Below are 230686 nucleotides of genomic sequence, written 5' to 3'. Positions count from 1 at the left end.
CATCAATAATTTTATTTGGCATTAAAAATAGTTCAATCGCTACCGCTGCGCATGCTGCACCAAAAATAATCATAACTAAACGATAAATAAGATGGATAACACTCTCTTTTCGATGTTGCTTTTGCTCCATAAGTCCTCCCTATACTCTTTTTCTATAGTTTTGTCCTTATATTATAACATACGCTTCTTTTTCTCATGAAAAAAGAAACTCTATACGAATATGTACAAGCTACGTACTCATATATTTCGATAGAAGAACGTGTGAAGGAGGATAACTTAATGAACCTCATTAAACAACTTGTAAATAAAAAATTAAATCATATTTCTACAAAAGAGTTATTGAAATATAGCAAAGAATATGAAGTTTCTATTACAACTGCCCAAGCCGATCAAATTGTTTTACTTATGAAAGGAAAGAATATTAACATTTACGATAATGACGAACGACTAGAGCTCTTAAAACAAATAGCAAAAGTAACCTCCCCTGCTACTGCACAACAAGTAAATACTTTATTTCAACAACTACTAAAATAAGGAGGGGAAAACCCCCTCCTTATTGCTTATTGCGCTTTAATTTTCTCAAGAAGTCCTTCATCAAAAGTACCATTTTTCAGCATTTCGATTTCTAATTTATATGGTGGCTTCTTATCTTTTTTATCTTCACCTACATATGGCGTTTCAAGAATTTTTGGTACATGCATTAACTGCGGATGATGCACAATATGATGCAACGCTTTATAACCAATATGACCGAAACCGATGTTTTCATGACGGTCCTTTCCTGCGCCGCGTACATTTTTACTATCATTAATATGAAGTACTTGCAAACGATCAATACCAACAATTTTATCAAATTCGTTTAATACACCGTCAAAGTCATTTACAATATCATATCCGGCATCGTGCGTATGACATGTATCAAAGCATACTGATAGTTTTTCATTATATTTTACACCATCAATAATCTTTGCAATTTCTTCAAAGCTACGACCGCATTCTGTTCCTTTTCCTGCCATCGTTTCTAACGCAATATTAACCGTCTGCTCTGGCGTTAATACTTCATTAAGTCCTTTAATAATTTGTTGAATACCAGCATCCGCCCCTGCACCAACGTGCGCACCTGGGTGAAGAACGATTTGTTTCGCCACACCTAATGCCGATGTTCTTTCAATTTCCATACGAAGGAAATCTACACCTAATTGGAATGTTTCTGGCTTCGTCGTATTCCCGACATTAATAATATACGGCGCATGTACGATAATTTCCTCAATACCGTTTAATTCCATATGTTTTCTTCCTGCTTCTATATTCAATTCTTCAATTGGTTTTCTTCTTGTATTTTGTGGTGCACCTGTATAAATCATAAACGTCGTTGCACCGTATGAAACAGCCTCTTCACTTGCTGCTAATAACATATTCTTACCACTCATGGAAACATGAGATCCAATCTTTAACATACAATCACCTCTTCAATATACAATAGATATAATGATAGCATAATTTGTAGAAATATGTAGTGAATTGTTTGTTCCTAAAACACTACACAAACTTCAACTAGCTACAACGAAACTTCAATCAGAGTTTTTCCATTATCTAGCAAATAGCAGGATAAAAAAAAATAAGGGAAATCCCTTATCTTTTTTTATTGCTATATTTTCTCTTCACTTTGTCACGTTCAGTTGCAAGCTTACGTTTATAGTTTGGTTTTACTTTTTTCGGCTTTTTAATAACTTTTGTTGCCATAACGTCAAGTTCATCATTTGGTTTTTTACGGCTCTTACGACGGCGACGTTCACCTAAATCCGCCCACTCATCTCCGCGTAAATCTACATGCTTGAACTCAATATGACGTTGTTTTTCTAAACTATCTAATGCTTCTTCGTTTGCTGGATCATAAATCGTCACTGCAATACCTGAATGCCCTGCACGTGCTGTTCTTCCAACGCGGTGAACGAAGAAATCTAAATCTGATGGAAGTTCGTAGTTAATAACATGACTAATTCCTTCAATATCAATACCACGAGCTGCTAAATCGGTTGCAACAATATATTGGAATTCAAGGTCACGGATTTGTTTCATCATTTTTTTACGATCACGTGGTGATAAATCTCCGTGAATTCGTCCAACCTTTAAGCCACGTTCCATTAATCCGTCAGCAACCTGATCCGCCATCTTTTTCGTATTCGTGAAAACAACTGCTAAATACGGTTTAAATTGTAGCAACATTTTGTTCACTAAATCGATTTTGTTACGATGTTTAGAAGGTACTAAATAATGCTCAATATTTCCAGCCGCCACTTGTTTTGGATTGATATGAATATGCTCTGGATTTTCCATATATTTCTTCAGAAACGGTTTTAGTTTTTGAGGAATTGTTGCAGAGAAAACTAGCATTTGCAAGTTTTTAGGCATGCGTGCTGCAATTTTGTCTACATCATGAATGAATCCCATATCAAGCATTAAGTCTGCTTCATCGACAATAATAGTATTTGCTTTATGAACAAATAGCGCTTGCTCTTCTACTAAATCTTTAATACGTCCTGGTGTTCCAACTACAATATGAGGTTGTTTTTTCAACTTTTCAATTGAGCGTTGTTTATCAGTTCCACCAATTAAACAGCGTGCTGTAATCATTTGATCTTCCGCACAAAACTTTGTTAATTTCACGATTTCTTCGTAAATTTGTTGTGCTAACTCACGAGTAGGCGCTGTAATAACAAGTTGTACTTCTTCACGACTTGCATTAATTCTGTTCAATGTAGGAAGTAAGTATGCATGTGTTTTCCCAGAACCTGTTTGGGATTGTCCAATTACACTTACACCTTTTTTCACGACTGGGAAAATTTTCTTTTGAATTCCTGTCGGCTCTGTAAAGCGTAGTTCACGAACTGCATCTATTAAAAATGGTTTAAAATCATACTGTGTAAAAGTTTGTTGTGTCATAAGTTACACCTTCTTTCTAAATTTCTACTGCGCGCACAAATCAGTCAAGTCTACATTATATCGAAATCTACAAATAAAAGCCATCTTTAGTTTAGGTTTTTACTTCAAAAACTAACCTTCTTCTCTCTTATTGCATATTGTATGTGTATATACCTAACTGAAGAAAGGAGGATTTCTCACATGTTTCCAAAATCCCCCATGAGGCAGATGTACCCGAATCCAGGCCAGCAGCAACCTTATACACCATATCCAATTCCACAACTACCACCGATGGCACAAAAAAAGAAAGGGTTCCTTGCTAAACTCTTTAAAAAACACGATCCAACCGAACCTTTCATGCAAATGGTTCCGCCTTATCGACAAATGGAAGGGCCACCGCCAATGATGCACCAGCAACCGCCACCCGAATATCGACAACAATATCAACAGCAATATCAACAGCAACCGCAATACCAACAACAATACCCGCAGCAATACTCACAACAATATCAGCCATACATGCAGCAGCATCCGGAGCAAATGATCCCCCCTCAAATGTATGAATCAAATGAAAGTCGCGGCGGTTCATCAACTACAGCAGCATCAAGCAGCGGCATCGGCAGTTTTTTTGCGAATTTAATTTCAAATCCAACTAATATGATAAACAATATCGAAAAAGTATCCCAAGTCGTTCAATCTGTAAGCCCTGTCGTCGAACAGTATGGTCCCATTATGCGTAACCTACCAAGCATTGTTAAAATCCTCACCTCTGGAAAAAGTACGGAAGAAGATCAAACTGAAGATCAAGCTGAAGACATAACAGAAAAGGTTAAGGTAGCAACTCCGCCTCCTCCACAAAAAAAAAGAAAAAGAAAAAAAATAGTGATTGAGCCAGTCATAGAAAAAGAAATACGAGAGGAGCCTGTTCAAAAAATAGCAACAAAACCAAAACTATATGTGTAACAATCCTTTGTTTTCTATCCACTCCTCCTTTATAATGTAAAAGACTATGCACAAAAGTATCCCTTGTTTAGAAGGAGAGGATTACTCATATGAAAATTGTTAAAATTTCCCCTCGTGGTTATTGCTACGGTGTTGTGGACGCGATGGTTATTGCACGTAACGCCGCATTAGATACATCATTACCAAGACCTATTTATATTTTAGGTATGATTGTTCACAACAAACATGTAACAGATGCATTCGAAGAAGATGGCATCATTACATTAGACGGTCCAAGTCGATTAGAAATTTTGGATAAAATTGATTCTGGTACTGTTATTTTCACTGCACACGGTGTTTCTCCAGAAGTTAAACAACGCGCAAAAGAAAAAGGTTTAACAACAATCGATGCCACTTGCCCAGATGTTACAAAAACACATGACCTTATTGAAGCAAAGAAAGCTGAAGGTTACCATGTCATTTATATCGGCAAAAAAAATCATCCAGAACCAGAAGGCGCAGTTGGTATTGCACCTGATATCGTTCATCTTATTGAAAGAGCTGATGATTTAAAAACATTAGAAATTCCAACGGATAAAATTTTAGTTACAAATCAAACAACAATGAGCCAATGGGATGTTCAACATTTAATGGAGGACATTCAGAAGAAATTCCCAACAGCAGAATTCCATAAAGAAATCTGTTTAGCAACTCAAGTTCGCCAAGAAGCTGTCGCTAAACAAGCTGATGTTGCAGACTTAACAATTGTTGTTGGCGATCCGAAAAGTAACAATTCAAACCGTTTAGCACAAGTATCACAAGAAATCGCTGGCACGAAAGCATTCCGCGTTGCAGACGTAAGCGAAATCAAATTAGAATGGCTCCAAGGTGTAGAAAACGTAGCTGTTACAGCAGGTGCTTCTACTCCAACTCCAATTACAAAAGAGGTTATCGCTTTCTTAGAGCAATATGACCCAATGAATCCCGCTACATGGGAGAGAGTTCGAAAAGTACCGTTACAAAAAATATTACCTCGCGTAAAAGTGAAAAAAGAACAATAATAAAAACCGTTGCCTATACGTGCAACGGTTTTTATTTCTTATACAAATGTAAATGGATCTGTATGTAACTGCGAAGCATGAATGTGTACATTGAGTTTCTTAGCATCCACTTTTTCTTGTAATTGCTTTTGCACACCTTGCTTCATTACTTTTTCAACGTTATGTCCTGGGTCAACTATATTTAAACCGAGCATCATCGCATCATGAGCAACATGATAATACATATCACCTGTTACATATACATCCGCTCCTTTAAATTTAGCTTGATTGATGTATTTGTTACCATCGCCACCAAGTACAGCTACTTTACGCACTTTATCATCTAATTTCCCAACAACTCGTGCACCCTTTACATCTAATGATTGCTTTACATGTTCCGCAAACTGTCCAAGTGTCATTTCTTCTTGTAAATAGCCTATTTTTCCAAGCCCTAATGTTTCGCCTTTGTTATCAAGTGGGTACACATCATATGCTACTTCTTCATATGGATGCGCCGTTACTATTGCTTTAATCACTTTTCGCTGTAGTGAAGCTGGAATAATCGTTTCGATTCGCACTTCTTCTACGCGTTCTAACTGCCCAGTTTCCCCGATATAAGGATTTGTTCCCTCTTGAGGTACAAACGTACCTGTACCCTCGCTACTAAACGTACAGTGGCTATAATTGCCGATATGACCAGCACCTGCGTCTCCTAATGCTTTTCTTACTTCTTCTGCATGAGTTACTGGCACAAACACAACAATTTTTTTCATTTCTTCTGCGTATGTCGGTGCCAAAACTTCTGTATTTTGCAATCCTAACGCCTCAGCAAGTAAATCATTTACCCCGCCCTTAGCAACATCCACATTTGTATGCGCTGCATAGATTGCAATATCATTTTTCATACACTTTTCAATAATTTTCCCATACGCCTTATCTGTATGAATCGCTTTTAACGGGCTAAAAATTAAAGGGTGATGAGCAATAATAACATTCGCTCCTAGTTGAATTGCTTCATCCACAACTTCTTCCGTTACATCTAACGCAATTAATACGTGCTGCACGGGTTTATTAAGCGCTCCAATCTGCAGGCCAATCTTATCTCCTTCCATCGCCAAATGCTTCGGATACATACTTTCAAATAACGAAATAATTTCATGGCCATTTGGAATTTTACTCATGATAAAACCTCCTCTATCATTTTCATTTTCACTTCTACTTCCGCACGCTTCGCTTTTGTTTCTTCAGAATCAACCGCACGTTCTAACTGCTTTAAAATATTTTGGAAGTTTTTTAATTCCCCTTCCCATTTTTCAACGAAAGCTTCACTTTTTTCTTTTATTAAAAATGGTCCCATAAACAATTCAGCTTGTTTATTTTCAGAATAAGGCAACGTGATGTTTCCTCGCTCCCCTACTAAAATCTCGTAAATTTTCCCATCTTCTTTTACGATTTTTTCATGGATAAGCTCCCATCCATTCTCAATAAACCATTCACGAATGTGATGTGCTGCAATATTCGGCTGTAAAATTAAACGTGTTACACCTTCTAATTTTTCTTTACCACTTTCTAAAATGTCACGAATTAACGCTCCGCCCATTCCAGCAACCGTAATTACATCTACTTCTCCTGGCGCGATAACAGCTAATCCGTTCCCTTTACGCACATCTATTTTATCTTGTAAGCCACTTTCAGCTACAGTTGCTTGCGCAGAGCGAAATGGTCCATCTACAACCTCTCCTGCAACTGCTTTTGTAGCAATATTATTTATAATTGTATAACACGGTAAATACGCATGATCCGACCCAATATCAGCAACTGTAGATCCTACTGGTATTTCACGTACAACTTCTTCTAATCGTTTTGAAAGCTTTACTTCATTCATGTATTTCCATTACTCCTTCTCTTGTCAGTCTGTCTCCATGATAATGAATTTATAGTAGTTGTTGCAAGCCCATAACAACAATTCACTTCTCTATCATTCATCGTATTTTAGAAAATATAGAAAAACAAGCCCTTTGCATAAGCAAAAGGCTTGTCATACGGAACTTTATTTTTTCTTAGACAACCAATCAGCTACTTTAGCGGCTTGATCAGCTGGAACTATATTGGCAGGCATATTGCCTTTTCCTTTCGAAAGAATTTCTTTAATTTCATCTTTCGAAAGTTTCCCACCAATTTTTTGTAAATTAGGTCCTACTGCCCCTTGTAACTGATCGCCGTGGCAGCTCGTACAGCTTTGCTTTACAATATCCTCTGGCTTTGATGCTGTTTGTGCTGGCTTCCCGCCATTTTTTGCATCAGCTAACTCTTTAGATTTATTTAGCCCCTGAAATGAAAATACAAACATAACGATAATACCTAATGCTGCAATAAGAGCGAACGGAATCAGCGGATTACGTTTCATATCTCTTCTCCCCCCTCTATACCGCTAAATAGTTAGATGATTCAGTCATTTCCATTGTACTTGAAAACGCTCTATCAGAAAAGAGTAAACTACTAATCGTTAAAAATATTCCATAAATTCAGTTTATTGTTTTTTATTTTTATATCGCTTATTATTTCGATAATTATTAACGTTTTTCATCATATTTTTCACTTTTCTACATATATTTTTGTATAGAATAAACAAAATTAATCGAAAAATCGAAAAATGAGCATTTGCAAATCAAAAGACAATTCTGTAAAATAAATTACAAGAAATTGTAATCGTTGCCGATAGATAAAGTTTAACAAAAATTAACAAAACAAAAAAGTTTACTTCACAAAGGTGAAGTAAACTTAAAGGTAGCCTATTCTAAGAAATCCTTAAGACGCTTACTACGGCTTGGATGTCTTAATTTACGAAGTGCTTTTGCTTCAATTTGACGGATACGTTCTCTCGTTACGCCGAATACTTTCCCAACTTCTTCAAGCGTACGAGTTCGTCCATCATCTAAACCAAAACGAAGACGTAGAACATTTTCTTCACGATCTGTTAGTGTATCTAACACATCTTCTAATTGTTCTTTTAGCAATTCATACGCTGCATGGTCCGCAGGCGATGTTGCTTCTTGGTCTTCAATAAAATCACCTAAATGGGAGTCATCTTCTTCACCAATCGGTGTTTCAAGAGAAACTGGCTCCTGTGCAATTTTTAAGATTTCGCGTACTTTTTCCGGAGCAAGATCCATTTCCTCACCAATCTCTTCTGGAGATGGTTCACGTCCTAAATCTTGTAGTAATTGACGTTGTACACGAATTAACTTATTAATCGTTTCAACCATATGAACTGGGATACGAATTGTTCTTGCTTGGTCTGCAATCGCACGTGTAATTGCTTGGCGAATCCACCAAGTTGCATACGTACTAAATTTGAAACCTTTACGATAATCGAACTTTTCAACCGCTTTAATTAGACCCATATTCCCTTCTTGGATTAAGTCTAAGAAAAGCATACCGCGGCCCACGTAGCGCTTTGCAATACTTACTACAAGACGTAAGTTTGCTTCTGCAAGACGACGTTTCGCTTCTTCATCGCCTTCTTCAATACGCGTTGCAAGTCGAATTTCTTCTTCTGCGGATAATAAATCTACACGACCAATTTCTTTTAAATACATACGAACAGGATCGTTGATTTTAACCCCAGGTGGTACACTTAAATCATTGAGGTCGAATTCTTCTTCCGATTTTGCTATTTGGCGATTATTAGGACCTTCGTCGTTGTCATTGTCGCCAACTAAGTCAATCCCTTGTTCACCTAAATATTCATAGTATTCATCCATTTGATCGGATTCAATTTCAAATCCATTCATGCGTTCTGCAATCTCTTCATATGTAAGAACGCCACGTTTTTTTCCGAGCTCAGTGAGTTGTTCTTTCACTTGCTCAAGGGTCATTTCAGTTTCAATTTGTTTAGAACGAGCTGGTTTGTCAGCCATCTGTTCCCCTCCTTACGCGAGATACAAACATTCATTATACTAAAAATTTATCAAAAAAGCTATTTTCTCGCTTTTTGATTTTGTAAATACGCTACATAATATTTAGCAGCCTCTACAGGATCCGTTTTTTCCATCTGTTTTACCTTAAAGATGATTTCCATCTTTTCAAGTTTTTCTTGATGACGTCTAAGCGTCTCCAAATGGCCTTGTAACACTTCTTCTGTGTATTCTGGATTAATAAATTCATCCGTCGAAATATCAGTGATAATATTTTTCAACTTTTCATCAGAGAGCCAACTTAAAAATGTTCCGACTGAAGGTTCATTTCCCTTTTCATAATATGCGTATAGTTCATATAAAATCCCTTTATGTTCTTCTGTATGAAAATCTTCTATGTGGGATTCCATACGAACAGCCACTTCTGGACTTTGCAACATATGGTAAATAATTTCTCTTTCTGCCCTTTCAAAACCTGTTAACTTCGGCTTTGTTTGAACAATTTGAGACGGCTTAGAAACCTGCTTTACTTGTTTTTGCTGTACCTTTTGTTCTTTGCGATATTGGTGCAATTGATTCAAAAGTGTTTCCATTGAATACGAAAATTCTTGCGATAATGACTTCAAATATGATTCTGCCTGCATCGCATCCTGTAACAACGATAACTCTTTTAAAACACTTTTCACATATTCTTCTTTGCCAGACTCATCTTGCAAATTTTTCCCTAAACGCAAATAATTTATTTTAAAACCAACAAAACTTATACTTGATTTTACAAGATTTTCAAAAGCAGTTGTCCCATATTGTTGCACATATTCATCAGGATCAAGCTTATCTGGCAAGGATGTAACTTTCACTTGGCAACCAACTTGCAACAATAATCGTCCGGCTTTCATCGTCGCTTCTCGTCCTGCTTTATCACCATCATAGCAAAGAACAACAGTTTCAACGTTACGTCGCAGAAGTTTTGCTTGTTCTTCAGTTAAAGCTGTTCCCATTGTCGCAACAGCCTCTTCCACACCACTTTTTACCGCAGCTAGTACGTCGGCATACCCTTCAAAAAGGACCACTTGCCCACGTTTTCTAATAAACGGCCTCGCTTGGTGGAAGTTATACAACAATTTACTTTTGTGAAAAATTGGTGTTTCAGGGCTATTTAAATATTTCGGAGTGTCATCTCCTAACGCCCTTCCACTAAACGCTATCACTTTACCTTGTAACGTATAGATTGGAAACATGACCCTTCCACGGAAGCGATCATAATGACTACCATCCTTCTCGCTTCTTATGAGAAGACCAGCTTGTTCCATACTAGACAGCGATAAACCTCTTTTTTGTAAAATTTTCGTTGCTGCATCCCAAGCAGGTGACGCATAACCAATTTCAAACTTCTCAATCATCTCTTTCGTAATACCACGTTTTAACAAATACGAAAGTGCTTCATTTCCTTCTTCTGTATTTACTAATAAATGATGATAATACTTTTTCAACAGTTCATGAGCTTGTTGCATGATGACAGTGTCATCAGATATGTCTTCTTGTTGTCCTTGCCCTGATGTATACTCTGCAACCGCAATTCCATTTCTTTCACCTAGCTTTTGAACAGCCTCGGTAAAAGCCAATCCTTCCATTTTCATTAGAAAGGAAAATACATTTCCACCTTCTCCACATCCGAAGCAATGAAAAATTTGCTTATCAGATGAAACAGAGAATGAAGGAGAATTCTCACCATGAAATGGACAAAGGCCGAAATAGTTACGCCCCTGTTTTCTAAGTTGAACGTATTCACCAATCACTTCTACAATATCCGATGACGTCCGAATCTGTTCAACAACTTCTTCGGGAATTCTGTTCCCCATAAATCCATCTCCGTGTCGTATTTTGTATTCGATATAAATTAAAAAATTCCTTTATAATTCGACAATATTTTTTCTAAACTTATTAGAAAGTGTTGTCGATCACGTTATCAAACGATTTTGCAGGCCCTTTTCTGCGTAATTTCGCAGATATGTACCTACTATATAAAATTGTATCCATTTGCTCATCTGTTACAAATGTACCTCCTGGAGACAATACATATACACTTTTTCATAAGAAGACTAGCAAGCACTATATCCTATATGATCACGAGATCTGTTTCTTTTGCATGTTGATAAATCAACTTTAGCTTATCCAGCATCTACATAGATCCAATTTCCCTTGCTACTTCCTTAAACGATGAGCATACGATGTGACAAACAAAATTTCGACATGAACTTTCGTTCCAACTTGCACAATTTTCAGCCTTCACAGGATATGCCTCTGCATCAACTAATACGATATTGATGTTTTGCATATTTCTGTATTCTACATCCCTTCTGCGAATCCTTCCATAATGTGCGTTTTCTTGTATAGATTTTGTCGATTTAACGTAATTACATGTCTTTTCGTAAATCCTATCCCTAGTTTATTCTGAAAAATTAAAGTCTAAACGTAAAATATAGGTTTTTATCACAATTTTTTATTATAATATATTTTCTTCAACTACGCTACATATCCCTTTATTTTTTCATCTTCTATTTCAGGATAACGAAACCCTACCTTTAACATAATAAAAAGACAGAAGAATATAAGTATAACCACTCCGCCATAATCTATTACGAAATCAACAGGCATTGTGTTTCTCACGAGCGAAAAAAGCACATTCACCTTTGGTAAATGTGCTAAAACATTTTTTGGTTTTGCACTGCATTCACAATAATGTTGGCTGTTTCTTCAATTGCTTTATTCGATACATCAATTACTTGACAATGTATTTTACCAACTACATTCTCAAAGTGATCAATTTCTTCTTTAATACGATTAATATTGGCATATGTTGCACCGTCACTTAGTCCCAGTGATTTCAATCGCTCTTTTCGAATATGATTCAACTTATCTGGCGTAATTTTCAAACCGAAGCATTTTTCTTTAGCCACTTGATATAATTCTTCAGGCGGATCTACTTCTGGTACGAGTGGTACATTGGCAACTTTTAAACGTTTGTTATGAGCTAAATATTGAGAAAGTGGCGTTTTTGATGTGCGCGAAATCCCAATCAACACGATATCTGCTTTTAAAATACCACGTGCGTCTCTACCATCATCATACTTTACAGCAAACTCAATCGCTTCAATCTTTTTAAAGTATTCTTCATCTAATCTACGAACAACACCCGGCTCATATCTCGGCACTTGCCCTGTAATTTCTTCAATTTGATCAATTAGAGGCCCGATAATATCATATGCCTCTACGCCTTCTTTCGCAGCCTCTGTCACTAAATACTGGCGCATGTCAGGCTTTACTAACGTAAAACAGATAAGCGCTTGATTGCTCTTAGCAATCGAAATCACTTCTTTTAATGTCCCTGTATCTTCTACATACGGTACACGTCTAATATCAGGAGCAAATGGGAATTGCCCCATTGCCGCTCGAACAACCAAATCAGCCGTTTCTCCAACAGAGTCAGATACGACATATACGATTTTATTATCCATTTCATTACCTCACTTTAAACAAATTACACTTATTCGTTATTTACTAAGTTTACAAACGCACGTGTAATATTTGTTTTTGTAATTCGTCCAATCACTTCTAAACCTTGTTTCGTATCTTTTACAACTGGCATCGCATCAATCTGTCTTTCTATTAATTCCATCGCAATATCATATAAAGAATCTTCTCTACGACACATCGTAATGTTTGGCATCCTTGTCATGATAATATTAACCGGAAGAGAGGTTAAATCCTGCTTTCCTAAGCTAGCTCGTAATAAATCTTTACGAGATACAACGCCAACTAATAGAATCGCTTGATCTACAACAAATAATGTACCTACGTCCTCTAAAAACATCGTACAAATTGCATCGTATACTGAGACATTTTTATCAATTACAACTGGTCTAGATTGATAATCTTGTACTTTAATTTTCTTAACAGCTTCAGATAATAGCTGCCCCCCAGTTTTACCCGTATAAAAATAACCTACGCGTGGACGCGCTTCTAAATAACCAGCCATCGTTAAAATTGCTAAGTCTGGTCTTAGCGTTGCACGTGTTAATCCCAATTGCGCAGCAATTGACTCCCCTGTAATAGGACCGTGATCTTTTACAATCTGAATGATATGTTCTTGCCGTTTATTCAGCTCTATGATAATCACCACCTTTAATGCACAACGAAAAAAGTTATACTATCTCTTAAATATTATATACTAAATATGCTATTCGAAAAAGATAGGATGTAAAAAGGACCGTATACGGCCCAAAATTAAATTTGAAACTTATCAAGTTGTTCTAAGAAACGTCTTGATTTCAAATAAATCCCGCAATATTCATCATAATATGTATTCAATACTAAACGCATTTGTTTTTTTGTGCTATCCTTCACTGATACATTGCCAAGTCTATGTAAATCGAAGTGGTAGAAAAGACGTAATAATTTATGAACCGCTTCCCCCACTGGTATACGATACTGGTCCTGCTCAGCATGACGCGAGCACAGAAAACCGCCTTCCCGAACAGAGAAGGCGACAAAATCTGTTTCTTGATGACAAATCGCACATGTATCAAAGTACGGGCGCATCCCTAATACCGGAAGCATTTTCGTTTGATAAATTAATGACAATACTTCTGGATCAACACCCTCACACATATAATGCAACGTTTGATATAACATTTCAAATAAATATGGATTATGTTTTTTATCTTCTGTTGCTTTATCAGTTAACTCGACAATAAATGATGCATAAGCAGTTAAAAATATATCCTCGCGAATTTCTTTCATAGTTGAAATAATCTCGCCTTGTTGCAAAGTTCCAAGTCCAGATCCCATTTGAATAAGAAAATTACCATGGGTCATAAGTTGCGAAACAGATGCTAACCGACTTTTCGGTTTTTTCGCGCCTCTTGCCATTGCACTTACCTTACCCAATTCTCTTGAGAATATTGTAACAATCTTGTTCGTTTCTCCGTAATCTGTCGTACGGATAACGATGCCCTCAACTTTTTGAAACATGTTCGTCACCATCCAAGGTTTGAACAAAACGGGTCAAGAAATTGGAGAGTCTAGATGCGCTAGCTCCTCTTCATGTTGATCCATCTCATCGTTTACGTCTTTTTCCATTTCTTTCAAAAGCAAGTACGTTTCAATGCTTCCTGTTTTGGAGAAAAACTTCCAGGTAAAATCTAGCATAAGAATCCACCTTTCTCAATAAGCGTAGCCTATAAACCAATTTCCTTTGTTGTTATTAAATTGACCCATTTTGTCCATTTTCATGTGAGAAAAATTTTTCCTAATTTATCAAAACTCATAAAAACCAATAATCAGCGGATGAACAAAACATCCACTGATTACAACTTTGCTCTATTTTAGTACTCGTCTTCGCGGAAACCAAGGTCACGAAGCTGAGACATTTTATTACGCCAATCTTTTTGCACTTTTACCCATACTTCTAAAAATACTTTAGAACCAAGTAATGCTTCAATATCAAAACGAGCTCGCTTACCAACTTCTTTTAACATCTTCCCTTGTTTTCCGATAATAATTCCTTTTTGCGATGGACGTTCAACAACAATCGTTGCATTAATATAAACTGCCCCGCCTTCGCGTTTTTGAATTGCATCGATAACAACAGCCACAGAATGCGGCACTTCTTCACGTGTTAAATGTAGTACTTTCTCACGAATAAGCTCTGCAATAATAAATCTCTCTGGATGATCCGTTACTTGATTATCTGGGTAGTATTGTGGTCCTTCTGGTAAATACTTTTTAATTGTTCCAATTAAAGCGTCCACATTATTACCGTCTAATGCAGAAATCGGCACAATCTCTGCGAACTCATGTAGTTTGCGATATTGATCAATTAACTCTAATAATTGCTCCGGATGAAGTTGGTCAATTTTATTAATTACTAAAAATACTGGTTGTTTCGTTTCTTTTAATTTCTCAATAATAAATTCCTCACCACGACCAAATCCTTCAACTGCATTGACCATAAACAGAACAATATCAACTTCTTTTAATGTCGTTTGAGCCATCTTCACCATGAAGTCGCCTAGTTTATGTTTAGGTTTATGTATTCCTGGTGTATCAATGAAAATTACTTGTGAATCATTTTCTGTATATACGCCTTGAATTTTATTACGAGTTGTTTGTGGCTTGTCACTCATAATGGCAATTTTTTGCCCGATAATACGATTTAAAAATGTAGATTTTCCAACATTCGGTCTGCCAATAATAGAGACAAAACCTGATTTATAACCTTTATTATTCATGTAAATCCTCCGCTAAAAATGCTCCTGGCAACAATTCTCCGACTGTCGTCTCTTGAACGTCACCATGTAAATTTGACAGGTATACTTTCGTATCCTGTTTACATAATTCTACCATAACTTGTCGACATGCTCCACAAGGAGGTACTGGACGCTTTGTATCCGCCACAATCGCGATAGCTACAAACTCTTTATCTCCTTCAGAAACCGCCTTAAATATAGCTGTTCTTTCTGCACAGTTACATAAGCCATATGATGCATTCTCAACATTACATCCACGATATACTTTTCCATCCTGTGTTAATAATGCTGCACCGACTTGAAATTTAGAATATGGTACGTACGCTTGTTTACGCGCTTCGATTGCTTCTTGAATTAATTGTTTACTATTCATATTCCCGCATCCTTCCTGTTCACAGCTGTGAATAGATACACTCTCTTATTAAAGGCCTTTACAGCACTTCCAAAGCTTAATAAAAACTTTGGAATGCAACTATACCACATACGGTAAAAAGATAATAGCACCAATTATAACAGCTATTATAGCAAACAATAAAACCGCTCCCGCTGCGACATCCTTTGCAATTTTCGCAAACGGATGTATATCGGTAGTCGCTAAATCTACTGTTTTTTCCACAGCTGTATTTACCATCTCTAAACTCATTACCATTCCTATTACAATAAGTAATACCATCCACTCTACTTTCGTAATACGGAAATAAAAGCCGCAGCATATAACAATGACTGCGGCTAAATAATGAATTTTCATATTTCGTTCATGACGAAGGCAAAAGAATACACCTGCTATAGCATACCCAAAACTATCTATAAGTTTTCCTTTTTTCATCGTCCTAATCCAAATGCTTCTAAAATTTCTTTTTGTCTTCCAAACATTTCTTTTTCATCTTCTTCTGTCATGTGGTCATAACCAAGTAAATGTAAAAATCCATGTAACGCTAAAAAGCCAAGTTCACGATCAAAAGAATGCCCATACTCTTCAGCTTGTTCTTTCGCTCTCGGAATAGAAATAATAAGGTCACCTAACATACGCGGCATCTCTACACATACAATTTCCATTTCCCCTTCTCCCATTTCTTCCATAGCAAAGGAAATGACATCAGTAGGCTGATCCTTATCTCGGTAATCACGATTAATCTCGCGAATGCGTTCGTTATCTACAAATGTCACTGATAACTCAGCACCATCCTCTATTTTTTCCATTTGAGCCGCTTTTCCTAATATCTCACGAATTAAATTTACATATTCTTCTTTCACTTCTTCTGTTTCATCAATGAAATCAATTAATAAACTCATTCTTTCTCCTTCTCTTCCGGTGGCTCCGGATATGTAATACGCGAATGGAAAATACCATTTAACGTTTCACATAACGTTTTTCCAACGATTTGTAGTTCCTTAAATGTCAAATCACATTCACTAAATTGCCCATCTTGCAAGCGATCTTTAATAATACTTTGTACTAAATTATTAATTTGCTCTGGCGTTGGGTGATTCATAGAACGTACCGCCGCCTCAACACTATCAGCAATACCAACGATCGCCGATTCTTTAGAAGTTGCTTTTGATCCCGGGTAACGGAACATCTCTTCTGTATATTTTTCTTTATCTTCTTTAATCGCCTTATAATAAAAATATTTAAGTAGTGTTGTACCATGGTGTTGTCCAGCAATATCGATAATTTCTTGCGGAATATGGTATTCTTCGAGCATTTTTACTCCATCTGTTACATGAGCAATGATAATGTCTTTACTAGTCACAGGATCTAATTTATCATGTGGATTTTCAATTCCCATCTGGTTTTCAATAAAGAATTGTGGTTGTACTGTTTTTCCTACATCATGATAATACGCCCCTACACGTGCTAATACTCCATTTGCTCCAACCGCTTCACAAGCTGCCTCAGAAAGATTCGCTACCATTACACTGTGGTGATATGTTCCTGGCGCTTCTAACAAAATTCTACGCAAAAGCGGATGATTTGGACTTGATAGTTCCATAAGCTTCATGCTTGATACAATTCCAAGTCCACTCTCTAAATATGGTAATATCCCCATAGCTAAAACGGATGAGATAATTCCTGAAACGGAAGCCATTAATAATTGCGTACCAATTTCAAGAGGTGAAAAATTCCCATTACGTAATAATAATAACGCTGCCAAGACGACTACATTTAAGATAGAAACAAGTATACCGGCTTGCAAAATCATCGTACGACGATTTTTTTCTCTTAAGAAAATACTCACTGATAATGAACTTAATAACACATAAATACCTACACTATAATTCAGTGTACTTGTTACCCCTTCATTAAACATAATACTTCCGCACACAGAAAAAATCATACTTGTTAAAAATACAAACCGATCGCCAATCATTAGTTTTACAAGTATTGTTCCCATCGCAACTGGGACAACATACGCAATTCCTGCATACTCAAGCTTTTGAAACAAACTAATAATTTTCATTAAAACAATCGTGATAGACAAGATTGTAATATACGCTAAAATATATGGTCTATCTTCTCTTTTCCGCTGTAAAAATACTTCAAACTGCTTATGCATAAAGTATAGCAACACACCAATGAGCACCGCTAATCCAACATAAGGTTGGAAACTATTTCCTTTTTCTAATAAACCGACTAATTTCAACTGATTATACATATCACTTGAAATTGTTTCGCCTTCTCTAACAATAACTTGTCCTTGAAGAATATAAACAGGCGGAACTAAATCTTCTTCCGCTTTCTTCCTCTCTTTCGTTACAACAGGATCATAAAAATAATTTGCTGTAATCGCATATGATCCTAGCGCATTAACAGCTTCCTTCAATCCGCTATTCACATTAAGGCTTTTCATTTCATTAACAAAACGCTCTTTTGCTGCTATTTCTTCGGACATTTTAATATTTCCACCCATAATAACACTAACAGACGTTAAAGCCGCGTTCTTTGCTAATTCTAATTGATCCGGTTCTGAATTAATAAAGTATAATAAATTCTCATCAGATAATTCCTTTATTAAATTAGATGGTAACTTCTTCTTCAACTTTTCTAATTTATTGGCATCAGTCATCTTTTTTTGCTCTTCAGGCCCAGCAGCTTTCATCTCTTGAATTACTTCATTTACCTTGGCAAAAACATCATTTACAATATCTACTCTATTTTGTTTATATTCACTTCTATATGTATATTGATCCCCAACTTTTTGAGCGGCCTCTTGTTTTTTTCTGTCCGTTATAACTTTATCTTCAATTTTAATAGGAGAGTGGATTGTTTTTTTCGCAATAGAATACATATCAACATCTAATTGCTCTGGTTTCACATTATTCATAAGTGCAAAAAACAGCACCGCTCCTAATAAAACGTAAGAAATCCAACTTAGTTTTTTCGAATGTTGTAAATTACGAAACCACTTAGAAATTTCTTGAGATCTTAACATGATTTCAATACCTTCTCCTCTCTAGAAATAAAGTGAAACTATTTATAGCTTTCATTTCTTCTAGCCAACGATACTTTTAGGTAACATTTCTATACACCAGTACCTATAGTTTATTTCTCTTATCTTTTATGATAGTAAAAAATATGCCGTTCGCCAACCTTAATACAAAAAGAAATGATCCTGACAAATAGGATCATTCCATTTTATCATATGCCTCAATAATACGCTGCACCAGTGGATGCCTCACAACGTCCGTTTGTTCTAATGTAATGAATGAAAGACCTGATACACCAGATAAAATGTTAGAAGCTAGAGAAAGCCCTGATTTTACCCCTTTTGGTAAGTCTACTTGTGAAGGGTCCCCGGTAATAACCATTTTAGAACTAAAACCCAATCTTGTTAAAAACATTTTTATTTGTGCACCCGTTGTATTTTGCGCTTCATCTAAAATAACAAATGAATCATCGAGCGTACGCCCCCTCATATAAGCAAGAGGCGCGATTTCAATTACACCTCGCTCCATCATACGCTGCGTATATTCTTGTCCAAGAATATCGTGCAACGCATCATACAATGGACGTAAATACGGATCTACCTTCTCTTTCAAATCCCCTGGTAAAAAACCTAAACTTTCTCCAGCTTCTACAGCCGGTCTCGTTAAAATGATTTTCTTTACATATCCTTGCTTTAAAGCTCTCACAGCCATTACTACAGCTAAGTATGTTTTCCCAGTCCCAGCAGGTCCTATTCCAAATACAATATCATTCTTCTTCATTGCATGAATATATCTTCTTTGTCCCATTGTTTTTACACGAATGGATTTACCTTTTGCAGTTTTAAAAATTTCTTCTTCATATAACTCTTCAAATTGAGCGATTTTCCCTTGTTGTGCGAGCTGAATTGCATACGCAACATCTCTTTCTGTAATTGATACACCTTTTCGAATAACAACAAGTAATTGCTGTAAGATTTTTTCTACGAGTGTCACAGTTTCAACTGCTCCAGATGCATAAACAGTTTCACCTCTAGTTACAATCGATACATTCAGTTCCCGTTCAATTACTTTCAAATGAGCATCATTGACTCCAAAAAGAGCGATTGCTTCGTTAGTATTTTCCAATTGTTGGTTCATTTCTACTAATTGTTCTGCCATTACTCAGTCTCCTTGAATATCGGATTCGGATATTAGTTGTGGCTCTGCAATATTTTCAACCACAGTATAATGCAATGTGACTTTTAGTTGATCCGCCTCAACCTCTTTACTCAAAATCTTATCACTTACAATCATAGCATGTTCATCCAATTTTTTCTTTAGTTCTTTTTCAGCCATTTCTTTTGCTACTTTCATTGCCTGTTTTTCTGTATATTCTCGATTTGCTTCTTCCTCTTCTCGCACTATATCTTTTTCATATGCGATCGGCAGTGTAAAACCAAATAATTTCACATCATGCTTTACACTTTCCGTACGAGAGCGTTTATACTTATCATGTTGAAATCCCCATATTTTTATTTTCGCACTCCCAAATGTAAGGTAATGCTCATTATACGCATTGCCCGTATATACTTGAAATTGCGTCTTCAGCGGCACATTCACCTTAGATGTGTACCACGTTTCTCCATATACAATGCCTTTCGCCGAAACGATTTTTGGACTCTCCTCATTACCATATATCCCTGATACGAGAAGCTGCCCTTTTTCTACATGGTCATTTTTCAACACGACTGGTTTTCCTACTTCAACAAATGTTTTTGTAACAATCGCTTCTTTTTTTGCCACTAAATTTTGCGGCCTTTGTTCCTTTTCTTTTTTTGGCTCATTTTTTTCAACAATTTTAAAATGGTACGTCGTTCCTCTTATTTCTAGTCCTGCCCAAGTAATCGCATTAATATTGTCTGTCAAATGACGTTGTACATCTTCTACACTCGGCATTTGGAATTGTAATTTCCCTTTTTTAATACCCATTTTGTCCAATTCTTTCATCAATATATATTCTGTTTCAGGCTTCGCTCCTGTAATTTCAATTTTCCAAACCATATTTGATAATGCAATCATGCCAAAAAAGAAAATTAAAAAACCAATTAAGAATCCACTATTTTTAATTAAACGCTTATTCAAAAAAGGAAAACCGTAACGCCCAATAAAATATAGTTTACATTCATTTTTTCTATAAATCGGCTTGATTTTTTTCACATCTCGTAATAACATACAAAAAACTAACGTTTCATCAGCAATCTTCTTAACGTCCCAAACTAATAATTTCCTACGCACACATTCGTTAACGAACCGTTCCGCTCCTCTACCTTCAATTCGTACCTTTACATATCCAAGCCACTTTATAAACCATTTATTTTTCATCTACTACCTTCACTACCTTTCCAAAAGTAGACACACTACTTTTCACTTTAATTAGCAAAATAGCTCGTACGAAAATGAAATAAAGAGTTTTATTGTCCATAAATAGCGGGATAAACTAAATAGTAGGGTCAAATCGTTAGAATAAAGAAGAAAAACTTCACATACGGAAGTTTCCCTCATTTCTCTTTCTGTTCGTTTTCCAAAAACGTCACTTGCTCAATTATTCCTTCAAGCAAAAGTTCTTCCGGAAGGATTGTTTTAATAATAAAGGATTGCCCTTTAATTAATAATTGACCATGCTTTAACAACAATCTTACTTCTTTATCTGAAAACACTAATAAACCCCGATGATTTTCTATATAGATATGCACTTGCCCAACAAGCGTGATCCGAGGTAGATCCATTAGCACATCCACTGGCAGGTCTATTTGCTTCGTTAACCAATTCTTCATTTGTTCTAATTTTTTCATCTCAAAAGACCCCCTCTCATCCCATATGTATGAAAAAAGAGCTTGTAATATCACGTCCAAACTGAAAAAAAGCATAAAAAAAACGTCTCATACGAAATGAGACGTTTTTTTACGCTAATAGCTGGATAACCAACTTATTCACAAGTGATCCGTCTGTTTTACCTTTTACTTTCGGCATAACAGCAGTCATCACCTTACCCATATCCGCTTTAGAAGTCGCACCAACTTCAGAAATAACTTGCTTAATTACATTCGCTAGTTCTTCTTCTGTTAATTGCTCCGGCAAATATGCGCTTAAAATCTGAATTTCACTTTGCAGTTTATTAACAAGGTCTTCACGACCAGCTTTTTTAAATTCAAGGAGGGAGTCCTTATACTGTTTTACTTCACGAGCTAAAACTGTTAATTCCTCTTCTTCAGTAAGAGTATGTTGCAGTTTAATACCTTCATTTTGTAAAGCAGCCTTAACCATACGAATAACGGTTAATTTTTCTTTTTGTTTATTCTTCATCGCTTGTTTCATATCATCGTTTAAACGACCGAGAAGACTCATCACTTACACCCTCTCTTAGAATTTACGCTTTCTTGCCGCTTCAGATTTCTTCTTACGTTTTACACTTGGTTTTTCATAAAACTCGCGCTTTCTTGCTTCAGCAAGTGTACCAGTTTTAGAAACCGATCTTTTAAAACGGCGAAGTGCATCCTCCAAAGACTCGTTTTTACGAACGACTGTTTTTGACATTCTCTTTCCCTCCCTCCGAAACATCACACTTACATACTAACTTCAGCATGCAAAAAGAAACACTTCTTCAGCATGTCTTTTAAGATTATAATACATTTTATCACTTCAGGTCAACTATTTGGCAGAATAAAAGAAGAATAGATGCTCTTCCTTTTTCAAAAACTATGCAGATAGCTGTTATCCTTTCCCCCTGAAGACAACTATATTTTTGTCATTACACCTTTTTTCATGCTGGAATGTACGACACAACTACTCATTTCGTACATTTTCAGTACTTAACTTCTCCACTAAAAAAGAAAGCATGCAAATCGTTTCCATTTGCATGCTTTTTTATCCAGCTATTTGCCGGGCAGCCCGATTGGTGAGGGTTGCTAATCAGTGAAGGATGCCCCGCACTGATTAAAGTTTCACTTTATGCGCTTGCCGATTCTTTTTTCACATCATCTTCAAGAACACGAACAAATTGCGCTTCGTTATATGGATAACCAGCTTTCGTGATTTTCACTTTCACTAGTTTACCAATTAATTCTTCTGATCCTTCAAATACAATTTTTAAGTAGTTATCTGTATAACCTACATATAACCCTTCACGATCGCCCTCTTTAAATTGTTCTTCCGGAATGATTTCAAGCACTTCACCTTCAAACGCTGACGCATACTCTTTCGCTAATTGATTAGATAGTTCAATTAAACGATGAACACGGTCGTTCTTCACATCTTCAGGAACTTGATCTTCCATTCGCGCTGCAGGTGTTCCTGTACGTTTGGAGTAAGGGAACACGTGTAACTCAGAGAAACGATTCTCTTTAATGAAATTGTATGTTTCCATGAATTCTTCTTCCGTTTCACCTGGGAAACCAACAATTACATCCGATGTAATCGCAAGGCCTGGTAACGCTTCTTTCAAACGATCTAAACGTTCTTGGAAAAATTCCATCGTATACTTACGACGCATACGTTTTAATACAGTATTAGATCCAGATTGCAACGGAATGTGCAAGTGGCGGACAACTACTTCAGACTTATCTAACACTTCAATTACTTCATCTGAAATTTGACTCGCTTCAATAGAAGAAATACGAAGACGTTTTAATCCACCTACTTCTGCTTCCATATCACGAAGTAATCCAGCTAAGTTATAATCTTTAATATCTTCACCGTACCCACCTGTATGAATACCTGTTAATACGATTTCTTTATAGCCAGCATCTACTAATTGTTGTGCTTGTTTAATAACTTCTTTTCCATCACGAGAACGCATTAGGCCACGCGCCCACGGAATAATACAGAATGTACAGAAGTTATTGCAGCCTTCTTGTATTTTTAAAGATGCACGTGTACGATCCGTGAAATAAGGTACATCAAGTTCTTCATATACACGTGTTTTCATAATGTTGCGGACAGCATTAATTGGTTGACGCTCTTTGCGGAATTCTTCGATGTATCCTAACATCTTTTCACGATCCTGTGTACCAACTACAATATCTACACCTGGAATCGCCATAATTTCCGCTGGAGATGTTTGTGCATAACATCCCGTTACACAAATAACCGCATCCGGATTTTGACGAACAGCACGTCTAATAACTTGACGACTTTTCTTATCTCCCGTATTCGTTACTGTACATGTATTAATAACATATACATCAGATTTCTTTTCATATTCAGTTCTTTCATAACCACCTTGTTTAAACAATTGCCAAATGGCTTCTGTTTCATAGTGGTTTACTTTACAACCTAACGTATGGAACGCAACAGTTGACATTGATCATCACCCCATCAATTCAAAATGATACGAAGCAGCACTTAACGCGTATAACGGCGCCGTTTCTGTTCTTAAAATTCTTGGTCCTAAACTACATGGTACAAATTTATGTTCACGAAGCGCTGTAATCTCTTCCTCAGCTAAACCGCCTTCTGGGCCAAATACAATCAATAGCTTTTGACCTGGTTTCATCGTTGTTAAAGCTTTCGCAAAATTAGATTTCTCGCCTTGTTTCGCTTCCTCTTCGTAAGCAACAAGACAAACATCATACTCACCACTCATTGAAAGCAATTGTTTAAACGATGCCGGAGCATGCACTTCTGGAACTTCACTTCTATGTGATTGTTCCGCAGCTTCTTTCACAATTTTTCTTAAACGCTCAACTTTTTTATCAGCTTTTTTCGCATCCCATTTTACGATAGAGCGGGATGCTTGAAATGGTAAAAATGCAGCTGCCCCAAGCTCTGTTCCTTTTTGGAAAATTAACTCTAGCTTGTCTCCTTTTGGCAGTCCACTTGCAATCGTCACGAAAACAGGAAGTTCACTTGACGCCTCTACCCATTCTACAATAGCCGTATTAATAAATTCACTGGTAATTTCATCAATTGAACATACTGCTGTTTTTCCGTTTACACAGCAATAAATGTGATCTCCAGCTGACATACGCATCACTCTTGCGATATGATGTACGTCATCACCTACAATGCGAATACTTGTCTCATTTACATATTTCTCTTCTACAAAATAACGTTGCATATAATCACCTTAGTAGAGTTTCGTTCCTTTCGTAAGTCAATACTTACGAAAGGAACGAAACGTTATCATTTTTCATATAACAAACGGCAAGTCCCTCACCTTATAGTGAGAGACTCCCCCTTTTCATTATAGACTAAAATCTATATTACGCATTTCGTGCAATAATTGCTACCCAATCTTCCATTCGTAACACTTCTTCAATTGTAAATCCAGCTTTTTCTAGCGCCTCCGAAATTACCTTTTCCTTCGCAGCAATAATGCCCGATGTAATAAATAATCCGCCTGACTTCACAACTCTCGCTGCATCCTCAGGGAATAAAAGAATAATTTCTGCTAATAAGTTAGCTACGATTAAATCAACAGGACCTTCAATACCTTCTAAAAGACTATTTTGCCCAACAGACACGATATCATCTGTTTTATTTAAACGTACGTTCATTTCTGCACTTTCAACTGCAACTGGATCTAAATCATACGCCTGAACAGAAGACGCACCTAATTTTGCCGCTGCAATACTAAGTACACCAGAACCTGTTCCTACATCAATGATAGTGTCACCTGGCTTAACTGTTTTTTCTAAAGCACGAATACACATCGTTGTTGTCGGATGAGTTCCTGTCCCAAACGCCATACCTGGATCTAATTCAATAATTTTTTCTTCCGGAGAAGCTGGTGTATACTCTTCCCACGTCGGCACAATTGTGAATGTATCAGAAATTTGTACTGGATGGTAATATTTTTTCCAAGCAGTAGCCCAATCTTCTTCATTGACTTCGTTAACGGTAATATTTCCAGTACCAATTTCAATGTCGTAAGATGGAAGCATATCAATAGATGATTTTACACCTGCAATCGTTTCATGTAAAGAATCCGTTTGCGGGAAGTATGCTTTTATTAATACACCTTCTGCCGGATACTCATCTGGGTTCAATGCATAAATTTCACCGTATTGTTGCTCGCGCTCTTTCGTCAACTCTGCTGGATCCTCAATCGCAACTCCACTAGCACCAGCTTCATGTAAAATATGAGAGACAGCTTCTACTGCTTCTTCTGTTGTATGAATACTAATTTCTGACCATTTCACAATTTACCAACTCCATTTTTTATTTCCATTATTCCCCTTTGAAAGCACGTTTAAGCTTTCCAAATAAACTATCATCCTGCTCTTCTTGTCCCGCAAATTCACGTAATAAATCTTTTTGATGTGAAGTTAATTTCGTCGGTACAACAACACGAACAACTACATATTGATCTCCTTGACCGTATCCACGTACGTTCGGCGCACCTTTTCCTTTTAAGCGGAATTCTGTTCCTGTTTGTGTTCCTGCTGGAATTTTCAGCTTCACTTTCCCATGAACAGTAGGAACTTCCACTTCAGCACCAAGTGCCATTTGCGCAAATGTTAATGGCATTTCGCAAATAATGTGATCTCCTTCACGCTCAAAGAATTCATGATTTCTTACATGAACAACAACATATAAATCTCCTGCCGGTCCGCCATTTACGCCCGCTTCACCTTTTCCAGATACACGAATTTGTTGACCATTATCGATACCTGCTGGAATTTTAACATTGATTTTTTTACGTTTACGTACTTTACCAGAACCGTGACATGTCGTACATTTTTCTTTAATCATTTGACCAGTTCCTGAACAATGACCACAAGCTTGACGGTTTACAATACGACCAAACGGTGTATTTTGTTCTACACTTACTTGACCTGATCCTGAACAATGTTTACATGTTTCTTTTGAAGTTCCTGGTTTTGCTCCGCTACCTTTACAAGTATCACATGGATCTTCTACTGGAATCTCAACATTTAACTCTTTACCAAAAATAGCTTCTTCAAACTCTAAAGTAACTTGGTATTGTAAGTCAGCACCTTGACGCGGAGCATTTGGATCACGACGTCTGCCGCCACCACCGCCAAAGAATGAACTAAAGATATCTTCGAAACCGAAGCCACCGCCGAAGTCTCCTCCGCCGCCAAAGCCACCGAAACCTTGATTTGCACCAGCATGACCAAATTGATCGTATTGCGCGCGCTTTTGATCATCACTTAATACTTCGTATGCTTCTTGTACTTCTTTAAACTTTTCAATTGCATTTTCTTCTTTACTTACGTCTGGATGGTATTTTTTAGCCAAACGACGATACGCTTTTTTTATTTCATCTTTAGAAGCACCTTTGCTAAGGCCAAGGACCTCATAATAATCTCGTTTACTCATAAATTTACAACCCCCGAATCTTTCACATAAACGTAATTTTAACACCGAAAGAAAGTGCTTTGCAACAAAGTTTCCTCACTTACAGTATGCAAAGTAAAAAACTTAAGAACCTCACACATTTCTTCTCATTCATGAAAAAAGCCAAAGCCAAGGCACGCTTGACTTTGACTTTTTGTCATCTTACTTATTTATATTACTTATCTTCTTTTACTTCTTCAAACTCAGCGTCTACTACATTGTCTTTCTTCGCGCCAGCATCTTGTGCGCCTTGTGCACCTTCTGCTTGCCCTGCAGCTGCTTGAGCTTGCTCGTATAATTTAACTGTTAATTGTTGTACGATTTCTTGTAAAGCGTCTTTTTTCGCACGGATTTCCTCAAGCTCGTTCTTCTCAATCGCAGCTTGTAATGCTTCCTTCGCTTCTGTTGCTTTTGCAACTTCAGCCGCATCCACTTTACCTTCTAAATCTTTTACAACTTTATCCGTTTGGAATACAAGTTGGTCAGCTTCGTTACGAAGTTCAACTTCTTCCTTACGTTTTTGGTCAGCGTCAGCATTTGCTTCTGCTTCTTGTACCATACGATCTACTTCTTCATCAGAAAGACCTGAAGAAGATTGGATTGTAATAGCTTGCTCTTTGCTTGTTCCTAAGTCTTTTGCACGTACGTTAACGATACCGTTCGCATCAATATCGAATGTTACTTCGATTTGTGGAATACCACGTGGTGCTGGTGGAAGGTCTGTTAATTGGAAACGACCTAACGTTTTGTTGTCAGCTGACATTGGACGCTCACCTTGTAATACGTGAATGTCTACTGCCGGTTGGTTATCAGCAGCTGTTGAGAATACTTGTGACTTACTTGTTGGAATTGTAGTGTTACGCTCGATTAATTTCGTGAACACACCACCCATAGTTTCAATACCTAAAGAAAGTGGAGTTACGTCTAATAATAGTACGCCTTCTACATCACCAGTAAGTACGCCACCTTGAACTGCAGCACCTAATGCTACAACTTCATCAGGGTTTACACCTTTATATGGTTCTTTACCAGTTTCACGTTTAATAGCTTCTTGTACAGCTGGGATACGAGTAGATCCACCAACAAGGATAACTTTATCTAATTCGCTTGGAGCAAAACCAGCGTCTTTTAATGCACGACGAGTTGGCTCTAACGTTCTTTCAACAAGACCTGCTGAAAGTTCTTCGAATTTCGCTCTTGTTAACGTTAATTCTAAGTGTAATGGACCAGCAGCTCCAGCACTAATGAATGGTAATGAAATTTGTGTTTGTGTTACGCCAGAAAGATCTTTTTTCGCTTTTTCAGCTGCATCTTTCAAACGTTGAAGTGCCATTTTATCTTGGCTTAAATCAATGTTATTTTCTTTTTTGAACTCAGCTACTAAGTGGTCAATAATAACTTGGTCAAAGTCATCTCCACCAAGACGGTTGTCACCAGCAGTTGAAATAACTTCGAATGTGCCGTCTGCTAACTCAAGGATAGATACGTCAAATGTACCGCCACCTAAGTCATATACTAAGATTTTTTGCTCTTCATCTTGTTTTTCTAAACCATAAGCAAGCGCCGCTGCTGTTGGCTCGTTAATGATACGCTCAACTTCTAAACCAGCGATACGACCAGCATCTTTTGTCGCTTGACGTTCTGCATCGTTGAAGTATGCAGGTACTGTAATAACAGCTTTCGTTACTGTTTCACCTAAGTATGCTTCTGCAGAAGCTTTTAAGTTTTGTAAAATGATTGCAGAAATTTCTTGAGGTGTATAATCTTTACCTTCAACTTCTACTTTGTAGTCTGTACCCATATGACGTTTAACAGACATGATTGTATTTGGGTTTGTAATTGCTTGACGCTTTGCAACTTCCCCAACTTGACGCTCTTCATTTTTGAAAGCTACAACAGAAGGTGTTGTACGGTTTCCTTCTGGATTTGGGATAACCTTTGGTTCTCCACCTTCCATAACAGCTACACAAGAGTTTGTTGTACCTAAGTCAATACCGATAATTTTACTCATGGCGAATCCTCCTACTTTTATGTAAATTATTGATTTACTTTTACCATTGATGGGCGAATCACACGGTCTTTTAGTTTATAACCTTTTTGGAATTCTTCAACTACCGCGTTTGATTCAAATTCACTATCTTCCACTTGCATAATAGCTTGGTGTTCATTAGGATCAAACTGTTTACCAACAGCTTCAATCACTTCAACACCTTCTTTATTCAACGCTTCTAGCAATTGACGATGCACCATTTCCATACCTTGTAACAAGGATTTCGTTTGCTCATCAGTTGCTTCCACTTGCATCGCTCTTTCAAAATTATCAAGAGCTGGCAAAATATCTGAAACTAGACTTTGTGCTCTATATTTTTCAGCAGCCTGTTTATCCATTTGGACACGGCGCTTATAATTTTCAAAATCAGCTTGTAGACGTAATGTGCGACCTTCCGTTTCCGTTAGTTTCGCTTGTAACTCATCTACTTTTTTTTGTAAAAGAGCAGCCTCACTTTTTTCTTCTACAGTTTCTTCACTGTTTTCTGTCGTGACAGCTTCTTCAGCTTGCGCTTCTTTTACTTCTTCTACCACTTGTTCGTTACGCTCTTCCACAATATTCACCTCCTTAAAAGGTATTAGGTATCATGCTGAACACAATTACCTAAGCATTATATATTACACACAGCAATGAAAATTTCATTACTTGAGCGAATGTATTACTCTCATTTACTTTTTAAGTCCATGAGTAAATTGTCTCGTAAATAACTGTAACAAACTAATTACACGAGAGTATTGCATTCTTGTCGGACCTAAAATAGCAATTGTTCCAAGCTGTTCTTCTCCAATCGAATATGTTGCAGAAATTAAACTACAATCTTCCATGGCCGTCGCAGAGTTTTCCCTACCAATTTTCACTTGAATACCTACTTGTTTATGACGCAAAATGTCATAAAACTCGGCTTCATTATCAATCATGGTAAGTAAAGATCTTACTTTGTGAATGTCATGGAACTCTGGCTGCGAAAGCATATTTGCTTTTCCTCCAAAGTATATCTTTTCCGATAAAGGAACTTGAAATGTACCATCTAACATTTTTATTGCACTATCGTAATTATGAACATACCCACGTAAAACTGTAACAATCTCTTTAAAGATTTTGTTATGCAATTCTGCCATTGGTACACCCGATAGTTTTTCATTTAAAATATTAACCATTTTTTCTAAATCTGATAAATCAACAGATTCCGGAACGGTAATCGTTTTGCTTTGTACATGCCCTGTATCCGTTACAATAATAGCGACTGCAGTTTGACGATCAAGCGGTACAATTTGTACGTTTTTAAGTTTATTTGTGCTTAACTTCGGTCCAAGAACAATGGCTGTATAATTCGTAAGCTCTGATAAAATTTGAGCCGATTGCTGTGCAATCTTTTCCGCTTCAAAAATTCTTTCAGCAAATAAATCTTTAATTTGTACAATTTCATCGGTCGGTAAGTTTTGCGGCGCTAAAAGATGGTCTACATAAAATCGGTATCCTTTCTCAGAAGGAACACGTCCAGAAGAACTATGCGTTTTTTCAATAAATCCTAGTTCTTCTAAATCAGCCATTTCATTTCGAATAGTAGCTGAACTAAATGTAATTTCATCTTTCTTAGCCAACGTCCTCGACCCAACAGGTTGCGCTGATCCAATAAAGTCATCAATAATTGTTTGTAAAATTAAGAGCTGACGTTCCGTAAGCATCTCATCATCACCTCTGTTAGCACTCTTTGTCTTTGAGTGCTAAATCTATTAATAACTTACCAAAATTGACATTCAATTGTCAACGGAAACGTCACGAAATAATGAAACTTTTTCACGTTTATGGAACATTTAATTAGTCAATCAAAAATGATTGGAATACTTCATTCCCTAATAATTTTCCTTTTCGCGTTAAACGAACATATCCGTCGCTCTCTTCAAGCAATCCTTGTTCTTGGTTGCTTTGTAACTGCTTCGCGAAAACTTGATCCATTTCCACATTAAATTTATTGCGAAACGCCATTTTTGACACACCTTTTGTTTTTCGAAGCCCTAAGAACAACTCTTCTTCCATTTTTTCTTTCTCCGTCACCGCGTGAACATCTAAATACGGAAATCCAGTTTCATCGATTTTATTGAAATATTGCTTGAGCGGTCCTACATTTTGGATACGTTCTCCATTTACATAACTATGCGCTCCAGCTCCAAATCCATAATACTCTTCATTATTCCAGTATGTGAGATTATGTCTACTTTCATTATCACCTTTTGAGAAATTGCTAATTTCATACTGGGTATAGCCATGTTTCTCCATTTCATCCATTACCATTTCATACATTTTCGCTTCATGATCTTCACCTGGAAGTCTTAATTTCCCTTTATTCATTAAGTTATAAAACACAGTTTTCGGTTCCACAATTAATGAATATGCCGAGAAATGTTGCACACCAAGCGTAAAGGCAATATCTAATGTTTCTTTTACATCTTCTATCGTCTGCCCTGGCAGAGCATAAATAATATCTACATTTATATTTTTAAAGCCCACTTCCTGCGCTTCTCTAATTGCTACAAATGCATCTTCCCTCGTATGCTTACGTCCAATTTTCTCAAGCAACTCATCTCGAAATGTTTGCACACCAAAACTAATTCGGTTCACTCCACCTTCTAGCAATACATTTAACTTCTCTTTCGGTAAATCACCCGGATTCGCTTCAAATGTTAATTCACACTTCGGGGCAAACGGACGTAAACGACGGTTTATAATATCTAATAATTTCTTTGTCTGCTCCATATTTAACGCTGTCGGAGTTCCCCCGCCAACAAAAATCGTTTTCATACTATCAAACGGTACCTTTTGGACTGTATTTATTATTTCTTTCTCTAAATAATCTAAATATTGATCGACCGGCTGGCGTTCAATAAACACTTTATTAAAATCACAATAGTGACAAATATGCTGACAAAACGGAATATGAATATATGCAGCTTGCACCAAATATAACTCCTACCTTTCTAAAAAGAAAACCTCCGCGCTCGGGAGGCTTCTTTACTTCTCTAACGTATTACGAATTTGTTCCATTCGCATTTTTCCCCAATCATACATCATTTCAACGATTGGTAAAAGCGACATGCCTAATTCCGTCATATAATACTCCACTCGCGGAGGAATTTCTGGGTATACTGTTCGTTCCACAATCCCATCTTCCATTAACTCTTTTAATTGGTTCGACAAAACTTTATGAGAAATGCTTGGGAATAGTCGCTGTAATTCACTAAAACGATGAGGCCCTTCCACACCAAGATGCCACAATATTACAACTTTCCACTTCCCACTAATAATAGAAAGCGTCAATTCCTTTTCACAATTAAAATTGCCATTTTGTATTTTCTCTTGAATATCTTTTCGAATATTTTCGGACATTAACAGACTCCTAACTCTATATGAACTAAAAAGCTCTCTCACTATTGTAAATGAGAGATGCTAAGATGTCTAAAAAGTAATGATATAGAAAAAAGAAGCCGCATAAACGACTTCTTTTTATTCCAATTATTAGTTGTCATCCATTTTCAGTACAGCCATGAATGCTTCTTGCGGTACTTCTACAGAACCAACAGACTTCATACGTTTTTTACCTTCTTTTTGCTTATCAAGAAGTTTACGCTTACGAGAAATGTCACCACCGTAACATTTAGCAAGTACGTTTTTACGCATCGCCTTAATTGTAGAACGTGCTACAACCTTGTTTCCGATAGTCGCCTGAATTGGTACTTCGAACTGTTGCCTTGGAATTAATTCTTTTAATTTCTCTACGATTACTTTACCACGGTCATACGCTGAATCACGATGCACGATAAATGATAAAGCATCTACTTGTTCATTATTTAAAAGAATATCCATTTTCACAAGTTTAGACGGTTTATAACCAATTAACTCGTAGTCAAATGATGCATATCCTTTCGTATTTGATTTCAATTGATCAAAGAAATCATATACGATTTCTGATAACGGAATTTCGTATGTTAGTGTAACACGTGTTTCATCTAAATATTGCATATCAATAAACGTTCCACGTTTACCTTGGCAAATTTCCATTACTGCTCCAACATAGTCATTCGGAACCATAATTGACGCCTTCACAAAAGGCTCTTCTACACGGTCGATAGACTGTGGATCTGGCATATTAGATGGATTATCAACAATAACATCTTCACCGTTTGTTAAATAAACTTTATAAATAACGCTTGGCGCTGTTGTAATTAAGTCAATCTTGAATTCACGTTCAATACGTTCTTGAATAATTTCCATGTGAAGTAGTCCTAAGAAACCACAACGGAAACCAAAACCTAAAGCTTGAGATGTTTCAGGCTCAAATTCAAGAGCAGAATCATTCAATTCTAATTTTTCTAACGCATCACGCAAGTCGTTATAACGGGCAGAATCGATTGGATATAAACCACAGAATACCATTGGGTTTAACTTACGATACCCTGCTAACGCCTCTGCAGCCGGACGTTTTGCATGTGTAATCGTATCACCTACACGTGTATCACCTACGTTTTTAATAGATGCCGCTAAGAAACCTACATCACCTACTGTTAACTCGTCACGTTGCGTTGTTTTCGGTGTAAACACACCTACTTCTGTTACTTCAAATTCTTTTCCAGTTGCCATCATACGTACTTTATCGCCAACTTTTACCGTTCCATTTACAACACGGATATATGCAATTACACCGCGGTACGGATCATATAAAGAATCGAAAATCATACATTGTAAAGGCTCTTCTGAATCACCTGTTGGAGCCGGTACCTTTTCAACGATTTGTTCTAAAATATCTTCAATACCAATACCAGCTTTCGCTGAAGCAAGTACAGCTTCCGATGCATCTAAACCAATTACATCTTCTACCTCTTGACGTACACGTTCTGGGTCCGCACTTGGTAAGTCGATCTTATTAATAACTGGTAATATTTCTAAATTATTATCAAGCGCTAAATATACGTTCGCTAATGTTTGCGCCTCAATCCCTTGCGCTGCATCCACAACAAGAATTGCACCTTCACAAGCCGCTAAACTACGAGATACTTCGTACGTAAAGTCGACATGTCCTGGAGTATCGATTAAGTGAAGAATATACTCTTCACCGTCTTTCGCTTTATACATTAGTTGTACTGCATTTAATTTAATTGTAATACCGCGCTCACGCTCTAAATCCATAGAGTCAAGCAATTGAGCTTTCATTTCACGTTGTGTTAACGCGTTTGTTTTCTCTAAAATACGGTCTGCTAACGTTGATTTTCCGTGGTCAATATGAGCAATGATAGAGAAATTACGGATTTTGGACTGTCTTTTTGCTCTTTCTTCTTTGTTCATCTATGTTCTCAACTCCTAATAGTCTCGCCAATATACACTAGCACTGATTATATCAATAGAGCAGCAAAGATTCAATGAAAACTCGTGCCGCTTACAATACAAATCATTCTATCTATATCTTATGCGAACAAACCATAAGAGACAAACCTTTTTCAAATTTAAAAACGGCTGTCGTACAAAATGGTAAGACAACCGTTCTTCCTGCTACCCTTAACTAAAAATCTCTTTCACTTTCCCAACAACTATATCCGTTCCAAACTTTGTTACTTCGTAAGTAGCACTTGCTATTGCCATACCAATTCCTTCTACAACATTAAAACTTTTTAAGCGTTCTAATTGTTTTTGTTTTTCAGTAACGGAAAACGAACTTCCCAAAATTTCTGATTCAGCACCCGCACCCTCTGTTCCTGTCATATGAGCTATTTGTTCATACGACATTTGCTGATAACCTTTCATACTTTTCAAACCATGATTAGCAAGTGCCACCCCTGCTATGATCATAAGTAAACATAAGGCCGCACTACATATACATAAAAGCGAAAAGCGGCTTAAATGATTATCGTCTCTTCCCATCAATGTGTATATGCTCCTGTATTATCTTGGTCAATTTGATGATGTAAGGCTGCATTTAAACCACTCGCTATTACATTTGCCATATCCTCTATGAAAGCATCCACTTCTTTCGGAGTCACCATTAAATTATGGCCAAGAGGAGATAACACTTCATAAATTAATTTTCTCTTTTCTTCATCTTCCAGTGTACCTACAGCACCTAAAAACATATTCCGGCTCTTTTCATCCGGCATATCTTCTTCTGTTAATTTTTTCTTTTCTCCAAATGTAAAACCAGCTGGCAACAAAGAACGTGAAGGTTTGTTTCCTTCTTTCATCTCCCGTCCAAAATGTTTCAAAATAAAATCAATTGTATCACTTGTAATCGAAACGGCATCAACCACAGTCGGAACACCAATCGCGATAACAGGAATACTCAATGTCTCTTTACTGAGTTCCTTACGTTTATTCCCAACACCCGATCCAGGATGAATTCCCGTATCAGAAATTTGTATCGTACTATTTACTCGTTCAATAGAACGGGCAGCTAATGCATCAATTGCAATGACAAAGTCTGGCTTTGTCTTCTCAATGATTCCATAAATGACATCACTCGTTTCAATTCCTGTAATTCCCATTACCCCCGGTCGAATTGCACTAACAGGCCTAAACCCTTCTTCTACACTTTCAGGCTGCAATTGAAACAAATGTCTCGTTACCAATACATTTTCTACAACGATTGGTCCAAGCGCATCTGGCGTTACATTCCAATTCCCAAGACCAACAATTAAACAACTCGCTTCTTTCGTAACGCCAACCTCTTCTAAGAAATAAGAAAATTCTTTTGCAAAAACACGCTCTACTTTTTGTTGCAGTTCCGTATCTTGTTGACGTATACCTTGTACTTCAAGTGTTAAATAATTTCCAGGTTTTTTACCCATCGATTCAGAGGCAACTTCATCAATCGTTACTTTCGTAATAGTAATACCTTCTTCTTCCCTCTCTTTTACAATAACTCCTTGTATCCCTTTTTGCTCTTCCTGGCGCTCTTGCAGCATTTGATGTGCCTCTACAGCAAGGTCAGTTCTAACACTATATTTACTTAAATCTAATGGTTCTTTCATCGTATCTCCTCCGTAATTCATAGTAAATATCGTTAGATTTCCCAAAGTTATATTAGGTCATTCTTTCCTTTACGTGAAATTTCATTGATATACTATTGCAATTCTCTTCACCGTTTGATAAAATATCACTTGTTCTATGTAAGAATCGAGTCATTCGATTGCACCAGGGAGGTGAAAAGTATGGCAAACATCAAATCTGCTATCAAACGCGCTAAACTTAGCGAAGAGCGTCGTTCACATAACGCTTCTATCAAGTCTGACATGCGTTCTGCTGTTAAAACTGTAGAAGCTTTAGTTACTAATAACGATCTTGAAAATGCTAAAGAAGCTTTCAAAACTGCTTCTAAAAAACTTGACAAAGCAGCTCGTAAAGGTCTTATCCACCAAAACGCTGCAGCTCGTCAAAAATCTCGCTTAGCGAAACAAGTAAACGCGTAAGGCGTTTAAAAAACGATCCATTTGGGTCGTTTTTTTATATACAAAAAAGTTCACGTACTTAGTACGTGAACTTTTTTGTATCACTACATATGATTTAATCGCATTAAGAAAAACTCGAGTACAAGCTTCTTATCCATCTTTCCCGTTTTCATACTATAATCAGCTTCTGCTAATTCTATAATCACTTTTTTTAATTCTTCAAAAGAGAAAAACTTTGTTTGATTCATCGCCAGCTTTACACGATACGGATGCACACCAATATGAGACGCTATTTGATTTTGCCCATAACCACGTTGTTGTAACTCTTTCACTTGATGCAGCAAGCGGAATTGACTCACTAATAACGCAAGCAGTTTAATTGGTTCTTCCTGCTGCGTAAATAATCCATCCAAAATTTGCATCGCACCCGCAATATCTTTTTTTACCACTTTTTCTGTTAAAGCAAACACATTTTGTTCAACCGATTTTGGCACAAGCTCTGCAACAAGTTTCGGGGTAATCTCTCCGCCCATACCGACGTATAACGTTAACTTGTCCATTTCCTTCGCCAACATCGTTACATTACTTCCCACAAGTTCTAACAACAAACTAACAGCCGCATTATCAATATGTACATGCACTTCATCTGCACGAGCAACAATCCACTTCTGAACATCCTGCACTTGCATCGCATTCGCTTCTACTACGTCCGCTGTTTTCTTTAATAGTTTTGTAATTTTTTTTCGTTCATCAAGTTTTTCGTAAGGCGCAACAAAAACAAGAATAGAAAATGGAGAAGGCTCCCCAATATATTCTTCTAAAATTTTCATATTTTGCTCTAATTTTTCTTTTTGTGAAGTTAAAAATAGTGGTGATTTTATTAATAGCACTTTACGTTCTCCGAAAAAAGGAAGTGTACGTGCGTCCTCAACCACATCTTCTAAATACGCTTCTTCTAAATCATATGTCACAACATTAAACTCGCGATCTTCCTCTTCAAGCGCTTCTGTTGTAATAAGCTTTATCGTTTCATTTATAAAAAACTCTTCCGTTCCATACAGTAAATATAACGGAGCAAACTGCTTCTTTTTAATCTTTTTATGTATATCACTCATACTTTTTCCTACTCCCTAACTTGGCAATATATATTTATACTAATGCCCTAGCTTTTGTTTTACAAGTACAAAGGAACAGGCTGTATAACCCGTCCCTTTATTTATATTAAACGCCACGCAATAAGCCCCGGGTTTCTTATTGGTGTGCGGTAATCACCTTCCCTTTATTATTCACAATAAAAATTCGAGTATAAGTGCCAACTGTTAACATGCTTGGAAACAAAAAACTCACGTTACTTCCTGATCTAAAAGTAGTAAAAACACTCGATTTCTCTTCATATGGAAATTGTAGATTTTTTTCTGACAATATTTTATACTAAAGTGGAATGTTGGGGAGGGATTCTAAATGAATGATTTTGAACAAAACGTTCAAAGTAAACGCAATGACGCTATTGATTCAGGGGTAGGATTTATCGTCTCATTTGGTTTTTTCGCAACACTTTTCATCATTGCAACTGTTATTAAATTTATTGGTTCTTAAAGACTGCTGCTTACTGGCAGTCTTCTTTTTTATCTATTATGTGTTTCATCATATGTGATTTTGCTACGAAAGGTTCCGTGTTCCCCTTTAAAAACATAGGAAATAGCACCTTGCTTATCCGTACGCCATATTTCAATCCCCATCCTCTCAAAACGCTCTATAACTTCCTTATGAGGGTGCCCATACCTATTACGCTCACCAGCAGAAATAATCGCTACATTAGGCTGTACAGCGCTCAAAAAAGGCACTATAGATGACGTGTTACTCCCATGATGAGCAACCTTTAAAACATCCGCCCGCAACTCTGGATACGTAGCTACTAAAAATTTCTCTCCTTCTTCTTCTAAATCACCTGTAAACAGCCACGTTAACCCTCCTAATTTTGCCCATAGTACAATTGAAGCATTATTTTCACTTCTTTCCTTTCCTGTTGGAGCTAGTACGAAAAATTCCGCTTCATTTACGCTCCAACTCTCTCCTTCTCCCACTTCTCTTATTTTCACTCCCTTTTCTAACGCCTGTTTCTTTACCAATTTTTCTAATACCGCATCTTGTTCCTTTCGGCCAAATACAACTTCTTTCACGGTCATATTTGATAATAACTCTTGCGCAGCACCTATATGATCCGCATCTCCATGCGTTACGATTAATTTATCTATTGTTTTAATTCCTTCCTTTTGTAAATAAGGGATTAAAACATCCTGTCCAACAGAAAATTCATGCTTTTTCCGTTGCCATTCTTCCTTATTTACACGAATTGTTCCACCAGTATCAATGAGGTAAATTTCTTTATCGTACGGGAGGCGAATTAAAATTGCGTCTCCCTGTCCAACATCAAGAAATGTAACACTACCGCTTTCCCGAAAATACGGATATACATAATGACATGTACAAACAAAAAGAAATATACCCGAAGCTATGAACATAATCCCCTTCGACATCCGCCTTTCCCAAACCATTACTATACTAACAATACTCACGCAATATAGAGCTACCAGAAGTATAGACGTTTGCCCGAAAATAAGGCGGGTAAATGGTAAACTTTCACAATAATTTAGAAAAGCATTAGAAAGATTCAAACCTACTGATAGTACATTCGCAAGTCCTTTTGCAAGAAACGGAACAATCGGTATACATACCAAAATAATAATACTACACGGCAATACAATGAGAGATAAAAACGGAACGTATAGGAAATTCAGAAAAATACTATATGGAGAAAAGTAACCGAAGTGATATAACAAAATTGGAGTACTAACGAGCTGCGAAATAAGAGAAATATAAATAGAATTTCTGATTACTCCATTACTACTCTCTAGTAAAAGTGGGGCAGATAAGAGTAAAGCAAAACTACCAACGAAAGAAAACTGAAAGCCGATATTAAAAATAAGATATGGATCAAATATAAGCATACATATAGCTGTTACACTTAAAGCGTCTAAGCTAGATAAACGAATAGAACACATGAAAGCAACTAACATCAAAACTCCTGTTATAGAAGCTCTTATAACAGACGGTGATGCTCCTGCTAAAATCATATATAGAGGAATACAGAAGATAAGACATACTGTTGCTACCTCCCTCGTCACACCACTTCTTAGCAAAATAAAATACACGATCACCATTAACAATACGATATGCGATCCTGAAATCGCCAACAAATGCACAAGACCAAATTGTTGATATTGCTCTTCAACTTCAAATATCATTTGCTGTCTATCACCAAATACTAATGCATTCATAAAAGCACCTGATTGCTCTGGAAACATTTCTGTAACTCCCGAGATTGCTTGCTGTCTCAAAAGAAGAATCCATTGCACGAGTGACAATGATGTTTTCTGGCATTCAGAAATATATGTAGTATCAAATGTGAAATGAATATTTTGCCTATACAAATAATCCCGGTAATTAAAACCATGAAAATTACGGGCTATTTGCGGTTCTTTTCTCTCACCTTCGAATATACATGATACTCCTGCATGTAATTGTCGCAGTTGTTTCTTTTCCACGGCTGATTTAATTTTGTAACTTAACTGCACTATATTTTTATTCTGATCTTCAACTTGAAATGATAGGCGATCGCCGTTAATAAGAGGGGTATTTCGTATCAATCCTCTTGTAACTTCATAGAAGTCTCCTAGAGGATTATTTTGCCCTTGAACATACGTAGTGTACATAACGCCGCTAAAACACGCTATCATACAAAAAAAGAAGGTTTTACGCGAAGTACGATACAAACAAAAGAAAACATATAGAACGAGACCACAAGCCAGCAATAAAACCGAAGAGGAGAAGGCGATTGCAATCCCTACTATAAATGAGATTGCAACATAGCCCCATTGTCCTTGCAACTCATACCCACTCCTTATAGCATCATTTTTGCTTTCGTGAATAAGTGCTGTAATTCTTCCATTGATAAGTTCTCTTTTTCTAAAGATGCAAATAGTTCTTTTAACTCCATATGACGCTTTTGATCCTCTAATGCTGCAATATTATATTCTAGCGGAACGTGTTTCACTGTTACATTCGCTTTTTCAAATAACTCTACGGCATATGGATGATTTTTATAATCCTGCGCATAATAAACCGCTGTAATGCCACTTTGAATAATTGCCTTACAACATTGTAAACAAGGGAAATGCGTAACATAAATTTCTGCTTCCTCCGTTTTCACACCAAACTTTGCACATTGTAATAAAGCATTCATTTCAGCGTGAATTGTACGAACACAATGATTATCAATGACGTAGCATCCGTCATCTATACAATGTACGCCACCTTTAATTGAACCATTATATCCACCAGCAATAATTCGTTTATCACGAACGATCGTCGCTCCTACTGCAAGCCTTGTACATGTACTACGTAAAGATAGCAAATGGCTTTGCGTCATAAAATATTGATCCCATGAAATTCGTTCCATATTTTTCACCTACTTTTTTGTCTACTTGTAGTGTAGCGAATGAAGAAAAACTTCGTCAATCTTTTATGGAATAATAATTTGATCTTTTATTTTTTCCAGAGACTTCACACCAATCCCATCAATCTCTAACAAATCTTCTATTTTCTGAAACGGTCCATGTTCCTCTCGATATTTCAAAATACTTTCTGCTTTCCGAGAACCAATGCCTGTAATTTTTTCAAGTTGTTCTTTAGAAGCTGCATTTATTTGAACTTTCCCCTCCCCCTTTGAAATAGCAGCTACTTCTTGCACTTGTTCGTTTTTATTCGGTACATAAAGGATCATTTGGTCTTGTACTATTTGCGCTAAATTTACCTTCTTCCTATCTGCCTCGGGCAAAAATCCACCTGCCTTTTCAATGGCATCCTTGACCCGGTCCCCTTCTTTCATTTCATACACCCCCTCTTTAACAACAGCCCCTTTCATATCAATTACAATTATTTTTTTCTGCTGCTTTGTATCCGATATTTTCGGTTTACTTTTTTTCTCTATCTCTTTCGCTTGAACATCCGTTGCAATGAAGGACTGCTCTGTATGCTGGTTCGTTTTCCAGAAAAGAAGAAAAAGTACAGTTCCAATAATAGCTACTAACCCTAACCATTTCTTTGGAAAATCCCACATCATTTTTCACCTCTAATCATAAATTTATAACATCATTCATATTGTTTAGGAGAAAGCTGTTACGAAGGAGGGATGAAACATTGAACATAGGAATTATAGGGACAGGGAACATGGGGAATATACTAATCGACGCATTTTTAGAAACCCGTGCTGTCAAACCTTCGTGCCTTACAATCATTAATCGAACGCCCGCCAAAGCATATCATATAAAGGAAAAATACCCTTCTGTTCATATAGCCAAAACTATCGATGAGGTAATCGAACGATCACATCTTATTTTTATTTGCGTAAAGCCAATAGATATATACCCGATCCTACAAAAATACGCTGAACATTTTTCTGATGAAAAGTGCTTAGTTTCTATCACAAGTCCAATATCTCCATCACAATTAGAGACACTTGTACCTTGCCACGTCGCACGTATCATTCCGAGCATTACAAACCGCGCCCTGTCTGGCGCATCACTATTTACATTTGGAAGTAAATGCTCCGAAGAGTGGCAACAAAAACTATTTCGCCTATTCAAAAACATTTCCACTCCCCTTGTAATAGAAGAAGATATAACGCGCGTTTCATCTGATATAGCAAGCTGTGGCCCTGCATTCTTTAGTTATTTATTACAATGTTTCATTAACGCTGCTGTAGATAAAACAAATATTACACATGAAGAAGCCACTACTTTAGTAAGTGAAATGGTCGTTGGAATGGGGAAACTACTTGAAAAAGGGATTTTCACATTGCCTACTTTACAAGAAAAAGTATGTGTTAAGGGCGGCGTTACAGGAGAAGGCATTCTTGTTTTAGAAGAACATGTTGGGGATATGTTTCATAAATTAATTGAGCGGACACACGAGAAATTTGATGAAGATTTAAAATGCGTTGATCAGCAATTCAATAAACACACATAATAAATACGTCATCGTCATTCCAAATCCTTTTTATAAATACTTACTTTTTTTCATTGCATTTTCACTTAAACTAGCATTTTCACACTTCACGTATATCATCTTCTTATTATTCTAGAACTAAAATTACAGCTTCTTTACAAAACAAAAGCAACCTTCTCGGTTGCTTTTGTTTTATCCCGCTATTTGCTGGACAGTAAGACCCCACCTCAAAACTCAGCGAAAGCAAAGCAGTTAGGTGAGGGATCAACTGCCCGTAAAAGCCCGATTGGTTCAACTAATAATCAGCGAGGGGCTTCGCCCCCCGCTGATTAAAGTTTCACTCTATCCATTTTTCTTCGCCATGAAGAAAATACGCTCTGTTTGTTCTGTAACTTCAAGTCGTTCAAAGTCACCAGTCACGCGAAGCACTGTAAAACCAGCTTCTTCAAGCCATTTCGTTAACTCTTCAACCTGATATGCACGTTGCACGTGACATTCGTCAAAACGATGGTACACATCTTCTTCTGGGTCTTGAACAAAGAATGTTAAGTCATGTTCTACACTATTTGACTCTTCACCAGGGAAGCAATTCCAAATAAGAGATATTTCTTCTCCATTCACTGTGTATGTTTCATTTTGAAATACATGATGTATTTTATATAAAGAATGTACATCAAATAAAAACAAACCATCTTGACGTAAATGGTGAAACACTCTTCGAAATGTTTCTTGCACTCCATCTTCTTGCAATACATAATTTAATGAATCACAAAAAATAGTTACACAGTCAAACTCACCCGGAACATCAAGCTCTCGCATGTCTTGTTGGTAAAAAGGAATAAAATATCCTTCTCCGCCTAGTTTTTGCTGAGCGACCGTTAACATTTCTTCTGAAAGATCGACACCGATTAAATCGTAACCCTTTTGTACAAGCGGAAGTGTTACATTACCAGTACCGCATGCTACATCAAGAATCTTCGCCTCTTTCATATCCGCTTGCTGTAAACTTTCCTCTGTGAATTCCACCCATTTATCATAAGGAACATCATTCATTAGTTCGTCGTACAACAATGCAAATTGTTCGTATTTCATTGGTCTAGCTCGTCTGTAATATCTTCACGCGGCACATCGCCCCAAAGACGCTCTAAATTATAGTGATTACGCTCATCTTTATGGAATACATGGGCAACTACATCTCCAAGGTCAACTAACACCCAGCGTGCTTCGTCAAAACCTTCCATACGTTGTACGTCGATTTGGAACTCATGTGCTTTTGATTTAATTTCACGCGCAATTGCTTGCACTTGCTTATCTGAGTTACCGTGACAAATAATAAAATAATCTGCAATTGGTGAAATACCTTGCATATTTAGGACAACCATATCTTCTGCTCTCTTATCATCAGCCGCTTTTGCTGCTAATACTAATAAATCTTTATCTTTCATCTACTAATTTCCTCCTTGATAACTGCGTTGTATGTTTGGAATGTTAATGGATAAATCGTTTGATTTTTTTCCATTAAAAATTGAATTGTTCGCTTTAACGCAAATAATAAAGCTTGATTTATATCCGTATATGCGAGTTTGCGAGCTTCCTCCACCCCTGGAAACTTTCGCCCAGGCTCAATGTAATCAGCTACATAAATTACTTTATCTAACATCGTCATTTTCTCATGACCACTTGTATGATATGTAATAGCTTGCAGGATTTCAGGATCCGTAATGCCTACTTCTTTTTCTACTAAGTATGCCCCAACAGGTGCATGCCATAACTCTTTGTTATAACAAAGTAAATCTTTCGGCAAATCTTCACTTTTAATAATCTCTTCCATCTCAGAAATCGCTCTACACTTCGCATAATCATGGAATACAGCTGCAACTTCAGCCTTTTTTTCATCCACACCGTATAACTTAGCAAGTTCAATTGCTGTCTCCATTACACCAATTGTGTGTATATAACGTTTTTCATGCATTTGTTGTTTGACAATATGAAGTGCTTTCTCACGATCCATACAACCCATTCCTCTCGATATATACCTGTACTTTTTCAGGAAGTAAATATTTACATGTTTTCTTCTCTTTATATCTCTCACGCAATAAAGATGAAGAAACTGCAAACTCCGGAATTTCCACAGTGGTGATAGGATAAGGTGTACGCAATGTATAACCAGGTCTTGCAACCCCAACAAACGTTACAAGATCAAGTAACGCTTCAATGTTATACCACTTTGGTAAATACTCAACCATATCTCCACCAATAATAAAGTGAAACTGCACATCCGGATACTTCTTCGTCAATTGTAACATAGTGTCATACGTATAAGATGGGCCCTTCCTGCTTAGCTCTTCTAAACAAATAGAAAAATGTTCCTCTGCCTCAGTCGCAAGCTCTAACATTTGTAAGCGATTTTCTACACTTGTAATATTCCGCCCTTGTTTATGCGGTGGAATTTGGTTCGGCAAGAACCATACTTCTTCTAAATTCAAAGCGTGATATACTTCATTTGCAATTAGCAAATGTCCATAATGTGGCGGATCAAATGTACCGCCAATGATGCCAATTTTTCTCAAAAGAAACGCCCCTTCCTTTTACGTACAGCAACTCTCTTCATTTCTATCCGAAGAGAGTTCACTGTTAATAAAAGTTCAATTGGTTTCGTTCTCTACATCATTACGAACTAGCAATAAAAATAGCATATGCTAGCCTTTTTATCGAGGAAGCTTAATTTGCTTATTTTCTCTAGATTCTTTGTATAAAACGATTGTACTTCCAATTACTTGAACGATTTCAGCACGTGCGCCTTTTGCAAGCTCTTCTGCAACTTCACGACGATCAAATTCACAATTTTGTAGTACGCTCACTTTAAAGAGTTCACGAACTTCTAATGCTTCTCCAATCTGTTTCACCATATTTTCATTTACGCCACCTTTTCCAACTTGAAAAATCGGTGTTAAATGATGTGCCTTTGCACGTAAAAATCTTTTTTGTTTTCCTGTTAACATATATGTTAGCCTCCAAGCTTTCTTATAACTAATTGTTTCATTCTATCGATATTCGGTACACGTCCTGTCCACATTTCAAATGCAAGTGCCCCTTGATAAACAAACATATCAATACCATTTTGAATCATTGCACCTTGCTCGTTTGCCTCACATAAAATTTTCGTTTCAAATGGATTATAAATTATATCTGATACAATCGTTCCTTTTTTTAACGAAGAAATTTGTAATGGTGTATATTCGACGCGTGGATGCATACCTATTGTTGTCGTCTGAATGATAATATCATAATTTCCTTGTTCTTCTGTTGCTTTTTCTAACGATAAAGCAACAGAATTAACATGAGCCTTACATGCAGCAATAAGTTCTTTCGCCTTATCTACTGTACGATTAGCTACATCAATCTCTTTCACACCTACATCAGCAAGAGAAAAATAAATAGCTCGACTAGCACCACCTGCGCCAAGCAGTAAAATACGTTTCTCTTGAAGTGGTTCACTACTAATTGCCTGCAGCGCTCGGACAAAACCAATTCCATCTGTATTATAGCCAATCAGTTTTCCATCCTTATGAACCACTGTATTTACTGCACCAATTTGTTTTGCTAGCGGGTCAATCTCATCCAAGTAATCCATAATAGCAACTTTGTGCGGAGTTGTTACATTAAATCCTGAAATACCTAATGCTTTTAAACCTCTTACTGCTTCCCCTAGCACTTCCTCTTTAACAAGAAATGCATGATAATGGGCATCCATATTCAAGTGTTCAAATGCATCGTTATGCATAACGGGTGATAATGAATGTCCAATTGGATTTCCGATTACACCATATAATTGTTTCATAAATCCCTCTCCATATTAAATTAAAGATTTACGTAGCGAAACACTTACTCCTTTTGGTACGTGTGCAACAATTTTTGCTCCCGGTTCGTTTACAGTAACCCATCCTAATCCAGAGAATACAACATCCGTTTTTGGTTCACGAATATTAAATTCATATTTCACTAGTTCTGGCATATTTGCTAATTCTTCTGGTGTTGGTGGGCTTAGTAAATCCCCAGCATGATTTTTATACAATTCATCTGCTTTCTCAAGCTTTGTACGATGGATTGTTAAACGATTCGAGAAGTGACAAGTAAACGCACGGCGACCACCACTTACATAATCAAAACGCGCCAGTCCACTAAAGAATAACGTTTGTTCTTCATTTAATTGGAATACCATTGGCTTAATTTCTTTTGTTGGTGTAATAAGCTTTAAGCTTTCTTTTCCAACATAATGAGCCATTTGATGGTGGTTAATAATACCTGGCGTATCATATAAAGAAGATTCTTCGTCTAACGGAATATCAATTAAATCAAGCGTTGTTCCTGGGAAATGAGATGTTGTAATTACATTTTCAGTCTCATCACTAAATTCTTTAATCATACGATTAATAAATGTTGATTTTCCTACATTCGTACATCCAACAACGTAAACATCTTTTCCGCCTCGGTAATACTCAATCGCATCTGCCAGCTCAGCAATCCCTTGTCCTTTCGCTGCACTAATTAAAAAGACATCTTCTGGTTTTAATCCTAGCTGCTTTGCACTATAGCGCATCCAATGCTTTACTTTATCATGTTTTACTGACTTAGGAATTAAATCAGCTTTATTCCCAACAAGTAATACTTTATTATTTCCCACGAAACGATGTAAGCCAGGTAACCAGCTACCATTAAAATCAAAAATATCTACAATCTTAACTACTAATGCATCCGATTTTCCAATTCCATTTAGAATACGTAGGAAGTCATCATCTGTTAATGATACATCTTGAATTTCATTGTAATGCTTCAAGCGAAAACAGCGTTGACAAATTACTTGTTCTTTCTCTAAAGATGAGGTAGGAGCATATCCCACTTCATTTTTATCTTCTGTTTGAATTTCTACACCGCAACCAATACATTTAATTGTTTCAGTCAAACTTTATTCCTCCCAATTAATTAAACCTTTTTTCTTCATATTTCTCATAATTCTTCGTTCAATTTTCCGATTAAAGCGCGTTACTAATCCATCCGTTTGTGCTACCGGTACAACTAAAATCGTATGAAGGCCCACTCGGTTTCCACCTAGCACATCCGTTAGTAACTGATCCCCAATTACTACAACTTCATCTGGTTGTAAACGCATCTCTTGTATCGCACGCTTAAATGCGCGAACAAATGGTTTACGTGCACTATGAATAAATGGAATACCTAATGGATCAGCAAAGTCTTTCACACGTTGCTCATTATTATTTGAAACGACCGTCACTTGGATGCCTTGCTCTTTCATTTTCAAAAACCATTCTTCAAGTTGTGGCGTTGCATTTGGACGATCCCATTCAATTAAAGTGTTATCTAAATCAGTAATAACACCTTTAATTCCACGTTTCTTCAAATCTTCTGCTTGAACATGATATACATTTTTCACATATTCATTTGGTAAAAACAACTTCAATTTCTTTCACCTCTTTGAGGAGTTTTCATAAAAATTTTTCGACAACATATTTCGATATATAACCTGTGGATAAAATTGTACACATTTTCCACATTAATTTTTCAGTTAATTTGGAATTTACTAACAATCTATACACACTTTATCCACTTAGGTGTGTGGATAACTACCCGTTTGTGACTGTCATATTTTTTTGGTACATTAAATGCAACAACGAATCAATCCTTATATTATTAGGAGGTGACTCACCTTGAAAACAAAACATATGGAACAGTTATCTACTGAGTTACTCACTGAGTCTTATTATAAAGCAAAAGAACTAAAATTAAATCCCGACTTCATTTTACTTATAAAACAAGAAATGATTAGACGCTCATTAGAGGACAAGCTTGTCAAATCGTCTTGATTATATATTAAAGTAAAATTTTCATTAGCTAACTTGTAAAAAGAGCCATCCTGCGATGGCTCTCGAATAAACAAGTACTCCCATCTAGGGAATTTCATCATTAAGCATCTTTGTCCATAACTCTTGCTTACAATTATAAAATCTTTTCTTTACTTATGAGCCACTCGAGTAGCAATTTTTTCACCAAGACGAAGCTCTTGTCCACTCTTCAAATGCTGTACTACTTCTATCATATCTTTTTCAAACAATAACACAACTGTTGAACCGAATGTAAAGTATGCCATTTCTTCACCTTTTTGAACAGTACTTCTTTCATGTAACAGCTCAATACTATTAACAAACATAGCTCCTACTTTTACAAGCGCCATATGTTCACCATCACTATTTACTTCTGTAACAGAGCGATAATTTTTTGACAATGGTTCTTTCCCGTATTCCATACCAGCTGCATTTACCGGATATGATTTTCTACCGAGTACAAATCTTTCAGTCACAGAACCAGAAAGCGGACTATGAATACGATGATAATGACTTGGGCTTAAATAAATAACCATGTATGTACCACCAGCATATCGCTTTGCACGTTCTTCATTACCTAGCATATCCACAATCGAATAACGCTTGCCTTTAATATCAAATGTTTTCGTGTCCTCAATAGGACCGTGATCAGCAAAAACACCATCAACAGGACTAACGATACTCAATGTATCTGTATCAATACTACGCTTTCCTTCTTTTAGCTTACGTGTAAATAATTCATGCAATGTTCTATATTCCTTCAAACCCTTTTCCATCTCATCTTGATTAATTCGAAAAACTTTCGCATACGATGGAATAATGATAGTGCTCAAACGAGATTGTGCAAATTTACGTAATATATAAGAAGTAAAACGACCATTTGTAAGTTCGATCATAAGTCGATATAATGTACGTCGCAAATTGCGAAACCTCCTAATCAGTCTATAACTTTAGCTTCCCCTTCTTTTCCTTCTATATCATATGTAAAACTGGTTCTTATTCCCACATATCATATAGAACTGCCATATTATACATGCGGAAGACTAAGTATGATATTATTCTTAAATTGTTTAGCACCCTCTAATATTACAGATAGAATCCGTCATTTTCAACAGTGAACATGGATTTCTTCTGAACACAACTCTTTTTCTTTCCTGATTTACAAAAAGAAAAGCAGCCAATTTTAAAATACGGCTGCTTGCAATGTACATTATTCTTTCGCTTTTTTCTCTTTCTCCGCTCTTACAAATTCATGGAACATTTTCATTAAAGCGCGCTTTTCAATTCTTGATACGTAGCTTCTGGAAATACCAAGCGCCTTTGCAATCTCTCGTTGCGTTTTCTCCTTATCAAGCCCCAGTCCAAAACGCTTCACGATCACTTCTTTCTCTCGTTCGTCTAAAATATCGATATACTCTTTAATCTTTTCTAACTCCATACTAAGCTGGATCATATCAATTACATCTTCAGACTCTGATTTTAATATATCAATAAGCGATATTTCATTCCCCTCTTTATCTTGCCCGATTGGATCATGAAGTGAAACGTCCTTTTTCGTTTTTTTCAGTACACGTAAATGCATCAAAATTTCATTTTCAATACAGCGTGCTGCATACGTCGCAAGTTTTGTGCCTTTTCCTGCAGAATAGCTCTCGATCGCTTTAATAAGCCCAATTGTACCAATCGAAATTAAATCTTCTGCATCTTCTCCTGTGTTTTCAAATTTTTTAACGATATGAGCTACAAGCCGTAAATTATGTTCAATTAAAAGATTTCTCGCTTGAGCATCACCTTGCTCCATTAACTCTAAGTACTTTCTCTCGTCGTCTGATGATAACGGCTGCGGAAACGCATTATTCTTCACATAAGAAACAAAGACAAACACTTCTCGAACCATATATCCAATTGCGGCGAATAGACTCAAACCTTTCACCCCCGCCAAAATAGTGGTCTTTACTATGTGTATGTGGGCGTGAGGTTGTTTGTGTCTGTACGATATAAATATGGAATCCTTAGCTTTTTGTCGAACGAAATAAGTCTTTCATACCTTGAATATTTTTTCCAATGTATTACAATATGTTAAGTTCCAAAATTTTGAAAGAGGTGTTTTCATGCAATACTTTACTTCACAAATAACAAAACTAGTAGTACTCACACTATCTTTTTTCTTACTGTCAGCTTGCGGACAACAAACTTCGCCCACAAAACCTGAAACGACTAAACAGGATACTGCAGCATCAAAAGACAGCACAAAAACAGAAGATAAACAAAAAGATGAAGACAGTGTGAAAACTGAGGAAAATGCAACAAACGAGAATAACGTAAAAACTGAAAACCAGCCAAAGACTGAGAACCACTCAACTACTGAAAACAACAAAAAAAATGAAAACAACAAAAAAAATGAAAACAGCGTAACAGCTAAAAACAGCACAAAAGCTGAAAACAACACAACTACCGAAAACAACAAAAAAAATGAAAACAATGCAACACCTAAAAACAATACAAAAACTGAGAGCAAAGCAACTACTGAAAACAACAAAAAAAATGAAGATAACAACACAGTTAAAAATAATACAAAACCTGAAGCAGAGTCTAAAAACACACAAAAAGAACAACAACCAGCTAAGCAACCAAATAAACAAACTGATACTATTACATTCACAAGTGAAGATGCTATAAAAGTTCTAGAAAAAAGAATGGGAGCTCGCTCAGATGAAATTCGTTACGGCTCCGGCGAAGACAAACTAATTGGCACAATAAATGGTATTAAACTATACGACGTTTTATATGGACGCGAATCTCCTGAGAACTCACGTGCTCTAAATTTTGCAGTGGGATCTGATGGAAACCTATATGATTGGTCAAAAGCTCAAGATGGTATTCTTCAACCACTTAACGGCAATTAATAAATAATTCTAAGAACATAGTAAAAGCCAGTCGATACATATCGATTGGCTTTTACTAGTATTTACTCCAAATTTTCTCCCCAGTATGCGCATCAATATAACGAATTTCTCGACTACAGTCGAAGAATTCTTTATAATTTTCATCCGTTGTTTGTTTATACAGCAATTGATATACCGTTTCCTCTACGTCATGATCTATAGACCATTCTAATTTAACTCGGATAGCCTCTCTGTATATTTCTAACGCTTCTTCTTTTGTTACTTTTGGTGTTGTTTCATATGCAAGTAATCCTTTTATAAATTTGCTAGACTCTCCAGAGTAGTGTATCACTGCACCATTTTCTGCATTGATGTTGATCATAAAGTGCTTATACTCTGCCGGAATACCATTCACATATACGGAAAAGTTAAATCTTTCAATCCCATCTTCTGCTTCTTCACGTTCCTCCCAAAGGCGAAGATATTGTGTGATATCCGGAATCACTCGCTCTAAAAATTGAATTGCTTTTTGTAAACATTCCTCTCTAGACAGTATTTGCTTTGCTTCTTTATCTTCTGTCAGTTTTATAAAACCAATTAATTCACTGGTTAATTTATCAACCGTAATGCCAATTAAATTATTATATTTTAACATCGGTAAATGCTTCTTAAAGAATTCATTCATTAAATATGGATTCTGTTCTTCTTTCTGTTTTTGTAATTCCTCTTTCGGAACAAATTTCATCCTTATTTCATCATCATTTTCCGTCTCATCTACTTTTATAAAACTTTCTTTATCCCAGCCAAATAATTCGAATATGTCACCTTGCCGGCTACCTTTTTTTGTTTTTTCAACAGCTACTGTCGGCGGTAATTTATAATGTTCTGATCCAAACAAATCTTCTCCCGTACTTGCATTAATAGATGCATGACTAGGTTCTGGTTCATATACAAGATGGTACCCTTTTACTTCTTTTCCATTTTCATACTCACATGAAGAGTGTGTTAAATCTACAAATACAAGTCTCATATTTTGTCTAGCTTTCAAATTTTCTAAAACGACATTCTCCTCAACAATTTCACTTGGCCATAACGGTTTTTTCTCGATAGCTTTTTGTCCATTATAACGAAAATGTACAACATTACCTGAAGGATGAACTCGCACGACACACCCTGTATTCGGCAATGGATAGCTATTCACTTCTTGCATATAATTTACTTCTTTCCAACCGCGCCAATTATCCTTAACAGTTACATATGTATAAAATTCATATCCTTCTTTTATATATTTTTTTAAGAATACATTTGCAATCCCTCTTGCTTTATTCTCCTCTATCGCTTCCTTGCCGCTCAAAATAGAATTTCCCTCCTCTATCCTAAAGTCAATTAAATTACCGGTATGTCTATTCAGTGTAATCTGTATTGTTCTCTCCTCATCCGCTTTATGTTCCCACCATAATAGATGATATGGGTCATCCACACCTTCTTGATCATCTACAACAAGACTATAATCATCTGAAATGTCAATAATATGAGCCACTTGCTCTTTTCTTTCTTTATCTTTTTGATTCATCATACCGCTCCCTTTATTACAATTTAAGGTAATTATAACAAACAAAACCAAAGAAATATAAACAAAAAAAGACTAGAGATATCTCTAGTCTTCTACTTCGTTTCACGATGTAACGTTACTCGCTTTAATCGTGGACAATATTTTTTTAGTTCGATGCGCTCTGGATTGTTTCGTTTATTTTTTTTAGAAATATAATTACGATCACCGCACTCGGTACAAGCTAATGTAATATTTACACGCATTTGTAATTCTCCTTTCTTTTAAAGATCGCAAACTAAAACGTAATGATTACGATTTATATATTATATAACTTCATTCTATTTGTCAATTGCAAAACAAAAGGGATCTAAATAGAACCCTTTTGTTTAAGTAATCTATACCTTGTATTAAAATGTTTCGTATGTAACAAACTCACTAATCGGTTTTCGATATCCTCGTGGGCGAGTTTTAGTAGTATCACTTTTTCCTATCGTAATCATTAAAACAGGTACTACATGCTCCGGCATATTTAATTCACTTTGTACTGCTTTTTCATCAAAACCGATCATCGGACACGTATCATAGCCATAATATTTAGCTGCGTACATAAAAGTCATCGCACTTAACGAAGCATTTCTAATCGCTTCCTCTTCCATGAAGCGTTCTCCTTTTCCTTCATATAACCCTTTCGTTTGCCTAATTGTATCTTCATACTCACATTCATCAATCATCTTTAAAACCTTCATACCAAAATAAATATTTTCGACATTTTGATATGCTCTCTTATCACCACAAACAAGTATTACTGCAGATGCACTTGATACTTTATACTGCCTAAAAGCTAACTCTTTTAATCTTTCTTTGCGCTCTTGATCACGAATTACAACATAATGTGTATGTTGCAAATTATAACAAGATGGAGAAAGCTTTGTTAGCTCAAATATTTTTTTAAAATCCTCATCAGGGATTTCTATTTCTTGTACAAATTTCATTGCAGAACGTCTAGCAATTGCTAATTCTTCAAAGTTCACCTTATAGCCCCCTTAATAACCATAAATTCAAATATACATTAATTTATATAATAAAATAAATCAAATGAAAACACTTTAAGTTATGGATAATAATGATGCTTCACAAAAAAAGACAAAAAGCTGAAACAATTAGTTCATACGAAATTCACACGAATCTATTACTATAAGAATTATACATAGTGAACTTATTAACAATCACGTTTATTTATATAGAATCTTACTCGAAAGGAGTTGAAAGTATGAAAACTAAATATCGTTTTATGATCTCATCATTTGCTGCTTGCGCTTATATGCTTTGGTATTTAGTATAATAACAACCTCGCTTGTAAATTGGAAAAGGTGTGTATATAAATGGAATATAATCAATCAACAGTTAACTATTGGAAAGCTTTTGTACTACCATATACATTTGCTTTAGAAGAGTTAAAAACTAAATTTGAAATTATGAACCGGGAAGCTCAATTTTTAGAGGATTACAACCCGTTTGAACATATAAAAACAAGACTAAAACAACCTGAAAGTATTATTAAAAAGCTTGAGCGTAAAAATTTATTACCAACAGTTGAAAATGCCCAAACTCATTTACAAGATATCATCGGCATTCGTATTACATGTTGCTTCGTAGAAGATATCTATCATTTAAAAAATGTTATTCAAAAGCGTGAAGATATGGAAATCATTGAAGTAAAAGATTATATCGCTAATCCAAAGGGAAACGGATATAAAAGTTTACACATGATTATTAAATATCCTTTATCACTGAATTCTGGTACAAAAGATGTATTTGCAGAAATTCAGTTACGTACACTTGCTATGGATTTTTGGGCAAGTTTAGAACATAAACTTTACTATAAATATGAAGGGAAAATACCTGAGTATTTAAAAGATGAACTACACGATGCAGCAATGAAAGCTGAAGATCTTGATAATAAAATGGCAACCATTCGCCAAGATATTGATGATATTGAAGCATGTTCAAATCAAATTATGTTACCACTATAAAAAAGGTTCTCTCCAATGAGAACCTTTTTTATTTCGCTATTTACGGGTAGTAAGACTTCCTAATTAAAGTTTCACTTTATTTCTTCCCTATCATGCGAACCTCTTCAATTTTCCATCCATCCTCTTCTTTTCCAAGCGCATACTGTACGTTCTTCTGAAGAGTGACCTCCCCCTCTATTTCTTTTTCCTTCGTTTCAACAACAACATACCCTGCTTTACTAGCTTTCATATCTATATGTTCCAATTCAATTTTCTTATTTCCCTTTTGAAAAGCTGCTTCTTTTTGTGTTTTTAAGTCTTCAGCACTAGGCATCTTCTTTGAAAATAACTCCATATGTTCAGCAAGATTTTTTTCATTTGTCGTCCGTACAAACTTCTCCATAACATCTTGAATCGATTTCTCTTCTTCTTTCGTTATTTGTACCTTTTCCTCAGCTTTTGTAGTAGTAGATTTTTTTTCTATCTGATTCTCTTTGGATTGACATCCAACTAGCAATAATACACCTATTAGAAGGGATCCTATCCCTCTGAAAAAAGCCCCCATCTTCCCATCTCCTAAAAAGAAAAGTGAGGCATTTCGCCTCACTTTCATTTATAATTAGCGTCTTCCTTTATTCGGATCGCCACCCCCAACAATATCAAAGACACGTTTAGCGATATTTGTATTCTCTTGAACGCCAGAGAACAAGTATTTACCAGGGCCAAATGCATATACGTTTACATCTTCCCCTGTATGCCCACCTGTAGTCCATCCTGTAACCGAACGCTTATTGAAAATATCCTCAATCGCATTATCAATCTTTGTTACATCTTTTGAAGGAGCAATATCATTTACCGCTTTAATTTCTTCTGGTGTTAATTGTAAATCAATATATTTTTTCAATGTTTCTTCTACATTTGCACCTTTTGCAATCTCATTTGCCATGAAGTCTGGTGTGCGTTTTGCAGCTTTAATTGGATCTACTTTAAAGTTATACTCACCATTCGCACCTAAAGATAATCCGCCAGTAGCGTGGTCTGCCGTTGCAACGACTAACGTATTTTTATCTTTTTTCGCAAACTCAATCGCTGCTTTAAATGCTTTTTCAAAGTCTTCCATTTCACTCATTGCACCAACGATATCATTATCGTGTCCAGCCCAGTCGATTTGACTTCCTTCAACCATTAAGAAGAAACCATTTTTATTTTTGTTCAAACGCTCAATTGCTGCATTTGTCATTTCTTCTAATGAAGGTGTTTTATCGGTACGGTCAATCATTTTATCTAAACCACCTGGCGCAAATAAACCAAGAATTTGATCATTTTTATCATTTAACAATTGATTGCGATCTGTTACATAGCTATAACCAGATTTCTTAAATTCTTCTGTAAGATTGCGATCTTTTCTAACAAAGTTATTTACACCGCCGCCAAGCATAACGTCTACTTTATGCTTCCCTTTAATTTTCTCATCAAAATAATCATTTGCAATTGCGTCCATATTTTTACGACTAATGTCATGCGCACCGAACGCAGCTGGTGTTGCATGTGTAATTTCAGAAGTAGCAACTAATCCTGTTGATTTCCCTTTTTCTTTCGCTTGTTCAAGGACAGTTTTCACTTCTGCTTTATCATTATCAACTGCAATGGCCGCATTATATGTTTTAATTCCTGCTGACATAGCTGTTGCTGCTGATGCAGAGTCTGTGATATTTTCATGTTCATCTTCCGGATATGTTTTTTGTGTTCCTACAAGATGTTTATCAAACTCTGTAGATTCCATTTCGAATGTTTTTGGATTATCTTTCATATAACGATGAGCTGTCATATATGAAGGACCCATACCATCTCCAATTAACACAATAACATTTTTAATCTTTGCATTGCTTCCGTTCTCATCCGCATTTACTTCACTAGAACGTGTAAAATTCCATGTTGCCACCGAAGTAACTGCTAACGACGCCACAACTGCAAATGGCCATGCTTTTTTCACAAACTTTTTCACTGTCTTGTCCCCCTAATTAGGTTATTCATTTCCCACTATCAAATTTAATGGAAGACTATTAAGAGAAAATTAGTTATATGTAAATTTTTTGTTAACTTATGTAAATATCAGTTATAATTTGTATAACTTTGTCTATTCATATCAACGATTTTCCCCTTTACAATCGAAATATAAACCAGTTGGATTTCGTGTAACGTAAATCTCTCATTTAACATTTTCAATCTACTTTCATGAAAATTAATAGAAATGTGGTGAACATTTATGAAAACAATAGAGCTAGATGAATCTTTCATTTTTGATTTACTCGACCTTTGCAAAGCTGTTGGATGGTTACAAGATAAGGCATTTATGAAAAAGCAATTCGAAATGTATCTTTCTCTCGGCACATTTATCGGTTATATGTATGAAAATAAACTGATTGCAGCTGGAGGGGTATTTCCTTTTAAAAATAGTTTTTCTACTATTGGTATGTTAATCGTCCATCCTACTTTTCAAGGCCGAGGCATCGGGCGTATTTTGCTTAATCACTGTTTAGAACACACTCACCTAAAACAACCAATTGCACTTATTGCAACAAAAGCTGGCGAGCCTCTTTATACATCATGCGGATTTCAAACAGTAACGACGATTCATCGTTTTGAAAAACAAACTACTAAGACACATATCACTCATACACAACAAGTAAAAGAAAAAGACCTTATATCGCTTATTTCTCTCGATCAAATTACAACTGGTGCCGATCGTTCTTTACTTTATTCATTACTATTACCAAGAACCAGCCACTCTTTTAAAATTGAGAGACGTAACTGTATAGAAGCTTTTTCCTTATGCATACAAAAAGGTAATATATTATGTATCAATCCACTTATCGCCAAACGAGAAGAAGATGCTATTCAATTACTACAAAACATATGTGAATGTTGGAATGGCACAGTAAGGATTGATGTCCCACATTCACAATTTTCATTTCGCAAATTTCTTCAAACAGAAAAATTCCAAGAAACGCTCCTTTCACCTCTTATGATAAAAAATGGTAGCCAACTTCCTGGAAATCGTAATATGCTATTTGCTATGATAGATACAGCGTTATGTTAGAAAGGGGACACCTAATTGAAGCGATTTAGCTATTTTATGGTAGGTTGTCTTACTCTTACACTATTAGTAGGATGTAGTGCAGCAGAAAAGCCAGTAGAACAAGTAAAACAAGTTAAAAATACACTTACAGCGAAATTAGCTACCGAGGAAAAAATGGTAGAAATAGATGGTCAAACCATTTACTTTAAAAAGATTGGTAATGAAAAACCACCTTTACTTATGATCCATGGATTTGGAGGATCGTCAGATGGTTTTCAAAAGATTTACTCAGACTTAGCAAAAGATCATACGATTATTTCTGTAGATGCTTTAGGATTCGGGCGCTCATCTAAGCCAATGGATTTTCACTATTCTTTCCCAACTCATGCAAATTTGTATTATAAATTAATGAAAAAACTAGGTTACGATTCGTTTGCAATACTGGGCCACTCAATGGGCGGAGAAATTTCTCTTAATTTAACATATTTATATCCTGAAGCCGTTACCCACCTTATTTTAACTGATGCTACAGGCGGTCCTCATACATTCGTTAATAAACAAGGTTCACCAAAACCACAGTTGTCGACTGATTTAAATACCGTTTCTGCTATTGCAGATTATGATGAGAGCAAAGTTAAATTCAAGCGTAATGATGAAGAGCATTACAATAAAATGAAATTATGGCCTAGACGTCTTCAAATTAATGCAAATGAAATGAAACAACCAACCTTAATTATATGGGGAAGAAATGATAGTAGCGTTTCTTGGAAAGAAGGAGAAACGTATCATCAATTCTTAAAAAATAGTACTTTCCATGTTATTGAAAAAGGTTATCACGCACCGTTTCGCCAAGAACCACAGGAATTTGTAGGGTATGTAAAAGATTTCTTTAAAAACAATCCGATACAATTTGAAAAATAAAATAAGCGGGTATCTCATTTTGAGATACCCACTTTCATATATTAAGCAGCTTGCTTTTGGCGTTTTTGAGTTTTTGATCCTAATACTTTCGGAATAACAAAGCCATCTATTCCAAATTTACCAGCGTTCATACCAGAAACTAGAACGAACATTGATAAAATAACCATTTCAGGGTTTACACCAATTGACCCACTAAACATATAGGAAAAGTTCATTACAAGACCGAAAAAGACCGCTGTTTTTGTTAAACAGCCTACAATTAAACCAATTCCGACTAAAATCTCTCCCCATGTTACAAGTGTATTAAATAGATCAACGTTTGGAATTGCGAAATCTTGTAGAAATGATGCCCACCAAGATTGAACAGCCGGTTGTGCTCCTTTAGATTTTTCAATTGCACCTTGTAAATAACCTGTTGCATCGAAACCTTTTCCTTGTAGTTTACCGATTCCAGCCATTAACCATGTGTAACCAAGATACACTCGGATTACTGCTAACACAAAAGAAACTGCTTTGTTTTCTCTTAAAAATTGAATAACCATATCTTCCTCCTAAAGTTGTAATTAAGTCAGTTACAGATAATATAATAACATTAGTTACTTATTTTACAAACGTTAATTATGAATAATTCGTGACATGTGTATGAAACATTAAAAACTAACGTTTATATAGTAACTTTTATTACCTGTAAAAACTTGAACATATCATACCACAAGTGATAATGGTTTTCATTGAAGAAAATGTAAAAAAAATGTGAGTTAAATGTGAAACGCGTTTATTCGAATATAGAACAAACGCGTTTTCACTATTTATAAAATTGAAATGTGTGTGTCTCCTCATCAATTAACCTCGCTTCTTGAAATGCTTCTTCTAACGTTTTTTTATGGTTAATAACCCCGTAAAATAAGCGTATTGTAAACATAAGTGCTGCATTCCCATCTACATAATCTATCGACCCAATATACGATTTCGCTCCACTACGTAAAAAAGATTCTGCTAGCTTTTGCTCCCCTAACGTACACCCACTATTTACAATATGTGTATTATGCAATTTTGCATATTTATAAATTTCTGCTGCACCAAAGTACCCCCTCGGTTCATTTTGTTCATATATATCTTCACCTAACTCTTCCATGACAAACTTCCCTTCCTCACCATGAAAGCAAAAGACAATATAATTAATATCATTATATAAACCCTTTCCAGAAAGAATATCCATGAACTCTTTCGGTCTACCAATCCAATATGTTACAACTCTTGCACCAAAATATTCAAGCGATGCTCGGATTGATTGCGCCTCTAAATCAGAATTAAAACCAACTACTAGTGCAACCTTCAACATACACCCTCCATCCTATAATTAGATTTCATCAATTAAACTTTTAAGGGATACATCCATTTCATATATACCCGTCTCTTGCAAAAAATTAGATCTAGTTAAAACGACCTTCTGTAAATATTGCCTATATGCTGTAATTGTCCCGTCGTGAGATACAATACAAATTCTTTCAGCGCCTAGCTCATAGCACCAAAAAAGAAATTCATCTACTATTTGCTGAAAACTCTTCTCTGAAATAGTATTTATACCTTCCGTCCATAACTGCTTATTTGTGCTTTTCTCTATCGAAAAATGTGGAAATAAATTTGTTATTATTCCCTGATCTACTATGTGATCACATGGCAATGTTTTCGCTCCTTCTCGATAAGGAAAAATACGTGGGGATACATATGGATGGACGATTTTTTTGCAAGCTACTTTCTCACTCCATATTGCCGCCGTTTGTAAAGTTCTAAGTGTAGGGCTAGCAATTAATATATCCGTTTCCTGCAATGGCACATTGCATTGAAGTAATTTAGCCTGATCCCTTCCCTCATCCGTTAATGGCGGATGCAACACTTGTAAACTTGCCGGCAAATCTTTTGTATGTTCTCCTTCACCATGCCGAACAAAGACGAGTTTCATATCCAGCCTCCTCTCACTATGAAATCCTCTTACATATTTCTTCCCTATCTCATTCTTTATTCCTGCTATATGAAAAACTGGTTGTAAAAAACATTTGACATAATTAATTAGAAAATATTACAATCATATATGTCAAATACTTTTTACAATAGGGAGGGGAATCACAAATATGAAATGGATTATCGCCTTTATCGGAATGGGCATATGGGGATACATAAATGGATTTTTTAATAGTGATAAAACTGCTAATCCTTGGATTACAGATGATGAACGGGAAACAAAAATTAAGCAGAAGGCAATTATTGCAAGCTGGTCTGGTGTTTTCATGTTTTGTATCATTAACCTCTTAAACAAATGGTTAGATTTAGGAACGAGCGATACATCACCTTACTTACCAGATCCTGGCGCAACTATTTTAAAAGAAAATGTAGAGTTACAAGTTTTACTTATGCTATTTATTACGTATGGAATATTTTACGTATACTATCGTAGAAAATTAAGCGCCTAACTTCTAACTCATGATTATCCTCCTAAATGGTTATAGTAACTATGACGAAATGAAAGGAGAGATATAGAATGAGTAACTCAAATGACTTTTTAAATACACTACATGAAAAACAAGCAAAAGACGAACAAAATAGAAAACGTCAAGGGAACGGAAACCCAGCGAAAAAAAAGCCAAATAAAACACATAAATAACGATAAAAAAACTGCCTAAAATTATCTTTCAGGCAGTTTTTTTATTCTTCTTTCACCGAGATGACATCTTCCCAATTCCATTTCTCATAATACCACTCTGGTACATCTATATTTTCAATCCACTTCTTTTCCTGTTTTCCATCACTATGGGCAAGCCATACGTTAGCTTTCTTACGATCTGAACGTATCCATATTAATTGATTGCTCTTCTTCATAAAGATCGGATGATAGTCACCTTGCTTATGAGGTGGCTTTGTGATTTGATGTTGTTCATCGCTTGTACTATCAATCTCATATAAAGACGGTAATGGCCTTTTTTCTGGCGGAGTTTCTATCCCTGCCTCTTTTGCACGTGAAACGATAATTACTTTATCGTTCTTCCACGAAAAATCCCAATCAACATATCCTTTCGGCGTAAAGGTTTTCTGCTGAAGTGCTGGCAGTTCTTTTACTTTTAAATGTTTATTCTCTAACGCAACTCTCCCGCTTCCTTCAATATAAGCTAATATATCCTTGGATGGCGCCCATTTGAACCATTGTGTGTTTAATAACATTTGATCTACTTTTTCAAAACGACTACCATCTGCTCGAACTAAGCAAAGCGTATTACTATCAGCTGACCATGAAGCTGTCGGTACCGCTAAAAATGAAATCCACTTTCGATCTGGTGACCACTCAAACCCACTTGCAACTAGCGCTAGAAAATCATCATGTTCATTTGGCAATGCATACAAATGCTTCATTTTGTGAGGATTCATATGTGCATCTTTTTGCACTTCATATAGCTGAGCTCCTGTCCATCCTGTTGGAAGTAAGTGTGCTTCAGAGGATACAAGAAACTTCTTTCCATCAGGGTACCATGCATAATCACCTACACCAGCCGATACATTTTCAAAATCTGCATTCTTTTTTTCTACATCAAATGTATTTAATGTACCTGTAAATATAAATGCAATTATATTTTCTGTTGGTGACCATTGATAATTCGATGCTTCTGAGTGAAACGGCGTAACTTTCTTTCCATCTTTCAGCCGGTATAACTCAAGAATACTTTGTTTCTTCCCTTTTACATATGCTAGCCACTCCCCATCATATGACCACTTCGGCCCTGTTACCTTCTCTCCTTTTGTAAGTTGTTTTTCTTTCCCATCAACTTTAATCCAAAGGTCATGATGACGAATAAAAGCAATTTTCACCCCACTATTTTCTGCTTTAGTAATAGTAATTGAACTTAAAAATATGAATAATACTGTTATGACACTTGCTACAACCTTTTTCATAACACTCCTCCATTTCCCCCATAGCATTCCTCACACCCCACCTACAATATGTGAAAAATCCCCCATTCGACATAATTCCAAAAAATTTCCCAAGAAACTTTTAATTCAAAGAGGATTGGTATGAATTATGTCGAAAGTATAGTTTAACCAACATTCAATTTTATATTTCACAACAAAAATGTAAGATAACTTTTCTGAATATTAGCACTTTTTATTAGAGGGAGTTTCAATGAAAAAGACTACATCTACACTATTAAGTATGGCGCTCGCCTTTTCTAGTTTTGGAGCTTTAAGCGCACATGCTGAATCACTGCAAAAGGAGAAGCAATTTAGTCCACAGTTAAAAGCGAATATTCAACAATGGGGAGAAAACAAAATCGCGCAAAATGTTGAAACAAAAACATCAAAAGAAATTTCAGTCATTGTAGAATTGCAACACGCTCCGCTCGCTTCACAAAGTAACATTCAGCATGCTCCAGACTTAAAAAATGGCAATGCGCAATCATACCATGCACAACTAAAAAAAGCACAAGAGGATACAACAAAGAAAATTAAAGAAAAAGCACCAAAAGCAAAGATAAAAGAAACGTATAGTACGTTATTTTCTGGATTCTCTATTTCTATCCCGGGAGATCAAGTTGCTGCTTTAGCTTCTTTACCTGAAGTAAAAGCAATTTATCCGAACTTAACATATAAGTTACATGAAACATCAAAAAGCCCTGCGGATTTAGAAACACCAAACGTTGGAGGTCCTACAGTTGGTGCACCTGAAGCTTGGAAATTAAAAGATCCAACTGGCAAACCGCTTGATGGAAAAGGAATGAAAGTCGCTGTTATCGATTCAGGTGTAGACTATACCCATCCTGATTTACAAGCAAATTATATCGGTGGCTACGATACAGTCGATGAAGATAATGATCCGATGGATGGAAATGTCCACGGTACCCATGTTGCAGGGATTATTGCTGGTAACGGAAAAATAAAGGGGATTGCTCCGAACGCTTCTATACTCGCTTACCGTGTCATGAATGATGGTGGCACTGGTACGACAGATGATATTATTCAAGGTATTGAGCGTGCTATTCAAGACGGTGCAGATGTTTTAAATCTATCTCTCGGTCAAGATTTGAATGTCCCTGATCAACCTGTAACACTGACGTTAGAACGCGCAGCAAAACTTGGTGTTACTGCAGTCGTTTCAAATGGAAACGATGGACCAAAGCCTTGGTCTGTTGATGCTCCTGGTAATGCCAGTAGTGTCATTTCTGTTGGTGCATCTACTGTTTCTATTCCATTCCCAACATTCCAAGTAGCTGGTTCTAATAAATCTTACCAAGGATTACCGTTATCAAAAGCAGACTTCCAAGTAGGAAACGATGCTCAGCTTGTATATGTTGGCTACGGTAATTCAAGCGATTACGCTAAACAAGATGTGAAAGGTAAGTTCGCCCTTGTTTTACAAGGAACTTCGAGTACGTTAGTAAAAGCAGAACAAGCAAAGCAAGCTGGTGCTCTCGGCGTGCTACTAATTTCTAACGAAAAAGAAATTAATATTATGCCAGAATATTTCGAACGTGCAGATATAGCTCTTCCAGTTATGCAACTATCAAATACAAATGGCGAAGAGTTGAAAAATGTAATTACAAAACGAAAGAAAAATATAAAGATTGGACAACCAAACAAAACCGAACTTATTGGTAACTTCAGTTCAAGAGGACCATCACAAGGCAGTTGGCTTATAAAGCCTGATATAGTTGCACCTGGCGTACAAATTACTAGTACTGTACCAAGAGGTGGCTATGAATCTCACAACGGAACAAGTATGGCTGCGCCACAGGTAGCGGGAGCCGTTGCCTTACTGCGTCAAATGCATCCTGATTGGACGACAGAACAATTGAAAGCATCTCTTGCCAATACAGCAAAAACATTAAAAGATGTAAATGAAACTACATATCCTGTTATGGCACAAGGATCTGGTTTAATTAACATTCCAAAAGCAGCTCAAACTGATGCGTTAGTGCAACCGAACAACGTAAGTTTCGGTCTTATTAAACCAAATAGCGGCAAAGTAAAGCTAACACAAAATATTACGTTACAAAATCTTTCTAACAAAAAGAAAAACTTTTCAACTCGTATTGAATTACTAGATACAAAAACAAAAATCCAGACTTCTTTCCCTTCTTCGATTAGTTTGAAACCGAATAGTAATATTGAAAAACCATTTACTATTACTGTAGATAGCTCCTTACCGCAAGGCGTATATACAGGAAATCTGTATGTAAAAGAACAAGGAAAAACTGAAGAAATGCGTATTCCATTTACATTTAGCATTGATCCGAAAGAATACAAGCGTATTGATGGCCTTGAAATCGTTAATTCTACTTTCAGTCCAAATAATGACAAAATACTAGATGACAACCTAATCAATTACTATTTAGTTACACCAGTTGAAGACATAGCCTTTCATGCTAATTTAATTACGAAAGACCGCGTGACATATCAAGGCATGGTATATCAAGGTAAAAATGAAACACCTGGTTATAAATCTTTCAAATGGAATGGTACAAAAATTAATGGATCCCCTCTACCTGATGGCTTATACCAAATCGAAGCTGTTGCTTCTAACTCTGGTGGAGAAACAAAGCAAACAGGAGCAGTGTTTATTGACCGAACAGCACCTAAGTTAACGCACGAAGTTGATCAAGAAAATCTCATAATTAGAGGGAAAGTTGACGATATTCTACTAGATTGGATGACAGAATCTGGTTGGGTTGCACCTGGTATTCCAGTGAAAATGCAATATGAAATTAACGGAAATGGTATATGGGAAAGTGCATTCTTAAACACTTGGGAGAAAAACTACGAAATTTATTTCGATCGTAATCAATTACAACAAGGAAAGAATACAATTCATATTGTTGCAACCGATGCAGCTGGAAATACATCTAATTTAAATGTTGATTTAGAAGTGAACTAAAGTGAAACTTTAATCAGCCCTCACCAATCGGACGTTTACGGGCAGTAAGGCTTCCATCTAACTTCTTTGCTCCGGCCAAATTTTGAAGTAGGAGTTTTACTGCCCACAAATAGCGTGATAAAATTATTGTTGACAATCTTTTAAAAAAAGTTTTATAATACAAAACATAGTTTAGTTGAACGAATTATATATCGGCTTTGAAGGAATACTAGTAGCGACTTATATCCCTGTCTCAGAGAACTGATGGTTGGTGCGAATCAGTACATATACAAGCGTGAATTACAATTCTGGAGCTTCTTTCCCGTAGTGCACATAATGCATGAAGAGAAAGACGGATCTTTCCGTTATCTTAAAGTGAGTGGTAAACAATTTTTCTGTTTACAATTAGGGTGGTACCGCGATTTTTATCGTCCCTATCGGATTTTCCGATAGGGGCTTTTTTGCGTCCTTCCCTTTTGTACAATTTCATATATACGCGTTGAAAGAATCGCAGTAATATCTTATATCCCTGTTACAGAGAGCTAATGGTCGGTGGAAATTAGCACATATATAAATATGAATTACAATTCTGGAGCTTCTTTTTCGTAGTGCTTGTACGCATGAAGGAAAAGACGGAGTTTTTCCGTTATCATGAATTGAGATGTAAGTATGTTTTCACTTACAAATAGGGTGGTACCGCGATTCTTTCGCCCCTATCGGATTTTCCGATAGGGCTTTTTCTATTTCTCACAGAAACAAATGTTAAATAATTCCGAATCTTATGATAAAATTTTATAAGCGCTTACAAATTTGAAGGGGGGTGGTACAAGCTAAACGAAACCGATACTGAATTTTATTGAAAAAAAGGAGGATGTCTAAATGACAAAGAAAACAGAAATTCCATCGCATTTAAAACCATTCGTATCCACACAGCATTATGATCAATACACGCCGGTGAATCACGCTGTGTGGCGTTACATTATGAGACAAAATCATAGTTTCTTAAAAGACGTTGCTCATCCAGCCTATGTGAACGGATTACAATCATCTGGTATTAATATAGATGCAATTCCAAAGGTAGAAGAAATGAATGAGTGTTTGGCACCAAGCGGCTGGGGAGCTGTAACAATTGATGGACTTATTCCCGGTGTAGCATTCTTTGATTTCCAAGGACACGGTTTACTACCAATCGCAACAGATATTCGCAAAGTAGAAAATATCGAGTACACACCAGCTCCAGATATCGTACATGAGGCAGCAGGACACGCACCGATTTTGCTTGATCCTACATATGCAAAATATGTGAAACGATTTGGACAAATTGGAGCAAAAGCTTTCTCCACAAAAGAAGAACATGAGGCGTTTGAAGCTGTTCGTACATTAACGATTGTAAAAGAAAGCCCGACTTCTACACCTGAAGAAGTTGCAGCTGCTGAAAATAATGTAATTGAAAAACAAAACTTAGTTTCTGGTTTATCAGAAGCTGAACAAATTTCACGTCTTTTCTGGTGGACAGTAGAATACGGCTTAATTGGAAATATAGACAATCCAAAAATCTACGGTGCTGGGCTCCTTTCTTCTGTTGGTGAAAGTAAACATTGCTTAACAGACGCTGTAGAAAAAGTTCCTTTTTCCATTGAAGCTTGTACAAGAACAACTTATGACGTAACAAAAATGCAACCACAACTATTTGTTTGTGAATCATTTGAAGAATTAACAGAAGCACTTGAGAAATTCGCTGAAACGATGGCCTTTAAAACAGGTGGTAAAGAAGGCTTAGAAAAAGCAATTCGCTCTGAAAATCATGCAACTGCTGAGCTAAATAGTGGATTACAAATTACAGGTACATTCACCGAGACAATTAAAAACGATGCAGGTGAATTGATTTACATGCGAACAAGTTCGCCAACAGCATTAGCAATTCACAATAAACAACTAGCGAATCATTCTACTGCTGTACACAGTGACGGCTTTGGAACACCAATTGGATTACTTACTGAAAATGTTGCATTAGAAAATTGTACAGATGAAGAATTACAATCATTAGGAATTACGATTGGAAATACTGCTGAGTTTACTTTTGCAAGTGGTATTCATGTAAAAGGAACAGTAACAGATATTATAAAAAATGATAAGAAAATTGCTCTTATTTCCTTTATCGATTGCACAGTTACTTATAACGCCCGAGTATTATTTGATGCTTCATGGGGCGCATTTGATATGGCTGTTGGTTCAGAGATCACTTCTGTATTCCCAGGAGCAGCAGATGCAGCATCGTTTTCCTCAGTTGATGAAGAAATAGAAGAAACTCCAGCACCTCTCACATTAACTGAGCTAGATCGTATGTATCAAACAGTTCGTGACATTCGAAATAAAGGTATTTTACACGACGCGCATGTCGAACAATTAGTAGCGATTCAAGAGGTATTAAATAAATTGTATCCGAAAGAATGGCTACTTCGCCTTGAAATATTAGAATTACTTCTAGAACATAACAAAGGGCACGAAACATCGGCAGCATTACTACAACAACTGTCTACTTTCACAACGGACGAAGCTGTAACACGCCTTATTAACAATGGTCTTGCACTACTGCATATAAAGGATGTGAAAAATGATGCTACGATTAACTGAAGAAGAAGTTCAAGAGGAGTTATTGAAAGTAGATAAATGGATGGTAAAAGATGAAAAATGGATTGAACGAAAATATATGTTTTCCGACTACTTAAAAGGAGTCGAATTTGTCTCTGAAGCCGCCAAACTATCAGAAGAACATAATCACCATCCATTTATCCTTATCCAGTATAAAGCAGTTATTATTACTTTGTCATCTTGGAATGCGAAAGGTTTAACGAAACTAGATTTTGAGCTTGCCAAGCAATTTGATGAACTATTTTTACAAAACGAAAAAGCAATTATAAGAAAGTAAAAAAGAGAAGCCTTTTTAGGCTTCTCCTTTTATTTTGAAATGGATACAATGTCCAAATGGATCCTCAACTTGTAATATTCCATCCTTATACGTAGCAATCTTGCCAATATTTTTTAAACTTTCACATACTTGCTCTTTTTGTTTTTCGTCTGCTAGTACAATTGTGAAATATTTCAAGCCAACGGAATTTGGCATTTGCGGTGGTACTCCTTCACCTTGCCACGTATTTAAACCGATATGGTGATGATAACCACCTGCCGATACGAACAACGCTCCATTACGAGCTGGAATCGTTACTTCAAAGCCAAGACCATCCACATAGAAACGTTTTGCTTCTTCCAAATCAGCTACATGGAAATGAATATGTCCCATCACAGTACCAGCTGGAAAGCCATTCCATGCACTTCCTTGCTGCAATAATTCTTCACCAGCTAACGGGTTACTAACAAATGGTAGTTCTCCATTCTCATCACGCCAAACTTCTTTTTGGCGATCATGATAAATTTCAATCCCGTTTCCATCTGGATCAGCTAAATAAAGGGCCTCACTAAAGTAATGGTCAGCTCCGCCGTGCAGCGGATATACCATTTCTACAAGATGGCGAAGGATATTCGCTAAATCCTGTCTGCTTGGTAATAAAATTGCGTAATGATATAAACCCGTTCTCCCTCTTTGCTTTGGTAATGCTTCTTTCTTTTCTTCAATGATAAGGAGTGGTTCGTTATTTTCATTCCCAAATGTAACGACCATTTCATCTTCTTTTAGTACTTTCATACTTAGTACTTCTGTATAAAACTCTAGTGATTTCTTTATATTTGATACATATAAATGAACAACATCAAGTGTTGTATCGGGATGAAGTTGAAAACTCATCTTGTTAGCCTCCCATTTAAATTAGTTCTTCTTTGACATTTTCTCTTTTAAAAAATTATCTACAAAACCGTCTGCTTTCGCAACAAATAAGTACGCACCCATTGCTAACAATGCAAGTTCTAATTCGAAGCCAGGATTTTTTCCATCTCCTAATAAACCAGCTGACCATTTTACTTTTACGATCGCTCCAACCATAACAAGTGCAAATAATAATCCAATATATCTTACACCTAAACCTAGAATTAACAATATACCCCCAACTAATTCCGCTGTTGCTACACCGTATGCAAGTCCTCCTGGTAAACCAATGCTTGTGAACCACCCTGCAATATTGTCAATCCCCGATTGGAATTTTGTTAAACCGTGCATAAAGAACGTTACCCCTAACACGATACGAATAATTAAGTTACCGATATGTTGATTCATTTCTTTCTCTCCTTTATAGTTTTCTTATACAAAACTTTTATTTACATTACAAAACATACACTAATTTTTTTTATTCGTCAATTCATTTTCACTGGGAAAAAATATATTTTTTTTGCTATGATACAAATAGTTGTTTACAAAAAGGAGCTTGATTTTATGAATATTGGTTCTGCAATACGTGAAATTCGTCAACGTAGAGGCATAACAATCGCACAAATTTGTGAGGGAACAGGTCTTTCTAAAGGATTTATGAGTCAGGTTGAAAATAATAAAACATCGCCATCTATCTCAACTTTAGAAACGATCTCCAATTTTTTAAACGTTCCCCTTCCCTATTTATTATTAGAACAAAAAGATCGGTTGAAAGTTGTCAAAAAGGTAGAGCGTAAATACAGTGTATACGGAAAAGATGAACAAAGAATTGAACATGTTGCAGAGCAAGGTGGCCTTCGCTTAAATCTCGTAGAAATTCCTGCTGGGTTTCCGAAAGAAAATACACCAAATGCCCATGAAGGGGAAGAATGTCATCTTGTATTACGCGGAAAACTAGAAGTTCAACATGGAGAAGATATTGCAATTGTAGAGGAAGGGGATTCTTTCTCCTGGAATGCATGTGTTCCTCATATCGTTCGCAATATAGGAGAAGAAACTGCATTATTACTCATCTCTAGTCATGCAGAAAATCGAAAACGTGTTTATTAAATAAAAAAGAAGCCTGTAAATCAGGCTTCTTTTTTATCCCCTTATAACGCCATAGCTTGTCCCAACTAGTACAGTCTTTTCGTGTTGATTGCGATAAACTGACTCGATTGAAACCTTTTTGTATCCTTCCATCTGTTCAATATTTGTTAAAGTTAATTCACAAGTGATCGTATCTCCTGTAAAAACCGGTCTAATAAACTCACTTACTAATTCTCTTGCTATGTAATGTAATTCTTCGCCTACTTTCGTTCCAATACTAGCAGTCAATAAACCATGAACCATTAAACGTCCATTTTCATCATATTCCATATGATGCCTACCTTTATCTCCTGTAATATTTGCAAATTCAAAAACCTCTTCCTCAGTAAATCTTCTTTCGTATTTAAATACATCCCCAACTTTTATACTCATTTTTATCCCCCTAATAATAAACAGAATTTTCTTTCATTTTATCATAAAATGAGCCTCAGTTCATTTTCTATTACAAAAAGAATTAGAAATACTTATAACTGTACTCTTTCTTTTTTTTCGCTCATTTACCGATGACCATCTTTTTTTGCAACTTGATATCCATAGTAAGCGCATGTTCCATTTCTTGATAACTCTCTCACCTCAAAACCACAACTTCTATAAAAATCAAAATTGTTTGCAGATGTATGCGCAAACCAGTCACCGTGTGGCAGTTTTTGCAAGCAAAGGGCGACAAGCTTCTTACCTAATCCCTTCCCTCTATATTCACACTTCACAACTAAATTTACTATGTTCGCGACCATGATTCCATCAGAAATGACTCTAACCATGGCTATCATCTCTTCTTCATCCCAAATTGTGAATGCCCATGTTGAATTTTCAAATGCTATCGTGAATTTTTCAATTTGCCAAGAAGGGATATTATCATTGCTCCAACCGGCATCTTCGAACAAAGCTTTAATTGCATATGCTGGCACACCATTCGTTCCCTCGCGAATAATAAGTCCATTATGGTAAATATACATGTAATCCCCCCTTTATTTTTATATACCATTCTTCAAAAGATGCAATTTACCTTTTTTCATCGAACGCGCTTAATGGAATAAACGAGTACATCCATCCCATGAAATGAAGTTGTTTTCTCATAACTAAGCCCTGTTTTTCTAGCAACAAATATTGAGGCGGGATGGTCCGGATTAATAAGCGAAATTAATTTATTCATTCGTAACGCTTGGAAGCCATAGTCTCGAAACGCTGCTGCTGCTTCTTTCGCATACCCTTTTCCCCAATACTGAGGTAGTAACCAATAACCAATTTCAATTTCTTCTTTTCCACCTATCTGCTGCTTTACTAGTCCTGCATGACCAATTCGTATTCCCGTTTCCTTTTCAATCAATACAAATAAACCGAGACCGTTTTTATAGCTCGGAATCACCCACTCCTCCAAACTTTTTTTACATTGCATATATGTTTTTAACGTCCCATTTCCAATATAGCGCATTACCTTCTCATTTCCCCATAGTGAAGCGTAGAACTGTAAATCATCCATTGTATATTTGCGAATTTGTAAACGATCTGTATGAAACATATCTGCACTCCTTCCCACGAATTTGTACTTAACTACACGATTATGTTTTGTATATATACTAAATGTTACTATCTATTATAAATGAACCAAGGGCAAAATACAGAATATTCAATCCTAAAAGAATCTAAAAAAGGCAGTAGACAAATATTGTCTACTGCATCCATATCATAACTAGCATAACGAAAACTACAATTGAGGGGGGTGTAGGATTTTCAAATATACTAGATACTTATCCCGTTCTAACGGGCGGTAAACTTTTCAATTATATGAAAGTGAAAAGTTTACCGCACATAAGAACCTTTGCGGTCATTAAGAGAGCACCGTTAAGTACTCAAATACTCGCTGTGCTTTTTCCCCGCCCATTCGTGCATGTTGAAGAAGGGAAATACCATGTGGACCAGATGCACGTAATGCTTCTGGTTGTGCTACTAAAATAGCTTGTACAACTTCTAATTCTCCAAGCATAGCGGCCGCGAAAATATCCATTCGAGCACCCTTTTCTAGTAAATAGAGAGCAATATCTTTACGACCTACATGTGCCGCTGCCCCTAACGCACTTTCCCAATCTGATCCGCCCCAATTGTAAGAGGCATGAAGTAAGCTTGGGGATTCAGCCAACAGTTCTTGTACTTTCTCTAAATCTCCGTGAGCTGCCATAACAAATTCTCTTACTAACTCAGTGGTAATACATTCTTCTGTTCGCATCTTGCTCCTCCTTTTTTAGAAATTCGTTTTGGTGTGAAAAATGGCTTGTCGCTACCTTGAAAAATATCTACATCTATGCCGAATACACGTTGAAACATTTCATGACATAACACTTCTTCTGGTATACCGTCATACTGAAGCTTCCCTCGCTTTAATACGAGTAAACGATCACTATATTGAGCCGCTTGGTTAATATCATGTAAAACCATTACAATTGTCATACCAAACTCCTCGTTTAATCGTTTCACAAGTTCCATTACTTCCAATTGATGAACAATATCCAAAAAAGTTGTTGGTTCATCTAATAATAAAACATTTGTACGTTGTGCTAGCGTCATTGCAATCCAGGCACGTTGTCTTTCTCCTCCTGATAAAGATTGCAAAAGACGATATTCATACCCTTCAAGATTTGTAACAGACAATGCCCAATCAACAATTTCTTCATCTTCTTTATTTAAGCGACTGCTCCATGATTTATGAGGGCCTCTTCCGAATTCGATTAATTCTTTCACTGTTAAATCTAATTGATGATCATGCATTTGTGGTAACATCGCTAATTGCTTCGCCACATCGGCACTTTTCATCGTATGAATACTTTTTCCATCTAAAATGATATCCCCTTCGCTTTGTTTAAGTAATCTTGCCATTAAACGAAGCAAAGTAGATTTCCCCGACCCATTCGGTCCAATTAAACTAACGATCTCTCCAGCTTTAATATGTACATTCATATTTTGCATTTGAAATCTTTCAGAATGTGCGTAAAACACTTTGTTAACGGAAATCACGTTGCTTTCCTCCTCTATGAATTAAATATAAGAAGAACGGACCACCTAAGAAGGATAATAAAATACCTACAGGCAATTCAATTGGATCGAACCAACTTCGAGCTATCGCATCCGCGAAAACAAGTAATATCCCTCCGCCAAGGCATGACAATGGCAGTAAATATTTATAGTCATTTCCAACTAATAAGCGTAACATATGTGGTACGACAAGACCGACAAATCCAATAAGACCAGAAACACTAACCGCAATTCCAGCTAATAATGTGCTTACTACTATTAAATAAAACCGGCTTCTCTCCACGTTATAACCTAATAATTTCGCCATTTCATCTCCAAGCATTAATACTCGAATATGCTTAATACCAAAGAAGGCTAGTATAATAGCGAATATTGCATAATAAATAATCATGTTTAAATGTACCCAACTTACACCACCAATGCCGCCTGCTAACCACGGTAACACGGATTGTACTTTGTCACTATGTAATAACATTAACGCTGACGTCGCTGCACCAATTAATGCATTAATTGACACCCCTACTAAGACAATTCTTGAAGGAGGTGCCCCTTTTTGCCATGATAAAGCATAAATGACCATCGCCGTTATGAAAGCTCCTAAAAACGCACCGAGCGGTAAAAAAGCCATATGCTGAGGGAATAAAATCATAATTACAATTGCTACAAGGCCTGCTCCAGATGAAACCCCGATAATACCAGGATCTGCAAGAGGATTTCTCATAACCCCTTGTAGCAGTGCACCAGATGCTGCCAAACATGTTCCCACTATAAATCCAACGAGCACTCTCGGTATACGAAGATCCCATACAATTCGATGAACTGTCGAACCCTCATCTTGTATGCCAGCTAGAATTTCTCGTAAAGAAAAGGACAAACTTCCTGCAAAAAGACCGTAAAAAAGACCTAGAATCGTTAATACAACTAAAGTAACTGCTATTATCCATCTTTTTTTCGCAAAAGGATGTTCCTTTTCCCTTACTACTTCACTACTTTCCATACTTATCATTTCCTTACATCTTGTATACTTTTATACATAAAGTCCATCGCTTCTGTAACTTTTGTTCCAGGATTTGATCCAAATAAGTCAGGTGGCAAAATAACTACACGATTTTGTTTTACTGCATCTAAATTTTTCCACGCTTCATTTTTCATCATTTCGCCTTCAAATGCTTTTTTAACGCTATTTGGATCTCCATGTGTAATTAAATAAATCACATCTGGATTTGCCTCAATAATGCGTTCTACGCTTAGTTGCGCATATTGCGGATATTCCTTCATTTCTGGAAAATCGGCTGCAATATTTTTTCCACCTGTTTTTTCTAAAATATCACCTGATAAAGATGTTGGTAATGCTGCTAAATAAGTGCCTGGTGCTCCATACACTAGCAATGCTTTCACATCGCTCTTTTTCTCATATTTCTTTATTTGATCATTAATTTTTTGGTTAAGTTCTTTTGCTTTATCTTCTTTCTTCATTACCGTTCCATATATTTCAATATTCTTTTGAATATCTTGTACAGAGTTCGCAGAAGAAATCATTACTTTCGTTCCTTGTCCTTCAACCGTTGGAACATTCTTTTGGAATCCATTGTTAGCAATAAGTACATCCGGTTTCAAACTAGCAATTTGCTCAAAATTCGGCTGATGTGCATTCCCGATTACTTGTACTTTCTTTAACTCCTCTGGAAGAGTTATTTTTGTATCTGGACGACCTACTATTTTTCCACCTAAAGCATGAATAATATTCATGTCCCCCATACTTAATGTTGCAAAACTCTCTGGCACTTTATCAAATGTTACCTTTCTTCCTGACAGGTCGGTAACTTCGATTTTCTCTTTTCCTTTTCCTTTTTCTGTTTTTGTTGCAGATGCTTTTTCGTTTCCTTTTGCACTGCAACCGATTAATAAGAAAAAAATAGATAAAATTGCTGTGAATAGCGCAATAGATTTTTTCATTCTTCCACCTCTAACTGATAATGATAATCATTAACTACTATTCTACTTTAATTGATAAGGATTATCATTGTCAATATAAACCGCATACATTTTTTACAAAAAACAAAGAGCACTACAAAAAGATTCGTCCTTTTCGTAGTGCTCTATTTCATAATATTACTCACATTCATTTCCCTCTAACTGATCTCGTATCACTTTCACACGCTGAAAGAAAAAGAATGATAAACTTAAAAATATAACGATGCTTCCCATCATAACAAAAAATTGTATTGTTTCTTTTGCTCCATTCGGAATCAATAAACCAACCATTAACAATGTACTTACCGCGAGAAGAATTTGTCCGAACCGAGTATAATCTTCTATTTTTTCTTGTAATTCTTTCATTATATTCTCACTCCTCCATTTCACTGTATCATATTCTCTTAAACTTAAAGACAAGTAAATACAGCCATTCTGGGAGATGTTTTCCAAAAGAAAAAGAGCCGCTTTATTGCGACTCTTTCATAACCATTACTCTCCTTTATATGCTTCCATATAAATTTCTTTCAGCTCTGAAATGAGAGGTAATTTTGGATTAGCTGTTGTACATTGATCTTCAAAAGCTCTTTCTGCTAATAATCCAACAACCTCTTCAAATTCATCTTTAGCAACTCCTTGTCCTGCAATACTCATATTTATATTTAAGCTTTTTCCAAGCTCAATAATTGCCTGGACGAGTGATTCCACACCTTCTGTTGTTGAACTTGCTGGAAGCCCGATTGTTCTCGCAATATGTGCATAGCGTTCATCAGCTACAAAGTGCTCATATTTTGGGAACAATGCGTGTTTTCTTGGCTTAATAGCATTATAGCGAACTACGTGCGGCATAAGAATTGCATTCGCACGTCCATGCGGAATATGGAATTCTGGTCCAATTTTATGTGCTAAACTGTGATTAATACCTAGGAAAGCATTTGCAAATGCCATCCCTGCGATTGCAGAAGCATTATGCATTTTTTCGCGTGCTTCTTCATCATTTCCATCTTTAAATGCTCTTGGTAAATATTTAAATACAAGATCAATGGCCTTTAATGCTAATCCATCTGTATAGTCATTTGCCAGAACAGACACATACGCCTCGATTGCATGCGTTAATACGTCCATCCCAGTGTCTGCTGTTACATGTGGTGGTACTGTCATTACAAATTGCGGATCAACAATTGCTACATCTGGCGTTAATTCATAATCTGCAAGTGGATACTTTATATTATTTTTCTTATCTGTAATAACCGCAAATGGTGTCACTTCTGATCCAGTTCCTGATGTTGTTGGAATGGCAACAAACTGCGCCTTACTTCCTAATTCCGGATATTTACATGTACGTTTTCTTATATCTAAAAACTTCTGTTTAATTCCATAGAATGTTGTTTCTGGGTGCTCATAGAAAAGCCACATCCCTTTCGCTGCATCCATAGCTGAACCACCACCAAGTGCGATAATTACATCTGGCTTAAAACTTCTCATCATTTCCGCACCTTTAAACACTGTTTCATCTGATGGATCTGGCTCAACCTCAAAGAAAACTTCAACTTTTACATCATTTGCATGTTTACGTAAATAATGTGTAACCGTATCTACATATCCGTGCTCAACCATTCCTGGATCCGTTACAATAAATGCGCGTGAAATGTTAGGCATATTCGCTAAATATGCTGTCGCATGTTTTTCAAAATAAATTTTGGGTGGTAATTTAAACCACTGCATATTCTTTTTTCTATTTGCCAACCTTTTTATATTTAATAAATGCGTCGCTGTTACGTTTTGAGAAACTGAGTTTTTCCCGTAGGAACCGCAACCAAGCGTAAGTGATGGAATAAATCCATTATATATGTCGCCGATTCCACCTTGTGAGGAAGGGGCATTTACAATAAGGCGGCAAGCTTTCATGCGTAATCCAAATTGCTTTTGCACTTCTTTATTTACAGAATGGATGACTGCTGAATGTCCTAAACCACCGAGGTTTAACATTTCCTCGCAATATGTAAATCCTTCTTCTAATGAATTTGCTTTTACACAGGCTAATACTGGACTCAGTTTCTCACGAGATAGTGGATAGGCTGCTCCGATACCTTGAATTTCAGCTACAAGCATTTTTGTATTTTTAGGCACAGTAATTCCAACTAATTCGGCAATATACTGTGCGGATTTCCCTACAATATCACTATTTACTGCACATGTATTTTCATTAATAACAAGTTTTTCTAATTTTCCTCTCTCTTCCTCTGTTACAAAGTAACAATTGTTTGCAATCATTTCTGTTTTCACATCATCATAAATTTCCTTATCTACAATGATTGCTTGTTCTGATGCACAAATCATACCGTTATCAAATGTTTTTGATAAAATTAAATCATTAACGGCTCGTTTTATATGCGCTGATTTCTCTATATAACATGGTACATTACCAGGACCTACACCTAACGCTGGTTTTCCAGTAGAATAAGCTGATTTCACCATACCTGCTCCTCCAGTTGCCAAAACAAGTGCAACACCTTCATGGTTCATTAATTGTTTTGTTGCTTCGACAGAAGGTCTTTCAATCCACTGAATACAATGTTTTGGTGCCCCTGCCTTCACCGCTGCATCATATACTGTTTTCGCCGCTGCAATGGAACAGTTTTGTGCTGAAGGATGAAATGCGAAAATAATTGGATTTCTCGTTTTTATCGCAATCAATGCTTTAAACATTGTTGTCGACGTTGGGTTCGTTACTGGCGTTACCCCAGCTACTACACCGACAGGTTCCGCAATTTCTATTATTTCTTCATGGGGATCTTCGTGAATAATCCCCACTGTTTTATCTTTCTTTATGCTATGCCAAATATATTCAGTAGCAAAAATATTTTTAATGCATTTATCTTCGTATACACCACGCCCTGTTTCTTCAACAGCCAACTTTGCAAGTGGCATATGTTGATCAACACCTGCTAATGCCATTTCATGAACAATGTTGTCAATTTGCTCTTGTGTAAAGCTTTCTAATGCTTGTAAAGCCTTCCGACCGTTATTCACTAACGTATCAATCATCTCTTTTACTTCCTGCATTTCATTTACAACTTTCTCTTTGACTACCATGTAAATTCCTCCTATTCTGCTATCTTGGACTAAATAAGACCCTATAGGTCGTAATCAGTCCCGATTAGCGCAAAAAAAATAGAGTTGCTTTCCTACATGAACCTCATTGTTTGTGAAACATTTCACAAGTTTGTTCGTGAGTAACACTTCATGAACTTAATATACATGAAATCATTTCATTTGTGTATGTCTATTTTGTGAAATGTTTCACAAAATAACATAATAAAAATGCACTGCCTATATTAGCAGTGCATTTTTATTATGCTAGCGCTTGTGCTAGATCTTCAATTAAATCTTCGCCGTCTTCAATACCGACAGAAATACGAATTAATGTATCTGTAATTCCTAATTCCTTGCGACGATCTGCTGGGATTGATGCATGTGTCATTTGAGATGGAATAGAAATTAAACTTTCTACTGCTCCTAAACTTTCAGCAAGTGTAAAGTATTGTAATTTCTCAAGTACTTTATTTAATGTTTCTTCGCTATCTACATCAAATGAGATAATAGCACCAAATCCATTTGCTTGTTCTGTTGCTAATTCATGGTTTTGATGTGACTCAAGACCTGGATAATATACTTTATTTACTTTTGGATGGTTATTTAAAAACTCAGCAATTGCACGTGAATTCGTTTCATGTTCTTCCATTCGAATTCCTAATGTTTTTAAACCACGAAGTAGTAAGAAGCTATCTTGTGGGCCAAGAATGCCTCCTGTTGAATTTTGCACAAAGTGAAGATCTTCTGCTAATTGCGGGCTATTTACAACTACTAGACCTGCAACTACGTCACTATGACCTCCTAAATATTTCGTTGCACTATGAAGTACAATGTCTGCTCCTAAAGAAATCGGCGACTGCCAATATGGCGTCATGAATGTGTTATCAATAATTGTTAATAAATCTTTCTCTTTAGCAAGAGTAGATATTTTTTTAATATCAGTAATTTTTAGTAATGGATTCGTTGGTGTTTCTACATAAACCGCTTTCGTATTTGGACGAATCGCTTCTGCAACTTCCTCTAAGTTTGTTGTATCTACAAATGTATGCTCAATACCGAAACGGTTTAATACTTTCGTGATAACGCGGTACGTTCCACCATAAACATCATCAGTTAAAATAACGTGGTCACCTTTTGAGAACAACATAATTGTCGCTGTAATAGCAGCCATTCCTGAGCCAAATGCAAATCCCGCATGGCCGTTTTCTAATACAGCAATCATTTCTTCTAAAGCTGCACGTGTTGGGTTACCTGTACGTGAATATTCATATCCTTGATGTTTACCAACTGCTTCTTGTTTGTACGTACTTGTTTGATAGATCGGTACGTTTACAGATCCAGTTGAAGGTTCTCCTATGCGAATACCATGAATTAACTTTGTCTTTGCTCTCATTTTTATTCCCATCCTTTGTATATGTCTTTACTTAAATAGCGCTCACTACTATCGGGAAAAATCGTTACAATATTTGTACCTGGTGCCGCTTTCTCTGCTTCAAGTAAACTTGCATGAAATGCTGCTCCTGAAGAGCTCCCAACAAGCAGTCCTTCTTTTTGCGCTAATTCCTTCACTCGTAAAAATGCATTTCGATCAGAAATTGTATGAATTTCATCAAAATACGATGTTTTCAAAAATGGCGGGATGAATTCAAGGCCAATCCCTTCCGTTTCATGTGAACCAGCTTTACCACCATTTAAAATAGATCCTTCTGGTTCCACAATAACCGTTTTTATATCTACATTTTTTTCTTTCAAATAAGATGCAGTCCCCATGAATGTACCACCAGTTCCTGCTCCTGCAACAAATATGTTAATCTCTCCGTTCAATGCGTCCCAAAGTTCAGGACCTAATGTTTTGAAATAAGCACGAGGGTTTGCTTCATTTGCAAACTGACTTGGAGAGTATGAATTCGGTATTTCATTTACTAACTCTTTCGCTTTTGCAATTGCACCGGTCATTCCTTGCTCAGTCGGTGTATGCACGACCGTTGCGCCTAGTGCTTTCATTAATTCTTGTTTTTCAATACTAAATTTCTCTGGTACACAAACAATAACGCGTAAATCATGTTCTAACGCTGCAAGTGCCAGTCCAATACCAGTATTTCCAGCAGTCGGTTCAATAATTGTTCCACCCTGGGTAACAAGCCCTTTTTCTAGCGCATCTTCGATTAATTCTCTTCCTAAGCGATCCTTAACGCTTCCACCTGGGTTATAAAATTCAAGCTTCGCAAATAAACGGACCCCTTCTGGAAGTGAAAAACGAGTAATTTCTACAATTGGTGTATGACCAATTAACTCATGAACTCCACGATATACATTCATCGTGTTCTCCCCCTTATTTGCCAATAAAGAAAAGGCAACTGTATGTATTTTCTTTATATGAGACAGTTGCCTTTTTGTTACATTACTTTAACTCTTCTAGTACTTTTACAATAAAGTTTGTAGAATGAAGAGCTGCTTGATCTAAAAATTGATCAAATGAAACATTAGACTCTTTACCAGCAATATCAGAAAGTGCACGAATAATAACAAACGGAACTTCATATTGGTGGCATACTTGTGCAACAGCTGCTGCTTCCATTTCTACTGCATAAAGGTCTTCAAATTTATCACGAATTGCTGCAACGCGGTTTGGATCACTCATAAATGAATCACCTGTTGCAATCATACCTTTTACAACTTGAATATTTTCTTCTGCCTGCATACATTTCTCAGCTAATGCAACTAATGCTTCATCAGCCTTGAATCCAGGCGGCATTCCTGGTACTTGACCATACTCATAGTTAAATGCTGTAACATCTACGTCATGATGACGAACTTCTGTTGAAATAACTACATCTCCAACATTTAGAGAATGATGGAATCCACCAGCTGAACCAGTATTAATTACTTTTTCAGGCTTATATCTTTCTAATAAAATTGTCGTTGACATCGCTGCATTTACTTTACCAATACCAGACTTTAACAAGATTACTTCGTGTCCTGCTAATTGTCCTTTCGTAAATTCACAACCCGCAACCGTTTCTGTTTCTGCTTGTTCTAATTTGTCACGTAAAATACGTACTTCTTCTTCCATTGCTCCAATTACAGCAATTCTCAATCTAATCCCTCTTTCTATTGCTTAGTTGCCTCCATTACCCAAACGAAATGATTTAATCTCGTAAACGTTACATGGAAACCATTGTTTTCAAAAATAGACTGCATGACCGGAATACGTGTATAGTATTCCGTTTGCAAATCGTTTGCTAACTGATGAAAACCTCTTTGTTTTGCTGTTTCAACAGTTTTATCATATGCATCTTGATCTGCAAATATCGTATCAGCAAACACTATTTTACCACCTTTGTTTAGCAATTGACTATACTTCGCAATCGCTACATTTTTTTCATCATCTGTTAAATGATGAAATGCATAGGTGCTTACTATGGTATCAATTGAATTTGGGACTTCAAACGAAAGAAAATCACCTTCTGTAATGGAAAACTCTTTTGGCAATTTCTCTTTTGCAATCATGCGCATTTCACGTGACGGCTCTATACCGTAAACTGTGCGGCCAGCAAATAATAATTTATTTGTTAAATTGCCAGTACCAACACCAAATTCTAAAACATTACCAAATGACTTGTTAACTACATCCTCTAGAATGTCCTCATAACGGGCGAAAACTTCTTTATATTGTATATCTTCGCCTTGTACAAATGAGTCGTACGTATGAGCCCACTCATCAAATAAACCATTAAATTCTGTCCCCATAAAAATTCCCCTTTTTCTTATCGGTTTTATCAGTATGATATTCCCTCTTTCGAAAAATGTCAATTGAAATGTACGTGGTATTTCCTTCTTTTCTTTGTTACACTATAGTTAATTACATCGGAGAGGGGCCGTCTTCATGTCATTTACCTTTGAAATGTTAGAAGATAAAGTAGAATTTTTTGAAGCGGGAGACTTAGCTTCTTTAGAACGAAAAATTAGTGAACAAATCGATAATAATAAAGCACTTATGCTTGAAGTTCATCACATCTCGCATCAAATGGTTATGGATCCCGAAAGCAAAAGACCATATTATAGCGCGGTTGTTCATTTTAAATTAAAGAAATTACGCTAACTAAAAAAGAGAAGCTCCTTAGGAGCCTCTCTTTTTTAGTTTAGGTTTTGAACAAGTACTGGTTTCCAGCCCTCATTTTCTACCCAATCAATATTCACATAATATTTTTTCCCTGATTGTTTATCTTGTACGTTACCGTAAGCTTTATTCTTACCGTTATTTCCAATTCTATGGATAACTAATTGCTCTACTGGAACGTCAATTGCAGCTGAAATAGCTTGATTCATCTCATTCCAATCTGCTGTACCTTTTTTAAACGTCATCGCAGGTGTCGCACCTTGCTCTGTACCTACTGGCTTCCAAGAAGATTTCGTATAAGCGTCAGTTGCCTTTGGCTGTGTTTTTTCAGCTGGTACTTTCTCGTTAGCTTTCGCTTCTTCTTCAGCTTTTTTCTGTTCTTCGTCAGCCTTTTGCTTCTCTTCTTCCTTCTTCTTAGCATCTACCTTATCTTGCTCGTTCTTCTTCGTTTCTTCTTTACCTTTAGCTTTCTCAGCCTTATTCTCTTTCGTTGTTTGCTGAGCTACTTTTTTATCACTAGAAGACGCTTGTTCTTTTCTTTCAGGAACAAACAATTGATATGATACAATAGCTACTAATATTAATACAATTGCAATTGCAATATTTAAAACACCGTTTTGACGACGTTTTTGTTGTTTCTGTTGGAATCTAGATCCTCCTGCCATTCTTCAAACCTCCATGCAGTTTTTCATACTTGCTATTGTAACATTAAATCTAGAAAGGTTGAACATTTACAATAATATTTTCACGAAATGAAAACATTTCACTATGAATTGCAAGATTACTTTTCATTCTCTAATCGATAGATTGATTCTACGATAGCTTTGAAAATAGGTGTAACTTTATTTACATTGCTATTCGTTTCTATATCCACGACAACTAAAGCATATCTTGGATTTTCATAGGGAAAATAACCTGCAAACCAACGATTCACTTTCGTCCCTTTTCCTGTTTGCGCTGTCCCAGATTTTCCGGCGACACTTAGTGGTAACGACCTGAACGCTGCTCCTGTTCCTTTCTCTGTTGTTACAACGCCCCTTAATAACTCTTGTAATGTTTTCACCGCTTCATACGAAAGCTGTTTTCCATCTAATGTATGGTCTTCAAATGTATAAAAGTCTGTTCCATTTTTATACATTATCTTTTCAACAGCTTTCACTTCCATCTTTTCTCCATCTCTAGCAATCGTCGCCATCATATTTGCAATCGCTAGAGGTGACATGCGTACATCTTTCTGTCCAATTGCTGTTTGCGCTACCGCCTTTTTACTACTCTTATTTCCTTCACTTTCCCAAATGGTAACACTCTTCTCCTCTGGCATCTGCTCAAAATGAGTTGTATGAAATACAGAACCTTTCCATCCAACCTTACCAGCGCCTCCTAAAGCTGCTACGTAAGTTTCTAACACCATCTTATCCTTTTGCATTAGCTCGTTACCTAACTCTGAAAATGTCCTGTTACAGCTTCTAGCAAAGCTCTCTTTAAAACTAAGTGTACCCATCATAACTTGTGGGTGTTCTTCACCATATAAATCTTTATTACAATTAAATGTACGATTAAACACATTTTTATTTTGATCAATCACTGCCGCTGCAACTATTGTTTTAAAAACAGAACCGGGAAAATGTGGTGTTAACATTTGATTTTCAAGTGTAGTTTTATATAAACGCTCATCTTTCACCTGTACAGATGGTTTACTGACCATCGCTAAAATTTCATTTTTCTTTACATCAAGTAACACTAATCCCCCCTTCTTTATTTCGCTTGCTTCAACCACTTCTTCTGCTTTTTGCTGTAACCCTTTATGTAAAGTAGTTTGAATCGTCACTGGATAAAATGGATTTCCAGGCGACGTATATTTCGCTTGTTTTCCAAAAATCGGTTCTCCTTGTCGGTCAACCTGATACAATACTTTTGCCTCTCCATCGGTCAAAAGAAATTCATCAAACGATTGCTGCAATCCTGAAATGCCAATTGGCGTTTGCTTTGAAATTTTTCTTACTTCTCCGTATCGTTTTTGAAATTCTCGTTCATTCTCACCCACATCGCCAATTAAATGATTCATCACGCCTGTTTGCCGTAAACGAACTTCAGCTGCTACAATACCTAATACATTTAATTGATTGACCTTCTCCATCTGCTCTCGTGCCAAGCGAAATGGCCCATTTCCTCTTCGCATGATAAATGCACTTTTCTTATCTTTCATTTGACTTTCAATCTCTTGTCTCGACACACCAATGATATGCGCAATTTTCTCTAACATGTCATTTTTTATTTGTAGAAATGGAAAAACAATTAAAACAGGATACTTTTTCTCACCTATTTCCTTACCGTTCCGATCTATAAAATGGCCTCGTCCATCATCTACCGTAATGGATTGCGTCCGTTGTGTAACACTTTTTTCGATTAAATTTATCTTGCGACTAGTAAATGATTCCGTACCTATAATTTGTATTTGAATTAAACGACAAAGTAATATAAACATGACACATATAAAACAAATTAAAACAATTGTAATTCTCCGCTTTATTTTCATAAAAAAACACCTCGTCTATTGTAGTTTAGACGAGGTACTATTTTATTTATACAAGCCCTAAATTAAAATAGGTATTATATATGCTATTATTGCTTCTTTGGCTTCTCTAGAAATTTCAGAAGAAGCGATCTAAATTCTGTTTCATTCACTCCATTATTTTTGGCAACTTCGATTACAGTAGTTGTTACGTTAGCCGCTACTTTTAAATATTCCTTACTTAAATTATTCATTTCATTTCTTTTTTCTTTTGCATTCTCGACTGTTACAGAATCAATACAAACAATCATCTTATCTACAATTTGTAAGTAATTATTTTGTGCATCTATTATTTTTTGAATATCATCTTTATTACTTACTTTCGATTGTTTTAAATATGTATATGCTTGATTCACTTCATCCTTTAAAATTTTATCATTATTCTTCGCCTGTTCTTGCAACATATTCTTCATGTCATCTATTGTTTTTTGATCCATCGAATCTCGCAATAAATAATCTGGATTCCCAATCGCATAATCGTACTTAATTGTTACATCTTGAAATATTTTCATGACAATAGCTAATTGATATGCTAAATCAAATTCATCAAATTCCTTTTTTTCTCGTGGATTTTCTACGCTTTTTGAACTCTCAGTTGCTCTAGTATCCTTTTTTTCTTCTTGCTTTACTTTTTCGCCCTTCGATGATGTAGTTTCCTCATTCGTTCCGCACGCAGCAAGCGCTAATATAGATATACTACAAACCAGTCCTGTAAAAATTCTATGTTTCATAATTATCCCCTTTTCCCCTTTAAAACCTATAGTTCCTAATTATGATATCAAAGCTTCAGGTGATTTTTTGACATTTTTTGTCGAACCATTCGAATGTTTATACAATTTTTTCGTTCTACAAATAAAATAAAAAAGATTCTCCCATCGGGAGAATCTTTTTTATTTTACAGAGATAATCTCTACTTGCATTTCTCCACCTGGAGTTTGGATTGCTACCTTCTCACCAATTTGCTTACCTAATAAGCTTTTTGCAATTGGAGAATCGTTAGAAATTCTTCCTTCAAATGGATCTGCTTCTGCGCTACCTACGATTGTGTAAGATTCTTCATCTCCACCTGGTAACTCTTTAAATGTTACTGTTTTACCTAATGTAACAACTGTAGATTCTTCACCGTTATCTGTGATGATAACTGCGTTACGAATCATGTTTTCTAATTGTGTAATACGTCCCTCTACGAACGCTTGCTCATCTTTTGCTGCATCGTACTCAGAGTTCTCAGAAAGATCTCCGAAGCTACGTGCAATCTTAATTCGCTCTACAACCTCTTTACGTTTTACCGTTTTTAAATCTTCAAGTTCGTTCTCTAGCTTTTGCTTACCCTCTTGCGTCATAGGGTATGTTTTTTCTGTTGCCATATTTTCCACTCCTTTTATATACCAATCCCCCGAAAAAAAGAGGAGTTCCATATGAAAACTCCCCCACTTATATGTATAGCGGAGGTTTCTAGCACGCCTGTACTAGCGGAGTTGTCACATACAACCCCGTATTCCCAATTCTTCTTTATATAAAGAAGATATGTATGGAAAGTTGATATAAATATGCCCTCACCTATATATAGATGAGGTTGCATGTTTCATTGTATTCGATAGGACGGGAAAAAATCCCTTCCTATCGTATATCTTTTACTATGCTATTACAAATTTACTTTTTGTTCAAGAATTGTTGCAATTTTTGTCACCATAATATCAATTGCAACATGGTTTTGTCCACCTTCAGGGATAATAATATCCGCAAATTTCTTAGAAGGCTCAATAAATTGATTGTGCATTGGACGTACAACACTTACGTATTGATCAATAACTGAATCCATCGTACGACCGCGCTCTTTAATATCACGCTGCATGCGGCGTAAAATACGAAGATCTGCATCTGTATCAACAAATAGCTTAATGTCCATTAACTCACAAAGACGTGGGTCTTCTAAAATAAGAATTCCTTCTAAAATGATTACATCTTTCGGCTCAACTGGAATAACTTCTTCTGAACGCGTATGCAATGTATAGTCATATACAGGCTTATCAATTTGCTCATATGCAAGTAACTGCTGCAAATGTTCAATTAACAGATCATTATCAAACGCAAGCGGATGATCATAATTTGTTTTTAAACGCTCTTCCATTGGTAAATGGCTTTGATCTTTGTAATAATAATCTTGCTCTAAGATTAAAATAGAATGACCTTTAAAATGGTCAAAAATCGCTTTCGTTACACTCGTTTTACCTGATCCCGAACCACCAGCAATTCCAATTACAACAGGCTTATTCGTCCCCATTCGACTATCAACTCTTTCTTATTGAAGTATGCTTTTGCGCATCATATTATTCACATACACTGGTTGATCCACTTTGAATTTCACGATTTGCAACGGATGTCTCGCTGCATCTAATTCGTTTCCATCCTCATCCCAAATTTTCTCCACCGTCTGCGTAAAGTTTTCTATTTCTGGCCCAAAGAACTCCACTTCATGTCCTGGTTTGAAATGATTACGTTGCTCAATCGTTACGATGCCCGTTTCTTCATTATAATCTAACACTAAACCAGCGAAATCATACGTTGTTTTCTTACTATGATTTCCAAACATTTGCTCTTGATGTCCTGGAACCCCTTCAAAGAATGCAGGAGCTGTATCACGATTTGCACATTTATCCAGCTCATCTAACCATTCTTGTTTAAACTCAAAGTTATCCGGATCCGCACAATATGCATCAATTACTTTACGGTATACAGTCGCTACAGTCGCTACGTAATGGATTGATTTCATACGTCCTTCAACCTTTAAACTATCAATTCCAATTTCAATCATTTTCGGAATTGATAAAATTAAATTTAAGTCTTTTGGACTCATTGCAAAGTGAGCATCTTCTTCTTGGAATAGAGGCAGCTCTTTTGCATCTTTATGTTGTGATACTGTTTGAACCAAATCATAGTCCCAGCGGCAAGATTGACAACAACCACCACGGTTAGAGTCACGTGCCGTCATATGGTTACTTAACGTACATCTGCCTGAATATGCGATACACATTGCACCATGGACGAATGCTTCAATTTCAATATCCACTTTTTCTTTAATTTCTTTCATTTCTTCATAGCTTGCTTCACGAGCTAATACAAGACGATGTAAACCTTCTTCTTTCCAATACTGTGCTGCTTTCCAGTTGGATAGTGATTGTTGTGTACTTAAATGTACTTCAACAGAAGGCGCTACACGTTTACAAGTCTCAATAATAAGCGGATCAGCAACGATAATTCCCGTTACGCCAGCTTTTTCAATCCCTTTTAAATATTCCTCTAGCCCGTCCATATTTTCATTATGTGCAAAGATATTTGTTGTTACATATATTTTTGCTCCATATTTCTTTGCAAATTTCACACCTTCTGCCATTTCTTCCAGTGTAAAGTTACCTGCATTCGAACGAAGACCAAATTCTTGTCCACCTAAATATACAGCATCTGCCCCATAATGGATAGCTACTTTTAATTTTTCTAAGTTACCCGCAGGGATTAACAGTTCAGGTTTCTTCACAATAACGCGTTTGCCATCGATTACTCGTGAAATTTCTTGTACAGTCATTTCCTACACCCTCCTCGTTTAGTAAACCGTCTCTTTAAAGAAGAATCCTGTATCTAACGGACGATTTACCGGTTGCATTTCTTCTATCTCTTTATATAAATCGTCTTTCACGTCATAATACGCATCACGATCTTCTACACATAAATCAATTGCTTTACGATATTTCTTCGTTACCTCAATAATGTATGCAGAGCTTTTTAGTACACCATCAATTTTTAAGCTATCTACTTCACCATCAATTAGTTCCTCTAATTCATCGATGAAACAAATATCGTTTGGACTCATAATATGAGTACCATTTTCATCTTCATAAATTGGATATTTATTGTTACGCTCTGGGTCATATAAGAACATATTCTCTTCATATTTTTTCTTTTCAATGTCAAGATTACGCCCTTGATACTCAAAGTAGTTTCCTACTAGCGAACGCTTTGATTGGAACATGCAAGTCATACCGTGAATTTGTACTTCAAGCTCCACTTCAGCATTTTCTTTTAATTCAACAATTTCATCTAAGCTAAGCTCACGAGCTAATACAGCGCGTTTTGCTCCTCTTTGTCCCCAGTAGTTACAAGTGAACCAGTTTGTTGCTGTTGTTTCTGTATTCCAGTGCAACTGCATATTTGGCGCTACTTCGCGAACGGCCATTAATACTGCTGGATCCCCGAAGACAATTGCATCTACACTTACTTCGTTTAAAAATGCAACATAATCTGTTAATTCTTCTACTTTATCGTTGTGGAACATAGCGTTCATTGCTACGTATACTTTTACACCATTTTCATGTGCAATCTTCACAGCTTGTTTCACATCTTCACGTGAAAATTCCCCTGCTAAACGTAAACCAAACTTTTGCTCACCGATCATTACCGCATCTGCTCCTGCTTTCGCAAGAGGTTCGATATCCGCCACTGCTTTTGGCGTTACTAACAATTCAGGTTTCTTCATACCTTGGTCACCCTCTCTTTTTACTAACAGCTACTCCATCACCAATTGGGAAAATCGTTGTATCATATCCTTCATGGTTCATAAGCCATTCATTGTACGTCTTAATACGACGGATTAAACCACGTGTACGTCTGTTTTCAATTTTCTCTTTTGTCGTCACAAGACCATGGTACATAACATTATCTGAAATAATTACGCCACCAGGATTTAATAACGGTTCATATAAGTCAAAAAAGCGACGATATTGTCCTTTTGCTGCATCAATAAAAATAACATCAAATGTTCCATGTTCTTCTACTTGTTCGCCTGTTTCTAACGCATCACCGTAAATAACGGAAATACGCTCTTTAACTGGTGAACGGTCTATATATTCAAGTGCTTTTTCATATCGCTCGCGATTGCGCTCAACTGTCACAATGCGAGAATTTGGAATAGCTTGCATCATACGAATACTAGAATAGCCAATTGCTGTACCAAGCTCTAAAATGCTTTTTGGTCCAATTAAACGTAAAAATTGCAACATAAATTCCATTCCAAGTCGATCCATAATCGGCACATGATTTTCTTTCGCATAGTCTTCCATTTCAAGAATTAATTTATCTTTTGGATCAATAAATGATAATAGGTACTCGTTAACTGCATCCTCCATAATGGTCCTCCTTATTTACATGGAGAAGTGCCTCTATGACGTCTTTTCACACATAGAATGCAATAAAAATACAAGCCAGCTTCACCCTTAGCTTGTACGTCCCGTTTTGATATTAAAAACGATTCTTCTGCCAGTTTTTAACCCGATATATTTTACCACAAAAAAGAGGGATGTGCGACTTTTTTCGCTATCCCTCCCCATTTCACTGTTTTTTCGTAATATATTTTTGCTTTAATGCATTATGCTCTTCCAATGTTTTCGCATAGTACACTTCACCAGTTGGTGCAGCTAAGAAATAATAATAATCCGTTTGCGCAGGTTCTAATGCAGCCTCCACTGAATGCTTGCCAGAGTTCGCAATCGGACCAACCGGCAATCCTTTCACAACATACGTATTGTACGGTGAGTTTATCTTTAAATCTTCATATAATACACGTTGTTTATGCTTTCCAAGTGCGTATAATACCGTTGGATCAGTTTGCAGTGGCATACCTTTCGCTAAACGATTATAAAAGACGCTAGAAATCTTTTGACGATCTGTAAAGCCTGTTGCCTCTTCTTCAATAAGTGAAGACAATGTTAAAAGCTGGTGAACATCCCAGTTTTTCGCTTTCATTTTCGCCTCATTTTGAACAATGATTGCATTCGTTTTCTCAAGCATTGGGATTACGATTTCTTCTAACGTCGTATCTTTTTTATAGAAAGAGTACGTCGCAGGATATAAATAACCTTCTAATGGATATTTAATATTGCTATCAAAGATTTTATCCGTTAACAACTTCGGATACTTTTGCTGCATTTTTTGAATAAATGCTTTATCGTTTAATTGACGTACGACATCATCTTTATTCCACTTTAATTCGTTTGCAACCGTTTCTGCAATTTCAGTTACTTGTGCCCCTTCTTTTATCGTCACTTTATAAAGAGCTGGACGATGTACATTACCAGATGACATTTGCTCAATAACATCTGAGGCATTCATTGAAGGATTTAATAAATATGTACCCGCTTGTAAATTTTTAGATTTAGCCTTTGTATAAAAACTAAAAACTGTACCGTTTTTCACAGCACCTTTTTCTTCTAAAATCTCACCAATTTTACTAGTAGATGATCCTTTTGGAATTTCTACTTCCATCTCTTTTTTATTCCCGCTATCAACTGGTCCTAATGCGGATGAAATATACGCATAGACTGAACCACAAACTAAAAGCAGTGCAATAATCGAAAATAAAAAAATGCGTCTACGCTTCTTTTTCACTTGATTCTCTATCAACACTCTTCCTCCTTAATTAAATTGTAGACCGTACGTATATCTTTCTATACAACACGATATAAAAACACAATAAATTTATTTATCTTTTTTAGATAGACATTTTATTTTTCTACAATCCGTCTCATTATACTACAAAGGATTACAAGGTTTCGACAAAAAATCTTTCATTTTACATATAAAAAAAGATGGACTATATGTCGTCCACCTTTTAGTACTTATTATTCAGCTTCTTGCTCATCAGCTAGAGTGTTGAACATTTCTTGTACCATTTCCCACTCTTCTTCAGATTCGATTGGAAGTAAACTTCCGCCCTCTTCTTCATTTTGCTCATAAGCCATTGCATCATAAATTGGGTCTCCATCTTCGTCTACTTCTCCGATTGGAGAGAAGACTACGTATGATTTTTTGCCAAATTTTTCAGCATCAAAAGTGAAAATAATTTCACATAAATGTTCGTTACCTTTTTCGTCTACAATTGTAATTTGATTTTCTTCCATTTTGGTCACCTCTTATTTACTATCTAAAAATCCTTGTAAGATTACGACTGCAGCCATCTTATCGATTACTTGCTTTCGCTTCTTACGGCTTACATCAGCTGAAATGAGCAAACGTTCCGCTGCCATCGTTGACAAACGCTCGTCCCACATTACAACGTCTAATTGTAACAGCTCTCGTAGGTTTTCTGCAAATTGTTGGCACGCTTCACCACGTGGGCCAATTGTACCATTCATATTTTTAGGTAAACCTACTACTATTTTGTCCACATTGTACTGCTTTACTAACTCAGAAATACGATCAAAACCAAAGTGACCTCGTTCTTCGTTAATTTTAATTGTTTCTAATCCTTGCGCTGTCCAGCCCATTTCGTCGCTCATTGCAACTCCGACTGTTTTTGTACCTACATCTAAACCTAATATCCGCATAAACTACTCCTCACGATGATGTTTCAAGTAAGACTTCACAAGCTCTTCAATTAACTCATCACGTTCAAGCTTGCGAATGATGCTTCGTGCATCTTTATGGCGAGGTATGTATGCTGGGTCTCCACTTAATAAATAACCGACGATTTGGTTAATCGGATTATAGCCTTTTTCTTGAAGTGCATCATACACAGTTAAAAGTACATCATTTACATGGACACTCTGTTTTTCATCTTGAATGCTAAACTTCATTGTTTTATCAAAACCGTCCATTTCAAGCACCTCACTTATATAGTAAGTATAGGGAGAAGAACTTCTCCTCTCCCTACCATTGTACACTACTATCTCTTTATTTTGAAACAGATTTAACGTACTCTTGTACAAATGCTAAAGCTTCCTCAACTTGCGCTGGGTTTTTACCGCCTGCTTGAGCCATATCAGGACGGCCACCACCACCGCCGCCGCAACGAGAAGCTACTTCTTTCACAAGTTTACCCGCATGGTATCCTTGGCTGATTAAATCTTTCGTTACGCCAGCTAAGATGTTTACTTTATCATCATTTACAGACGCTAATACGACAACTGCAGACTCTAATTTATTTTTAAGGTCATCCATCATCGTACGTAAGTTGTTCATATCTGCAACATTTACTTTTGCCGCTAATACGTTCACGCCATCAACTGTCATTACTGAATCAGTTAAGTTTCCAGCTTCGATATTGCTTAATTTTGCTGCAAGAGATTCGTTTTCTTTTTGAAGTTGTTTTACTTCAGCAAATAAACCATCTACTCTTGTTAAAATATCTTTCGGATTTGTTTTCATTTTTCCTGCTGCTTCTTTTAATAAACCTACTTGATCGTTCATTAATTCGTATGCAGACTTACCAGTTACCGCCTCAATACGACGAGTTCCTGCACCGATACCAGACTCAGCAACGATTTTGAAAATACCGATAGAAGCTGTGTTATCAACGTGACAACCACCGCAAAGCTCTAAGCTGTAATCGCCTACTTGTACAACGCGTACAACATCACCGTATTTTTCACCGAATAATGCCATTGCGCCCATTTCTTTCGCTTCTTCGATTGCTTTTTGAGAAATCTCAACATCAATACTTTCCCAAATTTTCTCGTTTACCATACGCTCAATTTTTTCTAATTCGTCAGCTTGTACTTGACCGAAGTGAGAGAAGTCAAAGCGTAAACGTTCAGAAGTTACAAGAGAACCTGCTTGGTTAACATGCGTTCCAAGTACGTCTTTTAATGCTTGGTGTAGTAAGTGAGTTGCTGTATGGTTTTTCACAACGCTACTACGGTTTTTCGTATCGATAATAGCTTTCACAGCCGCATCTTTCGTTAATGTACCTTCTTCAACAACAACTTTGTGCAAGTTTTGACCGTTTGGTGCTTTTTGTACGTCTTTTACAAGAACTTTCACGCCGTCAGCAAGAAGGTAACCACGGTCTGCAATTTGTCCGCCGCTCTCAGCATAGAATGGTGTTACATCAAGCATTAATTGTCCTTCTTCGCCAGCTTGTAAGCTGTCTGTGTATTCGCCGTTTTTCACAAGTGCAACAACGTTACTTTCTGTCGCAACTGTACCGTAACCAACGAACTCGCTCGCTACTTTCACTTCTCCAAGGACACCGCCTTGAACTTGCATAGAATCAACGTCTTGACGAGCAGCACGTGCGCGCTCACGTTGTTTTTCCATTTCATTTTCAAAGCCTTCATGATCAACTGTCATACCAGCTTCTTCTGCATATTCTTCTGTTAATTCAATCGGGAAACCGTATGTGTCATATAGACGGAACGCATCTACTCCAGAAATAACAGTTGTTTTTTCTTCTTTTGCTTTTGTGATAACCTCAGCTAAAATTGCTTCACCATCATGAAGTGTTTCGTGGAAACGCTCTTCTTCGTTTTTCACAACTTTTGCAATGAAATCTTTCTTTTCAAGTACTTCTGGGTAGAAGTCTTTCATTACTTCTCCAACAACCGGCACTAATTCAAACATGAATGGACGATTGATGTTTAATTTCTTCGAATAACGAACCGCGCGGCGTAATAAACGACGTAATACATAACCACGACCTTCGTTAGATGGAAGAGCACCGTCACCAACAGCGAATGTTACTGTACGGATATGGTCAGCAATTACTTTAAACGCCATATCTTTTTCTAAGTCACCATTACGATATTTCTCACCAGAAATTGATTCTGTTGCACCAATCATTGGCATGAATAAGTCTGTGTCAAAGTTTGTAGGCACATCTTGAACGATAGATGTCATACGCTCTAGACCCATCCCTGTATCGATGTTTTTCTTAGGAAGTGGTGTATATGAACCGTCTGGATTATGGTTAAATTGAGAGAATACAAGGTTCCATACTTCTAAGTAACGCTCGTTTTCTCCGCCTGGATATAATTCTGGGTCACTAAAGTCATTACCGTAAGCTTCTCCGCGGTCATAGAAAATCTCTGTATTTGGTCCACTTGGTCCTTCACCGATATCCCAGAAGTTTTCTTCTAAGCGGATGATACGCTCTTTCGGAACACCCATTTTCTCATTCCAAATTGTGAATGCTTCTTCATCTTCTGGATGGATTGTAACTGATAGTAATTCTTTATCGAATCCGATCCATTTGTCGCTCGTTAAGAACTCCCAAGCCCAAGTAATTGCTTCTTCTTTAAAGTAATCACCGATTGAGAAGTTACCTAACATTTCAAAGAATGTATGGTGACGAGCTGTTTTCCCTACGTTTTCAATATCGTTTGTACGAATTGATTTTTGGGCATTTGTAATACGTGGATTTTGCGGGATTACACGTCCATCAAAATATTTTTTTAATGTTGCTACACCACTGTTAATCCATAAAAGAGATGGATCCTCATGTGGAACTAGTGATGCACTAGGTTCTACTGCATGTCCTTTTTCTTGGAAAAAGTCTAAAAACATTTGACGAATTTGTGCGCCTGTTAGTTGTTTCATTGTATTTTCCTCCTTAAATATAAAAAACTCCCGCCCCTATAAAAGGGACGAGAGTTAACTCGCGATACCACCCTAATTATGAATTGATTACTATACGAATCAATTCATCACCTCATGGTGCCGTAACGTGGCAAGACGGCAGTGATTAGCTGCTCTCAGGATTAGCTTTCTGTTACCCTTCATTTAAAGCTTCTTTCAGCCATATGGAAGCTTCTCTCTATAAATGGACTGTAACGTACTTGTTCCGTCATTGATTTAATGTATTATATGACTAAATATAATAGAATTCTCTTAAGTTTGTCAATGTAGATAATCATTTATATTGCATTAACCATAGTTATTCTACTATTCATTCTTAACAGCCTTTCATTATATTATGCATTTATGAATAATTCGTACTATCTTCATGAAAATATCTCCACATACTTTTCTGAATATTTATTTTTTGTTATAGTTAAATTATAAATAATAAAGGAGCGATTACAATGACAACCTTATTGAACAAAGCTAAAAACATATTAACTACGGACGAAACTATATTGTTTTACGCAGCATGTTCATTAAATATATTTATATATCGTTCCGTCGCAAGGCCAGGTCTGTTAATTTTGACGAACAAAAGACTCTTCTTTTACGGACCAGATGTAAGCAAGAATCCAATATTTGAAGAGTACTCTTTCGCAAAAATTTCTGATTTAAAAGGGCAGCGGCACCTTTTCAGTAATCAAATTGTATTTATGTATGATAATGAATGGAAAAAAATAAAACATATTCAAACAAACGATGTAAGCTCTCTCGTTCAACAAATACACGAGCAACTCTCTACATAATGATAGCCCTCGACTTTTATAAGTAGAGGGCTTTTATATTACACATTTTCTTTTTTCCAAAGAGGCCTTACATGAACGATCACTGTACGAATAACTGCTAAAATCGGAACCGATATTAACAACCCCACAATCCCGGCAACCTCTCCTCCAACTAGTAATGCAAGCATAATAATAACAGGATGCATACGAAGCGACTTGCCAACGATGTAAGGTGATAAAATGTTACTTTCCAAAAATTGCAAAATAGCGATTGTAATTCCCGCCTTAATAAGTAAACTCGTTGATACCGTTGCCGCAATCATCAACGTCGGAATTGCCCCTAATATAGGGCCGAAGTATGGGATTATATCCGTTACCCCAATAATAATGCCGAGTAATAATGGATATTTCATACCGATAAACCAAAAAGAAAGAACGGATACTCCTCCTAATACTAAACAAACAAATAACTGTCCTCGAATATAACTTCCGAGTGACTTATCAATTTCTTTCGCCAGCATTTGCCCCGTACTACGCCACTTAATTGGGACTAGTTTCCAAAAGATATGATAAAATTCACCGTAATCTTTTAATATGTAAAATACAATGAACGGTATTAAGAAAATAATAAGCAACGAATCCAGTACACCACGAGCTGTACTCATTACTTTATTTAAAAGTGATTGTATCTTCGTTTCTACCCCAACAAAAATTTGTTTCACCTTTTCATGAATAAATGATGGGAAATTCGCTGTTTGTTCTGTGACGCCATCCATCCAAGAATCATACATTTTTGTAAACTGCGGGAATTGTTCATTGATTTCTTGTAACTGCTTAATAACGACTGGTGTTCCTTTATAAATCCCATAACCAATTCCGCCAAAGAAAAGGATGTAAATGAGCAAAATAGCGAGTGTGCGTGGCATCCCTTCTTTATGAATTTTTTCAATTAAAGGATGCAATAAATACGCAATAAAACACGCAATAAGAAACGGTGTAATTGCCACTTTAAATACAAAAATAATCGGTGACCATAGTGGCTTAATTTTTAAAAAAACGAGCAAGCAAAGAAAGACAAGTAATAATAACCCTAAACGATATATCCAAATGATTTTAAGATTCTTCACACGAAAAACCTCCTCCACCTTTATTGTGAAAATAAATAGGGTAGGTTATGTGCAAAAGTTTTAAAATCTTTTCGTGCAGACCATACTGTTTTATAAAGACGTACATATACATAACATAACAAGGACAACCACCCCTGAGAATGCAGCATGGAACAATATAATCAGGAGGGCTCATAATGGTTTTATTTATGCTCGTGTTATCAGCACTTTTTATGATTCTTGAATGGGTTTGTATCGGGTTTGGGATTTGGAAAGGTTTCTTTATTCGTTCCTCGCGAAAAGAAAGAGCGAAACAATTATTACATTACGGAATGCTCGGCGTTGGATGTTACGGTCTATCTTATCTCTTCTCTGAAATTGGACTTTTATATTTGCATACAAGTGCATAAAAAAACTCCCTTATCATGAAGGGAGTTTTTTGCGCTTATAGATAAGATTTAATCATCTTACGTGCTTTTTTCATATTGCGTTTCGAAAATACATCTTGCTTGCGAGCATATTGATATGCTGCAGCTCCAACACCTAATGCGATTAATGAATTGCGTAGATTCAAAGTAAATCCCCCTTTTCGTTATCCGATCGTTCTTTCGTTCTCATCAAATAAATCATCAAGAGAGCTTAATGAACCATCTTCCTCTACTTGATGCGTATGGATTTTCCCCTTTGAAACCGATAATTCGATATAACAATTCCAGCAATAAAATTGGTTGACACCTATTTTTCCAATGTCTTTCCCTTTGCAATTTGGACAAATGAACATATGGCTTTCATCTCCTTACATTCTCCCAGATTCTATTCGCCATTATGTCCAAACCGCATTCATTTATACATTGCTGGAGCCTTTCAACGTTATACGTTTGAAAGTTTCACTATATAATTTCACCTTGTTACATGAAATCATACGGTGAAATGTTTTCCACGTCCATTTCTTCGCCATTAACTGTTACCATCTGTACTTCTCCTTGTGATTCTTGCAAGCGACCCGCTAAAGTCGTTTGACGCATTGCATCATCAAGGCGATTTACACCAGACTGGAAAGCTGCTTCCTCCCCGCAAATAATAAGGAATTTCTTACTTCTTGTAATGCCAGTGTAAATTAAATTACGACGTAACATACGATTGTAACTTTTTACTATCGGCATAATCACAATCGGAAACTCACTACCTTGCGATTTATGAATCGAACAGCAATAGGCATGTGTAATTTGATTTAAGTCTGGCTTTGTATATGTTACTTCAATGCCATCAAATGAAACGATAATCATATCTTGTTGTTCAACGTTCTCTTTCGCATAAAACACCGAAACAATTTCTCCGATATCACCATTAAACACTTGGCTCTCTGGCTGATTAACAAGTTGCAAGACTTTATCGCCTCTTCGATATACAACATCACCGTAAGCAATTTCTTTACTCTTTTCCCTTTTCGGGTTAAACACTTCTTGCAACGCTTCGTTTAGTACATTAATACCGGCAGGGCCACGATACATCGGGGCCAATACTTGTACATCTCTTGCGCTAAACCCCTTTGTCTTAGCATTTTCACAAACCTTCTTAACAACTTCAACAATTTGAGCTCCTGTACAGCCGATAAATGAACGATCTTTTTGATTTTGCGCTAAATCTGGTGGGAGCGTTCCATTTTTTATCGCATGGGCGAGTTGAATAACAGATGAGCCTTCCGCTTGACGATAAATTTCAGTAAGCTTTACTGTCGGAACTGCACCTGCATTCAATAAATCTTTCAACACTTGTCCAGGCCCTACAGATGGTAACTGATCTTCATCACCTACAACGATAACTTGAATGTTCGTCGGCAATGACTTAAACAGCTGATTTGCAAGCCAAATATCAACCATTGAAAATTCATCAATAATGAGTAACTTCCCTTTAATCGGATCCGTTTCATTGCGCTGGAAAGACCCTTCTGGCGTCCAACCAAGTAAGCGGTGAATTGTGCAAGCTGGAAGTCCTGTCGATTCACTCATTCGCTTTGCTGCTCTTCCTGTTGGAGCCGTTAATAATATCGGAAATGGATTATCATCGCTATATTCATTCGGATTTAACGATAATCCATGCAGTGATGCATACATTTCAACAATTCCTTTAATAACAGTTGTTTTTCCCGTTCCTGGTCCACCTGTCAATAACATCATCGGTTTATGAAGTGCCGTTTGAATCGCTTCTTGCTGAAGTGGTGCATACTGTACGTTCAGCTGCTCTTCAATTTCACCTAATGTCTTTAACACTTCTGCTTCAGGAAATGAAGGTGTTTCTTCTTGATTCATAAGCCTGCGAATAGACTTTACAACACCTTTTTCAGAGTAGAATAACGATGCTAAATACACTCGTTCTTCTTCTATGATAACTTTCCCTTCACTTTGCATCATTTCAACGCAGCCTATAATGTCTTCCTCTGTCACTCTTCCTTCTTGGTTGTTTAAAAGTGACATCGTTTCTCTTACAAGTTGATCTTTTCCCATATAAACGTGACCGAGTTGCAGCGAAACATTCTCTAGCGTATAAAAACACCCTGCACGTACACGATCATCGTGATTACCCGATATCCCTAACGCACGTCCTATATCATCCGCTCTTCCAAAGCCAATGCCATCCACTTCTTCAATCAGCTGATATGGGTTATTACGAATCACTTCTAATGTCATCTCTTTATATTGCTGGTAAATCTTAATAGAAAGCTTCGTTCCAAAACCGTAACCATTTAAAAAACTCATTACTTTCTCTAGTCCTTGATGTTCAACAATTGTCTCATATATTTCTTGCGCTTTTTGCTTGTTAACAACACCATTTAACGCATCAGGATCGTCCATAATTTTAGTAATAGCATGTTCTCCGAGATGGTCAACAATTTTTTCAGCAGTACGCTTTCCAATCCCTTTAAATAAATCACTCGCTAAATATTGCACCATACCTGCTTTTGTTTGCGGCAATTCTTTCTTAAACGTTTCAACCAAATATTGTTTTCCATACTTTGGGTGATCTTTAAAATGCCCTGTCAATGTAAACACTTCATCTTCATGCATGCGGGGAAAATGACCGTTTATCATTACTTTCTTTTCGTCATACGTTTCATTCGTTTCAATGATTTTCATACTGACAACGGAATAGAGGTTTTCTTCGTTGTGGAAAATGGTATGAAGAACTTGCGCTTTTATAAATTTTTTCTCTTCCTCAAACAAATCCATTGCATGTTGATTTCCCATTTTTCCTCTCCTTTCCGGTTTCGTTTCACTTTAATGAGCAGTACATCCCCCACCTCTTTAGATGAGGGATAACTACCCATTAAACTATATGTTCATCTTATTCAGCTTCTTGCTCTAATAAACGAATACCATTACCAGCTAAAAAGTGATCTGGTTGAATTTCAGTTGCTTTCTTAAATAAAGCAAGAGCCTTCTCGTTATTTTCTTCAAATACGTACGCAACACCTAAATTATAATACGCATCTGCATGCTCTTCATCCATTTCTAATACCTTTTCAAAATAAGGTTTCGCCTCTTGAATATGTTCTAATCGCGCAAAGCAAAGTCCGCACTGGAACACAGCTTCTACATCGTTTTCATCTAATTCTGTTGCTCTTTGTAAAAATGGAAGTGCAAGACGATCATTTCCGAGCTGCACATGTGTAATACCTAACATAAATGTTACATCAGCTGATTGTAATCCCGCTTGCATCGCTTGTTCAAATACAGCTTTAGCCTCTGCAAATTGCTCTTGACCGTAATATACGTTTCCTAATCCATAATAAGCAGCCGCAGATTTATCATCTAACTCTAATGCACGTTTATAAAATAAAATTGCTCTTTCACTATCGCCTAATACATCTAATAAGTTCGCAAAATTAATATATCCAAGCGCATCTTTCGGATTTTCTTCGATTGCTTCTGTGAAATTTTTAGCAGCTTCTTCCCAGTTTCCTTCTTGCATATATTGAATACCTGTTTCAAGTTTGTTTGACATGTCCTTCACCTCTACAACAAATTATAACAAAGAATGTATTTTCCAAGCGAACGAAAATTCGCTTTATGTAAAAGAAACCTCTAACCGCTAATCGGCAGAGGCTTCTCGTTTTATCCTAAATAATCCAATTTCTTACCACTACGGTATACTTCATCAATTGTAGCACCGCCTAAGCACTCATCTCCATCATAGAAAACAACTGCTTGTCCTGGTGTAATTGCACGAATTGGCTCGTCACAAAGAATGCGAACTGTATTTTCATCAACGATTTGAACCGTTACTTTATTGTCTTCTTGACGATAACGGAATTTCGCTGTGCACTTAAATTCTTTTTCTTTCGCTTCATTACTTACCCAGCCGATATTCGTAGCAATAACTTCATCACCATATAGAAGTTCGTTATGGAAACCTTGATCAACATATAAAATGTTTTCTTTTAAATTTTTCCCAACAGCAAACCATGGATCACCGTTACCACCAATACCAAGGCCATGACGTTGTCCAATTGTATAGTACATTAAACCGTCATGTTTTCCTTTCACTTCACCAGATAATGTTTGCATCACACCTGGTTGTGCTGGTAAATAGTTACTTAAGAAATCTTTAAAGTTACGTTCACCAATGAAGCAAATACCCGTACTATCTTTCTTCGCCGCTGTCGCTAAACCAGCTTCTTTTGCCATTTCACGAATTTGTGGTTTCTTCAGTTCACCCAGCGGGAACATTGTTTTTGATAATTGCTCTTGGCTTAATTGATTTAAGAAATACGTTTGGTCTTTATTATCATCAACGCCACGAAGCATTTTATATTCGCCATCCATATAAGCAACACGTGCATAATGGCCTGTCGCTACATAATCAGCACCAAGCGCAATTGCATGCTCTAAAAATGCTTTAAATTTAATTTCTTTATTACACATTACATCTGGGTTTGGTGTACGACCAGCTCGGTACTCATCTAAGAAGTACGTAAATACTTTATCCCAGTATTGTTTTTCAAAGTTTACTGCATAATACGGAATGCCGATTTGGTTACACACTTCAATTACATCATTGTAATCTTCTGTTGCTGTGCAGACACCATTCTCATCTGTATCATCCCAGTTTTTCATAAAAATTCCGATTACATCATAACCTTGTTCTTTTAATAAAAGAGCTGCTACAGATGAATCGACGCCACCGGACATCCCGATGACAACGCGTGTTTCGTGAGGTAGTTTGTTCATCATGTCACCTCCCATGCTAATTTTGTGTTAATCGCTTCACGATTTTCACTGTTTCGTACGCCGCTTTCTCAATTTGCTCTTTCGTATTTCCAAGTCCAAAACTAAAGCGTACGGATGAACGTATTTGATCGGAGTCTTTTCCGAACATCGCCACTAATACATGTGATGGATCAATCGAACCAGCTGTACAAGCCGAACCACTTGACACTGCAATACCAGCTAAGTCTAAGTTCACAAGAAACGGTTCAATGTTCATTCCTGTAAAACTAATATTAAGCACATGTGGTAAGCGATATTCTAAGTTTCCGTTTACCTCGAAAGTAATGTCTTCATTTTTGAAGACAGATACCATTATATCTTTAAACTCTTCATATTGGGCATTTTTTTGCTCACGAGTTTTTTCAGCTAACAAAATTGCATGTTGCAAACCAACGATACTCGGTACATTTTCAGTACCAGCACGGCGTTTTCTTTCTTGCTCCCCGCCTATTAATAACGGTTCAAATTTTACATTTGCACCAGCGTATAGGAACCCTACACCTTTCGGTCCGTTAATTTTATGAGCTGAAATCGATAATAAATCAATGCCGAACTCTTTCACATCTATTTCTACTAATCCGTAAGCTTGTACCGCATCTGTATGGAAATAAGCTTGATGCTCTTTTAACAGCTTACCTATTTCCGCAATTGATTGCATCGTTCCAACTTCATTATTCCCAAACATAACGGATACGAGAATTGTCTCTTCTGTTAATGCCTTTTGTATTTCAGAAATTTGAACGCGTCCTGTTTCATCAACAGGTAAATATGTGACTTCAAACCCTTCACGCTCTAATAATTCACACGTATGCAAAATTGCGTGATGTTCAATTTGCGTCGTTATAATATGGTTACCTTTATGGCGATTCGCACGTGCTACACCGATAAGTGCTAAATTATCAGCTTCTGTACCACCGCTCGTAAATATAATTTCATTCGGATTCGCATGAATGCTACGTGCACACACACGTCTCGCCTCATCTACTGCATGGCGCGTTTGACGTCCATAAAAGTGAATACTAGACGGATTTCCGAATGTTTCTGTCATATATGGAATCATCTTGTCGACCACTTCTGGGTGAGTCGGAGATGTCGCAGCATGATCTAAGTAAATGCGTTCCATTAAATCTCCTTCTTTCCAAATCGTTTCACAAGGAATTAAATGTAAAACATATAGCCCCCGTGATTTTCTTCCTCATAACGTACCAAATCTTCTAACGTTGTGCTATCTAACACTTCTTGCACTGCATCACGAACACGCATCCATAATTGGCGTTGTGCCGGTTCTTCTTCTTCTATCATTTCTACAACACTAATTGGACCCTCTAGTACACGGATGACATCCCCAGCTGTAATGTTAGCTGGCTGATCTGATAATACATATCCGCCATATGCCCCGCGCGTACTCTTTACTAGACGAGCGTTACGAAGTGGTGAAATTAATTGCTCTAAGTAATGTTCCGATAAGTCATGTGCCTGCGCAATTGATTTTAAGGAAATTGGACCTTCACCAAACTTTTTTGCAAGATCGATCATAATTGTTAAGCCGTAGCGGCCTTTCGTTGAAATCTTCATCTATTTTGCACCTCTTTTCAAATTTTCACTTCTATTGGTTATATCTTATTTATAAAAGAACACAATTTAAAATCCTATGAAATTATAGCATAATATAGTATTATAAGAAATTTCAACTTGTGTATCAAAATGATAACATAAAATCACATTGAAAAACTCGGAAATTATTACAATTGAAAGAAAAATGAAAATATTCATATTCATTTTTCCCACAAAACAGCATCCTATTTCAAATTCCACTAAAAAAAATGATACGATAGAAAGAGATTATACATTAAGGGAGACGGTAAAAAATGAAACAACCACTCGCACATCGAATGCGCCCTACAAATATTCAAGAAATTATCGGACAACAGCATTTAGTTGGTGAAGGAAAGATTTTATGGCGAATGGTCCAAGCAAATCATTTTCAATCTATGATTTTATATGGCCCTCCAGGCACTGGAAAAACATCCATTGCGAGCGCAATTGCAGGAAGTACCGGAACCCCTTTTCGCCTATTAAACGCTGTTACTCATAATAAAAAAGATATGGAAGTTGTCGTACAAGAGGCAAAGATGCATCGACACCTCGTTTTAATTTTAGATGAAGTACACCGTCTAGATAAAGCAAAGCAGGATTTTCTATTACCTCATTTAGAAAGCGGGCTCCTTACCTTAATTGGTGCAACGACGAGTAATCCGTTCCATGCTATTAATTCTGCTATTCGAAGTCGTTGTCAAATCTTCGAATTACACGCATTAACAGAAGATGATCTTTTAATTGGCTTAAAACGAGCACTTGAAGATAAAGAAAAAGGTCTTGGGGAATATGATGTAACTGTTACGCCTGAAGCATTACATCACTTTGCAAATGCATCAGGCGGAGATATGCGTTCCGCTTATAATGCACTTGAACTAGCTGTTTTATCTAGCTTTACAACTGATGACAAAGCTGCGGAAATTACGCTAGAAATTGCAGAAGAATGCTTGCAAAAAAAGAGCTTTGTTCACGACAAAGGTGGAGATGCTCATTATGACGTATTATCGGCATTTCAAAAATCGGTGCGCGGAAGTGATGTAAATGCAGCACTTCATTATTTAGCACGTCTTATTGAAGCTGGTGATTTACAAAGCATTGGTAGACGTCTCCTTATTATGGCATATGAAGATATCGGACTCGCTAGCCCGCAAGCCGGACCGCGTACACTAGCAGCCATAGAATCAGCGGAACGAGTTGGATTCCCAGAGGCACGCATACCACTTGCAAATGCTGTTATCGAGCTTTGTCTATCACCAAAATCAAACTCAGCTTATAAAGCACTTGATGCTGCATTACACGATTTACGTAACGGTCAAACAGGCGACATTCCAAGTCATTTAAAAGATAGTCATTACAAAGGCGCAGAATCACTCGGAAGAGGCATTGGATACTTATATCCACACGACCATCCAAATGGCTGGGTACAACAACAATACTTACCTGATAAAATAAAAAACAAACACTATTATAAACCGAAAACGACAGGGAAATTTGAGCAAGCACTTTCTACTGTATATGAAAGATTACAAAGTTCGAATAAAACGAAAAATAAAGGGTAACATAAGCGAAAACGTCACCATTATGGAGGCTTCGCTTATGAAAACACGTCAAGATGCATGGACAAAAGAAGACGATCTCCTTTTAGCAGAAACTGTTTTACGACATATTCGCAGCGGCAGTACACAAATAAAAGCATTCGATGAAGTTGGCGATGCATTGAACCGCACTTCCGCAGCTTGCGGCTTTAGGTGGAATGCTGAAGTAAGACCGAATTACGAAGATGCGGTGCAACTCGCAAAAAAACAACGTAAAGAATTAAAACGCTCTGAAGCTAAAATAGAAAAAGAACATTTCACGAAAACGAAACAACTCGTAATCGATGCCGAGTTTTCAGAAGATATTACGCCAAGTAAACAAGATCTTACAATGCAAAATGTCATCTCATTTTTGCAAAACATGGAACATAATAACCCATCAATCGCAAAGTTACAAACTGAAAATGATGTATTACAAGATCAGCTTACTTCCCTAGAAAAAACGAATCATGAACTTGAAGCAAAATTAGCGATACTCACAAAAAAACAACAAGCAATCGAAGAAGATTACGCAATGCTTGTTAGAATTATGGACCGTGCTCGAAAACTCGTTTCAGTTGAAGAACAAGAAGAACAGATTGCTCCCATTTTCAAGACAGATCAAAATGGAAATTTAGATATTATTTATTCTGCAGAGAATTAAAAACAGGGCTGTCACTTTTTGACTAAGTGACAGCCCTGTTTGTTTCTTTGGTGGAGAGTGTATATGTATGTGTGTCGGTAAATGAAATTATACCGACGATTCGATAAGGAATATCGATTTACCGACAAAAATTGACGAAATATCCCTCCCTATCATACAAGAAAACTCTCAATATAGATTGGATATTTTTTACTAAAATGTTATTATAAACATATATCTTTTAAAGGAGATGGTTACTATCTCATTAATAGTCTTCAAAATAACACTCGGTGTTCTCGTCCTAACTTTAGCTCTTTTCACCATTAACAGTTTAAAAAAGACATCCGCCTATGAATCAGATAAATATGATCATTACTTACTAGCCTTGCTTACATTTGAACTAGTAGTAATGCAAACATCCCTATTTCTTTAATACATACAAAAAGCATATATCCGAAATGGATATATGCTTTCACTTTATTCTTGCCCTACACGCTTCACTTCTACGTTTTTAATACGTTCACGTACAACGTGACTTGCCATAATTAAGCCTGCCACAGATGGTACGAATGCATTTGATGAAGGCGGTAATTTCGCTTTACGAATTTTGGCATTTTCGTCTGGTACGATTTCTTTACGTACTTCTTCACGAATTACGATTGGGTTTTCGTCAGAGAAGACAACTTTTACACCTTTTTTAATACCCTCTTTACGAAGCTTCGTACGAATGACTTTCGCAATCGGATCTGTATGTGTTTTAGAGATGTCCGCAATACGGAAACGAGTTGGGTCCATTTTATTTGCTGCACCCATACATGAGATAATTTTAATTTTGCGACGTAAACATTGTTTAATTAAATGAATTTTGAACGTAATCGTATCCGATGCATCCACTACGAAATCTAAACCGTGTTTAAAGAACTCTTCATATGTTTCATCTGTATAAAACATTTCTAGTCCAATTACTTCACACTCTGGATTAATGTCTGCAATACGCTCTTTCATTAATTCTACTTTTGAACGCCCTACAGTAGATACTAAAGCGTGAATTTGACGGTTTACGTTTGTAATATCTACAACGTCTTTATCAACTAATACGAGACGTCCTACGCCAGAACGCGCTAACGCTTCAGCTGAAAATGATCCTACACCGCCAATTCCTAAAATACCGACTGTACTATTTTTTAATATTTCAAGTCCTTCTTTACCGAAGGCTAATTCATTACGTGAAAATTGATGTAACATTCAGCTCTACACTCCTATTACAAAAATGGTCTACCATGTATTCTAGCGTTTTTCCGACTATTTGTATAGAAAAAGTTATAGAATTCCTAAAAATACATATTCCAAACAAAAAACATAATATAAACCGGGCTTTTTTTCTTCCTACATACACGTTGAAAAAGGAGGATTCAGAGAACCGAGCAGTTCGAGGCACTGAAGCCAGGAGGAGCGCAGTGTAGCTTTACTACTCGAGCACCAGACTAGCATACGTAACGATGGGATGCGACAGTTATCTGAACCGGACTTTTTAAACTTCCTATCAATACACGTTGAAAAAGGAGGATTCAGAGAACCGAGCAGTTCGAGGCACTGAAGCCAGGAGGAGCGCAGTGTAGCTTTACTACTCGAGCACCGGACTGGCGAAGCAACGATGAAATGCGACAGTTATCTGAACCGGACTTTTTAAACTTCCTATCAAAAAAAGTCTAGACGGCTATAGTATAACCATCTAGACCCTATTCTTACTTCTCTTCTTTTACGTTCAACTTCAAGTTCAGTTCTTCAAGCTGTGCTTCTGCTACTGGACTTGGAGCTTCTGTTAATAAGCAGCTCGCGCTTGCTGTTTTTGGGAATGCAATTGTATCACGAAGGTTCGTACGCCCTGCAAGTAACATAACAAGACGGTCTAAACCTAATGCGATACCGCCGTGTGGTGGCGTACCGTATTCGAATGCTTCTAATAAGAATCCGAATTGCTCTTGCGCTTCTTCTTGTGAGAATCCAAGTGCTTTGAACATTTTTTCTTGTACGTCACGCTCGTAAATACGAAGTGATCCACCACCAAGCTCATAACCATTTAATACAAGGTCATATGCTTGTGCACGTGCTTTTTCTGGTGCTGTTTCTAATAGCTCAACGTCTTCACGGAATGGCATTGTGAATGGGTGGTGAGCTGCGAAGTAACGATCTGCATCTTCATCGTACTCAAGAAGTGGCCAATCAGTTACCCATAGGAAGTTAAATTTACTTTCGTCAATTAACTCAAGCTCTTTACCTAGACGTAAACGAAGTGCACCTAAGCTATCTGCAACAACGCTCTTCTTATCTGCTACGAATAGTAATAAGTCGCCAGCAGTAGCTTCTAATGTACTCATTAACGCGTTTGCATCTTCTTCACCGAAGAATTTCGCGATTGGTCCTTTTAAGCCGTCTTCTTCCACTTTCAGCCAAGCTAGACCTTTTGCACCGTATACTTTCACGAATTCAGTTAATGCATCGATATCTTTACGAGAGTATTTGCTCGCAGCACCTTTTGCATTAATTGCTTTTACTTGTCCGCCGCTTTCTACAGCACTTGTAAATACTTTGAAACCACAACCTGCTGCAAACTCAGATAAGTCTGTTAGTTCCATTTCAAAGCGTGTATCTGGCTTATCAGAACCGTAGCGAGCCATTGCATCAGCATATTTCATACGAGGGAATGGTGCACTCACTTCTACACCTTTTGCATCCTTCATAACCTTCGTCATCATGCGCTCCATCATTTCTAAAATTTCATCTTGTGTTAAGAATGAAGCTTCGATATCGATTTGCGTGAATTCTGGTTGACGGTCTGCACGTAAATCTTCGTCACGGAAACAACGTGCTACTTGATAGTAACGCTCAAATCCGCCGACCATAAGAAGCTGTTTAAATAGCTGTGGAGACTGCGGTAATGCATAGAATTCACCATCATGTACACGACTTGGTACTAAATAGTCACGAGCTCCTTCTGGCGTGCTCTTCGTTAAAATTGGTGTTTCTACTTCTAAGAACTCTTCTGTATCTAAGAAGTTACGAATTGTTTTTGTTACGTCGTGACGCATTTTGAATGTGTTAAACATTACTGGACGACGTAAGTCTAAATAACGATATTTTAAACGCACATCTTCTGATGCATCTGTATCATCAGCAATAATGATTGGCGTTGTTTTCGCTGCATTTAATACGTCTACTTTCGTTGCTTGTACTTCAATACGACCAGTTGCCATATTGTCATTAATTGCGCCTTCACCACGCTCAACAACTGTACCTTCTACGTGTAATACATACTCGCTACGAATTGTTTCTGCTACTTCTAGCGCTTCTTTTGATGTTTCTGGGTTAAATACAACTTGTACGATACCTGTACGGTCACGTAAGTCGATAAAGATTAATCCACCTAAATCACGGCGTTTTTGTACCCAACCTTTTAATTGAACTGTTTGCCCAACTGCTTCTACTGTTACTTTTCCACATGCATGTGTTCTTTCAGCCACTGTAAGTTCCCCCTATATTAATTTCTCTGCTACGTATGAAGCAAATACATCTAATGCTACTTCTTCTTGTTCACCTGTTGCCATATCTTTTAAGTTAATGATGCCTTTATCTAGCTCATCTTCCCCTAATACAGCTACAAATTTCGCCTTTAAACGATCTGCTGATTTAAATTGTGCTTTCATTTTGCGGTCTAAATAATCTTTTTCAACTGATAATCCAGCTTTACGAAGATCAAACGCAACTTTCGCAGCATGGTCTTTCGCTTTTTCACCAAGCGCTACAACATAACAATCAATACTATGTTCAATTGGTAATTCGATGTTTTCAGCTTTTAGCGCCATAATTAAACGTTCGATACTCATCGCAAAACCGATACCTGGCATTTCTGGTCCACCGATTTCTTGTACAAGCCCGTTATAACGGCCACCACCGCTTAATGTAGTGATAGCACCAAAACCTTCTGCCTCACTCATAATTTCAAAAACAGTGTGTTGATAGTAGTCTAAACCACGTACTAAGTTCGGATCTTTTTCAAATGGAACATCCATCATCGTTAATAGTTCTTGAACTTTGTCGTAGTATACTGCTGAATCTTCGTTTAAGTATTCTGTAATAGATGGTGCTGTTCCCATTAATTCATGGTTACGGTCCTTCTTACAATCTAAAATACGAAGAGGGTTCTTTTCTAAACGAGATTGACAGTCAGAACAGAACTCACCGATACGTGGCTCGAAGTGTGCGATTAACGCATCACGGTGCGCTTGACGGCTCGCCGCATCACCTAAGCTGTTTAATACAACTTTAATATTTTTTAAGCCCATGCCGCGGTAAAACTCTACAGCAAGTGCAATTACTTCTGCATCAATTGCAGGATCATTACTACCAATTGCTTCAATACCAAATTGTACGAATTGACGATAGCGACCTGCTTGTGGTCTTTCGTAACGGAACATTTGACCGATATAGTATAATTTCGTTGGTTGTGTTGCATCACCGAACATTTTGTTTTCAACGTAAGAACGCACAACAGGTGCAGTACCTTCTGGACGTAATGTTAAACTGCGCTCTCCACGATCTTGGAATGAGTACATTTCTTTTTGTACGATATCTGTCGTATCACCAACACCACGTAAAAATAGCTCAGTGTGTTCAAAAATTGGTGTACGAATTTCTTTATAGTTGTAACGACGGCAAATTTCGCGTGCTTGCCCTTCGATATACTGCCATAACTCAACGCTACCTGGAAGAATATCTTGCGTTCCGCGTGGGATTTGAATAGACATATTCAGTTCCTCCTCAAATTGTTTTAATCTTAATAAAAATAAAAAAACTCCCGCCTCTACTGTTTGAACAGTAGGGACGAGAGTATTATACCCGTGGTGCCACCCTAATTGAAGCACGTATGCTTCCACTTTTTTAATAACGCTTAAATGTGCGTTCATCCCTACTAAGCATATATGCTGTTCAAGTTGAAACCTCTAGAGTGTCATTCAATCAGTCATCATGTAGAAATGTTTTCAGCCTAAGACATTTCTTCTCTTTCCATGTGTGTCTCATTTACTCTTCTCTATCAACGGTTATATTCATATGTAAATATAAAATTACTATACGTTTGTTCAGTAGGATTGTCAAGTGCTCTAAGAGCGTTCAATCTGCTTCTTTAGACGCTTTACATCTTGAAGAGAAATTCCAAACTCAGAAGCAAGCTCCATTGAAGTATTGTTTTGTTCCTTTGAAATAAACTCATGAAAATTCACGTTAAACAGTTGATTTGCACCATTTGTAACAGAATGCCCTTTTTCATTCATACGCATACGTATATCCCTCACATTCAATATGGATGTTTTACTTTTTATTGTTCCATATTGATGAGAGAGTTATACATAACTAAAACAGCTATTAATTCCAAATAAAGTGAAACTTTAATCAGTGGGGGTTTTGTCCATCCCTCACTGATTATTAACCTTCACCAATCGAGCTATTACAGGGTAAATGAACAAAACATACAACAATGTATAGAAAAGAGAGGATTAAATAACCCCCTCTTTGTAAGCAACACTATTTACTTTCTACAATTAAGGTCACCGGACCATCATTGATTAAAGAAACGTCCATCATCGCTCCGAACTTCCCTGTTTCTACATGCAATCCTTGTTTACGAACTTCTTCATTAAAGAAATCGTATAAACGCTCTGCATAGTCAGGTTTAGCAGCATCCATAAAGTTTGGACGTCTTCCCTTGCGACAATCTCCGTATAATGTGAATTGCGAAATTGATAGAACTTGTCCTTCTACATCCAGTACAGAATGGTTCATCTTTCCGCTCTCATCTTCAAAAATACGTAAGTTCGCAATTTTTTCTGCGATGTAAGTTGCATCTTTTTCTGTATCTTCATGCGTAATGCCAACTAGTAATGTTAAACCGAACGGAATTTGTCCTACGATCTCACCGTCTACTGTGACAGACGCTTCTTTTGATCGTTGTAAAACAACTCTCATCTTTCTACACTCCCTATTAATGCATCATGCGTCGTACTGCATAAATTTCTGGAACACGTTTAATGCGTTCTACTACTTTTTTCAAATGCTGTAAGTTACGAATCGAGATTGACATATTAATTGTCGCCATCTTATTACGGTCACTTCTACCAGAAACTGCAGAAATGTAGGTTTTCGTCTCTGTAACAGCTTGTAATACTTCATTTAATAAACCACGGCGATCATAACCTGAAATTTCAATATCAACGTTGTACTCAATTTCTTTTTCAGGGCTACCTTCCCACTCTACTTCTAATAAACGTTCTATAGCTTCTTCTGTATGAACATTTACACAGTCACGGCGGTGAATCGATACGCCTCGGCCTTTCGTAATATACCCAACGATATCATCACCCGGTACTGGGTTACAGCATTTTGATAAACGAATTAATAAATTATCCGCACCACTTACTTTAACGCCAGAATCCCATTTTCGAATTTTCATCGGTTTACGAACTTCTTTAACTTCAACGATTTCTTCTTCTTCACGTTGCTTACGGAACTTGTCCGTTAGTCGCGTAACAATTTGTGATGCAGTGATACCGCTATATCCAACTGCTGCAAACATATCTTCTTCATTTGCAAAATTGAACTTCTCAGCAACACGTTTTAAATTGTCAGGAGCTAACACTTCTTTCATCTCATACTCTAGGCCACGCACCTCTTTTTCAACAAGCTCACGGCCTTTTTCAATATTTTCATCTCTACGTTGCTTCTTAAAGAATTGACGTATTTTGTTTTTCGCATGAGATGTTTGAGCAAGTTTCACCCAATCTTGACTTGGTCCATACGAATGTTTCGATGTTAAAATTTCAATGATGTCACCCGTTTTTAATTTATAATCAAGGGTCACCATTTTCCCATTTACTTTTGCACCAATTGTTTTATTCCCGATCTCTGAATGGACACGATACGCAAAGTCAATCGGAACAGATCCAAGTGGTAATTCCATTACATCGCCTTTCGGTGTGAAAACGAATACCATGTCAGAGAACAAATCAATTTTTAATGACTCCATAAACTCTTCTGCATTAGAAGCTTCATTTTGCCATTCTAATATTTGACGGAACCATGTAAGTTTCTTCTCTAATGTACCTGTTGTTTCTGCTGTTTTTCCTTCTTTATACGCCCAGTGTGCCGCGATCCCGAATTCTGCAATCTCATGCATTTCTTTCGTACGAATTTGCACTTCAAGCGGATCACCTTTCGGCCCAATTACAGTCGTATGAAGAGATTGATATAGATTTGCTTTCGGCATTGCAATATAATCTTTAAAACGACCCGGCATTGGCTTCCAGCACGTATGAATAATTCCAAGTACCGCATAACAATCTTTAATACTATTTACAACGACACGTACAGCTAATAAATCGTAAATTTCATTAAACTGTTTATTTTGCAGTGCCATTTTACGATAAATACTATAAATATGTTTTGGTCTTCCAGAAATCTCAGGTTGAATTGCAACTTCTTTTAATTTCTCACGAATACCAGTCATTACTTCGTCTAAATATTCTTCACGTTCTGCACGTTTACGCTTCATTAAATTTACAATACGATAGTATTGTTGTGGATTTAAATAGCGCAGTGACGTATCCTCTAGCTCCCATTTAATAGTACTAATTCCGAGTCTATGTGCTAAAGGTGCAAAGATTTCTAACGTTTCATTCGCAATGCGACGCTGCTTCTCTTGCGGCAAATGTTTCAATGTACGCATGTTATGAAGGCGATCAGCTAGTTTAATTAAAATAACTCGAATATCTTGAGCCATTGCAATAAACATTTTGCGATGGTTTTCTGCTTGTTGTTGCTCATGAGATTTATATTTAATCTTTCCGAGCTTTGTCACACCATCGACAAGCATAGCAATTTCTTTATTAAATTCCCGTTCAATATCTTCTAATGTAATCTCTGTATCTTCTACTACATCATGTAAGAAACCTGCTGATACTGTAGCTGGATCCATGTGTAAATCAACTAAAATACCTGCAACTTGAATTGGATGAATAATGTACGGTTCACCCGATTTTCTGTATTGTTCGCTATGCGCATCACGTGCATATTCATAGGCACGTGCCACTAGCTCAATATCTTCATCCGCTAAATATTGACTTGCTTTCTCGAGTACCTGTTCAGCTGTTAGTACCTGCTCATTTGCCATCGAATCACCTTTTATTGAAAATTGACTTTATCTTAATTAAATAGAATAAATTATATTCTATCATTATAACCCAATGATTGTGAATTGTGAAAAGGAAAAGATTTTACTGACATTTCACCTTATTTTTTTGTGCAATTATACAAAAGTACCCGCTCCTCTCCAAGAGATTCACGGGTACTTTTTATCACCGTAGTTTTACTATATAGTGATTAGTATTTTTCTAATACTAATACATCGTAACCATCTAACATTTTACGACCATCTAAGTAAGTAAGCTCTACTAAGAATGCAATTCCTGCTACAACTCCGCCAAGTTCTTCAACTAGCTTAATTGTCGCTTCAATTGTTCCACCTGTAGCTAATAAGTCATCTGTAATTAATACGCGTTGACCTGGCTTAATTGCATCTTTATGGATTGTTAAAACATCTTTACCATATTCTTTACCGTAGTCAACTGTAATTACTTCACGTGGTAATTTCCCTAATTTACGAACTGGTGCAAAACCTACTTCTAATGCATAAGAAACTGGGCAACCGATAATAAAGCCACGTGCTTCTGGTCCTACTACAAGGTCAATGTCTCTTTTCTTTGCATACTCAACGATTGCATCTGTTGCTGCTTTGTATGCTTTACCGTCGTTCATTAACGGTGTAATGTCTTTAAATACAATACCTTCTTTTGGATAATCCGGTACAATTGCGATATGTTGCTTGAAATCCATATTTCTGAATCCTCCTCAGATCTAAAAGGTTTGTAAATACAAATCCTTTACCCTAACTGTTCTACTTCTTTATGATTACGAATCGTTTCAAACCATGTATATAGTTGCTGATATGTGCTATAAACCAATTCTTTTTCTAATTGTAAGTGGTTCATTTTCTCACGATATGTGTTCGATTCAATTAAATCACGCTTTTGTTTTTTGTCTGCCATAAAAATGACGCCATCTTTTATTGTAACAAATTCTAACTCAAAAAACACCTGTGTCATGAAATTTACTGTATCTTTTGACCAACCTTTATGACGACACAGTTGTTCTCCGTATTGTCTTAAAGAAAATGGTGCTTTTTGGCTTAAGAATGAGTAGTACCATTTAAAGTGTTCTCTCGTTGGGACTGTACTAAATAAATGATTGTTCTCTTGATAAAATAGCGTGTAAATTCGCGAAGGGAACCCAACTTTAAATAAATCTCGTAATTCATCTGTTCCTTTTGGTAAATCAAGCAACACGATGTATTGATCGTCTAAATGAGTTACTTCTGATGCATGCATAATATGCTCTTTATAGTCTTCTAAAGAAAATTTATTCAATACCTCTTCAGAAAAATACACCATCGTTATTTTTTCTTTCGGAAGTTCTGCTACATTCGCTTCTACGTTACGCATACTACGCCAATCAAATAATTGCCATGCCTCTACGGCAATATCTTGTACCATTAATTGCGGCTTTTTAAAATTATTCCATTCATTAATGGATGCTTCTCCTATTACAGATACCTTTGCAACTGGAGAAATTTCTTTCGCATACGCACCAAAACCGAATCCGATTGTGTCCAGTGTTGCTTGTCCATCGCGAAGAGCCATTTTTAAATGAGAGCCGTCTGATCCGATTGCACGAATACTTTCTAGCTCTGCATCCTTAACTGCAATACGCGGTTTTGGATTTCCAACACCAAATGGCGCTAACTTTTGCATATCTTCAATGGCTGCAAGTGTTACATCTTCCACCTTGCAAAAGACATCAACGGCTGTAATTGGAATAAAATCTTCTTCTGTTAAAATTGTATCTGCTTGTTCATTTAAGCGGCGGCGCAATTCACCTACATCATTCATATGTAGCGTCATTCCCGCTGCCATCGGATGCCCTCCGAAGTGTGGCAATAACTCTCTACAATCTGACAAGTTTGCAAACAAATCAAACCCTGCAATACTACGTGCTGAACCTTTTGCTGTTTCCTTTACAGGATCAATGCTTAATACAATCGTCGGACGATAAAAACGTTCAACTAATTTAGAAGCGACAATTCCAATTACACCTGGATTCCAGCCTTCTTTCGCAAGCACTAACACTTTATTGTCTTCTGGCGGGAAATTATTTTCCACTTCAGCAATAGCTTCTTCTGTAATTTGCTTTACAATATCTTTTCGCAGTTTGTTCAGCTCATCAATTTCTTCAGCCAACTCTTTCGCTTCTTCTGGATCATCTGATAATAAAAGATGTACAGCCGGCGTAGCATCTTCTAAACGTCCAACTGCATTAATACGCGGCGCGATTGCGAAGCCAATACTCTCTTCTGTAATTTCACTTTGCGAAACGTTAGCAACTTTAAATAGCGCCTTTAGTCCGATATTTTTCGTCATGCGCATATGTTTTAAACCGCGCTTCACTAGCAATCTATTTTCACCATGAAGTGATACTAAATCGGCTACTGTACCAATTACTGCAATTTCTAATAAATGTTCTGGTACACGGCCTAAAAGTGCATGTGCAACTTTAAACGCAACACCTACACCAGCTAAATAGTGAAACGGATACACACCGCCATCTAATTTCGGATGAATAATCGCAAGTGCTTCTGGCAATTCTGGTGGTGGCTCATGGTGATCCGTAATAATAAGATCCACTCCAAGCTCCTTCGCCACCTTCGCTTCATGTACTGCTGCGATACCAGTATCAACAGTAATAATTAGTGAGAACCCTGCGCTATGCGCCCAACGAAATGCCGCTTCGTTTGGTCCATAACCTTCTGTAAAACGGTTTGGGATATAGAATTCTACATCTGCACCTAATTCTTGCAAAGCAAGATATAACACAGTCGTACTACTTACTCCGTCGGCATCGTAGTCACCAAATATTAATATTTGCTCTCCATTTTGAATCGCCTTATTTACACGTTCTACCGTTCTATCCATTCCTTCTAATAAAAATGGATCGTGAAATTCTTGATTTTCTGTATTTAAAAAATCTAAAATCTTATCTTCTGTATCTAGTCCTCTACCGAGGAATAACGAAACGACAAGTGGTGATAATTTTAATTTACTTGCTAATTCACTCACTCGCTCATCGTTATATTCTTTTTCTTTCCAACGCGTCTTCGGTTGTAACACGAAATCACCCCTTAACCTGTTCATTATACAAGACAGATTAAGGGGTGACAATATGATGCAAACTACGATGCAATATCTGTATACTAAAATGTTAATGATATTTAATTTGGAGAATATGGATTTATATGTACAAACACATTTTGTACGTTATCTTGTTCCATAAGCGTTTCTTTTACATGCTTGCCAATGCGGTGCCCTTCTTCTACAGTAATGTATGGATCTACAGAAACTTTAATATCGACAATAACGTAATGACCATGCTCCCTTGCATATAAAGAACCGATTTTTTTCACACCATCTATTTGAAGTACTGCTTCTCTAAGCGGCAGAACATCTTCCTCATGAAGAACATGATCAAGCGTTGCGTGAATTGCTTCTGCCCCAATACTCCACGCCATCTTTGCAACAAGCAGTGAAACAAATAATCCTGCAATTGGATCGGCATATACAAGCCAATCTAGCCCAAACTTACCACCCATAATCGCTGCACAAATACCGATTAAAGCTGCAATTGAAGAAAATACATCCGAACGGTGCTCATATGCATTTGCAATAATTGCATCACTATTTACCCTCTTCCCTAATCGAAATTTATATTGAAACATTCCTTCTTTCACGATAATCGAAAGAACAACAGCAAAAATCGTAATTCCCTTCGGTGGTTCTAGTTCCTGCGAAAAAGCTTTTAGAGACGAAATCGCTATCTCGATTCCCACAATAAATAATAATACTGCAACAATAATCGCTGAAATCGATTCCGCTTTACCATGACCATACGGGTGATCTTCATCGGGCGGCTGCTTTGCTGCTCGCAATCCAAACAGTACAGCAAGCGAACCAATTACATCTGATGCAGAATGCACGGCATCCGCTAATAGTGCTTTACTGTTCCCAATATAACCAATTACCGCCTTTACAATCGCTAATATAATATTACCAACGATCCCGACAATAGCACCGAACTCGGCCTGTTTAAAACGTTCATCTTTTTCCATAATTAAAATCCCTTCTTTTCTTAACCTATCTTTTTATTGTAACAAAAACAGCGATAACATCACCACTTTCTTCCATCTTCCTTTTGTTAAAAAGTTGCTATCTTATTGTATCCACAAACGAAAAAAGAGATGCCTCATAAAGAGACATCATCTTTTTATACTTGCGGTTCAGATTCTACTTTCTCAACCTTCTTCTTGTTTTTCCCCTTTTTCAAACGACGGTTTTCAAGCATTAACCAAATTTGAGAAGCAACGAAAACAGAAGAGTACGTACCTACAACTAATCCAACAAGTAACGCAAACGAGAAGTTACGTAGTGACTCACTACCGAAGATAAGTAACGCAATTACTGGGAATAACACTGTTAATACGGTGTTAATCGAACGACCAAGCGTTTGACGAATACTTGCATTTACGATTTCTTCTAAGTCTTTTATATCGCGAACTCGTTTTTTCTGTTTGTATAATTCACGGTTTCTATCAAATGTAACAATTGAGTCATTAATAGAATAACCGATGATTGTTAATACCGCAGCGATAAACGTTAAGTCTACCTCTAATTGGAAAATACTAAATATAACAATCATAACGAACGCATCATGTAATAATGCAAGCACTGCAGATAATGCGTACGTAAATCGGAATCGAATACTTACGTATAAAATGATAACCGCAGAAGCAATTAATACTGCGATAAATGCATTTCGTGCAATCTCTTTACCGATTGTCGGTGAAACTGTACTTACGTTGGGATCTGTACCATATTTATCGTGGAAGAATGTTTTTGTTTTCGCAATTTCATCTTTTGATAGAACACCTAATGTACGAACTGCGAACCCTTTATTGTCATCTCCAGTCGGTACAATATTTTCTTCCTTCACGTCAATTTTCAATTCTTTAAAATCTTTATGAACATCAGACACAGTAAGTGTTTGTTTTGATTGCAAGTCGATACGTGTACCACTCGCAAAGTCAATACCAAGATTCAATTTGAAAATTGGTAGTATAATTGCACCTGCAATTACAACTACAATCGAGAAAACAAGGAATTTATGACCGATATTTACGAAGTTAATACGATCAAATCTTGTCGGCGGATGTACTACGCCTTTTGTTAATGGAATAATATCCTTTTGTTTCACACCAAAGTATCCTGGTTTTTTATCGAAGTAACGGCTCTTTACAAGTAAACTTAGTAAGAAACGGGTACCGAATACGTTCGTAATAAAACCGACTAAAATACTTACGATTAAACTTGTTGCAAACCCTTTTACAGAACTATTACCATAAACGAATAATACACCAGCTGCTGCAAGAGTCGTAACGTTTGCATCTAAAATTGTTGCTAATGAACGATGGTTACCAGCACGGAATGCTGACATCATTGACTTACCAATTTTCAGCTCTTCTTTCAGTCTCTCGTACGTAATAATATTCGCATCAACGGCGATACCTACCCCGAGCACTAACGCCGCAATACCTGGCAACGTAAGAACTGCATGCATCCAGTTAAAGACAAGTAATGTAACGAAAATGTATAGACCTAACATAATAACCGCTACAAGTCCTGGTAAACGGTAGAATACAAGCATAAATAAGAAAATAAGAGCGATACCAATCGCACTAGCGAAAATCGTTTGCTCTAACGCTTGTTGACCAAATTTTGCTCCAACAGATGTTGAATACATTTCTTTTAAATCAACAGGAAGTGCACCTGCATTTAATAAAGATGAAAGTTCTTTCGCACTTTCAACTGTGAAGTTTCCACCTACGATAGATACTTCAGCTTGGTTAAATACTTGTTCTACTGTTGCTGCTGATAAAAACTTCGGATTCGGTTTTGCTGATTCTGCTTTATACGAATCTTTTCCTTCTTCAAAATCAAGCCAAATTACCATTAAATTCGTTGGTGGTGGCATTTTTGAAATCTTTTCTGTTACTTCACGGAATTTTTCAGCGCTTTTTAACGTAAGTCCAACACTTGGACGACCTTTATCATCAAATGTTTGCTTTGCTCCGCCGCCTTTTAAATCCGTTCCGTCCATAAGAAGGTTGTCATCTACATCACGGAATGTTAACTTCGCTTGTGTTGATAACATTTCACGTGCTTTTTGCTGATCTTGTACACCAGCAAGCTGTACACGAATTCGATCTTGCCCTTCAATTTGAATGTTCGGCTCACTTACACCGAGTGCATTGACACGGTTTTCAAGAGCACCTACTGTACTTACAAGTGCCTCTCGGTCAATTTTATCACCTTTTTTGGCTGGTTTTACTTCATACAGAATTTCAAAACCACCGCGAAGGTCTAGTCCTAGACTAATTCCTTTTGCTATGTCTTTTCCTGCCGCACCAATGACTCCACCGATTAATAAAACGATGAGGAAAAAGGCGGCAATTCTCGTACCACGCTTTGCCATATGTACCCTCTTTCTGCTACTAACACTTTAAATAAATCTCTTACGATTCACTTTTACACGTGTGCATACGCCTAGTTAGTAGACTTCCTTTCTATAATTTTGCTAGTTCCTCACTAGCTGTGTCGGTAAGTTTTTCACAATACCTACACTTTCAGTATTTATTTTCTCTCTTCACTACCTCCTTTATATATGATCTTAGACATAATTATTTCCTCATTATCAATACCTATCATTATACTGCAAAAGGAAGAACAAACCAATTGCAGTCGGTTATTTATTTTCATATTCATCAAATGACCAAAGTGGCGCTTGATATGCTTCAACAGTTAAATAAGTCATATATTCATTAGCACTTACTCTTAATACGTCATTAACTAATTCATATAATCTAACATCGCTGTCTATCTTCTTCCACTTTTTCACTTTAAGAAACTTCCAAATATCATCATCTGTTACTCGGTCATAACCGAACATGTGGAACTCTTCTACTTTACTTTCTAAAACGACTTGTAACTGTCCGCGGTACGATTCTACCAAAGCCTCTTTTTCTAACATACATAACATCTCCTTCTTATTTCAGCACGAAAAGTCGCTTTTAATCCCGCTCTAATGGACAGCAATAACTACTTTCAAGAGCACTCTCATACTTCACTCTCTTAAATGCTTGTCATTCTTGTCTCATACGTGCATATAAATTATTGTAAATCATTCCACTGATTTTGAGAAGGTAGGAGAAGACCATGACGAGACAAAGCTTTTTAAAAGGCGCATTTATTTTAATGATAGCCGGCTTTATTACCAAAATCCTTGGATTTATTAACCGGATTGTAATGGCACGTATTTTAGGGGAAGAAGGCGTTGGCCTTTATATGATGGCCGTTCCTACATTCATTCTAGCAATTACATTAACACAAATCGGCCTTCCTGTCGCAATTGCAAAATTTGTAGCAGAAGCAGAAGCTGTGAACGATAAACAAAGAGTAAAAAAAATATTAACAGTATCATTAGCTGTTACATCCGTTATTAGTATCATTTTAACAATTGGAATTATGCTCCTCACACCTATTTTAGCAAAAACATTATTAACTGATGAACGAACGTACTATCCATTAATGGCCATTTTACCTGTCGTTCCTGTTATTGCTGTTTCTTCCGTTTTACGCGGGTATTTCCAAGGGAAACAAAATATGAAACCTAGCGCTTACGCCCAAGTTATAGAACAAGTTGTCCGCATTACAATTATCGCTATATGCATTCAGTTATTTTTACCTTACGGTGTAGAATATGCTGCAGCTGGCGCTATGTTATCAGCCGTTCTCGGTGAAGTTGCATCGTTATTATTTTTACTCACTTTATTTCAGCGCGAAAAACATTTATCTATACGCTCTGGATTTTTCACTACTGTAAAGGAAAGCAAAGGGACATTTTATTCTCTTATGGATATTGCCCTTCCAACTACAGGAAGTCGTTTAATCGGTTCCGTTTCATATTTTTTCGAACCTATCGTCGTTATGCAAAGCTTAGCCATTGCCGGAGTTGCTGCCTCCGTCGCAACCCAGCAATACGGTATATTAAATGGTTATGCATTCCCACTTCTATCACTGCCAGCCTTTATTACATACGCCCTTTCTACAGCACTCGTTCCATCCATTAGCGAGGCAATGGCAAAAAGACAACATAAATTAGTAGAACACCGCTTACAACAAGCTCTTCGTATTTCATTAATTACTGGTGGCTGGTCAGTCGTTATATTATATGTATTTGCTTCTCCTGTCTTAACTCTTATGTACGGATCGGATAGTGCAACAGCATTCATCCAGCTTCTTGCACCTTGCTTTTTATTTCATTACTTTCAAAGTCCACTTACCTCTGTTTTACAAGCTTTAAACTTAGCACGTGCTGCCATGATGAATACATTTGTTGGCGCCATCGTGAAATTAATCGTTATTTTTGTACTAGCTTCAAGGCCAGATTTTCAAATGATGGGGGTTGCACTCGCTATCGCTGCAAATATAGTAACAGTAACATTCCTTCATTACGCTACTGTTTTAAAGAAAATTACATTTACCATTTACGCAAAAGACTATATTTTCGGTGGACTTGCTATCGGTATTGCAGGCGCTTTCGGTTTTTATCTTCATAAGTATATTATTTTCTCTCATTCACTCGGTATACAAACATTATGGGAAATCACTTTAACAACAATCGTTTATATTATCCTCCTCTTCACTTTCAAACTCATTCGAAAAGAAGAATTAAGCAGGCTCCCAATCATTCGAAAACTTTCATTTTTGAAGTAAACGGGCTTACTATTTCCTATAGTAAGCCTCTAGTTTTCTTTCAAATCAACAAAAAATTGTCCATTTTGAAAGCTACAGTATAAAATTTGTGTTATATCGTTATAACCTAAGTTTTTTAATTTCTCAATAAGCCATTCATCTGTATGTTCAATCATTTGTAAATGATTAGATTGAATTTCCCCATCAATAATAAGAGGAAGAGTAAACTGCAATGCATCCTGTTTACCTTTTTGTTTTTGAAAGACAGATAACTTCCCAGATGGTTCTAAAATAGCATATTCCACATCTCGGATATCTCCGACTCCCTGCTCCCTTAATTGCATCATTAAATCATCTATATTATAACGCTGCTTTCTCATCTTCTTTTCATCAATCTTTCCCGCATTTACAAGAATAGCGGGCTCACCTTCTATTAAATGCCGAAAGCGTTGATACTTTAACGAAATAACTGACAAAATGATCTGTATACACATAAGAAACGTCATCGGAACTAATTGGTGCCAAAGTGATTTATCGGTGTTTTCAATTGCCACTACAGCCATTTCGCCCAGCATAATGAATACGACTAAATCTAATACACTCAGCTCTCCAATTTCACGTTTACCCATAAAACGAAAAATAATTAGTATGATGATATACAAAAGCATCGTCCGGCCAATGATTGATACCCATTCCATTTCTACATCTCCTTTTTTACCTATAGATTCCCCTATAAAAAATAAACTAGTCTAACTTGGGCAAAAGGAAAATATGCTTGTATTAAAAAGGGGGAATGTATAAATGGATGGAACAAAAAAATTATCAACTGCAATTGGCTTCGGCATCGTTACCCTATTAATTCTTGCATCAATTATTAGCATGGTTATGGCTCTTTTATTAAAGTTTACAGATATGAATGAAGGGACATTAGCTGTTACTATTTTTATACTAGCTCTTTTATCTATGCTTATATCTGGATTTACCGCCGGCAAAAAAGCACAAGGGAAAGGTTGGCTAGTAGGCTTCACAACAGGACTTACATTCACCATACTTGTTTTTCTAGTTAACTATTTGGGCTTCTCTCAAACTTTATCGAACTCACAGTTACTTTATCAATTAGCATTGATGGGTGCCAGTACACTCGGTGGTATTTTCGGTGTAAATATGTCAAAACAAAATAACTAAAAAAGGCCCTGCACATTTCATGCAGGGCCTTCCTCATTAGTTTTTCACAACTTCACGAATCGCATTACGATCGAAAGTTAAGTGTGAACCACCAGACTTAATAACGATTTTCGTCTCATCTACTGATTCGATTGTACCGTGTAAACCACCGATTGTTACGATAGCATCACCTTTTGCCAATTCATTTTGCATTTGAGCAACTGCTTTTTGACGCTTTTGTTGCGGGCGAATTAATAAGAAATAGAAAATCGCAAACATCGCAACGATCATAACGATATTCATCATACCTGGATTCATCTTTTGTTCCTCCTTTTAAATTATGTATTAGAAGTTTTTAGCATTCGGTTTATTAAAGCCATACTGTTCAAAGAACTCTTCGCGGAAATCGCCAAGACGGTCTTCACGAATAGCTTGTCTCACCTGCTCCATTAAGTTTAACAGAAAATGAAGGTTGTGATAAGACGTTAAACGAATTCCAAACGTTTCATCACATTTCATTAAGTGACGAATGTATGCACGAGAGTAATTTTTACATGTATAGCAATCACAATTTGGATCAAGCGGACCGAAGTCTCTTGCAAATTTCGCATTTTTTACAACTAGACGGCCTTCACTTGTCATACATGTACCATTTCGAGCGATACGAGTTGGAAGTACGCAGTCAAACATATCAATACCACGAATTGCACCATCGATTAAAGAGTCAGGAGAACCTACTCCCATTAAGTAACGTGGCTTATTATCTGGAAGAAGTGGTGTTGTAAACTCAAGTACACGGTTCATAATATCTTTCGGCTCACCTACAGATAAACCACCTACAGCGTAACCAGGGAAGTCCATTGAAACAAGGTCTTTTGCACTTTGACGACGAAGCTCTTCGAACTCTCCGCCTTGTACAATACCGAATAAACCTTGATCTTGTGGACGTTCATGCGCTTTTAAACAACGTTCTGCCCAGCGGCTTGTACGTTCTACAGATTTCTTCATATATTCAAAAGTAGCCGGGAAAGGTGGACACTCATCAAATGCCATCATAATATCTGAACCTAATGCATTTTGAATTTCCATCGCTTTTTCTGGTGATAAGAATAATTTATCTCCATTTAAGTGGTTACGGAAGTGAACGCCTTCCTCTTCAATACGACGGAAGTCACTTAAACTGAATACTTGGAAACCACCAGAATCCGTTAAGATTGCACGATCCCAGTTCATAAATTTATGCAAACCGCCTGCTTCACGAATAATTTCGTGACCTGGACGTAGCCATAAATGATACGTATTACTTAAAATAATGCCAGAATCCATTGCTTTTAATTCTTCTGGTGACATTGTCTTAACTGTTGCAAGTGTACCAACTGGCATAAATGTTGGTGTATCAAATGAACCGTGCGGCGTATGTACACGTCCTAAACGCGCACCTGTTTGTTTACAAGTTTTAATAAATTCATAACGAATTGCTGTCATAATTTACTCCTTTTATTTGTTTCCCATTTTAGCGTGAGATGCAACGAACATCGCATCACCGAAGCTAAAGAAACGATATTTTTCTTTTACTGCTTCATTATAAGCATGAAGTACATTATCTCTGTTTGCAAATGCACTTACAAGCATAATTAATGTTGATTTCGGTAAATGGAAATTTGTAATTAAACCATCAATTGCTTTAAATTCGTAACCTGGATACATAAAAATGTCTGTCCAGCCAGAAGCAGCACAAAGCTTGCCATCATGATCTGTCGCAATTGTTTCTAACGTACGAGTTGAAGTCGTACCTACCGTAATAATACGTCCACCACTCTCTTTCACACGATTTAATAATGCCGCTGTCTCTTCAGACATATGGTAATATTCTGCGTGCATATGGTGTTCTTCAATCGTATCCGCAGAAACTGGTCTAAATGTTCCAAGCCCTACGTGAAGTGTAATGAAAGCTAACTCGACGCCTTTTTGTTTTAACTTCTCCAGTAACTCTTCTGTAAAGTGAAGTCCTGCAGTCGGCGCTGCTGCTGAACCAATTTCTTTCGCATATACTGTTTGATAGCGATCGCGATCTTCTAACGTCTCTTTAATATATGGAGGAAGTGGCATTTCCCCAAGTTCATCTAAAATTTCATAGAAGATGCCGTCATATGAAAATTCAAGCTGACGTCCACCTTGATCTGCAGTTCCTGTACACGTTGCTTTTAATTTCCCTTCGCCAAAAGAGATAACAGTTCCTTCTTTTACACGTTTCGCTGGCTTCACAAGCGTTTCCCACTTATCGCCTTCTTCTTGTTTTAAAAGAAGTACTTCAATGTGCGCGCCTGTATCTTCTTTCACACCGTGCAAACGAGCAGGCATAACTTTCGTTTCATTTAAAACTAAGCAATCCCCCTCATGTAAGTAAGAAAGAATGTCTGTAAAATGTTTATGCTCAATATCTCCTGTTTCACGATCTAACACCATTAATCTTGATGTTTCACGATCTTCTAATGGGACTTGTGCAATAAGTTCTTCTGGTAAATGAAAATCAAACAGATTTATATCCATAACTATATCCACCTATTTCTTATTTAAATCGATTTATTATATACATAATAAAAGATAATACAATACTTAACACAATACATGTAATGATAGGAAAATAAAAGGTAACGTTTCCTTTTTTCACAAAAATATCGCCTGGAAGTCTTCCAATGAACTTCCAAGCTAATCCAACAACGATAAGTAAGACACCTGCTGTAATAAGCAATTTTGGCATCTCCGTCATACTTTTGGCATCTCCATTCCGAAATGCTCATATGCAAGCGGCGTTACAATTCGGCCTCTTGGCGTTCGTTGTAAAAAGCCAATTTGTAATAAATATGGCTCATATACATCTTCAATCGTATGAGATTCTTCTCCAATCGTTGCCGAAACCGTTTCTAACCCGACTGGGCCACCACGGAATTTCTCAATAATGCCAAGCAATAACTTATGATCGATATGATCTAGACCTAATTTATCTACTTGTAGTAGTTCTAACGCCATTTGTGTAATTTCCATCGTAACCGTTCCGTTACCACGAACTTGTGCGAAATCTCGTACACGTCGTAATAAACGATTCGCAATACGAGGTGTACCACGAGCACGTCTTGCAATTTCTAGTGCGGCTAACGAATCAATTTCAACTTCGAATACTTCTGCTGTACGTTCAACAATCGCAGAAAGCTGATCTACTGTGTAATACTCTAATCTTGAAAGTACACCAAAACGGTCACGAAGCGGCGCTGATAATGCTCCTGCACGTGTCGTTGCTCCAACTAGCGTAAACGGAGGCAAATCTAGACGTACCGACCGTGCTGACGGTCCTTTTCCAATTACGATATCAAGACAAAAGTCTTCCATCGCAGGATATAGTACTTCTTCAATTGATCTATGCAAACGATGAATTTCATCAATAAATAATACATCCCCTGGCTGAAGCGCTGTTAATACAGCTGCTAAATCTCCTGGCCTTTCAATTGCTGGACCTGAAGTTGTTCTAACATTAACTCCCATTTCATTGGCAATAATATTTGCAAGCGTCGTTTTACCAAGACCTGGTGGTCCATATAAAAGCACGTGATCTAACGTTTCTTCACGCATTTTCGCCGCTTCAATAAACACCTCTAAATTATGTTTCGCTTTATCTTGGCCAATATACTGACGGAGCGTCTGTGGCCGTAATGAATATTCTAAATCCGCATCTTCATATGCAGATTCCCCTGAAAGGAGACGTTCGTCCATTATACTCACCTCTTACCATTTAGTAAAAGACTAAGTGCCTTTTTAATATACTGATCCGTCGTTAATGATTCTTTTAATAACTCTGGTACAACGCGAGAAACTTCTCGTTCTGCGTATCCAAGTGCGCGCAGAGCTTCCAACGCCTCATCAAGCTCAACTGATGAACCTTTCTTCTCATCAAAACGTTCTGTGTCTGAGAATAAATCAACAAATGCATCTGGTACGACGTCAGCTAATTTTCCTTTTAAATCTAAAATCATTTGGCGCGCTGTTTTCTTTCCTACGCCCGGGAATTTCACTAAAAACTTCTCGTCTTCATGTTCAATCGCTTGAACGACCTGTCCTGTCTGACCAGAAGCTAAAATTGCAAGAGCTCCTTTTGGTCCAATGCCAGACACGCCTAATAGCTTTGTAAATAATAAACGCTCTTCACGTGTTTTAAACCCGTAAAGTGCCATAATATCTTCTCTCACATAATGATATGTATAGACACGGATTTCTTGCTTACTTCTTTGAAATACATACGGATTCGGTGTGAAAATTTGATAACCAATTCCATTATGGTCAATTACGACATATTCCGGTCCTACATACTCCACGTAACCTGTAACATATTCAAACAAAATACGATCTCTCCCTCTTAAATCATGTATTCCATTTTAACATATTTAATGATAGAAAAGCGAGACTGCCCCAACAAATGTTCTCCATTTGAAACTTCTGTTATTTTCCATTGACAGAAAGGTTAAAGCACCTTAATATACAGAAGTCGATAATGATTATCAATACTAATTAAAGGGGTTACATCAGGATGAAACGTAAACTATTTATTTTATTTACTATTATGCTAGTTGTTCTTTCTATCGTTGGCTGTTCTTCTCAAAAAGAAGAATCAAAAGCGAAAGAACAACCGAAAACAAAAGTTGTAAAACATGCTAAAGGGGAAGCTACAATTCCAGTAAATCCAAAGAGAATTGTTGACTTGTCTGGATCAACAGAAGAATTATTACTTCTTGGACACAAACCTGTTGGTACAGCAAATACATATAAAGATAAAATCCAAAATCATTTAACAGAAAAGCTAGATGGCGTAAAAGCAGTAGGATGGTACTGGGCACCTAAAGTTGATTTAGAAGCTGTTACTGCTTTAAAACCAGACTTAATTATTTTAAATAATCGTCAATTAAAAATTTATGATCAGTTAGAAAAGGTTGCACCGACAGTTGTTTTAGAAACAAACTTAGAAGACTGGCGTGGTAAGTTTAAAGAAGTAGGTAAACTATTTGACGAAGAGAAGAAAGCTGACAAATGGATTGCAGACTACGATAAAAAAGCAGACTCTTTATCTAAAAAAATTAAAGAGAAAACAAAAGATGAAAACTTTATGTTCGTCGCAGTTACACCACAAAATTTCCGTGTATACGGTAGCTTCGGATACGGTGACATCATCTTTAATGACTTAAAACTTCCAGCAACAAAAGGTACAGATTTAAAACAAACGATGGCACAAGTATCGCTAGAAGGTCTTGTTGCATTCCAACCTGATCAAATGTTCGTTGTAAACTTCGGCGGCGAAGCTGATAAAGTTTACGAAGACTACAAAAATAGTGCCGTTTGGAAAGACAATAAAGCAGTAAAAAACAATCACGTATATGAAGTATCAAATGAAATCTTCAATACGAAAGCTTTCAATCCAATCGGAAAAGATATGCTAATTGATGAAATCGCGAAACAAATTTTAGATAAAAACAAGTAAGAAAAAGCAGCTCACCATGAGCTGCTTTTTTTCTTATTTTGCACTGCGTATTGCTTCATTTTTTCAATCGTCTTCACAAAGCCTTCTTTTGATTTAATACGAATACCACGCTTCAATTTCGCACGCTCATAACTCTCAAGCTTTTTCATATCAATTTGAAAGAAGGAATGAATCGCATTATCACTTTTCGGTACACCTTTGAAAATTTGTAATATCCCTTCCTCTGAAACACCAAAATAACCGCTCGTTTTCAATAAAGGAGAAATATCATCCACTTTCTTTTGTAATACAATTTGCACATCATCACGATCAACGAGTTGCCATTCTTTATATTGCTGTAAAAACTTTTCTAAATCCGCTACTTTCTCTGTCAGTATTTCCTCGCTTACTTCTCCATCAACATACATACGCTCTAATAAAATTGTAACTGCAGGTTCCTTTTCTGTTATTTCTGCCCTCACATCGGATCCATAAGCTAAGCAAAACATCATAACGAGAGCTTGCACTGCAATTAGTATCCATTTCATTTCCGTTCACCTCTTCTAGGCAAAATCATACTTTCATTTGTAGCTTTTCCGGAAATGGGGGTTTTATCCCTAATTCATAGATTGTTCCCATTAAGACTTATAGAGTCCAATTATTTCTACCTATTTCGAAACGTATTGATTATGTGAAAGCTTTTTTATATCTTTATTTGATTGTACCGTTGCTATATAAACCTCAATTCGTACAATTATCATTCCGACTATTTGTTGCCATGTAACAACTGCTCCATATACTATAACTGCAATGCCAGTAGCTACAATGGGGGGTAAATTTAAATACATACTCGCTTTACTTGCACCTAACTCTTCTACTCCTTTATTAAACACGATATACCCAATTAACGTCCCGCATATGACCATATACAACATTTCCCCACCCATCTTCATATAGAGAAAGTCCTGCTAAAAAAGCGGTTCCTAGTACCGTCATACTCATTGTAGTTAACAAAGGTGATACACCACGCATAACTTTTTCCCAGTTAAGCTATATAACACCCCACAGATTAAAGCAGCTATAAATAAAAGATCTCCCTTATTAAATGACAAAGACATAAGTATATTCATTGAACCACTCGTAATAACAGCTATTACACCGATAAGGGACAACATTAAACTTATTCCCATTTTTATACTCCAAGACTCTTTAAAAAAACATGCAATATATTACCATTAAATGGTATTTTTTTCATATACACTTGTAAATAACTTTATTTTCCAACTTTCATTTCAATAAAAAAGGGAAGATTGGATTTCTCCATTCTCCCCATTACATTCATATAAAATGAAAGACGCCTGCAAAGCAGGCGTCTTGATGCGTTTACGGCGAGAGACCAGGCGACCACATTCGCGTGTTTAGCACTTAAGCATATCTCTCGTCTTACGTAAATTAGCTCATCGCTTTGCTAATATAACATTAATAAAGTATAAGTGCAACATGTTTATAAAAATATTTTATTTCCTCTTCTAGCTAAACAAAATTATGTAAATTATAAATTGATAAATGTAATATATATGTTACAATTAATATAACAGCGAAATCATAATAAACAGGAGATGGATATTGTGAAAAAAATAAAGGATGAACGTCTCATTCTGAAAACATTAAAAAACATACGCATTGCCTTTCTTTTTCAATCACTTGGTATAATTGGCATTTTAGGCTATATCGGATTCACTGAAGGAATGGATCAAATTACGAAATCTCCATTATGGTTATTATTTATGCTTACGAGTATTTTAATTGCTTATTTACAGTTAAGCGTTTCAATCGATGTAGAAGAGAGCGAAAAAGATATAAAGTTAACTCCTTATTACAAAATTATTTTACGTTCTTTTATTGTTGGAATTATTATAGCTATTATTTATATCATTTTCAGTCCAGAAAGACCTCTCTTTGAAGCAGTTTTAACAGGTAGTATTTTCTTCATATGCTTTTTAGCGTCTTATTCAATTAGTTATTTTATTAAAAAACGTCGTATATAAGACAATGATGAATAAAGAGGAAGGGCTCCCCCTTCCTCTTTTATTTTGCTATCGCATAGTACCAGTAGTACCAGTTAAACCGTAACGAATGTCTCGGAACATATTCACTATGTCACGATTAAAATCGTTTGTAACTGTACCGTTACGTAAGCGTGTACTCATTGCATCAACACGAGTAAACATGTCATTCCTTACAGAGACGTACACATTTCTGTTTCCAACTTCATTTACAACAGCTTGACGAACTTCGTTTGCAAGTGCCGTTTCATTCGATACTGGATTACGCGGTTTTACCGCAATCGCCACATCGTTTCCATATACAACTGTAGACACGCGGTCTACGTTATTCATACGTTTTACACGATTTGTTATTCTTTCTGCTGTTTTCCCATCATTGTTAATGTATGAATTGTTCATTGTAATATTACGTGTTGGATGCGGATTAGCAATTTGACCGTTGTAATTTACATCACGGTAATAATTGTTATATCCTGTATCGTTACGACCATTTCTATATGTTACATAATCTGTATAACGATCATTACGCGTTACATTATCACGATACTGGTGTGTATCATTATAAGATGTGCGCTCATAATTGTAGTTACGTCCATCCATTGCATTATTATCTTTTGGTGTACCACATGCAGCTAATGCACTAGTAACTAACAAAGAAGCAGCAATCACTTTTACTTTCGTATTCAATACAAAAACCCCCTCTGTTAGAATGAACTTCTCTTTTGAAAAGCTCCCTCTTATGATGAGTAACAGAGAAGGTTTTTACACTGTTAATATTTCACTGGGGATTTTCTAACATTTGATGTAAATCTTCCGTTTTCAGAACGACTCTACATACAAAAAAGGCGGGAATAATCCCGCCTTTTTTAAACTTCCTCTTCATCCTCTTCTTCTGAAACGGGCTCTCCAAATACATTTGGTGGATCTGGTTGGTAATACATCGTCCCTGGTTGTGGTGCATATGCTGATTGAGTTGGTTGATAATATAAAGGATTCGCGTATTGTGGTCCCCCAGGTTGTGGACTATATAACCTGCTCTCTCCTCCGCATCCACAATCTTCCTCTCCTTGCACGAGCGGCGGCATATTATTATCCATCGGCATCATATTTGGATTTGGCATAGACGTATATTGCGGTCCAAACGGTGCTCCTTGCTGATATGGCATTTGATATGGATTTTGTTGTTGATAATACGGATTCGGCGGCATCATAGGCTGTTGGTATGGAATTTGATATGGCATCATATTCGGCGGTTGATTGTTATCCATGATCGGCATCATATTTGGCATTTGATTGTTATCCATGATTGGCATCATATTTGGCATTTGATTGTTATCCATGATTGGCATCATATTCGGCGGTTGATTGTTATCCATGATCGGCATCATATTTGGCATTTGATTGTTATCCATGATTGGCATCATATTTGGCATTTGATTGTTATCCATGATCGGCATCATATTTGGCATTTGATTGTTATCCATGATTGGCATTATATTTGGTGGTTGATTGTTATCCATGATTGGCATCATATTTGGCATTTGATTGTTATCCATGATTGGCATCATATTTGGCATTTGATTGTTATCCATGATTGGCATCATATTTGGCATTTGATTGTTATCCATGATTGGCATCATATTTGGCATTTGATTGTTATCCATGATTGGCATCATATTTGGCATTTGATTGTTATCCATGATTGGCATCATATTTGGCATTTGATTGTTATCCATGATTGGCATTATATTTGGTGGTTGATTGTTATCCATGATTGGCATTATATTTGGTGGTTGATTGTTATCCAACATTGGCATGATGTTTGGGACTTGAATATTTGGCGGTATTACTTGTGGAATAACTACATTTTCTTTCGATACATTTGGTGACACTATATTTCCTATATTTTCTTTCTTCACTTGCGGTGATACTATGTTTCCTATATTTTCTTTCTTTACTTGCGGTGATACTATGTTTCCTATATTTTCTTTCTTTACTTGCGGTGATACTATGTTTCCTATATTTTCTTTCTTTACTTGCGGTAATACTATGTTTCCTATATTTTCTTTCTTTACTTGCGGTGATACTATGTTTCCTATATTTTCTTTCTTTACTTGCGGTGATATTATATTTCCTATATTCTCTTTCTTCACTTGCGGTGATACTATATTTCCTATATTCTCTTTCTTCACTTGCGGTGATACTATATTTCCTACGTTCTCTTTCTTCACTTGTGGTGACACTATGTTATCTTTTTTCGTTTGCGGAGAAATGACGTTATTAGGTTTCATTTTAGTAATTTGAGGAGCAATTAACTCGCTTCCTTTTTTAATTACATCTGAAATTTTATATTCTTTCTTCGCTTTTATTGGTGGTTGCGGCGGCTGTGGTAATACATTTACCGAAAACTTCGTGTTTTCTTTTTCTGCTGGTTTTTGTTTTTCTATAACAGGTGGTTTTTGAATAACAGACGGTTTTTCAACTGGCTTTTCTTTTTGCACTTCTTTTTGTGGCTTTACCTGTACTTCTTTTTGCGGTTTCACTTGCATTTCCTTCTGCGGCTTTACCTGTACTTCTTTTTGTGGTTTTACTTGCACTTCTTTTTGTGTTTGTTGCATAGCAGGTTGCTGTGTAATGGGTGCTGATTGATACGTAACTTCTTCTTCATCTTCTATTCCAAGTGGCGTTGGTGTTGCTGCAAATTCTTTTTGCTGTACTTCTTTTACATATTGTTTTGGAGGTGCTGAACCTGCCCCAGCCTGTTGTTTTACGTGGACGCTGTTTGATGGTACTTTAATTTTCATACCTGGCATGATTAAATCCGGATTACTAAGTTGTGTATTTGTTTGTTTCAGCGTGTCAAAATCCACTCCGTACTTTTTCGCAATTTTCCAAAGGGTATCCCCTTTTTGCACGATATGAATTTTCAAATTTTCCCCCTCCTGTATAACTTATCTATAAGTAACAAATCTCATGAAGTAACCCTTTCTAAATAACGTTAACTTCTTTTCACTTGTATCACTTCTTCGATTTTCAATATCATTAGAAGTGGAATAAGCATAAAGTGAAACTTTAATCAGTGCGCACCAATCGGGCTGCCCATTAATGTGGGATAAAAAAATCGCAATGATTTCTTCAAAACAATGTATGCCCATTTCGTTCTCGTTATGATTATATGCATGAAAAAAAGCAACAGAAATACCGTTGCTTCACACACGCTCTAACATGCGATTTAATGCAAGAATTGCTTCTTCCGTTACTTGTGTATCAACGCTAATAACGTTAATTTCTTCTCCTCTTTCTACCGTTTCAAGCACCCATAATAAGTACGGCAGATCAATTCGGTTCATCGTTAAACATGGACACATAAATGGATTAAGTGAAACAATTTCTTTATCTGGATGTTGCTGAATAATTCGGTTCACTAAATTCATCTCTGTACCAATTGCCCATTTACTACCAGATGGTGCTGATTCAATCATATCAATAATATATTTCGTTGACCCTGCATAATCCGAAGCAGCTACAACTTCATAACAACATTCCGGATGTACAATAATATTCATATTCGGATGATTTTTTCGTACATTCTCAATATTTTTCACTGTAAAGTTTTGATGTACCGAACAATGACCTTTCCATAAAATCACTTGAATTTCTTCTATATCTCCATCATACTCTAATGAATCTGTATGCGGGTCCCATACTGCCATTTTATCTAACGGGATACCTAAATCGTACGCTGTATTTCTTCCTAAATGTTGGTCTGGTAAAAAGACGAGACGCTCTTTTTGTGTAAACGCCCAAGATACCATTTGTTTTGCATTTGAAGAAGTTACTGTTGCTCCTCGGTTACGACCACAAAATGCTTTAATGGCAGCTGTAGAGTTTACATACGTTAACGGAATCATCGTATCTCCAAATAATTTCGTGAGCTCTTTCCACGCTCTTTCTGTTTGTTCAATATCTGCCATATCTGCCATCGAACAACCTGCGCGCATATCTGGTAAGATGACAACTTGTTCATCCGTCGTTAACATATCTGCTGTTTCTGCCATAAAATGAACGCCACAAAATACAATATATTTCGCCTCTTTATTACTTGCTGCAACTTGTGCAAGCTGCAGCGAATCTCCTGCTGCATCTGAAAATTGTACCACTTCATCTTTTTGGTAATGGTGCCCTGGAATAAATAACGTTTCCCCCATTTTTTCTTTAATTTCACGAACACGCTTTTCCATATCTTCTGTTGACATCGTGTGATAACGCTCCGGTAACATCGTTTCAATCGGTTGCACTTTTTCTAAAATACTCATATTTCTTTCTCCCCCTCTAAGCCACTTTCCTTACGCCTCAATATTGAAACTAATATCAAGTGCTTTCACTGAATGTGTTAACGCTCCAAGTGAAATATAATCTACCCCTGTTTTTCCGTATTTCGATAAATCTTCAATCGTAATGCCTCCTGAAGCTTCTGTAACGATGGCACTTGGCACAATCTTTGAAAACTCTCGAATCTCATCTGGCGTACGGTTATCAAACATAATAATATCTGCACCAGCAGCTACAGCCTCTCTCACTTGCTCCTCTGTTTCTGTCTCCACTTCCACTTTCACCATATGCCCTACTTTTTCTTTCACCGATGTAACAGCTTTCGTAATAGAACCTGCAAAAGCAATATGATTGTCTTTAATCATGACACCATCATATAAACCGAAACGGTGGTTAAATCCGCCTCCGCACAAGACTGCATACTTATCAAACATACGGATTCCCGGCATCGTTTTTCTCGTATCACAAATGCGTGTATGGCTGCTATCTAAAGCAAGAACAGCTTCATGTGTCATTGTAGCTATCCCGCTCATACGCTGGATAACGTTTAATATAACGCGCTCTGCCGTTAATAACGAAGCAATTGGCCCTTGCACAGTTGCGATTATTTCGCCCTTTTCTACAAGATCTCCATCTTTTTTATGAAGCTCCACTTCAATTCTCTCATCAATTAATTTAAATCCTTCTTCAATGACTAAACGCCCCGCAAAGACCCCTGTATCCTTCGCAAGAAACGTTCCTTTTGAAAGTAAATTGTCTGGAAAAATAAGCTGAGATGTTACATCTCTTTCTCCTATATCTTCTAGAAAAAATCGATTTAATGCTTCTTTCACTTTTATCGTATTCATAAAGCCCCTCTTCCCCTCATCACACAAGTTGTAGTTTTCTTTTCACTCGAACGATCTCTTTTTTTACGCTATTTCTATCTGGATAATCACTTCGATAATGACCACCAATGCTTTCTTCTCTTTGCAAAGCTGATACAACTATAAGCTCACAGGCCGTTAACATATTAATAATCGTTATCTCTTCATTCGTAAGAGCATCATGTTGTAGTATCATATTTCGAACACCATACTTACTAAGCCATCTCTTTGCATAAGATAAACTTTGCTCTGTTCGTACAATCCCAACATATTTCATCATGCATTCTTGTATTTCTTCTTTCGCCGGCAAATGCTTGAGAACGATAAACTTCTTTTCCTTCTCAGCCAAGTTGTTCAATCTTTCTTTTGTCGCTTTCGTTAAAATATGTTGTCCTATTCTTTTTCCAAACACAAGACCTTCTAATAATGAATTACTTGCTAATCTATTTGCTCCATGAACACCATTACAAGCTACTTCTCCGATCGCATATAAATTTGGAATGGACGTCTCTCCATCACAGTTCGTTTTCACGCCGCCCATATGAAAATGAGCACCAGGTACGACTGGAATGCATTTGTCATTTATATCGACACCATTCTTTTTACACAATGATGATACAGTCGGAAAACGTTCTTCGAAATTTTGGATAGACTCGATATTCAAATACACTTTCTCACCTGCCAAAAGCTGTTCATGGATCGCTCTTGCCACTACATCACGCGGTGCGAGATCGTGATCAGGATGTATATCCATCATAAAACGCTGCCCTTTTCCATTTATAAGGACAGCTCCTTCTCCGCGAACTGCTTCAGAGACGAGGCCGCAGCATCGCTCGATCGCGTATAACATTGTCGGATGAAATTGTACAAACTCTAAATCTACGAGCTCCCCGCCTGCGCGGTACACCATCGCAAGTCCATCACCCGTAATTGTCTTGTCGTTAGAAGTAAAGGCGTATAAACCACCAATCCCTCCTGTTGCTAACACCGTATAATCTGCAACGTAACGCTTCAATTCTCCTTTACTATTACGAGTTAAAGCCCCGATACATTTATCATTTTCTATAATAAAATCGAGCACCATTTCCTGTTCCACTACCGTAACGTGCGGGGCTACTTCTTGAATGAAATGCTCTAATAAATTCTTTCCTGTCGCATCGCCACCTGCATGTAAAATACGACGCTTGCGATGTGCACCTTCTTTTCCAAGATGAGGACCCGTTTCATCTCCATCAAATTTCATTCCATTTTCAATGAGATTATTCATTTCTTTCGGTCCTTCCTCGACTAAATAACGGACCACTTCTTCCTTGTTATAATGACATCCTGCTACTAACGTATCTTCAAAATGATCATTTGGATTGTCATATGTAGCAACCGCTGCGGCAATTCCACCTTGCGCTAAATATGTATTATTATTACGATTTGTTTCCTTTGTGATAATAATCACATTCTTTTCGTGACAAATCTCTTTCGCAACACGAAGTGCCGCAACGCCACTTCCAATAATTAAGACATCTGCACTTGGCATAATTGTTGCCTCCTACTTTACACTTTTCAACTGTCTTGACACCTATATTTACATAGTTTTAAAATAATGACAAGAGTTTTTTTATAATTCTTATTTTCACTACCATTTAAAAAACAAAAGAAATGTAACTCTTACTAGAGAGAGGACTTTACATGATGATATATCTTGACTATGCAGCTACTACACCTATGAGCGTGGAAGCATTACAAACATATATGAAAGCAGCAACGCAATACTTCGGAAATGAACAAAGTTTACACGACATTGGAGGAACAGCCTCTTCTTTATTACACGTTTGCAGAAAAACATTTGCTGACATGATTGGTGGAAAAGAGCAGGGGGTATTCTTCACGAGCGGCGGGTCAGAATCGAACTACCTTGCGATTCAATCCCTTCTCAACGCCCAAAATAAGAAGCATATTATTACGACACCTATGGAACATGCATCCATTCGAAGTTATTTTCAATCCTTACAATCAAAAGGGTATACGATTACTGAAATTCCTGTTGATAAAAATGGACTCATTCGTTTAGTAGATTTAGAAGCAGCTATTACAGAAGATACTGTTCTAGCGAGTATACAGCACGGAAACTCTGAAATCGGAACCGTTCAAAATATCGCAGAGATCGGGGCACTTTTAAAAAAATATAACGTTTTATTTCATTCAGATTGTGTGCAAACATTTGGTAAACTTCCTATCCATGTTTTTGAGATGGGGATTGATAGTCTTTCTGTTTCAGCACATAAAATATACGGACCAAAGGGTGTTGGCGCTTGCTATATCAATCCGCAAGTTCGCTGGACACAAATATTCCCGGGAACTTCTCACGAAAAAGGATTTCGTCCAGGTACGGTAAACGTTCCTGGCATCGCATCTTTTTTAACAGCTGCTGAGAATATATTAAAAAATCAACAGGAAGAAAGTTTACGTTTTAAAGAGTTACGATCCTACTTTTTAGAGCAATTACAAACACTTCCGCTAGAAATTGAAGTAGAAGGTCATTCTACTTCTTGTTTACCACATATTATTGGGGTTACAATAAAAGGAATAGAAGGTCAGTATACAATGCTAGAATGTAATCGTCGCGGTATTGCCATTTCCACGGGAAGTGCTTGCCAAGTCGGTAAACAAGAACCTTCGAAAACAATGCTTGCAATTGGAAAAACGTATGAAGAGGCAAAACAATATGTCCGCTTCTCTTTCGGACAACAAACAACGAAAGATCAAATTGATACTACTATTCATGCACTACACACAATTGGAAATCAATTTTATAGAGGTGTTAAATCATAATGAAACAAAATGAACAAAAAAAGATTTTAGGTGAAGAAAGACGACAGCTTATCCTTAAGTGGCTTCTTGCTGCAAATGAACCGTTATCCGGGAATGAGCTATCGAAAAAGACAAACGTAAGTAGACAAGTTATCGTGCAAGATATTTCCTTGCTTAAAGCACGAAACGAACCGATTATTGCAACTGCTCAAGGTTATTTATATTTAAAACCGCAAGAGAAACAACAAGCTTTCGAACGCGTAATCGTATGCCAACATAAACCAGCAGAAGTACGTCAAGAACTTACAATGCTTGTTGATCACGGCGTTACGATTAAAGATGTAAAAGTTGAGCATCCTGTATACGGTGACTTAACAGCATCTATTATGGTAAGTAATCGCTTTGATGTAGAACAGTATCTACAAAAAATCGAAAACACAAATGCTTCCTATCTTTCACAACTAACAGATGGTATTCACTTACATACAATTGAAGCGGATTCTAAAGAAAAGTTAGATGCTGCTTGCGAGGCTTTAGATAAAGCAGGATTTCTCGTTTATTAATTAATGCAAAGCACAGAGTTTTTATAATTCTCTGTGCTTTTATTTTGTAAATGATATAATATTGTAATCAATTATAAAGGAGATCAAATATGGGAATTGAACTCGTTCACTTTAGCATTGGCAAACCGAAACAAATGAAATATGGCGAAGATAAAGAAATGATATCAGGTATATGTAAAGATTCTACGGAAGAAGCTTTCCTCTCAAAAGATGGCTTCCTTGGCGATGATGTAGCGGATTTAAAACACCACGGGGGACCTGATCGTGCTGTTTGTGTATACCCATATGAACATTACGCACTATGGGAAAAGGAATTCCAAACAACACTTCCAGCTTCCACATTTGGCGAAAACATTACCGTAACAAATATGTTAGAGCGTGATGTTTGCATCGGAGATACTTATCAACTAGGTGAAGCAATCATTCAAGTGACACAAGCTCGCGTACCTTGTAGCACTATTTCAAAACGCCTCGGTATTCCTGGCATACTGCCGCGCATTGTAGCAACTGGATTTACTGGCTACCTATGCCGCGTTCTTCAGGAAGGTACTGTACGTAAAGATTCAAAAATTACATTACTAGAACGTCAACCGAGCAATGTTTCTGTTTTGTTCTCTAACGAAATCTATTTTCATAATAGAAAAGATAAAGACGGTATTGAAAAAGTTCTTTCTGTTCCAGAACTAGCTGATATTTGGCGTGGTCAGTTAGAAGATCGTCTTGCGAAGTTAAAATAAAGAATCCCACCATTTATAGGTGGGATTTTATTTATCTATCAGACGGTATACTAGCGACTGAACTTATATCGAATTAACTACAAATACTCCCCTTTACAACCAATAAGAAGAATAACTCCCCAGCACCGTAACAGAAAAACCAAGTGCTTCAAGTTCCATCGTTACGCCTGGCAATAATACGTCATCGTATGCTTTATCGACATCGATTAAGAAAAAGTAATTTCCAAGTCCTGTTTTCATCGGGCGAGATTCGATTTTGGATAAGTTTAATTTTCTCCATGCGAAAGCTGATAACACTTGATATAGCGCTCCTGCATAATCCGCAGGTAACGTTATCATAAGCGTCGTTTTCTCCCCGCGATTTTCTCCGTTATTTGGGAGTACCGCTTTCTTTTTCTTATGCAAAACAAGGAAACGTGTATGATTGTTTTTATGCGTATGAATACCACTTCTTACAATTGCTAATCCGTATTTTTCTGCTGCTGCTTCGTTTGCAATAGCAGCGATTTTTTCTTCAGGATGTTCTTTTACATATTGTGCAGCAGCACTTGTTGATGTCATATCTCGAACGGTTACCCCTTTTAGTTCTTCATTTAAAAACTTATGACATTGTGCAATAGCATGTGGATGAGAATGCACTGCATATACTTCTTCCCACACTTCTGCATATTGCGGATGTACAAGTAAATGCTGCTGAATCGGTACTGTAATTTCTCCTACAATGGAAAGCGGTTGTTCATGTACGAGATAATCGACTGTTATGTTTACTGAACCTTCAATCGCATTTTCTAGCGGTACAACTGCGAAATCTACATTTTCATTTGCGGCTGCATCTATACAATCTGGAATCGTTCGATACGGTACATGCTCTGCTTCCGGAAAAAAACGACTCACCGCCATATTTGTAAATGTTGCTTCTGGTCCTAAATATCCTACTCGAATCATCGTCTTTTCCCCTCTTTTTCGTTTTCTTACTGTTATACCATACTTTTTTATATTCTTCTATGTAAATTTCGAATATTTAAAAAAGACTAGCATGTGCTAGTCTAAATGTTTCTTATATTCTCTTTGAGCGAAAAAGAAATACATGATGCATGCGGCGATATAAAACAGAATAAACAAACCTACTTTTCGTAATGAACCATCCATAAAAATCGTATTATGAAACGTATATAACGCAACTGCACTATGCATACTTCCTACTATAATAGGCGCAAAAAATAGCATACACAATTGCCAACGAGAAACCTTCCACACTTCTTCCTTCGTCATTCCAAGTTTAGAAAGTGCCCCGTACTGCTTTCGATCGGATGCAATATTATGAAACCATTTAAAATATACGATACTACATGAAGTAAGAAAGAATAATATACTAATGAATGAACCTACAAATAAAGTAATATCGCCAAACTCTTTCATATTCACATATAACTCCATATTACTTCGAAATGCATTATTATCATCTTGTTTCATATGTTTCCGTAAATCTCCATTTAATTTTTTCGTATTTTCGATATTGGGTAATGTGTATCCTCGATATATCATTTTTTCAGAATCCGGAACCTTATTTGCTATACTGTCAAAATCTTCATCATTCATAACGAAAAACAAACCGTTAATGTGCGCGAGGTGATAATTAAATCGCGCCCCTTCTTTCTGACCGTTAAATACGAATGGATACGTTTGATTCATTACTTTTAATTGAATCTCTTTTTGATTATATACATTCGGATAATTACTTTTATTATAATAAACAAGTGTAACTGTACCTTTTTTCGGATGATATATTTTCTTTTTTTGTTTTCTCGCTTCTTGATTGTATTCACTTTCCTTTATAAGCGGTGCAACTTCGATTTCTCCCTTATTAGACTGGAAGGATGCATACACTCCAACAAAACTCATAAATTGAAAATCATCATATCCATATTGATGCAGTAATTGTTCAACCGTATCTTCCTCAAAGACTTCGTGGGTAGAAACACCTTTTTCTATGTATGAAAATGAGTGCGCCCCCCCATCCCGCCACATATCTTGCATACCCGAAAAATATAAGAACACCGTACCTGTTGCCGTAACTACAAACGTCGTTGCCATCGACATTAGAAAGAAAAAACGACCATTTTCCTTCATTCGATGTGACAATTGATTCACTATAAATAAGTACGGATATGTATACATAATCTTTTTATTTCGTTTAATCATTTCTAACAATTGGATTGTACCGTGTGTAAAAGAAAAGTACGTACCGAAAAAGACAAGTATAGACACAGGAAAAAAGTATAACGCTATCGTTGGCATCGTCGCTTGTAACGCTAACACATATCCTACTACTAAACAAATAAAGCCGAATATACAAAGCCACATTGATGTTTTCTTCTCTTTTTTATCCGTTCGAAAGTCCTTCAACAACCGAATGATTTTTATATTCCATATACGTAAAGCACTTATAAAAGATAACAGAATAAAAACAACCATATATGTAATAAACGTTACCCCAATCGCTTTCACGTCAAATATGACAGGGAGTTCTTTCGGAAGACGCATTAGCATGCTAATCACCATAAAAAAGAGTTTCAAAAAGATCATGCCAATCCCTATACCGAAAATATTAGCAAATACCCCAATCAATATTTGCTCGGTCATAATTACTCCTATTACGTTAGATTTCGTTGCTCCCATTAACATATATAATCCTAATTCTTTCTTACGTGCCTCTATGAAAATAGAAGTAGAGTACAAAATAAATATAATGAAAAAAGAAATGATTATAACATTACATACGATAAGTCCCCAGCGTACGTTTTGATACCACAGTGTCTCTTGCATATACGGATGTACAATAACAGACATGTATGCAAAAGACGCAAATATTGCAAAACAACTGCTTAAGAAAAACACTTTATAATTACGCCAATTTCCTTTTATATTTTGCAGCGCTAGTTGCCGAATGTTCATCTATCGTCCCCCTATAACTTACTACATAGGCAAAAAGCTAGAGGTTTCTCTAGCTTTGCACGTGTTTCAAATATCCTCTCTGCGCGATCATAAAGTAAATCGCAGAAGCTACAATGTATGCTCCAATTACAATCGCACCTGATTTCCATAAATCGAGATAAAGCATTTTCCCTAACGTATGAAGAGCAAATCCACTATGAATGGCACCGATTACAATTGGGATAAAGAAGATAACGCCCATTTGTCGAATTGCAATTTTACGAATTTCTTTATCTGTCATACCGATTCTCTTTAACGATTTAAATTGAATACGATCTTGTTCTTTATCGTTAAACCATTTAAAGTATGTCATACTACAAGCGAAGAAGAAGAACAGTACAGCTACAAAGAAACCGATAAACATCGTAATTGCTCCTGATTCTCTTATATTTTTATAAGCGAGCACCGAGTTATTTAATTCCTCTTGCTTATCTGGTGCAACTTCCTTTTTCAAATCTAACACAAGGTCTTCGGTACTTTTCCAGTCTTCTATATAATAACCGTAATATTTCGTCTTTTCTTCATCTGGTACAAGCTTTGCGTATTTCTCAAAATCTTGATCATTCACAATGAGATATTCACCATCATTAAAAACAGAAAATGGAGTTGGCTCATTTAATTGAACAGATTGCTTTTGTCCGTTAATTTTAATTTCATACGGTTTCGAACGATCTATCTTCATCATATCGTTCGCCATATCCATTATGACCATCGTTGCACTACCTGGTGCATTATGAACTTCTCTAACTTGCTCTCTCTTTTGTTTACGTGCTTCAGCATTATATTCTTTTTCTGAAACAATCGCCATCGGTACTTCATGCTCACTGTTAAACATCGTGATTTTTTGAGTTCCAGGAAGTTTTACGTACGTTACCTCTCGCGCATCTTCAAATCCGTGTTTTTTTATTAATTCTTTTGTTTTCCCTTCTTTTATGACATTATGCGTATGAATGCCTTTTTCCTCATACGAAATAGCATGCGGGGTACTAGTTACTGCCTTATAACTCATATCCTCAAAAAATACGTACAGTGTACCAACTGCCGAAGATACAACCGCCGTAATGATAGAAATTACAAATAGAAAACGAGCATTATCTTTCATTTTATAAATAAGATTGCTAAGTACGAACATGTTTGGATATGTATAAAAAGATCTTTTTCTTTTTTGCAGTGCTTTTAATACGACTGTACTACCTTGTGTAAACAGTAAATAAGTTCCGCCTATCGTCAGCCCTACAATCGGTAAAAACAGTATGATAAAATTCATAAATGTCACTTGGAAGCTAAGTACATATGCAACAATAATACATCCTATACCAACTACACATAACGATGTAAATGCAAAAGGTTCTACTTTTTGTTTTCTTGCTTCTCTTAATAAATCAATAATTTGCAAGCGTCCTACTGTCCAAACGCTAAACAATGATAGGATTAAAAATAGAATAAAGTATACACCCGCTGTAATCAAAACCGCTTTACTATTCCATACGAGTGGAAGTGTTTTATCTATTTTCAATATTACGCTTAATGCTTGGAAGAATAATTTTGAACAAAGCATACCAAGCCCAATACCTACTATAATTGCAATACTACCTAACATAAGCTGTTCTAATATAATCATTCGGCCAAGTTGAGATTTTGTTCCGCCTATTAATGTTAGTAGACCAAACTCTTTTTTCCTTGCTCGTAAAAATGTTGAATTTGCATATAAAATAAAAAGTGCTGAGAAGATGACTACAATATAATTCATCGATTCTAATCCTTTTGAAATCATCTCCCTCATACTAATATTACCGCTTACGACATCTGGATGATAAATAAAGGAAGCATACATGAAAAATACGACAATCGATAAACAACTACTTATAAGAAACGCTTTATAATTACGCCAATTTCCTTTTACATTACTAAGCGCGAGCTGGCGAAAGTTCATGATATTCTCCTCCTAGCATCGCAAGTACGTCCAGAATTTCTTGGAAAAAGGCTTGCTTCGTTCTTCCTTTATGTATTTCTGAGAAAATCTCTCCATCGCGAATGAAAAGAATACGTTCGCAATAACTCGCCGCTACTGGATCATGCGTAACCATTGCAATGGTTACTTTCTTTTGTTCATGTAGGTCTTGTAACGCGCTCATTAATGATTTCGCCGACTTTGAATCTAAGTTTCCAGTTGGCTCATCCGCTAAAATTAACGTCGGTTCATGAATAATCGCTCTCGCAGCTGCTGCACGTTGTTGTTGTCCGCCTGATACTTCATACACTTTTTTATTTAAAATTTCTTCGATATTTAAAAACTTTGCAATCTCAAGCACTTTCGCATCGATTTCATTTACAGATTTCTTCGCCATTACAAGCGGTAAAATAATATTTTCTTTAATCGATAACGTATCAAGTAAGTTAAAATCTTGGAAGATGAATCCTAAATGTGTACGGCGAAACTCCGCTAATTTTGCAGCACGCATTTGATTAATTTCTTCACCATTTACAAGCACATGACCTGAAGTTTGTTTATCAATTGTTGCTAATAAATTTAAAAGCGTTGTTTTCCCGCTCCCTGAAGGACCCATAATCCCTACAAATTCGCCTTCTTCTATTTTAAAATTTATATCGTTTAAAGCAGTCGTCGCTACTGAACCTTTTGATTGGTACACCTTCGTTAATCCTTTTACTTCAAGAACACTCATTTCTAATCCCCCTACGTGTTTTCTTCTTACATTTACTATAAGAAAAATAAGAAAAAGAAACGAGTGATTTCCCTTACAAAACGTTTTGTTATCTTACAGTTTTGTCATTTTTCTCATTAATGTATGATATTCTTCATCTTTTGCAAATTGGAACGTGAATATTGTCCCTTCTCCTTCAGCCGATTGCACATAAATACCGTGATGTAAATTATCACAAATTTCCTTCGTAATATATAAACCCATTCCAGTCGCTTCTCTCGTTTTACGACCATTTATCCCCGTAAAGAATGGATCAAATATACGCTTTACATCTTGCTCTGGAATACCGATTCCATTGTCCTTAATATGTAATAATACCTTTTGATCTTTCTCTTCAATTTGAAATTGAATTTCCTTTTTCTCTGCTTCCGAAATTTTTGTATACTTAATTGCATTTACAACAATTTGCCCTATAGCAATACTTAGCCATTTTCTATCAGAGGCAACCATACAAGTATCTTCCTCAAACATCACTTTCGGAAATACAGACGATTGAATGAAAGACTTTCGATTTTCATTAATAATACCTCGAATAATATCTATCACATTTACTACTTCTACTTTATAGTCTTTCGCAAACTGCTCTAACCTTGCCATATGTAACGCTAAATCTAAACCATTTAGTATACGATTATTTTCCTCGCGAATACTTTCAACTGTTGCTCTTGCTTCACGATGCTCTTTACCAAACTTCTGTAATAGTAACTCAATAACAGATACTGGTGTTTTCATTTGATGAATCCATTGATTCATAAATATCATTTGCTGTTGTTCTTTTGCATGTTGTTTATGAACTTCATTCATATATTGCTGTCTTAACAGCGTAAACGATTCAACGACCATCTCTTGCTCTGCCGTATAAGAAGTGTCAATAAGTAATGAATCATGTAATGTATTTCCGCCAGTAACATACTTTTCGATCCTCTTTAAAAACACACTCCGTTTTCGGTAATCGTAAATGAGATATACAGTAAAAACAACTGTCCCTAATAAAAGTCCGTATAACCACGTATTCCAATCAATAGATCGCTTTTCTAGAAGACTTTGCAACTGCAAAACGAGCCCAAATAAACAAAGGCTAACAATGTAAGAAAGAATTAAAGAAAAGCGATCCATGAGGTAATCTTTAACCTTCATGCCCTTCTCCCCACTCTGTAAGAAGCGCATAACCATATCCACGTTTCGTTACAATTGCATTTTTAATGCCTAGCTCCTCTAGTTTCTTCCTTACGCGTTTTACATTTACGGTTAATGTATTATCATCAACAAAAGCTACCTCATCCCACAGGGCTTCTAACAGTTCTTCACGCGTTACATATTGATTTGCTTGTTTCATTAAACACTCTAATAAGTAAAATTCATTTTTTGTCAGCTCCGTTTGTTGCCCATGCCACTCAACAATGTGCTGGGATGGAAATAACAACAATCCATTTACACCTAAACAATCACTCTCAGCAACAGAGGCGTACTCACCATAGCCACGGCGAAGTGCACTTTTCACCTTTGCCATGACGATATCTAAATGGAATGGCTTCGTAATGTAATCATCTCCGCCATTCTCAATCGCCATTACTTGATCCATTTCTCCTGTTCTTGCAGAAACAAAAATAATTGGTGCATTCGATACACTGCGGATTTGACGACACCAATAGAAACCATCAAAATACGGTAAATTAATATCAAGTAACACGAGATGCGGATTTACTTTTACGAACTCATCTTTTATATGTCGTAAATCACTTGCTCTAAATGATTGATAGCCATACCTTTCTAAATGCTCCTCTAATATTCCCGCTATTTTTTCATCGTCTTCTACAATTAATATTTTATACATGTTCGTTTTCTCCCCATAAAAAATTCTTCCAAAACCACTCCTTGTTCTATTATAAATTGAAAATTTAATTAGTGGGTATTTTTTCCTATACGAATCAGACATTTACAATAAAAAAAGACTGCCATATTTCGGCAGTCTTAGTCGATAAATTCAAATTCATATTCAAGAATTTTTACAATATCTCCATCTTTTGCACCACGTGCACGAAGCGCTTCATCAATACCCATTCCGCGCATTTGACGAGCGAAACGACGTATAGATTCATCACGTGAGAAGTCTGTCATTTTGAATGTCTTCTCAATATCATAACCAGAAATAACAAATGTGCCGTCACTTTCACGTGTAATTTCAAATTTAAGACTTTCAGCATCAAATTTGTACATTACACTTGCTTCAGACTCCTCGACAACATCGTACATTGGGAATTCTGGTGTTGTTTCTAATAAGTTCGCTACTTCAAATAGTAAGTCACGAACACCTTGTTTCGTTACAGCTGAGATTGGGAAGATTTTTACTTCGTCTCCCACTTTCTCTTTAAATGCTTGTAAGTTTTCTTCTGCATCTGGCATATCCATTTTGTTTGCAACAACAACTTGTGGACGCTCTGTTAAACGCATATTGTATTCTTTTAATTCATTATTAATTGTTACATAATCTTCATATGGCTCACGGCCTTCTAAACCAGACATATCAATAACGTGCACGATTACACGTGTACGCTCAATATGACGTAAGAATTGGTGTCCAAGTCCAACGCCTGCATGTGCGCCTTCAATTAGTCCAGGAAGGTCAGCCATAACGAAACTGCGGTTATCACCAGTTTCAACAACACCAAGATTTGGAACGATTGTTGTAAAGTGATATTCTGCAATTTTCGGACGCGCTGATGATACAACAGATAATAATGTAGATTTACCTACACTTGGGAATCCAACAAGTCCAACATCTGCTAGCACTTTAAGTTCTAGAATGACATCACGCTCTTGACCTGGTTCCCCGTTCTCAGCGATTTCTGGCGCTGGGTTCGTTGCTGTTGCGAAACGTGAGTTACCACGGCCACCACGGCCACCTCTTGCGATTACAGCTGTTTGTTCATGCGTTACTAAATCCGCAAGAATTTGACCTGTTTTTTCATCTTTTACTATTGTTCCTGGTGGAACCTTTACGATTAAATCTTCAGATTTACGACCGTGCTGACCTTTACTCATTCCGTGCTGACCGCGATCAGCTTTGAAATGACGTTGGTAGCGGAAATCCATTAATGTACGTAAGCCTTCCTCAACAACAAAAACAACATCTGCACCTTTACCACCGTCGCCACCTGCTGGGCCACCTTTAGGTACATACTTCTCACGACGATACGCAACCATTCCGTTACCACCGTCGCCGCCTTTTACATATATCTTGACCTGATCTACAAACATTATTTCACCACACTTTTTTCGATTGGTTGTAATATAACTGAGACTTCTTCGTCTCGTACTGTATAAGAAATGGAATACCATTTATTGTTTTGGGTCGCAAGCCAATTCTGTAGTTCTTCTACACTCGTTAGCTTACCACGAAAATCAAAAAAGAAACGAGCATTATCCGCGTCACATTCAATTGTGATACAAACATAATTTTCAACATATACGTCTAAACTATGCTGAAGCATTGAGAAAAATTGATCCGTCCATGTACATACAGTCTCATCTAAGTGAGAGAAGTTATGTAATTTCCCTAATACTTCGTACTCCAATAAGCACGGCTGCTGTTTCCAATTATATGTTAAAATCCACTCTGAAAATAAAGGCATTGATAGCCCCATCAGATTGGATTCTTGTCTCGCTTCTTGGACAAAACGATCGATGAGACTATGAATCTCTTCCACTTTTCCAAGGGAAAGGTTTCCTTTCACCATCTGCATACGATTGAGCCAATCATGTCTTGAATGGCGCAATGCATCTATAATTGTCCATTTTTCATTCATTTAGATACTCCTTAATATAGAAAAACTCTAACCTGCACTCAGGTTAGAGTTTTCCGTGAGTTCTTATGCTTCTTGAGCAACAGGATATACGCTCACTTGTTTGCGGTCACGGCCAAGACGCTCAAAGCGTACTACGCCGTCAACTTTCGCGTATAAAGTGTCATCGCCACCACGACCAACGTTAACACCTGGATAAATTTTTGTACCGCGTTGACGGTAAAGAATTGAACCACCTGAAACCGTTTGACCATCTGCGCGTTTAGCACCAAGACGTTTTGACTGAGAGTCACGACCGTTCTTTGTACTACCTACACCTTTCTTAGATGCGAAAAACTGAAGATCTAATCTTAACATACGTTACACCTCCTGCACTTTTTCTATTAAACGGATATACTTTCCGTAATCAAGTTCGATCGTCTTTAGCGAAACAACTAATCCTTCTAAAAGTATCTGTGCTTTTTCTGCTGTATGAACGTCTAAATCATTAGGCAATTCATACGTTAAGAATCCGCCATCACTTCCGAGTTCAATAGTTGCCTGCACATTACAAAGTTCTTCCACTGCATTTATAGAACCGAACACAACCGCTGTAGTTCCAGCACAGACAAGATCTTGTCCATGTGGCGCATAATTGGCATGTCCAGTCATTTTAAATGATTGGATACTTCCTAATTTCGTGCGACTTATCGTAATTTTAATCATGTTAACCAGAATTAAGCGTTGATAGCTTCAACAACTAGCTTAGTGTAAGGTTGACGATGACCTTGTTTCTTACGATTGTTCTTTTTCGCTTTGTATTTGAAAACGATGATTTTCTTAGCGCGACCTTGTTTTTCAACTTTCGCAGTAACTGTTGCACCTTCTACAACTGGGCTACCAACTTTAACGTTTTCGCCACCAACGAAAAGAACTTTGTCAAAAGTAACAGTTTCACCAGCTTCAACATCTAATTTTTCAATGTAGATTGCTTGACCAGCTTCAACTTTAATTTGTTTTCCACCTGTTTCGATAATTGCGTACATACTTGCACCTCCTCTTATTTACTAAGACTCGCCAAAAACGAGGTAGACATAAATGTCTTTAGGGAACCTGTCTTGTGCGGTTGTAGCATATAGCCGTTTAGGTGCTATAAACTATAACATAAAGATGTTATCATGAATCATAGACGGTTGTCAATAAATGTTCTGCTAACTATTTTTTCCGTTCTACAATTTCTGTTTTACTTCCAAAACGAATAATAGCGTACTTTTCGATCATATCATCTTTGAAGTAAATTTCAAATGGAATATTTTTTTGTAATTCTTTTTGCAAAAATTGTTTTTGTAACTCTTTAGGTGCAGCGATTAATACTGCCTCATCTTCTATATCGCCATATGTGATTAACTCTCTTTCTAACTCATACGCAATTGTTTCATATGACATCACATACCCCGTCGCTTTGCACGGTACACACTCTTCTAGTAATACATCGCGTAAAGAATGTTTTTTACGTTTACGTGTCATCTCCAAAACCCCTAACTCTGTAAACCCGAGCACTCTTGTATATGTGCGATCATTTTGCATAGCAGCTATGAGACATTCTCTTACCTTTTCTTTATCTTCTCTTCTTTTCATATTAATAAAATCAATTAATATCATACCGCCAATATCACGCAGTCTTAATTGACGTGCAATCTCTTCAGCTGCCACTTCATTTGTACGAAGGACTGTATCTTGTAAATTTTGCTTTCCGGTAAACTTGCCCGTATTCACATCAATTACAGTCATCGTCTCCATTTGTTCCACAATTAAATAAGCACCATTCGGAAGCCAAACAATTTTTTGAAGTGCTTTCTCGATCTCACGCTCTATTCCAAAATGGTTAAACATTGAAGACTTTTCATTATAAAAAGATACTTTTTCTTTTCCGACTTTTTCTTCTAATTCTTTTACAATACTTCTTGTATCTACAACTACTTTTTCAATCGTTTCAATTGGATTCTCTTGAAATACACGATCTAAAAAGGTGGCCGGTCGATGAAGCAGTAACGGTGCTTTCCCTTGGCCCTCTTTTCTTTTTAACTCTTCATATAACTGCTGTAACCTTTGCATTTCAGCTTGTATTTCTTCAATTTCTCCTTTTTCAGAAGCAGAGCGAAAAATGTAACCACCGGTCCCTTCTACTTCAATTTGAAGTAGCTGTTGCCTTCTTTTATTGTTTTTTATTTTCCGAGAAACCGCACGCATTTCATCATATGGCATATAAACGACATATTTCCCGGTAAATTCTATGTTCGCTGTCAATTTCGGCCCTTTCGTATCAATTGCTTCTTTCACAACTTGTACGAGTACCGCTTGCCCTTCATGTATACGATATGAAGATGGTACATCATCATATGAAAGGTACGCATGTTTTTCTAAACCGATGTTTACAAATGCTGCGTTCATTCCAGCGATTGTTCTTACGATGCGTCCAACATAAATATGCCCAACAATCTCTTGTTCTTCATTTCGTTTCCATAAAAACTCTACAATTTTTTTCTTCTCTTCAATTGCAACTCGTTTTTCCGATCCAGCGTAGTTCATAAATAACGTTTTCAAAATTATTTCCTCACTTTATAATCTTCTTTGCTTTTACAATAATAAAAGGTTAGTGCTATCGTCAACACTAACCGATTAATTCTTCAACAGATGAAGTTGTTCGTTTTTCAGTAAAATACGCATAGAGCAATTCATTTTCATCCAATGTGTAATGTTCTTTATATTTTCCATGGACGATAATAGAGTGCTTATACCCCCTACGAAATTTTGTGAATATCTTATATAAATGATCTTTTGATTGCACTTCAATAGGTGCAATCTTTTCAATTCCTCTTTTGTTCCCATAATAACGTTCTAATAAAAAACGCATAAAGGCATACCGTCTTTGTTTCCATTCCTGATATAACGATACCGCTAAAAATATGAGTAGTACCCACATCATTACATTGTTGCTATTCCAAAGTAACTGCCAGCCTAGTATTACACTAAAAAAAACACATGATAATTTCATCATCTTTTCATGTGCTTGTAAATAAGGAAAACGATATGATAATACGTTAAACAATACTTTCCCACCATCAAGCGGCCAAATAGGTAGTAAATTAAATGCTAAAATGATTATATTATTCCACATAAAGAAATAATATAAATCCGCATCAAGCCAACCAACTTCAAACAATATATAACCTACCAGCATCATCCAAATATGTTGAATAGGTCCTGCAATTACAACAACAAGCTCCTCTTTCAACGACTTATTTCCATGTTCCTCGAGCTCAGCCACACCACCAAACGGTAAAAGTTGAATCTTTTTAATACGCCAATTATAGTGTGCCGCTGCAAAAGCATGCCCAAGTTCATGGATGAGAACGATACAAAATAACAGTAGTAACTCTTTAAAACGCGCCGTAAAAATACCAATGACAATTATAACCCAAAACAACGGATGCACTGAAATCTTCGTTAAAACATCCCTATATTTAATCAAATGAAATCACCTGAATCGGGTCAATAAATTTTTCATTCTTTTTTATTGCGAAATAAAACTTACCATTTTTATTATTTGCATCATTATTCACTGTTCCAATTTTTTGTTTCTTTGAAACGTAATCATATAATTTCACCGACATGTCATTTAAATTTGCATACCATGACTCAGTGCCATCCGCGTGCTGAATTTGAACTGTATTTCCAAGTTCCTCTTTCTTGCCTGCAAAAACAACTAGCCCTTCATTCACTGACTCAACAGTTGCATTTGTAGCCGTTTGAACAAATACACCTTGGCCATTTTTTTGAAACCCTTGCATCACCTTTCCGGAAGCAGGAATTGCATAATCTTTTTGCTGAATGGTTCCTTCTTTTTTCTCATTAGGCGAATAGAATACGAGTGGTTTTCCAAACTGTTTTTCGTACCATTTCGCTACAGTAGCAAACTGAAATTCTTCTTTCATCACTTTTTCTGTAACAGCTTTCGCACCGTCGAAAGAAGAGGGTGCATTCTTATATAAAATAGCGACAGAAAGAACTAATATTGCTGATAACAAAACTTTAAAGAAAAATACTTCCTTTCGAAATAAAGGATGAATTTCCTTTTCTCCTTCTTCAATAAATACTGATTCACTATCAAAATTCCCTCCAGCAAAATACTGCTCTTCCTCCATCCTTTCTTGCTCTGCCTTCCTTTTCGCAATCCGTTTTTTAATTTCTTCTACACGTCTATTCTTCATACTGTCTCCTTTCTTTCGTTAAGCTGATTTAAGTAGAAACAGTTGTATACAGTTTGTACATATGTATGAGCTAGGAAAGGAAGATATTCGTGTGAAGAAAAAAGAAAGCACTTCGCATATGTGCGAAGTGCTGTTAACGGATTCCAAAGAAGTTTTTCACCTTTGTAAATACCGATACCTTTTCTTGTTCAAATGCTTGTAATGGTACATTCTCACCCAACAAGCGTCTTGCAATATTACGATAAGCTAACGCTGCTTTTCCACTCGGTTGCAACGCTACAGGTTCACCTGTATTTGTAGCACGAATAACTTCATCATCATCTTCGACAACACCAAGAAGCTCGATTGACAATGTACGTACGATTTCATCAACATCTAACATATCCTGTTCATGAAGCATATGACTACGCACACGGTTAATAACAAGTTTCGGTGGTTCAATATCCTCTTTTTCTAAAAGCCCGATAATACGATCCGCATCGCGCATTGAGGATACTTCTGGCGTCGTAACAACGATTGCTTTATCCGCACCAGCTACCGCGTTTTTAAATCCCTGCTCAATCCCCGCAGGACAATCAATTAATATGTAATCGTAATCTTGACGTAATACTTGTATTAATTCATCCATTTGTTCAGGTGTTACCGCTGATTTATCACTCGTTTGTGCTGCAGGTAATAAATAAAGATCATCAAAACGTTTATCTTTAATAAGAGCCTGAGGTAAACGGCAACGCCCTTCAACGACATCAACAAGATCAAATACAATACGATTTTCCAGCCCCATTACTACGTCTAAGTTTCGAAGACCGATATCTGTGTCAATTAAGCACACTTTCTTTCCAGATAACGCTAGGGCTGTACCAATGTTCGCAGACGTTGTAGTTTTACCTACTCCGCCTTTTCCAGATGTAATTACTATTGCCTCTCCCACAGCTATACAATTCCCCTTTCTAACTTTGTTAAATTAGGTCTAAGATGAGTGAGAAGTTGCAGTCGATCGACAACAATGTGATTGTTCTCATTAATATACGCACATTCTGCCGCCTCCGCTCCGTCTTCTTTCTCTTCCGGAGCCCGCATTGCCACATCACTAATTCGAAGTTGCATCGGGTTCATAACAGATGCAGCGATTACAGCATCCGAATCCCCATAATACCCAGCATGCGCAATTCCTCTTAATGATCCTACGACAAAAATATTCCCCCCAGCGATAACCGTTCCGCCTGGATTAACATCTCCAATTAACAATAAATTTCCTTTTACATGTAAAACTTGTCCAGAGCGAACAATTTTGGAAATAGGGACAATTTCTGTTTCTTCTTTCCAAGCTATTGCTTCCGCTTTAGTTATAACATCACTTTCAATTGAATCCACAACAAGATTCTTTTTATTACGAATTAACGTACGAATCTCTTCTTGTTGGACTTCTGTTAAATAACGATTTCCCACTTTCACATGCACTTCAATTAAAGAGCGCCCATCACCATGATAGTAATGTGTAGAAAGCTTTTCGTCCAATTCCTTCAGTAATTCAGAGAATGAACAACAATCATCTAAATGAAGCGTTATTCCGTCTTTTGTCCCTTTTATTGTTACATTTTGTTGCTTTTTTTCTTCCACTAAAGTTCACCCCACCGATTCAATTCGACATAAAATTAGAAAATCCTTTTTTCTTTTTCTTCCATCGCTTTTGAAAGACGCACTAAATATCGTCTCAGTGGGAAACAAACTATCAATAAGAAAATTGCATTTAGCAATAAAGTAGACAGGAGACGATCTGTGAAAAAGACATACGCCGACATATGAGTACGTCCTAACAAAGTTAAAAATCCATACACATAATACTCTAATGCTACAATGCTAGCTAGTACGATAGAAGCAACAATAAATAAATTCAATTGTAGTATCTTCATCACACTATAAACTAAATAAGCTAAAATTGGATACGCAAAAATATATATACCGACAAGTTCTGTGTATACGGTATCAAATAAGAAACCAAATAAGAGTCCGTAATAAATCCCTTGGACCGGACTATAGTACACAGTAATAAAACATAACACAATTATAAAGAAATGAGGTGCTGCTATACTGTCTTTCCAAAAAACCTCTGTTGGAACAACAGTAGCAAACATATTTTCAAATAGAAAAACAAAAAGGAGCAAAAGAGGAAGAGCTGCTCTTTTTAAAATCTTCATCATCTCTTCTCCTCCTCCTATTCTAATGGCGCTGAAGGCGTTTCACGTTTAGCAACCATAAGATGCTCTACGTCATTTAAATCAGCGGCTGGTTTTACATAAGCTGTTTTTGTTAAACCGTATGGATCCGGCTGAACATCAACAATTTTTCCAATTACAAGGCCTTTTGGGAAAATATCACCAAGTCCAGATGTTACAACTAGTTGATCTTTCTCTACCTTAGCATCAGAGCCAATCTTTGTGAAAAGAAGTAAGTGCTTTTCTTTGTCGTAACCTTCAATCAATCCAAAGATTTTCTCGTCACCTTGTACGATAGCAGAAACACGATTTGTTCGGCTCATAGAGCTTAGTAATTCTACTGATGATGTAAACTGAGATACACTTTTCACTCGTCCAACTAAACCTTGTGAAGTTACTACAGCCATATCTTTTTTAATTCCTTGCTGTGCCCCTTTATCAATTCCAATTAAATCGTACCATTTATCTGGATTACGAGAAACAACAGTCGCTGGAATTTCAGTATAACCGCTATTCAACTCTTTTTTACCCGTTAACTCTTGTAGTTTCTTTTTATCATCTTCTAATTGTTTTACTTTTCCTGATAGTTCTGCATAATTATCTAATTTTGCTTTTAATTCTTTATTCTCTTCATACGTGCGCTTTACATCTTCCACATCTTCAAAGAATCCAGCTACGTATTTCGCTGGCTTTTGGAATACACGCTCTACAACACCGACAGTATCTTTAATAAACTGCTCTGGCCACGTCAAACTATTCCGTTCTTTCAATGAGATTCCAATCAATGCCACGAGAAGAATAATACTAACTAACAAAACAATTAATCTTTTGTTTAAGAAAAACTGTGGCACGTTCACACCCTCTTAATTTTACTGATTTTTATTTTGCAATATTATCGAGCAGCAGTTTTGAAAAGATCGATATTGTCTAATGCTTTACCCGTTCCAATTGCTACGCAATCTAATGGGTCTTCTGCAACAAGAACTGGCATATTTGTTTCTTCACTAATCACTTTATCTAAATTACGTAGTAATGCTCCGCCACCTGTCAATACGATACCACGGTCCATAATATCTGCTGCTAATTCAGGTGGAGTTTTCTCTAACGTATTTTTAACAGATTCTACAATTGCATCTACTGTATCTTTTAATGCATCTGCAATTTCTTCTGGCTGAATTAGTACTGTTTTTGGTAAACCACTTACTAAATCACGACCGCGAATTTCCATAGGCTCGATACCTTCTGGCTCGCCTGCAGAACCGATTTCTAATTTTAATGCTTCAGCTGTTCTTTCACCGATCATTAAGTTATAGCTTTTCTTAATGTACTGAATGATTGAATCATCCATATCATCACCAGCAACACGAACTGATTGGCTTGTTACAATACCACCTAAAGAAATGATTGCAACTTCTGTTGTACCGCCACCGATATCAACAACCATACTACCAGTTGGCTCCCAAACAGGTAAGTTTGCACCGATTGCCGCTGCAAATGGTTCTTCAATTGGATAAGCGTCACGAGCACCAGCTTGACGAGTCGCATCAATTACTGCACGTCTTTCTACAGCTGTAATACCAGACGGTACACATACCATTACGTAAGGCTTACGTGAGAAGAATCCATTTGATTTTTGAGCTTGTTGAATGTAATATTTCATCATTGTTGCTGTCGTTTCGTAATCAGCAATTACACCGTCTTTCATTGGGCGAAGTGCCACAACGTTTCCTGGTGTACGACCAATCATTTGTTTTGCATCGCTACCTACAGCAACGATTTGTTTCGTATCAGTTTGTAACGCTACTACTGAAGGTTCACGTAAAACTACACCTTTTCCTTTTACATATACAAGCGTGTTTGCAGTTCCTAAATCTATTCCAAGATCGCGAGTAAAGCCACCAAATCCAAACATATTTTTTATCTTCCTTTCTTGTTTTCACGGACTCATTTTTTCTTACTTTATATTATAAAAACAGTACGTTTTTTATATCTTTATCCTTCTTGTAGATAAATTTCTACAAAAAACTCATAAATCACATTATAAAACAAAATAAGTAAAAAGCATAGTCTTAAATATGACCTTTTTCCTTTAAACTCACGAATTTATGGTCACCTATTATAATATGGTCAAGCACTTCAATTCCGATAATTCGACCGCATTCTACTAAGCGTTTTGTTACTTCGATATCTTCTCTGCTCGGCGTCGGGTCTCCTGAGGGATGGTTATGAAGACATATGATAGAGGCTGCTGCACGGCGGAATGCTTCTTTAAAAACTTCCCTTGGATGTACAATTGATGTGTTTAAACTTCCAATAAAAATCGTTTGCCTATGTATAACTTGATTTTTTGTGTTTAAATATAAACATACAAAATGCTCCTGCTGCAGGAAGCGCATTTCTTCCATCATATATCTCGCACAATCTTCTGGGCTTCGGATGCTATATCTATTTTGATATTCTAAACGTACCATCCTTCTACCAAGTTCAAAAGCGGCTATAAGCTGGGCTGCCTTTGCAATCCCAACACCATGTATACTGACAAGCTCTTCTAACGTTGCATCTTTCAACATACGTAAACCATCAAAGTGATGTAAAATTTTATCTGATAACTTTAAAACTGTTTCTTCTTTAGAACCTGTTCTGAGTAACACTGCAAGAAGCTCCCGATTCGATAAACTCCCAGCTCCTTCTAACAATAAACGCTCCCGTGGCTGTTCTTCTTTGACAACATCACGAATACCGTTCATTTCTCCACCCCTTTTATTTGTTCTCTCAAAGAAAATCCCATGCAATTCTACGCATGGGTTACATCAATATTAAATTGTTTTAATTCCCGAACAAGACGTGAAATTGGTAACCCGACTACACTATAGTAGTCCCCTTGAATATGTTGAACAAAAATAGATCCTTTACCTTGAATTCCATAACTTCCTGCTTTATCAAGAGGCTCTTTTGATGCAACGTATACGTCAATTTCCTCTTCTGTTAATTCCCAAAACATAACTTCTGTACGCTCATAAAAAGTGACTGTTTTGTCTTTTGCTATAATTGCAACACCCGTATACACTTCATGTGTTTTCCCTGATAATAATCGTAACATTTCTTTCGCCTCATCCTCATTAGAAGGCTTTCCAAGAACACGCGAATCATATGTAACAATTGTGTCTGCACCTAACACAATGTGATCACCATTCGTTTCTGCTACCGCAGATGCTTTTTGCAGGGCAAGAGACATAACAATATCAGAAGGTGATGAGTACGCACCAATCGTTTCTTCTACTTCACTTACAACGATTTCAAACGGTACACCTGCTAACTCAAGCAATTCCTTTCTGCGAGGTGATCCTGAAGCTAAAATAATTTTTCTCATATTTTCTCCTTCCTTTCTCACATGAAGCAGAATCATTTACAACAATCGTATCAAAGGAATAGTTTGTCCACAAATGAAAGAAATATTATTTTCTCTAAACAAAATAATACTTCCTTACTAAAATACGATTATATTCCTGCCATAGAGAAAGCGCTTTGCTCTAAATTCAAAAGAAAAGAAAGAAGTACCTATACCTCTTCCTTCGTCATTTCATTATCCTATTATTTCACCTTTTGTGAAACAATTTTTTCATATGAAAGTATACCATCAATAATAACTTGATTTAATTTCGCCAAAGATTCCTTATCACCTTTTCCATCCTTCACTGTTTGCACAGCTACTGACGTATACATATACAATTTCTTCGCTTCTTCTTGCTTCATACTTTTCCCTTCTTTTTCAATCGCTTTCCACTCTTTTTCAATCGCACCTATATCTTTTGTATTACTTTTTCCACTAGCTTGTACGCTGGAAGCATATTTTGCTAAATGAGTATATAATGGCTGTACTTTTGTTAAAAACGCCCCGACTTCTTTATCATCTTTAAGTAACGCTTTATCTGTTATATCCCAGTTTTTTTTCAATACGGAGACATTATCATTTTTATACTGCGTCATTAATTGATTTATGCCCTGTTCATCGCTAGCAACACCAACAACTAATGCATACTTATCACCGCTCGGTTTTAAAGCTGCGACGCCTCCATTGCCTTTCCACTCTTCAAGAGCAGCCTGTCCCTTTTCTTCAGAAGAATAAATTCCTCCTTGAACAAAAAATAATTTCATTGGATCTAATAACGTTCCTGTCTGTGCTTTTGTTTTTTCCTCTTTTGGTGCTGGTGTTTGTTCTGCCGTTCCACCCACCTTTGATTCTTCATTTTGCATCTGCTTCGAAGCTGTTACTTCACTTCCCCCTGTCGCCCCTTGTCCTTTAAGTAACTGTAGCATTCCCATCCCAAACGCCGTACCAATAACAATCGCAGTTGCAACGATTGCAATTAATGTATTGCTCCACTTCTTTCGTATTTTTTCCGTAGACGCTAATTTCGCTTTTTGAAACGGAACAACGTTTTTTGGTCTTTCACTTTCTACTACCATCCATTCAAATTCATCTTTCTTCTTCTCCTCATACTTCGCTTCTGTTCCATTCACTTTCACTGAGATCGTTCGTGATTGCTTGTCCATACACTCACACCTCACCTCTTATCGTTGTCCGCATCATATCATATTCATTTCACAAAAAAACGAGATATTTGTCAGAGGAATTCGCCAAATAACCCTATATATTTATCTTATATGTATGCATTTGACTTCATTTGTAGAACAAAAAAACTAGATAGCAAAGACTATCTAGTTTTTTTCGCGAATATATTTTCGAACTTCCGAAATGAAATAAAGAGAACCTGTTATGATAAAAACATCATTTTCTCCAAGCATTTCAACCTTCGTATCAATTGCCTCTTTCCAATTTTCAAAAATTAATTTTGACTCTTTCTTTGAATACGATGCAAGCTCACCTGCTGAAATAGCACGATCAAAGGCGAATGTTGTAAAAATAATTTCATCGGCGATGGTTTCTAATTGCCCTACCATATTATGCAATTGTTTATCACCAAGGGCAGTAAATAAAACTATTACATTTTTATCTTTGTAATGTGATTCTACCGTTTTCACAAGACTTTCAATACCTTCTGGGTTATGAGCACCATCTATAATAATATCTGGATTACTTTGCAGTTTTTCAAAGCGCCCCACCCAATACGCTTCCTTTAATCCAGTTCTTATTTCTTCTTCCTCAATTAAAAATGATAAATATGTTTTCACATACATGACTGCCATAAGTGCAAGTGCTGCGTTTCCTACTTGATGACTGCCTTTCATTGAGATTTGCACATCTTTAAAAGAGGCGAAAGGACAAGTGAAATCGAACTGTTCTCCATCTTCGCTAGACTGTTTATGTAACGCTGTAAAATGCTTGCCCATCTCGTATAAGTTTGCATGATTTTCCTTTGCAACCTTTTGAATGACTTGCAATGCTTCCTCATCTTGTACACCAGTAATAACTGGAACACCAGACTTAATAATCCCTGCCTTTTCATATGCAATTTCTCCTAGTGTATTCCCTAAAATATGCATATGATCGTGGCCGATATTTGTAATAATCGTGAGAACAGGATGAATAACATTCGTAGAATCAAAGCGCCCTCCAAGCCCTGTTTCAAATAAAACAACATCGCAGAAATTGACTTTACCGAAATAACAAATTGCCATAACAGTAATAATTTCAAACTCAGTCGCTTCCCCTAAATCCGTCTCATCTAGTTTTTCAACGACTGGCTTTACCATCTTTACAAGTTCAGTAATCTCTTCATCTGCAATTGGTGTTCCATTCACACTAATACGTTCGTTAAATGTTTCAATATAAGGAGAGGTAAATGTTCCTACCTTATATTTTGCGTCCTCTAACATGTAGCGCATATATGTTAACGTTGAACCTTTTCCATTTGTACCAGCAAGATGAATACATTTTATGTGACGCTCTGGATTTCCGAGCTCTTCTAGCATCCATCTCATTCTTTCTAATCCTGGTTTAATACCAAACTTCAATCGGCTATGAATCCACCCTATCGCTTCTTCGTATGTATGTATCACGTATGCTTTCCCCTTTCAACAGACAACCTTTATACTCCTATTATACGCAAAGAAAAGAGACTCACCAATATAGTGAGCCTCTAAAAAAACATTTTACTTTTCAAGATCTACTAGACGTTGACGAACTGCTTCGCGTTTTTCTAGGTAATCTTGCTCTTTCGCACGCTCTCCTTCAATAACTGCTGCAGGAGCTTTCGCTACGAAACCTTGGTTTGAAAGTTTCTTCTGTACACGTTCTACTTCTTTGTCGAACTTCTCAAGTTCTTTCTCAAGACGCGCTCTCTCTTCATCAAGATTGATAAGATCAGCTAACGGTAAGAATAACTCTGCACCCGATACGATTGCAGTCATTGCTTTTTCTGGCGCTTGTAAATCCGTTTGAATTGTTAATTCGCTTGGGTTACAGAAACGCTCAATGTAAGAGCTGTTTTTCGTAAGTTGAGCAAGTACAGCCTCATCTTTCGCTTTAATTTGCATTTGAACTTTTTTGCTCATTGGTGTATTAACTTCTGCACGAATGTTACGAACAGAGCGAATGATATCAACTAGAAGGTGCATTTCTGCTGCAGCTTCTGTATCTTGTAAATCTTCGCGAACTGTTGGCCACGCCGCTACTGTAATAGACTCGCCTTCATGCGGTAAATGTTGCCAAATCTTCTCTGTTACGAATGGCATGAATGGGTGTAACAGACGCATTGTTCGGTCTAATACGTAAGCTAAAATAGAACGAGTTGTTTTCTTAGCTGCTTCATCTTCACCGTATAGTGGAAGTTTCGCCATTTCAATGTACCAGTCACAGAAATCATCCCAGATAAAGTTGTATAATGAACGACCAGCTTCACCGAACTCATATTTATCCATGTTACGTGTTACGCTTTCGATTGTTTCGTTTAAGCGAGTTAAAATCCACTTATCCGCAACTGATTTTTCACCAGTTAAATCGATTTCTTCATACTTCATGTCATCCATGTTCATTAATACGAAACGTGATGCATTCCAAATTTTATTAATGAAGTTCCAAGTAGATTCTACTTTCTCCATGCTGAAGCGTAAATCTTGACCTGGTGCGCTTCCTGTTGATAAGAAGAAACGCATTGCATCTGCACCGTACTTCTCGATAACATCCATTGGATCAATACCGTTACCAAGAGATTTACTCATTTTACGACCTTGCTCATCACGAACTAAACCGTGAATTAATACATCTTTAAATGGACGCTCGCCTGTAAACTCTAAACCTTGGAAAATCATACGAGATACCCAGAAGAAGATGATGTCATAACCAGTTACTAAAGCATCTGTTGAATAGAACTTTTTAAAGTCTGCTGCCTCTTCATTTGGCCAACCAAGTGTTGAGAACGGCCATAACGCTGAACTGAACCACGTATCAAGTACGTCGTTATCTTGATTCCAGTTTTCAATATCTGCTGGTGCTTCTGTACCTACGTATACTTCACCAGTTTCTTTATGATACCAAGCTGGAATACGGTGTCCCCACCATAATTGACGAGAAATACACCAGTCGTGAATGTTTTCCATCCAACGTAAATATGTGTTTTCGAAACGCTCTGGTACGAACGTTACTTTCTCTTCTTCTTTTTGTTGAAGCTCTACTGCCTTTTCAGCAAGTGGAGCCATTTTTACGAACCATTGTGTTGATAAGTAAGGCTCAACTACTGCACCACTACGCTCACTATGACCTACTGAATGCATATGAGGCTCGATTTCTACTAATACGCCCGCTTCTTGTAAATCTTTTACTAACGCTTTACGGCATTCGAAACGATCCATGCCGTTATACTTACCAGCTTTTTCGTTCATCGATCCATCTTCGTTCATTACTAAAATACGTGGTAAGTCATGACGGTTACCTACTTCAAAGTCATTCGGGTCATGAGCTGGTGTAATTTTTACAACGCCTGTTCCGAAATCTTTTTCTACGTATTCATCAGCAATAATCGGAATCTCACGGCCTACGATTGGAAGTGTAACTGTTTTTCCGATTAAATGTTTGTAACGATCGTCTTCTGGATGAACTGCTACTGCTGTATCACCAAGCATCGTTTCTGGACGAGTAGTCGCAAGACGAATATGACCAGAGCCATCTGTTAATGGATAGTTCATATGGTAGAATGCACCTTGAACTTCTTTATGAATTACTTCAATATCAGAAAGAGCTGTGCGTGTTGCTGGATCCCAGTTGATAATATATTCACCGCGGTAAATTAAGCCTTTTTCGTATAATTGAACGAATACTTTATTAACCGCATCAGATAAACCTTCGTCTAATGTGAAACGTTCACGAGAATAGTCTAGTCCTAAACCAACTTTCCCCCATTGTTGACGAATGTGAGACGCGTATTCCTCTTTCCATTCCCAAGCTTTTTCAAGGAATTTCTCACGGCCAAGATCGTAACGTGAAATACCTTCTTCACGAAGTTTCCCTTCTACTTTCGCTTGCGTTGCGATACCCGCATGGTCCATTCCTGGAAGCCATAATACATCGTAACCTTGCATACGCTTCGTACGAGTTAAAATATCTTGAAGAGTTGTATCCCAAGCATGACCTAAGTGTAACTTACCAGTTACGTTCGGAGGTGGAATTACAATTGTGTATGGTTGTTTCTTCTCATCTCCTGTTGCTTCGAAATATTTGCCTTCAAGCCACCATTGATAAAGGCCTTCTTCAACGGACATATGATCATATTTAGTTGGTAAATTCTTTTCCGTGTTTGACATTATTTTCCCTCCTTAAAATAAAAAATGCCCCTCATCCAAAAAGGACGAGGGACATCGCGGTACCACCTTTATTTACAAACAAATTCAGGAATTTGCTTATACTCTTAATTTGATAACGGACAAATCCGTCTTTTCCTAATGAGAACTATTCCGTTCAGAAAAGATGCTCCAGGGCTACCTTCTAACATAACTATCTAGAGAATCTCCCAGCTAATGATTCTCCTCTCTGAAGACGTTTCTTGTTATACTCTTCCCCTTCAAGGCATTTATATGATTGTTAATTATTATATACAATAGTGTAAAAAACGAAACCCTATTCGTCAAGATAAATTTAATACTACGGCTTTTTGGACGAGCGAAAAAAAAAGATAAGTAGAGATACTACTTATCTTTTTATCCGTTCCCTTGCTGGGCAGCTTGTAATTGCGACAGGAAATATTCTATATTGCTAACGAGCCAATGCGATTGTTGTAAGCTCTTTACTCCAAGAAGTTCATTTTCCTCATTACGGCTCTCTCTTCTTTTCTTATAAGACTGAATTTGCCGAATAAATTGTGATGGATACGTCATATACGCAAACATGAGTAGTTGCTCTTCTTTCGTAAAAGGGAAATTTTTTTGGTACATTTGATACCATTCAAACCGATCACTTCGTGCAATTGGATATGTGTTTAACGACCGAGAATAAAATCCCACAATATCTTGCACAGGTGTTGCAAACTTTGATTTTTCTAAACTAATAAAATAGCCATTTCGTTCATAGTCGAATAAAAAGTGATTAAGTGATACGTTACCATGTACAAACGTAATGCGTGTTGTCTCTTTTTCTTTCATCGCATCGTTCCACTCATTTAATTGCTTCGTTGCAAACTCACGCGCCCTCATTACATGATGATAGTACGTACAATATTGCAGTTCAAATGGTGACATATACCACTTCGCTTCAGATTCTACGAGAAACTCTTCTAGCATTTCGCCATCATTCTCCCAGCGATCGGATATATTTGTATAATGTTTTTCTAGATCCTCTTCAGTATACGTTTCTTCTTTTACTGTTTTTTGATGCAACGTTCCGAGAGTTTGAAACATTTTATGGTATTGATCATTATCCTCGCCGTTCCCTTCCGCACGTTCTAACCAAGGCATTAAATAATAATTATACGTCCCGTCACTTAAAATATAATTTCCATCTGTCGCATGGTATATAGGTACATAATTTGAAAAACCTTTCTCCTTCAAATATTGAATATGATGCAGAAAGTTATTCCGCTCTAACTTTCTGCCTTCTATTTTCTTGAGCGCATATGGACCTTGATTCGTATAAATTTTCGTTACACTTCCGTGCTCTTCCATATGCTGCGTATCCAATCTATATTGCCTTACAATGGGTTCATAGCGATTTCGTAATTCCATATCCATACGAATAACCCTTTCTATTCAAAACATAGCCTTTAGAAAAATAAGTGAGTGAAAACACTCACTTATTTCGCTTTTGTTCTTGAAACGGGAATATAGATAATTTGCCCTGTAGTTAAATATATATCTTCTGTTTGATTAACACGATATAAGTTTTGTACAGACGTTTCATAACGATCTGCAACAGATTCAATTGTATCCCCTTCTTGCACGAAATACATTCTTAACTTTGTAAATTCTTCTTCCGGCTCTTTCGTAAATAATTTCGTTAAATAAAGCGCATTTTCATCTCGCTGTGAATACGTTTCTTCTTCTTGCTCTTCTTGTTTCTTCGCTTTTTCTTTCTTGAAATCTTTTCTTCCGAACAATTCAAATTGTGGCGTTGTTTCTTTCTCCTCTTCACGCTCTACAAATTCATGTTCCTCTATTTCCTCTTCCTCTACTTCCTGCTCTTTTCTTTCTTCTAGTTGGAACGGTTCAAATGCGTAATCTTCCCACTCATTTGATTCCTTATAGGCTGGTTCTTCCATGTGCGGCGTTGGTCTATTTTCATCCTCTTGTACTGGATCATCTTCTAACTCAGCATACGCCGTTTCTTCCTCTTCATCCTCGATTCTTTCTTCATCACATAAACCAGTGATAGATATATCCGCTAATAATTGTAAGCAACCATTTTCCTTTAATTCATAATCAAATTCCTCGATAGATACATATAGTTCTTCAATTACTTTCACACGGTTTCTTGGAATTGATATTTCAAGTGGAAAGGAATGAACAAGTTCATTAATCCCATCTTCCCTTGTTTCTACATAATCAATTGACTTCGCTGGTGATAGATCTCTTAATGAATAAGCTGAATCATCTTGCCGTGCAACATACTCTCCCGTTAAATCTAATTGCCCTCTCACGATAACTTCATGATCAAGCTCTTCTATCTCAACGTCTGGATCTAACGAAATTGACAAAAGTTCTTCGACTTCCTGTCCTTTTTGGAACCAAACAGATTCTTTTAATGAAAAACGTAATGAATGATCTGTTGCCACTTCTTTTCCCCCTCCCAAACTATATGTCATTACAGATTTATGTGTGGAAAGCGGACTTTATGAATAAAAAAAATCGCTCCCCTTATGGAGAACGATTTTCTTTCATCAATTAAGCTTTTAATTTTGACATTGCAATTTCAGCCGCTGCAATCGTCGCCTCAATATCTGCATCGCTATGTGCTGTCGATAAGAATAGACCTTCGAATTGAGATGGCGGTAAGAATACACCTTGTTCTACCATTTCACGATAGTAAGCCGCAAAGAATTCTAAGTTTGAAGATTTTGCTGCATCGTAATTAATAACTGGTTCATCTGTAAAGAAGATACCAATCATAGAACCTGCACGGTTAATGCGATGCGGAATACCATGTTTTTCAGCCGCTTTACGTAAGCCAGCTTCTAACATTTCAGCTTTACGCTCGAATTCTACATATGATTCTGGCGTTAACTGCACTAACGTTTCATAACCTGCTGCCATTGCAAGTGGGTTACCTGATAAAGTACCCGCTTGGTAAATTGGCCCGCTCGGTGCAACTTGGCGCATAATTTCTGCTTTACCACCGTATGCTCCTACTGGTAATCCACCACCGATTACTTTACCTAAACAAGTTAAGTCAGGTGTTACACCGTAATAACCTTGTCCACAATTGTAAGCAACTCGGAATCCTGTCATTACTTCATCAAAAATAAGCAATGCACCATTTTGCTCTGTTACTTCACGAAGGCCTTCTAAAAATCCTGGTTGTGGTGGAACAACACCCATATTTCCTGCTACTGGTTCTACAATTACACAAGCAATATCATCACCGAATTGTTCGAAAGCGTATTTCACACTTTCTAAATCGTTATACGCTACTGTAATCGTATTTTTCGCTACGCCTTCTGGTACACCAGGGCTATCTGGTAAACCTAGCGTTGCCACACCAGAACCCGCTTTAATTAATAACGAATCACCATGACCATGGTAACAACCGATAAATTTCAAAATTTTATTACGGCCTGTATAACCACGAGCTAAACGTAGCGCACTCATTGTCGCTTCTGTTCCAGAGTTAACCATACGTACAATCTCAATTGATGGTACACGCTCAATAACAAGTTTCGCTAATTTATTTTCAATTTCCGTTGGGGCACCGAAGCTTGTACCTCTTTCAGCAACAGCTTTTAACGCTTCAACAACACGATCATTTGCATGGCCATGAATTAAAGGACCCCATGATAATACGTAATCGATGTATTCATTTCCATCGATATCATATACTTTAGAGCCTTTTCCACGCTCCATAAACAATGGATTCATACCGACAGACTTAAAGGCACGAACGGGGCTATTTACGCCACCAGGCATTAAATCTTGTGCTTCTTCAAACGCTGCAATCGACTTATCAAACTTTTTCATTATTTAGCGCCTCCTTCTTGTAACCATCTTGCTGCATCTTTTGCATGATACGTAATAATTAAATCTGCTCCTGCACGTTTCATGCTAATTAATTTTTCAAGTACAACTTCTTTTTCATTAATCCAACCATTTTGCGCTGCCGCTTTAATCATCGAATATTCGCCACTTACGTTATAAGCAACGACTGGTAAATTAAAGTTATTTTTCACATCACGAACGATATCTAAGTAAGAAAGAGCTGGCTTTACAATTAAGAAATCTGCCCCTTCCATTACATCTGATTCTGCTTCACGGAATGCTTCCATACGGTTCGCTGGATCCATTTGATATGTTTTACGATCCCCAAATTGTGGTGCACCGTGTGCCGCATCACGGAATGGCCCGTAAAATGCTGATGAATATTTCACAGCGTACGACATAACTGGTACATGTCCAAAACCATTTTCATCTAATGCATGGCGAATTGCTGTTACGAATCCATCCATCATATTTGACGGCGCAATAATGTCCGCTCCTGCTTTCGCTTGGCTTACAGCTGTTTTCGCAAGGACTGCAAGAGACTCGTCATTTAAAATAATACCATCTTCAATTACACCGCAATGACCATGGCTTGTGAATTGACATAAACATGTATCCGCAACTACTACTAGATCAGGGAATTCACCTTTAATTTGCTTAATTGCACGTTGCACAATTCCATGATCACAATATGCTGATGATCCAACTTCATCTTTTTCAGCAGGTAAACCAAATACAATAACAGAACGAATACCTAAATCAACAACCTCTTGCATTTCAGCTTGTAATAAATCTAAAGACATTTGATATACGCCTGGCATAGAAGGCACTTCATTACGAACATTTTCGCCTTCTAATACAAAAATAGGGTAAATAAAATCTTCCGTATGTAAAAACGTTTCACGCACAAGCGCACGCATATTACCGCTTTGTCTTAAACGACGATGACGATTAAATTGTAAAGAGTTCATAGATTTCTATCCCCATTCTTTTATTTTATAGATTCACAAACGCATTGTAGTAATGCTTCTACAGTGTAATCTTTCGGCATAATAATATGCGGAAAATAAAGGCTCGCCTCTTTTTCCGTAATAGGCCCTATACAAGCAATTGTACATTTTTTTGTCCATTCTCTCCAGTTTGTCCCCTCAAGTAAACGAACAAAACTAGTAACAGTTGAAGGACTCGTAAATGTAATAATGTCTACTTTCTCTGCTTCTAACGTTTCTATAAGCTCTCGCTTTTTCTCTACATTTTCTTTCGTACCATATACGATTATCTCATCTAGAGAAACACCAATTTCGCGAAGTGCAACTGGAATTACATCTCTTGCTAAATTCCCTTTCGGAAATAAAATGCATTCGTTTCCACTTAATTTTTTTGCAAACTCTTCTGCAAATACTTCTGCAACAAATGAAGTTGGAACAAAGTCCACTTCATAGCCCCGCTTTTCTAACTCTAAACTTGTTTTCACGCCTACTGCAGCAATTTTAGTCGTTACGGGGAGCTTCTTTCCCAAACGATCTAGAAAAAAAGCTACCCCATTTTTACTCGTAAAAATAACCCAGTCATAAGAATGTAGCTGTCCTGCTATATGTTGAATTTGCCTATGAGACATACCTTCCATACGCAAAAGCGGAATTTCCAATGGAATTCCGCTCTTTTCTTTCACCGCTACACTCATTTGTTTCGCTTGATGCTGGGCACGTGTAATCAATACCGTTTTGCCAGCGAGAGCGTTCATATTTATTGTTGCCCCTTATTTGCAGCAAGAATGAGTTCTTTTGCGCCTTGTTTAATTAAACGGTCCGCAGCCTCTAATCCTACTTCCTTTGGATTAGTTCCTACTACTGTCTCTTTCAATAAAACAGAACCATCCATAGACCCGACAAGAGCTGTTAATTCGATTGCATCGTTTTCTGTAAGAGTTGCGTATCCAGCGATTGGAACTTGGCATCCACCTTCAAGTTTATGAAGAAATACTCGTTCTGCTGCCACTGTTCTTTCTGTTACTGCATCATTTATATGCGCTAACAACTGTAGTAAATCCTTATCATCTTCACGGCACTCAATTGCTAATGCGCCTTGTCCTACAGCAGGTACACATAACGTCTCATCTAAATGTTCTGTAATAACTTCATCATCCCAGCCCATTCTTTGTAATCCAGCTGTCGCTAAAATAATTGCATCGTAATCTTCTTCTTTTAATTTACGTAAACGTGTATCGATATTTCCGCGAATCCACTTCACTTGTAAATCTGGTCTCGCAGCTAATAATTGTGCACTACGTCTTAAACTACTCGTACCTAAAATAGCGCCTTCTGCTAACTCTTTAAACGATGCTGCGTTTTTTGAGATAAAAGCATCACGAGGGTCAACACGCTTCGGTGTACAGCCAATCATTAATCCTTCCGGAAGTACGGCCGGCATATCTTTCATACTATGTACAGCCATATCAATTTCTTTCGTAAGTAACGCATGTTCAATCTCTTTAACAAACAAACCTTTTCCGCCTACTTTTGATAGAGTAACATCTAAAATAACATCGCCTTTTGTGACGATTTCTTTCACTTCAAATTCATATGGTAATCCTAGCGCTTTTAACTGATCAATAAACCAGTTTGTTTGCGTTAATGCTAATTTACTCTTTCGTGACCCTACAATAATTTTGCGCATAATTTTCTCTCCTCATTATAAATACCAAAAGTGGAAGTTGGATAAACTGCTTAATAGAAAAATATTAATTAGCATTACGAGAAATGCTCCAATGTTCCACTGCACGATTTTCTTCCCTTGCAACACATCTGCCGCTCGTAAATATAGGCCAGCACAATATACAAATAGAACGACAAAAGACCCGATCACTTTCGTATCATACCAATGGAAATTGTCCAATTTTGTATATCCCCATATGCATCCTAATAAAATAGCTAGTAAGAAAAATGGAACAGAAAATAAATTTAATCCGTAAGACATCGATTCTAACTTCGGTAAATTCCCCAATCTTCTTAATCTCGCATTCCATTTTTTCTTTTTTAATAGGCGATATTGCAATAAATACATAATAGAAAAAATGAACGATACAGTGAACGTTGCATAAGAAATAATAGCCATACCAACATGGACATATACAAGTTCCGAAACTAATTGCTCTGCAAGTACCGGCGACATCTTTCCGAGCGGTGTAAAAATAGAAAAAGCGCTTACGCCAAATGCGACAACATTTGTAAAAAAGACTAAAAAATCGATTCTCATAAATCGATTAATGACTAATGACATCGTAATCAATAGCCAAACATAAAAATAAATCCCTGATAATAAAGTTAATATAGGATTCGTTTCTGAATCTGTAGCCCGAAGTAACATGAAGATAGACTGCAGAACCCATACAATCGAAAGTAACCAAAAAGCAAATCGGTTCGCCTTTCGGTTACTTTGGAAATAATCTATAAAATATAAACTAATGCTACAAGCATATAAAATAATTGCAATATGATAAATAATACTGTTATTTAAAAAGCTCATCCGATCATCCTTCCAAATTATAAAGATGGAACGGATGGTGTCCATGCTCTTTTATGTTCTACTTCTTCCGCACAACTCTCTACGTCTTCCATTTCTAAATCGAAAATCTTTGCAAATAACGCTAATTTTTCGTCCGCTCCCTCTTCCGCAGCTATTTCTTTCGCTACTAAAATTGGGTCTTTTAATAATTGATTAATAATACTTTTCGTATGCTTACTAATTACTTTTCTCTCACGATCACTAAGATTCGGTATTTTTCGTTCCAGACTTTCCATCGTTTCACTTTGGATAGCAAGCGCCTTATCACGAAGAGCTGATATTAACGGAACAACACCAAGTGTACTTAACCACGTTTTAAATAAAACAATTTCCTCTTCAATCATAAATTGAATTTTCTCTGCTTCTTTCAAACGTTCAGCACGATTTGCTTCCACTACTCCTTGCAAATCATCAATGTCATATAAGAAAGAACCTTCTAGCTCATCAATCGCTGGATCAATATCACGTGGCACTGCAATGTCAACCATAAATAAAGGACGACCAGAGCGCATTTTCTCTACCTTTGTCATCATCTCTTTCGTAATGACATACTCAGATGCACCAGTTGAACTAATTAAAATATCTGCTTCTAATAGTGCACATTGCAATTCACTTAAAGGCTTTGCATGTCCCATATATTTCTCAGCCACTACTTCTGCTTTTGAAAGAGTCCTATTCATGACTGTTACTTTACGAGCACCGCTTCCATATAAGTTTTGCAGCGCCAGTTCACCCATTTTGCCAGCACCAAGAATAAGTACATGACAATCTGTTAGCTCGCCGAATATTTTCTTCCCAAGCTCGACAGCAGCATAACTAACCGACATCGCACTTTCACCTATTGTCGTTTCTGAGTGCGCACGTTTCGCTAGCGTAACTACTTGCTTAAACAATTCATTAAAAATGGTGCCTGTTGCTTTTACTTGTTGCGCTTCTAAAAAGCTATCTTTTATTTGACCTAAAATTTGCGTTTCTCCGACTACCATAGAATCTAAACCGCACGTTACGCGGAATAAATGATCTATTGCACCATCTTGTTCAAAAATAGTTAAATATGGTGCGACTTCTTCTATTTCAAGCTGAAACCAATCAGCTAAAAACTTCTTAATATAATACCGTCCCGTGTGTAATTGATCGACAACAGCGTAAATCTCAGTGCGATTACAAGTTGATACAATGACATTCTCTAACACGCTCTTTTGATTTTGTAATGTAGTCATTGCTCGCTCTAGCTCTGCTGCCTGAAATGTGAGTTTCTCACGAAATTCTACAGGGGCTGTTCGATAATTTACACTAACAACAAGAATATGCACGCAGCATGTCCCCCTTCACCCGTTTTATCACTTTATCTACTATCATAATACAACTTTCCTCTTATGAATCTGACAATCGTGTGAACAACCGATTATTTTTTATTTATTCTCCGTATGTAGGAAAGGAGATTCAGTAAAATTAATAAAGTTTTTCTACTTTATAATGATTATAAATTAATAACTCTATTTGTACGTTACCAAAAAAAGTCCTCATAATCAAGTGATGGAAACTATTCCATATAAATTATAGCATCATCTTTCCTATCTTCTTTCATCATGAAGGAAAATATGTATGATTGTTCCAAAATGTAGCACATACTTTCTCCATACAATGTATTTGACATTGTACTTTTTTTTCGTTATATTGATTTTACAAAATTAAATTGCGCACAACTTAATTAGAAGGGAGTTATGTATGACGGAGAATTCTTTGCATCTAGATAACCAACTTTGTTTTTCTATTTACGCTTGTTCTAGGGAAGTTACCCGCTTTTACCGTCCCTATTTAGAAGAAATGGGTATTACGTATCCCCAGTACATTACTTTACTCGTACTATGGGAACAAGACGGACTAACAGTAAAAGAAATTGGAGAGCGTCTATTTTTAGATTCCGGTACGTTAACACCTATGTTAAAACGGATGGAATCATTAAACCTTGTAAAACGTGTTCGTTCCAAAGAAGACGAACGAAAAGTTTGTATTGAATTAACAGAACAAGGTAAAGATTTAAAAGATAAGGCTTGTTCATTACCGACAACGATGGCTACAAATTTAGGAATTACAGAGCAAGAATATCGTTCTTTATTAATTCAATTAAATAAACTAATTGAAACAATGAAAACAATTAATGATAGAAAAGGGGAATAAATATGGATAAATTATATACTGCTTCAGTAACAGCTACAGGCGGAAGAAATGGGAAAGTAGTTTCAGATGATGGCATATTAAATCTTGATGTAAAAATGCCGAAAGCACTAGGTGGTGCAGGCGGAGAGGCAACAAATCCAGAACAACTATTTGCTGCTGGTTATGCCGCTTGTTTTGATAGTGCCTTACAACTTGTCATTCGTACAAAGCGTGTGAAAGTGGAAAGTACAGAAGTAACTGCTCACGTTTCGATTGGAAAGGATACAGATGGAGGTTTCGGCCTATCTGCTGTACTTGATGTACACGTTGCTGGCGTTTCTCATGCCGAAGCACAAGAACTTGTAGAAGCTGCTCACGGTGTATGTCCTTATTCAAAAGCAACGAGAGGTAATATTGAAGTTACATTAAACGTAAGATAAAAGTATATATAAAAAAACGCGCGACATTTGTCACGCGTTTTTTGTTTTTGTCATTCTATGAATTGCCTTCCACGCTTCTTCTTTTCCAAGTCCTGTTTCAGAAGAGAATAGAACAATTTCATCGCCAATTTCAACAGCAAGCGTTTCTTTTACAACTTTTAAATGCTTTTGCCATTTCCCTTTCGGAATTTTATCAGCTTTCGTCGCAATAATAATTGTTGGGATTTCATAATGCTTTAAGAAATCATACATCATCACGTCATCGTTTGTTGGTTGGTGACGTAAATCAACTACTAATACAGCTGCGTCTAATTGCTCACGCGTTGTAAAGTATGTTTCAATCATCTTGCCCCATGCTGCGCGCTCTGATTTAGATACTTTCGCATATCCATAACCTGGAACGTCAACAAAATGCATCATCTCATTGATTAAGAAAAAGTTTAATGTTTGCGTTTTTCCTGGTTTAGAGGAAATACGCACTAACTTTTTACGATTTAAAATTTTATTAATAAAGGAAGACTTCCCGACATTTGAACGACCTGCTAATGCAATTTCTGGTAAATCACTGTCTGGATATTGTTCTGGTTTAACAGCACTAATTACAATATCTGCTTTTGTTACTTTCATTGTTTCACTCCTACTAATGCGTGCTCCAATACTTCATCTAAATGAGATGCAAGCACAAACGTAAGGTTTTCTTTTACGCTTTCTGGAATATCATCTAAATCTTTCTCGTTTTCTGCTGGCAAAATAATTTTTGTTAAGCCTGCGCGGTGAGCACTTAATGTTTTTTCTTTTAAACCACCAATTGGTAATACACGACCACGAAGTGTAATTTCACCTGTCATCCCCACTTCTTTACTTACAGGAATACCTGTTAGTGCAGAAATAAGTGCCGTTGCCATCGTAATACCTGCTGACGGTCCATCTTTTGGAACTGCCCCTTCTGGAACATGAATATGAATATCATTTTTCTCATGGAAATTCGGATCAATCTGAAGCTCTTCTGCACGAGAACGAATATAGCTAAACGCTGCTTGTGCGGATTCTTTCATAACATCCCCAAGTTTCCCTGTTAAAATTAATTTCCCTTTACCTGGCGCTACAGAAACTTCAATCGCAAGTGTATCGCCGCCTGCTGCTGTATACGCTAAACCTGTCGCCATACCAACTTGGTCTGTTTTTTCAGCTTGCCCATAACGGAAAATGTGCTTACCCAGTAAATCAACAACATTTTTCTCTGTTACAACAATGCGCTTGCGTTCTGCTGTAACGATAATTTTTGCTGCTTTACGGCAAACTTTTGCAATTTGGCGCTCTAGCGTACGAACACCAGCCTCACGTGTATAATAACGAATAATTTCAAGAAGCGCTTCATCACGTACTTGTAAATTACCTTTTCGTAAGCCATGCTCTTTTAATTGTTTCGGCAATAAATGTTCACGAGCAATGTGAACTTTTTCAAGTTCTGTATAGCCAGCAATCGAAATAATTTCCATACGGTCAAGCAACGGACCTGGAATACTTGAAAGTGTATTAGCAGTTGCTACAAACATAACTTTCGATAGATCATACGGTTCTTCAATGTAATGATCACTGAAATTATGGTTTTGTTCTGGGTCTAACACTTCGAGTAATGCTGCTGATGGATCTCCACGGAAATCGTTAGACATTTTATCAATCTCATCTAATAAGAAGACTGGATTAACTGTTTTCGCCTTTTTCATACCTTGAATAATGCGTCCTGGCATTGCTCCAACGTACGTACGACGGTGACCACGAATTTCAGATTCATCGCGTATCCCACCAAGGGATACACGGACGAAATTACGATTCAATGATGTTGCAATCGAACGTGCTAACGAAGTTTTCCCGACCCCAGGAGGTCCTACTAAGCAAAGGATAGGTCCTTTTAATGAATTCGTTAACTTCTGTACAGCTAAATATTCAAGTACGCGCTCTTTCACTTTCTCCAGACCGTAATGATCTTTGTTTAAAATCTCTTCAGAATGAGCAAGGTCAATCATATCTTCTGTTGCTTCTGTCCACGGAAGCGCTAATAACCAATCCATATAATTGCGAATAACACCGCTCTCCGCAGAACTTGCTGGTAACTTTTCATAACGGTCTAATTCTTTCAGTGCAGCCTTCATTGTTTCTTCAGGCATTCCCGACTTTTCAATTTTCTCACGAAGTTCTTCAACTTCCCCGCCCTTACCTTCTTTATCGCCAAGTTCAGTTTGAATCGCCTTCATTTGCTCACGTAAGAAATATTCTTTTTGCGTGCGCTCCATTGAACGTTTCACTTTTTGTCCAATTTTCTTTTCTAAACTAAGTAACTCTTGTTCATCTTGAATAATTGAAATAAGTGTATGTAATCGTTCCTTCACAGATACAATCTCTAAGATTTCTTGTTTCTGCTTCGTTTTAATTGGCAAGTGAGAAGCAATTAAATCCGCTAATCTTCCTGGCTCTTCTACATCAGCTACCGTTGCAAATGTTTCATTTGAAACTTTTTTCGAAACTTTAATATATTGTTCGAAATGCTCCAGTAACGTACGCATAAGAGCTTTCTCTTCTAGATCATCTTCCACTTCTTCCGTTACCGTTTTAATAGAAACTTGCACTGCATTTTCTTCTTCGATAAACTCTACTACTTCTGCTCTATGTAAACCTTCTACAAGGACACGAAGCGTACCGTTTGGCAACTTTAACATTTGCTTCACTTTCGCCACTGTACCTACACTATATATGTCATCTTCTTTCGGATCATCGATATTCATTTCTTTTTGCATCGCTAAAAAGATGATATTTTCATCCATTGCCGCCTGCTCTAGTGCTTGTATCGATTTATCACGTCCTACATCAAGATGCAGAACCATCGTTGGATATACGAGAACGCCTCTTAATGGTAGGAGGGGTACGATTCTTTCATTCGTATTCATACTAGACATAGCACCTCCATAATAAAATAAACTCCTGTTCAACTATTTTATATTACAATACATCTAGATGCAATTGCAGAGATTCTCCGCAATTGTAAATCCCTCGTTTTTTCTCCCTTATGAAAAGAAAAAGACTCCGCTTAAGCATACAAACTTAAACGAAGTCTGGCAAATTTTATTATCGTTCATCCTCACATTGACTGTGCATCTGTTTCGTCTACAGCAGTATGTATATCAAGCTCTCGATGCATATTTCCCTGCATAAATGTTAGCTCAAATACTTCTTTTAACTTACGAACAGGAATGATTTCAATTCCTTTTATTGTATACAAAAACGGTTGCATGTTTTCAGCAGGAATGATAACTTTCTTAGCACCCGCTTTTTTGGCAGCCTTTATTTTTGCGTACACACCACCAATAGGTTTCACTTCCCCGTGTATACTTATCTCACCCGTCATCGCTACTTCATTATCCACATACGTACGATGCACTGCTGAATATACACCTGTTGCCATAGCGATTCCTGCCGAAGGCCCATCAATCGGAATACCACCTGGAAAATTAATATGTATATCGTACCCTTCTGGCAACACATCTAGAGAACGAAGTACTGTTAATACATTATCTACAGAACCTTTCGCCATACTTTTACGGCGAATTGATTTTGTTTGACTACCAATACTTTCCTCTTCTACAATTCCAGTAACATTTACCGACCCTTTATCTTTCGCCTTGATTGCTGTTACTTCAATTTCTAATAACGCGCCTGTATTCGGTCCGTATACAGCAAGTCCATTTACAAGACCAATTCTTGGAATAGGATAAATACGTTTTTCATATTTCGGTGTAAGTTGACTAGAGTGAACAACCCACTCTATATCTTCATCTTTAATGAAAGAACGTTCTTCATTGATTGCCATACCAGCAGAAATTTGTACAAGATTAATCGCTTCTCGTCCATTTCTTGCATACATCCCGATCATTTCAATACCATTTTCACCTATTTGCATTTCCACTTTGTCAGCTGCATTCTTCGCAACTTTTTGAATTTCTTCTGTATCTAACTCACGGAAAAACACTTCTAAACAGCGCGACCGAATAGCAGGAGGAATCTCCTCTGGCGAACGTGTCGTCGCACCAACTAAACGAAAATCAGCTGGTAAACCTTTTTGAAAAATGTCATGTATATACGTTGGAATCATCGTATTCTCTTCACTGTAGTACGCACTTTCCAAAAACACTTTTCGATCTTCTAGCACCTTTAACATTTTGTTCATTTGAATCGGGTGTAGTTCTCCGATCTCATCAATAAACAAAATACCACCGTGCGCATCTGTTACCGCACCTTTTTTCGGTTGCGGAATACCTGCTTGCCCCATTGCACCAGCACCTTGATAAATCGGATCATGCACCGAACCAATTAAAGGGTCTGCAATACCACGTTCATCAAACCTTGCTGTCGTCGCATCCAGTTCAATAAATGTTGCATTCGTGCGAAATGGAGATTTCGGATTTCGTTTCGCTTCTTCTAATACAAGACGTGCTGCCGCTGTCTTTCCCACACCTGGTGGACCATATATAATCACATGCTGCGGATTCGGGCCACAAAGAGCCGCTTTTAACGACTTAATCCCGTCCTCTTGCCCTACAATATCTAAAAAGGATGTAGGACGCACCTTTTCCGCAAGCGGCTCTGTTAAAGAAATCTCGCGCATTTTACGAAGCTGTTCTAATTCTTTTTTCGATTCTCGATCAATTGAAACTTTTTGTGTTCGCTGATTTCGAAGTAAATGCCAAAAATACAATCCGACAATTACGCCAAAAACAAGTTGAACAAGTAAAAATATATTTGTCCAGCTCATCATTTATTTCCTCCCGCAATGTTTTATCTCTTAGTATTTCCGCGGAGGAACATAGCTAAACATAAAGAAAAACAGCAATTATAAAAATTGCTGTTTCTTCTTCGCATTATGCAGATGTTTTTGTATCAAGTACAGTACCATCTTGTAACACCAATTTCGGTGGTTCATTATCAGCTACTGTTTCTTTCGTAAGAATACACTTCTCGATATCTTTGCGAGATGGAAGTTCGAACATTACATCCAGCATCAAACCTTCAATAATAGAACGAAGTCCACGAGCACCTGTTTTACGTTCAATTGCTTTTTTCGCAATCTCAACTAGTGCACCTTCTTCAAACTCTAACTCAACATCGTCAAGCTCCAATAATTTTTGGAATTGCTTAACAAGTGCATTTTTCGGTTTCGTTAAAATATCTACAAGAGCATCTTCATCAAGCGGCTCTAGGTTCGCAATAACTGGAAGACGACCGATAAACTCCGGAATTAAACCGAATCTTAAAAGATCCTCTGGTAAAACGTGAGATAAAACATGCTTTTCATTCACATCAGCATTTTTCTTCTCAGCACCAAATCCAATTACTTTCTCACCAAGGCGACGTTTAATAATAGGCTCGATGCCATCAAACGCTCCACCACAAATGAATAGGATGTTCGTTGTATCAATTTGAATAAACTCTTGATGCGGGTGCTTACGACCACCTTGAGGTGGAACGCTTGCTACAGTACCTTCTAGAATTTTCAGAAGTGCCTGCTGTACGCCTTCACCAGATACATCACGTGTAATTGATGGATTTTCGGACTTACGTGCCACTTTATCAATCTCATCAATATAAATGATTCCTTTTTCCGCTTTCTCTACATCATAATCAGCTGCTTGGATTAATTTTAGTAAGATGTTTTCTACATCTTCCCCTACATATCCAGCTTCTGTTAAAGATGTTGCGTCCGCGATCGCAAATGGAACATTTAAAATACGCGCTAATGTTTGTGCCAATAATGTTTTACCACTACCAGTTGGCCCAATAAGTGAAATATTACTCTTCGCTAATTCTACATCATCAATTTTACTGTTAGAATTAATGCGTTTGTAATGGTTATATACCGCTACCGCTAGTGCTTTTTTCGCGTTATCTTGTCCGATGACATACTCATCTAAGATTTCACGAATTTCTACCGGTTTCGGTACATCTTTGAATTCTACTTCTTCGTCCTTCGCAAGCTCCTCTTGTACAATTTCAGTACAAAGCTCGATACACTCGTCACAAATGTAAACACCTGGACCTGCAACTAGCTTTCGAACTTGCGTTTGTGTTTTACCACAGAAAGAACATTTTAATTGACCTTTTTCATCATTAAATTTAAACATATTTTCACACCCCTTACAAAGTGCTAATCTCTTGCCTTCGTATGTACACGATAAATGTATCGTATGTAAATACATATTATGTCACTACGTGGCGAGAAATACAAATAATATGACTAGTTATGTACAAATAAAAAATTTTTAAAACTTTTGAAATATGTATATTCGACTTGTAAAGGAAGTTTTCCTTCTTCATCGAAAAGTTTTATAAATATATTTCTATATTTATAAAACAAGGCACGATTAAAATCGTGCCTTGTTATTTTATTATGCAGCGTTTTCTACTAAGAAGTCTACAGCTTTACGCACTTTAAGATCTTCAGATAAAGCGTCTACGCTTCCAAGAGCTTGCTTGATAGCGTCTACTGGCATACCGTACATTTCAGCCATTTTTTCAACTTCTGCAGTTACTTCTTCTTCAGTAACTTCGATGTTTTCAGCTTCAATGATAGCTTCAAGAACAAGATTGATTCTTACGCGTTTTTGAGCGTCTTCTTTCATTTGCTCTTTTAACTTGTCAGCGTCAGTACCTGTGAATTGGTAGTAAAGCTCAAGGTTCATACCTTGTTGGCTTAAACGTTGCTCGAATTCACGAACCATACGATCTAACTCAGTGTCGATCATAGCTTCTGGAATTTCGATTTCAGCGTTAGCAGCAGCTAATTCTACTACTTCGTCACGTACTTTGTGCTCAGCTTCATGCTTTTTGCCTTCTTCTAAGTTTGTACGAAGTTTTGCTTTTAATTCATCAAGAGTTGCAACCGCTTCGTCTGCTTCTTTAGCGAACTCGTCGTTTAACTCAGGAAGTTCTTTTGTTTTGATTTCGTGAATTGTTACTTTGAATGTAGCTGGTTTACCAGCTAATTCAGCAGCGTGGTACTCTTCTGGGAATGATACTTCAACTTCTTTAGAATCACCAGATTTAAGACCAATTACTTGCTCTTCGAAACCAGGGATGAAAGTACCAGAACCGATTGCAAGAGAATAGTTTTCGCCTTTTCCGCCTTCAAATGCTTCGCCATCAACGAAACCTTCGAAGTCGATTACAGCTGTATCACCATTTTCAACAGTTCCTTCTTCTTTAACAACTAGTTCAGCTTGACGCTCTTGTAAAGATTTTAATTCGTTCTCTACATCTTCGTCAGTTACAGTTGTTTCAACTTTTTCTACTGCTAAACCTTTGTACTCACCTAATTTAACTTCAGGTTTCACTGTAACTTTTGCAGTGAAGATAAGGTTAGCATTTTTTTCGAACTTCTCGATGTCGATTTCAGGATGATCAACTGGGAAGATACCAGCTTCATCGATCGCTTCACCGTATGCTTTTGGTAAGATGATATCTAAAGCATCTTGGTATAAAGATTCGATACCAAAGCGTTGTTCGAATAACGGACGAGGCATTTTTCCTTTACGGAAACCTGGTACGTTGATTGTTTTTACTACTTTTTTGAACGCAGCGTCGATAGAGTTGTTTACTTCTTTAGCATCAACTTCGATTGTTAAAACGCCTACGTTACCTTCTAATTTTTCCCATTTTGCAGCCATTTATTCTTTCCCTCCAACTATAATAATGTATGCACATACCTCTATAGATTAAAATCTTCATTATCTCTTTTTTGAAATAACAAAAGTACAAATAATCCTCTAGCCAAAGCTTTCAGATATAATGTTCCAATCTACTAATTGCCTAAAAGACAATTACGGTATATTTTGTTCGAGAATAATATGAAACATATTAAGTAAGAGAATTACACTTCTCTTCTCTTACAAACAGGCAGATTTCTGCCTTTTGCAACCCTTACATTATAACATAGAATATGCTCGTTTCAAGAACCGAACGATTCTTTTTCATAATTATACGGGCAAATATCCTTCTCTTTCAACACGTAATAACCATTGATAGGCAATATGAAACTCTTCTAATTCAATATTATACGCTGTCATAAGCTCTTCTTCATCAATAGTCAATCCGAAACGCTTTCTCCCAATTCTCTCTAAAACAGCAGCCCAAATCTCCACCTTATCCATTAATAGAGCGAATGGGAAAACGCCAATTCGCAATTCTTTCCAATATGTAACCATCGCATCAAATATATCGGGATAATTTTGCTCTAATCGACTTGATAATGTATGTATAATGTTATCGGATTGCTCCTCATTATGACCTGTAAATGCTGGAATCACCTTGATCGTATTCCCAAACTTTTCAACCTCTATCTCTTCTTCTATTTGATTTTCTATCATTTTATACAAAATAGAAGTTTTCAAATAAGGGTGCTGTTTTTCGTCTATTAAAAATTTCTTTAAAATAGGTAATGCAAGATCCAAGTCTTTTAACGAAAGTTGCTGAATTGCTCTTAATTTTTGCCCAAAGCTTTCTCCAAACATTTCATTAGTAAACTCATCTAATTCAAAATTCGAATCGACTAGTGACGTATCTACTTCATTTAACATACCTTCTGCAAATAAAGCGAGCTGCGCTAATTTGTCCTTTTGCTCAGGCATTATATCTTTCGTTTGCAAAACTTTTTCAACGGTTTCAATAACGCCTTCATAATCATTTGTTTGAACTAAAATCGTCACATATGTTTCAAGAATATCACCAAATAATACAGCTCCCGTTTCAAGCAACTGTTCACATTTGTCTTTCGCTTCTTCCATATGTTTTAATTCTAACAAACAAATAACCGAAGCTAGTTCCGTTTGTTCCGTTTCTGCATTATACTGACGTAATATTTCAAAGCAACGCAATGCATCTTCGAATTTCCGCTCTTTCAGCGCTAAAAAACCTTCATCAATATATCGCTCTGATAGTTGCGGAAACAATACGACCGTATTTTCTTTTTTATCCATACGTCCGCCTCTTTTTCTAGATTTTAATTATCTTTAAAGTAAATATATCAAATGAGTAATGAGAATACAACATCCCAAAAACCTTTGTTTGAAATATAGGAATATTTAATTTTTATATTTCAATATAAACAAATCCTTACTCAAAATTAAAAATGTGCAAATAAAAACCCTCAGCAATGAAAGCAGAGGATTCATCATTAATGGAAAGCTTTTATAATAGTGGGGTATATAACAAGGGTAATAATTTGGAGAACAATAATTGCCATAACAATCATGCTAAAATAGAAGATTGGTTTACTTCGCTTCATTAAAAACATAATAATAAGCATCGTACAAGCAAACAAACTTAAGAAGAACAAACTCGTTGTCGAACTAAGTATACCACTCGGGACAAAGAACAATAACACTACACTACAAGTACCTATAATTCCAAATAACCATTCCATTCATTCACTCATTCCCTTTCCCTTTCACCGCAGTTTTCTCTAAGCGATTAAATGTTTTACAACATCAACTACATACGTTAATTTTTCATACGCTACAAATCCAAAAGCTACTGTTAAACCCGTTACGATTAACCCTTTCATCATTTCTTCCTCCTCGTTTTATCGTTGTTACCTTCATTATAGAGGATTAGCAATTTGTTACCATCGAACTTCCTTACAGTTACCTTACAGAATTGTAAGATTTCAAAAAAGGTATAAAAAAACACCTCATATCACTTGAGGGGCTTTCACGGAATTTCTCTATAATCACTTGCAAAATTAACTTTTTTCTCTTGGTTATTTTTCGGAGAATCGGCCCTTAAACTAATAGATTTACTAAATAATTTGGGATTGAAATAATAACAGGAATCTGTTTGAGGACAATATACGCAATACACATCTATTTCTTCTTTATTCACTTCTTTTGTAGCGACTCCGCTGGCCGTAGAATAACTAGAACGGAATCTAACTTCAAGAATCCCCCTCGAATTTAATTCTCTATATTTCACTTGCACTCTCTTACATACTCCATCTTTATACACTACAAGATCGAATGGCGAATGCTCTGTTTGTGGTATTAAAATCATATATCCTTTTTCATACAAATCAACTTGAGCTTTTAAAACCGCTAAATCTCCTTTTGTTTTTGTATGGTGGTGCACTTTTACTCAACACCTTTTATATATTTTTTAAATAACATTGATTCCTTTTCTTAACTTACCTTCAAATGTTTTTAATTATAAGAAAACACTTTATTGAAATCGTGTTAATATATTTTTATACAATTAAGAATTTAATTTAAAAGGGGGATTATGTATGTTTAAAAAAATGGCTGCAGATGTATTAGGACTAAGTGATGTAGGATCTGTCATTACACCAAAAGATTACGATAAAGTTGATGCTGATGATTATGTGATGCATGAAGATGGGGAGAAAATTTATTTTCTAATTAAATCAAAATCAGATGAATATTGTTTCACAAACAAAGGATTAATCCACCTAGATGGTACGAGCGCAACAAGTAAAAAACGCACACTACGCCGCTTTAGCTATAGTAAATATCAAATTAAAAACGTAGCACTTGAAACTGTCGGAACGATTGATTTAGATGTAGAAATTAAGTTTCAAATGGGCGATGAGCATTATTCAATTGATGTTCACAAAAAACATATTGAAGAATTAAAAGATTTATATAAAGCTTTACTTAAAATTGAAGAAATCTCATACGACAACGATATTACATTGCAGTATGCACATAAAAGTCTAGATATGGCATCTAATGCTTTTAGCCGCATTTCAAACGCACAAGTAAATTTAGCAGAGCAATTTAAAGAAATGAACGAGATCGCCTTTAACTGGCTCGTTGATACAAAGAAACAATATAACGTGAAAGATTACGGTTTTGTTTTTGAAAAATTTATTAATAACTAAACAAAAACCCTTGTTATCAAAAGATAACAAGGGTTTCTTAGCGTCCCAAGAAAGATTCGAACTCCCGCTCCGCCCATTTCCGTACTATTTTATATATTTGGATCGCAGTCTTAATATATCTTCTCCTTCGCGAATGCCTGCCGATCCCTTCCTCACATTTTTTACAACAGTCCAATTCGGGTTAGTTTCATCACCGATGTTCTGCACTGTAAAGTTGCCGTCACCATATTTTCGGTGACCTTCTGCCAATTTCTCCGTTAAATCATTCTCTTTAGATTTCGCCATCTTTTCGCCATCTCCCTTTTTTATACAACCTGCTTAAACTGTCCAGCCAATCACACGTCCAGTCAATTGGAGATTCTCGTTTTTCGCTTCTATTAATTGTAACACATTGCCGGGGATAAGTTCCGATAACGGATACTCAATCGCACTAGAATGGTAAAAAGTTTTATAACATTCTAAGTGAAAAATTAGGAGAATACGGATGTGGATTTGAGTTCCATCATAAGCCTATTGATTCTTTAAATTAAATATGAGGAACAGGCCGCATAAACGGCGCTCTTTTTTAATGCACTTTAATCTGTTACATATACTCATTATCATATATCCCGTTATAATATTTTTAAACTTCTTGCACATACATTAATTTGTAGACAAACAAAAAACCTTGTTATCAAAAGATAACAAGGTTTTGTTAGCGTCCCAGGAGAGATTCGAACTCTCGATCCGTCTTTAACCTATATATAAACATCAGTATAATCCGTTTGTTGAATAGTTCATTATTTCGGTCAACTGACTATTTGTTAAAATTCTACCTTGTTGTTTAAGGAAATTATTTACCTAACTTCTCAACTTTTACATCTGATTTGCAATCCTCCGACTCCTTTAGGGCATTTTTTAACAAAGTAAGAAAGTCTTTCCCTTGAATAGAATGGTAGTTTGCTAAGTTAGTTATTTTAGAAGGAATTTTATCTCCCCAAGGTGGTCTTTTAGTTAAGTCCTCAATGTCCCATAGTACCTCTGATGGAGGTATTTTACTTAATGTTTCTCTGATTTCTTCTACATTTTTTAAAGCCTCAGGGACATCTTGCCACTTTAGTTTATCAAAATATAAGTCTTTCATTAGTAGAGGATATTTAGTTCCCCATCCCTCAGGTTCAGTGTGATAAGAGATTGTTGAGAAAAAGCTGTGTAAAAAGTCAGGGTGTCCTGCCTCATAGAAAAATATGTCTACAGAAAATCCAACTGCCATTTTCATCAGTCCTTTTTAATAAATTTTATTTCAGGTAATGTATTAGCTTTTTTATGTATTTCTGCTCTAATTTCCCTCAGAATGTCACTAGAAACAGTTTGTCCTCTTGTATCTATAATGATAGTTTGCTTTGTGCCTTCAGGCAAGTGAATGGCTTGTTCCATACCTTGAATGGTAGCGGAACATACAGCGTTCATGCTATGAGTTTGGCTTTGTACTTCTCCCAAATACATATTTAAACTCATGCATTGACCCTCCTTCTTTATACAGTATTTTACAAGAAAATTATACCATGTCTGGTTATTTCACTGTGCCAAATATTTGAAATTACTAACAGGGAGAATGAATGCAATTAGTTACATAATTGAAAATAAAACTGTTACACAAATGTTGAGAAATATTGAAATTCAATTCCCATTAAATTCTATTCTTGCTATCATTATTTATAAGAATATTCAAAAAGGGAGGGGATTTCATGGACGTTCTAATAAAGGGTAATGAACAAATTTCAAAACTACTTAACGAATGGTATCAAGAAATACGTTCACGTAATATAGATAATGCCCATTGTTTAAAAGAAGAAATTAATTCTATTATTCACACTAACGAAGCAGACCCAAAATTGTTACTCTACTATTACCTTTTAGATTTCGGTTATAAATATTTAGTGGATAATTTAAGTATTTCAAAAAATAGCTTTGATAAAATTGAATCTTTTAATATTCCCACAGATAACTTTTTATCTTACTACTACCATTTTTATAAGGCTATTCATTCTAACGCAATCGGTAATTATAGCCTTGCTAAAGAACATTATGATAAAGCAGAAATCTTACTTAAACACATTCCTGATGAACTTGAAAAAGCAGAATTTCATTATAACTTAGCAACATATCATTATCATATTTATCAAGCACTTTTAGCCATTAAGCACGGTACAAAAGCTAGGGACATATTTTCTAAACATGAAAGCTATGAATTAAAAACAGCCTATTGCGATAATTTATTAGGATTAGCTTGTACGCATTTAAGAGAATTTGAACTAGCTGAAGAATACTTTGTTACTGCAATGAACACATTCCAAAAGCAAAAAAATGAGAAAGCAATCTTACTAGTTCGTCATAATTTAGGCTTAATGTATGCGAGTCAAAATCTCTCTATTTCGGCAATTCGATACCTTTCAGAAGTTGTTGAAAAGAAACCTCATAATTATAAAGCTATTTTTGTTAAAGCCAAGGAACACGTCAAGCTAGGTGAGGAAGAAATTGCGTCTCAACTCATTGAAAAAGGTTTAACTATCTGCAATGAATTAGGAAATCAAGAATATCAATACCGCTTTACAATTCTAAGAAAAATAAATAAAAAAGTTACTGCCGAAAAATTAGAACAAGCTGTGCTAGCAGGAATGAACTACTTTAAAAACGAAAGATTATGGGAGTATGTTCAAGAATACATGGAAGCAGTAGCAGTCCAATTTCATAACGAAGGAAACTTTGAACAAGGAAGTAAATATTTCTATTTAAGTTATGAAGCTAAAAAAGAAATTTTTAAAAAGGAGGCGTTAAAGTGAAGAAAGTATTATTAGGAATGCTATTGATTACAATTGTAACGATAGGCACACATACTTCAGTTAACACTCAAACAGCTATTCATATTATACAAGGTTTAGCTGATGGTGATACAGGTTGATTTATTAAAAACATAGGACGCTTACCTATTCTTAGGACAGCGTTCTTTTTTATCTAACTTTAACTTTGAAAGGATTGAACAACGAAAATGTTTGATGGACTAACAATAGAGACAATAGGCAAGTTTGCACCTGTATTCACTACAATTATAGCCACCTTACTTATACCAGCTGTATTATATAGTGTTAATCAACTTGTAATAGCGACAACAACTAAGGAAGTTGGTAAATATGATTAACGTTTAATTCTTCTAAGTATTGCGTATCTGTTATCTTCGTAAAGTGATTAACGTGTAAATAGTAGTCGTTTATCGTACGCTCACGTAAGCCTGTCGCCTTCATTTGACGCACACAACTATTTCGAGTGCTTTGTCGATTGTTAAATTAAACGTATAACGACCCTCTGCGGTCTCTTTCTTCCGCGGATCACTTTTTAATCTATCGCTAAAAACATTCGTTAAATCTTCGCTAACCGTTAAAGAATCACGTCTTTTGGACATAAAAAAATAAGCCTCCTAACTCGTTAGCGACCGCACATTGTACGATTCAACTTACGAATTAAAAGGCTTATATATTGCGGACTTTGACGTCACCGCAAAAGGTTTTGTTAGCGTCCCAGGAGAGATTCGAACTCCCGACCGTACGCTTAGAAGGCGTATGCTCTATCCGGCTGAGCTACTGGGACATGGAGCGGGTGAAGAGAATCGAACTCTCGACCAGAGCTTGGAAGGCTCTTGTTTTACCACTAAACTACACCCGCATATGTTATTTTATTTTTCTTCGTTAGCGCTGTTGCCCTATCGACAATATTTATTATATGTATAATCATACATAAAGTCAACACCTTTTTTAAAAGAGGATAATTTTTCTTATCCTCTTTTAAAAACTGCTTGTTCAACTAGTTGTCCGTCTAATGTTTCAAAACGAACTTCCATTTGATTTTCATCCATTTCTAATAAAGCAAATGTCTTTTCTACACGCTGACGCGGTAATAAAATACTGCCTGGATTAATAAATAAAACGCCGTCGATTAATTCCGCACCTAATACGTGCGAGTGTCCGAAGCATGCAACTTGCGCCCCTACCTCTTCTGCACGGTACGCTAATGTTTGTAATGTCATTTTCACGTTATGACGATGTCCGTGCACAACTACGAAACGAATGCCATCTACATCAGTTACAATTTCATCTTGAAAGTTAGCATAATCACAATTCCCTTTTACAACATGGAAACCTTGCAGCTCTTCATGAGCAGGCGTTAGCTCTGAATCACCGCAATGAATCATGACATCTACTTTTCCTTCATATTTCTCTTTTAACTGCTGCAATTCCTTCACAGAGCTATGACTATCGCTTACGATTAAAGCTTTCATCAATCTCTCTCCCCTATTCTCCTAAAAACCATTCAGGGATTTTTTCTTCTAACTTACGCAGAGCACGTCCGCGGTGACTAATGGCATTTTTCTCATCTGAACTTAGTTCCGCCATCGCTTTTTTATATTCTTCCACATAAAAAATCGGATCATATCCAAAGCCGTTTTCCCCGCGGCGCTGTTCTAAAATAAATCCTTCACACGTCCCATTTACAATAACAGGCTTTTTATCACCTTCAGGGAAAGCCACTGCTAATGCACAGTAGAAACGAGCTTTACGTTTTTCAAACGCTACTTCATTTAATTCTTGCAAAACTTTATCAATATTCGCTTGATCATCTTTCGGCTCCCCAGCAAAACGAGCTGAATACACGCCTGGTTTTCCGTTTAAAGCATCTACAATAAGGCCTGAATCATCCGCAATTACGATCGCATTCAGCTGTCTACTCAAACTGTCCGCTTTTAAGATCGCATTTTCTTCAAATGTTTCACCAGTTTCTTCGACTTCTTCAATATGAGGAAAATCGTGTAATGATTTCACTTCTAAATCAAATCGCTCAAATAACTCAGCAAATTCACGCACTTTCCCCATATTTTTTGTCGCTACAACAACTTGTTTCATATTTTCCACCTCTACTCTATATGAGATACGATGTCACCTAAAGCTTCTTTTTGCATGTCAATTAGTTGGAAAATGCCTTGTTCCGCAGCATCAAGCAATTCATTTAACTGTGCTCTGCTAAACGTCGCTTCTTCTCCAGTTCCTTGTACTTCAACAAACTGTCCTTTTCCAGTCATAATTACGTTCATATCAACGTCTGCTTTAGAATCTTCTGCGTAGTTTAAATCTAAAACAACACCTTGTTCTTCAACAATCCCTACTGACGTTGCTGCTAAATAATCTTTCACTGGAATTTTAGATACTTTTTCTGCTTGTAATAACTTTTCGAAAGCTAATACCATTGCTACATATGCCCCTGTAATAGAAGCAGTTCTCGTTCCACCGTCCGCTTGAATAACATCGCAATCGATCCAAACCGTTCTCTCACCAAGTGCTTCTAAGTCAACTACCGCACGTAATGCTCTTCCAATTAAACGCTGGATTTCCATTGTACGTCCTGTTACTTTCCCTTTACTTGATTCCCTTATTGTACGTTGCTCTGTTGCACGTGGAATCATTGCATATTCAGCCGTTACCCAGCCCTTTCCTTCTCCACGCATAAACGGTGGGACACGCTCTTCAATTGTCGCTGAGCAAATCACCTTTGTATCTCCAACTTCAATTAACACTGATCCCTCTGGATGTTTTAAATAATTCGTATGAATATGTATATGGCGTAATTCTGTTTTCTCTCTACCATCTACTCGCATAAAAATAACCTCCTCATAACTATTTGTTAGTATAGCCAAATTTAAATGTATGATATGTATACAATAAAAGAAGAGGAACCCAAAAAGCAATTCCCCTTTCTTACTTAAGTATATCAAATTATTGACGATTAAAAACTACCTGTATTTACGTTTTCTGGACGATCTACAGGTTTTATTAACTTTCCGCCCTTTTCATCTATAAGATTTGCTTTACCATTCACTTCAATAGAAACACTTTTCACGCCTTTCTTTTCTGTTAAAGATAAAACTAACGACTTCAATACGTAATTTGAAACCATATTTTTATCTGGGTTTATAAATATATTTTCATTAAAGTTTAATGTAAGATTTCCGTCTTGTAATTTCGGATTCGTAATAAGCTTAACTCCTGGATTAAAATCATTCAGAAGCGACTGATGAATCGGTCCTTTTACAAGTTCATCTATAATTGCTGCATAATCATTTTCTTTTCCTTCTACAACGCGGCGTGTTACGGGTACGTAGTATTGCTGTTTATTATTATTTTGTGCCATAAAATAAAGTGTAACTGGTTTTGTATTTGTTACATCAGCTACTTGTTCATCATCGAAGTTGATACCATTAGCACGGCTCACCCCTTCACCAAGCGGTGTACCACCAACAGGCATCTTCGCCAATTTCTCACCATTTATTTGGAACTGCACTTGTTTTATTTCTTTAAATTGCGTCAACGTCCACGCTATTGACTCAACAATTTGACGCTCTTCTTCTTTTGCATAGTTTTTCATTTCTTTTGAGAAATCAATGACTGCCGTCCCATCTTTTTTCAAATTTAAAGTCATCGATGTATTTGCTGGAATGACTGCACGGAACCCATTCGGTAATAAATTCGTTACTGGCCCATCTTTCACAAGGTACTCTAACGTTTGCTGAATGACCTCATTTGCTTTCGGAGTAGGTATAGCTAACGTTTGCGGTACAACATAACCGTTTTTATCAACAAGGTATAATTCTCTATTCACCGTTTGTCCTTGCTTATCTTTCTTAGCTACTTCTTTCTTTCCACCCTCTGTGTACGTAACTTGTTTTGGTGGATCAATTTGTTCCGTTGCTTTCTCCTGATTTATAAAGCCACACCCTGTTAGTAAAACAGCGCTCACAGTAGCACCAACAACCCATTTAAAAGTGGATTTAGGCATGCCATTCCCCCCTAAAATCTAAGTTTGTACTATTATGTATACGAGCTGTTTTACGTTTTAGAACATACCTTGCTTCTTATAAACAAAAACTCCTGATTTCTCAGGAGTTCACTTCTATAAGTCTACTATTATTTTGTTTCTAAATTGATATGCTTCACATTTTCAATCGGTTGACCGAACCATTTCGATGCAATTTCTTTAAATAGACCTATTTTTCCAGTTGTTAAGAAGAGATGATCACTTTGTTCTTCTCCCTCATTTAACATTTTACTGTGATATAAAATCGTACTTACTTCTCGCGCTGTTTCATCACCCGAACTAATTAATTGCACTTTATCTCCCATTACCTTTTTAATAACTGGGCCTAAAATCGGATAATGTGTACAACCTAAAATAAGCGTATCAATATCAGTTCTTTTCAGCGGTTGCAACGTTTCCCTCACAACTTCATACGCCATTTCACTTTCGAAATTCCCACTCTCTACAAGTTCAACGAAAGGCGGACACGCTAAACTTTCTACCATAACACGGTTATTAATAGACTTTAACGCCTCTTCATACGCACCGCTTTTCACCGTTCCAATCGTTCCAATAATCCCAACATGGTACGTATTTGTCACTTTTAAAGCTGTACGTGACCCTGGGTGGATAACTCCTACGACTGGGATCGGTAATTGTTTCTGCATTTCTTCTAATACAACCGCAGTTGCTGTATTACACGCAATAACTAACATTTTGATATTTAAATCTAGTAAATGCTCCGTCATTTCCCACGTGAATTGACGCACTTCTTCTCGAGAACGTGGACCATACGGACAACGTGCTGTATCTCCTAAATATATAATACGTTCTTTCGGCAACTGACGAATTAATTCCTTCGCTACTGTTAAACCGCCAACTCCTGAATCGATAACACCGATTGCTCTATTCAACTTCATCACCCGTTTTCTCATTCATCATCTTATTTTATGTTTATCAGTATATTGTACGCACTTTAAATCCGCTCACTTAAAATGCTCCTGTATGATTTTTTTATTTGTACCTGTATAGACTAGGACCTTATTTATTTTGCTCCTTTTTTTCGTAATTTGCAAGACAGAAAAATAACCGACCCTCTATTTGAAAGTCGGTTTCTTCTATATAAAATACGTATTCATTACACCACTTTTCTCTGAATAGAAGACATTCCTATTAATAAGAAGAAATGAGCAAAAATTAAAACGACGATTAAAATAAAATTCAAACGATAACTATTTGTAGACTCCATAATTTTGCTTGCTACAGCTGGTCCGAATGCCATACCGAAAAAGTTAATTAAATTATACAATCCAAGGCCAACTCCAACTTTAGAAGGATTCAATGTTTTCGGTATAAATGTATTTAATGAAACTTGAATTGCTGAATAACTTATAAACGTAAAAACAACCGCTAATACAATATAAAGTAAACTTCCGCTTGGAATAAGTCCTAAAATTAAAAAGCCCACTATCATAACAACAGACGCTACATAAATCATATTCACATTCCCAAATGAAGGGACAATTTTCCCTGTAATAAAACTTGACGCAATACCAAAGAGAGAGGCAATAAATAGCGTAATTCCAATAACAAATGGAGATAATCCATACTCTCTTCCTAACAACAGCGGTAATAGTAACAAACTAGCACATAACGCCACATTAATGATGAAACCGACTGTTATTAAGCGCAGAAATGGTTTGTTCGTAAACAACTCGATATCAATAAATGGATGCTCTGCGTTCTTCATACGAACCGTGAATAAAAATAAGAAAACAACAGATAACACAAATAGCCAACTATTAATATTTACACCTAATAAAACTGTCGTAATGAATACAAATAACAACACCGCTCCAATGTAATCAAAATGAAACGCTTCTTCCGTATACTGCGCTTCTTCCGGCATAAATTTGATAAGCAAGAAAATCCCAACCACTGAAATAACCATAAATAAAAATAAATACGGCCACCCTAACGTATTTGTAATTGCACCACCAACTAAAGGGCCGATACCAACCGCTAATGCAATAGAAGAACTAATCATCGCTAACGCACCTGGTTTTTCAGCAGGAGCAACTAATTTTGCAACTGCAATCATACTAAGCGCAATAAATGCAGCTCCACCACTCGCTTGCACTAATCTTGCAAAAATGACAATCCCATAAGATTGATTTACAAACCCAATAATAGAACCAACTACAAATATGATAATGGAAATAATTAATAATTTTTTTACACTGTAACGATCCGCCAGTTTCCCATATATCATCGAACCAATACCGACAACTAAGGAATAACCTACTACAACCCAACTTACTTTCGATTGACTAATGGATAAATCATGAGCAATATCCTCTAACGCTACATTAAATAACACCGCATTCATCGGTCCTAATAAAACGATAAAACATAATGTGAAAACAAACCATTTTGAATGATTACTTATATCTTTCCCCATGTGTAACACCTCTCCTGATTGTAGTAATTGTAAATGAAAAATAAATTTGTTTAGCTCCTCTATCACCACTAAACAACTTCATCAAATGTATAAATTTATCGCGCGACAAACTGAATTCGAAACGTAACATGTATGTTGTTCGACATTCATGGAACTATCATAGTTTCAGCATTACAATTTGTCAACGAAAAATATACAAAGTAAACTAATTTAGCTTTTTTAGTTTACTTTGTATAGAAATTGTTATACACTAATTTCGAATCCGCTATAAGGAGGACTGACATGGTTATTCAAATTTGCAATTTCTAACTTAATAAAATTAAGCAAATAAAGAACTTTTATATAGAAGAAACATTACAGGAGGATTATGATGAAGAAGAAAATGTTAGTTGTATTAACAAGCGTAGAAAAATATCCAAATTTAAATCGAGCTACTGGGCTTTGGATTGGTGAAGCTGTCCATTTCGTTAAAAAAGTTGAAGAAGCTGGTTACGAAGTAGATTATGTCAGCCCACAAGGTGGTTATACACCGATTGATCCGCATAGTTTAGCAATGGCGGAGAGCATCGATTGGGAATGGTATCAAAAGAAAGAATTTATGAATCGTCTCGGTTCTACAATGAAACCGAGTGAAGTGAATCCAGAAGACTACGCTGTTATTTATTACGCAGGCGGTCACGGTGTAATTTGGGACTTCCCAGAAAATAAAGAACTTCAAATGATTAGCCGCAACATTGATGAAAATGGAGGAATTGTTTCTTCTGTTTGTCACGGAGCTGCTGGTTTATTTCACATCACATTAAGTAACGGAGAACGTTTAATTAGCGGTAAAAAAGTAACAGGATTCTCAAATGAAGAAGAAATACTAGCTGAATTGGATCAATTTGTTCCATTTTTAACAGAAGATGAACTCATTAAAAATGGAGGACTTTACCAAAAAGCTGCACAGCCTTGGGAAGCTTATGCTGTAGAAGATAATCGTGTTATCACTGGTCAAAACCCAGCTTCAGGTGGTCCAGTAGCTGAATTAGTATTACAGCACGTGAAAAAATAACATATAAAAAAAGCAGGTTTCCATTAGTATAGGAAAACCTGCTTTTTTTACGAAATCATTTGCAAAATAGCAATAACTTCTTTTTCAATTTCAGAATCATCAATTGCTTCTATATACTCTGGTTTAAAAAGTTGATACTTCTTTAATTGATAAAAATCCAGTATCGCTTTCTTTAACGTAATATCGTACTGAATACAAAAAGAATGTTCTATAATACGTCTTAACATCACATCATCTTGTACCATAAATAATTGTGCGTTCATTTTATTAAAGTAGCCCTGTTCCATACCCGCTTCAAAAAACATTTGTAAATTCTGATTACGATTTTGTTGTGCAGCGACTAGCTGATCAGATAAGTGCGGATATGCCTCTTTCAAATCTTGTAAAAAAACATCAGAAATATATGTCACACATTTTAAAGAGTGGATAAACGTCTTTTGGAAACGTTCTGCAAAAGACATACTTTCATCTTGATTATCCGCATCACCTTCAAGAAGGTAGTTCATAAAATCTTCTACCACCGCTTCAATAATCTCATCTTTCGAAGAAAAACGTTTATATAAAGTGGCCTTACTAATATCCATATATTTCGCAATTTCATCTATTTTCAATTGGCTAAAACTCGTTTTTCGAATAACGGGCTTTATTTTATTAATATAAGTGTTTGCACACGCAACTTTTCTCATTAAAAGAGCCTCCCCTTTTGTCCATACAAAATAGTATAGCAAATTCACGATTAATTATAAATGAAGTCATTATACTTAATATATCTTTTTAGTTTAAGAGGATTCTCCATTTACACTATAGAAAAAATGCCCGCTACCTGTATTAGTAGCGAGCATTTTTTCTATAATTTATTTACAGCTCTTCTTATAGCTTTCCCTATTTCCACACTAGACTGCGGATTTTGCCCTGTAATCAAACGCCCATCTACTACCACGTGTGGCGTAAAATTAGGAGCAACATAAAACAAAGCTCCTTCTTCTTTCAATTTACTTTCTAATAAAAAAGGAACTCGCTTTTCTAAATGTACAGCTTTTTCTTCAGCATTTGTATAACCTGTTATACGCTTACCCGCACTAAAAAACGATCCATCCTTATTCTTCACACCGACTAAGGAGCTTACTCCGTGACAAACAGCCGCTACAATCCGGTTATTATTGTACATATTCTCAATCAAATTTGCTACATATGGATTACCCGGAAAATCTACAATCGCCCCGTGCCCACCACCAAATAAAACCGCATCATAATCCGAAAAATGAACAATTGAAATTGACTTCGTATTTTGCAATAAAGAAGCGACACGCTTAAATTCACGAGGTATACCATTCGGAATAGACATTCTATCAATAGGTACTCTACCGCCCTTTATCGACACAATATCAACATCAAACTTAGCTTTTTCAAATAAATTATAAGGAGCTGCGAGCTCTTCAAGCCACAAACCAGTCGGGTGTCCATTCATATCATGTGCACTTGTTGAAACTAACAATACCCTTTTCAACATATCCCCTCCTTACTACCTATTTATGTATGGAGTGTTCTTATCATTCTTATAGCACATGAAACGGACAGAAAAATAGCCAACTCCTTGTATAAAATTCGGCTTTCTTCCTTATCACTTGAGCATACCAAGAAACTCAACCTACTACATACGCATGCTATAGTTCTTATCTCCAACGCCACGCAACCGTTGCTTCCTCCATATGAATAGCAGGTATATCAATCCCTAAATGCCGCCGATCACCCTCATCAAAAATAGACCAATTGTCTTCATCTAAAAATTCAGGGTCTATGCTTTCAAAATCAAATACACTATCTTCGTCTACCATTTCACGAAAATATTTTTGGAGCGGTTTACTATTCTCGTATAAACGAATTGTTCCATACATCCATGGCATATCTCCAAAAACATCTTTAATTTCACCTATCTCCATATCCTTAAAATACAATTTCATATTTGCACCTTCTTATTCACGAATGATAATGATATCTATCTTGAATACCTTATCACGTTATAAAATTGTTATTTTCAACGCTTTTTCAAACATTTTACCGAACTCATTATATGGTACCTGATTTTTTTCCAATTCTAAATATGTACTGCCAGATAAGTTTTCACAAAACCGCGTAATAAAGAATCCTTCTTTTATTAAACATCTCTTCTCTTCTAGAGTCTGAGATACCTTCTCCATTTCAAATGCAAACAGAAAAATAGCCGACTCCTCGTATAAAAGTCGGCTTTCTTTTTATAGTTCGAGCTCTCCCATGCGAAGAAGCTCAACAACTGCTTGTGAACGTCCTTTAACTCCTAGCTTTTGCATTGCGTTTGAGATGTGATTGCGTACTGTTTTTTCACTGATAAAAAGTTCACCTGCAATTTCCTTCGTTGTTTTATCTTGAACCAGTAATTCAAATACTTCTCTTTCTCTCTTTGTGAGTAACGGTTTAGATTGATACGCTTTTTCCTTCAACTGGTATAACCCTCCTTGCTTAAGCCAGAGCCGTGTATGTGTAAGTTGGGTGTTTATTTAGTCAAGATATTGTATGAACGAAATGTGCAGGTGGTGAATGAAAATGGGCTTTATTTCACATGTTATTTTAGACTTTTATACAGTGCAGATACTCTTTGTATCCACTCACTTTTCAATACGCCACATTTGTTCTAGTAATATGCTAACAACTGTACCTACGAACAATCCATTTCCGAATATATATTGCATAACAGAAGGCAAAGATTGGAGTGCTCCAGACGGTAGAAACATAACACCGCTTCCAAATAATACAGCAACTCCTAAAATCGTTACATTCCTTTCGCTCATTGGCACTTGTTTTATATTATGAAATCCAATTCCAATTAGCTGTACGAACGAAGCCAGTAAAACCGCAGAGGCGACCGCGGATGGTAAAGATGCTAAGTAACGAATAATACTCGGAAACAGCGACATTACGACTAGTAACATACATGCCAGTAAGAACGATCGTATATACTTTTGTTTCGTTAAACGTATAAATCCTGCCGTTGCTGGTAACGGCACGACACCTACAGTTGAAAATACAGAAGAAATGATATGCGAAACCCCACCAACCCAGGTACCATTCTTCAACTGCTTCTGTTCAATAGTCCCTTTTTGAATGGTAGCTTGATTAATCGCTATAATAGCTGCCACTGTATTTGAAACTAAAATACATACCATAACGAAACTTGATACAGCCATACCTGTATTCCATTTTGGAAGTCCCCAAGCAAATATATGCGGAAGTTGCACAAAATGAGTTACTTGAGATGGAATCGTCACTTTTCCTGCAATGAGAAAAAGAATCCACCCGCTAATTAATCCTATTAAAACTGCGTAACTTTTGACAAAACCTTTTCCAAAATTAGATAGTATAATAACGAACAAAAATATACTAAACGCAATTAATGCTGTAAATCCATCAATTTGAGAAACAGTAGCAGTAATTCCTAGCATCCCTTTTAAAAATACACCGCTTAATTGTAAACATAATAAAAGTAAAAACGTCCCTGTCACAAGAGGCGTAAATAAAAATAAAATACGTCCGATAAAACCAGTGACTCCTAATCCTACTAAAACAACACCGGAAATTATCATGCCTAATTCTAAAATTTGCAACGTACTATGTAATTGATCTTGCCCGACAGTTGCATAAGCAAGCACGGTAAATACTCCAACCCAAGATCCAGCTGGTCCATCCGCAATTGGTAGTCTATGTCCAAGCCACCCTTGTAAAAAAGAAGATATACCAACTACAAAAAATGTGCGCTGCATTAAATAAAATATTTCTTCCGTCGTAAGATGAAATAATCCGCCAACGACAATTGGTAGTGCGATTGAATTCGCTAATAAAAATATAAACCATTGCAAAGTTCCCATAATATGATTTTGGTTATGTTGATTGTCCAAATTCTTCATCCCTTCTAACTTCCTTATAAGAAATATATTGTAAGCATAAAAAAGAAGAGTTCTACACTCACAATTAGAACCCTCCTCAAAACATTCAAACGATTCTTTTACACAAGATTATTTAATTCCACCTCATTTAAACTTCCAACAACAATATTTCCTTTATGCACGACTAAACGCTTCTCTGTTTGACGCGCTACCGCTTCAGCAGTACATGTTGCATTCGTCAAAACAAAACTCGCTTCATCTCCTACATTCGGCCATGCTCGCTTCCCTTCATTGTTTAACGTTTCTTTTCCACCCGTAATAAAGCGAAGGGCTTTTCCTAAAGACCTTTCGTCACTCCATCCGAAACGCTCTGCTAATCGATTTGCCTTTTGCAGCATATCACCTGTCCCAAACGGTGACCAATGATCTGTAATACTATCATTTCCTAATGAAACTTTCACACCTTTTTTATCTAATAACGGAATCGGGATTACTTGTTTCCCAATTGGCACCGTTGAAGTAATATCAATGTTTAAAGCAGCTAGTCTTTCTGCCACTTCTTCAGCTTCTTTATCCGCAACACCACCAAGTCCAAGCGCATGACTAATTGTGACGCGACCTTGCCACCCCGCTTCTTCTGTTAGACTAGCCAATCTCTTCATTGTAAACGTTCCAAGATTATTTGCATCGTGCAGATGAATATCAACATCCGCATTAAATTCTACTGCAATATCCATAATTGTATGTAATGATTTTTCAATATCATTATCCACTGTAGCTGGATCCACTCCGCCGACTAGATGCGCCCCCATACGCATCGCATCTTTCACAAGTTGTACAGAATTACTGCGCAATAATCCATGTTGCGGAAAAGCAACGATTCTACCAGAAACCTGATTTTTATATGTTTCCAACGCGGCTAACGTCGCCTCCAAATTACCAAGTCCAATAATCGGATCAACATTACAATGCGTTCTAATATTCGTTGCACCATTTCGAAGCAATAACGCTAGCATATTTTCCGCTCTATCTTGAGCAGTTGCTAATTGCTTTGGCAGAATTTTTTCTTCTTCATGAAAACGTGTAAAAATATTCTCTGCTGGCATACAAGCTTTCCAAGGGCCACTATAATACGTCTTATCAATATGAATATGCATCTCTTCGAAAGCGGGCAAAATCAATAAATGATTGGCATCAAGAATGAGTACCCCTTCCTCTTGAACAGCCCCTGCTATTATTCTTTTAATTCGTCCATCTTCAATGAGTAAACTACATAACTCTGTTTCTGTTTGGGAAATTCTCCCCTCTTCATATGTATATCCCGATTCAAGCATTACATTAGTTAACCAATATACTGTCATCTCTCTATTCCCCCACCCTTTATTAGAAATCACCTCATCACTATAAGTTTAATATCCACTGAAAGTTAAGACAATTATTACGACTATTCCCTAAAAAAAATGTAATACAACCATATAGTCTTCTCATAAATTTCCATATAGAATAGAAGTATATAGTTTGCTATAAAGTGAAACTTTGATCAGCGGGGGGTGTTCCTCCCCCCCACTGATCATTAGTTAAACCAATCGGGCTTTAACGGGCAGTTAATCCCCACCTAACTTCTTTGCTTTCGCTGAATTTTTAGGTGGAGGTCTTACTGCCCGTTAAAGCGAGATAAAAAGGAGTGGATTAGAAGATGTCAAAAAGATTGTGTAAATCCGAAACTGATAAAATGCTATTCGGTATATGTGGTGGTTTAGGAGAATATTTTGATATTAGCTCTACACTCATTCGCATACTTTGGGTCATTGCTGTTTTATGTTTTGGGACGGGTTTTTTAGTTTATTTTATTTGTTTATTACTCATGCCACGCTCTTACTAATAACATTCTTTCATATATTTAAGCACAGCGTATAAAAAAATCCCCTATAGATTTTTCTATAGGGGATTTTTTCATGAAGAATATTTCATCGTTAAATGTAATACTGCTACTTCATCTTCTTCATTTCTATAACTATGTTTCTTGTTCGCTTCAAATTGAATAGAGTCAAACTCATTTAATTCGTATACATCATTCTCAACTTGAATAGATACTTTCCCTTTCATTACCGTTACAAGCTCAATAGCACCTTCATGATGAGCTTCTGGTTCATATATACTATTCGATCTTAAACAAGCACGGTGCATTTCCATCCCCGTTTCTTTCGTATAACGGAACATCGTTTCTAAATGCCATGTTTGTCCTACATCTACTGCAAATCCTTCTCCGCAGCGCGCAACAGCTACAGGTTCTCCAACAACCATCAATCTCGATAAAGGAATCGATAACCCTTTCGTTATTTTCCAAATGACAGCTAACGTTGGGTTCGTTTCGCCTCTTTCAATCTTTCCTAATGTTAATTTACTAACTCCTGTTTTTTGGGCTAATTCTTCTAAACTTAATTTTTGTTCATTTCGAATTTGTCTTAATAGCTGACCTACTTGCTGAATGACTTCTTTCGTTTGCATATCTTCATGTTCTTTCATCTATAAAACCACCTTAAAGTATAAAATAGTTTACTTTTATCATTTTTAAGTATATTATACTATACATAATCATCAAATTCCGAAAGGAGTGCTATACTTCATGCGCGCAATTTTATTAGGCCTTTTATCATCAGCCTTTTTTTCCGCAACCTTTATTATTAATCGAGCGATGAATGTATCTGGAACGAGCTGGGCTTGGACAGCTTCCTTCCGTTTTTTATTTGCTCTCCCTATTTTATTCCTTATCGTTTTATTTCGCAAAAACTTAAGGGGGTTATGGGAAGAATTAAAGAAACATCCATTGGCGTGGATCGGATGGGGTTCCGTTGCAGGTATTGGTTTCTATTCCTTATTAAGTTTTGCAGCTGTCTTTTCTCCAGCGTGGCTCGTTGCTGGAACTTGGCAAGTTACGATCTTAGCAGGTCTACTACTATCACCATTATTTTTCGTTAAAATAGAAACAAAATCAGGTACAAAACTTGTACGCGGGAAAATTCCACTTCGTAGTTTATATGTTGCATTATTTATTTTACTTGGTGTAATTTGTATGCAAGCGACTGCAGCAGGTCATATTACAATGACTCAGTTTATTTCAGGCTTTTTACCTGTCGTGTTAGCTGCTTTCTTATATCCATTCGGTAACCGAAAAATGATGGAACTTGTTGGCGGGCGTCTTGATACGTTCCAACGTGTATTAGGAATGGCAATCGGAAGTCTCCCTATTACTATTTTACTTGGCATATATGGATTTTCTACTACTGGAATTCCAACATCAAACCAAATGCTGCAAGGGTTTTTGTTAGCATTATGTTCCGGCGTGATTGCAACGATGACATTTTTCTTTGCTACTGACCTAGCAAAAGATAACCTCGCTCTACTTGGAGCTGTTGAAGCAACGCAAGCTGGAACGATGGTCTTTACCGTGCTTGGCGAAATTGTTTTCTTGAATGGTTCATTTCCTGGTGGGATTTCCCTACTTGGAATGATTATTATTATTTTGGGAATGGTTGCAAATAGCATTTTAAATCGATCTGTTCCAATCGTTAAACAGAAAAAAACAGCATAAAAAAAGAGTATGGTTCTTTGTTATAGAACTATACTCTTTTTTTATTGTCCCCCTATTTCGCCTTATCAGAATAGTATTTCATTGGCTGATTATACTAAAACCTATGTTATAATACGTTTCATGCGCAATAATAGGAGGTAAATTATGTTAAAAAAAGCAATCGCTGAGTTTATTGGTACATTTGTACTTGTATTATTCGGAACTGGAGTAGCTGTCATTGGCGGCGGAATTGAAGGAATTGGAACATTAGGAATCGCTATGGCTTTCGGTCTATCTATTGTGGCTATGGCATATAGCATCGGAACAATTTCTGGATGTCACATTAACCCAGCAGTATCAATAGCTATGTTCATCAACAAAAGAATGAACGCTATGGAACTTTGTTATTATGTATTAGCTCAAGTTTTAGGTGGTTTATTAGGAACTGCAACATTGGTGACAATTTTACAATCTGCTAAAACACCTTTAGATAATTTAGGACAAAATGGCTTTGGAACTCTTGGTTTATCTGGAGCATTTCTAGTTGAATTTATTTTAACTTTCGTATTCGTATTAGTTATCGTTGCTGTAACAGGTAAAAAAGGAAGCTCTTCTCTAGCAGGATTAGTAATTGGTTTCACATTAGTTTTAGTTCACTTATTAGGTATTCCGTTAACAGGAACTTCTGTTAACCCTGCTCGTAGTATCGCACCAGCTTTATTTGCTGGCGGAGAAGCACTTTCTCAACTATGGGTATTCATCGTTGCACCAATTCTTGGTGGTATCGTAGCAGCTATCGTAGGTAAATTTATTTTAAATACTGAAAAATAGAATTTTCAATATTTCTGAATGAAAAAAGGCGAGCCCTCATTATGAGGATGCTCGCTTTTTACTCTTTCATTTTAGACTTTAAGTTTGTAACTAATTGATCTACCGTTACATTTGCAAGTACGTTTTCCATCGCTTCTTGCGCTTGCATTAAAATAATTTCTAATACCGATTGAATATTAGCTCCTACTGGACATTCAATGTTGGGATTTTCATGGAAGGAAAATAGCTGTCCTTCTTCTACAACTTCCACTGCTTTATATACATCAAGTAATGTAATTTCTTCTAAATCACGAGCAAGTGTCGTACCACCTTTACCAGCTTGTACATCAACAAGTCCTGCTCTCTTCAACATTCCTGTAATGCGACGAATCACAACCGGATTTGTATTCACACTACCAGCAATCCATTCAGAGGTACAGCGAGAGTTTCGATCTATCGCAAGTAACGTTAACATATGCACACCTACTGTAAAACGACTACTAATTCCCATCTGCACACCCTCCTTTGCATTCATTCTATTAAAAGACGACTCTTATTATTATATACTATTTTTAATTTATACATAAAGAAAAAGCATGATTTCAATAGGAAATCATGCTTTTCTCTCATTATTGACGCTTTATGAATTTCGCTAAATCTTTAAATTTCACTTTGTCTGAGTAATTCATTACGCCGTTTACGTAAATACGGCTTGTAATCATATTAACAATAACGATAGTCACCAATAAAATTAATAACGTTACACATACCTCTACAACTCCCGCCTCACCAGCTACAAGTCTTGAAAAGGTAACCATAGGTGTAAAGAATGGAATATATGAACTAACTACAGCTAATGTACTATTTGGATCAAATAATGATTTAAGACTAATAAAAAATGCTGCCATACCTAGCATTGTAATTGGGAACGAAAGAGATTGCACATCCTCAATTTTTGATACAACAGCCCCAACCGCTGCATATAGCATCGCATATAGTAAGTAGCCCGTGACAAAATATACAAAGAACATACTAATCACTACAGCATCCAATTTAGAAAAGTCTAGTGTGAGCCCTATTAAAGATGCGTTATCTAAATCTACCCACCCTAATAAATACGGTACAATAAAACCGAAGGAAGCAGTAATAAGTAATAGTAAAGCACTAGAAACAATTGCTAAAATTTTAGCATGTAGCATTGTTAATGGTTTTACTTTCGGAAGCATTAACTCCATAACGCGAGATGATTTTTCAGATGCTACCGTAGTTCCAATTGCACCACCAAAGATAATAATAAACATATATAAAGCAAACGAGAAAACATAACCAATTCCAAAGGAAGAAGCATGATCTTTTACTGCCTCTTGCTTTAACGGGATTTCCATCTGTAACTGTTTTGCTACTTCGGCAGATACATTATTTTTTTCAATCATTACCGCTGTATACTGTTCTTTTAAATAACTTGCCATAAGTGTAGCCGTTGATTGGCTCGGAAAACCACTATACATATACGTCACTTCTGGAATACCATTCTTTTCTGTAATACGGAATAGACCGTCTAAATCCCCATCTTCCACTTGCTTACGTAACGCCTTAAATTTATCCTTATTTTCTACAGTTACTTTAGCAGACGGAAGTAACTTTGTTACATCACTTTCTTGCACTTTATAAGTATCACTTTCAGTTACTACAGCAATTTTATCTTTTCCTTTATCGTTATCAGCAGTGAAATGATTAAATGCAAAAAGCCCAAACACAACTAGAAATAAAATCGCACTCGTAATTAATGATTTTTTAGATAAAAACGCTTCCCTGAAATAAAATGAAAATACATGAGAAAATTTACGCATCTTTATTTCGCCCTCTCTACAAAGATTTCATTTAACGTCGGCTCTAACATTTTAAATTGTCGTAAGGTAACACCTTGTTCTTGCAATTGTTGTAAAATCTTTAGAGCTTCTGCATCATCTTGTACTTGCATATAAAGAAGGCCTTGTTGTTTTTCATACGATACATGTATAGCTTCTAATCCCCTCACATTCTCTTCTGTATCTTCAATCGTTAAATTACGGAAACCGTATTCTTTTTTAATATCACTTAACTGGCCTTTTACGACTGCTTCGCCTTTTTTCAAAATACATACATGTTGGCAAAAAGCCTCTACTTGTTCCATACGATGACTAGATAAAATAATTGTCTTTCCGCTCTGTACTTGTTCTTCAATAATGCTAGCTAACATCCCAGCATTAACTGGATCCAATCCACTGAATGGTTCATCTAAAATGAGAAGTTCAGGATTATGAAGAAGAGCAGCAATTAATTGAATTTTTTGCTGGTTCCCTTTCGAAAGCTCTCCTGCCGTTTTAAATTTATATTCCGGTATTGCTAATCGATCTAACCAGTGATCAATAGCAAGATCTACTTCTTTCTTCGTCATGCCTTCTAATCTACCAAAATATCGCAACTGGTCTATTACTCTACTTTTTGTATATAAACCTCTTTCTTCTGGTAAATATCCAATCGTTACCCCACTAGTCCCAAATGTTTTTCCATCCCATGTAATAGAGCCTTCATTAGGCGTTAATAATCCGAGAAGCATTTTGATTGTCGTTGTTTTCCCTGCACCATTTCGTCCAAGTAATCCTAGCACTTCACCTTTTGGTAACGAAATTTGCAAACCATTAACTGCCTTTGATTCCCCAAATAGTTTCGTTAAGTTTTGAATTTGTAAACTCAAAGTATAAAGCCTCCCCTTTAGTATCATTCATACTCTCTTTCAAAGACTATGTTTATTCAGGATAAAATATAGCACTACACTTCATCCTCTTATATGTAACACCACTCTCAATCCATCATTTGTTCTATTTAGTTAAAATTGTAAATAATAAAGTGCTTTTTGTCAATTATAATTGTCATTACGACAATAAAACTTGTCAAAATAACTGTTATTATTTTTCTCATCTTTCTAATATAGGACATACTACTATATATACAAAAGACAATATGCAAATGTTCATAAAAAAAATTTATATTTTAATATATAATATAAGATGATTTTCTAACATCAAGGAGGATACATATGAAGATGAAGAGGGGTATCACCACTTTATTATCTGTAGCGGTTCTATCTACATCACTTGTAGCATGTTCAGGAACACCAGAGAAAACAGTGGCAAAAGAAGAAAAAGTAAAATTAACAGAACAACAATTAATGGCTGATTTATGGTATCAAACAGCTGGTGAAACGAAAGCACTTTACTACCAAGGATACAACATTGGTCAATTGAAGCTTGATGCAGCTCTTACAAAAGGGACAGAGAAAAAGCCTGCTATCGTACTTGATTTAGACGAAACTGTTTTAGACAACAGCCCTCATCAAGCAATGAGCGTAAAAACAGGAAAAGGCTATCCTTACAAATGGGATGATTGGATTAATAAGGCTGAAGCTGAAGCCCTTCCAGGCGCAATTGATTTCTTAAAATATACGGAGTCTAAAGGTGTAGATATTTATTACATCTCAAATCGCAAAACGAACCAACTAGATGCAACAATTAAAAATCTTGAGCGTGTAGGTGCTCCTCAAGCAACGAAAGAACATATATTACTACAAGATCCGAAAGAAAAGGGAAAAGAAAAACGCCGTGAACTCGTTTCTCAAACCCATGATATCGTCTTATTCTTCGGTGATAACTTATCTGATTTCACAGGTTTTGATGGGAAATCTGTAAAAGATCGCAATCAAGCAGTAGCAGATTCAAAAGCACAATTTGGTGAGAAATTTATTATTTTCCCTAATCCAATGTATGGCGATTGGGAAGGCGCGTTATATGATTATGATTTCAAAAAATCAGATGCAGAAAAAGATAAAATCCGTCGTGACAACTTAAAATCATTCGATGCAAAATAAAGAGGATGGCATTCGCCATCCTCTTTATTTTACTTTCTCTGTTAAAGGCAAGATAAACACTTCCACACGTCTATTCTTTGCCTTTCCTTCTTGTGTATCGTTTGGAGCAATCGAACGGTATTCTCCGTAACCAATCGCACTAAATTTTTCTGGTTGTAATTCTTTATTTTGCAGTAATACTTGCATAAAATTAACTGCCCGCTGCGTACTTAATTCCCAATTCGACGCAAACTGCGCATTGGCAATAGGGACATTATCTGTATGACCGGATACTGTAATTTCACGAGGTGACGCTGAAACAAGTAAGCTAGACATCTCTTTTGCAATCCCTAAAGATTCTAATTTCACATCTGCTTTCCCCGAATCAAACAGTATATTTTCTAATATTGTCACCATTAATCCCTTTTCAGTTAATTTAGTTTGAAAAGAAGAGGATAATTGTTTTTCATTAATATATTGATCAATCTTTTTTTGTAATGCTTTCAATTCATCCATCTCTTTTTTTTCTTTGGCTCTAGCTTCTTCTTGTTTTTTTGCTTGTTCTGCCTCAAGGCTACTTGCTGATAATTCTTTTTCATCATTTGGCTTTTGATCACTTAAAAATTCTTTGTTACCTGTTCCCCCAGCTAATTCACTTCGAAAAGCAACTGCCATCTGTTTAAACTTCGCAGCATCTATACTACTCATTGCGAATAAAACGATAAACAATGCAAATAACAACGTTAACATATCAGAATATGGAATTAACCACGTTTCATCGATATGCTCATCATGTTTTTTCTTTTTGCCTCTTCTATTTTTCTTACTCCGCATTTTTTTCTGCTCCTTTTTCTAGCTTTTTACGCTCAGTTGCAGAAAGTGCACCTAAAATACGGTTTTTCATAATAAACGGATATGTACCTTCTTGTAACATTAATAAACAATCAATAATTAAACGTTTTTTCTCGATTTCAGCTGCAGATTTTTGTTTTAACTTATTTGCAAATGGATGCCATAATACATAACCTGAAAAAATACCAAAAATCGTTGCAATAAATGCACCTGAAATAGCATGTCCTAACTTTTCAATATCTGTTAAATTACCAAGTGCAGCTACAAGACCGATAACAGCACCTAAAACCCCTAATGTCGGTGCATACGTACCAGCTTGAGAAAAAATTGCTGCTCCTTTTGCATGCCTTTCTTCAATTGCTTCTAATTCAGCTTCTAAAATCTGTTCTAAATCTTCTGCAGATACGCCATCAATCACAAATTTCATACCACGCAAAAGAAATTCATCTTGAATTTTGTCTAATTGTTGCTCTAAAGACAAAATACCGTATTTTCTACTTTCAGATGTCCAATGAACAAACAATTCTAGCAACTGTTCATAACTCAAATCCTTTTTATTTGAACCAAAAAGAACTTTAAATAATTTTGGAACTCTTTTTAGTTGATTCATCGGAAATGCGATACATACTGCAGCAAATGTACCGATAAAAATAATTAATGCTGCGGCAGGATTCAATAAGGCTGTTACGTCAGCGCCCTTGACGACCATCCCTACTACCACTGCTACAAATCCTAAAATAAGTCCAATAATTGTTGCAAAATCCATTCCCATTCACTCCTAGTCTATACAAGAAGTTCTTTATTCTCGATAATCGCTACATCTTCTTATGTATATATATTACATAAAAAATTCATTTCATGAAAGATAAGAAATGAATTAAATGAAAAAATACTACAATTTCACACATTTTCTGACATTTTCTTTGCATTTCTATTACGTTACGACTCTTATATTTCTTTTTCAACAAACTAGACTTATAATAAAAGCAATACATATTTTATTAAGAAAGGACTGTGATTACAAGGCATCATGAAAAAAATAATAATTATTTCTGCCACTACTATTGTAATCGGTATCGCTTCTTTCGCATACTTTGGTTCTAAATCACCACTACAAAATGAGGCGAAAGCTGTCGAAAGTCAACAGCATAGTAATCACCAAAAAGAAGAGATCCCTGCTTTTCCAAAAGCTGATCATAATGCAAAAAAACTAGACAACGACTTTTCTGTTGTAACAAATCCCGAATCTAATCTTGTCTTAGTTAATAAACACCGAAAACTACCAGATGGATACACACCTGAAGACTTAACAAGACCAAACGTACCATTTACTAGTCCAAAAGATAAAGAAAAAACGTTACTGCGCAAAGATGCTGCAAATGCGCTTGAGGATATGTTTGTAGCGGCAAAGAAAGAAGGACTTGAACTTACAGCTGTATCTGGTTATCGTTCATACAAACGCCAAAAATCATTACATGATACATACGTTAGACGTCAAGGAAAAGCTGAAGCTGATTCAGTAAGTGCCATTCCTGGTACAAGTGAGCATCAAACTGGTTTAGCAATGGATATTAGTTCAAAATCTGCTAAATTCCAATTAGAGCCTATTTTTGGAGAGACAGCCGAAGGGAAATGGGTTGCAGAACATGCTCATGAATTCGGCTTTGTCATTCGTTACTTAGAAGATAAAACAGAAACAACAGAATATGCATATGAACCGTGGCATTTGCGCTACGTGGGAAATCCATACGCTACATACATATATAAACATCATTTAACATTAGAAGAAGCAATGGAAGACAAAAAATAAGAGAGCAAATTGCTCTCTTATTTTTCTTTCACTCTATTATTGTAGTAATTTTTTCTTCCACTCTTCAGGCCAAGGTTCGCCTCTTCCCGTTTTTTTCGATGCTTGAACCATCATTCCACGACCAACTAAACAAACTTCTCCTTTTGCATTTTTCACCATATAATGCAAATCTAAAGAAGAATTCCCAACCGATCCCGCTTTTACATACACCTTCAACTGTTCATCAAAATATATTTGCTTCATAAAATTACATTGTAAATCTGCAACAACGATCATCGTTTCTGAAGATTCATGCGTCCACTCTTGCATAAACCCAAGTTCTTTAAACAACGCAATACGCGCTTCTTCAAAATAAGTAAAGGCAACGACATTATTTACATGCCCAAACATATCTACTTCACCAAAACGAACTTTTACAGGGTTGTAAAATGAAAAACCACTTTCCCATTGTTCAAAGTCTTCAATATAAGAAATCCTCTTCATGGTTCCCTCTCCTTTTCGTCCTTAAAATAAACAGAATAAACAGAAAAATAAAGTTATAAATATTGCCTCTTCAACATGAAGAGGCATATTTATTAATAGTTATTGTCGCTACCAAAGAAATCTTTGAACGATTGAATTGTTGTATCACGGTTTAATGCCGCAATTGAAGTTGTTAATGGAATACCCTTTGGACATGATTGCACACAGTTTTGAGAGTTACCACAGTTTGCAAGTCCTCCATCTCCCATAATTGCACGTAAGCGATCTGCTTTATGCATTTCACCCGTTGGATGTGAGTTGAATAAACGAGCTTGTGATAACGGTGCTGGTCCAATAAAGTCAGATTTACTATTTACGTTTGGACATGATTCTAAGCATACGCCACATGTCATACATTTTGAAAGCTCATACGCCCATTGACGTTTCTTCTCAGGCATTCTTGGTCCTGGTCCTAAGTCATACGTGCCATCAATTGGAATCCAAGCTTTAACGCGTTTTAACGCATTAAACATACGGCTACGGTCAACTTGTAAGTCACGTACAACCGGGAATGTCTTCATCGGCTTTAAGCGAATTGGTTGTTCTAACTGGTCAATAAGAGCTGTACATGATTGACGTGGCTTTCCGTTAATCACCATCGAACAAGCACCACATACTTCTTCTAAACAGTTCATATCCCATGCAATCGGAGTCGTCTGGTTTCCTTTTGCATCAACAGGATTACGACGAATTTCCATCAGTGCCGAAATAATGTTCATATTTGGACGATATGGAATTTCAAACTCTTGGTCAAACTCTTGTGCATCTGGTCCATCTTGTCTCGTAATGATGAGGCGGATTGTTTTCTCAGACATGTTGCTTATCCCCCTTCTCTTCACCCTTAGCAGCTACATCATGTTTTGAAGAATAATCACGTTTACGTGGTTTAATTAATGAAACGTCAACGTCTTCGTAATGGAATGCTGGTGCATTTCCTTCTCCTTCAAATTTTGCCATCGTAGTTTTTAAGAAGTTTGCATCATCACGATTTGGGAATTCAGGTTTGTAATGCGCCCCGCGGCTCTCATTACGGTTATATGCGCCAATTGTAATAACACGTGCTAACTCAAACATATTTGCAAGTTGACGTGTAAATGAAGCACCTTGGTTACTCCATCTTGCTGTATCGTTAATGTTAATGCGTTTGTAACGTGCCATTAACTCTTCGATTTTCGCATCAGTTTCTAGTAACTTTTTATTTTCACGAACTACTGTAACGTTATCTGTCATCCATTCTCCAAGCTCTTTATGAAGAACATACGCATTTTCGTTACCATCCATCGTTAAAATATTGTTAAATTTCTCTGTTTCGATTAATTCATTTTGCTCATATACAGTAGATGAAACAGCATCTGATGATTTAGAAAGACCTTTCATATATTCAATTGCATTTGGTCCTGCTACCATACCACCGTAAATTGCTGATAATAGTGAGTTTGCACCAAGGCGGTTACCACCGTGCATAGAATAATCACACTCACCTGCTGCAAATAAACCTGGAATACTCGTCATTTGCTTATAGTCAACCCATAGTCCGCCCATTGAATAGTGAACAGCTGGGAAGATTTTCATTGGTAGTTTACGAGGATCGTCACCTGTAAATTTCTCATAGATTTCAATGATTCCACCAAGTTTAATATCTAGTTCTTTCGGATCTTTATGAGAAAGATCTAAGTACACCATGTTTTCACCGTTAATACCTAGTTTTTGCTCTACGCAAACATCAAAGATTTCACGCGTTGCGATATCACGAGGTACAAGGTTTCCGTAAGCTGGATATTTTTCTTCTAAGAAGTACCATGGTTTACCATCTTTATATGTCCAAACACGTCCACCTTCACCACGTGCAGATTCACTCATAAGACGTAATTTATCGTCTCCTGGAATTGCCGTTGGGTGAATTTGAATGAACTCACCATTTGCATAATAAGCGCCTTGTTGATATACAGCCGACGCTGCTGTACCTGTATTAATAATGGAGTTTGTTGATTTTCCGAAGATGATACCAGGGCCCCCTGTTGCCATAATCACGGCATCAGCTTGGAAACTTTTAATCTCCATAGTTTGTAAGTCTTGTGCAACGATTCCTCGGCACACACCTTCATCATCAACAACAGCTCGTAAGAAATCCCAACCTTCATATTTCGTTACAAGTCCTGCTACTTCGTGACGACGTACTTGCTCATCTAATGCGTAAAGTAATTGCTGTCCAGTTGTTGCACCAGCAAATGCTGTACGGTGATGTTGCGTTCCACCAAATCGACGGAAATCAAGAAGTCCTTCTTCCGTACGGTTGAACATAACACCCATACGGTCCATTAAATGAATGATACCAGGTGCTGCTTCACACATTGCTTTAACTGGTGGTTGGTTCGCTAAGAAGTCCCCACCATAAATTGTATCGTCAAAGTGGATCCATGGAGAATCCCCTTCACCTTTCGTATTTACGGCACCGTTAATTCCGCCCTGAGCACATACAGAATGTGAACGTTTTACTGGTACTAAAGAAAACAGTTCAACATTTACTCCTGCTTCTGCCGCTTTAATCGTTGCCATTAAGCCAGCCAAGCCACCGCCGACTACTATAAGTTTCCCTTTCATGCTCTCCCACTCCTTACTGATTTGCTAGCTGTGGATCGATGAACGCTAATAATGCACTCACACCTACATAAGATAGACCTAAGAAAATAGCTAATGTTACATAAGTAGAGATTCTTTGTGAACGTGGAGATACTGTAATTCCCCAGCTGATGCAGAATGTCCATAGTCCATTTGCAAAGTGGAAAATTGTTGAAACAACACCAACTAAGTAGAATGCAAACATAGCTGGATTGTTTAAAATATCTGCCATCATATCATAGTTTACCTCTTTACCTAACATTGCTTGAATACGAGTTTCCCAGACGTGCCAAGAAATGAAAATCAGCGTAACGATACCTGAAATTCTTTGGAAGACGAACATCCAGTTACGGAAATAACCGTAAGAAACCGCATTGTTCTTAGCTGTAAATGCAATATATAAGCCATATATAGCATGGTACAGTATCGGTAAAAAGATGATGAAAATTTCTAGCGCATACCGGAATGGAAGGAGCTCCATAAAGCCTGCAGCTTTGTTAAAAGCCTCTGCTCCTCTTGTTGCAAAGTTGTTTACAATTAGATGTTGCGTCAAAAAGACACCAACCGGGATGACCCCCATTAATGAGTGCCACTTACGAAACGTATACTCGCGGCCTTTCATGTCCCCATTACCCCCTTGAATGTTTGACTGCTGTTTTCAGATTAATTTATAACAATAATGTTTTTTCACTATTGGCATAAGAAAAACTGAAAAAATTATTCGAAATATTTCAGCATAATTTGATAACAAGTTCATTTTACCCCTATTTTTGTCGAAGCGTCAAGAAAACGTATACATAATTTGCATATAATTTGCCAATTCTTTTTTTCTTCTTAGATATTCAGATTTACCTAAAGAAAAATCTGTTTTTATAAATGAAAAATGTTATATAATAATCCCTATAGAAAGAGGGGAATATTGTGAGTAAAAATACAATCGATATAACATCTTTAGAAGATGTTTCATTGAACGCCTTCGCTTATGAATTGCTACGTGAAGAATTACTACCTGATTTAATCGGCAACGATTTAGATGGTATTTTATACTGGTCTGGTAGAAACCTTGCAAGAAAATATCCACTAGAAACAATTGAAGAAGTCATTCAGTTCTTTGAAAAAGCTGGCTGGGGCACTTTAAGCATTATTGAACATAAGCGTCGTGAAATGCAGTTCCAACTTAAAGGCACACTCATTGCAGAACGTCAAAAACAAAAAAGGCATTCTTCTTATCAACTAGAAGCTGGATTCATCGCTGAACAAATTCAAAAGCAACGGAACGTCGTTGCAGAGTCATACGAAGAAAAGAAAAAACGTTCTGACTCTATTACATTTCTTGTGAAATGGGATATAAAAGATCTCATTGAAGTGTAAGGCATTACCTGCAGTCAACTAGACATATCAGTTTAGTTGACTTTTTTGTATTTTCATTCACATCAATTTATTTTAAATCTTCAGAAATTATAACAAAAAATAGAAGACATTGTAAACTACAACGTCTTCTTATCTGTTAAATACGTATAAATTGTTTCCGCGACATTTTTCGGCATACCCGCTTCGACAAATTCTGCTACCGAAGCTTCTTTCATCTTCTTTAATGAACCAAAATGTTTTAACAATACCTTTTTCCGTTTATCACCGATTCCTGGAATATCATCCAGTGCTGATTGAATAACAGATTTCCCGTGTAATTGACGATGGAATGTAATCGCAAATCGATGCACTTCATCTTGAATGCGCTGCAATAAATAAAATTCTTGGCTATTCCTCTCAAGCATCACAGGTTCAGGTGGATCCCCAATAATTAAATGGGAAGTTTTATGTTTGTCATCTTTTACAAGACCTGCCATCGGAATATATAACCCAAGCTCATTTTCTAGAACATCACTTACAGCTGCCAGATGGCCTTTTCCGCCATCAATAATGATTAAATCTGGTAATGGTAAACTCTCTTTAAGGGCCCTTGTATAACGGCGTCTCACAACTTCTCTCATAGACTCATAATCATCCGGTCCTTGAACCGTTTTAATTTTATATTTCCTGTACTCTTTCTTTGCTGGTTTCCCATCGATAAAAACAATCATTGCGGAAACTGGATTTGTTCCTTGAATATTTGAGTTATCAAATGCTTCAATACGATACGGTGTTTCAATTCCGAGCTGCTTTCCTAAATGATCTACCGCCTTAATCGTTCGCTCTTCATCACGTTCAATTAAATAGAATTTCTCTTCAAGAGCAATCTTCGCATTTTTATTTGCCAATTCTACAAGATCTTTTTTCTTACCACGTTTCGGCTGTGTCGCTTCAACTTCTAAAAAGCGCTCTACTAATTCTGAGTCTATACTTCCTGGAACGACAATTTCCTTCGGCTTAAAATGACTGCTGTTTTCATAAAATTGACCGATAAACGTTAAAAATCCTTCTTCTGGTTCATCGTAAATTGGAAACATAGAAACATCACGCTCAATTAGCTTTCCTTTTCGAACGAAGAAAACTTGAACACACATCCATCCTTTATCAACTGCATATCCAAACACATCACGATCTACTAAGTCACTCATAATCATCTTTTGTTTTTCCATAATTGCATCAATATGAGCAATTTGATCACGTAACTCTTTTGCACGTTCAAATTCTAGTTTCTCTGAAGCTTCATACATCTTTGTTTCTAATTCTGAGCGAACTTCTTTATGTCCACCATTTAAAAACTTAATAATTTCATCTACAATTTCTTTGTTTTGTTCTTCCGTCACTTCTTTCACACAAGGTGCTAAACATTGACCCATATGATAATATAAACAAACTTTATCGGGCATATTTGAGCACTTACGAAGCGGGTACATACGATCTAGCAGTTTTTTCGTTTCGTGAGCTGATTGTGCATTCGGATAAGGTCCAAAATACTTTCCTTTATCCTTTTTTACGTTTCGCGTAATGAGTAATCGCGGCTGTTTTTCAGCTGTAATTTTAATAAAAGGATATGTTTTATCATCTTTTAATTGAATATTATATTTTGGATCATGTTTTTTTATTAAATTTAACTCTAAAATGAGAGCCTCTAGATTTGAGGAAGTTACAATATATTCAAAATCTACAATTTCTCCGACAAGCCGCAGTGTTTTCCCATCATGCGAACCAGTAAAGTACGAGCGCACACGATTTTTAAGCACTTTTGCCTTTCCGACATATATAACCGTTCCTTGCTTATCTTTCATTAAATAACAACCAGGTTGATCTGGTAAAATAGCCAGCTTCTCTTTTAAATGTTCGTGCACTCGTCACCCTCCATTTCTACATGCTTAGCATTTTTATTTTCACATGAAAACATACTATGCCAAAACACCCAACATACGTTCTTTTATTGTAACGGAAAGGTGTAAAAAAGGAAAATAAAAAAAGCTACCAAATGGCAGCCCCTTTATTTTAGAAGTGTTTAGAAACTAATTCTACTAACGCTTCTTTCGGTTTGTAACCTAACGCTTGATCAACTACTTTACCGTCTTTTAATACGAAAAGAGCTGGAATGCTCATTACTTCGAATTGACGAGCAGTTTCTTGATTTTCATCAACGTCTACTTTTACTACTTTTACTTTTTCGCCTAGTTCTGCATCGATTTCCTCTAATACAGGAGCGATCATTTTACAAGGTCCACACCAAGGTGCCCAGAAATCTAATAATACAACACCTTCGCTAGTTTCAGCTGCGAAGCTTTGGTCATTTGCATTTACAATTGCCATTTTATTTCCTCCTTCAAGTATATTCTACCAAGAGTATATCATTAACTTATATACGTGGCGAATAATATGTATCGTTATGTATTGTAACAAAAAAATGCCCCTTTATACTATATAAAAATACGGATGAAATACTAAAAAGATGAGAGACAGGGGATCTCTCACCTTTTTCTATATATAGGGGTACTTCACTTGGAACTCAAGGGTACTTAAATCATGAATGTACTTTTAACTTTTTAAACTCTTCTGTTAAAAGAGGTAAGACTTCGAATAAATCACCGACAATACCGTAGTCAGCTACTTTGAAGATACTTGCTTCTGGATCTTTATTAATCGCAACGATTATTTTTGAGTTAGACATACCAGCTAAATGCTGAATCGCACCAGAAATACCACATGCAATGTATAAGTCTGGCGTAACAACTTTACCAGTTTGACCAATTTGTAATGAGTAATCGCAATACTCAGCGTCACAAGCACCACGAGATGCCCCAACAGCACCGCCTAGTACGTCAGCTAACTCTTTTAATGGTTTAAAGCCTTCTTCACTCTTCACACCGCGTCCGCCAGCGATAATAACTTTCGCTTCAGAAAGATCAACACCTTCTGCTGTTTTACGGACAACATCTTGAATGATTGTACGTAAATCTTTCACATCAACTGTAATAGAAGATACGTCACCACTGCGAGACTCATCTTTTTCAAGCGTTGCAATGTTATTTGGACGTACTGTCGCAAATAAGATACCGTCTGTTACAATCTTCTTCTCGAATGCTTTACCAGAGTAAATTGGACGAGTGAAGATAACATTTCCACCTTCAACCTCTAAAGCAGTTACGTCAGAAACTAAACCAGCTTCAAGCTTCGCTGCTAATTTTGGTGATAAATCTTTACCAAGTGCTGTATGTCCAAAGACAATACCTTCTGGATTTTCTTCCGCATATACAGCTAAAAACGCTTGTGCATAACCATCAGATGTATATGATTTTAATTTATCATTTTCAACTGTCACAACGCGATCTGCACCGTAATGAATCAATTCATTTGCAAAAGAGGCAACGCTATCTCCAACTAGAAGACCTACTACTTCACCGCCTTCTGCAATTGTTTTTGCTGCTGCTACCGCTTCAAACGAAACGTTACGTAGCGATCCATCACGAACTTCACCCATTACTAATACTTTACGAGCCATAGATTTTCCCTCCTGCATATATAATTTCGTATTTTATTAGATTACTTTCGCTTCTGTATGGAGCAACGATACAAGTTCTTTTACTTGATCTTGCAGCTCGCCTTGTAACACTTTTCCTGCATCTTTCTTAGGAGGCAAATAGATTTCAATTGTTTTTGTCTTTGCTTCCACATCATCTTCTTCTAAATCTAAATCATCTAATTCTACTTCTTCTAGTGGCTTTTTCTTCGCTTTCATAATACCTGGAAGCGATGGATAACGCGGTTCATTTAAACCTTGTTGTGCCGTTACTAAAACTGGTAATGAAGTTTCAATCACTTCAGTATCACCTTCAACATCACGCTCAATCTTCACGTTTGTACCGTCAATTTCAAGTTTTGTAATTGTCGTTACGTACGGAATATTTAACGCTTCAGCTACGCGTGGACCGACTTGTCCAGATGCACCATCAATTGCAACGTTTCCGCCTAAAATTAAATCTGCATCTTTATCTTTTAAATATTCAGCAAGCACTTTTGCTGTCGTGAACTGGTCACCATTTTCCACATCATCTTCAATATTAATTAATACCGCTTTATCACAGCCCATCGCTAATGCAGTACGAAGTTCTTTCTCACTATCTTCGCCACCGACTGTTACAACTGTAACTTCTCCGCCTTGTGCGTCTCTTACTTGAATTGCTTCTTCAATTGCATATTCATCGTAAGGGTTGATGATGAATTCCGCTTCGCCATCGTAAATTGCACCGTTTTTAATTACGATTTTTTCTTCTGTATCAAATGTTCGTTTCATGAGTACGTAGATGTTCATTCCATTTACCCCCTTGTTTTTCAGAAAGATTCTATCAATTTTAATTTTCTGTTAATTTATATTAAAAAAATAATTGAACTACCTGCCACTAAATGAAGGTTTACGCTTTTCTAAAAATGCAGCTACACCTTCTCTTCCATCTTCACTCGTAAATACTTCACCAAAAATCTGTGATTCACGTTGTACACCTTCATAGTAATGAGACGATTTTGTCGTTTGCAATAACTCTAGTACAGCACGAGTTGTTGCTGGACTTTTTCCAGCAATTTGTTTTGCGACTTTAAGCGTATCATCTAAAAATGATTCTTCAGAGAACAATCCGTTAACAAGTCCCCATTTCAATGCTTCTGCACCAGTAATCGGTGTACTTGTTAACATCATTTCACAAGCTTTTGCTTTCCCAACATAACGTGGTAAGCGCTGTGTACCTGCAAAACCAGGAATTAATCCAAGTGTTAATTCAGGTAAACCAAGTTTTGCACTTTCAGTTGCAAAGCGCATGTGGCAAGACATAGCAAACTCAAGGCCGCCGCCCAGTGCCGCTCCATGAATTGCCGCAATAACTGGTTTTGAACATTTTTCAACACGCTCAAACGTAACTTGTCCAAGCTGTGCTAATTCTGTTGCTTGCTTCGCTTCAGTAACAGATGTAAATTCTTTAATATCTGCTCCTGCTGAGAAGAAACGTCCTTCACCGTGAATAACAACAACACGAATGTTATCATCCTTTTCCACTTGATCAATTAATTCAGTAACGTCATGCATAACTTGTGAAGACATCGCATTCGCTGGTGCGTGATTTAACGTCGCCACCGCGATATGATCTTCAACTCTTACAGATAGGAATTTCAACATGATCCCTCCCATTATTGACGATAACCACAAGCTGCAATAAGTAGCCCATGTACCGTTTTTGAAAGTGCGACCAGATCATACTTATGATCGCTCATTACCCAATTGGTCACAACTTCATCTACTGTTCCAAAGATCATTTGTCTTGCCACGCGAACATTTAAATCCGCTTGAAACTCACCTTGTTTTATACCAGTCTCTAAAATCTCATCCATAACTTGTAAGTAGCCTTTTAATACTTCATTTATTTTAAGGCGCAAGTCTTGATTAGACTGTCTTAGCTCTAATTGCGTAACGATAGCAAGAGGATCATTTTGCGACAACAGCACGAAGTGCGTTTCTACCAACATGAATAACTTCGATACAGCGCTTTCAATTCCTGCTGTTTTTTGACGAATTGTTTCGACAAATTCTCCCATCTTCTCTTGGAATAAGGATATTAATATATCTTCTTTATTTTTAAAATATAAATAAATCGTGCCATCAGCTACCCCAGCTTGCTTTGCGATTTTAGAAACTTGCGCTTGGTGGTACCCATTCTCCGCAATCACAATGACTGCCGCATCAATAATTTGATTGTATTTCGGTCTATTTTTCTTCACTTTACTGTCCCCTTCAAGAAGATGACTGAATGAATAGTCATTCATATTCTTATAATACTGACTATTTAGAAAAGTGTCAATCCTATTTTTTCAAAAAGAAAGGGCCTTAGCCCGTTTGCTCATCCTCATTCTTTCGCTTCTCTTCATCTATTAGAGCACGGCGTAAAATTTTTCCGACTGTCGTTTTCGGCAATTCATCTCTAAACTCATATACTTTCGGCACTTTATAAGCGGCTAAATATTTACGTGCAAACTGATTTAATTCTTCCTCAGAGCACTCCGTACCTTCTTTTAACACAACAAATGCTTTAACTGTCTCTCCTCGGTACGGATCTGGAACTCCAATCGTCACTACTTCTTGCACTTTTTCATGCTCATATAATACTTCTTCTACTTCACGAGGATACACATTAAATCCACTCGCAACAATCATATCTTTCTTACGGTCTTTTACATAGAAGAAGCCATCTTCATCCATGTAACCAACATCCCCTGTATGGAGCCACCCGTCTTGTAATACAGCTGCTGTTTCTTCTGGCTTATTCCAATACCCTTTCATAATTTGAGGACCCTTTACAACAATTTCACCAAGTTCACCCGGAGGTAAAGCCTCTCCAGTTTCAAGTGACATAATGTTTGCCTCTGTATCTGGCCACGGCACACCAATACTTCCTGGCACGCGTTTTTCCCACAAAAAATTCCCATGTGTAACTGGCGACGACTCCGTTAATCCATAACCTTCTACCAATTTTCCACCTGTGACTCTCTCAAACTCTTCCTGTACTTCTACAGGAAGCGGGGCAGATCCACTAATACAAGCCTCGATAGAAGAAATATCATATTCTTTTAAGAGGGGACTATTTAATAGAGCAATATAAATGGTTGGTGCCCCTGGAAATAGTGTGACTTTATGTTTTTTTATTGCTTCAAAAACCATTTTCATATCAAACTTCGGAATCAGCACCATTTTATATCCTTGCATAATACTTAAATTCATTACAGCTGTCATCCCATACACATGAAAGAACGGAAGGACACCAAGAATTACTTCTTCTCCTTCTTTACAATTATATAGCCAATGAGCTCCCATCAAAGTGTTCGAAACAAGGTTTTTATGCGTCAACATAACCCCTTTTGGAAATCCCGTTGTTCCCCCTGTATACTGCAAAAGAGCTAGATCATTTTCAGGATCACAAGGAACTTCAATATTAACATTACTTTCTCGTTCTACTGATTTCCATAGATGAATCGTTTCGCTTTCCGACACATTCACGACAAGATTTGCCTGCTTTTTTTGTACAAATGGATAAAGTAAATTTTTAGGGAAGGGTAAAAAGTCCGCAATCCGAGTTACGATAATATGTTCAATTTTTGTAGCAGATTGAACATTCGTTACTCTTGGAAACACTAAATCGAGACAAAGAATTACTTTTGCTCCGGAGTCATGAAGCTGGTATTCTAATTCTCTTTCTGTATATAGTGGATTTGTTTGTACTACGATACCTCCCGCAAGTAATGTACCATAATAACCAATTACGGATTGCGGACAGTTCGGCAACATAATAGCAACTCGATCACCCTTTTCCACACCGAGCTTTTGAAGATAATTCGCAAACTTCTTCACCTTATCGTGGAAGTCTGAAAATGTGATATCCTTCCCTAAAAAGTGAAGCGCTTTCTTTCCTGGATAGCGAGAAGCCACCTGTTCCACATATCCATGAAGCGGCTGAATTTCATAAGAAATCGTACTTGGAATTTCTTCTGGATAACTTTTCAACCATGGTTTTTCCACCTTCATTCCCCCTTCAAATACATAAAAGATAAAGTGAAACTTTAATCAGTGGGGGGGTTGTTTCCCCACTGATTATTAGTTGAACAAATCGGGCTTTTACGGGCAGTTGATCACCCAGTTAACTTCTTTACTTTCGCTGAATTTTGAGGTGGGATCTTACTGCCCGTTAATGCGGGATAAATGAATGTTCATTCATGATGGTTATTTTCATTATATTATAGTCACCATAACGTTACAATCATAATATTCTGACTTTTATATAACTATGCTTCACTCCATTAACTTCTTATTATATGTAGAAACTCTCCTAATCTATAAAAGAATAAGAGAGTCATTATTTAGCTTAATCTTATTATCGTTAACACAGCTCCTGGTGTAGTTGTTGATAATGTAGCAACAGCTAACAAACCAAATAGTTGCAAACTAATAGCACTTCCAGCCGCAAGAGTCGTAATAATTGTTGCACTAAAAGATGTGGTTGCCAAGGCAGGCGAATTGATAGTCCCAGCAAGCGGTGCTCCATTAATTGTAATGCGTGAACTAACTAATAACGAAGCGGTTATATTAATTGTATATGAAATATAATAATTCCCTGCATTTGCAGCCGTAAATACTGTATTTCCCCCAGAAACCGTAATTCCCGGACCGATATTCTGATTGTTTGGAAGCGGGACATTTGTTCCACCGAGAAGTACCGATATCGCTGAACCCGACGTATTATTTGCAAACGCGTATGTTGCCGTTATACTTGTGCCAGTTGCTCCGGTTTCACCTGTTGCTCCCGTTGGACCCGTTATTCCCGTCGCTCCCGTTGGACCTGTTATTCCCGTTGTTCCTGTTATTCCCGTCGCTCCCGTTGCTCCTGTTGGACCTGTTACCCCCGTTATTCCCGTCGCTCCTGTTGGACCTGTTACCCCCGTTATTCCCGTCGCTCCTGTTATTCCCGTCGCTCCTGTTACCCCCGTTATTCCCGTCGCTCCTGTTAGGCCTGTTATTCCCGTTATTCCCGTCGCTCCCGTTGGACCTGTTGCTCCTGTTATTCCCGTCGCTCCTGTTACCCCCGTTATTCCCGTCGCTCCCGTTGGACCCGTTGCTCCTGTTATTCCCGTCGCTCCTGTTGGACCTGTTGCTCCTGTTATTCCCGTCGCTCCTGTTGGGCCTGTTATTCCCGTCGCTCCCGTTGGACCTGTTGCTCCTGTTATTCCCGTCGCTCCTGTTGGACCTGCTGCTCCTGTTATTCCCGTTGGACCCGTTGGACCTGTTATTCCCGTCGCTCCCGTTGGACCTGTTATTCCCGTCGCTCCCGTTGGACCCGTTGGACCTGTTATTCCCGTCGCTCCTGTTACCCCCGTTATTCCCGTCGCTCCCGTTGGACCTGTTATTCCCGTCGCTCCCGTTGGACCTGTTATTCCCGTCGCTCCCGTTGGACCCGTTATTCCCGTCGCTCCTGTTGGACCTGTTGCTCCCGTCGGACCTGTTGGGCCCAGCTTAGGAACTGTCCCATCGCAACTAAAACAGCATGAATCAACATGTACACCATTTTGATTATTACACCCACAATATCCATTTATGTTATTGCTCCATGAAGACATGTTGATCCCTTCCTTCAAATTCAATCTTTTAAGTACAAGTAAGAAATAAAAAAACACCTATCAAATAAGAACGAAAAACTTTATTCAGTGGAGCTAAATATAGATTTATCCCGTACATTCTAATAATTATTACATGCGATACTATCTCCTTTTGCTTGTACTTTCGCCTCTCTCGTTAAATGAAATTCCTTTTCTAAATCCTTCATACACATATGGATTCCAATCTTACATAGCAATATCCGTATAACCCCTTATTTTTCGTTGGAATTTTTACCTTTTCATTTATAATCAATGGCTTTAAACTTCGCAACAGATATAAGCCACCTTCTAAACTTCCCACGATTTTCATCATAACTACTAATGTTGTACCAAACGATTAATAAAGTATCGTCAACACATTCGTTTTCTGACACTTTTACAAACACTTTCTAATCATTTCCATATTTTAACAACACTTAACGAATTCTTTCTTGTGGAACAGGAATTATATTATCTCTCACGAATTTAACCTATGAACATAACTAGGGGGGATAAATATGTACCAAACTATTGAAGGCTTTCTACAATCATGGAAATACGAGGCTGAGTCTACTCAAAAGATGCTCGATGTACTAACAGATGAATCTTTGTTACAAGAAATCGCACCTGGACACTGGACGTTAGGCAGAGTTGCTTGGCATATCGTGACGGCAATTCCTGTTATGCTATCTGGTACTAGGCTTAAGTTTGAAGGAGAAACGAAAGATTATCCTGTACCAACTTCAGCTAAAAAAATTGCAGATGGGTATCGTAAAGTGAATGCGGCTTTTGTTGAAGCACTTCAAAGCGAATGGACTGATAAAGACTTAGCTACTATGAATGACTTCTTTGGCCGCCCTATGCCGAATTCTATATTTTTAATGACACTTATCAATCACCAAAATCATCACCGCGGACAAATGACTGTCTTAATGCGACAAGCTGGCTTAACAGTCCCTGGCGTATATGGCCCTGCAAAAGAAGAATGGGCTGCTGCTGGAATGGAAGCTCCTAAAATGTAACAGAAAAAGACAAGGTGTTTACACATCTTGTCTTTTTCTGTAATTTGTTTCATGTGAAACTATTTTTTTGCTAAATGATTGTTTTGTGGAAAAAATACGTTGAAATAAAGTGAAACTTTAATCAGTGGGAGATGCGGAAGTCAAAAATACTTCTTACGATGCTAAAATGAACCGCTATGCAATCTCCTTTGAGACAAGTAGAGACGGAGAGTTTACTATCGTAATATAAAAGTCCTAATAACTTTAACATTTCTCCAGGAGTTCAAGAGTATGTAAGCACACACTCTAAATTTACAGAGTAGTAACGAAGCATACATATACAAAAAAGAGTTGGTGTAACTGTAACGCCAACTCTTTTTTACGTATTCTTGTCATACTGTTACATCTTCCCTCTCTATATTTTTAATTCCGTAATATGCAATCGCAACTCCAATTGCCGCCAATGCTAGTTGAAGGGGAAGAAAAGTTGCTGTAGAAAACGCTGGGTTGGTATTCATTGCAATTGATACAACGATAAGAGATGAAACAATTGTAGTTGGCACTGAACGTTTACGCATTCCAAAATATAATGGGATTAAACTCATTCCCGCAGTTGCAACGGCTAAAGGAACAAGGTTTATCCCTTCTCGCATCAATTGATCTACTGTGAATGAATTAGGAAGAATTGAAAAATAGCTATCTATCCCAAAGAACATTCCTACTACTAAGATATTAGATACAATAACTGTTATAAATGTTAATGTTGCTGTAATAACCAACTTACTAACCATCATTTTCTTTCGGTTAATTGGATAAGAAAACATAAGTAGTATTGTCTTATTTTTATATTCACTAATTATTAACCTTGCGATTAACACACTACCAAAAATAATGAATGTTGCTCTTACTAATGTACTAGCCGTTAACAACATCATCTGCGGATCCCTTATTTCTGGATCACCTTCTACTTGAGCAACAATGCTCGTAAAGATCATTAATGCCAGTATAGCGATATTTGCAATAACTGCCCCTTTTACATACCAGCCAAGCTTAAACTTCTTCATTTCTAGCTTCATTAAACGTAGCATAATAGTCCTCCTTTCATTTACATTTTAATCAATATAAATCGCTCCTGTTTTACTTAAAATCTTCACTTCATTTTTTGCGTCACCGATGGTTCCTTCTTTTATCTTTTCTGTATTTTTATCTTTCTTAAGTCCGTCTACATTCACTATTATGTCAGCCGAATTACTTTTAGCCGTAAGCTTTAAAGAAGCCGGAACACCTTTATACCTTACGCCAATGTCGCCTGATTTTGTTTCTACAAATAATGATTTTCCTTCTGTCATATCTTTCAGTAATACTTCACCGGATGTTGAAGTGATGTTCATATTTTCGTTTTTTACATTTTTTACATAATTATCGCCAGTAGTAGAAGTTATATTTACTTCTTGTAATGAACTATCTTTTAACATTAAATCTCCACTTTCGGATGTGAATTCCCCCTTCTCTGCCGATAGCCCTACAATCATTTCATCTCCAGATTTGCCTTTCGTCACAATACTTTTTACTACTATATCTCTTATTTTCACATCACCCGATTTATTATTTAATACAATTTTATCTATTTCTTTCTTCGGAACAGTTATAGATATACTATTTTTCTTCCTAAACGTAAAACCATTAAAAAATTTAGTCACCTTTTGTTTTTGCTTAATCACAATTTTATTTTCATCATTTTCTATTTTGACAGGATCTATTTTATCCACTTGTTGACCTTGAGCAGAAATTACTATTTTATTAGCGTCTGTACTTTTAAATTCAATATCCCAGTTTTCATTGTCTACTTCTATTTCTTTTATATGATTTATCTCAAAAGACTTTTCTTTCTTAAAATCTTTCCCCTGAAATGTCTTAAAACCCAAAACCACACTAGCAATTGTAATTAATAATATTGCAATTACTATTATTTTTTTCAACATTCATACCCCAGTTCATTGTTGTTTTAATCTTACTTCACGCCACATCGATCTTGTCGATTTTACGATAGGATAGATAACTAATGAAAACCCCTAATAAACAGAGCACTATTGGGATAGCTATAAAATCAAACATACTTACTTGATTGCTTCCAGCCCCAACGTTACCACTAATCAGCATACCAATTATTACTGCCGAAGTAATCGTTGTCGGTGTTGATTTCTTTCTCATCCCAAAAAACAAAGGAATTAAACTTATACCAGATATCATAAATGCACTTATAATAGTAGTTGGAACGATAGCTATTATTTCACCTATCGTAGCTGGCGTTTCAATCAGTCCCATCATTGGACTCACAAAATATACGAGCAAACTAATAATAAAAGTAGCGATAATCGTGCTCACAAAACAAAAACAAAAAACAATTGTTAATTTCGCTCTCATTAACATTTTCCTTTGTAGTGGATACATAAACAATAGTTGCATTGTTTTGTTCTTATACTCATCAATTACTAAACGTGATAAAATGACCGAACTAAAAATAATGAATGTTATCCTAATAAAAACATTTGCTAAAGCCATGTTCTGTGTGAAGTCAGAGAAGAGCACGTCTCCCTCGGCTTTAATTCCTAATGCCATAAGGCTTACTGCAGCGAAAATTGCTATAATACAAATTGCTACACTTTTAAAGTAACTAGATAATCGATGCTTTTTCCACTCAAGCTTCATTAATCTAAGCATACAAACCACTCCTCCATTCTTTATATAACTATCTCTACGCTGCTAACATTCTAATTCCAGCTGTACTTACGCTTAATATCCCTATCACTAGTAAAATTAACGCCCATTTCCGCTCTGGTTTTCTATAATATAAAATCCCACTTATGAACATTACAATTAACCCACTTACTAGATTCACTAACAATCCATTAAGCATGAATGCCCTCTCCATCCATTACATTTAAGAAATATTCTTCTAAGGAACTATGTTTCTTATTAATACTTTCAATTTCTACATCGTTCATAATAAGTGCTTTTGAAATAGCTTGTTGCGTCGCTGACGTATCATACACACGAATCATGTTTCCACTCATTATTTTGTAATTTTTTATACCGAGTTTATCTTCTAAAATATAAGCT

Annotated in this window: 237 protein-coding genes, 2 tRNA genes, 5 pseudogenes and 6 other annotated features (2 of these 250 cut by a window edge); of the genes and pseudogenes, 43 read left to right on the top strand and 201 right to left on the bottom strand. The window is 36.7% G+C overall.

Annotation, left to right across the window (positions count from 1 at the left end; genetic code table 11):
• A protein-coding gene (locus tag QCI44_RS06050) for a YitT family protein (protein WP_016086258.1) crosses the window boundary here: on the bottom strand, positions 1-130 show its beginning. 749 nt of this gene lie to the left of the window's left edge; only the first 130 of its 879 coding nucleotides appear in the window; its start codon is at positions 128-130; its stop codon lies off the left edge, out of view.
• Positions 131-279: 149 nt separating this feature from the next.
• Here QCI44_RS06050 and QCI44_RS06045 point away from each other — a divergent pair, with 149 nt between their 5' ends.
• The gene (locus QCI44_RS06045; protein ID WP_001048965.1) at positions 280-534 is read left to right on the top strand and encodes a DUF2624 domain-containing protein; all 255 of its coding nucleotides are present in this window, start codon (positions 280-282) and stop codon (positions 532-534) included.
• Positions 535-560: 26 nt separating this feature from the next.
• Here QCI44_RS06045 and QCI44_RS06040 read toward each other — a convergent pair whose 3' ends face one another.
• Both QCI44_RS06040 and QCI44_RS06035 read right to left on the bottom strand, forming a co-directional pair.
• Positions 561-1457 carry a deoxyribonuclease IV gene (locus QCI44_RS06040; RefSeq protein ID WP_000912471.1) on the bottom strand — a complete coding sequence of 299 codons (897 nt, stop codon included), beginning with the start codon at positions 1455-1457 and terminating at the stop codon, positions 561-563.
• Between the two features lie 175 nt (positions 1458-1632).
• Entirely contained in the window at positions 1633-2943 is a 1311-nt protein-coding gene (locus QCI44_RS06035; RefSeq protein ID WP_016086256.1) for a DEAD/DEAH box helicase, read from the bottom strand.
• Between the two features lie 180 nt (positions 2944-3123).
• On the opposite strand from QCI44_RS06035, the gene vrrA reads away from it, so the two are divergent.
• Entirely contained in the window at positions 3124-3885 is a 762-nt protein-coding gene (vrrA, locus tag QCI44_RS06030; protein WP_016086255.1) for a VrrA/YqfQ family protein, read from the top strand.
• Between the two features lie 89 nt (positions 3886-3974).
• Positions 3975-4925: a 4-hydroxy-3-methylbut-2-enyl diphosphate reductase gene (locus QCI44_RS06025; RefSeq protein ID WP_016086254.1), complete on the top strand. Its 951-nt coding sequence runs from the start codon at positions 3975-3977 to the stop codon at positions 4923-4925.
• A gap of 38 nt (positions 4926-4963) precedes the next feature.
• Here the strand turns inward: QCI44_RS06025 and QCI44_RS06020 are convergent, their stop codons facing one another.
• From QCI44_RS06020 to gpr, 32 genes are all read right to left on the bottom strand, one after another.
• Complete coding sequence (locus tag QCI44_RS06020; RefSeq protein WP_016135339.1) at positions 4964-6085, bottom strand: Nif3-like dinuclear metal center hexameric protein; 1122 nt, start codon at positions 6083-6085, stop codon at positions 4964-4966.
• On the bottom strand, positions 6082-6789 hold the full coding sequence (locus QCI44_RS06015) for a tRNA (adenine(22)-N(1))-methyltransferase (protein ID WP_016086252.1): 708 nt from the start codon (positions 6787-6789) through the stop codon (positions 6082-6084). The genes QCI44_RS06020 and QCI44_RS06015 overlap by 4 nt, the downstream gene beginning before the upstream one ends.
• 165 nt (positions 6790-6954) lie before the next feature.
• Entirely contained in the window at positions 6955-7311 is a 357-nt protein-coding gene (gene cccA, locus QCI44_RS06010) for a cytochrome c550 (protein ID WP_000828141.1), read from the bottom strand.
• 385 nt (positions 7312-7696) lie between these two features.
• Positions 7697-8824: an RNA polymerase sigma factor RpoD gene (gene rpoD / locus QCI44_RS06005; protein WP_000764060.1), complete on the bottom strand. Its 1128-nt coding sequence runs from the start codon at positions 8822-8824 to the stop codon at positions 7697-7699.
• 59 nt (positions 8825-8883) lie between these two features.
• On the bottom strand, positions 8884-10680 hold the full coding sequence (dnaG, locus tag QCI44_RS06000) for a DNA primase (protein WP_016086251.1): 1797 nt from the start codon (positions 10678-10680) through the stop codon (positions 8884-8886).
• A 320-nt stretch (positions 10681-11000) separates the two neighbouring features.
• Positions 11001-11156, bottom strand: a complete 156-nt coding sequence (locus QCI44_RS05995) for a hypothetical protein (RefSeq protein ID WP_170959979.1) — start codon at positions 11154-11156, stop codon at positions 11001-11003.
• Between the two features lie 367 nt (positions 11157-11523).
• A complete protein-coding gene (locus QCI44_RS05990; protein ID WP_016086250.1) occupies positions 11524-12336 on the bottom strand; it encodes a pyruvate, water dikinase regulatory protein in 813 nt (270 codons plus the stop codon).
• A 29-nt stretch (positions 12337-12365) separates the two neighbouring features.
• A complete protein-coding gene (gene ccpN, locus QCI44_RS05985; protein WP_016086249.1) occupies positions 12366-12998 on the bottom strand; it encodes a transcriptional regulator CcpN in 633 nt (210 codons plus the stop codon).
• Positions 12999-13105: 107 nt separating this feature from the next.
• On the bottom strand, positions 13106-13852 hold the full coding sequence (gene recO, locus QCI44_RS05980) for a DNA repair protein RecO (RefSeq protein WP_016086248.1): 747 nt from the start codon (positions 13850-13852) through the stop codon (positions 13106-13108).
• Between the two features lie 33 nt (positions 13853-13885).
• The gene (locus tag QCI44_RS05975; RefSeq protein WP_000883924.1) at positions 13886-14029 is read right to left on the bottom strand and encodes a YqzL family protein; all 144 of its coding nucleotides are present in this window, start codon (positions 14027-14029) and stop codon (positions 13886-13888) included.
• Between the two features lie 176 nt (positions 14030-14205).
• Positions 14206-15111 carry a GTPase Era gene (gene era, locus QCI44_RS05970; RefSeq protein ID WP_016086247.1) on the bottom strand — a complete coding sequence of 302 codons (906 nt, stop codon included), beginning with the start codon at positions 15109-15111 and terminating at the stop codon, positions 14206-14208.
• Entirely contained in the window at positions 15104-15502 is a 399-nt protein-coding gene (locus tag QCI44_RS05965) for a cytidine deaminase (protein ID WP_016086246.1), read from the bottom strand. The genes era and QCI44_RS05965 overlap by 8 nt, the downstream gene beginning before the upstream one ends.
• 99 nt (positions 15503-15601) lie before the next feature.
• Positions 15602-15955 carry a diacylglycerol kinase family protein gene (locus QCI44_RS05960; protein ID WP_016086245.1) on the bottom strand — a complete coding sequence of 118 codons (354 nt, stop codon included), beginning with the start codon at positions 15953-15955 and terminating at the stop codon, positions 15602-15604.
• Positions 15952-16422 (bottom strand): rRNA maturation RNase YbeY, encoded by a 471-nt coding sequence (gene ybeY, locus QCI44_RS05955; protein WP_353811033.1) that lies wholly within the window; start codon positions 16420-16422, stop codon positions 15952-15954. Before ybeY ends, QCI44_RS05960 begins: the two co-directional genes overlap by 4 nt.
• Positions 16419-18563 carry an HD family phosphohydrolase gene (locus QCI44_RS05950; RefSeq protein ID WP_016086244.1) on the bottom strand — a complete coding sequence of 715 codons (2145 nt, stop codon included), beginning with the start codon at positions 18561-18563 and terminating at the stop codon, positions 16419-16421. The genes ybeY and QCI44_RS05950 overlap by 4 nt, the downstream gene beginning before the upstream one ends.
• Positions 18564-18756: 193 nt before the next feature.
• Positions 18757-19716 (bottom strand): PhoH family protein, encoded by a 960-nt coding sequence (locus tag QCI44_RS05945; protein ID WP_016135340.1) that lies wholly within the window; start codon positions 19714-19716, stop codon positions 18757-18759.
• Positions 19717-19719: 3 nt separating this feature from the next.
• Complete coding sequence (gene yqfD, locus QCI44_RS05940; protein WP_016086242.1) at positions 19720-20919, bottom strand: sporulation protein YqfD; 1200 nt, start codon at positions 20917-20919, stop codon at positions 19720-19722.
• 176 nt (positions 20920-21095) lie between these two features.
• A complete protein-coding gene (gene yqfC, locus QCI44_RS05935) occupies positions 21096-21389 on the bottom strand; it encodes a sporulation protein YqfC (protein WP_016086241.1) in 294 nt (97 codons plus the stop codon).
• A gap of 109 nt (positions 21390-21498) precedes the next feature.
• Positions 21499-21942 (bottom strand): GatB/YqeY domain-containing protein, encoded by a 444-nt coding sequence (locus QCI44_RS05930; RefSeq protein ID WP_000054579.1) that lies wholly within the window; start codon positions 21940-21942, stop codon positions 21499-21501.
• 15 nt (positions 21943-21957) lie between these two features.
• The gene (gene rpsU / locus QCI44_RS05925; protein WP_000048061.1) at positions 21958-22131 is read right to left on the bottom strand and encodes a 30S ribosomal protein S21; all 174 of its coding nucleotides are present in this window, start codon (positions 22129-22131) and stop codon (positions 21958-21960) included.
• Positions 22132-22543: 412 nt separating this feature from the next.
• The gene (mtaB, locus tag QCI44_RS05920) at positions 22544-23896 is read right to left on the bottom strand and encodes a tRNA (N(6)-L-threonylcarbamoyladenosine(37)-C(2))-methylthiotransferase MtaB (RefSeq protein ID WP_016086240.1); all 1353 of its coding nucleotides are present in this window, start codon (positions 23894-23896) and stop codon (positions 22544-22546) included.
• 6 nt (positions 23897-23902) lie between these two features.
• Positions 23903-24652 carry a 16S rRNA (uracil(1498)-N(3))-methyltransferase gene (locus QCI44_RS05915; protein ID WP_016086239.1) on the bottom strand — a complete coding sequence of 250 codons (750 nt, stop codon included), beginning with the start codon at positions 24650-24652 and terminating at the stop codon, positions 23903-23905.
• A gap of 145 nt (positions 24653-24797) precedes the next feature.
• A complete protein-coding gene (gene prmA / locus QCI44_RS05910) occupies positions 24798-25736 on the bottom strand; it encodes a 50S ribosomal protein L11 methyltransferase (RefSeq protein WP_016086238.1) in 939 nt (312 codons plus the stop codon).
• Positions 25737-25764: 28 nt separating this feature from the next.
• A complete protein-coding gene (dnaJ, locus tag QCI44_RS05905; protein WP_016086237.1) occupies positions 25765-26880 on the bottom strand; it encodes a chaperone protein DnaJ in 1116 nt (371 codons plus the stop codon).
• 193 nt (positions 26881-27073) lie between these two features.
• Complete coding sequence (gene dnaK, locus QCI44_RS05900) at positions 27074-28909, bottom strand: chaperone protein DnaK (RefSeq protein ID WP_016086236.1); 1836 nt, start codon at positions 28907-28909, stop codon at positions 27074-27076.
• 26 nt (positions 28910-28935) lie between these two features.
• On the bottom strand, positions 28936-29502 hold the full coding sequence (gene grpE, locus QCI44_RS05895) for a nucleotide exchange factor GrpE (protein ID WP_016086235.1): 567 nt from the start codon (positions 29500-29502) through the stop codon (positions 28936-28938).
• A 114-nt stretch (positions 29503-29616) separates the two neighbouring features.
• The gene (gene hrcA / locus QCI44_RS05890; RefSeq protein WP_116363327.1) at positions 29617-30633 is read right to left on the bottom strand and encodes a heat-inducible transcriptional repressor HrcA; all 1017 of its coding nucleotides are present in this window, start codon (positions 30631-30633) and stop codon (positions 29617-29619) included.
• Positions 30634-30766: 133 nt separating this feature from the next.
• Positions 30767-31906, bottom strand: coding sequence for a radical SAM family heme chaperone HemW (gene hemW, locus QCI44_RS05885; protein WP_033659774.1), 1140 nt, complete (start codon positions 31904-31906; stop codon positions 30767-30769).
• A 51-nt stretch (positions 31907-31957) separates the two neighbouring features.
• Complete coding sequence (locus QCI44_RS05880) at positions 31958-32332, bottom strand: winged helix-turn-helix transcriptional regulator (RefSeq protein WP_016086232.1); 375 nt, start codon at positions 32330-32332, stop codon at positions 31958-31960.
• A gap of 129 nt (positions 32333-32461) precedes the next feature.
• On the bottom strand, positions 32462-34285 hold the full coding sequence (gene lepA / locus QCI44_RS05875) for an elongation factor 4 (RefSeq protein WP_016086231.1): 1824 nt from the start codon (positions 34283-34285) through the stop codon (positions 32462-32464).
• 210 nt (positions 34286-34495) lie between these two features.
• A complete protein-coding gene (locus tag QCI44_RS05870) occupies positions 34496-34861 on the bottom strand; it encodes a YqxA family protein (RefSeq protein ID WP_353811032.1) in 366 nt (121 codons plus the stop codon).
• A complete protein-coding gene (gene gpr, locus QCI44_RS05865; RefSeq protein ID WP_116363328.1) occupies positions 34858-35961 on the bottom strand; it encodes a GPR endopeptidase in 1104 nt (367 codons plus the stop codon). The genes QCI44_RS05870 and gpr overlap by 4 nt, the downstream gene beginning before the upstream one ends.
• A 180-nt stretch (positions 35962-36141) precedes the next feature.
• Between gpr and rpsT the strand changes: the two genes are divergently transcribed.
• Positions 36142-36399 carry a 30S ribosomal protein S20 gene (rpsT, locus tag QCI44_RS05860; RefSeq protein WP_001274014.1) on the top strand — a complete coding sequence of 86 codons (258 nt, stop codon included), beginning with the start codon at positions 36142-36144 and terminating at the stop codon, positions 36397-36399.
• 83 nt (positions 36400-36482) lie between these two features.
• On the opposite strand, the gene holA is transcribed toward rpsT, so the two are convergent.
• On the bottom strand, positions 36483-37493 hold the full coding sequence (holA, locus tag QCI44_RS05855) for a DNA polymerase III subunit delta (RefSeq protein WP_016086228.1): 1011 nt from the start codon (positions 37491-37493) through the stop codon (positions 36483-36485).
• 346 nt (positions 37494-37839) lie between these two features.
• On the opposite strand from holA, the gene QCI44_RS05850 reads away from it, so the two are divergent.
• Positions 37840-37974 carry a YqzM family protein gene (locus QCI44_RS05850; protein ID WP_000997609.1) on the top strand — a complete coding sequence of 45 codons (135 nt, stop codon included), beginning with the start codon at positions 37840-37842 and terminating at the stop codon, positions 37972-37974.
• A 29-nt stretch (positions 37975-38003) separates the two neighbouring features.
• On the opposite strand, the gene QCI44_RS05845 is transcribed toward QCI44_RS05850, so the two are convergent.
• The 3 genes from QCI44_RS05845 to QCI44_RS05835 form a co-directional block, all read right to left on the bottom strand.
• Positions 38004-40325, bottom strand: coding sequence for a DNA internalization-related competence protein ComEC/Rec2 (locus QCI44_RS05845; RefSeq protein WP_088084355.1), 2322 nt, complete (start codon positions 40323-40325; stop codon positions 38004-38006).
• A gap of 14 nt (positions 40326-40339) precedes the next feature.
• A complete protein-coding gene (locus QCI44_RS05840; protein ID WP_016086226.1) occupies positions 40340-40897 on the bottom strand; it encodes a ComE operon protein 2 in 558 nt (185 codons plus the stop codon).
• Positions 40898-40960: 63 nt separating this feature from the next.
• On the bottom strand, positions 40961-41560 hold the full coding sequence (locus QCI44_RS05835; RefSeq protein ID WP_016086225.1) for a helix-hairpin-helix domain-containing protein: 600 nt from the start codon (positions 41558-41560) through the stop codon (positions 40961-40963).
• 77 nt (positions 41561-41637) lie between these two features.
• Here QCI44_RS05835 and comER point away from each other — a divergent pair, with 77 nt between their 5' ends.
• Positions 41638-42465 carry a late competence protein ComER gene (gene comER / locus QCI44_RS05830; RefSeq protein ID WP_016086224.1) on the top strand — a complete coding sequence of 276 codons (828 nt, stop codon included), beginning with the start codon at positions 41638-41640 and terminating at the stop codon, positions 42463-42465.
• Positions 42466-42786: 321 nt separating this feature from the next.
• Here the strand turns inward: comER and QCI44_RS05825 are convergent, their stop codons facing one another.
• From QCI44_RS05825 to QCI44_RS05790, 8 genes are all read right to left on the bottom strand, one after another.
• Positions 42787-43536, bottom strand: a complete 750-nt coding sequence (locus QCI44_RS05825) for a class I SAM-dependent methyltransferase (RefSeq protein ID WP_000873069.1) — start codon at positions 43534-43536, stop codon at positions 42787-42789.
• Positions 43533-43889: a ribosome silencing factor gene (rsfS, locus tag QCI44_RS05820; RefSeq protein ID WP_000653203.1), complete on the bottom strand. Its 357-nt coding sequence runs from the start codon at positions 43887-43889 to the stop codon at positions 43533-43535. Before rsfS ends, QCI44_RS05825 begins: the two co-directional genes overlap by 4 nt.
• The gene (yqeK, locus tag QCI44_RS05815; RefSeq protein ID WP_016086223.1) at positions 43886-44455 is read right to left on the bottom strand and encodes a bis(5'-nucleosyl)-tetraphosphatase (symmetrical) YqeK; all 570 of its coding nucleotides are present in this window, start codon (positions 44453-44455) and stop codon (positions 43886-43888) included. The genes rsfS and yqeK overlap by 4 nt, the downstream gene beginning before the upstream one ends.
• Entirely contained in the window at positions 44445-45014 is a 570-nt protein-coding gene (gene nadD / locus QCI44_RS05810) for a nicotinate-nucleotide adenylyltransferase (RefSeq protein WP_016086222.1), read from the bottom strand. The genes yqeK and nadD overlap by 11 nt, the downstream gene beginning before the upstream one ends.
• A 138-nt stretch (positions 45015-45152) precedes the next feature.
• The gene (yhbY, locus tag QCI44_RS05805; protein ID WP_016086221.1) at positions 45153-45446 is read right to left on the bottom strand and encodes a ribosome assembly RNA-binding protein YhbY; all 294 of its coding nucleotides are present in this window, start codon (positions 45444-45446) and stop codon (positions 45153-45155) included.
• 5 nt (positions 45447-45451) lie between these two features.
• Complete coding sequence (gene aroE, locus QCI44_RS05800) at positions 45452-46285, bottom strand: shikimate dehydrogenase (protein ID WP_016086220.1); 834 nt, start codon at positions 46283-46285, stop codon at positions 45452-45454.
• 15 nt (positions 46286-46300) lie between these two features.
• On the bottom strand, positions 46301-47407 hold the full coding sequence (gene yqeH, locus QCI44_RS05795; RefSeq protein ID WP_016086219.1) for a ribosome biogenesis GTPase YqeH: 1107 nt from the start codon (positions 47405-47407) through the stop codon (positions 46301-46303).
• A 3-nt stretch (positions 47408-47410) separates the two neighbouring features.
• Positions 47411-47923: a YqeG family HAD IIIA-type phosphatase gene (locus QCI44_RS05790; protein ID WP_016086218.1), complete on the bottom strand. Its 513-nt coding sequence runs from the start codon at positions 47921-47923 to the stop codon at positions 47411-47413.
• 247 nt (positions 47924-48170) lie between these two features.
• Here QCI44_RS05790 and sda point away from each other — a divergent pair, with 247 nt between their 5' ends.
• Positions 48171-48326 carry a sporulation histidine kinase inhibitor Sda gene (sda, locus tag QCI44_RS05785; RefSeq protein WP_000850097.1) on the top strand — a complete coding sequence of 52 codons (156 nt, stop codon included), beginning with the start codon at positions 48171-48173 and terminating at the stop codon, positions 48324-48326.
• A gap of 149 nt (positions 48327-48475) precedes the next feature.
• Here the strand turns inward: sda and QCI44_RS05780 are convergent, their stop codons facing one another.
• Positions 48476-49264, bottom strand: coding sequence for a phosphatidylserine decarboxylase (locus QCI44_RS05780; RefSeq protein ID WP_353811031.1), 789 nt, complete (start codon positions 49262-49264; stop codon positions 48476-48478).
• 290 nt (positions 49265-49554) lie between these two features.
• The gene (sigK, locus tag QCI44_RS05775) at positions 49555-50268 is read right to left on the bottom strand and encodes an RNA polymerase sporulation sigma factor SigK (RefSeq protein WP_000051382.1); all 714 of its coding nucleotides are present in this window, start codon (positions 50266-50268) and stop codon (positions 49555-49557) included.
• Between the two features lie 187 nt (positions 50269-50455).
• On the opposite strand from sigK, the gene QCI44_RS05770 reads away from it, so the two are divergent.
• Positions 50456-51250 carry a hypothetical protein gene (locus QCI44_RS05770; protein ID WP_116363329.1) on the top strand — a complete coding sequence of 265 codons (795 nt, stop codon included), beginning with the start codon at positions 50456-50458 and terminating at the stop codon, positions 51248-51250.
• A gap of 55 nt (positions 51251-51305) precedes the next feature.
• Here the strand turns inward: QCI44_RS05770 and QCI44_RS05765 are convergent, their stop codons facing one another.
• The 3 genes from QCI44_RS05765 to QCI44_RS05755 form a co-directional block, all read right to left on the bottom strand.
• Positions 51306-52802 (bottom strand): YcdB/YcdC domain-containing protein, encoded by a 1497-nt coding sequence (locus tag QCI44_RS05765; RefSeq protein WP_353811030.1) that lies wholly within the window; start codon positions 52800-52802, stop codon positions 51306-51308.
• Positions 52803-52894: 92 nt separating this feature from the next.
• A complete protein-coding gene (gene rpmG / locus QCI44_RS05760; RefSeq protein ID WP_001265617.1) occupies positions 52895-53044 on the bottom strand; it encodes a 50S ribosomal protein L33 in 150 nt (49 codons plus the stop codon).
• Positions 53045-53188: 144 nt separating this feature from the next.
• On the bottom strand, positions 53189-53773 hold the full coding sequence (locus QCI44_RS05755) for a nitroreductase family protein (RefSeq protein ID WP_206777581.1): 585 nt from the start codon (positions 53771-53773) through the stop codon (positions 53189-53191).
• Positions 53774-54163: 390 nt separating this feature from the next.
• Between QCI44_RS05755 and QCI44_RS05750 the strand changes: the two genes are divergently transcribed.
• The gene (locus QCI44_RS05750; protein ID WP_016086213.1) at positions 54164-54814 is read left to right on the top strand and encodes a GTP pyrophosphokinase; all 651 of its coding nucleotides are present in this window, start codon (positions 54164-54166) and stop codon (positions 54812-54814) included.
• A 76-nt stretch (positions 54815-54890) separates the two neighbouring features.
• On the opposite strand, the gene QCI44_RS05745 is transcribed toward QCI44_RS05750, so the two are convergent.
• Positions 54891-55358, bottom strand: coding sequence for a hypothetical protein (locus QCI44_RS05745; protein WP_016086212.1), 468 nt, complete (start codon positions 55356-55358; stop codon positions 54891-54893).
• A gap of 54 nt (positions 55359-55412) precedes the next feature.
• Positions 55413-56798, bottom strand: coding sequence for an alkaline phosphatase (locus QCI44_RS05740; RefSeq protein WP_016086211.1), 1386 nt, complete (start codon positions 56796-56798; stop codon positions 55413-55415).
• 261 nt (positions 56799-57059) lie between these two features.
• Here QCI44_RS05740 and QCI44_RS05735 point away from each other — a divergent pair, with 261 nt between their 5' ends.
• Together QCI44_RS05735 and QCI44_RS05730 are read left to right on the top strand one after the other, a co-directional pair.
• Positions 57060-57893, top strand: coding sequence for a GNAT family N-acetyltransferase (locus QCI44_RS05735; protein ID WP_016135348.1), 834 nt, complete (start codon positions 57060-57062; stop codon positions 57891-57893).
• Positions 57894-57908: 15 nt separating this feature from the next.
• On the top strand, positions 57909-58793 hold the full coding sequence (locus QCI44_RS05730) for an alpha/beta fold hydrolase (protein ID WP_016086209.1): 885 nt from the start codon (positions 57909-57911) through the stop codon (positions 58791-58793).
• A 41-nt stretch (positions 58794-58834) separates the two neighbouring features.
• Here QCI44_RS05730 and QCI44_RS05725 read toward each other — a convergent pair whose 3' ends face one another.
• From QCI44_RS05725 to QCI44_RS05715, 3 genes are all read right to left on the bottom strand, one after another.
• Positions 58835-59335 (bottom strand): DoxX family protein, encoded by a 501-nt coding sequence (locus tag QCI44_RS05725; RefSeq protein ID WP_000236600.1) that lies wholly within the window; start codon positions 59333-59335, stop codon positions 58835-58837.
• Positions 59336-59598: 263 nt separating this feature from the next.
• Complete coding sequence (locus QCI44_RS05720) at positions 59599-60135, bottom strand: delta-aminolevulinic acid dehydratase (protein WP_088084357.1); 537 nt, start codon at positions 60133-60135, stop codon at positions 59599-59601.
• Positions 60136-60153: 18 nt separating this feature from the next.
• A complete protein-coding gene (locus QCI44_RS05715; protein ID WP_088084358.1) occupies positions 60154-60756 on the bottom strand; it encodes a histidine phosphatase family protein in 603 nt (200 codons plus the stop codon).
• A gap of 169 nt (positions 60757-60925) precedes the next feature.
• Between QCI44_RS05715 and QCI44_RS05710 the strand changes: the two genes are divergently transcribed.
• Together QCI44_RS05710 and QCI44_RS05705 are read left to right on the top strand one after the other, a co-directional pair.
• Positions 60926-61264 (top strand): hypothetical protein, encoded by a 339-nt coding sequence (locus QCI44_RS05710; protein WP_016086206.1) that lies wholly within the window; start codon positions 60926-60928, stop codon positions 61262-61264.
• Positions 61265-61332: 68 nt separating this feature from the next.
• Positions 61333-61455: a DUF4023 domain-containing protein gene (locus QCI44_RS05705; protein ID WP_000071864.1), complete on the top strand. Its 123-nt coding sequence runs from the start codon at positions 61333-61335 to the stop codon at positions 61453-61455.
• 41 nt (positions 61456-61496) lie between these two features.
• Here the strand turns inward: QCI44_RS05705 and QCI44_RS05700 are convergent, their stop codons facing one another.
• Positions 61497-62735 carry a TolB family protein gene (locus QCI44_RS05700; protein WP_016086205.1) on the bottom strand — a complete coding sequence of 413 codons (1239 nt, stop codon included), beginning with the start codon at positions 62733-62735 and terminating at the stop codon, positions 61497-61499.
• A 229-nt stretch (positions 62736-62964) separates the two neighbouring features.
• Between QCI44_RS05700 and QCI44_RS05695 the strand changes: the two genes are divergently transcribed.
• The 3 genes from QCI44_RS05695 (at position 62965) to QCI44_RS05685 (ending at position 68620) form a co-directional block, all read left to right on the top strand.
• Positions 62965-65712, top strand: coding sequence for a S8 family serine peptidase (locus QCI44_RS05695; protein WP_098985795.1), 2748 nt, complete (start codon positions 62965-62967; stop codon positions 65710-65712).
• Positions 65713-65900: 188 nt separating this feature from the next.
• Positions 65901-66130: a binding site (T-box leader), on the top strand.
• 51 nt (positions 66131-66181) lie between these two features.
• Positions 66182-66409 (top strand) — a binding site (T-box leader).
• Between the two features lie 161 nt (positions 66410-66570).
• Positions 66571-68325 (top strand): aromatic amino acid hydroxylase, encoded by a 1755-nt coding sequence (locus tag QCI44_RS05690; RefSeq protein ID WP_016135352.1) that lies wholly within the window; start codon positions 66571-66573, stop codon positions 68323-68325.
• Complete coding sequence (locus QCI44_RS05685; RefSeq protein WP_016086202.1) at positions 68306-68620, top strand: 4a-hydroxytetrahydrobiopterin dehydratase; 315 nt, start codon at positions 68306-68308, stop codon at positions 68618-68620. Before QCI44_RS05690 ends, QCI44_RS05685 begins: the two co-directional genes overlap by 20 nt.
• Positions 68621-68635: 15 nt before the next feature.
• Here the strand turns inward: QCI44_RS05685 and QCI44_RS05680 are convergent, their stop codons facing one another.
• Positions 68636-69493, bottom strand: coding sequence for a VOC family protein (locus QCI44_RS05680; RefSeq protein ID WP_016086201.1), 858 nt, complete (start codon positions 69491-69493; stop codon positions 68636-68638).
• Between the two features lie 21 nt (positions 69494-69514).
• Entirely contained in the window at positions 69515-69919 is a 405-nt protein-coding gene (locus QCI44_RS05675; RefSeq protein ID WP_016086200.1) for a DoxX family protein, read from the bottom strand.
• A gap of 156 nt (positions 69920-70075) precedes the next feature.
• Here QCI44_RS05675 and QCI44_RS05670 point away from each other — a divergent pair, with 156 nt between their 5' ends.
• Positions 70076-70621 (top strand): helix-turn-helix domain-containing protein, encoded by a 546-nt coding sequence (locus QCI44_RS05670; protein ID WP_001020700.1) that lies wholly within the window; start codon positions 70076-70078, stop codon positions 70619-70621.
• A gap of 33 nt (positions 70622-70654) precedes the next feature.
• Here QCI44_RS05670 and QCI44_RS05665 read toward each other — a convergent pair whose 3' ends face one another.
• The 13 genes from QCI44_RS05665 to QCI44_RS05605 form a co-directional block, all read right to left on the bottom strand.
• Complete coding sequence (locus QCI44_RS05665) at positions 70655-71032, bottom strand: hotdog family protein (protein ID WP_000025009.1); 378 nt, start codon at positions 71030-71032, stop codon at positions 70655-70657.
• A gap of 125 nt (positions 71033-71157) precedes the next feature.
• Entirely contained in the window at positions 71158-71616 is a 459-nt protein-coding gene (locus tag QCI44_RS05660; protein WP_016086199.1) for a GNAT family N-acetyltransferase, read from the bottom strand.
• A gap of 56 nt (positions 71617-71672) precedes the next feature.
• A complete protein-coding gene (locus QCI44_RS05655; protein ID WP_016086198.1) occupies positions 71673-72179 on the bottom strand; it encodes a GNAT family N-acetyltransferase in 507 nt (168 codons plus the stop codon).
• 309 nt (positions 72180-72488) lie between these two features.
• Positions 72489-72884 carry an ankyrin repeat domain-containing protein gene (locus QCI44_RS05650; protein ID WP_001258431.1) on the bottom strand — a complete coding sequence of 132 codons (396 nt, stop codon included), beginning with the start codon at positions 72882-72884 and terminating at the stop codon, positions 72489-72491.
• Positions 72851-73669 (bottom strand): ABC transporter ATP-binding protein, encoded by an 819-nt coding sequence (locus tag QCI44_RS05645; RefSeq protein ID WP_016086197.1) that lies wholly within the window; start codon positions 73667-73669, stop codon positions 72851-72853. The genes QCI44_RS05650 and QCI44_RS05645 overlap by 34 nt, the downstream gene beginning before the upstream one ends.
• Positions 73656-74684: a FecCD family ABC transporter permease gene (locus tag QCI44_RS05640; RefSeq protein WP_016086196.1), complete on the bottom strand. Its 1029-nt coding sequence runs from the start codon at positions 74682-74684 to the stop codon at positions 73656-73658. Before QCI44_RS05640 ends, QCI44_RS05645 begins: the two co-directional genes overlap by 14 nt.
• A 5-nt stretch (positions 74685-74689) precedes the next feature.
• Positions 74690-75643 carry an ABC transporter substrate-binding protein gene (locus QCI44_RS05635; RefSeq protein ID WP_353811029.1) on the bottom strand — a complete coding sequence of 318 codons (954 nt, stop codon included), beginning with the start codon at positions 75641-75643 and terminating at the stop codon, positions 74690-74692.
• 156 nt (positions 75644-75799) lie between these two features.
• Entirely contained in the window at positions 75800-76027 is a 228-nt protein-coding gene (locus tag QCI44_RS05630) for a YrhC family protein (protein ID WP_016135354.1), read from the bottom strand.
• 126 nt (positions 76028-76153) lie between these two features.
• On the bottom strand, positions 76154-78757 hold the full coding sequence (gene adhE / locus QCI44_RS05625) for a bifunctional acetaldehyde-CoA/alcohol dehydrogenase (RefSeq protein ID WP_098560292.1): 2604 nt from the start codon (positions 78755-78757) through the stop codon (positions 76154-76156).
• A gap of 259 nt (positions 78758-79016) precedes the next feature.
• Entirely contained in the window at positions 79017-80150 is a 1134-nt protein-coding gene (locus QCI44_RS05620; RefSeq protein WP_016086192.1) for a bifunctional cystathionine gamma-lyase/homocysteine desulfhydrase, read from the bottom strand.
• Between the two features lie 2 nt (positions 80151-80152).
• Positions 80153-81076, bottom strand: a complete 924-nt coding sequence (locus QCI44_RS05615; RefSeq protein WP_016086191.1) for an O-acetylserine dependent cystathionine beta-synthase — start codon at positions 81074-81076, stop codon at positions 80153-80155.
• 82 nt (positions 81077-81158) lie between these two features.
• A complete protein-coding gene (mtnN, locus tag QCI44_RS05610) occupies positions 81159-81854 on the bottom strand; it encodes a 5'-methylthioadenosine/S-adenosylhomocysteine nucleosidase (protein ID WP_001217038.1) in 696 nt (231 codons plus the stop codon).
• Positions 81855-81868: 14 nt separating this feature from the next.
• Entirely contained in the window at positions 81869-82507 is a 639-nt protein-coding gene (locus QCI44_RS05605) for a class I SAM-dependent DNA methyltransferase (protein WP_016086190.1), read from the bottom strand.
• Positions 82508-82643: 136 nt separating this feature from the next.
• Here QCI44_RS05605 and QCI44_RS05600 point away from each other — a divergent pair, with 136 nt between their 5' ends.
• Positions 82644-82859, top strand: coding sequence for a YrzA family protein (locus QCI44_RS05600; protein ID WP_000010984.1), 216 nt, complete (start codon positions 82644-82646; stop codon positions 82857-82859).
• Between the two features lie 35 nt (positions 82860-82894).
• Here the strand turns inward: QCI44_RS05600 and QCI44_RS05595 are convergent, their stop codons facing one another.
• The 13 genes from QCI44_RS05595 to alaS form a co-directional block, all read right to left on the bottom strand.
• Positions 82895-83542 carry a YrrS family protein gene (locus QCI44_RS05595; protein WP_016086189.1) on the bottom strand — a complete coding sequence of 216 codons (648 nt, stop codon included), beginning with the start codon at positions 83540-83542 and terminating at the stop codon, positions 82895-82897.
• Between the two features lie 116 nt (positions 83543-83658).
• On the bottom strand, positions 83659-85413 hold the full coding sequence (locus QCI44_RS05590) for a peptidoglycan D,D-transpeptidase FtsI family protein (protein ID WP_088084361.1): 1755 nt from the start codon (positions 85411-85413) through the stop codon (positions 83659-83661).
• A gap of 86 nt (positions 85414-85499) precedes the next feature.
• A complete protein-coding gene (locus tag QCI44_RS05585; RefSeq protein WP_016086187.1) occupies positions 85500-86180 on the bottom strand; it encodes a hypothetical protein in 681 nt (226 codons plus the stop codon).
• A 159-nt stretch (positions 86181-86339) separates the two neighbouring features.
• Positions 86340-86816 carry a transcription elongation factor GreA gene (gene greA, locus QCI44_RS05580; RefSeq protein WP_000179964.1) on the bottom strand — a complete coding sequence of 159 codons (477 nt, stop codon included), beginning with the start codon at positions 86814-86816 and terminating at the stop codon, positions 86340-86342.
• 278 nt (positions 86817-87094) lie between these two features.
• A complete protein-coding gene (udk, locus tag QCI44_RS05575) occupies positions 87095-87733 on the bottom strand; it encodes a uridine kinase (protein WP_000537082.1) in 639 nt (212 codons plus the stop codon).
• 18 nt (positions 87734-87751) lie between these two features.
• Positions 87752-89032 (bottom strand): peptidase U32 family protein, encoded by a 1281-nt coding sequence (locus QCI44_RS05570; protein WP_000217975.1) that lies wholly within the window; start codon positions 89030-89032, stop codon positions 87752-87754.
• An 18-nt stretch (positions 89033-89050) separates the two neighbouring features.
• The gene (locus QCI44_RS05565) at positions 89051-89980 is read right to left on the bottom strand and encodes a peptidase U32 family protein (protein ID WP_000742784.1); all 930 of its coding nucleotides are present in this window, start codon (positions 89978-89980) and stop codon (positions 89051-89053) included.
• 7 nt (positions 89981-89987) lie between these two features.
• On the bottom strand, positions 89988-90629 hold the full coding sequence (locus tag QCI44_RS05560; protein ID WP_016086185.1) for an O-methyltransferase: 642 nt from the start codon (positions 90627-90629) through the stop codon (positions 89988-89990).
• A gap of 202 nt (positions 90630-90831) precedes the next feature.
• Positions 90832-91902 (bottom strand): endolytic transglycosylase MltG, encoded by a 1071-nt coding sequence (mltG, locus tag QCI44_RS05555; RefSeq protein WP_000572145.1) that lies wholly within the window; start codon positions 91900-91902, stop codon positions 90832-90834.
• Between the two features lie 218 nt (positions 91903-92120).
• A complete protein-coding gene (locus QCI44_RS05550) occupies positions 92121-92399 on the bottom strand; it encodes a DUF1292 domain-containing protein (RefSeq protein WP_000392245.1) in 279 nt (92 codons plus the stop codon).
• A 12-nt stretch (positions 92400-92411) separates the two neighbouring features.
• Complete coding sequence (ruvX, locus tag QCI44_RS05545) at positions 92412-92825, bottom strand: Holliday junction resolvase RuvX (RefSeq protein WP_001221202.1); 414 nt, start codon at positions 92823-92825, stop codon at positions 92412-92414.
• A gap of 3 nt (positions 92826-92828) precedes the next feature.
• The gene (locus QCI44_RS05540; protein ID WP_000348590.1) at positions 92829-93095 is read right to left on the bottom strand and encodes an IreB family regulatory phosphoprotein; all 267 of its coding nucleotides are present in this window, start codon (positions 93093-93095) and stop codon (positions 92829-92831) included.
• A 76-nt stretch (positions 93096-93171) separates the two neighbouring features.
• Positions 93172-95814, bottom strand: a complete 2643-nt coding sequence (alaS, locus tag QCI44_RS05535) for an alanine--tRNA ligase (protein ID WP_016080215.1) — start codon at positions 95812-95814, stop codon at positions 93172-93174.
• Between the two features lie 40 nt (positions 95815-95854).
• Positions 95855-96074 (bottom strand) — a binding site (T-box leader).
• 225 nt (positions 96075-96299) lie between these two features.
• On the opposite strand from alaS, the gene QCI44_RS05530 reads away from it, so the two are divergent.
• Complete coding sequence (locus QCI44_RS05530) at positions 96300-96644, top strand: PH domain-containing protein (RefSeq protein ID WP_016135360.1); 345 nt, start codon at positions 96300-96302, stop codon at positions 96642-96644.
• 38 nt (positions 96645-96682) lie between these two features.
• Here QCI44_RS05530 and QCI44_RS05525 read toward each other — a convergent pair whose 3' ends face one another.
• Positions 96683-97750 (bottom strand): AI-2E family transporter, encoded by a 1068-nt coding sequence (locus tag QCI44_RS05525; RefSeq protein ID WP_116363332.1) that lies wholly within the window; start codon positions 97748-97750, stop codon positions 96683-96685.
• A 176-nt stretch (positions 97751-97926) separates the two neighbouring features.
• On the opposite strand from QCI44_RS05525, the gene QCI44_RS05520 reads away from it, so the two are divergent.
• Positions 97927-98139, top strand: a complete 213-nt coding sequence (locus tag QCI44_RS05520) for a hypothetical protein (protein WP_016086181.1) — start codon at positions 97927-97929, stop codon at positions 98137-98139.
• Positions 98140-98174: 35 nt separating this feature from the next.
• Here the strand turns inward: QCI44_RS05520 and QCI44_RS05515 are convergent, their stop codons facing one another.
• From QCI44_RS05515 to cymR, 7 genes are all read right to left on the bottom strand, one after another.
• Positions 98175-98303 (bottom strand): YrzQ family protein, encoded by a 129-nt coding sequence (locus tag QCI44_RS05515; protein WP_001053553.1) that lies wholly within the window; start codon positions 98301-98303, stop codon positions 98175-98177.
• 18 nt (positions 98304-98321) lie between these two features.
• Positions 98322-98510: a hypothetical protein gene (locus QCI44_RS05510; protein WP_000469281.1), complete on the bottom strand. Its 189-nt coding sequence runs from the start codon at positions 98508-98510 to the stop codon at positions 98322-98324.
• A 127-nt stretch (positions 98511-98637) separates the two neighbouring features.
• Positions 98638-100974 (bottom strand): SF1B family DNA helicase RecD2, encoded by a 2337-nt coding sequence (gene recD2, locus QCI44_RS05505; RefSeq protein ID WP_088084362.1) that lies wholly within the window; start codon positions 100972-100974, stop codon positions 98638-98640.
• 97 nt (positions 100975-101071) lie between these two features.
• Positions 101072-101731 carry a tetratricopeptide repeat protein gene (locus QCI44_RS05500; RefSeq protein ID WP_016086179.1) on the bottom strand — a complete coding sequence of 220 codons (660 nt, stop codon included), beginning with the start codon at positions 101729-101731 and terminating at the stop codon, positions 101072-101074.
• A 110-nt stretch (positions 101732-101841) separates the two neighbouring features.
• A complete protein-coding gene (mnmA, locus tag QCI44_RS05495; protein WP_016135363.1) occupies positions 101842-102957 on the bottom strand; it encodes a tRNA 2-thiouridine(34) synthase MnmA in 1116 nt (371 codons plus the stop codon).
• A gap of 16 nt (positions 102958-102973) precedes the next feature.
• Complete coding sequence (locus tag QCI44_RS05490; RefSeq protein WP_016135364.1) at positions 102974-104119, bottom strand: cysteine desulfurase family protein; 1146 nt, start codon at positions 104117-104119, stop codon at positions 102974-102976.
• A gap of 35 nt (positions 104120-104154) precedes the next feature.
• Entirely contained in the window at positions 104155-104571 is a 417-nt protein-coding gene (gene cymR / locus QCI44_RS05485; protein WP_000704116.1) for a cysteine metabolism transcriptional regulator CymR, read from the bottom strand.
• Positions 104572-104864: 293 nt separating this feature from the next.
• Between cymR and QCI44_RS05480 the strand changes: the two genes are divergently transcribed.
• Both QCI44_RS05480 and QCI44_RS05475 read left to right on the top strand, forming a co-directional pair.
• On the top strand, positions 104865-106151 hold the full coding sequence (locus tag QCI44_RS05480; RefSeq protein ID WP_016135365.1) for a replication-associated recombination protein A: 1287 nt from the start codon (positions 104865-104867) through the stop codon (positions 106149-106151).
• A gap of 37 nt (positions 106152-106188) precedes the next feature.
• The gene (locus tag QCI44_RS05475; RefSeq protein ID WP_016086175.1) at positions 106189-106830 is read left to right on the top strand and encodes an RsfA family transcriptional regulator; all 642 of its coding nucleotides are present in this window, start codon (positions 106189-106191) and stop codon (positions 106828-106830) included.
• A gap of 456 nt (positions 106831-107286) precedes the next feature.
• Here the strand turns inward: QCI44_RS05475 and QCI44_RS05470 are convergent, their stop codons facing one another.
• The 11 genes from QCI44_RS05470 to QCI44_RS05420 all read right to left on the bottom strand — a co-directional run bounded on the left by QCI44_RS05470 (position 107287) and on the right by QCI44_RS05420 (position 122109).
• A complete protein-coding gene (locus QCI44_RS05470; protein WP_000903182.1) occupies positions 107287-108054 on the bottom strand; it encodes a tRNA threonylcarbamoyladenosine dehydratase in 768 nt (255 codons plus the stop codon).
• A 500-nt stretch (positions 108055-108554) separates the two neighbouring features.
• On the bottom strand, positions 108555-110330 hold the full coding sequence (aspS, locus tag QCI44_RS05465; RefSeq protein ID WP_098985797.1) for an aspartate--tRNA ligase: 1776 nt from the start codon (positions 110328-110330) through the stop codon (positions 108555-108557).
• 12 nt (positions 110331-110342) lie between these two features.
• A complete protein-coding gene (gene hisS / locus QCI44_RS05460; RefSeq protein ID WP_000027073.1) occupies positions 110343-111614 on the bottom strand; it encodes a histidine--tRNA ligase in 1272 nt (423 codons plus the stop codon).
• Between the two features lie 69 nt (positions 111615-111683).
• Positions 111684-111914, bottom strand: a binding site (T-box leader).
• A gap of 54 nt (positions 111915-111968) precedes the next feature.
• Positions 111969-112145 carry a hypothetical protein gene (locus QCI44_RS05455; protein ID WP_016086173.1) on the bottom strand — a complete coding sequence of 59 codons (177 nt, stop codon included), beginning with the start codon at positions 112143-112145 and terminating at the stop codon, positions 111969-111971.
• A gap of 244 nt (positions 112146-112389) precedes the next feature.
• On the bottom strand, positions 112390-112830 hold the full coding sequence (locus tag QCI44_RS05450) for a D-tyrosyl-tRNA(Tyr) deacylase (RefSeq protein ID WP_001266956.1): 441 nt from the start codon (positions 112828-112830) through the stop codon (positions 112390-112392).
• Positions 112831-112846: 16 nt separating this feature from the next.
• On the bottom strand, positions 112847-115030 hold the full coding sequence (gene relA / locus QCI44_RS05445) for a GTP diphosphokinase (protein ID WP_016086172.1): 2184 nt from the start codon (positions 115028-115030) through the stop codon (positions 112847-112849).
• Between the two features lie 209 nt (positions 115031-115239).
• Entirely contained in the window at positions 115240-115752 is a 513-nt protein-coding gene (locus tag QCI44_RS05440; RefSeq protein ID WP_000346220.1) for an adenine phosphoribosyltransferase, read from the bottom strand.
• Between the two features lie 47 nt (positions 115753-115799).
• Positions 115800-118139 carry a single-stranded-DNA-specific exonuclease RecJ gene (gene recJ, locus QCI44_RS05435; RefSeq protein ID WP_016086171.1) on the bottom strand — a complete coding sequence of 780 codons (2340 nt, stop codon included), beginning with the start codon at positions 118137-118139 and terminating at the stop codon, positions 115800-115802.
• Between the two features lie 101 nt (positions 118140-118240).
• Positions 118241-119134 (bottom strand): cation diffusion facilitator family transporter, encoded by an 894-nt coding sequence (locus QCI44_RS05430; RefSeq protein ID WP_016086170.1) that lies wholly within the window; start codon positions 119132-119134, stop codon positions 118241-118243.
• A gap of 155 nt (positions 119135-119289) precedes the next feature.
• Positions 119290-121554, bottom strand: a complete 2265-nt coding sequence (secDF, locus tag QCI44_RS05425) for a protein translocase subunit SecDF (protein ID WP_016135367.1) — start codon at positions 121552-121554, stop codon at positions 119290-119292.
• A gap of 270 nt (positions 121555-121824) precedes the next feature.
• Positions 121825-122109 (bottom strand): post-transcriptional regulator, encoded by a 285-nt coding sequence (locus tag QCI44_RS05420; RefSeq protein ID WP_000890213.1) that lies wholly within the window; start codon positions 122107-122109, stop codon positions 121825-121827.
• A 185-nt stretch (positions 122110-122294) separates the two neighbouring features.
• Between QCI44_RS05420 and spoVB the strand changes: the two genes are divergently transcribed.
• Positions 122295-123854: a stage V sporulation protein B gene (gene spoVB / locus QCI44_RS05415; protein ID WP_098985798.1), complete on the top strand. Its 1560-nt coding sequence runs from the start codon at positions 122295-122297 to the stop codon at positions 123852-123854.
• A 29-nt stretch (positions 123855-123883) separates the two neighbouring features.
• On the opposite strand, the gene QCI44_RS05410 is transcribed toward spoVB, so the two are convergent.
• Positions 123884-124531 carry a DUF421 domain-containing protein gene (locus QCI44_RS05410; protein ID WP_016086167.1) on the bottom strand — a complete coding sequence of 216 codons (648 nt, stop codon included), beginning with the start codon at positions 124529-124531 and terminating at the stop codon, positions 123884-123886.
• Between the two features lie 103 nt (positions 124532-124634).
• Here QCI44_RS05410 and QCI44_RS05405 point away from each other — a divergent pair, with 103 nt between their 5' ends.
• A complete protein-coding gene (locus QCI44_RS05405; protein ID WP_016086166.1) occupies positions 124635-125018 on the top strand; it encodes a TIGR04086 family membrane protein in 384 nt (127 codons plus the stop codon).
• Positions 125019-125054: 36 nt separating this feature from the next.
• On the opposite strand, the gene yajC is transcribed toward QCI44_RS05405, so the two are convergent.
• From yajC to ruvA, 6 genes are read right to left on the bottom strand one after another with little or no spacing between them, the layout of a single operon-like run.
• On the bottom strand, positions 125055-125315 hold the full coding sequence (yajC, locus tag QCI44_RS05400) for a preprotein translocase subunit YajC (protein ID WP_001068064.1): 261 nt from the start codon (positions 125313-125315) through the stop codon (positions 125055-125057).
• 27 nt (positions 125316-125342) lie between these two features.
• Positions 125343-126482, bottom strand: coding sequence for a tRNA guanosine(34) transglycosylase Tgt (gene tgt / locus QCI44_RS05395; RefSeq protein ID WP_000125362.1), 1140 nt, complete (start codon positions 126480-126482; stop codon positions 125343-125345).
• Between the two features lie 12 nt (positions 126483-126494).
• Entirely contained in the window at positions 126495-127547 is a 1053-nt protein-coding gene (queA, locus tag QCI44_RS05390; protein WP_016086165.1) for a tRNA preQ1(34) S-adenosylmethionine ribosyltransferase-isomerase QueA, read from the bottom strand.
• A 19-nt stretch (positions 127548-127566) separates the two neighbouring features.
• Complete coding sequence (locus tag QCI44_RS05385; RefSeq protein ID WP_016086164.1) at positions 127567-127767, bottom strand: DUF2905 domain-containing protein; 201 nt, start codon at positions 127765-127767, stop codon at positions 127567-127569.
• A complete protein-coding gene (ruvB, locus tag QCI44_RS05380) occupies positions 127764-128765 on the bottom strand; it encodes a Holliday junction branch migration DNA helicase RuvB (RefSeq protein ID WP_000344450.1) in 1002 nt (333 codons plus the stop codon). The genes QCI44_RS05385 and ruvB overlap by 4 nt, the downstream gene beginning before the upstream one ends.
• Before the next feature lie 5 nt (positions 128766-128770).
• Complete coding sequence (gene ruvA, locus QCI44_RS05375) at positions 128771-129388, bottom strand: Holliday junction DNA helicase RuvA (protein WP_016086163.1); 618 nt, start codon at positions 129386-129388, stop codon at positions 128771-128773.
• 188 nt (positions 129389-129576) lie between these two features.
• Between ruvA and QCI44_RS05370 the strand changes: the two genes are divergently transcribed.
• Complete coding sequence (locus tag QCI44_RS05370; RefSeq protein WP_016086162.1) at positions 129577-130521, top strand: iron-hydroxamate ABC transporter substrate-binding protein; 945 nt, start codon at positions 129577-129579, stop codon at positions 130519-130521.
• Positions 130522-130532: 11 nt separating this feature from the next.
• Here the strand turns inward: QCI44_RS05370 and QCI44_RS05365 are convergent, their stop codons facing one another.
• Entirely contained in the window at positions 130533-131048 is a 516-nt protein-coding gene (locus QCI44_RS05365) for a BofC C-terminal domain-containing protein (protein WP_088084369.1), read from the bottom strand.
• 120 nt (positions 131049-131168) lie between these two features.
• Positions 131169-131717: pseudogene (locus QCI44_RS05360) on the bottom strand (DMT family transporter); the annotation flags it as partial.
• A 402-nt stretch (positions 131718-132119) separates the two neighbouring features.
• On the opposite strand from QCI44_RS05360, the gene QCI44_RS05355 reads away from it, so the two are divergent.
• Positions 132120-132548, top strand: coding sequence for a branched-chain amino acid ABC transporter substrate-binding protein (locus QCI44_RS05355; protein WP_098985799.1), 429 nt, complete (start codon positions 132120-132122; stop codon positions 132546-132548).
• 48 nt (positions 132549-132596) lie between these two features.
• Here QCI44_RS05355 and QCI44_RS05350 read toward each other — a convergent pair whose 3' ends face one another.
• The 5 genes and pseudogenes from QCI44_RS05350 to nadB form a co-directional block, all read right to left on the bottom strand.
• Positions 132597-133253 carry a YhcN/YlaJ family sporulation lipoprotein gene (locus QCI44_RS05350; protein WP_016086157.1) on the bottom strand — a complete coding sequence of 219 codons (657 nt, stop codon included), beginning with the start codon at positions 133251-133253 and terminating at the stop codon, positions 132597-132599.
• A 2086-nt stretch (positions 133254-135339) separates the two neighbouring features.
• Positions 135340-135496, bottom strand: a pseudogene (safA, locus tag QCI44_RS30615) (SafA/ExsA family spore coat assembly protein); the annotation flags it as partial.
• Positions 135497-135775: 279 nt separating this feature from the next.
• Positions 135776-136882 carry a quinolinate synthase NadA gene (gene nadA, locus QCI44_RS05340; RefSeq protein WP_098985945.1) on the bottom strand — a complete coding sequence of 369 codons (1107 nt, stop codon included), beginning with the start codon at positions 136880-136882 and terminating at the stop codon, positions 135776-135778.
• 30 nt (positions 136883-136912) lie between these two features.
• A complete protein-coding gene (gene nadC, locus QCI44_RS05335) occupies positions 136913-137746 on the bottom strand; it encodes a carboxylating nicotinate-nucleotide diphosphorylase (protein ID WP_098560915.1) in 834 nt (277 codons plus the stop codon).
• 19 nt (positions 137747-137765) lie between these two features.
• Positions 137766-139295, bottom strand: a complete 1530-nt coding sequence (gene nadB, locus QCI44_RS05330) for an L-aspartate oxidase (RefSeq protein ID WP_016086151.1) — start codon at positions 139293-139295, stop codon at positions 137766-137768.
• Between the two features lie 152 nt (positions 139296-139447).
• On the opposite strand from nadB, the gene QCI44_RS05325 reads away from it, so the two are divergent.
• The 3 genes from QCI44_RS05325 (at position 139448) to QCI44_RS05315 (ending at position 141869) form a co-directional block, all read left to right on the top strand.
• Positions 139448-140590 carry an IscS subfamily cysteine desulfurase gene (locus QCI44_RS05325; RefSeq protein ID WP_016135378.1) on the top strand — a complete coding sequence of 381 codons (1143 nt, stop codon included), beginning with the start codon at positions 139448-139450 and terminating at the stop codon, positions 140588-140590.
• Positions 140590-141132, top strand: coding sequence for a transcription repressor NadR (locus tag QCI44_RS05320; RefSeq protein WP_016086149.1), 543 nt, complete (start codon positions 140590-140592; stop codon positions 141130-141132). The genes QCI44_RS05325 and QCI44_RS05320 overlap by 1 nt, the downstream gene beginning before the upstream one ends.
• An 89-nt stretch (positions 141133-141221) precedes the next feature.
• On the top strand, positions 141222-141869 hold the full coding sequence (locus QCI44_RS05315) for an MOSC domain-containing protein (RefSeq protein WP_016135379.1): 648 nt from the start codon (positions 141222-141224) through the stop codon (positions 141867-141869).
• Between the two features lie 93 nt (positions 141870-141962).
• On the opposite strand, the gene pheA is transcribed toward QCI44_RS05315, so the two are convergent.
• The 32 genes from pheA to hemA form a co-directional block, all read right to left on the bottom strand.
• On the bottom strand, positions 141963-142814 hold the full coding sequence (pheA, locus tag QCI44_RS05310; RefSeq protein WP_016086147.1) for a prephenate dehydratase: 852 nt from the start codon (positions 142812-142814) through the stop codon (positions 141963-141965).
• A 96-nt stretch (positions 142815-142910) separates the two neighbouring features.
• On the bottom strand, positions 142911-144824 hold the full coding sequence (locus QCI44_RS05305) for an ABC transporter permease (protein WP_016135380.1): 1914 nt from the start codon (positions 144822-144824) through the stop codon (positions 142911-142913).
• 49 nt (positions 144825-144873) lie between these two features.
• Positions 144874-146796: an ABC transporter permease gene (locus QCI44_RS05300; RefSeq protein WP_016135381.1), complete on the bottom strand. Its 1923-nt coding sequence runs from the start codon at positions 146794-146796 to the stop codon at positions 144874-144876.
• Positions 146771-147547, bottom strand: a complete 777-nt coding sequence (locus QCI44_RS05295) for an ABC transporter ATP-binding protein (RefSeq protein WP_000114530.1) — start codon at positions 147545-147547, stop codon at positions 146771-146773. Before QCI44_RS05295 ends, QCI44_RS05300 begins: the two co-directional genes overlap by 26 nt.
• 93 nt (positions 147548-147640) lie before the next feature.
• Positions 147641-148723 (bottom strand): HAMP domain-containing histidine kinase, encoded by a 1083-nt coding sequence (locus tag QCI44_RS05290; RefSeq protein ID WP_098985947.1) that lies wholly within the window; start codon positions 148721-148723, stop codon positions 147641-147643.
• Positions 148713-149420, bottom strand: a complete 708-nt coding sequence (locus tag QCI44_RS05285; protein WP_016135383.1) for a response regulator transcription factor — start codon at positions 149418-149420, stop codon at positions 148713-148715. Before QCI44_RS05285 ends, QCI44_RS05290 begins: the two co-directional genes overlap by 11 nt.
• Before the next feature lie 137 nt (positions 149421-149557).
• Complete coding sequence (gene obgE / locus QCI44_RS05280; RefSeq protein ID WP_000497121.1) at positions 149558-150844, bottom strand: GTPase ObgE; 1287 nt, start codon at positions 150842-150844, stop codon at positions 149558-149560.
• The gene (locus tag QCI44_RS05275) at positions 150844-151392 is read right to left on the bottom strand and encodes a sporulation initiation phosphotransferase B (RefSeq protein WP_016086142.1); all 549 of its coding nucleotides are present in this window, start codon (positions 151390-151392) and stop codon (positions 150844-150846) included. The genes obgE and QCI44_RS05275 overlap by 1 nt, the downstream gene beginning before the upstream one ends.
• Before the next feature lie 63 nt (positions 151393-151455).
• A complete protein-coding gene (gene rpmA / locus QCI44_RS05270) occupies positions 151456-151746 on the bottom strand; it encodes a 50S ribosomal protein L27 (protein WP_000944957.1) in 291 nt (96 codons plus the stop codon).
• Positions 151747-151749: 3 nt separating this feature from the next.
• The gene (locus QCI44_RS05265; protein WP_002008596.1) at positions 151750-152094 is read right to left on the bottom strand and encodes a ribosomal-processing cysteine protease Prp; all 345 of its coding nucleotides are present in this window, start codon (positions 152092-152094) and stop codon (positions 151750-151752) included.
• A gap of 11 nt (positions 152095-152105) precedes the next feature.
• The gene (gene rplU, locus QCI44_RS05260) at positions 152106-152414 is read right to left on the bottom strand and encodes a 50S ribosomal protein L21 (RefSeq protein WP_000270907.1); all 309 of its coding nucleotides are present in this window, start codon (positions 152412-152414) and stop codon (positions 152106-152108) included.
• A gap of 14 nt (positions 152415-152428) precedes the next feature.
• Positions 152429-152506 (bottom strand) — a sequence feature (ribosomal protein L21 leader region).
• A gap of 77 nt (positions 152507-152583) precedes the next feature.
• The gene (locus QCI44_RS05255; protein ID WP_016135384.1) at positions 152584-153972 is read right to left on the bottom strand and encodes an Rne/Rng family ribonuclease; all 1389 of its coding nucleotides are present in this window, start codon (positions 153970-153972) and stop codon (positions 152584-152586) included.
• A 67-nt stretch (positions 153973-154039) separates the two neighbouring features.
• Entirely contained in the window at positions 154040-154900 is an 861-nt protein-coding gene (spoIVFB, locus tag QCI44_RS05250; RefSeq protein ID WP_016086140.1) for a stage IV sporulation intramembrane metalloprotease SpoIVFB, read from the bottom strand.
• Positions 154893-155639, bottom strand: a complete 747-nt coding sequence (gene spoIVFA / locus QCI44_RS05245) for a stage IV sporulation protein SpoIVFA (protein WP_016086139.1) — start codon at positions 155637-155639, stop codon at positions 154893-154895. The genes spoIVFB and spoIVFA overlap by 8 nt, the downstream gene beginning before the upstream one ends.
• A 133-nt stretch (positions 155640-155772) precedes the next feature.
• A complete protein-coding gene (minD, locus tag QCI44_RS05240; RefSeq protein ID WP_000503311.1) occupies positions 155773-156570 on the bottom strand; it encodes a septum site-determining protein MinD in 798 nt (265 codons plus the stop codon).
• A 2-nt stretch (positions 156571-156572) separates the two neighbouring features.
• Positions 156573-157259: a septum site-determining protein MinC gene (minC, locus tag QCI44_RS05235; protein WP_016086138.1), complete on the bottom strand. Its 687-nt coding sequence runs from the start codon at positions 157257-157259 to the stop codon at positions 156573-156575.
• 35 nt (positions 157260-157294) lie between these two features.
• Positions 157295-157840 carry a rod shape-determining protein MreD gene (gene mreD, locus QCI44_RS05230; protein ID WP_016086137.1) on the bottom strand — a complete coding sequence of 182 codons (546 nt, stop codon included), beginning with the start codon at positions 157838-157840 and terminating at the stop codon, positions 157295-157297.
• A gap of 14 nt (positions 157841-157854) precedes the next feature.
• Entirely contained in the window at positions 157855-158706 is an 852-nt protein-coding gene (gene mreC / locus QCI44_RS05225; protein WP_016086136.1) for a rod shape-determining protein MreC, read from the bottom strand.
• A gap of 41 nt (positions 158707-158747) precedes the next feature.
• Positions 158748-159767, bottom strand: a complete 1020-nt coding sequence (mreB, locus tag QCI44_RS05220; protein WP_000466737.1) for a cell shape-determining protein MreB — start codon at positions 159765-159767, stop codon at positions 158748-158750.
• A gap of 157 nt (positions 159768-159924) precedes the next feature.
• Entirely contained in the window at positions 159925-160602 is a 678-nt protein-coding gene (radC, locus tag QCI44_RS05215; RefSeq protein WP_016135385.1) for a DNA repair protein RadC, read from the bottom strand.
• Between the two features lie 47 nt (positions 160603-160649).
• Complete coding sequence (locus QCI44_RS05210; RefSeq protein ID WP_353811027.1) at positions 160650-161225, bottom strand: Maf family protein; 576 nt, start codon at positions 161223-161225, stop codon at positions 160650-160652.
• Positions 161226-161446: 221 nt separating this feature from the next.
• Positions 161447-162409, bottom strand: coding sequence for a stage II sporulation protein B (locus tag QCI44_RS05205; protein WP_353811026.1), 963 nt, complete (start codon positions 162407-162409; stop codon positions 161447-161449).
• Between the two features lie 165 nt (positions 162410-162574).
• On the bottom strand, positions 162575-163876 hold the full coding sequence (locus QCI44_RS05200; RefSeq protein ID WP_016086106.1) for a bifunctional folylpolyglutamate synthase/dihydrofolate synthase: 1302 nt from the start codon (positions 163874-163876) through the stop codon (positions 162575-162577).
• Positions 163877-163969: 93 nt separating this feature from the next.
• A complete protein-coding gene (locus tag QCI44_RS05195) occupies positions 163970-166615 on the bottom strand; it encodes a valine--tRNA ligase (protein ID WP_016135387.1) in 2646 nt (881 codons plus the stop codon).
• Positions 166616-166652: 37 nt separating this feature from the next.
• Positions 166653-166885 (bottom strand) — a binding site (T-box leader).
• Positions 166886-167008: 123 nt separating this feature from the next.
• Entirely contained in the window at positions 167009-168034 is a 1026-nt protein-coding gene (ysxE, locus tag QCI44_RS05190) for a spore coat protein YsxE (protein ID WP_016135388.1), read from the bottom strand.
• A gap of 62 nt (positions 168035-168096) precedes the next feature.
• Positions 168097-169074 (bottom strand): stage VI sporulation protein D, encoded by a 978-nt coding sequence (gene spoVID / locus QCI44_RS05185; RefSeq protein ID WP_098985949.1) that lies wholly within the window; start codon positions 169072-169074, stop codon positions 168097-168099.
• 109 nt (positions 169075-169183) lie between these two features.
• Entirely contained in the window at positions 169184-170473 is a 1290-nt protein-coding gene (hemL, locus tag QCI44_RS05180; protein ID WP_016135389.1) for a glutamate-1-semialdehyde 2,1-aminomutase, read from the bottom strand.
• Positions 170473-171462, bottom strand: coding sequence for a porphobilinogen synthase (gene hemB, locus QCI44_RS05175; protein WP_016135390.1), 990 nt, complete (start codon positions 171460-171462; stop codon positions 170473-170475). Before hemB ends, hemL begins: the two co-directional genes overlap by 1 nt.
• A 20-nt stretch (positions 171463-171482) precedes the next feature.
• Positions 171483-172235 carry a uroporphyrinogen-III synthase gene (gene hemD, locus QCI44_RS05170; RefSeq protein WP_016135391.1) on the bottom strand — a complete coding sequence of 251 codons (753 nt, stop codon included), beginning with the start codon at positions 172233-172235 and terminating at the stop codon, positions 171483-171485.
• 2 nt (positions 172236-172237) lie between these two features.
• Entirely contained in the window at positions 172238-173167 is a 930-nt protein-coding gene (gene hemC / locus QCI44_RS05165) for a hydroxymethylbilane synthase (protein WP_016135392.1), read from the bottom strand.
• 15 nt (positions 173168-173182) lie between these two features.
• A complete protein-coding gene (locus tag QCI44_RS05160; protein WP_016086099.1) occupies positions 173183-174016 on the bottom strand; it encodes a cytochrome c biogenesis protein in 834 nt (277 codons plus the stop codon).
• A 17-nt stretch (positions 174017-174033) separates the two neighbouring features.
• The gene (gene hemA, locus QCI44_RS05155) at positions 174034-175368 is read right to left on the bottom strand and encodes a glutamyl-tRNA reductase (RefSeq protein ID WP_016086098.1); all 1335 of its coding nucleotides are present in this window, start codon (positions 175366-175368) and stop codon (positions 174034-174036) included.
• A 415-nt stretch (positions 175369-175783) separates the two neighbouring features.
• Here hemA and QCI44_RS05150 point away from each other — a divergent pair, with 415 nt between their 5' ends.
• Together QCI44_RS05150 and QCI44_RS05145 are read left to right on the top strand one after the other, a co-directional pair.
• A complete protein-coding gene (locus QCI44_RS05150; RefSeq protein WP_016086097.1) occupies positions 175784-176236 on the top strand; it encodes a MarR family winged helix-turn-helix transcriptional regulator in 453 nt (150 codons plus the stop codon).
• A gap of 2 nt (positions 176237-176238) precedes the next feature.
• Positions 176239-176655 (top strand): organic hydroperoxide resistance protein, encoded by a 417-nt coding sequence (locus QCI44_RS05145; RefSeq protein ID WP_000359777.1) that lies wholly within the window; start codon positions 176239-176241, stop codon positions 176653-176655.
• 30 nt (positions 176656-176685) lie between these two features.
• On the opposite strand, the gene ysxC is transcribed toward QCI44_RS05145, so the two are convergent.
• From ysxC to QCI44_RS05105, 8 genes are all read right to left on the bottom strand, one after another.
• On the bottom strand, positions 176686-177282 hold the full coding sequence (gene ysxC / locus QCI44_RS05140; RefSeq protein ID WP_000869115.1) for a ribosome biogenesis GTP-binding protein YsxC: 597 nt from the start codon (positions 177280-177282) through the stop codon (positions 176686-176688).
• Positions 177279-179609, bottom strand: coding sequence for an endopeptidase La (lon, locus tag QCI44_RS05135; protein ID WP_016086096.1), 2331 nt, complete (start codon positions 179607-179609; stop codon positions 177279-177281). Before lon ends, ysxC begins: the two co-directional genes overlap by 4 nt.
• A gap of 182 nt (positions 179610-179791) precedes the next feature.
• Positions 179792-181462, bottom strand: a complete 1671-nt coding sequence (gene lonB / locus QCI44_RS05130) for an ATP-dependent protease LonB (RefSeq protein WP_033659894.1) — start codon at positions 181460-181462, stop codon at positions 179792-179794.
• Positions 181463-181568: 106 nt separating this feature from the next.
• Positions 181569-182828, bottom strand: a complete 1260-nt coding sequence (gene clpX / locus QCI44_RS05125) for an ATP-dependent protease ATP-binding subunit ClpX (protein ID WP_000472285.1) — start codon at positions 182826-182828, stop codon at positions 181569-181571.
• Positions 182829-183092: 264 nt separating this feature from the next.
• Complete coding sequence (gene tig / locus QCI44_RS05120) at positions 183093-184370, bottom strand: trigger factor (RefSeq protein WP_016086094.1); 1278 nt, start codon at positions 184368-184370, stop codon at positions 183093-183095.
• Between the two features lie 309 nt (positions 184371-184679).
• The gene (locus QCI44_RS05115; RefSeq protein ID WP_016135393.1) at positions 184680-185678 is read right to left on the bottom strand and encodes a hypothetical protein; all 999 of its coding nucleotides are present in this window, start codon (positions 185676-185678) and stop codon (positions 184680-184682) included.
• A 197-nt stretch (positions 185679-185875) separates the two neighbouring features.
• Entirely contained in the window at positions 185876-186124 is a 249-nt protein-coding gene (locus QCI44_RS05110; protein WP_001983650.1) for a hypothetical protein, read from the bottom strand.
• 287 nt (positions 186125-186411) lie between these two features.
• A complete protein-coding gene (locus QCI44_RS05105; RefSeq protein WP_098985950.1) occupies positions 186412-186825 on the bottom strand; it encodes a group I intron-associated PD-(D/E)XK endonuclease in 414 nt (137 codons plus the stop codon).
• 154 nt (positions 186826-186979) lie between these two features.
• Here QCI44_RS05105 and QCI44_RS05100 point away from each other — a divergent pair, with 154 nt between their 5' ends.
• Positions 186980-187594, top strand: coding sequence for a PH domain-containing protein (locus tag QCI44_RS05100; RefSeq protein ID WP_353811025.1), 615 nt, complete (start codon positions 186980-186982; stop codon positions 187592-187594).
• An 84-nt stretch (positions 187595-187678) separates the two neighbouring features.
• On the opposite strand, the gene QCI44_RS05095 is transcribed toward QCI44_RS05100, so the two are convergent.
• From QCI44_RS05095 to QCI44_RS05085, 3 genes are all read right to left on the bottom strand, one after another.
• Positions 187679-187879: a hypothetical protein gene (locus QCI44_RS05095; RefSeq protein ID WP_016086090.1), complete on the bottom strand. Its 201-nt coding sequence runs from the start codon at positions 187877-187879 to the stop codon at positions 187679-187681.
• A gap of 547 nt (positions 187880-188426) precedes the next feature.
• Positions 188427-188846 (bottom strand): Imm70 family immunity protein, encoded by a 420-nt coding sequence (locus tag QCI44_RS05090; protein WP_016135395.1) that lies wholly within the window; start codon positions 188844-188846, stop codon positions 188427-188429.
• 5 nt (positions 188847-188851) lie between these two features.
• Entirely contained in the window at positions 188852-189091 is a 240-nt protein-coding gene (locus tag QCI44_RS05085) for a hypothetical protein (RefSeq protein WP_353811024.1), read from the bottom strand.
• 230 nt (positions 189092-189321) lie between these two features.
• Between QCI44_RS05085 and QCI44_RS05080 the strand changes: the two genes are divergently transcribed.
• On the top strand, positions 189322-190416 hold the full coding sequence (locus QCI44_RS05080) for a response regulator aspartate phosphatase (RefSeq protein ID WP_016086087.1): 1095 nt from the start codon (positions 189322-189324) through the stop codon (positions 190414-190416).
• Positions 190413-190535 carry a hypothetical protein gene (locus tag QCI44_RS05075; protein ID WP_016086086.1) on the top strand — a complete coding sequence of 41 codons (123 nt, stop codon included), beginning with the start codon at positions 190413-190415 and terminating at the stop codon, positions 190533-190535. The genes QCI44_RS05080 and QCI44_RS05075 overlap by 4 nt, the downstream gene beginning before the upstream one ends.
• Positions 190536-190755: 220 nt before the next feature.
• Here the strand turns inward: QCI44_RS05075 and QCI44_RS05070 are convergent.
• The 9 genes and pseudogenes from QCI44_RS05070 to QCI44_RS05030 all read right to left on the bottom strand — a co-directional run.
• Positions 190756-191033 (bottom strand): annotated as a pseudogene (locus QCI44_RS05070) (tyrosine-type recombinase/integrase); the annotation flags it as partial.
• Between the two features lie 111 nt (positions 191034-191144).
• Positions 191145-191218, bottom strand: a tRNA-Arg gene (locus tag QCI44_RS05065).
• 1 nt (position 191219) lies between these two features.
• Positions 191220-191293 (bottom strand) — tRNA-Gly (locus QCI44_RS05060).
• A 109-nt stretch (positions 191294-191402) separates the two neighbouring features.
• Positions 191403-191906 (bottom strand): metallophosphoesterase, encoded by a 504-nt coding sequence (locus tag QCI44_RS05055; protein WP_016135399.1) that lies wholly within the window; start codon positions 191904-191906, stop codon positions 191403-191405.
• A gap of 13 nt (positions 191907-191919) precedes the next feature.
• The gene (locus QCI44_RS05050; RefSeq protein WP_000815943.1) at positions 191920-192528 is read right to left on the bottom strand and encodes an XTP/dITP diphosphatase; all 609 of its coding nucleotides are present in this window, start codon (positions 192526-192528) and stop codon (positions 191920-191922) included.
• Between the two features lie 11 nt (positions 192529-192539).
• Positions 192540-193277: a ribonuclease PH gene (gene rph / locus QCI44_RS05045; RefSeq protein WP_001261765.1), complete on the bottom strand. Its 738-nt coding sequence runs from the start codon at positions 193275-193277 to the stop codon at positions 192540-192542.
• Positions 193278-193405: 128 nt separating this feature from the next.
• Positions 193406-194455, bottom strand: a complete 1050-nt coding sequence (gerM, locus tag QCI44_RS05040) for a spore germination protein GerM (protein WP_016086082.1) — start codon at positions 194453-194455, stop codon at positions 193406-193408.
• Between the two features lie 128 nt (positions 194456-194583).
• On the bottom strand, positions 194584-195393 hold the full coding sequence (gene racE / locus QCI44_RS05035) for a glutamate racemase (protein ID WP_016135401.1): 810 nt from the start codon (positions 195391-195393) through the stop codon (positions 194584-194586).
• A gap of 218 nt (positions 195394-195611) precedes the next feature.
• Complete coding sequence (locus QCI44_RS05030; protein WP_098486269.1) at positions 195612-196934, bottom strand: MFS transporter; 1323 nt, start codon at positions 196932-196934, stop codon at positions 195612-195614.
• A 370-nt stretch (positions 196935-197304) separates the two neighbouring features.
• On the opposite strand from QCI44_RS05030, the gene QCI44_RS05025 reads away from it, so the two are divergent.
• On the top strand, positions 197305-197988 hold the full coding sequence (locus tag QCI44_RS05025) for a type 1 glutamine amidotransferase domain-containing protein (protein ID WP_353811023.1): 684 nt from the start codon (positions 197305-197307) through the stop codon (positions 197986-197988).
• Between the two features lie 47 nt (positions 197989-198035).
• Here QCI44_RS05025 and QCI44_RS05020 read toward each other — a convergent pair whose 3' ends face one another.
• From QCI44_RS05020 to QCI44_RS04995, 6 genes are all read right to left on the bottom strand, one after another.
• Positions 198036-198674: a TetR/AcrR family transcriptional regulator gene (locus tag QCI44_RS05020; RefSeq protein WP_016135403.1), complete on the bottom strand. Its 639-nt coding sequence runs from the start codon at positions 198672-198674 to the stop codon at positions 198036-198038.
• A gap of 161 nt (positions 198675-198835) precedes the next feature.
• A complete protein-coding gene (locus QCI44_RS05015; RefSeq protein WP_098486267.1) occupies positions 198836-199498 on the bottom strand; it encodes a type 1 glutamine amidotransferase domain-containing protein in 663 nt (220 codons plus the stop codon).
• Positions 199499-199661: 163 nt separating this feature from the next.
• On the bottom strand, positions 199662-199949 hold the full coding sequence (locus tag QCI44_RS05010; protein WP_016086076.1) for a hypothetical protein: 288 nt from the start codon (positions 199947-199949) through the stop codon (positions 199662-199664).
• 291 nt (positions 199950-200240) lie between these two features.
• Entirely contained in the window at positions 200241-200465 is a 225-nt protein-coding gene (gene gerE / locus QCI44_RS05005; RefSeq protein ID WP_000659484.1) for a spore germination transcription factor GerE, read from the bottom strand.
• A gap of 165 nt (positions 200466-200630) precedes the next feature.
• On the bottom strand, positions 200631-201926 hold the full coding sequence (locus tag QCI44_RS05000; protein WP_098985952.1) for a purine/pyrimidine permease: 1296 nt from the start codon (positions 201924-201926) through the stop codon (positions 200631-200633).
• 98 nt (positions 201927-202024) lie between these two features.
• Entirely contained in the window at positions 202025-203266 is a 1242-nt protein-coding gene (locus tag QCI44_RS04995; protein WP_116363342.1) for an amidohydrolase family protein, read from the bottom strand.
• Between the two features lie 335 nt (positions 203267-203601).
• Between QCI44_RS04995 and QCI44_RS04990 the strand changes: the two genes are divergently transcribed.
• Positions 203602-203787, top strand: coding sequence for a PspC domain-containing protein (locus tag QCI44_RS04990; protein WP_000044337.1), 186 nt, complete (start codon positions 203602-203604; stop codon positions 203785-203787).
• Positions 203788-203858: 71 nt separating this feature from the next.
• On the opposite strand, the gene QCI44_RS04985 is transcribed toward QCI44_RS04990, so the two are convergent.
• The gene (locus QCI44_RS04985) at positions 203859-204431 is read right to left on the bottom strand and encodes a helix-turn-helix domain-containing protein (RefSeq protein ID WP_016086073.1); all 573 of its coding nucleotides are present in this window, start codon (positions 204429-204431) and stop codon (positions 203859-203861) included.
• A gap of 100 nt (positions 204432-204531) precedes the next feature.
• Here QCI44_RS04985 and QCI44_RS04980 point away from each other — a divergent pair, with 100 nt between their 5' ends.
• Both QCI44_RS04980 and QCI44_RS04975 read left to right on the top strand, forming a co-directional pair.
• Positions 204532-205497 carry a DMT family transporter gene (locus QCI44_RS04980; RefSeq protein WP_353811022.1) on the top strand — a complete coding sequence of 322 codons (966 nt, stop codon included), beginning with the start codon at positions 204532-204534 and terminating at the stop codon, positions 205495-205497.
• A 144-nt stretch (positions 205498-205641) separates the two neighbouring features.
• The gene (locus tag QCI44_RS04975) at positions 205642-206307 is read left to right on the top strand and encodes an MIP/aquaporin family protein (protein ID WP_088084390.1); all 666 of its coding nucleotides are present in this window, start codon (positions 205642-205644) and stop codon (positions 206305-206307) included.
• Between the two features lie 58 nt (positions 206308-206365).
• On the opposite strand, the gene QCI44_RS04970 is transcribed toward QCI44_RS04975, so the two are convergent.
• The 3 genes from QCI44_RS04970 to QCI44_RS04960 all read right to left on the bottom strand — a co-directional run bounded on the left by QCI44_RS04970 (position 206366) and on the right by QCI44_RS04960 (position 209023).
• On the bottom strand, positions 206366-206797 hold the full coding sequence (locus tag QCI44_RS04970) for an Rrf2 family transcriptional regulator (RefSeq protein ID WP_000512998.1): 432 nt from the start codon (positions 206795-206797) through the stop codon (positions 206366-206368).
• Positions 206798-206915: 118 nt separating this feature from the next.
• Positions 206916-208136: an ABC transporter permease gene (locus QCI44_RS04965; RefSeq protein WP_016086071.1), complete on the bottom strand. Its 1221-nt coding sequence runs from the start codon at positions 208134-208136 to the stop codon at positions 206916-206918.
• Positions 208137-208138: 2 nt separating this feature from the next.
• Positions 208139-209023 (bottom strand): ABC transporter ATP-binding protein, encoded by an 885-nt coding sequence (locus QCI44_RS04960; RefSeq protein ID WP_116349182.1) that lies wholly within the window; start codon positions 209021-209023, stop codon positions 208139-208141.
• Between the two features lie 342 nt (positions 209024-209365).
• On the opposite strand from QCI44_RS04960, the gene QCI44_RS04955 reads away from it, so the two are divergent.
• Complete coding sequence (locus tag QCI44_RS04955; RefSeq protein WP_098486263.1) at positions 209366-210193, top strand: 5'-nucleotidase, lipoprotein e(P4) family; 828 nt, start codon at positions 209366-209368, stop codon at positions 210191-210193.
• A gap of 24 nt (positions 210194-210217) precedes the next feature.
• Here QCI44_RS04955 and motB read toward each other — a convergent pair whose 3' ends face one another.
• Both motB and motA read right to left on the bottom strand, forming a co-directional pair.
• The gene (motB, locus tag QCI44_RS04950; protein WP_001256734.1) at positions 210218-211006 is read right to left on the bottom strand and encodes a flagellar motor protein MotB; all 789 of its coding nucleotides are present in this window, start codon (positions 211004-211006) and stop codon (positions 210218-210220) included.
• A complete protein-coding gene (gene motA / locus QCI44_RS04945; protein WP_000344857.1) occupies positions 210996-211790 on the bottom strand; it encodes a flagellar motor stator protein MotA in 795 nt (264 codons plus the stop codon). Before motA ends, motB begins: the two co-directional genes overlap by 11 nt.
• Before the next feature lie 264 nt (positions 211791-212054).
• Here motA and QCI44_RS04940 point away from each other — a divergent pair, with 264 nt between their 5' ends.
• Positions 212055-212834, top strand: a complete 780-nt coding sequence (locus QCI44_RS04940; RefSeq protein ID WP_016135408.1) for a M15 family metallopeptidase — start codon at positions 212055-212057, stop codon at positions 212832-212834.
• A 36-nt stretch (positions 212835-212870) separates the two neighbouring features.
• On the opposite strand, the gene QCI44_RS04935 is transcribed toward QCI44_RS04940, so the two are convergent.
• The 4 genes from QCI44_RS04935 to sdhC all read right to left on the bottom strand — a co-directional run bounded on the left by QCI44_RS04935 (position 212871) and on the right by sdhC (position 216597).
• Positions 212871-213317 carry an acyl-CoA thioesterase gene (locus tag QCI44_RS04935; RefSeq protein WP_016086067.1) on the bottom strand — a complete coding sequence of 149 codons (447 nt, stop codon included), beginning with the start codon at positions 213315-213317 and terminating at the stop codon, positions 212871-212873.
• 92 nt (positions 213318-213409) lie between these two features.
• On the bottom strand, positions 213410-214171 hold the full coding sequence (gene sdhB, locus QCI44_RS04930) for a succinate dehydrogenase iron-sulfur subunit (protein ID WP_016086066.1): 762 nt from the start codon (positions 214169-214171) through the stop codon (positions 213410-213412).
• On the bottom strand, positions 214164-215957 hold the full coding sequence (gene sdhA / locus QCI44_RS04925; RefSeq protein WP_016086065.1) for a succinate dehydrogenase flavoprotein subunit: 1794 nt from the start codon (positions 215955-215957) through the stop codon (positions 214164-214166). Before sdhA ends, sdhB begins: the two co-directional genes overlap by 8 nt.
• Before the next feature lie 13 nt (positions 215958-215970).
• Complete coding sequence (gene sdhC, locus QCI44_RS04920; RefSeq protein WP_000678354.1) at positions 215971-216597, bottom strand: succinate dehydrogenase cytochrome B558; 627 nt, start codon at positions 216595-216597, stop codon at positions 215971-215973.
• A 299-nt stretch (positions 216598-216896) separates the two neighbouring features.
• On the opposite strand from sdhC, the gene QCI44_RS04915 reads away from it, so the two are divergent.
• Positions 216897-217346, top strand: a complete 450-nt coding sequence (locus tag QCI44_RS04915; protein WP_000042214.1) for a YslB family protein — start codon at positions 216897-216899, stop codon at positions 217344-217346.
• Positions 217347-217462: 116 nt separating this feature from the next.
• On the opposite strand, the gene uvrC is transcribed toward QCI44_RS04915, so the two are convergent.
• From uvrC to QCI44_RS04870, 9 genes and pseudogenes are all read right to left on the bottom strand, one after another.
• Complete coding sequence (gene uvrC / locus QCI44_RS04910; protein WP_016135409.1) at positions 217463-219247, bottom strand: excinuclease ABC subunit C; 1785 nt, start codon at positions 219245-219247, stop codon at positions 217463-217465.
• A gap of 148 nt (positions 219248-219395) precedes the next feature.
• Positions 219396-219710 (bottom strand): thioredoxin, encoded by a 315-nt coding sequence (gene trxA, locus QCI44_RS04905; protein ID WP_001018943.1) that lies wholly within the window; start codon positions 219708-219710, stop codon positions 219396-219398.
• Between the two features lie 211 nt (positions 219711-219921).
• Positions 219922-220899, bottom strand: a complete 978-nt coding sequence (gene etfA / locus QCI44_RS04900) for an electron transfer flavoprotein subunit alpha (protein ID WP_016086063.1) — start codon at positions 220897-220899, stop codon at positions 219922-219924.
• A gap of 36 nt (positions 220900-220935) precedes the next feature.
• Positions 220936-221709 (bottom strand): electron transfer flavoprotein subunit beta, encoded by a 774-nt coding sequence (gene etfB / locus QCI44_RS04895; RefSeq protein ID WP_001029031.1) that lies wholly within the window; start codon positions 221707-221709, stop codon positions 220936-220938.
• Between the two features lie 78 nt (positions 221710-221787).
• Positions 221788-222564, bottom strand: a complete 777-nt coding sequence (locus QCI44_RS04890; protein ID WP_000911291.1) for an enoyl-CoA hydratase — start codon at positions 222562-222564, stop codon at positions 221788-221790.
• 11 nt (positions 222565-222575) lie between these two features.
• Positions 222576-223163, bottom strand: a complete 588-nt coding sequence (locus QCI44_RS04885; RefSeq protein WP_080117847.1) for a fatty acid metabolism transcriptional regulator FadR — start codon at positions 223161-223163, stop codon at positions 222576-222578.
• A 106-nt stretch (positions 223164-223269) separates the two neighbouring features.
• Positions 223270-224955: a long-chain-fatty-acid--CoA ligase gene (locus QCI44_RS04880; RefSeq protein WP_353811021.1), complete on the bottom strand. Its 1686-nt coding sequence runs from the start codon at positions 224953-224955 to the stop codon at positions 223270-223272.
• Positions 224956-225293: 338 nt separating this feature from the next.
• On the bottom strand, positions 225294-226547 hold the full coding sequence (locus QCI44_RS04875; protein ID WP_353811020.1) for a BclA C-terminal domain-containing protein: 1254 nt from the start codon (positions 226545-226547) through the stop codon (positions 225294-225296).
• A 281-nt stretch (positions 226548-226828) separates the two neighbouring features.
• Positions 226829-226963, bottom strand: a pseudogene (locus QCI44_RS04870) (sigma factor); the annotation flags it as partial.
• Positions 226964-227083: 120 nt separating this feature from the next.
• Here QCI44_RS04870 and QCI44_RS04865 point away from each other — a divergent pair.
• Complete coding sequence (locus tag QCI44_RS04865) at positions 227084-227587, top strand: DinB family protein (RefSeq protein WP_016135414.1); 504 nt, start codon at positions 227084-227086, stop codon at positions 227585-227587.
• 130 nt (positions 227588-227717) lie between these two features.
• Positions 227718-227889: pseudogene (locus tag QCI44_RS04860) on the top strand (YfjL-like protein); the annotation flags it as partial.
• Positions 227890-227958: 69 nt separating this feature from the next.
• Here QCI44_RS04860 and QCI44_RS04855 read toward each other — a convergent pair.
• The 5 genes in view from QCI44_RS04855 to QCI44_RS04835 are tightly spaced (at most 34 nt apart) and all read right to left on the bottom strand, a layout consistent with a single transcriptional unit that may run on beyond the window.
• The gene (locus QCI44_RS04855) at positions 227959-228654 is read right to left on the bottom strand and encodes an ABC transporter permease (RefSeq protein WP_016135415.1); all 696 of its coding nucleotides are present in this window, start codon (positions 228652-228654) and stop codon (positions 227959-227961) included.
• 24 nt (positions 228655-228678) lie between these two features.
• Complete coding sequence (locus QCI44_RS04850; protein WP_016135416.1) at positions 228679-229548, bottom strand: DUF4097 family beta strand repeat-containing protein; 870 nt, start codon at positions 229546-229548, stop codon at positions 228679-228681.
• A 34-nt stretch (positions 229549-229582) separates the two neighbouring features.
• Positions 229583-230287, bottom strand: a complete 705-nt coding sequence (locus QCI44_RS04845) for an ABC transporter permease (RefSeq protein ID WP_098985959.1) — start codon at positions 230285-230287, stop codon at positions 229583-229585.
• Between the two features lie 34 nt (positions 230288-230321).
• Positions 230322-230483 carry a hypothetical protein gene (locus QCI44_RS04840; RefSeq protein WP_016135418.1) on the bottom strand — a complete coding sequence of 54 codons (162 nt, stop codon included), beginning with the start codon at positions 230481-230483 and terminating at the stop codon, positions 230322-230324.
• Positions 230476-230686 carry the final stretch of an ABC transporter ATP-binding protein gene (locus QCI44_RS04835; protein WP_000221077.1) on the bottom strand. It continues 713 nt past the right edge of the window, so the window shows 211 of its 924 coding nt (coding positions 714-924); the start codon falls outside the window, past its right edge; its stop codon occupies positions 230476-230478. The genes QCI44_RS04840 and QCI44_RS04835 overlap by 8 nt, the downstream gene beginning before the upstream one ends.

The organism is Bacillus cereus group sp. RP37, from assembly GCF_040459695.1.
In the GTDB taxonomy this organism is placed as follows: domain Bacteria; phylum Bacillota; class Bacilli; order Bacillales; family Bacillaceae_G; genus Bacillus_A.
The sequence above is the reverse complement of the archived record's forward strand: the minus strand, read 5'-3'. Positions and strand labels throughout refer to the sequence as shown.

Excerpts from the sequence above, each read along its gene's own strand:
- QCI44_RS06045 (WP_001048965.1), top strand. The coding sequence starts at position 280 with ATGAACCTCATTAAACAACTTGTAAATAAAAAATTAAATCATATTTCT.
- QCI44_RS06040 (WP_000912471.1), bottom strand. The coding sequence starts at position 1,457 with ATGTTAAAGATTGGATCTCATGTTTCCATGAGTGGTAAGAATATGTTA.
- QCI44_RS06035 (WP_016086256.1), bottom strand. The coding sequence starts at position 2,943 with ATGACACAACAAACTTTTACACAGTATGATTTTAAACCATTTTTAATA.
- vrrA (WP_016086255.1), top strand. The coding sequence starts at position 3,124 with ATGTTTCCAAAATCCCCCATGAGGCAGATGTACCCGAATCCAGGCCAG.
- QCI44_RS06025 (WP_016086254.1), top strand. The coding sequence starts at position 3,975 with ATGAAAATTGTTAAAATTTCCCCTCGTGGTTATTGCTACGGTGTTGTG.
- QCI44_RS06020 (WP_016135339.1), bottom strand. The coding sequence starts at position 6,085 with ATGAGTAAAATTCCAAATGGCCATGAAATTATTTCGTTATTTGAAAGT.
- QCI44_RS06015 (WP_016086252.1), bottom strand. The coding sequence starts at position 6,789 with ATGAATGAAGTAAAGCTTTCAAAACGATTAGAAGAAGTTGTACGTGAA.
- cccA (WP_000828141.1), bottom strand. The coding sequence starts at position 7,311 with ATGAAACGTAATCCGCTGATTCCGTTCGCTCTTATTGCAGCATTAGGT.
- rpoD (WP_000764060.1), bottom strand. The coding sequence starts at position 8,824 with ATGGCTGACAAACCAGCTCGTTCTAAACAAATTGAAACTGAAATGACC.
- dnaG (WP_016086251.1), bottom strand. The coding sequence starts at position 10,680 with ATGGGGAACAGAATTCCCGAAGAAGTTGTTGAACAGATTCGGACGTCA.
- QCI44_RS05995 (WP_170959979.1), bottom strand. The coding sequence starts at position 11,156 with ATGCAAAACATCAATATCGTATTAGTTGATGCAGAGGCATATCCTGTG.
- QCI44_RS05990 (WP_016086250.1), bottom strand. The coding sequence starts at position 12,336 with ATGGATAATAAAATCGTATATGTCGTATCTGACTCTGTTGGAGAAACG.
- recO (WP_016086248.1), bottom strand. The coding sequence starts at position 13,852 with ATGTTTCAAAAAGTTGAGGGCATCGTTATCCGTACGACAGATTACGGA.
- QCI44_RS05975 (WP_000883924.1), bottom strand. The coding sequence starts at position 14,029 with ATGCTAGATTTTACCTGGAAGTTTTTCTCCAAAACAGGAAGCATTGAA.
- era (WP_016086247.1), bottom strand. The coding sequence starts at position 15,111 with ATGAATAATAAAGGTTATAAATCAGGTTTTGTCTCTATTATTGGCAGA.
- QCI44_RS05965 (WP_016086246.1), bottom strand. The coding sequence starts at position 15,502 with ATGAATAGTAAACAATTAATTCAAGAAGCAATCGAAGCGCGTAAACAA.
- QCI44_RS05960 (WP_016086245.1), bottom strand. The coding sequence starts at position 15,955 with ATGAAAAAAGGAAAACTTATAGATAGTTTTGGGTATGCTATAGCAGGT.
- ybeY (WP_353811033.1), bottom strand. The coding sequence starts at position 16,422 with ATGAGTTTATTAATTGATTTCATTGATGAAACAGAAGAAGTGAAAGAA.
- QCI44_RS05950 (WP_016086244.1), bottom strand. The coding sequence starts at position 18,563 with ATGTTAAGATCTCAAGAAATTTCTAAGTGGTTTCGTAATTTACAACAT.
- QCI44_RS05945 (WP_016135340.1), bottom strand. The coding sequence starts at position 19,716 with ATGGCAGAACAATTAGTAGAAATGAACCAACAATTGGAAAATACTAAC.
- yqfD (WP_016086242.1), bottom strand. The coding sequence starts at position 20,919 with ATGAAAAATAAATGGTTTATAAAGTGGCTTGGATATGTAAAGGTACGA.
- yqfC (WP_016086241.1), bottom strand. The coding sequence starts at position 21,389 with ATGAAAAAATTAGAACAAATGAAGAATTGGTTAACGAAGCAAATAGAC.
- QCI44_RS05930 (WP_000054579.1), bottom strand. The coding sequence starts at position 21,942 with ATGAGTCTTCTCGGTCGTTTAAACGATGATATGAAACAAGCGATGAAG.
- rpsU (WP_000048061.1), bottom strand. The coding sequence starts at position 22,131 with ATGTCAAAAACAGTCGTTCGTAAAAACGAGTCTTTGGAGGATGCACTT.
- mtaB (WP_016086240.1), bottom strand. The coding sequence starts at position 23,896 with ATGTCAACTGTTGCGTTCCATACGTTAGGTTGTAAAGTAAACCACTAT.
- QCI44_RS05915 (WP_016086239.1), bottom strand. The coding sequence starts at position 24,652 with ATGCAACGTTATTTTGTAGAAGAGAAATATGTAAATGAGACAAGTATT.
- dnaJ (WP_016086237.1), bottom strand. The coding sequence starts at position 26,880 with ATGAGTAAACGAGATTATTATGAGGTCCTTGGCCTTAGCAAAGGTGCT.
- dnaK (WP_016086236.1), bottom strand. The coding sequence starts at position 28,909 with ATGAGTAAAATTATCGGTATTGACTTAGGTACAACAAACTCTTGTGTA.
- hrcA (WP_116363327.1), bottom strand. The coding sequence starts at position 30,633 with ATGCTTACGGAACGTCAGCTCTTAATTTTACAAACAATTATTGATGAC.
- QCI44_RS05880 (WP_016086232.1), bottom strand. The coding sequence starts at position 32,332 with ATGTCCGAAAATATTCGAAAAGATATTCAAGAGAAAATACAAAATGGC.
- lepA (WP_016086231.1), bottom strand. The coding sequence starts at position 34,285 with ATGAACAAAGAAGAAAGAGCAAAAAGACAGTCCAAAATCCGTAATTTC.
- gpr (WP_116363328.1), bottom strand. The coding sequence starts at position 35,961 with ATGAAAGAACCATTAGATTTAAGTAAATATAGTGTTAGAACTGACCTT.
- rpsT (WP_001274014.1), top strand. The coding sequence starts at position 36,142 with ATGGCAAACATCAAATCTGCTATCAAACGCGCTAAACTTAGCGAAGAG.
- holA (WP_016086228.1), bottom strand. The coding sequence starts at position 37,493 with ATGAGTGATATACATAAAAAGATTAAAAAGAAGCAGTTTGCTCCGTTA.
- QCI44_RS05850 (WP_000997609.1), top strand. The coding sequence starts at position 37,840 with ATGAATGATTTTGAACAAAACGTTCAAAGTAAACGCAATGACGCTATT.
- QCI44_RS05840 (WP_016086226.1), bottom strand. The coding sequence starts at position 40,897 with ATGGAACGAATTTCATGGGATCAATATTTTATGACGCAAAGCCATTTG.
- QCI44_RS05835 (WP_016086225.1), bottom strand. The coding sequence starts at position 41,560 with ATGATGTGGGATTTTCCAAAGAAATGGTTAGGGTTAGTAGCTATTATT.
- QCI44_RS05825 (WP_000873069.1), bottom strand. The coding sequence starts at position 43,536 with ATGAAATACGAACAATTTGCATTGTTGTACGACGAACTAATGAATGAT.
- rsfS (WP_000653203.1), bottom strand. The coding sequence starts at position 43,889 with ATGAAAGATAAAGATTTATTAGTATTAGCAGCAAAAGCGGCTGATGAT.
- yqeK (WP_016086223.1), bottom strand. The coding sequence starts at position 44,455 with ATGGATCGTGAGAAAGCACTTCATATTGTCAAACAACAAATGCATGAA.
- yhbY (WP_016086221.1), bottom strand. The coding sequence starts at position 45,446 with ATGTTAACAGGAAAACAAAAAAGATTTTTACGTGCAAAGGCACATCAT.
- aroE (WP_016086220.1), bottom strand. The coding sequence starts at position 46,285 with ATGAAACAATTATATGGTGTAATCGGAAATCCAATTGGACATTCATTA.
- QCI44_RS05770 (WP_116363329.1), top strand. The coding sequence starts at position 50,456 with ATGCAATACTTTACTTCACAAATAACAAAACTAGTAGTACTCACACTA.
- QCI44_RS05765 (WP_353811030.1), bottom strand. The coding sequence starts at position 52,802 with ATGAATCAAAAAGATAAAGAAAGAAAAGAGCAAGTGGCTCATATTATT.
- rpmG (WP_001265617.1), bottom strand. The coding sequence starts at position 53,044 with ATGCGTGTAAATATTACATTAGCTTGTACCGAGTGCGGTGATCGTAAT.
- QCI44_RS05755 (WP_206777581.1), bottom strand. The coding sequence starts at position 53,773 with ATGAAATTTGTACAAGAAATAGAAATCCCTGATGAGGATTTTAAAAAA.
- QCI44_RS05750 (WP_016086213.1), top strand. The coding sequence starts at position 54,164 with ATGGAATATAATCAATCAACAGTTAACTATTGGAAAGCTTTTGTACTA.
- QCI44_RS05745 (WP_016086212.1), bottom strand. The coding sequence starts at position 55,358 with ATGGGGGCTTTTTTCAGAGGGATAGGATCCCTTCTAATAGGTGTATTA.
- QCI44_RS05735 (WP_016135348.1), top strand. The coding sequence starts at position 57,060 with ATGAAAACAATAGAGCTAGATGAATCTTTCATTTTTGATTTACTCGAC.
- QCI44_RS05725 (WP_000236600.1), bottom strand. The coding sequence starts at position 59,335 with ATGGTTATTCAATTTTTAAGAGAAAACAAAGCAGTTTCTTTTGTGTTA.
- QCI44_RS05720 (WP_088084357.1), bottom strand. The coding sequence starts at position 60,135 with ATGTTGAAGGTTGCACTAGTAGTTGGTTTTAATTCTGATTTAGAGGCG.
- QCI44_RS05715 (WP_088084358.1), bottom strand. The coding sequence starts at position 60,756 with ATGAAACTCGTCTTTGTTCGGCATGGTGAAGGAGAACATACAAAAGAT.
- QCI44_RS05710 (WP_016086206.1), top strand. The coding sequence starts at position 60,926 with ATGAAATGGATTATCGCCTTTATCGGAATGGGCATATGGGGATACATA.
- QCI44_RS05705 (WP_000071864.1), top strand. The coding sequence starts at position 61,333 with ATGAGTAACTCAAATGACTTTTTAAATACACTACATGAAAAACAAGCA.
- QCI44_RS05700 (WP_016086205.1), bottom strand. The coding sequence starts at position 62,735 with ATGAAAAAGGTTGTAGCAAGTGTCATAACAGTATTATTCATATTTTTA.
- QCI44_RS05695 (WP_098985795.1), top strand. The coding sequence starts at position 62,965 with ATGAAAAAGACTACATCTACACTATTAAGTATGGCGCTCGCCTTTTCT.
- QCI44_RS05690 (WP_016135352.1), top strand. The coding sequence starts at position 66,571 with ATGACAAAGAAAACAGAAATTCCATCGCATTTAAAACCATTCGTATCC.
- QCI44_RS05685 (WP_016086202.1), top strand. The coding sequence starts at position 68,306 with ATGATGCTACGATTAACTGAAGAAGAAGTTCAAGAGGAGTTATTGAAA.
- QCI44_RS05680 (WP_016086201.1), bottom strand. The coding sequence starts at position 69,493 with ATGAGTTTTCAACTTCATCCCGATACAACACTTGATGTTGTTCATTTA.
- QCI44_RS05675 (WP_016086200.1), bottom strand. The coding sequence starts at position 69,919 with ATGAATCAACATATCGGTAACTTAATTATTCGTATCGTGTTAGGGGTA.
- QCI44_RS05670 (WP_001020700.1), top strand. The coding sequence starts at position 70,076 with ATGAATATTGGTTCTGCAATACGTGAAATTCGTCAACGTAGAGGCATA.
- QCI44_RS05665 (WP_000025009.1), bottom strand. The coding sequence starts at position 71,032 with ATGAGTATAAAAGTTGGGGATGTATTTAAATACGAAAGAAGATTTACT.
- QCI44_RS05660 (WP_016086199.1), bottom strand. The coding sequence starts at position 71,616 with ATGTATATTTACCATAATGGACTTATTATTCGCGAGGGAACGAATGGT.
- QCI44_RS05655 (WP_016086198.1), bottom strand. The coding sequence starts at position 72,179 with ATGTTTCATACAGATCGTTTACAAATTCGCAAATATACAATGGATGAT.
- QCI44_RS05650 (WP_001258431.1), bottom strand. The coding sequence starts at position 72,884 with ATGCGAACAGAAGAATGTATTACCACTGAGTTAGTAAGAGAATTTGTT.
- QCI44_RS05640 (WP_016086196.1), bottom strand. The coding sequence starts at position 74,684 with ATGGAAAGTAGTGAAGTAGTAAGGGAAAAGGAACATCCTTTTGCGAAA.
- QCI44_RS05635 (WP_353811029.1), bottom strand. The coding sequence starts at position 75,643 with ATGAAAAAATCTATTGCGCTATTCACAGCAATTTTATCTATTTTTTTC.
- QCI44_RS05630 (WP_016135354.1), bottom strand. The coding sequence starts at position 76,027 with ATGAAAGAATTACAAGAAAAAATAGAAGATTATACTCGGTTCGGACAA.
- adhE (WP_098560292.1), bottom strand. The coding sequence starts at position 78,757 with ATGGTAGTCAAAGAGAAAGTTGTAAATGAAATGCAGGAAGTAAAAGAG.
- QCI44_RS05620 (WP_016086192.1), bottom strand. The coding sequence starts at position 80,150 with ATGAGAGCAAAGACAAAGTTAATTCATGGTATTCGCATAGGAGAACCT.
- QCI44_RS05615 (WP_016086191.1), bottom strand. The coding sequence starts at position 81,076 with ATGAATGTATATCGTGGAGTTCATGAGTTAATTGGTCATACACCAATT.
- QCI44_RS05605 (WP_016086190.1), bottom strand. The coding sequence starts at position 82,507 with ATGGGGACAGAATTTAATGGTTTATTTGATGAGTGGGCTCATACGTAC.
- QCI44_RS05600 (WP_000010984.1), top strand. The coding sequence starts at position 82,644 with ATGTCATTTACCTTTGAAATGTTAGAAGATAAAGTAGAATTTTTTGAA.
- QCI44_RS05595 (WP_016086189.1), bottom strand. The coding sequence starts at position 83,542 with ATGGCAGGAGGATCTAGATTCCAACAGAAACAACAAAAACGTCGTCAA.
- QCI44_RS05590 (WP_088084361.1), bottom strand. The coding sequence starts at position 85,413 with ATGAAAATAAAGCGGAGAATTACAATTGTTTTAATTTGTTTTATATGT.
- QCI44_RS05585 (WP_016086187.1), bottom strand. The coding sequence starts at position 86,180 with ATGAAACATAGAATTTTTACAGGACTGGTTTGTAGTATATCTATATTA.
- greA (WP_000179964.1), bottom strand. The coding sequence starts at position 86,816 with ATGGCAACAGAAAAAACATACCCTATGACGCAAGAGGGTAAGCAAAAG.
- udk (WP_000537082.1), bottom strand. The coding sequence starts at position 87,733 with ATGGGGACGAATAAGCCTGTTGTAATTGGAATTGCTGGTGGTTCGGGA.
- QCI44_RS05570 (WP_000217975.1), bottom strand. The coding sequence starts at position 89,032 with ATGACTGTACAAGAAATTTCACGAGTAATCGATGGCAAACGCGTTATT.
- QCI44_RS05565 (WP_000742784.1), bottom strand. The coding sequence starts at position 89,980 with ATGAAGAAACCTGAATTGTTAGTAACGCCAAAAGCAGTGGCGGATATC.
- QCI44_RS05560 (WP_016086185.1), bottom strand. The coding sequence starts at position 90,629 with ATGGAGGATGCAGTTAACGAGTACCTATTATCATTTATTGATCCAAAA.
- QCI44_RS05550 (WP_000392245.1), bottom strand. The coding sequence starts at position 92,399 with ATGGAAGAAAATCAAATTACAATTGTAGACGAAAAAGGTAACGAACAT.
- ruvX (WP_001221202.1), bottom strand. The coding sequence starts at position 92,825 with ATGCGGATATTAGGTTTAGATGTAGGTACAAAAACAGTCGGAGTTGCA.
- QCI44_RS05540 (WP_000348590.1), bottom strand. The coding sequence starts at position 93,095 with ATGGACGGTTTTGATAAAACAATGAAGTTTAGCATTCAAGATGAAAAA.
- alaS (WP_016080215.1), bottom strand. The coding sequence starts at position 95,814 with ATGAAACAACTAACAGGCGCACAAATTCGTCAAATGTTTTTAGACTTT.
- QCI44_RS05530 (WP_016135360.1), top strand. The coding sequence starts at position 96,300 with ATGACAACCTTATTGAACAAAGCTAAAAACATATTAACTACGGACGAA.
- QCI44_RS05520 (WP_016086181.1), top strand. The coding sequence starts at position 97,927 with ATGGTTTTATTTATGCTCGTGTTATCAGCACTTTTTATGATTCTTGAA.
- QCI44_RS05510 (WP_000469281.1), bottom strand. The coding sequence starts at position 98,510 with ATGTTCATTTGTCCAAATTGCAAAGGGAAAGACATTGGAAAAATAGGT.
- recD2 (WP_088084362.1), bottom strand. The coding sequence starts at position 100,974 with ATGGGAAATCAACATGCAATGGATTTGTTTGAGGAAGAGAAAAAATTT.
- QCI44_RS05500 (WP_016086179.1), bottom strand. The coding sequence starts at position 101,731 with ATGTCAAACAAACTTGAAACAGGTATTCAATATATGCAAGAAGGAAAC.
- mnmA (WP_016135363.1), bottom strand. The coding sequence starts at position 102,957 with ATGAACAAACTACCTCACGAAACACGCGTTGTCATCGGGATGTCCGGT.
- QCI44_RS05490 (WP_016135364.1), bottom strand. The coding sequence starts at position 104,119 with ATGGAACGCATTTACTTAGATCATGCTGCGACATCTCCGACTCACCCA.
- cymR (WP_000704116.1), bottom strand. The coding sequence starts at position 104,571 with ATGAAGATTTCAACGAAAGGCCGCTACGGCTTAACAATTATGATCGAT.
- QCI44_RS05480 (WP_016135365.1), top strand. The coding sequence starts at position 104,865 with ATGAAACAACCACTCGCACATCGAATGCGCCCTACAAATATTCAAGAA.
- QCI44_RS05475 (WP_016086175.1), top strand. The coding sequence starts at position 106,189 with ATGAAAACACGTCAAGATGCATGGACAAAAGAAGACGATCTCCTTTTA.
- QCI44_RS05470 (WP_000903182.1), bottom strand. The coding sequence starts at position 108,054 with ATGTTACATCAATTTTCACGTAATGAATTAGCCTTCGGTAAAGAAGGA.
- hisS (WP_000027073.1), bottom strand. The coding sequence starts at position 111,614 with ATGTCTATTCAAATCCCACGCGGAACGCAAGATATTCTTCCAGGTAGC.
- QCI44_RS05455 (WP_016086173.1), bottom strand. The coding sequence starts at position 112,145 with ATGCGTATGAATGAAAAAGGGCATTCTGTTACAAATGGTGCAAATCAA.
- QCI44_RS05450 (WP_001266956.1), bottom strand. The coding sequence starts at position 112,830 with ATGAGAGTTGTTTTACAACGATCAAAAGAAGCGTCTGTCACAGTAGAC.
- relA (WP_016086172.1), bottom strand. The coding sequence starts at position 115,030 with ATGGCAAATGAGCAGGTACTAACAGCTGAACAGGTACTCGAGAAAGCA.
- QCI44_RS05440 (WP_000346220.1), bottom strand. The coding sequence starts at position 115,752 with ATGGATTTCAAGCAACATATCGCAATTGTACCGGATTATCCAAAAGAA.
- QCI44_RS05430 (WP_016086170.1), bottom strand. The coding sequence starts at position 119,134 with ATGGAAAAAGATGAACGTTTTAAACAGGCCGAGTTCGGTGCTATTGTC.
- secDF (WP_016135367.1), bottom strand. The coding sequence starts at position 121,554 with ATGGCAAAGCGTGGTACGAGAATTGCCGCCTTTTTCCTCATCGTTTTA.
- QCI44_RS05420 (WP_000890213.1), bottom strand. The coding sequence starts at position 122,109 with ATGTTAGAAAAAGAGGCTTTGGTAGAATCGTACCGCGGACAGTTACAA.
- spoVB (WP_098985798.1), top strand. The coding sequence starts at position 122,295 with ATGACGAGACAAAGCTTTTTAAAAGGCGCATTTATTTTAATGATAGCC.
- QCI44_RS05410 (WP_016086167.1), bottom strand. The coding sequence starts at position 124,531 with ATGGAATGGGTATCAATCATTGGCCGGACGATGCTTTTGTATATCATC.
- QCI44_RS05405 (WP_016086166.1), top strand. The coding sequence starts at position 124,635 with ATGGATGGAACAAAAAAATTATCAACTGCAATTGGCTTCGGCATCGTT.
- yajC (WP_001068064.1), bottom strand. The coding sequence starts at position 125,315 with ATGAATCCAGGTATGATGAATATCGTTATGATCGTTGCGATGTTTGCG.
- tgt (WP_000125362.1), bottom strand. The coding sequence starts at position 126,482 with ATGACAGCAATTCGTTATGAATTTATTAAAACTTGTAAACAAACAGGT.
- queA (WP_016086165.1), bottom strand. The coding sequence starts at position 127,547 with ATGGATATAAATCTGTTTGATTTTCATTTACCAGAAGAACTTATTGCA.
- QCI44_RS05385 (WP_016086164.1), bottom strand. The coding sequence starts at position 127,767 with ATGACGGAGATGCCAAAATTGCTTATTACAGCAGGTGTCTTACTTATC.
- ruvB (WP_000344450.1), bottom strand. The coding sequence starts at position 128,765 with ATGGACGAACGTCTCCTTTCAGGGGAATCTGCATATGAAGATGCGGAT.
- QCI44_RS05370 (WP_016086162.1), top strand. The coding sequence starts at position 129,577 with ATGAAACGTAAACTATTTATTTTATTTACTATTATGCTAGTTGTTCTT.
- QCI44_RS05365 (WP_088084369.1), bottom strand. The coding sequence starts at position 131,048 with ATGAAATGGATACTAATTGCAGTGCAAGCTCTCGTTATGATGTTTTGC.
- QCI44_RS05355 (WP_098985799.1), top strand. The coding sequence starts at position 132,120 with ATGGATATTGTGAAAAAAATAAAGGATGAACGTCTCATTCTGAAAACA.
- nadA (WP_098985945.1), bottom strand. The coding sequence starts at position 136,882 with ATGAGTATTTTAGAAAAAGTGCAACCGATTGAAACGATGTTACCGGAG.
- nadC (WP_098560915.1), bottom strand. The coding sequence starts at position 137,746 with ATGAATACGATAAAAGTGAAAGAAGCATTAAATCGATTTTTTCTAGAA.
- nadB (WP_016086151.1), bottom strand. The coding sequence starts at position 139,295 with ATGCCAAGTGCAGATGTCTTAATTATTGGAAGTGGCGTTGCGGCACTT.
- QCI44_RS05325 (WP_016135378.1), top strand. The coding sequence starts at position 139,448 with ATGATGATATATCTTGACTATGCAGCTACTACACCTATGAGCGTGGAA.
- QCI44_RS05320 (WP_016086149.1), top strand. The coding sequence starts at position 140,590 with ATGAAACAAAATGAACAAAAAAAGATTTTAGGTGAAGAAAGACGACAG.
- QCI44_RS05315 (WP_016135379.1), top strand. The coding sequence starts at position 141,222 with ATGGGAATTGAACTCGTTCACTTTAGCATTGGCAAACCGAAACAAATG.
- pheA (WP_016086147.1), bottom strand. The coding sequence starts at position 142,814 with ATGATTCGAGTAGGATATTTAGGACCAGAAGCAACATTTACAAATATG.
- QCI44_RS05305 (WP_016135380.1), bottom strand. The coding sequence starts at position 144,824 with ATGAACATTCGGCAACTAGCGCTGCAAAATATAAAAGGAAATTGGCGT.
- QCI44_RS05300 (WP_016135381.1), bottom strand. The coding sequence starts at position 146,796 with ATGAACTTTCGCCAGCTCGCGCTTAGTAATGTAAAAGGAAATTGGCGT.
- QCI44_RS05295 (WP_000114530.1), bottom strand. The coding sequence starts at position 147,547 with ATGAGTGTTCTTGAAGTAAAAGGATTAACGAAGGTGTACCAATCAAAA.
- QCI44_RS05290 (WP_098985947.1), bottom strand. The coding sequence starts at position 148,723 with ATGAAGGTTAAAGATTACCTCATGGATCGCTTTTCTTTAATTCTTTCT.
- QCI44_RS05285 (WP_016135383.1), bottom strand. The coding sequence starts at position 149,420 with ATGTATAAAATATTAATTGTAGAAGACGATGAAAAAATAGCGGGAATA.
- obgE (WP_000497121.1), bottom strand. The coding sequence starts at position 150,844 with ATGTTTGTAGATCAGGTCAAGATATATGTAAAAGGCGGCGACGGTGGT.
- QCI44_RS05275 (WP_016086142.1), bottom strand. The coding sequence starts at position 151,392 with ATGAATGAAAAATGGACAATTATAGATGCATTGCGCCATTCAAGACAT.
- rpmA (WP_000944957.1), bottom strand. The coding sequence starts at position 151,746 with ATGTTAAGATTAGATCTTCAGTTTTTCGCATCTAAGAAAGGTGTAGGT.
- QCI44_RS05265 (WP_002008596.1), bottom strand. The coding sequence starts at position 152,094 with ATGATTAAAATTACGATAAGTCGCACGAAATTAGGAAGTATCCAATCA.
- rplU (WP_000270907.1), bottom strand. The coding sequence starts at position 152,414 with ATGTACGCAATTATCGAAACAGGTGGAAAACAAATTAAAGTTGAAGCT.
- spoIVFA (WP_016086139.1), bottom strand. The coding sequence starts at position 155,639 with ATGAAGAATAGACGTGTAGAAGAAATTAAAAAACGGATTGCGAAAAGG.
- mreD (WP_016086137.1), bottom strand. The coding sequence starts at position 157,840 with ATGATGAAGATTTTAAAAAGAGCAGCTCTTCCTCTTTTGCTCCTTTTT.
- mreB (WP_000466737.1), bottom strand. The coding sequence starts at position 159,767 with ATGTTTGGATTTGGTGGCTTTACTCGCGATCTTGGAATAGATTTAGGA.
- radC (WP_016135385.1), bottom strand. The coding sequence starts at position 160,602 with ATGAACGGTATTCGTGATGTTGTCAAAGAAGAACAGCCACGGGAGCGT.
- QCI44_RS05210 (WP_353811027.1), bottom strand. The coding sequence starts at position 161,225 with ATGAGAAAAATTATTTTAGCTTCAGGATCACCTCGCAGAAAGGAATTG.
- QCI44_RS05205 (WP_353811026.1), bottom strand. The coding sequence starts at position 162,409 with ATGGACAAGCAATCACGAACGATCTCAGTGAAAGTGAATGGAACAGAA.
- QCI44_RS05195 (WP_016135387.1), bottom strand. The coding sequence starts at position 166,615 with ATGTCAAACACGGAAAAGAATTTACCAACTAAATATGATCATATGTCC.
- ysxE (WP_016135388.1), bottom strand. The coding sequence starts at position 168,034 with ATGGATATGGAATTACGAAATCGCTATGAACCCATTGTAAGGCAATAT.
- hemL (WP_016135389.1), bottom strand. The coding sequence starts at position 170,473 with ATGAAAAAGTTTGATAAGTCGATTGCAGCGTTTGAAGAAGCACAAGAT.
- hemB (WP_016135390.1), bottom strand. The coding sequence starts at position 171,462 with ATGAACTCTTTACAATTTAATCGTCATCGTCGTTTAAGACAAAGCGGT.
- hemD (WP_016135391.1), bottom strand. The coding sequence starts at position 172,235 with ATGAACGCTCTCGCTGGCAAAACGGTATTGATTACACGTGCCCAGCAT.
- hemC (WP_016135392.1), bottom strand. The coding sequence starts at position 173,167 with ATGCGCAAAATTATTGTAGGGTCACGAAAGAGTAAATTAGCATTAACG.
- QCI44_RS05160 (WP_016086099.1), bottom strand. The coding sequence starts at position 174,016 with ATGAGCTTTTTAAATAACAGTATTATTTATCATATTGCAATTATTTTA.
- QCI44_RS05150 (WP_016086097.1), top strand. The coding sequence starts at position 175,784 with ATGACGGAGAATTCTTTGCATCTAGATAACCAACTTTGTTTTTCTATT.
- QCI44_RS05145 (WP_000359777.1), top strand. The coding sequence starts at position 176,239 with ATGGATAAATTATATACTGCTTCAGTAACAGCTACAGGCGGAAGAAAT.
- ysxC (WP_000869115.1), bottom strand. The coding sequence starts at position 177,282 with ATGAAAGTAACAAAAGCAGATATTGTAATTAGTGCTGTTAAACCAGAA.
- lon (WP_016086096.1), bottom strand. The coding sequence starts at position 179,609 with ATGTCTAGTATGAATACGAATGAAAGAATCGTACCCCTCCTACCATTA.
- lonB (WP_033659894.1), bottom strand. The coding sequence starts at position 181,462 with ATGAGCTGGACAAATATATTTTTACTTGTTCAACTTGTTTTTGGCGTA.
- clpX (WP_000472285.1), bottom strand. The coding sequence starts at position 182,828 with ATGTTTAAATTTAATGATGAAAAAGGTCAATTAAAATGTTCTTTCTGT.
- tig (WP_016086094.1), bottom strand. The coding sequence starts at position 184,370 with ATGGCTGCAAAATGGGAAAAATTAGAAGGTAACGTAGGCGTTTTAACA.
- QCI44_RS05115 (WP_016135393.1), bottom strand. The coding sequence starts at position 185,678 with ATGGATAAAAAAGAAAATACGGTCGTATTGTTTCCGCAACTATCAGAG.
- QCI44_RS05110 (WP_001983650.1), bottom strand. The coding sequence starts at position 186,124 with ATGGAATGGTTATTTGGAATTATAGGTACTTGTAGTGTAGTGTTATTG.
- QCI44_RS05100 (WP_353811025.1), top strand. The coding sequence starts at position 186,980 with ATGTTTAAAAAAATGGCTGCAGATGTATTAGGACTAAGTGATGTAGGA.
- QCI44_RS05095 (WP_016086090.1), bottom strand. The coding sequence starts at position 187,879 with ATGGCGAAATCTAAAGAGAATGATTTAACGGAGAAATTGGCAGAAGGT.
- QCI44_RS05090 (WP_016135395.1), bottom strand. The coding sequence starts at position 188,846 with ATGGCAGTTGGATTTTCTGTAGACATATTTTTCTATGAGGCAGGACAC.
- QCI44_RS05085 (WP_353811024.1), bottom strand. The coding sequence starts at position 189,091 with ATGAGTTTAAATATGTATTTGGGAGAAGTACAAAGCCAAACTCATAGC.
- QCI44_RS05080 (WP_016086087.1), top strand. The coding sequence starts at position 189,322 with ATGGACGTTCTAATAAAGGGTAATGAACAAATTTCAAAACTACTTAAC.
- QCI44_RS05055 (WP_016135399.1), bottom strand. The coding sequence starts at position 191,906 with ATGAAAGCTTTAATCGTAAGCGATAGTCATAGCTCTGTGAAGGAATTG.
- QCI44_RS05050 (WP_000815943.1), bottom strand. The coding sequence starts at position 192,528 with ATGAAACAAGTTGTTGTAGCGACAAAAAATATGGGGAAAGTGCGTGAA.
- rph (WP_001261765.1), bottom strand. The coding sequence starts at position 193,277 with ATGCGAGTAGATGGTAGAGAGAAAACAGAATTACGCCATATACATATT.
- gerM (WP_016086082.1), bottom strand. The coding sequence starts at position 194,455 with ATGCCTAAATCCACTTTTAAATGGGTTGTTGGTGCTACTGTGAGCGCT.
- racE (WP_016135401.1), bottom strand. The coding sequence starts at position 195,393 with ATGAAGTTGAATAGAGCAATCGGTGTTATCGATTCAGGAGTTGGCGGT.
- QCI44_RS05030 (WP_098486269.1), bottom strand. The coding sequence starts at position 196,934 with ATGGGGAAAGATATAAGTAATCATTCAAAATGGTTTGTTTTCACATTA.
- QCI44_RS05025 (WP_353811023.1), top strand. The coding sequence starts at position 197,305 with ATGAAGAAGAAAATGTTAGTTGTATTAACAAGCGTAGAAAAATATCCA.
- QCI44_RS05020 (WP_016135403.1), bottom strand. The coding sequence starts at position 198,674 with ATGAGAAAAGTTGCGTGTGCAAACACTTATATTAATAAAATAAAGCCC.
- QCI44_RS05015 (WP_098486267.1), bottom strand. The coding sequence starts at position 199,498 with ATGTTGAAAAGGGTATTGTTAGTTTCAACAAGTGCACATGATATGAAT.
- QCI44_RS05010 (WP_016086076.1), bottom strand. The coding sequence starts at position 199,949 with ATGAAATTGTATTTTAAGGATATGGAGATAGGTGAAATTAAAGATGTT.
- QCI44_RS05000 (WP_098985952.1), bottom strand. The coding sequence starts at position 201,926 with ATGAAGAATTTGGACAATCAACATAACCAAAATCATATTATGGGAACT.
- QCI44_RS04995 (WP_116363342.1), bottom strand. The coding sequence starts at position 203,266 with ATGACAGTATATTGGTTAACTAATGTAATGCTTGAATCGGGATATACA.
- QCI44_RS04990 (WP_000044337.1), top strand. The coding sequence starts at position 203,602 with ATGTCAAAAAGATTGTGTAAATCCGAAACTGATAAAATGCTATTCGGT.
- QCI44_RS04985 (WP_016086073.1), bottom strand. The coding sequence starts at position 204,431 with ATGAAAGAACATGAAGATATGCAAACGAAAGAAGTCATTCAGCAAGTA.
- QCI44_RS04980 (WP_353811022.1), top strand. The coding sequence starts at position 204,532 with ATGCGCGCAATTTTATTAGGCCTTTTATCATCAGCCTTTTTTTCCGCA.
- QCI44_RS04975 (WP_088084390.1), top strand. The coding sequence starts at position 205,642 with ATGTTAAAAAAAGCAATCGCTGAGTTTATTGGTACATTTGTACTTGTA.
- QCI44_RS04970 (WP_000512998.1), bottom strand. The coding sequence starts at position 206,797 with ATGGGAATTAGTAGTCGTTTTACAGTAGGTGTGCATATGTTAACGTTA.
- QCI44_RS04965 (WP_016086071.1), bottom strand. The coding sequence starts at position 208,136 with ATGCGTAAATTTTCTCATGTATTTTCATTTTATTTCAGGGAAGCGTTT.
- QCI44_RS04955 (WP_098486263.1), top strand. The coding sequence starts at position 209,366 with ATGAAGATGAAGAGGGGTATCACCACTTTATTATCTGTAGCGGTTCTA.
- motB (WP_001256734.1), bottom strand. The coding sequence starts at position 211,006 with ATGCGGAGTAAGAAAAATAGAAGAGGCAAAAAGAAAAAACATGATGAG.
- motA (WP_000344857.1), bottom strand. The coding sequence starts at position 211,790 with ATGGATTTTGCAACAATTATTGGACTTATTTTAGGATTTGTAGCAGTG.
- QCI44_RS04940 (WP_016135408.1), top strand. The coding sequence starts at position 212,055 with ATGAAAAAAATAATAATTATTTCTGCCACTACTATTGTAATCGGTATC.
- QCI44_RS04935 (WP_016086067.1), bottom strand. The coding sequence starts at position 213,317 with ATGAAGAGGATTTCTTATATTGAAGACTTTGAACAATGGGAAAGTGGT.
- sdhB (WP_016086066.1), bottom strand. The coding sequence starts at position 214,171 with ATGTCTGAGAAAACAATCCGCCTCATCATTACGAGACAAGATGGACCA.
- sdhA (WP_016086065.1), bottom strand. The coding sequence starts at position 215,957 with ATGAAAGGGAAACTTATAGTAGTCGGCGGTGGCTTGGCTGGCTTAATG.
- sdhC (WP_000678354.1), bottom strand. The coding sequence starts at position 216,597 with ATGAAAGGCCGCGAGTATACGTTTCGTAAGTGGCACTCATTAATGGGG.
- trxA (WP_001018943.1), bottom strand. The coding sequence starts at position 219,710 with ATGGCAATTGTAAATGCAAATGACCAAAGCTTCGCAGCTGAAACTAGC.
- etfA (WP_016086063.1), bottom strand. The coding sequence starts at position 220,899 with ATGGCTCGTAAAGTATTAGTAATGGGTGAAGTTCGTGATGGATCGCTA.
- etfB (WP_001029031.1), bottom strand. The coding sequence starts at position 221,709 with ATGAACATCTACGTACTCATGAAACGAACATTTGATACAGAAGAAAAA.
- QCI44_RS04890 (WP_000911291.1), bottom strand. The coding sequence starts at position 222,564 with ATGTTGAAATTCCTATCTGTAAGAGTTGAAGATCATATCGCGGTGGCG.
- QCI44_RS04875 (WP_353811020.1), bottom strand. The coding sequence starts at position 226,547 with ATGTCTTCATGGAGCAATAACATAAATGGATATTGTGGGTGTAATAAT.
- QCI44_RS04865 (WP_016135414.1), top strand. The coding sequence starts at position 227,084 with ATGTACCAAACTATTGAAGGCTTTCTACAATCATGGAAATACGAGGCT.
- QCI44_RS04855 (WP_016135415.1), bottom strand. The coding sequence starts at position 228,654 with ATGCTACGTTTAATGAAGCTAGAAATGAAGAAGTTTAAGCTTGGCTGG.
- QCI44_RS04850 (WP_016135416.1), bottom strand. The coding sequence starts at position 229,548 with ATGTTGAAAAAAATAATAGTAATTGCAATATTATTAATTACAATTGCT.
- QCI44_RS04845 (WP_098985959.1), bottom strand. The coding sequence starts at position 230,287 with ATGCTTAGATTAATGAAGCTTGAGTGGAAAAAGCATCGATTATCTAGT.
- QCI44_RS04840 (WP_016135418.1), bottom strand. The coding sequence starts at position 230,483 with ATGCTTAATGGATTGTTAGTGAATCTAGTAAGTGGGTTAATTGTAATG.